A 220944-nucleotide genomic window follows, 5' to 3' on the forward strand; every position below is an offset into this window, starting at 1 on the left:
CAGACCATCGGCGGCAGCATCGAACACCGCGGCACGCGCGTGCCCTCGCTGTTCCTGACCAGCCAGTTCGCGCCCGGCCTGAGGCCGCTGATCCGCACGCTCTACGACGCGATCGAGCGCGACATCGACGCGCGCTTCGACGCCCACCAGGGCTGAAACTTCAACGTCTTCCGATCAGGAAGACGCCCCCCAGCACCAGCAGCGTGCCCAGCGCGATCCACGCGTTCATCGGCTCGCCGAGGATGAAGACGCTCATCAGCACCGTGCTCATCGGCCCCACCATGCCGACCTGGGCCGACAGCGGCGCGCCGATGCGCGCGATGGCCAGCATCACCAGCAGCACCGGCGCCACCGTGCAGGCCGTGGCGTTCAGCAGCGACAGCCACAGCACCGGCTCCGGCACCCGGGCCGCCGACAGCGGCCGCAGCAGCGCGAACTGCCCGATGCACAGCCCGCAGGCCACGCTGCTGGCCAGGCCCGTCAGCCGCAGCGCACCGAGGCGCTGCACGACGCGGCCGCTCAGCGCCAGGTAGACCGCATAGCTGACCGCGCTGCCGAACACCAGCGCCGCGCCGACGGCCGTGCCCGCGCCCTCGAAGTGCAACTCGTGCGCAAACACGGCCACGACGCCGGCATAGCTGACGAGCAGGGCCAGCACCTGCCGACGCTCGATGCGGTGGTGGAAGAACAGCACCGAGATCAGCAGCACCAGCGTGGGGTTCAGGTAGAGGATGAGGCGCTCCAGGCTGGCCGTGATGTAGGCCAGGCCGGCGAAGTCCAGGAAGCTGGCGAGGTAGTAGCCGGTGAAGCCCAGCACGACGATGTCGCGCCAGTCCCGCGCCCTGAGCTTCGGGCGGCCGCGCCCGGCCCACCAGGCCAGTGCCAGGAAGAAGGGCATCGCCAGCAGCATGCGCCACATCAGCAGCGTGACCGCATCGACGCCGCCGTGGCGGTAGGCCAGCTTGACGATGATGGCCTTGCCCGAGAAGCCGATGGCGCCCAGCGCCGCGAGCAGCAGGCCGGGCCACATGCGGGGGCGTTCTGGAAGGGAGGCGGGGTGCGTCATGCCTCGCCCATGATCGTTCAGAGCGCGGTGCGCCAGGCTTCCCACTTGGCGCGGGCGGCCTTCGCGTTTTTCCGCATGTGCCTGGCCGGGGCTTGTCGTTCAATCCGCGCCACAAGACCGGGGAGCTGGAGATGGGAGTGACCGACACCTTGCGCGCAGCGCTCGGCACGGCGGCGGGCCTGCTGCTGATGCTGCTGGGCAGCGGCTGCACGACGGCGCCCAGGGTGCTGGTCTCGCCGCCGCTGAGCTGCGACGCACCGGGCAGCAACTGCGTCGGCGACCTGATGCAGGCGCTGGAGGCCTGGAAGGAGGCCTATAACCGCCGCGACCCGCGGCAGCTCCAGCAGCTCTATGCGCCGGGCGCGCTGATCACCGACGACGAATACACGGCCGTGCCGCTGGACGGCGAGGGCGTGCCGCTGTTTTTCGACGAAATGTCGCAGCGGCCGACGGCGCGCATGCGCTGGATCATCGGCAACCTGCAGCTGTTCGGCGACACGGCGGTGCGCTCGGGCGAATGCGAATTCGAGGAGCAGTCCGACGGACAGGCGCGGACGCGGCCGGTGCGCTACAGCTTCGCCTATGAGCGCATCGGTGGCCGCTGGCTCATCGTGCTGCAGCACTTGACGCGGAGGCCTTGAAAGACAAAGCCCCGCAGTCCGGACTGCGGGGCTTTTGCCTCGCGCGGAGGATCAGACCTTGGCGATCAGCGCATCCCACTTGGCCCTGGCCGCCTTTTCGTGGCGGGCCTTCACATGGCCGTAGCCGCGGATGTCCTCCGGCACGCGGGCCAGCTCGACGGCTGCATCCAGCTTGTCGGCCGTCAGCCCGGCCAGCGCCTTGTCGACACCGGCACGGTAGTCGGCGATCCAGCGGCGCTCCATCTTGCGCTCCTCGGTGTGGCCGAAGATGTCGAAGGCCGTGCCGCGCAGGCCCTTCATCCGGGCCAAGGCCGCGAAGGCCGGGCGCACCCAGCCGCCGAAGGGCCGCTTGACGAGCTCGCCCTTGTCGTTGCGCTTGGCCAGCAGCGGCGGCGCGAGGTGGTGGACGAGCTTGTAGTCGCCCTCGAACATGCCGGCGATCTTGGCCGTGAAGGCCTTGTCGGTGTGCAGGCGGGCGACCTCGTACTCGTCCTTGTAGGCCATCAGCTTGAACAGATAGCGGGCGACCGCCTCGGTCAGCCTCGTGCCATTGCCCAGCTTGGTTTCGGCCGCACGCACCTTGTCGACGAAGGCCTGGTACTCGGCCGCGTAGGCGGCGTTCTGGTAGCCGGTCAGGAAGTCCACGCGCTTGGCAACCATCTCGTCGACGCCCTGGCGCTTGACGAGCTGGATGACGGCCTGGGCCGCGTACAGGGCCTGCACGGCCTTCAGGTCGTGGGCGCAGCGGCGGCCCCATTCGAAGGCGGCCTTGTTGTTGTCGATCTGCACGCCGTTGAGCTCGATGGCGCGCATCAGCGCGTCGTAGCTCAGCGGGATGCGGCCCTGCTGCCACGCATAGCCGAGCATCAGCGGGTTGGTGTAGAGCGAGTCGCCCAGCAGCTTGACGGCCACTTCCTCGGCGTCGAAGGCGCCCAGATGATCGCGGCCCACCGCATCGCCCACGGCCTTTTCGCAAGCCGCGCCAGGGAAGCTCCAGTTCGCGTCGTTCACCAGCGTGGCCGTCGGCGAGCCATGCGTGTTCAGCGCCACGAAGGTGCGGCCCTCGCGCATGACGGCCAGCGTGCTCTTGTTGGCGGCGACGATGGCATCGCAGGCGATGACGAGGTCGGCCTCGGCCGTGCCGACCTTGGTGCAGTAGATGGCCTCGGGCTGGTCGGCGATCTGGATGTGGCTCCAGGTCGCGCCGCCCTTCTGGGCCAAGCCCGCGGCGTCCTGAGTGATGACGCCCTTGCCTTCCAGATGGGCCGCCATGCCCAGTAGCTGGCCGATGGTGATGACGCCCGTGCCGCCCACGCCGGCGACGACGATGCCCCAGGCCTCGTCGGCGTTCGGGACGACCGGCATCGGCAGGCCCGGCAGCGCCGCGTCGAAGGGGCTCTTGCGCGCCTCCTTCCTGGGCTTCCTCAGCTCGCCGCCCTCGACGGTGACGAAGCTCGGGCAGAAGCCCTTCACGCAGGAGTAGTCCTTGTTGCAGGTGTTTTGGTTGATCTGGCGCTTGCGGCCGAAATCGGTCTCCACCGGCTCGATGGACAGGCAGTTGGACTGGATGGAGCAGTCGCCGCAGCCCTCGCAGACCAGCTCGTTGATGACGACGCGCTTGGCCGGGTCCACCAGCTTGCCGCGCTTGCGGCGGCGGCGCTTCTCGGTGGCGCAGGTCTGGTCGTAGATGATGACCGTCGTGCCTTCGATCTCGCGGAACTGGCGCTGGATGCTGTCCAGCTCGTCGCGGTGGTGCACGGTGACGCCGGGCGCCAGGGCCACGCCCTCGTACTTGGCCGGCTCGTCGGTGACGATGACCAGCTTCTTCACGCCTTCCGAGATCACGCTGTTCATGATCTGGATGACGGTGTGGCCCTCGGGGCGCTCGCCGACCGTCTGACCGCCGGTCATCGCAACCGCGTCGTTATAGAGGATCTTGTAGGTGATGTTGACACCCGCGGCGATGCTCTGGCGGATGGCCAGACTGCCGCTGTGGAAGTAGGTGCCGTCGCCGAGGTTGGAGAAGATGTGCTTCTCGTCCGTGAACGGCGCCTGGCCGACCCAGGGCACGCCTTCGCCGCCCATCTGCGTGAAGGTGGCCGTGTTGCGGCCGGGCATCCAGGTCACCATGTAGTGGCAGCCGATGCCGCCGACGGCGCGCGAACCCTCGGGCACGCGAGTGCTGGTGTTGTGCGGGCAGCCGGAGCAGAACCAGGGCGTGCGGTCGGCGCCGCCGGCGGTCTTCTCCTCGGCCTTGAGGGACGCCTCCTTGGCGTCGATGACGGCCAGGCGCGCATCCAGGCGGGCGCGGATGTCGCTGTCCACACCCAGCTTCTTCAGCCGCCTGGCGATGGCGCGGGCGATGATGGCCGGCGTCAGGTCGGCCTGCGGACGCAGCAGCCAGTGGTCGCTCGGGTTGGGCACGCTCCACTCGCCGCCCTCGCCGTCGCCGGCGTCGAACTTGCCGAGCACGTTGGGGCGCACGTCGGCGCGCCAGTTGTAGAGCTCTTCCTTGACCTGGTATTCGATGATCTGGCGCTTCTCCTCGACGACCAGGATCTCCTGCAGGCCCTTGGCGAACTCGCGCGCCACCTGCGCCTCCAGCGGCCACACGACGTTGACCTTGTGCAGGCGGATGCCGATGCGCCGGCAGGTGTCGTCGTCCAGGCCCAGGTCGTGCAGCGCCTGGCGGGTGTCGTTGAAGGCCTTGCCGCTGGTGATGATGCCGAAGCGGTCGTTGCTGCCTTCGATGACGTTGTAGTTCAGGCGGTTGGCGCGGATATAGGCCAGGGCCGCGTACCACTTGAAGTTCATCATCCGCGACTCCTGCTCCAGCGGCGGATCGGGCCAGCGGATGTGCAGGCCGCCCTCGGGCACGACGAAGTCCTCGGGCAGGATGATGTCGACGCGGTCGGGGTCGACGCTGACCGAGGCCGACGACTCGACGATCTCCTGGATCGTCTTCATGCCGGCCCACAGGCCCGAGAAGCGGCTCATCGCGAAGGCGTGCAGGCCCATGTCGAGGATGTCCTGCACGCTGCTCGGGAAGAAGGTCGGGAAGCCGACCGCCTTGAAGACGTGGTCGCTCTGGTGGGCCGCCGTCGAGCTCTTGGCGATGTGGTCGTCGCCGGCGATCGCGATGACGCCGCCGTGCCTGGACGTGCCGGCCATGTTGGCGTGCTTGAACACGTCGATGCAGCGGTCCACGCCCGGACCCTTGCCGTACCAGAGGCCGAAGACACCGTCGTACTTGGCCTTCTCGGGGAAGAGGTCGAGCTGCTGCGTGCCCCAGACGGCCGTCGCGCCGAGTTCCTCGTTGACGCCCGGCTGGAAGACGATGTTCTGCTTGGCCAGATGCTTCTTGGCCGCCCACAGAGCCTGGTCGTAGCCGCCCAGCGGCGAGCCGCGGTAGCCGCTGATGAAGCCGGCCGTGTTCAGCCCGGCCAGCGCGTCGCGCGTGCGCTGCAGCATCGGCAGCCGCACCAGCGCCTGCACGCCGCTCATGAAGGCGCGGCCGTGGTCGAGCGCATATTTATCGTCCAGCGTGACATCTTTCAGCGCGCGCAAGACATGTTCTGGTAGCGGGGCGTTCATCGGTGGGTGCTCCTGTATGGCGACCGGCGCATGCCCTCGTGAGGCGGGCGCGGACGAATGAGGCCAGTGTGGTCCAGTTTGGCCGGACCGGCCAGTGTAGGAAAACCGGCGCGCGGGGTGCTTTCTCATTCGCGCCGGATTCGGCCGCATCCGGCAATTTTCTTGCTCAAATATCTAGTTAAATTCCGATTCATATCGACAACTCGCAAATCAGGGCAAACCATGAGCACCGAAGACGCAACGCCCGAGGCGCTGGACCGCTACCACATCGCCCTGCTGGCCGAGCTGCAGCGCGACGCCCGCCAGTCCAATGCCGAGCTGGCCCAGCGCATCGGGCTGTCGGCCGCACCGACCTGGCGGCGCGTGAAGTGGCTGGAGGAGCAGGGCTACATCACCGGCTACCGCGCCGAGCTGGACCGCCGCAAGATCGGCCTGGGCGTGCTGGCCTTCGTGCGCGTCGACGCCGAGCGCAGCGCCGGTGCGGCCACCAAGGCGCTGGAGGACGAGATCCGCCGCCTGCCCGAGGTCATCGCCTGCCACTACATCTCCGGCACCGGCACCTTCGAGCTGCAGGTCATGGCCACCGACCTCGACGCCTTCTCGCGCTTCTCGATCAACACGCTGCTGAAGCTGCCCAATGTGAAGGACATCCACACCAGCTTCTCGCTCGGCGAGGTCAAGGCCGGCGGCGCGCTGCCGCTCGGGCATCTGAAGGGCTGAGAAGTTGTGAACAAGCACCGCCGCGCGGCGCCACCCGGCAAGCCCTGACGCCACCGGACGGGCGCGCCGGTTAGGCTCGGCCGCATGGCGATGTCGAGCATCCGTCGGCTGGGCGATCTGTGGCTGGGCACCGAGCCCACGCTGCGCCTGCGGCTGCGCCAGACCTCGCTCGCGATGGCGTTGATGTGCCTCAGCATTCCGCTGCTGCACTACGCCGTCGACCTCGCCAACGATGGCGGCCGCCCGTTGCTGTGGGCCTGGACGGCCGTATCGCTCGGCGGCATGGCCTTGGTCTACGCAGCCATCCGCAGCGGCTGGTCGCTGCGCCTGGCCGACCCCTCGCTGACCGTCGTGCAGATCGCCTTCGCCATCGCTGCCGCCGCCACCGGCTACGCGCAGGCGGGGCCGCTGCGCGGCGCCGTCTTCCCGGTGCTGACGCTGATCCTGATGTTCGGCATGTTCCAGTTGCGCGCGCGCGGCGCCTATGTGCTGAGCCTGTTCGCGCTGACCCTGTTCGGCATGGTCATGGCCTATATGGCCGGGCGCCGCCCCGCGGCCTACCCGCCCGCGGTCGAGATCGGCCACTTCCTGATGCTGGCCTGCATGCTGCCCGCCATCGCCACGCTGACGGCGCGCCTGAGCCGCATCCGCCGCCGCCTTTCGGACCAGCGCGAGGAGCTCGCCCGCGCGCTGGCCCAGCTGCAGGCCATCGCCACGCGCGACGAACTCACCGGCCTGCCCAACCGCCGCCAGATGCAGGCCCTGATGGACCAGGAGCTGCTGCGCTCGCAACGCCACTCGCACGACTTCTGCGTCGCCATCCTCGACCTCGACCACTTCAAGCGCGTCAACGACGAGCACGGCCACGCGGCCGGAGACGAGGTGCTGCGCGCCTTCGCCCGCACCGGCCAGGCCGCGCTGCGTGCGACCGACGTGCTGGCACGCTGGGGCGGCGAGGAGTTCCTCGTGCTGCTGCCCGACACCTCCATGCCGCCCGCCCTGGCCGGCATGGAGAGGCTGCGCCAGCACATCGCCGCGCTGCGCACCGACGTCGGCGACGGCGCATCGGTCATGGTCACCGTCTCCATCGGCCTCACCGGCCACCGCCGCGGCGACCCGCTGGCCGAGACGCTGGAGCGCGCCGACCGGCTGCTCTACCAGGCCAAGTCCGAGGGGCGCGACCGCATCTGCATAGGCTAACCCCGCCGTCGGCAGAGCCGGCGCGGCGCTGGCAGAGTGGGCCGCCCACCCTGCCCACCTTCTCGTCCATGGCCGCCCTGCCCCTGCGCCACTTCCTGCTCGCCCTCGCCGTCGTCGCGATCTGGGGCAGCAACTTCGTCGTCATCAAGTACGCGCTGCACACGCTGCCGCCGATGACGCTGGCCGTGCTGCGCTTCGGCTTCGCGCTGGTGCCGGCCTGCCTCTTCCTGCGCCGCCCCCGGGTGGACTGGCGCAACCTGGCCGGCTACGGCGTGCTCATCGGCGTCGGCCAGTTCGGCCTGCTCTACCTGTCGATGCGCAGCCAGATCTCGCCCGGCCTGGCCTCGCTGGTCGTGCAGACCCAGGTCTTCTTCACGCTGCTGCTGGCCATGCGCATCCGCCGGGAGCGCGTGCTGGGCACGCAGTGGCTGGGCCTGGCGCTGGCGGCGGGCGGCATCGCCGTCATCGCCGCCCATGTCGACGGCACGACGACGGCCCTGGGCCTCGCGATGGTGCTGGCCGCCGCCTTCTGCTGGGCCTGCGCCAACCTGCTGACCCAGCAGGCCGGCCGCATCGACATGCTGGCCTATGTGGTCTGGAGCAGCGCCTTCGCGGTGCCGCCGCTGCTGGCGCTGGCCCTGCTGCTCGACGGGCCGCAGGCGATGGCCGCCGGCGTGGCCGCGGCCGACGCCGGCACCTGGGCGGCGGTGCTGTGGCAGGCGCTGGGCAATACGCTGTTCGGCTACGGCGCCTGGAGCTGGCTGCTGGCCCGCCACCCGGCCGGGCGCGTCGTGCCGATGGCCCTGCTGGTGCCGGTGTTCGGCATGGGCTCGGCCGCGGCCCTGCTGGGCGAGCCGCTGCCGGCCTGGAAGCTGGTCGCGGCGGCCCTGGTGCTGGCCGGTCTGGCGATCAACCTGTTAGGACCGCGGCTTTTGCTGGCGCGGCTGAAGTCAGCGCAGGAATAAGCTGGCACGCATGAAGCGCCGTGCCCTGCTCCTGCTGCCGCTGCCCGCCCTCGCCGCACCGCCGGCCGTGCAGCTCCTCGTCGAACTGCGCTGGGTGGACAGCAACCTGCCGCCGGCCGCCCAGGCCGGCGTGCGCGACGGCGCCGTCGTCGTCGGCACGGCCGGCGCGGTGTCGCCGCGCGGGCCGGGCGTCGTGGTCTCGACGGCCCCTGCCGCCGCCCCGCCGCTGCAACGCCTGCTGGTGCTGAACGGCCAGCGCGCCGGCCTGCGGCTGACGACGCGCGAGCCCCTGCAGTGGCTGGACGCCGTCGTCGAGATCGACCCTGCCACCGGCCCCGCCAGCGCGCCGCGCCGCGTCTACGCCAGCCCGCGTCAGGGCGAGCGCCGCAGCACGCAGAGCTTCGCCGCCACGCCGACCTGGCCCGGCGGCCGCGCGCCGGTGCGCGTCGAGTTCGACGTCGACGACGGCGACGACGCCTTCCATGCCACGCTGGCCCTGCCGATGGAGCGCTGGCAGACGGTGGCCCGCAGCGGCGGCGCCATGGCCCCGGCGCCGCGCGGCACGCTGAGCAGCGCCGACGCGGCCGGCCGCCCGCAGCGCGAGCTGCAGCTGCGCATCAGCGTTCAGCCCTGAGCCGGGGGCGGCAGGCCATGGCTCCGCGGGCCGGCGGCAGCCGCCCACCCGAAACCGCCCGAAACCACCCGGCGGCCGGGTACATCCGAGTAACAAATGCCGGCGGCCCGCCAATGTGCCAAGTCTTGCCCGTTCCGGGCCCGGGCTTGCGTGTAACGTCAATCATCTTCCGAAGCCTCGCACCTCCTCATGAAACTCGCGCTGATCGCCCACGACGGCAAGAAGGACGCCATGATCGCCCTGGCCGGCGACTACCTGCCGCTGCTGCGCCGCTGCACGCTGATGGCCACCGGCACGACCGGCACGCGGCTGGCCGCGGCCCATGGCCTCGTCGTCGAGCGCATGCTGAGCGGCCCGATGGGCGGCGACCTGCAGATCGGCGCGCGCCTGGCCGCGGGCGACCTGGACGGCGTCATCTTCCTGCGCGACCCGATGACGCCCCAGCCCCACGAGCCCGACATCAACGCCCTCGTGCGCGCCTGCGACGTGCACGACGTGCCCTGCGCCACCAACGTCGCCACCGCGCGGCTGCTGCTGGCGCGCTGGAGCGGCGCTTGACGCGGGTGCCGCAGCCCGCCCGCGGAACATGAACGAGCCGCAGCCACCGGCGCGCGGCCTGTCGCGCCGGCTGCGCATCCGCACGCGGCTGGGCCTGGCCTTTGCCGTGCTGCTAATGTTGCTGCTGGGGCTCGCGGCGCTGACGGTGCACCGGCTCGGCGGCCTGTCCGAGGCCCTCAACCGCATCGTCGACGAGCAGGCCGTCATCCGCGACTCGGTCAACGAGATCAGCCGCAATGCCGAGGCCGTCGCGCGCAAGCTGCTCGTGCTGATGAGCCCCGACGCCGAGCTGCGCGTGGCCGCCTACCCGGAGATCGCGGCCGCCAACGGCCGGCTCGACGACGCCATGCAGCGCCTGGGCCTCGTGCTGCCGCCGGGGCCGCGCAGCGAGCGCCTGGCCGAGGTCAGGCAGCGGCTGGCGGACTACCGCGCCAGCGATGCCGGCGTGCGCGACCTGATCGAGCACGAGGACTTCCGGGCCGCCCGCACGCTGCTGGGCGGCGACACCGAGGCGGCGCTGGGCCTGTTCGTCGGCGCCGTGCACCAGCTCGCCGCCAGCGAGGAGCGCGCCGGCATGGCCCAGGCCCGCGAGCTGCGCGACCAGATCGACGCCGACCGCACCGGCGTGCTCGCGCTGTGCGTGGCCGCCCTCGTCGCCGGCGCGCTGCTGGCCGTGGGCGTCACGCGCTCCATCGTCAACCCGCTCAAGCGCGCCGAGGCCGGCGCCGAGCGGATCGCCCGGGGCCAGTACGGCCACCGCATCGCGGTCGATTCGGCCGACGAGGTGGGCCATATGGCCGGCGCGATGAACACGATGGCCGCCGCCGTCGGAGAGCGCGAGGCCGAGCTGCGCCGCCTGGCCGACGTCGACCTGCTGACCGGCCTGCCGCAGCGCGCCCGCTTCATCGCCGACGGCGACCGGCTGCTGGCCAGCCTGCCCGAGCGCGAGCGGCAGGCCGTGCTGATCTGCATCGACGTGGACCGGCTCAAGGCCGTCAACGGCGTGCTGGGCTTCGATGCCGGCGACGCGCTGCTGCAGGGCGCCGCGGCCAAGCTGCGGGTGCTGTTCGAGGGCGTGGCCGCCTACGGCCGCCTGGCCGGCGGCACCTTCGCGGCGCTGGCGCCGGTGCTGCGCCCGGACCACGGCGCCGTGCTCGCGAACCAGCTGCGCGAGGAGGTCGAGCACAAGCTCTCCTGGCAGGGCCAGTCGCTGGACCTGTCGGTGTCGCTGGGCGTGGCCCACTGGCCCGAGCATGCGGCCGACACCGAGACCCTGCTGCGCCGTGCCGAGCAGGCCATGTTCGAGGCCAAGCGCCTGCACCAGGCCGTGGCCGTCTACAACCCCGGCGCCGAGGCCGCACGCGCGCTGCACCTGAGCCTGCTGTCCGACCTGGCCGCCGCCATCCAGCAGGACCAGCTGCGCCAGTTCCTGCAGCCCAAGCGCTGCCTGGAGACCGGCCGCATCGCCGGCGCCGAGGCCCTGGTGCGCTGGCTGCACCCGCAGCGCGGCTGGCTGCCGCCGGGCGACTTCATCCCGTTCGCCGAGCGCAGCGGCCGCATCCGCCAGATCACCGACTGGATGCTGGCCCGCGCGGTGCGCACGCTGGCCGCCTGGGAGGCGGCCGGGCGCGAGCCGCTGACCATCGCCGTCAACATCTCGACGCTGGACATCCAGGACCGCGGCCTGCCCGCCCGCCTGGCCGGCCTGCTGGCCGAATACCGCGTCGACCCCGGCCGGCTGCAGCTCGAGGTCACCGAGACCGGCCTGATGGCCGGCGGCGCCGACCCCATCGCCGTGCTGCACGCACTCAAGCGCTGGGGCGTGCGCCTGGCCATCGACGACTTCGGCACCGGCCAGTCCTCGCTGGCCTATCTGCAGCACCTGCCGGTGGACGAGCTGAAGATCGACCGCAGCTTCGTGCAGGACGTCGACGCCGACCCGCGCCGCCAGGCCCTGCTGAAATCCATCGTCGGCCTGGGCCAGGGCCTGGGCCTGACGGTGACGGCCGAGGGCGTCGAGACCGAGGCCGAGCAGGCCGTCGTGCGCGCCTGCGGCTGCGACCTCGTGCAGGGCTATCTGCTGGCGCGGCCGATGGACCTGCCGGATTTCGAGGCCTGGCTCGACGCCGCAGGCTAAAATCCGCGCCTTTCGTCGTTTTGCCCCTGCAGCGGGCTGAGTTTCACTGGAGCCGACATGGGCAACAAGATCATCACCGAAGCGGCGCGCCGCGCCACCCCCCGCCCCGCCGCCCCCAAGGGCGTGACCTTCACGGCCGGCCGCGGCCAGAAGTGCAGCCTGGAGCGCGGCTCGCACACCCGTTCCAAGAAGAACCCGGGCAAGCGCCCGCACTCGGGTTGATCCTCGGGCGCAACGCCTGAACGATCTCGCACACAGGCCCTTCGAGGGCCTGTTTGTTTTTGTTGTCGGCTAAATCCTGACCACCATGATCCGCATCAACGAACTCCGCCTGCCGCTGAACCACGCCGAGGACGCGCTGCGCCCGGCCGCACTGGCCCGCCTGCAACTGGCCGACGCCGAACTGGCCGGCATCCACATCGCGCGCCGCGGCTACGACGCGCGCAAGAAGAGCGACATCCAGCTCGTCTACACGCTGGACTGCACGCTGGCCGACGGCGTCGACGAGGCCGCCCTGCTGGCCCGCTTCGCCGCCGACCACCAGATCCGCGCGACGCCCGACACCGGCTACCACTTCCTGGCCCAATTTGGAAACGGTCGGGGCGACTACACCGGCCCGCGGCCCGTCGTCGTCGGCTTCGGCCCCTGCGGCCTGTTCGCCGCGCTGATCCTGGCGCAGATGGGGCTGAGGCCCATCGTGCTGGAGCGCGGCAAGGCCGTGCGCGAGCGCACCCAGGACACCTGGGGCCTGTGGCGGGAGCAAAGGCTCGACCCCGAGAGCAATGTGCAGTTCGGCGAGGGCGGCGCCGGCACCTTCTCCGACGGCAAGCTCTATTCGCAGATTTCCGATCCGAGGCATCTGACGCGCAAGGTGCTGACCGAGTTCGTCAAGGCCGGCGCGCCCGAAGAGATCCTGTTCGTCAGCAAGCCCCATATCGGCACCTTCCGCCTGGTCAGCATGATCATCAGGATGCGGGCCGACATCGAGGCGCTGGGCGGCGAGATCCGCTTCCAGCAGAAGATGACCGATCTACTGATCGAAGGCGGCGCCGTGCGCGGCGTGCAGCTGGAGTCCGGTGAGCAGATCGCCACCTCCCACGTCGTCATCGCTCTCGGCCACAGCGCGCGCGACACCTTCCAGATGCTGCATGCGCGCGGCGTGCAGATGGAGGCCAAGCCCTTTTCCATCGGCTACCGCATCGAGCACCCGCAGAGCCTCGTCGACGCGGCCCGCTTCGGCCCCAACGCCGGCAACCCCATCCTCGGCGCGGCCGACTACAAGCTCGTGCACCACGCGAAGAACGGCCGCTCGGTCTACAGCTTCTGCATGTGCCCCGGCGGCACCGTCGTGGCCGCGACGAGCGAGCCCGAGCGCGTCGTCACCAACGGCATGAGCCAGTATTCGCGCAACGAGCGCAACGCGAACGCCGGCATCGTCGTCGGCCTGACGCCCGAGGACTACCGCCAGGACGGCAGGCGCGACGGCAGCCCCGTGAACCCGCTGGACGGCATGGCCTTCCAGCGCCTCTGGGAAAGCCGCGCCTACGAGTTGGGCGGCGGCGGCTATCTCGCGCCGGGCTCGCTCGTCGGCGACTTCATCAAGCGCCAGGTCAGCAAGGCATTCGGCGACGTGCAGCCCAGCTACAAGCCCGGCGTCACGCTGACCAATCTGCAGCAGAAGGACCGCGGCTCGCTGCCGCGCTACTGCCTGGACGCGATCCGCGAGGCGCTGCCCGCCTTCGCGCGCCAGATCCGCGGCTTCGACCGCCCCGACGCGGTGCTGACCGGCGTGGAGACGCGCACCTCGTCGCCGCTGCGCATCAACCGCGGCCGCGACTACCAGAGCGTCAATGTGCGCGGCCTGTTCCCGGCCGGCGAAGGCGCCGGCTATGCGGGCGGCATCATGAGCGCCGGCGTCGATGGCATCGAGGTGGCCGAGGCGCTGGCGGCCGACCTGCTCGGCCTGCCGGACGCGGCCGTGCTGCAGGGCAAGGGGGCGAAGGCCGGCGGGCAGACCTGAACACCGCCGGGGCCCGGCTCAGAAGCTGGAGCCCGGCTGCTTCAGGAACTCCAGCTCCTCGGGCGTCGACGCGCGGCCCAGGATGGCATTGCGGTGCGGGTAGCGGCCGAAGCGGTCGACGATGGCCTTGTGCCTGAGCTCGAAGTCGTGCGTGCCCTTCTCGGCGCGCTCGCGCATCAGCGCCTCGCCGGCCGCGTGGATGGAGGCGGACTCGCTGTGCATATAGGGCATGTAGAGAAAGGCGCGCCGGGCCATGGGCAGCGCCAGGTCGGCGCCCGCCGCGACGGCCTCCTGCGCGAGCGCCAGCGCCAGCGGGTCGGCCGCGAAGGCCAGCGGGCTGCCGCGGTGGATATGGCGGGCGAACTGGTCCAGCGCGATGACCTCGGCCAGCCGGCCCGCGGGCGTGGCGCGCCAGCCGAACAGCTCGCAGCGCCCGGCCTGCTCGTGCAGCGCGCCGAAGCGGCTGCGGATCAGCGCATCGAAGCCGGGGTCGACCTTCCACCACCGGGCGGGCTGGATGTCGTCGAACCAGAAGCTGAGGACGGCTTGCGGCATGGTCAGCGCTTGCGCCCGCCGAACACCAGCAGCAGCCCGCCCACCGCGATCGCGCCGACGCCCAGCCACTCGGGCAGGTTGACCTGCTCCTTCTCCTTGGCCGTCAGCTCCAGCGGGCCGAGCTTCACGACCGTGCTGTCCTTGGTGTAGCTGAAGCCGCCGGTGGCGAGGCTGGCCGTGCCGGCGATGAGCAGCAGCACGCCGAGGATCCTGGTGAAGTTCATGCGGGCCTTCCAAGGGTTTCGAAGCCCGCAGCTTAGGGCCTCACCAGGCGTAGCTCGCCCCCAGCAACCCGTAGTTGCTGCTCGCGCCCTGCGGCCCGCGGCCGTGGCCGATGCCGGGCGTGAGCGTCCAGCCGGCGCCGGCCTGGATGGCGGCCTTCAGCTGCACGCTGCTCAGGCTGCCGCCGTCGTGCAGGCGGTCCTGCTGCAGCTCGCCGTTCAGGGCCAGGCGGTCGCTGGCGCGCCAGGTGGCGCCGAGCTGGTGGCTGCGGTCCAGCGCGGCCTCGTCGCGGTTGACGGCGGAGACGCGGTTCTGCAGCAGCGGCACGCCGGCCAGCAGGCCGCCGCCCTGGGCCGTCTGCGTCGTGCTCGTCGTGTAGCGGTTGCGCATCGTCGCGCCGTAGACGCTCAGGCGCGGCGTCAGCGCGACCGCGCCGTGCACGCCGACGCCATGGCCGCTGACGCGCTGTTCCACCGGCGTGCCCGCCAGCGTGCCGCGCGTGCGGCCGCTGCGGCGGGCCGCGTCCAGGCCCACGCCGAGGTTGCCGGTCGGCTTCCAGTCCAGGGCCGCGGCCACGTCGCTCTGGCGCAGCGCGCTGCCGTCGCGGCGCTGGCTGGCGTTGACGCTGGCCTGCCAGCGCCGACCGGCCACGCCGCCGCCGAGGGCGAGCTGCGTCGGCTGGTAGCTGTTGCCGCTGGCCGCGTCGCGGCTGCGCGACCGGCCCACGCCGGCCTGCAGCCAGGCGCTGTCGCCCACCGGCAGGCTGACAGCCGCCACGGCGCTCTGGTTGTGCTGGCCGTCGCGCTGCACGGCGAGGTTGAGGGCGCGCTTGTCGGCATTGGGCGCGGGCTCGTCGGCATGGGCGAGGCCGGCCAGCAGCAGGGCGGTGGCGAAGAGGAGGGGCGATTTCATGGCGGTTCTCGTCCGGTTCTGCGGGCCGGCCGATCCCAGCCCTTCCCACCGACAACGCCGGCCGGCGCGATTTCCTTCCGCGGCGGATGTAAGAAGCTGTTCACCGCATACTCGCTGCCGCCACCACCCCAACGTGAGGCCCGCCGTGCCCGACTCCGCCCCGGACAGCAGCATCGACGCCATCGCCGCCGGCCTGCAGGCCCAGGCCTATCTGCCCTCGCGCGAGCTGGCCACGGCGGCCTTCCTCGCGCTGCGGCTGCAGCGCCCGCTGCTGCTGGAGGGCGCGCCCGGCACCGGCAAGACGGCCATCGCCGCCGCGCTGGCCGCGGCCCTCGGCAGGTCGCTGATCCGCCTGCAGTGCTACGAGGGCCTGGACCTCGCCAGCGCGGCCTACGAATGGAATTACGCGCGGCAGATGCTGGAGATCCGCCTCGCCCAGGCCCAGGACCACCAGCGCACCGCCGACGAACTGTTCGCGCGCCGCTTCCTGATCGAGCGCCCGCTGCTGCAGGCCCTGACCACGACGCCGGCGCCGGTGCTGCTGATCGACGAACTCGACCGCGCCGACGCGCCTTTCGAGGCCTTCCTGCTGGAGTTCCTCGCGGACTTCCAGCTCAGCATCCCCGAGCTCGGCACCCTCGCCGCGGCCACGCCGCCGCTGGTCGTGCTGACGAGCAACCGCAGCCGCGAGGTCCACGACGCGGTCAAGCGCCGCTGCCTCTACCACTGGCTGGACTTCCCCGACGCCGCGCGCGAGCTGGCCATCGTGCGCGCCCGCCTGCCGGGCCTGGACGCCGCGCTGGCCCGGCAGATCGTCGGCTTCGTGCAGGGCATGCGCCGGATCGACCTCTACAAGCTGCCCGGCCTGGCCGAGACGCTGGACTGGTCGCGCGCCCTCGTCGAGCTGAACGCGGTCAGCCTGGACCCGGCCACCGTGCAGTCGACGCTGGGCGTGCTGCTGAAGTACCAGGACGACATCGCCCGCGTGCAGGGCAGCGAGGCGGCGCGGCTGCTGGCCGAGTTGCGAACGACCGCCCGCGCCTGAAGGTCGCCATGGACAGGCTGGTCGAGAACCTCGTCCACTTCGGCCGCGTGCTGCGCACGGCCGGCCTGCCCATCGGCACGGACCGGCTGATGCTGGCCGCGCAGGCGCTGCAGGCCGGCGGCCTGGCCTCGCGCGCCGACTTCAAGGCCACGCTGGCCGCCTGCCTCGTCGACCGCCCCGAGCATCGGCCGCTGTTCGAGCAGGCCTTCCATGTGTTCTGGCGCGACCCCGACCTGCTCGGCCGCATCATGGCCCTGCTGCTGCCCCAGGCCCAGGGCCGCGCGGCCACGCCGCCGCCGCCCGAGAACCGCCGCCTGGCCGACGCGCTGTTCCCGGCGCCGGCGGCGCAGGCCGCGCCGCGCGAGCAGCAGGTCGACATCGAGGCCCGCCTCGACGCCGGCAACCGCGAGCTGCTGCAGCGCCGCGACTTCGACACGATGACCGCCGCCGAGTGGGCCGCCGCGCGCCAGGCCCTGGCGGCGCTGCAGCCCCGGCTCGCCCGGCGCCTGACGCGCCGCCACGATGCCGCGCCGCGCGGGCGCATCGCCTGGCGCGCGACGCTGCGCGCCGAAGGCCGCCGCGACGGCGCGCCACCGCAGCGCGAACGCGCCCGCCGCCGCCCGACGCCGCTGGTGCTGCTGGCCGACATCTCGGGCTCCATGGGCCGCTACTCGCGCGCGCTGCTGCACCTGGCCCAGGGCCTGCTGAACACGGCAGCCGGCAGCGGCGAGCGGCCCGTCGTCGAGGCCTTCGTGTTCGGCACGCGGCTGACCCGCATCACCCGCCAGCTGCAGCAGCGCGACCCCGACGCGGCGCTGGCCGCCGTGTCCGCCGCCGTGCCGGACTGGGCCGGCGGCACGCGCATCGCGGCCAATCTGCATGCCTTCAACCGCGACTGGGCGCGCCGCGTGCTCGGCGGCGGCGCGGCGACGGTGCTGCTCGTCACCGACGGGCTGGAGCGCTCGGACGACGACCCGGGCTGCGCCCACCTCGCCTTCGAGGCCGAGCGGCTGCGGCTGAGCTGCGGCGAGCTGATCTGGCTGAACCCGCTGCTGCGCTTCGCGGCCTTCGAGCCGCGCGCGGCCGGCGTGAGGGCCCTGCTGCCCAAGGTGAGCCGGCATCTGCCGGTGCACGACCTGGAGAGCGTGCAGCGGCTGGTGGCGGCGCTGGCGCAGCCGCCGCTGTTGTGATCCGCGCGGGATTCGGCAAGACTCCCGCGCACCACTCGGGCCCAGCCCAGCACCGCAGATGAACCTCGCCGGCGAACAGATCCTGCCCGTGACCCAGGCCCAGGCCTGGGCAGCGCTGAACGACATCGCGATGCTGCAGGCCGCCGTGCCCGGCTGCGAGTCCATCGCGCCGTCGGGCGAACAGGCCTTCGACTTGGCTGTGGCCGTGTCCATCGGCCCCGTGAAGGCCAGGTTCAAGGGCAGGCTCCAGCTGTCCGAGCTGAACCCGCCGCAGAGCTACCGCCTCGCCTTCGAGGGCTCGGGCGGCGCGGCCGGCCACGGCAAGGGCCAGGCGGCCGTCAGCCTCGCGGCGCTGGCGCCGAACGAGACGCGGCTGGCCTACGAGGTCACGGCCAGCGTCGGCGGCAAGCTGGCCCAGGTCGGCTCGCGCCTCGTCGACCTGGCCGCGCAGAAGCTGGCCGAGGACTTCTTTGCGCGCTTCCGGGCCGCGCTGCTCGAACGCCATCCGCCGCCGCCCGTGGCCGCTGCCCCGGCACCCGCGGCACCCGCCGGTTTCTGGCAGCGCCTGCGCCGCTGGCTGCGCCGACTGCACGGCTGAACCGGTACCGCTTCGTGACCGCAGGAAACCAACCCGGGTTTTCCCGGCCGCCACGCTAGAATCCGCGCAAAACCGTCACGGGCCTGCACTCAGCAGGCCCGTTGCTTTTTGCCCGCCATGTACAACCCCGCCCGCCGACTGCCGCATATCGACGCCCTGAAGGCGCTCGCCGCCCAGGTCATCGTGCTGCACCACCTGGTCAGCTACGGCCCCATCGCGCGCGCCGCGCATGCGGCCCTGCCGATGCTGGCCGACCTGATGCACCAGTACGGGCGCATGGCGGTGCAGGTCTTCCTCGTCGTCGGCGGCTACCTCAGCGCGCGCGGCCTGTCGCCGCGCGGCCAGGCCCTGCAGGCCGCCGTGCCCGAGCTGCTGTGGCGGCGCTATCTGCGCCTGGTGCTGCCCTTCCTGGCCGCGCTGGCGCTGACGCTGGGCGCCTGCGGCCTGATCGCCTCGTCCTGGCCCGAGCTCGTGCCCGCCGACATCACGCCGGGCCAGCTGTTCGCGCATGCGCTGCTGCTGCACGACGTGCTGGGCTACGAGGCGCTGACGGTGGGCGCCTGGTATGTGGCCATCGACCTGCAGCTGTTCGCGCTGCTCGTCGGCCTGCTGTGGCTGGCGCGGCACGGCTGGCGCCACCCGAGCCGCCTCGTCGTCGGCCCGCTGCTGGTGGCCGGCGCGGCGCTGGCCTCGGCCTTCGTCTTCAACCGCCAGCCGGGGCTGGACGCCTTCGCGCCGTATTTCTTCGTGTCCTACGGCCTGGGCGCGCTGGTGCACTGGCTGGGCCTGTGGCGCCACCGCCGCGCCGGCCTCGTGCTGCTGGCCGCGGCCATCGGCGCCGCGCTGTGGCTGGACTGGCGCGACCGCCTCGCGCTGGCCCTGGCCACCGCGCTGTGGCTGGCCTGGGCCGGCGCCCGCCACGCCGAGGCGCGCGCGCCGCTGCCCGCGGCCTGGGCGCCCGCGCTGGCGCGCTGGGCGACGCCGTCCTATTCCCTCTTCCTGCTGCACTTCCCGGTGCTGCTGCTGACCAATGCGCTGCTGGCCAGGCTGCCCGGCGCGACGCCGGCCACCGGCCTCGCGCTGCTGGCCGCGACCTGGCTGCTGGCCAACTGCCTGGCCCTGCCCTTCCACCGCTGGGTGGAATTGCCGGCCACGCGCTTCGATCCACTCACCTGGCTGCCGCGCCTGCGCCCTGCATGATCCGGGCAGCGCCGAGAGGCTGAGTGCGTGCTAATGTCACGCGCGTTCAGCTCCGAGGACGCGCCCGATGACCATCGACACCCAGGCCCCGAGCCGCGAACAGCTGCTGCACAGCCTCTACGAGGCCGCCGAGCTGGAGCACAACCTGATGTGCACCTACCTCTACGCGGCCTTCAGCCTGAAGCGCGGCGAGGCCGAGGGGTTCGGGCCGGCAGAGGCCGAGGCCGTCGAGCGCTGGCGGCGCGAGATCACCGCCGTCGCCATCGAGGAGATGGGCCACCTCGTCGCGGTCTGGAACATCACGGCGGCCCTGGGCGGCGCGCCGCGCCTGGGCCGCGGCAACTTCCCGCTCGACCCCGGCAACCTGCCGGCGCGCATCGTCGTCAAGCTCGCTCCCTTCAACGACGCGACGTTGCAGCACTTCATCTATCTGGAGCGCCCCGAGGGCAGCAACGAAGAGGACGGCGCGGGCTTCGCGGCCGAGCGGCTGTTCGTGCGCGGCTCCGCTGAGCGGCGCGTCACGCCGATGGCGCAGGACTACGACACCGTCGGCCATTTCTACGCGACGCTGGGCGCCAGCCTGCAGGCCTTCGTCGCCGCCCACGGCGAGGCCGAGGCCTTCTGCGGCGACCGCCGGCTGCAGCTCGGCCCCGAGGAACTCAACCTTTGCGGCGCCCGCCGCGTGCTGTGCTCGAAGACGGCGCTGGCCGCCTTCGACGCCATCGTGCGCCAGGGCGAGGGCGCGCCCAGCGACAGCGAAAGCTCCCACTACCAGCGCTTTGCCGCCATCCGCCGCGAGCTGGCCGCACTGCGCGCGGCCCATCCCGGTTTCGAGCCCGCCTGGCCGGCCGCGACCAACCCGGTGCTGCGCCGCCCGCCGCGGCCGGAGGGGCGGGTCTGGCTGGAGAACCCGGCCGCCGTGGCCACGGTGGACCTTGCCAATGCCAGCTACGGCCTGATGCTGCGCCTGCTGGCCCTGGCCTATCTGCAGCCCGGGCCGTCGGCCGAGAAGAGCCTGAGCGTGGACCTGGCCATCGGCCTGATGCGCGCCTTCACGCCGCTGGCCGAGCACGCCGCGCGGCTGCCGGCCGGCCCGAGCCACCCGGGCTGCCATGCCGGCGCCAGCTTCACCGCGCTGCGCGACGCGGCCGGCTTCCCGCCCGGCCCGGCCGCGCGCCGCTTTGTGCGCGAACGCCTGGCCCAGCTCGCCGAGGCCGGCGCGGCCCTGCATGCCGAGCTCGGCGCCGAGGCGACCGGCCGCGCGGCGCGCCAGCTGCAGTCGCTGCGCGAACGCGCCGAGCGCGGGCTGGACCTGGATGCAGAGCCTCCGACCTCGGCACCGGTCGCCGCCCCGGCGCCGCCGCCCACCGCGGTCGTCGACGGCATCGAGATCGTGCAGGGCGAGAAGCTGGAGCTGCGTTTCGAGGCCAGGCGCTGCATCCATGCGCGCTTCTGCGTGACGGGCGCGCCCAGGGTCTTCCTGGCCAATGTGCAGGGGCCGTGGCTGCACCCGGACGCGATGCCCGTCGAGCGCCTCGTCGACATCGCCCACGCCTGCCCCTCGGGCGCCATCCAGTACCGCAGGAAGGACGGTGAGGCCGACGAGGCGCCGCCGCCGGTCAACCTGCTGTCGGTGCGCGAGGCCGGCCCCTATGCGATCCGCGGCGCGCTGACGCTGCGCGGCCGGCCGCTGGGCACGCGCGCCACGCTGTGCCGCTGCGGCGCGAGCCGGAACAAGCCCTTCTGCGACGGCAGCCACCACGACATCCAGTTCGCGGCGACCGGCGAGCCCGCGACGGGCCTGCTGGGCCTGCCCACCGACATGCCCGCCACGCGCGACGGCCGCGTCGACATCGAGCCCGAGCCCAACGGCCCGCTGCAGCTGCGCGGCAGCGTCGAGGTGCTGAGCGGCACCGGCCGCATGGTCTGCCGCGTCAGCCAGGCGCGGCTGTGCCGCTGCGGCGGCAGCCAGACCAAGCCCTTCTGCGACGGCACGCACGCGCGCAATGGCTTCAGCGCCGACTAGCGGACCCACGCCCGCGCCCGCCCCCGCCGCGCGCCGGCGCGAGTCGCCGCACGAGCTCGCCGCCCGCGTGCTCGTCATCGTGCTGGCCAGCGTCGGCGGCGCGACGCTGGCACTGGCCGGCCTGGAGTTCGCGAGCGGCCACACCAATGCCATGTCCGGCCATCGCGTGCTGATCGGGCTGGGCCTGCTGGCCGCCGCGGCGACCGGCTGGGCGCTGCGCCGCGCGAGGCGGCCCGGCACGGCCAGCCTCGTTGCGCTGATCGTCGCGCTGCTGACGCTGGCCCTGTACGCGCTGCAGGCGGGCCTGGGCGTGCATGCGATGACGCTGCTGGCCGGCTGCCTCGGCATCATGCTCGGCGGTGCACTGGCCGGCAGCGGCGCGGCCTGGCTGCTGACGGCCCTCTACGTCTTCATCGTCGCCATGCTGGCCCTGCTGGAGCTGCATGGCGTCATCCCCGGCCAGGGCGCGGCGCAGCAGCCGGGCCTGGCGGACCACCTGATCACCCACGGGCTGACGGCCGCGACGGCCCTGCTGGCCGCGCTGCTCATCCAGCGCATCGTCGGCGCCGCGCTGCGCAAGGCCCACGTCGAGGAGGAGCGCCTGTCGCGCCTCGTGCAGGCCGCGCACAACTGGGCCTGGGAGGCCGACGCGAACTTCCGCGTCACCTGGCTGTCCGACGAGTTCGAGCCGCTGTCCGGCCACCGCCGCGAGGACTTCCTGCGCATGGGCGAACCCGGCGGCGCCATGCTGGTGCGCGACGCCGACTACCCGGCCCTGATCGAGGACATCCACGCCAGGCGCGCCTACCGCGACCGCGTCAACGGCTTTCGCGCGCCCGACGGCCGGCTGCTGTGGACGCTGACCTCGGGCGAGCCGGTCTTCGACGCCGACGGCCGCCACACCGGCTGGCGCGGCGTCAGCCACAACATCACCGGCGAGCGCCTGGCGCTGCAGCAGCACCAGCGCACCGCCGACATGCTGGACCGCGTGCTGCGCGCCAGCCCCGATGCGATCTGCGTCGCCCGCATCGCGGACGGCCACATCCGCTTCGCCAACACCGGCTTCTGCACGCTGGTCGGCCTCGGCCGCGACGAGCTGCTGGGCCACTCCGGCCACGAGCTCGGCCTGTGGCCGGACAGCCGCGAGCCGCGGCGCCTGGCCGCCGAACTGGCCGCGACCGGCCTGGTGCGGGACTTCCGCTCGGCCATCCTCGTGAACGGCGAGTGGCGCGACCTGCTCGTGTCCGCCGCCGCGCTGGAATGGGAGGGCGAGCCGGCGACGATGCTGATCGTGCGCGACATCACCGAGCGCGAGCGCGCCCGCATCGAGGCCGAGGCCATCCTCGACCACGCCAGCGTCGGCATCGCGCTGACGCGCGGCGAGCGCTTCGAGCGCGTGAACCGCCACTGGCGGGACATCTTCGGCGGCCCCGAGCCACGGCTGGCCGAGGGCAGCGCCGGCCTGCCCGCCGCCCACGAGATCGCCAGCGCGGCGCTGGCCTTCGAGCGCGACTTCGTCCGCCCCGACGGCCGCCACATCACCGTGCAGTTCAATGCCCGCGGCCTGCCGGCCACGCTGGCCGGCCGCAGTGCCGCCGAACGCGCGACGCTGTGGGTGGCCGAGGACGTCACCGAGCGCCGCCGCCAGGAGCGCGAGCTGCGCGCCGCCAAGCAGCAGGCCGAGACCGCCAGCCACGCCAAGAGCGCCTTCCTCGCGACGATGAGCCACGAGATTCGCACGCCGCTCAACGGCGTGCTGGGCCTGGCGCGGCTGCTGCAGCAGGCCGGCCCCGACGACGCGCGCCGGCCGCAATACCTGGCCCATCTCGTCGGCGCGGCCGAGTCGCTGAACGAGATCGTCTCCAACGTGCTCGACCTGTCCAAGATCGAGGCCGGCCACCTGGAGCTGGAGAAGACCGAGTTCGACCTGCACGCGCTGGCCCAGGCCAGCTTCGAAGGCTGCGCGGCGCTCGGCCGCGAGCGCGGGCTGGACATGCAGATCGAGCTCGCGCCCGGCCTGCCGCGCATGGTCGTCGGCGACCCGCTGCGGGTGCGCCAGATCATGGCCAACTTCCTCGTCAACGCGCTGAAGTTCACCGAGCGCGGCCACATCCGCCTGGCCCTGTCGCCCGCCGGCGCCGGGCGCGTGCGGCTGGCCGTGCAGGACAGCGGCATCGGCGTGCCGCCCGAGCTGCAGCAGCGCCTGTTCCGGCCCTTCGCGCAGGCCGACGACTCCACGACGCGGCGCTTCGGCGGCACCGGCCTGGGCCTGTCCATCTGCCGCGAGCTGGCCGCGCGCATGGACGGCCGCGTCGGCCTGGACAGCGACGGCGTCCACGGCTCCAGCTTCTGGGCCGAGCTGGCCCTGCCCGCCGCGCAGGCGCCCGCCGAGCAGCCCGCCCGCGCGCCCGGCCCGGCCGTGCGCTACCCGCTGGCCGGCCAGCGCCTGCTGATCGCCGAGGACAACCCGGTCAACCGCCTCATCATCACGGCGCTGCTGCAGCGCCTGGGCGCCGAGGTCGTCGAGGCCGAGGACGGCGAGCAGGCCGTCGCCATCGCGCGCGCCCAGGCCCAGCGCCTGGACGGCGTGCTGATGGACCTGCACATGCCCCGCATCGACGGCCTGCAGGCCACGGCCCTGCTGCGCGCCGATGCCGCGACCGCCGCCCTGCCCATCCACGCCTTCACGGCCGCCGTGCTCGACCAGGAACGCCAGGCCGCGCTCGCCGCCGGCATGAACGGCTTCATCACCAAGCCCATCGCCGAGGCCGAAGTGATCCGCGTCCTCGGCAGAACATGAGGCCCCTCGTCCAAGGAGTACCTTGGCCGGTCCCCGCGGGGACGGCGATGCATGCCGGCTCGACCGGCATGCACATCGCCAGAGCGGGCCGGCTTGGGAGCGGCCCGGCGCTCGGCCCGCAGGACATCACTGAGGAGAACTTATGCCCATCCGCATCGTCCAACTCGGCAGCCCGCGCGCGCCGGACGAAGGCAGCCGCATCGGCACGGTGCGCCGCCCGCCGCGCGGCGTGCCCAGGGCCGAGTTCGCGTCGCGCGACTTCTACGACGTCTGGTTCCCGGTGCTGGCGCCCAGCCTGGAGACGATGAAGCTGGGCCAGGCCGCCGGGACGCCGGCCGACTGGACCGCGTTCACGAAGAAATACCGCAGCGAGATGGCCGAGCCCCAGGCCCGGCACGCGCTGGCGCTGCTGGCCACGCTGTCGGCGCAGACGAATTTCTCGGTCGGCTGCTACTGCGAGCATGAGGCGCATTGCCACCGGTCGGTGCTGCGCGAGCTGCTGCAGGCGGCCGGCGCGCGGCTGGCGCCGTGACGGGACGGCGCCGCCTCAGCCCGGCTCCTGCTGCGTCGTGCAATGGATGCCGCCGCCGCCCGCGGCGATGCCGTCGATGTTGAGTGCACCACCTCGCGCCGGGGGAACTGCTCGCGCAGCATGGCGCGGGTTTTCCAGCGCCGGGCGCACCCGGCCGGGGCCGCGCATGACGACCACCTGGAGCCGACGCCCGCGCGCGTCGCGGGCCTGCCGCAGCAGTTCCAGGTGGCGACGCGTCACCGCATGGTCGTAGGAGGCCGGGTCTTCATCCAGGCCGGCCACCACCACGCCGGACTGGGTGAAGCGGGCGTAGAAGTCGGTGTGGCCGTCGGTGATGTCCCTGCCGGCGATGCCCGGCAGCCTGATGTTTTTGGCTCCAATTCATCGACCGGATTCATGAAACCGTCCGGCGCCAGCTCGGCTGGGCGTGGCGCAGCAGGCTGTCGAAGACGTCCTTGACCAGCGGCTGGCGGGGCTCACCCTCGATGCGCGACATCCACACGCTGCCCATGGGCAGGCCGGAAAGCCCGCGGGGCGCATGAGCTGGCCTGCGCGCAGGCAGGCATCCAGCAGCAGCCGCGGGTCGTCGTAGATGGCGGCCTTGCGCAGGCCCGCGAAGTGTTCGCGAATGAAGGGGCCGATGCGCTCGCTGGTGAGGTCGCCCGCTCGACCACCGACTCGTCGCTCTCGTTTCGATTCCGGGAGTTCCGACCATCGGCATTCACCCCGCACCACCAGTGTTCATGCGGGTTCCAGGGGTTTTGCAGGGCCGACCATTTCGCGCAAGACGCGACCATGACGACAATGTTTTCGAACTCTATTTTCGACTTGTGAACTCTATTAATCCGCGCCATCACCGTCCCCTGGCCTGCATCCTCGACCTCGACGGCACGCTGGTCGACACACTGGGGGACTTCGTCGCCGTGCTCGGCCGCATGCTGGCCGACCTCGGCCTGAAGACCGTCACGCGCGACTTCGTCGAGCACACCATCGGCCGCGGCAGCGAGCATCTGGTGCGCACGACGCTGGCCGAAGTGGGCGCCGCGCCCGGGCTGTACGAGCGTGCCTGGGCGCTCTACCAGCAGCACTACGCCGCCGTGAACGGCGAGCACGCGGCCGTCTACCCGGGCGTCTTCGAAGGGCTGGACGCGCTGCGGGCGCTGGGCCTGCCGCTGGCCGTGCTGACCAACAAGCCCGGCGAGCCGGCACGCGAGCTGCTCAGGCGCAAGGGGCTGGACGGCTATTTCGCCCGGGTCTTCGGCGGCGACGAGTTCGCGCGCAGGAAGCCCGACCCGCTGCCCCTGCTCAAGACCTGCGAGGCGCTGGGCACGCCGCCGTCGGCGACGTGGATGGTGGGCGACTCGCGCAACGACGCCGAGGCCGCGCGCGCGGCCGGCTGCCCGCTGATTCTCGTGACCTATGGCTACAACCACGGCGAGGACATCCGCGCCGTGCCGGCGCTGCAGCATCTCGACCGACTGGACCGGATCAGCGCCGGCCGTCGCGCTTGAGGCCGAGCAGGGCTTCCTTCAGGCTGCCGTCGGCGGGCTTGTCGCCCAGCCAGATGCGCAGCAGGGCCGAGAAGAACTCGGGCTCCTTGATGGGCTCGCCGATGGGCTTGCCGTTCAGCAACACCATGGAGCCCACGCTCGGCACGTAGTCGACGGAGAAGCTGTCGCCGCTGTTGAGCTGCTTGCGGCTGGCGAAGATCTCGCTGAGCTTGAGCACGCCGTTGATGGACTTGGCGAACTCCTCGCGCGACACATTGGCCTCAATGCCCTTGGTGAAGAGCTTGCCCAGCTCGTTGCCGTCGATGTCGCGCAGCATGCTGATGTGGATGCGCTTGGGGCCGGGCAGGGCCAGCACCTCGGCCGTCGTGCCGGCCTTGTGCGTCAGGTACAGGCCCGCCGTGTAGACCTTGACGACGAACTTGTAGCGCACGCCGGCACCGTTGAGCACCAGCTTCTGGCCGGCCAGGTCCAGCGCCGTCTCGTATTTCACATTGGCCACGTCGACCGTGTCCGCCCAGGCAGCGCCGCCTCCCAGGCTGCCGGCGGCCAGCAGGGCCGCGACGATGAATGCGCGCATGTCTCGCTCCGTTGTCGTGCCGCGATGGCGGCATCTTCGTGAGCCGAAGTATGGCCCGACATCGCGAAAACCCCGCTGATACACTGGGCCGATCATGTTCATCACGCGCAAGCACATCATGGGGTCGAGCGACCGGGGAGCCTGGCCCTGGCGTCGCTGCTTCACTGCCGCCTGATGCCGCTTGGCGCGCCCTGACGCGCTCACTCCCGCGTTGCCCGTTCCTCACCGGGCTGCACGCCAAGCCCTGAAGACCCGTCTCTTTCAAGGTTTGACGTGATCACCGAACTCGAATTCCAGAGCCTCGCCACCGAGGGCTACAACCGCATCCCGCTCATCAGCGAGGCCTTCGCGGACCTCGAAACCCCGCTGTCCCTCTACCTCAAGCTCTGCGCCGGCGCCGGCCAGGGCCGCAACAGCTTCCTGCTGGAGTCCGTCGTCGGCGGCGAGCGCTTCGGGCGCTACTCCTTCATCGGCCTGCCGGCGCGCACGCTGGTCCGCGCGACCGGCTCGCTCTGCGAGGTCGTCACCGACGGCCAGATCGTCGAGACGCACGAGGGCAATCCGCTGGACTTCATCGCCGCCTACCAGGAGCGCTTCAAGCCCAGGATCCCTGCCGGCCTGCCGCGCTTCTGCGGCGGCCTGGCCGGCTACTTCGGCTACGAGGCGGTGCGCGCCATCGAGAAGAAGCTGGCCCACCAGCATCCGGGCGAGAGCCTGGGCACGCCCGACATCGTGCTGCTGCTGTCCGAGGAGGTCGCCGTCATCGACAACCTCTCGGGCCGCCTCTACCTGATCGTCTGGGCCGACCCGCGCCAGCCCGAGGCCTATTTCCGCGCCAGGCAGCGCCTGACCGCGCTGCGCGACAAGCTGAGTTATTCGGTCAGCGTGCCGCGCGTGCCGCGCAGCGAGTCGCACCCGGTCACGCGCGGCTTCGCCAAGGCCGACTACCTGACCGCGGTGGCCAGGGCCAAGGACTACATCGCCGCCGGCGACCTGATGCAGGTGCAGGTCGGCCAGCGCATCTCCAAGCCCTACAAGGCCGAACCCATCGCGCTCTACCGTGCGCTGCGGGCGCTGAACCCCAGCCCCTATATGTACTTCTACGACCTGGGCGATTTCCAGATCGTCGGCGCCAGCCCCGAGATCCTCGTGCGCGAGGAACATGCGGGCGACGGCAGCCGCAAGGTCACGATCCGCCCTCTCGCCGGCACCCGCCCGCGCGGCGCGACGCCCGAGCGCGACCTGGAACTGGAAGCCGAACTGCAGGCCGACCCCAAGGAGCGCGCCGAGCACCTGATGCTGATCGACCTGGCGCGCAACGACATCGGCCGCATCGCCCGCGTCGGCAGCGTCAAGGTCACGCAGAGCTTCGTCGTCGAGCGCTACTCGCACGTGATGCACATCGTCAGCAACGTCGAGGGAACGTTGCGAGCCGATGTGGGTCAGCTCGACGTGCTGAAGGCCACCTTCCCCGCCGGCACGCTGACCGGCGCGCCCAAGGTGCGCGCGATGGAACTGATCGACGAGCTGGAGCCCGTGCAGCGCGGCATCTACGGCGGCGCCTGCGGCTACCTCAGCTTTGCCGGCGACATGGACCTGGCGATCGCGATCCGCACCGGCATTGTCAAGAACGGCATGCTCTACGTGCAGGCGGCGGCGGGCATCGTCGCTGACTCGGTGCCGGAGCTCGAATGGCAGGAAACGGAAGCCAAAGCCAGGGCGCTGCTGCGCGCCGCCGAACTCGTCGAGGAGGGCTTCTAAATGCTGCTGATGATCGACAACTACGACAGCTTCACGTTCAACATCGTCCAGTACCTCGGTGAGCTGGGCGCCGACGTGAAGGTGGCGCGCAACGACGAGATCAGCGTCGCCGAGATGGCGGCGCTGAACCCCGACCACATCGTCTTCTCGCCCGGCCCCTGCACGCCGACCGAGGCCGGCGTCTGCGTGGAGGCCGTCCGGCACTTCCTCGGCAAAAAGCCGCTGCTGGGCGTCTGCCTGGGCCACCAGTCGATGGGCCAGGCCCTGGGCGGCAGGATCGTGCGCGCCAAGCGCCAGATGCATGGCAAGGCCAGCACGATCACGACCGACCAGCGCGGCGTCTACACCGGCCTGCCGCGCGACTTCTCCGTCATCCGCTACCACTCCCTCGTCATCGAGGAGGCGAGCTGCCCGGCCGTGCTGGAGATCACCTCGCGCAGCGACGACGGCGAGATCATGGGCGTGCGCCACCGCGAGCTGGCCGGCACGGCCACGCCGCTGGAGGGCCTGCAGTTCCATCCCGAGTCCATCCTCAGCGAGCATGGGCACGCGATGCTGCGCAACTTCCTGGAGCTGAAATGACTGACTACGCACCGTCTTCAGGCGTGGCATCTCCAGCCGTCGTCGACCTGCGCAGCGACACCGTCACCAAGCCGACGCCGGCCATGCGCGAGGCCATCGCGCGTGCGGTGGTGGGCGACGACGTCTTCGGCGACGACCCCACCGTCAACGCGCTGCAGGAGCGCGTCGCGGCCCTGCTCGGCAAGGAAGCCGCCCTGTTCATGAGCAGCGGCACGCAGAGCAATCTCTGCGGCCTGCTGGCCCATTGCGGCCGCGGCGACGAATACATCGTCGGCCAGCTCGCCCACACCTACCGCTACGAAGGCGGCGGCGCGGCGGTGCTGGGCAGCATCCAGCCCCAGCCCATCCCCAACCAGGCCGACGGCTCGCTGAAGCTGGACGACATCGCCGCCGCCATCAAGCCCGACGACCCGCACTTCGCGCGCACGCGGCTGCTGGCGCTGGAGAACACCTGGAGCGGCCATGTGCTGCCGGCCGCCTACACGACCGAGGCCTGCGAGCTGGCCCATTCGCGCGGCCTGGCCACCCATCTGGACGGCGCGCGCCTGTTCAACGCCGCCGTCGCGTCCGGGCGCCCGGTGGCCGAGCTGGCGCGGCATTTCGACTCCGTGTCCATCTGCTTCAGCAAGGGCCTGGGCGCGCCCATCGGCTCCATGCTGGTCGGCTCGCGGCCGCTGATCCAGCGCGCCCACCGCGTGCGCAAGATGGTGGGCGGCGGCCTGCGCCAGGTCGGCCTGCTGGCCGCCGCGGCCGACCATGCGCTGAGCCACCACGTCGAGCGCCTGGCCGACGACCACGCGCTGGCCCGGCGCCTGGCCGAGGGCCTCGCCGCCCTGCCCGGTGTCACGGTCACGCCACCGCAGACGAATATCGTGTTCGTGCAGGTCAGCGACGGCCGCGGCCCGGCATTGCTGGAGCACCTGAAGCAGCGCGGCGTGCTCGCCACCGGCCTGATCGGCCTGCGCTTCGTGACCCATCTGGACGTCGATGCGGCCGGCATCGAACGCGCCATCGCCTCTGCCGCCGACTTCTTCAAGAGCTGAGCCATGCCGATCACCGACACCGAAGCCCTGACCCGCGTCATCGAGCACCGCGAGATCTTCCACGACGAGATGCTGACGCTGATGCGCCGCATCATGGCCGGCGAGATGTCGCCCGTCATCGCGGCGGCGCTGATCACCGGCCTGCGCGTGAAGAAGGAGACCATCGGCGAGATCACCGCCGCGGCCCAGGTCATGCGCGAGCTGAGCAACAAGGTGCCGCTCGGGCCCCTGCCCCACCTCGTCGACGTCGTCGGCACCGGCGGCGACGGCGCGCACAGCTTCAACATCTCGACCTGCTCGATGTTCGTCGCCGCCGCGGCCGGCGCCCAGGTGGCCAAGCACGGCAACCGCAGCGTCAGCAGCAAGACCGGCAGCGCCGACGTGCTGGAGGCGCTGGGCGCCAACATCCAGCTGACGCCGCGCCAGGTGGCCGCCTCGGTCGCCGAATGCGGCATCGGCTTCATGTTCGCGCCCAACCACCACCCGGCGATGAAGAACATCGCGCCGGTGCGCCGCGAGCTGGGCGTGCGCACCCTCTTCAACATCCTCGGTCCGCTGACCAACCCGGCCGGCGCGCCCAACATCCTGATGGGCGTCTTCCACCCCGACCTCGTCGGCATCCAGGTGCGCGTGCTGCAGCGCCTGGGCGCCGAGCATGCGCTGGTGGTCTACGGCAAGGACGGCATGGACGAGATCTCGCTCGGCGCGACGACGCTGGTCGGCGAACTGAAGGACGGCGCCGTGCGCGAGTACGAGGTCCACCCCGAGGACTTCGGCTTCGCGATGGCCAGCAACCGCAGCCTCAAGGTGGAAGGCCCGGAGCAGTCGCGCCAGATGCTGGTCGGCGTGCTCGACGGCCAGCCCGGCCCGGCGCGCGACATCGTGCTGCTGAACGCCGGCGCGACGCTGTACGCGGCCAATGTGGCCGCCACGCTGCCCGACGGCATCGCCCGCGCCCGCCAGGCGCTGGACAGCGGCGCGGCGCGCGCCAAGCTGGACGCCTTCGTCAAGCAGACCCAAGAGCTGGGGAAGAGCTGATGGCCGATATCCTGAAGCGCATCGTCGAGGTCAAGTGGGAAGAGGTCGCCGCGGCGAAGCTCAAGCGCTCGCTGGCCTCGCAACGTGAGGAAGCCGAGGCCCGCCGCGGCGAGCAGCTCGGCTTCGAGCGCTCGCTGCGCGCCACCATCGCGGCCGGCCATGCCGGCGTCATTGCCGAGATCAAGAAGGCCAGCCCCAGCAAGGGCGTGATCCGCGAGGACTTCAACCCCGCGCAGATCGCCGAGAGCTATGCCCGCAACGGCGCGGCCTGCCTGAGCGTGCTGACCGACGAGCGCTTCTTCCAGGGCTCCATCGCCTATCTGCGCCAGGCCCGCGCCGCCTGCGAGCTGCCGGTGCTGCGCAAGGACTTCATGGTCGACGAGTACCAGGTCATGGAAGCCGGCGCGATGGGCGCCGACTGCATCCTGCTGATCGCCGCCTGCCTGGCCGACGCGCAGATGGCCGACCTCGAAGCCGCCGCCCACGCCATCGGCCTGGACGTGCTGGTGGAGGTGCACGACGGCGACGAGCTGGACCGCGCGCTGAAGCTGAAGACGCCGCTGGTCGGCATCAACAACCGCAACCTGCGCACTTTCGACGTGACGCTGGACACGACCCTCGGCCTGCTGCCGCGCGTGCCGGCCGACCGGCTGCTGGTGACCGAGAGCGGCATCCTCGGCGCCGCCGACGTGAAGCGCATGCGCGACGCCAATGTGCACGCCTTCCTCGTCGGCGAGGCCTTCATGCGCGCGCCGGACCCGGGCGCAGCGCTGGCAAACTTGTTCGAGTGAGAACGCCCCTCGCCCAACCTCGCATCGCTGAACGCGAGCGAGTCTGGTCGGTCCCCCGTGGGGACGGCGATGCTCGCGGCATCGAGCCGCGAGCACATCGCCGGCGCGGGCCGGCTTGGGAGCGGCCCGGCGCTCGGCCCGCAGGTTTCATAGGCTGCGCACACATGGACAACTGAGATGAAGTTGCCTCTCGAAATCCCCGACACCGACTGGCTCCCCGTCGTCGAAGCCTGGGCCGCGTCGCCGGCCGGCCAGAAGCTGGAAGCATTCCTGGAAGAACGAGCCGCTGCCGGCGCCACCATCTACCCGCCCGAGCCGCTGCGCGCGCTTCACATCACGCCGCTGGCCAGCACCCGCGTCGTCATCCTGGGCCAGGACCCCTACCACGGCCCCGGCCAGGCCGAGGGCCTGAGCTTCAGCGTGCCCGAAGGCGTACCGCTGCCGCCCAGCCTGCGCAACATCTTCAAGGAGATCCAGCGCGACCTCGGCAAACCCTTCCCGCAGAGTGGCAGCCTGGTGCGCTGGGCCGAGGGCGGCACGCTGCTGCTGAACGCCGTGCTGACCGTCGAAGACGGCCAGCCCGCCAGCCACGCCAACCGCGGCTGGGAGCCGCTGACCGACGCCCTCATCCAGGCCGCCGCCGAGAACCCGGCGCCCAAGGTCTTCATGCTGTGGGGCAGCTATGCCCAGGCCAAGGCGCCGCTGATCGAGGCGGCAGGCCAGGGCCATCTCGTGCTGAAGGCCAACCACCCGTCGCCGCTGTCGGCGCTGAAGCCGCCGCGGCCCTTCATCGGCTGCGGGCATTTCTCGACGGCCAAGGCGTGGCTGGAGGAGCGTGGCCGAGGCGCGCCGCGCAAGGGCTGAGCGACCTGCCAGGCCCTGCAGCAGGCGATTGTTCCGTTGGCTGCAACTCGCCGTTCTGCCGCGGCGGCTTTTTCCAAAGAGGCCGGCTGCCTACAGTGACGACCCATCGGCACAGCCCCGTTCCAAGAGGGCGCCGGACAGGAGAGTCATATGAACACCCGATCCCTTTTCACGCTGGTCACCGCCGCGACGGCCGTCACGGCGCTGGCGGCGGGCATGTTGCTGGCGATCAGCGCGCCGGCGCCCGTGGCCGACGATTTCGGCCAGGCCCTGCTCGCCAGCAGCGGCGGCGAAAAGGGCTGATTCCTCAGCTCGTGCTGCGCAGCTTCACGTCGCCCATCGCCTCGCGGCCGATCAGCTCGACGACCCAGTCGACGAACACCCTCAGCCTGCTGCTGAGGTGGCGGTTGGGCGGGTAGACGACATAGACCGGCAGCGGCTCGGCATCCCAGTCCTCCAGCACGCGCACCAGCTCGCCGCTCTTGAGCAGCGGCCCGGCCATGAAGCAGGTCAGCTGCACGACGCCGAGGTGGGCCAGGCCGGCATTCAGATAGGCGCTCGCATCGTTGACGGCGACGATATGGTTGCCCACGATCTCCACCGTCTCGTCGCCGCGGCGGAAGATGTCCGGCACGACCTTGCCGCTGCGCGCCGAGAAATAGCCCACCATGCGATGCGGCGCCTCGCCGAGCTCGCGCGGATGGGCCGGCATGCCGTGGCGACGCAGGTATTCGGGCGTCGCGCAGCTGATGAAGCGGAACTCGGCGATGCGCCGCGCCACCAGGCTCTGGTCGGTCAGCTCGCCGCCGCGGATCACGCAGTCGATGTTGTCGCCGATAAGGTCCGCCGTACGGTCGCTGACGCCGAGCTCGATCTGGATGTCGGGGTATTTGGCGTAGAACTCCGGCAGGTGGGGAATGATCATCTCGCGGCCGACGACGCCGGGCACGTCGATGCGGATGCGCCCGCGCGGCGTCACGCGCGCCTGGTTCATGCTGCCTTCCAGTTCCTCCAGATCGGACAGCAGGCGCGTGGCGCGCTCGTAGTAGGCGGCGCCGTCGGGCGTGACCGTGACGCGGCGCGTCGTGCGGTTCAGCAGCTTGGTGCGCAGATGGGTTTCCAGCGTCTGGATCAGCCGCGTGACGGTGGCCTTGGGCAGGTCCAGGGAGTCGGCGGCCTTGGTGAAGGTACCCGCCTCGACGACCCGGACATAGGCTTGCATCGCGGTGAGGCGGTCCATGGATTCAACCTAGAAACGGCAGTTGGGCGCGCCCGAGGGACCGCCGAGGCGGGCTGCCGGCAAGGCGCGACGGCGAAGTGGGCTGATGCCCACGAGGAGGAGCAACGCCGCCAGCGGCCCGAAGCGGCGGTCCCTCGGGCGTGCAGCGCTGCTCATCGGAGTGGTGAACGTCGAGATGGGCACAGGGTGTTGATGTCCTGAGACTTCGAGAAGCAGCAAGCGACCACCTGCCGTTTCTAGATTAATTGTTCCACGCGAAGGAAAAGTGAGTCGTTTTTCCACCCGTTTATCGTTAGGCCGTCAATCTCTATCGTTCTGGCCATGGGCGACATCGCCCCCGCTGCCAGCCTGCGCCAGGTGCTGAGCCTGCCCGCCATCGTGCCCGGCCATGCGCCGGATCCCATCCACGACTTCCTGCGCGAGGCGGCCCGCCGTTCGCTCGGCTAGCCAGCCCGAGCGCCTGAGCACGGCGACGTTCATCGTCGTGCGCGTGGCGAAACCCAGGCTTGCGTAGAGCGCGATCGCAGCGGTGTTGGTCGTCCAGGCGTGCAGGAAGGGTTGGGCGTCGCGGCGCTGGATGGCGGCCGTCACGGCGGCCGACAGCCGCCGCGCCAGGCCGCGCCCGCGGAAGTCCGGGTGGGTGCAGACGCCGCTGACCTCGACATGGCCGGGGAAGCGCATGCGCTCGCCGGCCATCGCGGCCAGGCGGCCGCCAATGCGCAGGCCGATGAAGCGGCCCATCGTGTGCGTCCTCGCGAGGAAGGGGCCGGGCTCGGTCAGCGTCGCCAGCGCCAGCATCTCGGCGGCGTCGGCATCGCCGAGCAGCTGCAGGCCGGCTTCGTCGGCCTCGACGGCGCGCGCCGCGACCATCTGCACGGCGGTCGCGGCCTTCACGGCCACCAGGCCCGGCGGCACGACGACGGGCCGCGCCTGCGCCAGGTAGACGACGTCGTCGCCGGGCCGCACGAGCTCGGCCAGCGCGGCCAGGCTGTCCGCGCCGTCGTCGCGCGCGGCGGCAAAGCGGTTGATGTCCGGCTTGAAGCGCCGCGCCAGCGCGCCGCCGTCGGCCCAATGCGGCTGGTCTTGCAGGCTGGACCAGACGGGCTGGTCGAGAGCGTGGCTCATGGCGGTGGATTCCTGATGCGCTGCGCCAGCGGCTGTTCGGCCAGCGCGTCTTCCAGTGCGGCCAGCTGCGCCAGCAGGTCGCCGTGCAGGCCGGCGCAGGCCTCGGCCACGGCGGCCTCGATGACGGGCCAGGCCCTGGCCTTGGAGCGCTGCACGAGGCCGCGGCCCTTGCGGCTCAGCGCGATGCGGCGCACGCGCCGGTCCGCCTCGGCGGCACCGGACTCGACGAGGCCGTCCTCCTCCAGCCCGCGCAGCGAGCGCGTGACGACGGGCTGGCTGACGCCCACCGCCTGGCTCAGCTCGCCGACGCTCAGGGGCCCCAGCCGGTCCAGCGCCGCCAGCAGCGGGAACCAGGCCGCCGGCTGTTCGAAGCCGCGCTCGGCCAGCACCGCCTGCGTCTGCGCCTGCAGCGTCTCGCCGATGCGCTTCAGCCGCGTGCCCAGGCTGAGATGGCCCAGCTCCTTGACGACGTCTTCGATGCCCATATGCATATCATGCTATGCAATAGATCGAAGGCCGTCAACGGCTGCATGGCGGCGGGCTCATACGGGTTTGCAATCAACGTGATAACAAGGCGCGAAGCCGCAGACAGTGCTTTAGCACGGCAAGGCGAAGCAACGCAGTTAGCGCGTTGATTGCGAAGCCGTATCAGATGCCGAACAGCGCCTTGGCGCGCAAGAGCAGGCGGCGCCGGTCGTCGAGGCCGTTGAGGCCGCCGTTGACACGCCGGGTCAGCGTCGTCAGGTCGTCGGCATCGGCCAGGCTGTTGAGGTTCTTTTTCGTCCAGAACCAGCCGGCCACGTCGACGCAGAGCTGGGGGTCGGTCTCGACGAGCTCGGGGTGGGCCAGCAGCTCGGCCTCGCGGCCGATGTCGCGGCCGTAGTCGGCGTAGTTCGCGCGGCCGGTCAGCTGGATCAGGCCGCGGCCCTTGAAGCGCGGGCCGTCGCCGGGCTGGGTGTTGCCCAGATCCAGCCGGCCTTCGTAGGCCTGGCCGCTGGCGATCTCGGCGCGGAAGCGGAACTCGCCCGACTCGTGCCCCACCTGGGCCAGGAAATGCGCCTGGCGCAGCGGCGAGTCGATGCTGCGGTCGGCCATGACCTGCTGCAGGCGCGGCGAGAAGTCTGCCGCGTCGCTGTCCTTGGCATGCAGGAAGAGCAGCTCCAGCCAGGGCGGCAGCAGCGCGTCGGGCAGGGATTCGCACAGGCTCAGCAGCGTCGCGCCGTTGGCGTCGACACGCCCGTCCGGCTCGGCCTGGGCCAGCGCGCTGCGCTGGAAGGCCATGATCGCGGTGAGGGACTTCTGGCCGAAGGCGCCGTCGCAGCTCAGCGGGCCGTCGGGCAGCGTCATGCGACCGGCCGCGCCGCAGAGGTTGAGCAGTTGCTGCACGGTCTCGACGTCGTCGTGCGCATTGCTGCATTGCACGCCGACAGGCCCCGTCGTCAGGCCCTTGCCGCGCGCCGCGGCGGGGGCGGCTGGTGCGGCAACCAGCGCGGCAGCAGGCGCGGGCGCGGCGGCACTGGCCTCGCGGCGCTCGAAATGCGTCAGGTCCTTGAAATTGCCCCAGTTGCCGCCCCAGACGTTGGCCGGATCCAGCCCTTCCCAGTATTGGCCGAGCGGGCGCAGCGTGTCGGCGTCGCTGACGAGCTGGGCGCTGCCATCGCCCGCCTCGCGGAAGAAGTTCAGGTCGATGGCCAGCCGCTTCAGGTGCTGGCTGGACATCGTCGCGCTGCGGCCGTTCTGGATGTGCAGGGCCTGCTGCTCGGGCGTGCGATAGAGCTCGCCGCCCGCGACGCCGAACCCGGCCGCGTCGGCCCGGCGCAGCAGCTCGCCGAGCTGCTGCATGAAGACCGACTGCTCGCGCACGAGGCCGTTCACGGGCGGCCCCCGCGGTCGCGCGACGGATCGGCCCGCAGCGCCTGGGTCTGCGCGCGCATCGCGTCGCCGATCCGGTCGTCCTTGGCCTTGCTGCCGGCGCTGGAGCCGAAGAAATACTGGATGATGGCCGACAGCGACACGCCGAGCAGGAAGCCCAGCACCGTGTCGATGACGCGCGAGCGCGGGTCATTGGCCTCGTAGCGCGGCCCGAACGCGGCCACGAAGATGAAGGCGAAGGTCAGCAGCGTGATGACGCTGGCATAGACGTAGATGAAGCGCCGCACCCAGGGATCCTGGTTGGCCATCGCCGCCTCCTGCATCTGGCGCGCATTGGCGCGGTCAGCGGCGGCGATGCGCTCCAGCTCGATGCGGTCGCCGTCGCCCTGCTGGCGCAGCGCCAGCAGCTTGGACTGGCCGTCGAACTCGAACTGCTTCAGCCGGGCCCACTGGGCGTCGCCGAGCTTGTTCTCGGCGGCATCGTTGATGTCGATGCCGGTCTGGTCGTGGATGAGCTGCGCCATCTCGGCGGCGCCCTGGCCGGGCGGGCCGCGGAACACGCCGCTGAGCAGGTCCAGGCCCTTCTGGGCGAGCCGGGACGCAATCGCCGGCTGCGCCGCAGCGATCAATGGGATCGGCATTCCAGGCTCCCGGTCAGGCGCGACCTGCGGAGCTTAGGCGGGCGGCCCCGGCCGCCACATCCTTCCGACTAACGAAGGTCTAAGGAAGCGTCTTGCAGCTCGGTTTGCAGACCACCTCGTTGCGGCCGAGCAGCCGGATGGACTGCAGGCTGGTCGGGGCGCGGTGCTTGCCGCACTTGAAGCAGGAGCGGGTGTGGCCGCTGCCGAGGAAGGGCGATCCGCCCACCTTGGATGCATAACGCAGGCCATCTTCGCGAACCGCGGTCACGGTGTCTTTGCTCATCTTCGTTCGGGTCGGGACGAAACGAGTATTGACGCACAGGGAAGATGACAGCACCACCTCGCAAGCCCCAGTGTCCGGCCCCGCCGGCCCCAAAACACGGGCTTTCCCTGCCCCGACCTGAGGGGACAGGCTGCGGGGACAATGCCCCCTGCTCCCTCCGACCCCATGGCCAAGCTGTTTTTCCGTTATGCGGCGATGAACGCCGGCAAGTCCACCGCGCTGCTGCAGGTGGCGCACAACTACGAGGAGCGCGGCCACCGCGTGCGCATCTTCACCGCCCGCCTGGACGACCGCTACGGCCGCGGCTACGTCACGTCGCGGCTGGGGCCACAGCGCGAGGCCGAGCAGTTCGACGCCGACACCGACTTCGTCGCGCTGATGGGCGACAACCCCGGCATCGCCTGCATCCTCATCGACGAGGCGCAGTTCCTGTCCAGGCGCCAGGTGCAGCAGCTGCACGAGATGGCGCATCTGCGCAACCTGCCGGCCATCTGCTATGGCCTGCGCACGGACTTCCAGGGTGAACTCTTCCCCGGCTCGGCCGCGCTGCTGGCCCTGGCCGACGAGATGGACGAGATGAAGACCATCTGCGACTGCGGCCGCAAGGCGACGATGAACATGCGCGTCGACGCGAACAACCGCAAGGTCACCGAGGGCGCCCAGGTCGAGATCGGCGGCAATGTGCGCTACCGCTCGGTCTGCGGCCGCTGCTTCCGCCAGGGCTGAACGCAAGGCGGCGCTGCTCGATTCATTGACGGGCCAAGGCCCGCCAATGAATCGACCCCCTTGTATGCTCGGGGGTCAGCCCGCGTACCCGCGGGCCGGGGGCCCGCTATTTAGCGGCAATCTGCGCGTCCAGCTCCTTGCAGGACGGCGAGCAGACCGGCTGGGACTTGCCGAGCAGCTTCTTGGACTTGAGCATCGCGCGCGGGCGGTGCTTGCCGCAGAGGAAGCACGACATCGTCGCTGCGCCGAAAGAGGAGGTCGCCGCGAACGGCGAGCCCGGGGCTTTGGAGCGGTAGCGCAGACCATCCGCTTCGATGGTGGTCTTGGTGGTTTCTTTGGCCACGCTGGTCCTGTCGAAGAGTGTTGTAGGGGGGGCGCCGGGCAGGCGCTCTGGCCCCGTATTTTCCACCATGCGCGAACCACCCGCCCTAGGACTTTCAACAACCCTTAAATCTGGCCGGTCGTTTGCCCGCCCAGGCGGCCTGTCCCTCGGCCAGATCGGCCGAATCGCGCGCCCTCTCGATGTCGGCCTGCAGCCGCGCCGCGTCGAGCCGGCCGGCGGCGATCGCATTGAGGTGCCGCTTCATCGGCAGCAGGGCCAGCGGCGCCATGCCGAGCAGTTCGGCCGTCAGCGCGGCCAGGGCGGCGTCCAGCGTGTCGACGTCGGGCAGCAGCCGGTCCAGATAGCCGCAGGACAGCAGCGCGGGCGCGTCCAGCGTGCGGCCGGCCAGCAGCACCTGCTTGGCCGTCGCCAGGCCCAGACGGTCGACGAAGCGGCGCAGGCCGCCGGCGTAGAAATGCAGGCCGATGCGCGCGGCCGGCACGAACATCTCGACGGCCGGCGCGCCAAGGCGGAAGTCGCAGGCCAGGCCCAGGTCGGACGCACCGCCGTAGACGCCGCCGTGCAGGCGCGCGATGGTGATCGGGCGGGCGGCCTCCAGCGCATCGGCCAGTTCGCCGAAGCGCGCGCCGGCGTCGATGGCGCCGAGCGCCCCAAGGTCGAAGCCGCTGCAGAAATGCCGGCCCTCGCCGGCCAGCACGAGCACGCGCACGGCCGCGGCGGCATTCACGTCGTCGAGCAGCCCGCGCAGCACGCCGAGGTCGCCGACCGCGAGGCGGTTGGCCTGGCGCGGGCGCCGCAGCGTGATGCGGGCCAGGCCGCCGTCGACCTGCAGCAAGGGGGGCTGGCCCCCGCTCATGCGCAAGCTCCGTGCACGGCGTGTCCAGGGGCGGATGCGGTCGGCTTCATCATGGGTTCAGCTGGCCGCATATTGTGGCGACGTAAGCTCGGGCATCCGCGTTGTCACGAAACCGTCATGCAGCACACCCGCCGCCGCCTGCTGGGCCTGACCGTCACCCTTGCCCTGGCCGCCTGCGCCACGACCGCACCACCGCCCCCAGCCCCGGCGCCCGCGCCACAACGCCCCAAGCTGCTGGTGCTGGTGGCCATCGACGGCCTGCCGATGCGCCAGGTCACCGGCTACCGCGACCAGCTGGCCGCCGACGGCTTCGCCCGCTTCCTGGACCACGGCCGCTGGTTCTCCGACGCCCACCACGGCCACGGCCACACGGTGACGGCGGCCGGCCACTCGGTGATGCTGTCCGGCGCCTACCCGCAGCGCAGCGGCATCGTCGGCAACGAATGGCGCGACCCGGCCAGCGGCGAGCTGGTCTACAACACCGGCGACGCCGCCTACACCTACCTCGACAACCCGACGGCGCCGCTGGCGGGCACCAGCCCGCGCAACCTCAAGGTCGAGACCCTGGGCGACGTGCTGCGCAGGCGCTCGCCCGAGTCCAAGGTCATCGGCATCTCCGGCAAGGACCGCGGCGCCATCCTGCCCGCGGGCCACTTGGGGCAGGCCTATATGTACATGGGCGAGACGGGCCAGTTCTCGTCCAGCACCTACTACATGGCCGCGCTGCCGCAGTGGGTCAAGGACTTCAACGCCGCCAGGCCGGCCGACGCCTTCTTCAAGAAGACCTGGGCGCCCTTGCTCCCCGAGGCGGCCTATGCCCGCTCGGTGCCGGACGGCCAGCCCTGGCAGATCGCCAGCGGCAACGGCAACCGTCTGCCCGCCGTCATCGGCGACCAGATGGACGCCCCCGGCCCACGCTTCTACGGCAACCTGCTCGCCTCGCCCTTCGGCGACGAGCTGACGCTGGCCTTCGCCCGCGCCGCGGTCAGGAACGAAAAGCTGGGCCAGCGCGGCGTGCAGGACATCCTGTCGGTCAGCCTGTCCAGCCACGACTACATCAACCACGCCTTCGGCCCCGAGTCGCGCCTGTCGCACGACCACCTGCTGCAGCTGGACCGCCATCTGCAGGCCTTCTTCCGCTTCCTGGACCAGGAAGTCGGCGCCGGCAACTATGTGCTGACGCTGACGGCCGACCACGGCTTCACCGACACGCCGGAATGGGCCGCCACCCAGGGCCGGGATGCCGGCCGCTTCACCAATGGTCCGTCGCTGGCAGCCGTCAACGCAGCGCTGGCCGCGAAGTTCGGCGTCGACAAGCTGGCCTGGAACTTCTCCGCCTCCGGCCTGCTGCTGAACGAGAAGCTGGCCACCGACAGCGGCCTGAAGTTCACCGATGTGGAAGCCGCCGCCCGCGACGAACTGCTGAAGCTGCCCGGCGTGGCCACCGTGTTCACGCGCGAGCAGCTGCTGGGCAACGACAGCACGACGCCCTACCTCGAAGCCATGCGCAAGTCCTACGACCCGACTCGCGCGGCGCAGCTGCAGATCGTGCTGAAGCCGAACTGGATCTTCAGCTACCGCCCGGGCGGCACCACCCACGGCAGCCCGCACCGCCACGACACCCATGTGCCGCTGCTGTTCTGGGGCCCGGCCTATGTCGGCCAGGGCGAGATGAAGACCCGCGTCGAGATCGCCGACCTGGCGCCCACGCTGGCCGGGCTCGCCGGCCTGCCCGCACCGGGCCAGGCCCAGGGCCACGACCTGAAGCTCAAGCCGTAGGAGCGTGGGCGGCAGAGATAGCGGCCCGCGCCGGGGCGAGTTGCGGGGCCAGCCAAGACGCCGGTGAGGCGTTGGATGGATGCCAACAACGAGCCGGCAACGCAGGATGGCCCCGCAAATCGCCCCGGCCCGAAGGGTTGAGCCCGCATGGGGGGCGATTCGGCGTTGCGCCGCTGGCCCGGGCGGCAAGCCCGGGCTGCGCACCGCGCCTTGCCTCGCCCCCCATGCGGGCTCAACGCGGGCCGCTATCTCTGCCGCCCACGCTCCTGGCCAACAAGGCCGCGGCCGGCTCGCCCCAGACGGCCTCGGTCAGCGCCAGCGCGCCGAGCCGTTCGCCCAGCGCCGCGGCCTGCGCCGGGCCGGTGGACGGCAGCATGACGAGCAGGCGCCCATCCTCCAGCCGCATGCAGCCGTCCTCGCCACGGATGCGCGCCAGCAGCGTGGCCGCATCCGCGTCGGCGGCCAGCGTCGCGACGGACAGCGGCCAGGCGCGCGGGTCGGACAGCAGCGCCTGCAGCAGCTCACGGCCGGCCTGCGCCGCCAGCAACTGGCCCGCCGGCGGGCGCGGCCGCTCCAGCGCGCTGATGTCCACGCCGGTCAGCGCCAGGCCGCCATCGGGCAGGCGCTGCTCCACCCACCACAGCCGCCGGCCGTCGCGCCAGACCTGCTCGTAGCCGCGCTGGGCGACACGCCCGCGTGGCTCCGGCAGGTCTGCCGGCCCGGCCCCGGCCTGGCGGGCGGCCTTGACCATCTCGGCCCAGGGCGGCGCGGCGCCGTCGACCAGGCCCCAGGCCTGGCGGTAGGCGGCATTGGCCTGCAGCAGGCGGTCGCCGGCGTCGAACAAGGCCAGCAGCAGCGGGCCGTCGGCCAGCGTCTGCGACCAGAGCTTGTCTTGGTTCACGGCCCGATTCTGGGCCGTTACGTCAGCGGCGACGGATTTCGCCCGAACCGCTGACGCTCTGGCGCAACTGCGGCCGGCCCGCGTAGCTGAGGTCGCCGGAGCCGCTCAGCTGCACGTCCAGTTGCTCGGTGACCCCCAGCTCCACGTCGCCCGAGCCGTTGATGCTGACCTTGGCCGTGCGGCCCGACAGCGAACGGGCGTCGACGTCGCCGGAGCCACTGACGGTCCAGCTCTGCTGGTCGGCGCGGCCGGCCAGGCGCACGTCGCCCGAACCGCTGATGCTGACGCTCAGTTCCCGCAGCTCGACCATGCCCAGGCGCACATCGCCCGAGCCGACCAGGTTCAGGCTGAGGCTGTCGGCCTTGAAGCGCTCGACGCCGAGGTCGCCCGAGCCGTTCACGGCGATGGCCTGCAGCGCCCGCGCGTCGACGCGCACGAGCGGCGCGGAGCGCGTCGTGAAGCCGGCGTCGCGCCGCATGCTGACGACCAGCGCATCCCCCTCGACGACGGTCTCGATCAGCGGCTCGATGTTGTCGTCGGCGACCACGGTGGCCTGGTCGCTGCCGGCCTGGTTCAGCCGCACGTCGATGGGGCCGTCGATGCGCAGCTTCGTGAAGGCGCCCAGCGCCCGCTGCTTCTCGACCCTGACGCCCGAACCGCGCACGCGGTTCCGGCCGCTGCCGTAGTCCATCGGGCCGCTGAAGCTCGCCGTCCAGCCGTCCACCTCCTTCTTGATGCGCAGCCGCCAGTCGTTGTCGCCGGCCAAGGCGGCGCTGGTGGCGAGGGCGGCGGCGAGGGTCAGCAGGGCGAGGCGTTTCATGCGGGCTCCGGGTTCGGCAATGCGGCGGCAGTGTCCCCAGCCGGCCCCCCCGGCCGCCCGCCTCGGGCGACGGAATGCGCCGCGGCCGGGATGGGCCGTAGGATGGCGCGACCAACAGGAGGTCGGCATGCAGCGCGGCAACGAAGCCGGCGATCTGCGGGCCTGCGACACCTTCTCCAGCCAGGCGCTGTAAGCCTCAGCCCGCGCCGTCCTCGGCCGCCTCGCTGCGCCTGCGCATCCAGGCCTTGCGCACGAGGTGGCGGACCAGCAGGCCCGCTCGCATGCGCAGCGCATGCGAGCGCACATAGATGCGCTGCCGCGCCCAGGCCGCGCGCAGGCCTGCCGCACCCGCTGACGGCGCCAGCAGCGCCACCTCGTAGGTGGGCAGCCAGCGGCTCCAGGACCCGGCCGGCCCCGGCGAGGCTTCGAGCTCGTCCACCAGCGCGCCCGGCAGTGGCGTGCCGAAGAGGCGCGCGGCGAGCCGCAGGCCCAGCGCCACCGGCCCCGCCAGGTCGTTGCCAGCAGCCACGGCCTGCAGCCGCTCCCAGAAGCCCGCCGCCTGCGCGAAGCTGCGCAGCATCTGGTCAGCGTCGTGCAGGTCGCGCAGGCCGTTGTGCAGCTCGCCCTCATGCATCAGGTGGGTGAGGCAGTGCACCAGCAGGTCCTCGGGGCAGGGAATGCGCAGCGCGGGCAGGCCCGGCAGCGGCTGCGAGCGCGCGATGATGGCGGCGGGATCGGGGGCGTTGCGGGCGGTCAGCGGCAGGATGTTGTGGTGGACGTCGAGCACCGTGCCGCGCCGCACATGGCTCATCGGCGGCAGCTCGTGCATCCATTCGCGGTAGTAGCGCTGGTCGTAGGGGTCGCTCTTGGCGCCGACCCAGCCGTTCAGCATCAGGCGGCTTTCGACATCGCCGAGAGCTTCCCGGGGCACCAGGATGTCGACGTCGCCGAACAGGCGCCCCCGGCCGATCTCCGGGTAGGCCATGACGTAGGCACTGCCCTTGAGCAGCACGACCGGGATGTCGAGCGCGCCGAGGGCGGCCTGCAGCTGGTGGGCCTCCCAGCGGATCGAGAGGTGCTGCCGCTCACCCATCCGGCGCACGCCCTCGAGGTGCAGCCGGGCCTGCGCGCAGGGCTGCACGCCGGCGGCCTCGAGGCGCTTGTCCAGCGCGCCGAGCAGGTTGGCGTCGCGCGCCGTGGCGACCAGCGTCGACCATTCAGCGACGGAGAGCGCCTGCGCACGCCGGGGCTCGCGCAGCGTCTGCAGCAGGGCGATGCGGGGCGAGTTCATGAGGCGCAGATCCGCCGGATGCCTTCCAGGCCCGCGTCGGTCGACCCATAGACCAGCTCGTGGCAGCTGACGTGGTCGAACATCGCGCAGAGGGCCTCGAAGCCGGGGGCGCCCATGCGCTCGCCGTTGAAGGACTGCTCGGAGATCAGCGTGAAGGCCTCGACACGGCTGAGCCGCTCGATCTGCAGCGAGGCACCGGCCTCGAAGCGCGGAAACACCATCCAGGCGGCTCGCGCCCGCTCGGCGGCCCGGGCCATCGAAGCGGGCGGACAGGCCGCGTGGGTGATCGTCCCCTTGCGCGTGTCGCGGTAGATCGGGCCGAGCTGCGCGCCAGGGAAGGCGGCGACGACGTCGATGGAGTGGTTCTTCAGGCTGATGGGCCGCGGGTGGGGCAGCAGCAGGCCATCGGCCGGGTCCAGCACGGTGAGTTCGTCCGAGAGCAGCCGCCAGCCCTCGATGAAGGCGAGGGAGGCGCACAGCGTGCTCTTGCCGGCGCCGGGAAAGCCGGGCATGACGAGGGCGGCACCGTCGCGCGCCAGCACCGCCCCGTGCATGACGAGCCAGCCCATCGGGCGCTGGGCGACGCACCAGTTCATGCCCCACTCGAACATCGGCGCGGCCTGCGCGGCGGGCAGCGGAAAGAAGGGCTCGGCGCCGTCCAGCAGGAAGCGCGCCTGCGGCCGCCAGACCTTGCGCAATCCACGGCCCGGCAGGACCTGGATGTCGAAGTCGATGAAGACGTCGCCGTCGTCCGGCCGCATGGCCTGCGGATAGAAGGCCTGCACATGCCGGCGCACGGCCGCGAACGACGAGCGGAGCCGGACGTTGAAGGGCGGGACGTGCAGGATGGCGTCGAACACCGTCGCTCAGCAGGAGGGGCCGCGCGCCGCCTGGATCAGGCCCGCTTCCTGCAGCCGTGCGAGCACAGGTTCCAGCCCTTCGACACCTCCGGGGAGGCCGGCCTCCGGCTGCAGGGTCTCGGCCGACAGCACGCCGCTTTCAAGCAGGCGCTGCACCACATGGTGTCCTAGTTCGTCGAGCACCCAGTAGTCGCCCGAGCAGGCATCGAAGGCCAGGCGGTCGCCCGACTCCGGCCAATCCGGCCCGAATTGAAGCAGGCGCCCGGAACGGATGGACCATGCTGCCGGCTCGGCAGCAGACCTATCCGCTATTTCTTGCACAGGTTGTCGACGGGCGCGTTCGTGTCGTACATGTTTTCGATGTACCTGATCACGTCCGAAGCCGTCCAGGGCTGGATGCAGCTCAGGGAGCCGGGGCAATAGGTGCCCTTGCTCCTCAGCTGCCCCCACATGTCGACGACTTGGGCCTTGGTCAGCGGGTATTTGGCCGCGGAGCCCTGGAAGTAGCCCGCATTCAGCCAGGCACAACTCAGGTGCCGCAGCAACTGGCCCAGGCCGCCCGGCCCCCCGAACATGGCGTCATTGGGCGACTTGATGACCCACCAGAGGCTCACATCCCCCTGATATGTGCCGATCGGGGTCCAACCCGTGAAGAGGCTCTGGATGGTCGTTCCCTGGTTGCTGATGTCGGCGAACGAGACCTGGTTCAGGCTCGTCGTACAGGTGACGATCGTGCCGTTGAACTGCGGGAAGACGGCCCCGGCCGTCTGCCAGTTGGGCGAATGCTGGGGCTGGACCCAGTAGCCGGGCGAGAGGCCGCCGGAGCAGGTGGTGCCGGTACCGGGCCGCGGGCTGGTATTGCCGCTCATCATCGCGGACGGGCTCTGGCAGACCCCGCCGCCCAGCGCCGATTTGGCGCTGACGGCCATCAGCACGCCCGCGCCGCCACCGACGGCGCGGAACAGGCGCCGGCGGCCGACGTTCACGGGCGTCGCCGACGAGGTGCTGACCACTTGCGGCGCGCTGGGCTGCACGCCCTGGTCACCTTCGAGCCGATTCTTGATCATGCAATTCCCCTGCGTGCCTACGGTGTGCAAGCCAAACGCTTGCGGTCAAATTATCAGGTGGAGCTGCGCCCGCCGCTCCCCCCCCAATCAGGGTGAGGAGCAATCCGGCGGATGATGAGAGACCTCGTAACGGCCCAGCCGTTGCAGCGATGGCGGCTCCGGCTTGCCGACGCCGAGCCGGATTCGCAGAAGCTCAGGCGCTGCGCCGCGAAAGCCAGCCCAGCGGCGAGTCCTGGGACGCGCGCGGCGCCTGGGATTCGAGGAAGTCGCTTGGCGGCTGGCTGCGGTATTCGCTGACGTCGCCGTCGTCCAGGCAGGCATCGAGGCCGAAGGCGGTGCCGAGGTCGGCCGGATCGGGCTCGCGACGCGCGGCAGCGTCACGGCGGAAAAAACGCAGCGCTGGGACGAATCGCATGGCAAACCTCTTGGGGTGGACTGCCGACAACCGCATCGGCTCCGTGCAGCCAGTGTGGGGGATGTGCATGACAGCGGAACGCCCATCTGTGAGTAAATATTGCCGCTTGTGCAAATACCACACACCCCGCACGGGCCGCCACCCCAATAGGCATCGGGGTTCGTGGCCGATCTGCATCGGCCGGCCGGCGTTGCTCGATTGCAAATCGAAGACATTGCTCCCCAGCTCTGTTGATCCAAATGGCGGTCGATGGGATTAAGCTCCGCGCTCCGTCTGCCCCCGGGCTTTCCCGCATGACATCAGCAGTACTCAAATGGCTCGCCAACGGCGTGATCGGCCTCGTCGTGGCCAGCACGCTCTGGATGGCCGAGGCAATTCCATCCAGCCCGCGCGGCGCCGCATCACTGATGCTGGCCCAGATGGCGGCCTCGGCCGACCATGCCGCCTCGGCGCCGTCCACCATCCCGCATTGATCAACCCAGGGCCTGCCGCGCGCCTTCGGCCAGGGCCAGGCCGATCTGGTCCAGCAGCGCGCCACGCCCCTGCAGCTGCCACTGATGCCAATACAGGGCGACGTCGATGCCGGTCTCCGGCTTCAGCACGACGAGCCGCCCCACCTGCACCCAGGGCCGCACCTGGATCTCGGGCGCCACGCCCACGCCCCAGCCCATGACGGCCGCGTTCACATAGGCCTCGCTGGACGGCACGAAGCGCTCGCGCAGCCGCGGTGAACGCACGCCGAAGGCCTGCGACACCCACTGCGCCTGGCTGTCGTCCTTGCGGTTGAAGACCAGGAAGGGCGTGTCGGCGAAATTGCCCGCATGCAGCCCGTCGGGCAGGCGGGCGGCGCAAAAGTCAGGGCTCGCTACCGCCACGTAGCGCATGACGCCAAGCGCCTGCACGCGGCAGCCCCGCAGCGCCTCGGCCACGGTCGACACGCAACCCAGCACGGCGCCCTGGCGCAGGCTGTCGTGGGTGAAGTCCTGGTCGTCGACGACCAGCTCCAGCCCGTAGCCCTCGCGCAGGCCCCGCTGGACGAGGCCGTCCAGCGCCGGCAGCACCCAGGTCGCGAGGCTGTCGGCATTGACGGCGATGGCCAGGCGCGACTGCGGCGCGACGCGCTCGCCCAGCTCCCGGGCAACGTCCACGCGCAAAGCCTGCAACTGGCGGGCGAAACGCAGCAGCACCTTGCCGGCCTCGGTCAGGCGCAAAGGCCGCGAACGCACCACCAGCGGCTGGCCGACCTGGGTCTCCAACGCCCGCAGTCGCTGCGAGACGGCGCTCTGGGTGATCGCCAGCCGCTGGGCGGCACGCTCGAAACCCTGCTCGTCGGCCAGCGCGGCAAGGCAGTCCAGCGCGGCGGGGTCGAATTCATTCATAAGAACTACTAATGTACTGGGAAGAATATGAATGAAACTTCTTTAACACGGTCCGGCTGAGCAGAATTCGCGGATGCCCGCGCCGCCCGCCACCGCCGTCTTCGCCCAGGGCTGGGCCATGGGCGCCGCCCTCATCCTCGCCATCGGCGCGCAGAACGCGCTGGTGCTGCGCCAGGGCCTGCGTCGCGAGCATGTCGGCGCCGTCATCGCGGTCTGCACGCTGTCGGACTGGCTGCTGATCGCGCTGGGCGTCTTCGGCCTCGGCGCCCTCATCCAGGCCAGCCCTGCGCTGCTCGAAGCCTTCCGCTTCGGCGGCGCCGCCTTCCTGCTCGGTTATGCGCTGCTGGCGGCGCGGCGCGCCTGGCGGCCCGGTGCCGGGCTGCAGGCCGCCGGCAGCGCGTCCAGCCTGGGCGCGACGCTGTCGGCCGCCTTCGCCTTCACCTATCTGAACCCCCACGTCTACCTGGACACCGTCGTGCTGCTCGGCGGCCTGGGCGCACGCCAGCCGGCCGGGCTGCGCGCGGCCTTCGCGGCCGGGGCCGGCCTCGCGTCGGCGATGTGGTTCGGCCTGCTCGGCTTCGGCGCGGCGGCCGCGGCGCCCAGGCTGCAAGGCCCGCGCGCCTGGCGGCTCATCGATGCCCTCGTCGCTTTGCTGATGGGCGCCTTGGGTTTACAACTCCTGCTGCAACCGCTCTAAGAAAACAAGAAGGGCCTCCCATGAAGATCGTCGTTCTCGGCGCCGGCATCATCGGCATCGCCACCGCCTGGTATCTGCTGGACGAAGGCCACGAGGTCGTCGTCGTCGACCGCCAGGCCGATGCCGCGCTGGAGACCAGCTTCGCCAACGGCGCGCAGATCTCGGTCAGCTTCTGCGAGCCCTGGGCCAATGCCGGCGCGCCCTTCAAGGTGGCCAAGTGGCTGCTGCGCGACGACTCGCCGCTGCTGTTCCGCCCGCGCCTGGACCCCAACCAGTGGCGCTGGGGCCTGGCCTTCCTGATGCAGTGCACGACGGCGGCCTTCGAGCGCAACGTCGAGGAACTGGTGCAGCTCGGCCGCTATTCGCACCAGTCGCTGAAGGCCCTGGTCGACCGCACCGGCATCGAGTACGACCGCCTGGAGCGCGGCATCCTGCACTTCTTCTCCAGCCAGGCCGACTTCGACAACGGTGCCGCCGCCGCCGAGATCATGCGCCGCCACGGCGTGGACCGCCGCGTGCTCGGCCGCGACGAGGTGCTCCAGGTCGAGCCGGCGCTGGCCGCCTTCGGCAGCCGCATCTTCGGCGGCACCTTCACGCCCAGCGACGAGAGCGGCGACGCCAAGGTCTTCACGCAGAAGCTGGCGCGCCTGTGCGAGCAGCGCGGCGCGCAGTTCCTCTACGAGCACGACATCCTCGGCCTGCAGCGCGCCGGCGACGCCATCGAGGCCGTGCAGCTCGCGCACACGCGCAGCGGCGAGCGCAAGGCCTTGAAGGCCGACGCCTTCGTCGCCGCGATGGGCTCCTACACGCCCGGGCTGCTGCGCCCGCTCGGCGAGTTCCTGAACATCTACCCGGCCAAGGGCTACTCGGCCACGCTGCGGCTGAAGAAGCCCGAGGCGGCCAGCGTCGTCAGCCTGCTGGACGACACGCGCAAGATCGCGATCTCGCGCCTGGGCGGCCACATCCGCATCGCCGGCACGGCCGAGCTGTCGGGCTTCGACCTCAACCTGAACTCGGCCACGGCCAAGGTGCGCTGCGCGGCGCTGGTGCGGCGCTACGAGGAGCTCTTCCCCGGCGTGGCCGACACCAGCGAGCCCAACTACTGGACCGGCCTGCGCCCCAGCACGCCGACCAACATCCCCTGCATCGGCCGCAGCCGGAAGGCGCGCAACCTGTGGATCAATGCCGGCCACGGCACGCTGGGCTGGACCCACGGCGCCGGCTCGGGCCATGCGCTGGCCGAACTGGTCGCCGGCCGCCGGCCGGACATGGCCTTCGGCTTCTACGGTCTTTGAGGCCCCTCGTCCAAGGCGTACCTTGGCCGGTCCCCCGCGGGGACGGCGATGCTCGCGGCATCGAGCCGCGAGCACATCGCCAGGAGGGCCGGCTTGGGGCGGCCCGGCGCTCGGCCCACTTGTGGATGACTCAGAGCGTCTTCAGCAGCGCCTCGACCTGCTTCTGCTGCGGGAACTTCGGCCCCAGCTTGGCCAGGTCGTCCAGCTCGGTCTTGGCGGCGGCCTTGTCGCCCGACTGCAGCAGGATCTGCGCGAGGTTGAGGCGGTACATCGGCTGGTCGGGCTGGTCGCCGACCAGCTGGCGCTGCACGCTGATGGCCTTGGAGAAGTCCTTGTCGTTGGCCAGCACGGTGGCATAGGTGTCGCGCAGCGCGCCGTCCTCGGGGTTGAGCTTGAGGCCGCGCTCGGCCAGCTCGCGCGCGCCGGGCTTGCCGGCCTTGCTGCGCAGCCAGGCGACGTTGTTGATGAAGACGATGGCGTCGGGGCTGCGCTTGAGCAGGGCCTCGTAGCGCGTCAGCGCCCCGTCCAGGTCGCCGCGCGCCAGCGTCACGTCGGCCGCGGCGACCGCGAAGGCACCGTCCTGCGGATGGGCGGCCTGCCACTGGGTCTCGAAGGCCAGCGCCTCGTCGCGCTTCTTCGCGGCCAGCAGCAGCGCGAACAGGCGCGGCGCGGCATCGTGGGGCTGGCGCAGCAGCGTGGCCTTGCGCAGCGCGGCGATGGCCGCGTCGAAATGCTGGCGGCCGGCCTCGATGTCGGCCTCGGCGATCAGCGCATAGGCTTCCTGCGGGTGCTTCTTCTGGCGCTCGCGCAGCGCGGCCAGCGCCTCGTCGACGCGGCCCTGGCGCGCGGCCAGCTGGATCAGCAGGCGCTGGGCGGCGACGGATGCCGGCTCGGCCTCCAGCGCACGCCTGACCTCGCGCTCGGCGCCGGCGTAGTCCTGCTCGACGACGCGCAGCTGCGCCAGGCCCAGCCAGCCGGTCGCCCGCGACGGCGACAGCGCGGTGAGCTGGGTGTAGGTCTTGCCGGCCTGGCCCTTGTCGCCGGAGGCGAGCTGGGTGCGCGCCAGGCGCTCCAGCAGGTCGGGGTTCTGCGGCAGCGCGGCGGAAGCTTCCTGCGCGGCCTGGGCCGCGCCGGCGGTGTCGCCCAGGCGCAGCTTCTGGTCGATCAGCGCCAGCCGCAGGCCGGGCTCGGTGGGCTCGGCACGCACGGCGGCGGCCAGCACCTCGGTCACGCGCTCGGGCGGCGCCTGGGTCTGCAGCAGCAGCTCGGCCAGCGCCAGGCGGGCCTGCGGCGAATGCTCCTGGCTCGCGATGAAGCCCTCCAGGCGCTTGATGGCGGCCTCGTTGCGGCCCGCCTGCGTGTCGATGGCGACCAGGCCGAGCACGGCCGGCAGATAGCCGGCATCGGCCTTCAGCGCCGCGTCGAAGGCCGCCTGGGCCGCGGCCACGTCCTTGCGGGCCAGCTGGATGCGGCCGCGCAGGCCGTCGGGCACGGGGCTGCCCTTCATCTTGGGCGCGAGCCTGTCGACGGCGGCCAGCGCGGCGGACAGGTCGCCGCGGCGCGCCAGCGCGTTGATCAGCATCAGGTCGTAGCCGCTGCCGTCGACGTCCTTGGCGGCGATGTCGCGCAGCTGGTTCAAGGCCGCGTCGGCCTTGGCGCGCGTGGCGCCACCGCCCGCGGCGCCGTCGCGCGCGATGGCCGTCAGCGCCAGCGCCGCGCTGGTCTTGGGGTCGTCGGGACGCAGCTTGGCGGCGGCGCCGAAGGCCTGGTCGGCACCCTCGAAATTGCCCTGCATCAGCTGGGCCTTGCCGGCCAGCAGCAGGGTCTCGGCGTCGGCCTTGCCGCTGTCCAGCAGCGGGCGCAGCGTCTCCAGCGTCTTGGCCGGCGCGCGGCGCTGCAGCTGCAGGCCGGCGAACTGGCGGCGCAGCGCCAGGTCCTCGGGCGCGAGCTTGATGGCCTGGTTCAGCAGGTTCTCCGCATCGGGCAGTTCGCCGAGCTGCTGGTGGGCGCCCGCCGCCAGCCGCAGCAGCGGCAGGTAGTGGGGCATCAGCTTGAGCAGCGGCAGGGCCAGCTCGCGGGCCTTGGCGGCGTCGCCCTTGGCCAGCGCGAGCTGGGCCTGCAGGAAGCGGCCCTGCGGCTTCTTCGCGAGCGCGGGCGGCATCGCGTCGACCAGCCGGGTCGCCACGTCGAGCTGCTGGCGGCCGAAGGCCATGCGCACGAGCAGGGAGCGGGCGTCGTAGCTGCCCGGCTCCACCGCCAGCACCTGGGTCAGCACCGGCTCGGCGGCGTCGGGCTTGCCGCGCGCCAACAGCACCTCTGCCTTCAGCAGCAGGGCCTTGGCCGCCTTGGGGTTGCGCGCGAGCAGCTCGTCCAGCGCGGCCAGGGCCTCGTCCGGCAGGCTGGCGGCCAGCTTGGTGCGCGCGCCGGTGATGACGGCGCCCTCGGCCTCCGGCGTCAGCTGCAGCGCGCGCGCCGCGGCCACCTTGGCTTCGGGCAGGTTGCCCTGGGCCAGATAGGCCAGGGCCAGCTGCTGCTGCAGCCGGGACATGGCCTGCGGGTCGGCCAGGCTCTGGTCGCCGAACTCGGCGATGAGCTTGTGCGACTGGCCCGAGTTCAGCAGGGTCTCGGCCAGCAGCGGGATCAGCTCGTCGCGCGGCGCGCCCAGCTCCTGCGCGCGGCGCAGCTCGATCTCGGCACCGGCCAGGTCGCCCCCCTCCAGCAGCGCCCTGCCCAGCCATTGCCGGCCCTTCACGCTGTCGGGGTTCTGCTGCAGCAGGTTCTTCAGCTCGATGGCGGCCCCGGCCGTGTCCTTCTGCTCCAGGCGCTTCTGCGCGGCGGCGAGCAGATCCTGCTCGGAGCGTTGGCCGCAGGCAGCCAGGGCGACAACCAGGACGAGGGCAAAGGCGCGCGATTTCATGGGGTCTCCTTGTCGGCGCGGATTGTGTTCCAGGAGGCTGTCGGGCTTGGGACCGGGTGCGCGCCGAGGCGAGTTGCGGGGCAAGACTAGGCGCCGGCGAGGCGTTGGATTCTCCCCAACAACGAGCCGGCAACGACGAATTGCCCCGCAAATCGCCTCGGCCCTTCGGGTTGGGTCTGCCAGGGGGCTGAGGCGTTGTTGCTCCTCCTCGCGGGCGCGAGCCCGCAGCGTCGTCGTCGCCTAGCCTCAGCCCCCTGGCAGACCCAACGCGCACCCGGCCCCAAGCCCGACAGCCTCCTAGAATCCCCGCCCTTTCTCAGGGCTGGCCCCAGGCCGGCCCGCCGACACCCAAGCGCCATGACTGCCCCCATCCCCTTCTGCGCCATCGACTTCGGCACGTCGAACTCGGCGGTCGCCGTGCCCGACGGCGCGGGCGCGATGCGCCTCGTCGAGCTGGAGCCCGGCCAGCGCACGATGCCGACGGCCGTCTTCTACTTCAGCGAAGGCCCGCACGACGCCGACGGCCCGCCGCGCGCCTTCGGCCGCGCCGCCGTGGCCGCCTATGTCGAGGGCCACGACGGCCGGCTGATGCGCTCGATGAAAAGCATCCTCGGCTCCAGCCTGATCGACCAGACCACCGACGTCGGGGGCGGCCGCGGCGCCAGGTATTCGGACATCGTGGCCGGCTATCTGAAGCGGCTGCGCCGCCTGGCCGGCGAGCCGGCGCGCGCCGTGCTGGGCCGGCCGGTGTTCTTCGTCGACGGCGAGCCCGCGCGCGACGCGGCCGCCCAGGCCCAGCTGGAGGCCTGCGCGCGCGCCGTCGGCTTCACCGACGTGCAGTTCCAGTACGAGCCCATCGCGGCGGCCTTCGACTTCGAGCAGCAGGCCATCCGCGAAGGCCGGGGCGAGCAGATCGTGCTGGTGGCCGACATCGGCGGCGGCACCAGCGACTTCTCCATCGTGCGCGTCGGCCCCGAACGCGCGCAGCGCCTGGCGCGCCGCGACGACATCCTGGCCAGCCACGGCGTGCATATCGCCGGCACCGACTTCGACCGCCACATCGAGCTGGCCGGCCTGCTGCAGGCCTTCGGCTACAAGGCCACCGGCCCGAGCGGACGCGAGCTGCCCAGCGGCCTCTACTTCGACCTCGCCACCTGGCATCTCATCAACACCTGCTATGCGCCGCTGCGCGTGGCCGAGTGGCGCGGCATGAAGAGCTGGTTCAGCGACGTGCGCCAGCACGCGCGGCTGATGACGGTGCTGGAGGAGCGCCTGGGCCACGAGCTGGCCGCGCGCGCCGAGGGTGCCAAGATCGCCGTCTCCGGCGGCGCCGACACGACGGTGGACCTGAGCCACGTCGAAGCCGGCCTCGTGCTGCCGCTCAGCGAGAGGACCGCCGTCGACGCGCTGCGCGCCGACCTCGACCGCATCATCTCGACGGCCCACGAGACCGTGGCGCTCGCGGGCCTTGCGCCTCGGCAGATCAACGCCCTCTACTTCACCGGCGGCTCGACCGGCCTGCGCCTGCTGGTGGACGGCATGGCCGCCGGCTTCCCGCGCGCGCTGCGCGTCACCGGCGACCGCTTTGCCTCGGTCGCGACCGGCCTGGGCCTGCACGCCCAGCGCCTGTTTGCAAAGGCTTGAGCGGGCGGGACACATCGGCCAGCATCAGCACCGCGCTGACCAGGCCCTCGACAGCCTCCTCCAGGTCGCCCGGCGGCTCCAGCGACTCGATCTCCTCCAGCAGCGCGTCGGCGTCCTCGAGGTCGTCCGGGTCCAGGTGCAGGTAGATCGCGGCCAAAGGCTCCAGCAGCAGCTCCTCGGGCAGGCGCATCAGCGCCGGGTGGGCGTCCAGCGCGTGCGCGAAGCCGGCCACCCAGGGCAGCACAGTCTCGCTGGGGTCGGCAGCGTCGTCCAGCTCGAAGATCCAGGGGTCGAACCACTGCCGGCCGGCGATGGCGACGTTCAATTCCTTGTGACGGCGGCGCAGCAGGCCGACCAGCTCATCATCGACGCGCGCCGGCGTCGGCCGCCCCTCGCTGTCGAGGATGGGCGGCAGCCAGGCCGCCAGCGGCACCGCCTCGGGCTGCAGCAGCACGCCGCACAGATAGCCGTCCAGCATGCTCGCGTCCAGCGGCTCCAGCGGCGCCGGCAGTGCGTCCAGCAGGGCCTGCAGCCGCTCCAGGTCGGCTTCGGACAGGGCTTCGGGGGCGCGGTGCGGGGGGGCGGACATGGCCGCATTATCGGCAGCGGCGCCGTGAATATTCCCTGCCCGGCGGCGGGGGCGCGCCCTACAGTGCCCGCATCCCAACGACGCCCTCATCCCGAGGGCTTGACGCCCGGCAGTTCGCTGTCCGGGCTTTTTTTGCTGCAGCGCGGCAATATGCGGCATCCCGGCCGCCGCCGGTCGAGCGCAATCCATGCCGGGCCCGGATGCTACCGGCTGCGCCAGTCGCTGGACGCCGCCACGACGGAACTGCAGGAACTGGCGCTGCGCGACCCGCTGGCCGGCCTCGCCAACCGCCAGCTGCTGGACGACCGCACCAGCCATGCGGTGGCGCGCAGCAGCCGCGACGGCGCCGGCGTGGCGCTGCTGGTGATCAACCTCGACGGCTTCAAGCCCATCAACGAGGCCTTCGGCCACGCCACCGGCGACGCCGTGCTGCGCGAGGTGGCCGCGCGGCTGCAGGCCCAGACTCGCAACCACGACACGCTGGCGCGCATCGGGGCCGACGAGTTCGCGCTGCTGCTGGAGGGCGAGGCCGGCGAGACCGCGCTGGCCCAGGTGGCCCGGCGCCTGCTGGATGCGCTGGCCCGGCCGCTGTCGCTGGGCGACGCCGAACGGCCGCTGCCGCTGTCGGCCTCCATCGGCATCGCGCTGCACGACCGCAGCGCCGAGCCCAGCCAGCCCCTGGTCTCGCAGGCCGAGTCGGCCGCCCAGGCCGTCATCGAGCTGGCCCGCTGGGCCATGCATGCACAGGCCCTGGGCGAGAACGCGAGGCTGGGCTTCGCGGACTCCACCTTCGCCGAACCAGGTGCCTAGACCTTCATGCGGTCCGGCGCCACATAGAAGCGCCTGAACTCCTCGAAAGGCAGCGTGTCGGCCGCCTCGATGCGCGCCTGCGCGGCCAGCGACTCGGCCGCCTCGGCCGCGAAGCGCTGCTGCAGCGCCTCCGGATAGGGCAGGGCCAGCAGGGCCGCGCGCGTCGCGTCGCTCTGGCGGCGCATGAAGCCGACATGGCTGTCGTCGAAGTCCTGGGCCATCACGGCCAGCATGCGCGCCGACGGGCAGAGTTCCGGGCGGCGCAGCCGCTCGCCGACGCGGGCCAGCGCCGCGCGATGGGCATTGCCGCCGTGGGCCGCGTCCAGCGCCTCGGCCTGGGCCGCGCAGGCGGCCAGGATCTCGGCGGCCCAGTCGGACAAGGACCGTTCGCCGCCCCGCCAGTGCTCCAGCATCAGGCCCGGCTCGCGGCCGCGCGCGGCGACGCGGTGCTGGTTGCGCGCGTTCGCGGCGATCTCCTCGGGCGTGTCGTCGGGGCTGTGGCTCTTCAGGCAGTGCAGCAGGAAGGCGTCGAGCACGCGCATCGTGTCGGCACCGATGCCGACCGGCTCGAAGGGGTCGAGGTCCATCAGCCTCACCTCGATGTATTCGACGCCGCGCTCGCGCAGCGCATGCAGCGGGCGCTCGCCGGGGCGGATCACGCGCTTGGCGCGGATGGTGCTGTAGAACTCGTTCTCGATCTGCAGCAGGCTGGTGGAGAGCTGGTTGTAGTCGCCGCCGGGCGTGCGCACGCCGATGGCCTCGTAGGCCGGATAGGGCCGGCTCAGCGCGTCCTGCAGCGAGGCTGCATAACTCTCCAGGCAGTTGTAGCTGACGGCGATGCTGGCCTGGGCGTCGCTCTGGTAGCCCAGACGGCCCATGCGCAGCGAGGTCGCGTGCGGCAGGTAGAGGGTGTGGCCCGACAGCCGCTGCAGGCCGTGCTCACGGCCGGCGACGAAGCTGTCGCACAGCGCCGGGCTGGCGCCGAAGAGATAGAGCAGCAGCCAGCCCTCGCGGCGGAAGTTGCGGATCGCGCCGAAATAGCCGTCCGTGCCGACGCCGGGCAGCGACCAGTTGTAGTGGATGCCCGAGATGGTCTGCATGCGCCGGCCATAGCGCTGGCCCAGGCCCATGCGGTAGATGCTCTTGGCGCGGCCCACGTTGCTGCTGCCATAGCGGCCGATGGGGATGGTCTCGTCGATCGGCAGGCCGCAGGGCATGGAGCCCACCCACAGCCGCTCGTCACCCAGCGCCTGGTAGACGGCCTGGTGGATCTCGGTCAGCTCGCGCAGCGCGTCGTCCACGCCGGCATGCACGCCGGTGATGAGTTCGAGCTGGGACTCGCTGTAGTCCGTCGTGATGTGCGGGTGGGTCAGCGCCGAGCCGAGCGCGGCCGGGTGGGGCGTCAGCGCGAGGCTGCCGCCGGGCAGCGCGCGCAGGCTTTCCTTCTCGATGCCACGGCGGATGCCGAGCAATGTCTCTTTGTCGTCCATGGCGTCCGGTTCGGCTGCAAGGCGCGACACGGTAGCAGAAGCAGCTTGAGCCTGTACGACACCGGAAATGGCTCCATGGGATAGGACAGGGACGGCCGGCGCTCAGCCCGGCGGGCCGGCGGCCATCGCCGCCGCCGCGCGGTGGATGGCGGCCCGCACCCGGACATAGGTGCCGCAGCGGCAGATATTCGTCATGGCCGCGTCGATCTGCGCGTCGCTCGGCTGCGGGTGGGCGCGCAGCAGCGCCGCGGCGCTCATCAGCATGCCGGACTGGCAGTAGCCGCACTGCGGCACCTGCTCGGCGATCCAGGCCTGCTGCAGCGCGGCCTGGGGCGTCGAGGCCAAGGCTTCGATGGTGGTGACGCTGTGGCCCGCAGCAGCGCCGACCGGATAGCTGCAGCTGCGCACCGCCTCGCCGTCCAGGTGCACCGTGCAGGCGCCGCAGGCCGCGATGCCGCAGCCGAACTTGGTGCCGGTCAGCCGCAGCTCCTCGCGCAGCACCCACAGCAGCGGCACATCGGCCGGCACGGCCACCTGGCGCGGCTGGCCGTTGACCTTCAACTTGATCACGACATCGTCTCCTGTTCGAAATGCAGGCCGCTGCGGGCGATGGGCATGGCGCGCGGGCGCCGGCCGCCGGCGGCGTGGATGGCGTTGGCCAGCGCGGGCGGCACGGTCACGGGCCCGATCTCGGCGATGCCGCCCAGCGGCCGGCCGCTCTCGACGAAATCCACGACGATGGGCGGCACCTCGGCCAGATAGGGCGGCGTGTAGCCGCCGAAGTTGTCCTGCAGCAGCCGGCCCTGCTCGAAAGTGACCTCGGCCTTCGCATAGGCCAGGCCGAAGACGGCGCCGCCCTCGAGGTTGGCGCGCGCGATGCCAGGGTCCAGCACGCGGCCGCAGTCCGCCACGCTGACGATGCGCAGCAGCCGCACCGCGTCGCCCCTGACCTGCACGTCGACGACCGTGGCCAGCAGCGAGCCGAAGGCCTCGGCAAAGGCCAGCCCCCGCCCCTGCCCGGGCGGCAGCGGCTGGCCCCAGCCCGACAGCTCGGCCGCGCGAGCCAGCACGGCCAGGCAGTCGGGCCGGTGCGCCAGCAGCCGCCGGCGCAGCGTCAGGCCATCGCTGCCGGCCTTCAGCGCCAGCTCGTCGATGAAGCTCTCCAGCCCGAACAGATTGGGGCCGAAGCCGGTCGTGCGCATCACCGAGGTCGGCACCGCAAGCCGGGCGAGGTGGAAGTCCAGCCGCCGCGCCTCGAAGCGATAGGGCGGCGGCTCCAGGCCCTCCAGCGCGCTGGGGTCGACGTGCTGCTCGTCCAATACCTTCTGGATCGGCGGGAAGACCGGCCCGAGGATGGTGGGCGACACCAGCCGCGCCCGCAGCGCGCGCGGCAGGCCGTCGGCCGCCAGCGTGGCCGACAGGCGCAGCGCGGACGCGGGGCGGAAGGCATCGCGGCGCATGTCCTCCTCGCGGCTCCAGATCAGTTGCACCGGCGCGCCCACGGCCTTGGAGATCAGCGCGGCCTGCACGACGAAGTCCGGCAGCAGGCGCCGGCCGAAGCCGCCGCCGAGGTAGGGCGTGCGGTTGACCTCCACGCGCTCGGGCGGCAGGCCCAGCACGGCCTGCAGCGCCGCCGCGGCCAGGTCCTGGCCCTGCGTGGGCGCCCAGATGACGCAGCGCTCGGCCGTCACATGGGCCACGCAGTTCATGGTCTCCATCGTCGCGTGCGCGGCGAAGCCGTTGAAGTAGTCGGCCTCGAAGACCTCGCCTTCCACCGCCGCGCCCTCGTTGACCGGCGTGGCCCACGGCCCGTCGGCCAGCGCGCGCCGGTAGTCGGCCTCGATGCGGGCCGAGTCCACGCCTGCCGAGGCCGGCGTGGGCTTGGCCGTCACGGTGAGCTTGTCCAGCGCGCGGCGCGCCTGCCAGTAGCGCGTCGCGACGACGGCCACGCCGTCGGGCAGCGGCAGCACGGCCTTGACGCCGGGCTCGCGCGCGGCGCGGCGCGTGTCCACGCGCTGCAGCTCGCCGGCGATCAGCGGCATGGTCCTGATGGCCGCGACCAGCATGCCGGGCAGCGCGAAGTCGATGCCGAACACGGCCGAGCCGTCCACCTTGGCCGGCACGTCCACGCGCGGCAGCGCGCGGCCGACGAGGCGCTGGCGGGCCGCCTCGCGCAGCCGCGGCTGGGCCGGCACGGGCAGGCCGGCCGCGGCCTCGGCCACGTCGGAGAAATGCAGGCGCCGGCCGCTGGCGGCATGCACGACCTCGGAGTTCTCGGTGTCGCACCCGTCAGCCGCCACGCCCCAGCGGGCGGCGGCGGCCTGCACGAGCATCTCGCGCGCCGCCGCGCCCATGCGGCGCATCAGCTCGTAGAAGCCCTGGATGCTCTCGCTGTTGCCCGTGAACTGCCACTGGTACTTGGGGTTCTTGAACTCGGCGCGCCGCGGTGCGGTGACGAGGTCCACCGCGGCCCAGTCCGCGCCCAGTTCGTCGGCCAGCACGGCCGGCAGCGTCGTGCCGATGCCCTGGCCGATCTCGGCCTGCGACACGACCAGCGCGACGCTGCGGCTGCCGGGCGTGATGCGCACCCAGGCGGTCAGCTCGATGGTGTCGGCAGCGGGCGCGAGCGACGCCGCACCCACCAGGCGCGCGGCCTGGGCACCGACAAGGAAGCCGCCGAGCAGGCCCGCGGCCGAGGCCTGCAGCAGGCGGCGGCGCGTGGGGTCGGGAAGAAGCTGGGTGTCAGTCATGGGCGGGTTCATGGGGTGGGGCGACGGCGAGCGCGACGACGGCCGTGCGGCAGTGGCTGGCGATGGAGCGCTCCAGGCCGACGAGGCGCTCACGCCAGCGCGGCAGCAGCGCATCCACGCAGGCCTGCACCTGGGCGGCCTCGTAGTCGTCGTGCAGCAGCCAGGTCGAGCCCGGCGCGTGGGCCTTCAGGAAGGCCGGGAAGGGCTGGGCCGCGGCGCCGCGCCGCGCCGTGGCCAGCAGCTCGCGCGTGAAGCGCTGCGAGGCCAGCACGTCCTCGCGCGTGCCGAGCCGGTCCACATGGCCGGCCACCAGCGTGTCGAAGTCATAGGCCAGCGCCTGGTCGTGCGCGTTGAGGTAGCCCTGCACGTCCGCCGCGATGCCCAGCTCCGGGTAGGGCGCGTAGCCGGGGTAGACCACGTCCACCAGCATCAGCACGCGCTGGCGCGGCAGGTGGATGAAGAGATTGCCCGCGGCGTGGTTGAGGCCGCGATCGTCCAGCTCCACGCGCTGGCCGCCGACGTCCAGGCTCAGGTGGCGCTCGAAGCGCTGCGTCGGCGGCGGCCGGCGCGGGTCGGCAGCACGGTCCAGCGCCTCGCCCACCTGCTGCTGCGCGATGACGCGGGCCTCGCGCGGGAACAACAGACCCGCCGCGCCGATATGGTCCAGGTGGGCGTGGCTGTAGATGACGTGGGTGACCGGCAGCGGCGTGACCTCGGCAATCGCCTTCAGGTAGTTGGCGCCCAGCGTCGGCAGCGGGTCGACGGCGATGACGCCGGTCTCGCTCACGACGAAGAGGGTGTTGTAGGCGCCGTCGCAAACCCACCAGGCGCCGCCACCGAGGTCGCGCAGCGCATAGCCCTTCGCGGAGATCTGTGCGGCGTCGGCCACCGGGATCGCCGACGCGCTGCCCAAGCCCAGCAAGGCCAGCAGCACGACCCACAACTTCCATCCCGGCATGGCCCTTCCCGTTCGCAGTGGCGATGGCCGGCATGTTGCGAGGCAGCCTTGGCAGCGGCAATGTCTGCGCGTCGCGATCTCTTGTCGGAATGTGCTGGCTTGCCAAGCCACGCCGTTGCCGCCAGCATCCCACCCGTTTTCAACAGAGGGATGCGATGGCGAAGCCACCCACCAAGGTCTATGCCGAGCTGGCCGGCTTCGACGTGCTCAGCGAGGTGCTGGGCACGCTGGGCCTGCGCTCGCGCGTCTACTGCCGCACCCAGCTGGCCGGGCCCTGGGCCATCGAGGTGCGTGGCTCGGAGCTGCTGCACTTCCATCTCGTCGAGCATGGCGAGGCCTGGCTGAGCATCGCGGGCCGCGCCGAGCCCGAGCCGCTGCGGCCGGGCGAAGTGCTCGTCATCCGCAGCCCGGCCGGCCACCGACTGGCCGACCAGCCGGGCAAGCGCCCGGTCGCGCCCATCGTCTTCGCCGCCGGGGATGACACCGGCCGCATGCAGCTGCTACGCCACGGCCATGCCGCCGAGCCGGACAGCATCATCGTCTGCGGGTCCTTCGCCCTGCAGCACGCGGCCGACCACCCGCTGATGCGCCTGCTGCCGTCCGTCATGCGGCTGCGCCCCGACCCGGCGGCCGACTGGCTGGGCGCCGTCGCCGGCCTGCTGAGCCGCGAGGCTGGCACGCTGCAGCCCGGCTCCGAGATCGTCATCTCGCGGCTGACCGACCTGCTCTTCATCCAGGTGCTGCGCGCCTGGATGCGCGAGCACGCACCGCGCCAGGGCTGGCTGGCCGCGCTGTCGCACCCGCAGATCGGCCCCGTGCTCGCCGCGGTGCACGAGCAGCCCGAACGCGCCTGGACCGTGGAGGCGCTGGCGGCGCTGGCCCATCTGTCGCGCTCTGCCTTTTCGGCGCGCTTTGCCAAGGTGGTCGGCGAGCCGGCCCAGACCTATCTGATGCGGCTGCGCATGCAGGCCGCCGCCCGCCTCGTCAGCGAACGCCGCGCCTCATTGGCCGAGATCGCCGCGGCGACTGGGTATGAGTCCGAGGCCGCCTTCAACAAGGCCTTCAAGCGCTGGCACGGGCTGGCGCCGGGGCAGTTCCGGGAATTGCAGGCGGAGGCGGCTTAACGATGATGAATTCAGAGTATTTTTGGCGTTGGCAACAACAGGTCGGAATTGGGCAGGTTTCGGCCACCGGCCTGTAGCGGCCGTCTGATTTGCCGTAGCGAATGTCGAATGCTTGTTGGTTCTCGATCCCAGGGGCGCCGGGCGAGCACAGGGCCCAGGGCATTGGCTGTGGCAAGCTAGGGGCTGTTCAGCGAAATCGCGTCGGAGATCACCATGACCACCAGCCTCGAATTTCTGGAAGCTGAAGCCCTGAAGCTTGCTCCTGCGGACCGTTCGCACCTGCTCGAACGACTCATCGCGAGCCTCGACTCCAACCCCGAAGTCGACGAAGCCTGGGAATTGGAAGCGGATCGACGAGAGGCGTCGTTGGAATCGGGCTCCGCAGTCGAAGTCCCCGCGCAAGAAGCCATGTATCGTCTTCGGGCAAGGTTGGCTCGGTGACCTATGCGCTTCACCCTGGCGCTGAGCAAGACATCGCTGACGCCTTGGACTTCTATGCGGAGCAGGCTGGCCTGTTGATAGCACAGCGGTTCCTTGACGAGTTCGAACGCGTTGCCGAACTGCTGGCCACGCATCCCGGCTTCGGCACGCCAACCACCAAAGGTCGCCGCGTATTTCCGCTACGCGTTTTTCCGTACTCCGTCGTCTACCGGAGCCTTGAGGCAGGCATTCGAATCGTCGTCGTACGTCACCAGCACAGAAGGCCTGGCTACGGCGGCACAAGGCGGTAGTGTCGTGGCGCACTCTCGCGGCCAGCCCGGTAGGCTGGGGTGAGCATGGCGCACCCCAGCGCTTGCACGATGGGACCGTTGGGGTTCACTTCGTTCACCCCAACCTACGTTGAACCGCTTCAGGGCGGCGAAGCAGTCCAAACGGAAGTCTGCATCGGGTCGACAACCACCCTAACCACCCCGTACCGCGCCTACAACTGCCCCGGCGCATCATGATCCGCCAGGCTCGGCCGCAGCGCATGCTCGCCGGCCTGGATGCCCTCGTGGTGGCTGAGGTAGAGCGACACGTCGTAGTGCTCCAGCCAGGCTATGGCCTTGAGGCGGTCCAGCACCGGGCCCTTGACCTCTGAAAACTCCAGCCGCAGCGATTCGGCGGCGAGGGCGCCGCGCAGTTCCTGCAGCGCGGTGAGGCCCGACACGTCGATGTGGTTGACGGGCGCCATCAGCATCAGCACGCGCTGCGGCTCGCCGACGCTTCGGCGGTGCTCGCGCACATGGGCCAGCACGACGTCGCTCAAGCCGCGCGCGTTCGTGAACACCAGGCTCTCGTCGATGCGCAGGCCGACGACCTCGGGCCGGCATTCCACCGCGAAGCGCTCGACGTTGCGGAAGTGCTGGGTGCCCGGCACGCGGCCGATGCGCGCGACATGCGGCCGCGCGGTGCGCTGGATCAGCAGCGCGATGGAGCCGACCACGCCGAGGGCCAGCGCCGCGGCTATGCTCCACAGCAGCACGGTCGCCGTCACGGCCACCATCATCAGCCCCTCGGCGCGGGCATAGCGCCAGGCCTCGCGGTAGTGGCCCAGCGTGAAGCCGCCCAGCACGGCGACGACGATGGTCGCGGCCAGCACGGGCTTGGGCAGGTGGGCCAGCGGCCCGGCCAGCAGCAGCATCGCGAGGAACATGAAGCCGGCGACGAAGACCAGGCTCCAACGCGTGTGCGAGCCGGCCTCGTGCAGCAGGATGCTGCGCGAGAAGCTGCCGGCCACGGGCATGCCGCCGGTCAGCGATGCGACGACGTTGGCCGCCGCCAGGCCGCGCAGTTCGGCCGCCGGCAGCAGCTTCTCGCCGCGGCGCTGCGCGAGCGATTCCGACACCGCGAGGCTGGACACGAAGGCCATCAGCGCGACCAGGGCCGCGGACGGCAGCAGCCGCAGCCACAGCGCCGCGTCCAGCGGCGGCAGGCCCAGCGGCAGGGCCAGCGACGGCAGCGCGCCGACCTGGGCCACGCCCTGGGCCGCCGGCGTGAAGGCCGACACCAGCATGGCCGCGACCAGCAGCAGCAGCGGCGCCAGCCGCGCCAGCAGGCGCGAGCCCGCCCGCCGCGACAGCAGCAGCAGCGCGATGGCCGCGCCCCCCCAGGCGGCGCTGGCCGGGTTGAAGCCGCCGTGGCGCGCCGACAGCAGCAGGTCGGGCAGCGTGAAGCCGGCCGCCGCGCTGCCCAGCAGCACCGGCAGCTGGCCGGCCGCGATCATCAGCGTCGCGCCGTTCTCGAAGCCGCGCAGCGCCGGCACGGACAGCAGGCTGGCCAGCGCATCCAGCCGCAGCAGCGCGGCCAGGCCGAGCACCGCGCCCACCTCGGCGGCCAGCACCAGCGCACCGGCCTCCGGCGCCACGCCGGCCGGCAGGCTGCCCAGGGCCTGCGCGATCATCAGCGCGAGCACGGCCACCGGCCCCAGGCCCAGCACCGGGCTGGAGCCCAGGGCCGCATAGGCCAGCAGCGGCAGCAGGCTGGCATAAAGACCCACCTGCGGCGGCAGGCCGGCCAGCATCGCGTAGGCCAGGCTCTGCGGAATCAGCAGCACGGCGACGACGGCGCCGGCCATCAGGTCGGCGCGCCAGTGGGCGTTCTTGTTGTCCATCAATCGACCTTCGCACCAGAGAGCTTGACGACCCGGGCCCATTTGGCCGTCTCGGCGGCGATCAGCGCGGCGAACTCGGCCGACGTGCCGCCGCCGGCCACGGCGCCCTGGCTGGCCAGGCGCTCGCGCAGCGCCGGCGTGGCCAGCGCCGCGGCGGCCTCGCGCTGCAGCCGCGCGACCTGCTCGGCCGGCTGCTGCGCCGGCGCCAGCAGGCCGAACCAGGAGCTGGCCTCGTAGCCTTTCAGCGCCGGGCCGCCGGCCTCGGCGATGGTGGGCAGCTCGGGCACGGCGGGGCTGCGCCGGGCGCTGGTGACGGCCAGGGCCAGCAGCTTGCCGGCCTTGATCTGCGGCAGGGCCGAGGGCAAGTTGTCGAACATCAGGTCCATATTGCCGGACACCAGGTCCAGCAGGGCCGGGCCGGAGCCGCGGTAGGGGAAATGCAGCATGTGGCTGCCGGTCATGCTCTTGAACAGTTCGCCGGCCAGATGGATGGAGGTGCCGTTGCCGCTGGAGGCCATGTTGAGCTTGCCGGGGTTGGCGTGCGCGACGCGCACCAGGTCGGCCACGCTGCGGATGCCATAACGCTCGGCATTGGCGGGGTTGAGCACCAGCACATTGGGCACGGCGGCCACCAGCGTGACGGGCGCGAAGTCCTTCACCGGGTCATAGGGCAGCCGCGGGTAGAGGGCCGCGTTGATCGCATGCGTGCCCACCGTGCCCATCAGCAGCGTGTGGCCGTCGCCGGCCCGGGCGACCTCGGCCGCGCCGATGTTGCCGCCGGCGCCGGCGCGGTTGTCGACGACGACCGGCTGGCCCAGGCGCTGCTGCAGCTCGGGCGCCAGCGCGCGGGCCAGCAGGTCGGTCGTGCCGCCGGGCGCGAAGGGCACGATGAGGCGGAGGGGCCGGCTCGGCCAGCCGGCCTGCGCCGAAGCAATGGGTGACGCGGGCAGCGCAAGGCTGCCGGCCAGGGCGGCGACCTGGCGACGGGTGAAGCTCATGGCGGTCTCCTCTCACATCGCCGTCCCCGCGGGGGACCGACAAGGCAGGCGCCGCGTGCAGCCAGGCGCGACTGGGCGAGGGGTCACTCTATCTGTCGACCTTGACGCCGGAAAGCTCGATGACCCGCGCCCACTTGACGGTCTCGGCGGCGATCAGCGCGGCGAACTCGCCGGCGCCGCTGCCCTGGGGCTGCAGGCCCAGCGCGCTCATGCGTTCGCGCAGCGCCGGCTGGGCCAGCGCGGCGACGGCGTCGTGCTGCAGGCGCGCGAGCTGCTCGGGGGGCTGGCCGCCGGGCGCGAACAGGCCGGCCCAGGCGCTGGCCTCGTAGCCCTTCAGCGCCGGTCCGCCGGCCTCCTCGATGGTGGGCACCTCGGGCAGGCTGGGGCTGCGCCGGACGCTCGTCACGGCCAGGGCCCGCAGCTTGCCGGCCCTGATCTGCGCCAGCGCCGCGGGCAGGTTGTCGAACATCAGGTCCATATTGCCCGCCACGACGTCCTGCCGGGCCGGGCTGTTGCTGCGGTAGGGGAAGTGCAGCATGAAGGTCTGGGTCATGCGCTTGAAGAGTTCGCCGGCCAGGTGCGTGGCGTTGCCATTGCCGCCGGAGGCGACGAGCAGCCGTCCGGGCCGGGCCGCCGCGACGCGCACGAGGTCGTCGACGCTGTGGATGTCCAGGCTGCGCGCGACGGCCGGGTTGACGACCAGCACCAGGGGCATGGTCGCGACGAGGCAGACGGGCGCGAAATCCTTGACCGGGTCGTAGGGCAGATGGCCCGACAGCAGCGGGTTGATGACGTGGGTGCCGGCGCTGCCCATCAGCAGCGTGTGGCCGTCGCCCGCGCCGGCGACCTCGGCACTGCCGATCTTGCCCTGCGCGCCGGGCCGGTTCTCGACGAACACGGGCTGGCCCAGGCTGCGCTGCAGCTCGGGCGCCAGCAGGCGCGCGGCCATGTCGGTCGCGCCCTTGACCATATAGGGCACGACGATGCGCAGCGGCCGGCTCGGCCAGGCATGGGCCGCGCCGGGCTGGGCCGCGGCCACCGACGTGCCGGCCAGCCACAGCAGCAGGCTGCGACGCTGCGTGCCCGGTGGTCGCGTCATGCCGGCCCCAGCAGCAGCGTCAGGCGCACCTGGCCGTTCAGGCAGGCGGCATCGAAGTCCTGCAGCACGGCGGCCAGCAGGTCGGCGTCGGATGCGTCGACGGCCGCGATGCCGACGGCGCGGTTGCGGCCCTCGGCCTTGGCCTTGTAGAGCACCATGTCGGCCCAGTTGACGGCCTGCTCCCAGTGCAGGTGCAGGCCCGGGCCGGCCGAGCCGCCGAGCGGAAAGCTCGCGAAGCCGATGGAGGCCGTCACGCGCAGCGGGCCCTCGTCCGTCGCGATCGGCTCGGCGCCGATGCCGCGCAGGACGCGCTCGGCCATCTGCGCGAGGTCGCCGCCGGGCAGCTCGGGCGCGAAGACGAGGAATTCCTCGCCGCCCCAGCGCACGACGAGGTCGGTGTCGCGCACGGCGGCCCGGATGCGCCGCGCGACCTCGACGATGACGGCATCGCCGGCCGCATGGCCATGCCAGTCGTTGACGTTCTTGAAGTGGTCGATGTCGACCATCATCAGCGCGCCGCGGAAGCCCTCGGCGCGGGTCGGCTCGTCGGCCGCGCGGTCGCGCTGCTCCATGACGGCGAGGAAGTGGCGCCGGTTGGACAGGTCGGTCAGCGGGTCGCGCTCGCTCTGCGCCCGCAGCAGGCTCTGGTTGGCCGTCAGCCGCGCCTGCGCGCGGCGCATGCGCAGCAGCGTGACGGCGACCAGCGCCAGCGACAGCAGCAGCAGCACGCCGACGGCGATGCCGACCTTCTGCGCCAGCTGCTGGTTCGCGAGCTGCTGGTCCTTGAGCTGGCCGTCGCGGGCCAGCAGTTCGAGGTCGCGCTGCTTGGCGGCGCTGTCGTATTTGCGGCGCAGCTCCTCCAGCGCGGAGGCGCGGTTGCGCTCGTTGGCGCGCGCGTTGAGATCGCGCTCGCCGGCGAAGGCGGCCAGCGCCTCCTTGTACTGGCCGGCCTCGGCCCAGGTGTCGCCCAGTTCGCGCAGCTCGCGGGCGCGCGGCACCAGTTCGGCCGGGTCGACGCCATACCCGTCGACCCTGGCGAGCTCCTGGCGCGCGACGTCGAACTGGCGCAGCTTGATGTGGGCGACGGCGAGGTTGTGGTGGAGCAGGCGCTCGTATTCGCGGTCGTGGAAGCGCTGCAGCACCGGCAGCGCCTTCTGGCCGCTGGCCAGGGCCTCCCTCAGCAGGCCCAGGTGCATATAGGAGTCGACGAGGTTGGAGCGCAGCAGCGCGGCGTAATGCGCGGCGCCGGCCTGCTCGGCCAGCAGCAGGGCGCCCTCCAGCGCGCTGCGCGTGGCGCCGAAGTCGCGCGCGCGGCGTTCGACGACGGCCGCGTAGTTGCGCACGCGGGCGCCGGCCAGCAGGTCGCCCTGGGCCTCGGCCTCGGCCGCGCGCAGCTCGGCGCGCGCCGCGTCGCCATGCTCCTGGGCCTGCAGCACGACGGCCAGCAGGCCCAGGCTCTGCGCGGCCAGGTATTTGTCGCCGCCGGCGCGGGCCAGGGCCAGGCTGCGGCGCGTGCTCGCCTCGGCGCCGACCAGCTCGCCGCGGTTGGACTGGTCGCGCTGCACGATGCGTAGGGCCTCCCAGGCGCTGCGGAAGTCGCAGCCCAGCTCGCGCACGGCGCGCACCTCGTCGCCGGCCGGGCAATGGGCGTTCAGGCCGCGCAGCGCGCGCGCGGCCAGCGCGCTGCCGGACCTGCCGGCGCGCTCCTGGGTCAGCGCGCGCAGCAGCCAGCTGCGGTCCGCGCCATCGGCGCGGCCCATCAGCTGCATCGCGACGGCGTCGGCCGCATCGGCCTGGCCGGCGGCCAGCAGCAAGCGGCCGCGCGCCAGCAGCCAGGCCGCCTCGCGCGGCTGGCCGGGCCCGGCATGGGCCGGCCAGCGCTGCTTGAGCTCTGCGAGCATGGCGTCGGGGTCGTCGAAGGCGCGGCGCGCGACGTCGGCCAGCCAGGCGTCCTCGTCGGCCGGGTCGGGCGCCGTGACGGGCACGGCCGATGCGAGGGCGGCCAGCACCGGCAGCAGCACGGCGAGGAGGAAGCGGCCGGGCTGGCTCATGCGGCGTTCGCGGCGGCGCCGGGGCCGCCCGTCTGGGGTTCGCCGGCCGTGCGTGCGGGGCCGCTGAGCAGCTGCAGGCCGACGAGGCCCTCGCTCCAGGCGGCTTCGAGCCGGGCCGTCAGCTGGGCGGCGGCCAGCGCATCCTCGGCCTGGATGCGGTCGATGCCATAGGCCTTGTTGCGGCCATGGGCCTTGGCGAGGTACATGACGGTGTCGACGAGGTCGATGGCGCGCTCCCAGCTCAGGCGCAGGCCGTGCGGCGGGATGGGCAGGCTGACGAAGCCGATGGAGGCGGTGACCTCGATGTCGTTGGCCGCGTGGCGCACGGGCCGGCCGCCGATGAGGTCGAGCAGGCGCTGCGCGAGCTGGGGCGCGAACATGCCCTCGCGGGTGCGCGCGACGATGAGGAATTCCTCGCCGCCCCAGCGCACGATGAGGTCGTCGTCGCGCACGGCCTCGCGCAGCCGGCGCGCGATCTCGACGAGGACGGTGTCGCCGGCGGCATGGCCGAAGCCGTCGTTGAGGCGCTTGAAGTGGTCGATGTCGATCAGGAAGACGCTGGCCGCGAGGCCCTGCTGGCCCGACAGGCCCTTGATGGCCGCCTGGAAATGGCGCCGGTTGGCCAGGCCGGTCAGCGGGTCGGTCTCGCTCTGGCGCTGCAGCGACGCATTGCTGTGGGCCAGCGCCTCGTTGGTGCGGCGCACGCGGCGGAAGGCCTGGTAGAGCAGGCCCAGCGACACGACGACGCAGCCGCCCAGCGCCGACCACAGCGCCAGCGCGAGGTTGCGCTGGCGCACCTGCCCGGCCTTGAGCGCGTTGTCGCGGTTGAGCAGCTCGATGTCGCGCGCGCGCTGCTCGGCGTCCTGGCGCTCCTGGGCCTCCAGCAGCAGCTTGCGGGTCTCCTCGCGCAGCACGCGCTCGCTCATGCGGCGGTGCTCGCCATAGGCGGCGACGGCGCCGGCCAGGTCGCCGGCCCGCTCCAGGTAGCCGGCCAGCTCCTGCCAGCCGGCCGACGCGTAGGCCAGCGAGCCCTGCTGCTCGTCCAGCGTGATGGCGGCGCGCACGTCCTCGCGGCCCTCGGCGACCCGGCCGATGACGATCTTGGCCAGGCCGATGTTGGCGCGGGCCGTGCTCTCGGCGGAGGTGTTGCGCGTCGCGCGCGCCAGCGGCAGGGCCTGCTCGGCCAGCTCCAGCGCGCGCGCCGGGTGGCCCTGGCGCAGGTGGTAGTCGGCCAGGTTGGCCAGATTGAGGGCACGCACGGAATCGGCCCCCGCGCGCACGGCCTGGTCGAGGGCGTCCGACCAGGACTGCAGCACGATGGCGGGGTCGCCGCCCTCGTCTGAGTACAGGATGCCGCGAGTCGTGTAGACGCGGTTCAGCGTCATCGGGTCGGGATCCTTCTGGGCCTCGGCCAGGGCCTGGGCGGCGATCTGGCGCGCCCGCGCCGGCGTGTCGGCACGGTAGGTCGTGAAGGCCAGCCCCATCAGGGACAGCGCCTCGCGCCAGGGCTGGCCGATCTGCTCGGCCAGGCGCAGCGCCGCATGGCCGTGGTTGAGCGCGGCGTCGAGTTCGCCGGCATCGCCGCTGATGGCGGCGAGCAGGTAGAAATGGCGCCAGCGGTAGACCGCCCCGGCGCCATTGACCTGGGCCTCGTCGAGCGCCAGCAGCTGCTTGCGCGCCTCGCGCAGATCGCCGTTCTGCAGCACGTATTCGGCGTCGATGCTGGCCGCGGCGACGGCGGCGGTCGCGCGCAGCTCGCCGGCCGGCCAGCGGCGCAGCTGCCCGGACAGTTGCTCGCTCAGCGCCCGGTCGCGCATCAGCGCCGCGAGCAGGCCACGCAGCGCGATGACGTCGAGCTGGGCGGCGCTGCCGGCGGGCAGGCCTTCGCCGCGGGCGCGCAGCTCCTGCTCCAGCCGGTCCGGCCGGGCCAGCGCGGCGCGCTCGATGCGCTCCAGATCCCGGGCCAGCGCGGCGTCGACCGGGGCCGAGGCGCCCGCCGCCGGGCCCGCGGGCGCAGCGCCGTCGCCGCCCGAACAGGCGGCCAGCAGCGTGAGCGCGGACAGCGCCACGCAGAGCTTGAATCGGGAGGCCAGGGATCGGTGCATCGAGGCGGCAGGCGCGGGGGGGCGTGACCCCGCTGGCTGGATTTCAGCGCGGTTCAGCATGCCAGGAGCGCTCGCCACTGCAAAGTCCGTTCAAATTGCACGCGCAAGCGTTGTCAGCCCGCCCGCCCCTGGTAGCCGCGCGGCACGGCGCCCAGCAGCCGGCGCGTGTAGTCCTGGCGCGGCGCGGCGATCAGCTCGCGGGTCGGGGCCTGCTCGACGACGTCGCCGTGCTGCATGACCAGCACCTCGTCGGCGATGAACCTGACGACGGCGAGGTCGTGGCTGATGAAGATATAGCTCAGCCCGAACTCGTCCTGCAGGTCGCGCAAAAGATTGAGCACCTGGGCCTGCACCGACACGTCCAGCGCCGACACGGGCTCGTCCAGCACCAGCACTTCAGGTCTAAGCGTCAGGCAGCGCGCGATGGCGATGCGCTGGCGCTGGCCGCCCGAGAACTCGTGCGGGTATTTGCCCATCGCGCCCTCGTCCAGGCCGACGCGCTGGAGCAGCGCCACGGCGCGCGCCTCGCGCTCGGCCGCGTCCCGGCCGATGGCGTGGATCTGCATCGGCTCGCACAGCGTCTGGGCGATCGTGAAGCGCGGGTTCAGCGCGGCATAGGGGTTCTGGAACACGACCTGGATGCGGCGGCGCATCTGCTGCCAGCCGGCGCCGCCGAGCGTCAGCAGGTCCTGCCCGTCGAAGCGCACCTGGCCGCCCATGCTGCCGCCGCTGGGCTCGTGCAGGCGCAGCAGGGCCAGGCCCATCGTCGTCTTGCCCGAGCCGGACTCGCCGACGACGCCCAGCGTGTGGCCGCGCTTCAGCTGGAAGCTGACGCCCTTGACCGCCCTGAACTCGCGCCGCCCGAACAGGCCGTCCTTCAGCCAGAAGCTCTTGTGCAGGCCGCTGACCTCCAGCACGACGGGCGCGTCCGGATCCTTGGCCCGGGCCTCGCCGGTGGGCTCGCGGCCCGCGATGTGGTCGTCGATGACCATCAGCCGCGCCGGGTTGCCGGCCAGCGACGGCCGGCAGGCCAGCAGCGCCTTGGTGTAGGCGTCCTGCGGGTCGTTGAAGATCCTCTCGACCGGCGCCTGCTCGCGCACCTGGCCGTGGCGCATGACGACGACCTGGTCCGAGAGCTCGCCGACGACGCCCAGGTCGTGCGAGATGAACAGCAGGCTCATCTTCAGGCTCTGCTTGAGCCGGGCCAGCAGCTCCATGACCTGGCGCTGGATGGTCACGTCCAGCGCCGTCGTCGGCTCGTCGGCGATCAGCAGCTTCGGGCCGCAGGCCAGGGCCACGGCGATCATCACGCGCTGCTGCTGGCCGCCGGACAGCTCGTGCGGATAGGCGCCGAGCCGCCGCCTTGGCTCGGGGATGCCGACCTCGTGCAGCAGCTCCTCGGCACGCCCCCGCGCCTGTTGGCGCGACAGGCCCATGTGCTTCGTCAGCGGCTCGCAGATCTGCGTGGCCACGTCGAAGACCGGGTTCAGCGAGCTCATCGGGTCCTGGAAGACGCAGGCGATGTCCCTGCCGCGGATGGCCTGCAGCTCGCGGGTCGAGGCCTGCAGCAGGTCGCGGCCCTGGAAGAGCACGCGGCCCTGCCGCTCGGCGTTGCCGGGCAGCAGGTTGAGGATGGACATGGCCGTCACGCTCTTGCCCGAGCCGGACTCGCCGACCAGGGCCACCGTGCCGTTCTCCGGCACGTCGAAGCTGATGCCCTTGACGGCCAGCTGGCGCTGCATCCGGCCGTCGACACGGCCCATGCGGAAGGCGACCTGCAGGTCCTGGATGCTCAGCAACGCGGTCATTCCAGGCCTCGCAGTTTCGGGTCCAGCGCATCGCGCAGCGCATCGGTGAACAGCGCGAACGCGGTGACGAAGACGGCCATGAAGGCCGTCACGGCGGCCAGCTGCCACCAGTAGCCGAGGATGAGCTCGTTCTGCGCCTCGCTGAGCATCGTGCCCCAGGAGACCTGGTCCACGCCGACGCCCAGGCCGAGGTAGCTCAGGATGACCTCGCTCTTGATGAAGCCGACGACATGCAGCGACAGCTGCACCAGCGCGACGTGCGACACATTGGGCAGGATGTGCCTGAACATGCGCGACCAGGGGCTCGCGCCGATGGCCTCGGCCGCGCGCACGTACTCGCGCACGCGGTGCTTGATGAACTCGGCGCGGATCAGCCGGTAGATGCCGGTCCAGCCGGTCAGCGCGAGGATCAGCACGACCGAGCCGACGCCGCGATGCACGATGGCCGCGAACGCGAAGATCAGCAGGATGTTGGGGATGGCCGTGAAGACGTTGTAGACCCACTCCAGCACGTCGCCCACGCGGCCGCCGAAGAAGCCCGACAGCGCGCCCAGCACGGTGCCGATCAGCGTCGCGGCCAGGGCCGCGGCCAGGCCGACGAAGATGGACACCTCGGCGCCCTTGACGACCTTGGCCAGCACGTCGCGGCCGAGGCGGTCGCCGCCCAGCGGCAGCGTGTCGGACCTGGGCGCCGCCTCGGTCTTGAAGGCCTTGGCGCGCTCGGCCCACTCGGCATAGCGCGGCGCCAGCGGGTCGATGTCGGACAGGTCGACGTTGGGGCCCTTGGGCGCGGCGATGGCGCTGCCGTCCTCGGGCGGCTGCGGGCCGACGACGCCGGGCGGCGCGTTCGGCACGCCGACCTCGCGCTGCCAGCCCGCCGCGACGAGGCCGGTCGCGGCCAGCAGCACGAGCAGGAGGAAGGCGGCGACGATGGCCATGGCCACGATGCCGACGCGGTCGGTCTTCAGGCGCCGCCATGAGGCGGCCCAGACGCCGCCGGAGGAGGAAGAGAGGGCTGCGTTCATGTGGGTTGTTCGTGGCGCACGAATTCTGCGGGCCGAGCGCCGGGCCGCTCCCAAGCCGGCCCGCCTTGGGCGATGTGCTTGCCGGTCAAGCCGGCAAGCATCGCCGTCCCCTCGGGGGACCGGCCAAGGTACTCCTTGGACGAGGGGCTCACTTCAGAACCACCCGCGGGTCGGCGAGCTTGTAGAGCATGTCCACGACGAGGTTGACCGTCATCGTCAGCATCGCGAGGTAGATCGCGAAGGCCTGGATGACGGGGTAGTCGCTGCGGTTCACGGCCAGCAGCAGCTCGCGGCCCAGGCCCGGGATGGAGAAGAAGACCTCCAGCAGGAAGGAGCCGACGAGCACGCCCGGCAGCAGCACCGACACATTGGTCAGGATGGGGATCATCGCGTTGCGCAGCACATGGCGCAGCAGCACGACGCCCTCGGTCATGCCCTTGGCGCGCGCGGTGCGCACGTAGTCGTGGCCGATCTCGTCGAGAAAAAAGCTGCGGTAGAGGCGGATCTGCGGCGCCATCGACACCATCACGGCGACGAGCACGGGCAGCGGCGCATAGGTGCTCAGATTGGTCCAGTGGTTGCCCGTCCAGCCCTGCACCGGAAACCAGCCGAGGCGGAAGGCGAAGACGTATTGCGCCAGGATGACGTAGACCAGCAGCGACACCGACACGGCCACCGTCGAGCAGATCATCACGGCGCGGTCGGTCAGGCTGCCGCGCACGCTGGCGACGGCCAGCGCGAAGGGCACGGCCAGCAGCACCTCGAGGCAGAGGATGGGCAGCGTGATCGTCAGCGTGGCGGGCAGGCGCGTCGCGAACAGCTGGGCCACCGGCTCCTGCGTGGCCCAGCTCCGGCCCCAGTCGAAGCTGACGATCTGCCCGACGAAGATCCACAGCTGCTCCCAGACCGGCTTGTTCAGGCCCAGCTGCTCGCGGATGGAGGCGATGGTCTCGGGGCTGGCGTTCAGGCCGGCCAGCGCGACGGCCGGGTCGCCGCCGAAATACTTGAACAGGAAGAACACCAGCAGCACGACGCCGATCAGGGTCGGGATCATTTGCCACAGGCGACGGATCAGATAGGCCGCCACGACGACTCTCCAGCCTTGGGCCCTGCAGGACGGCCCTCGCCAAAAACCACCAGCCCCGCCGGGTGAGCGGGGCTGGCACGGGTCGGGGGCGGAGTCTATGCGAGCGGGGCGCCCCGCGAACTGCCGGTTTCACTAGACTCCGCGCTTTTCCGTCCCCGCCCCGCCGCACCCGTCGATGACGCTCCCGCCCCTGCCGACCGCCCTGCCGCTGGCCTGCGCCGAGACCGGCTTCGATCCGGCGCAGGTCACGGACAAGGATTCCAAGGACGTGATCGCCGACATCTTCGACGCGCCGCCGGATCACGACCTCGGCGCCCGCCCCAAGGCCCACCGATGAAACTGCTGCTCGCCGCCCTCGCCACCTGCCTGTCCCTGCTCGCGCCGGCCCGCGCGGCCGAGCCGCCCGCCGACCCGGTCAGGACGCTGCGCTACGCGCTGCCCAACGCCGAGACCGGCCTGGACCCGGTGCGCCTGTCCGACATCTACTCGCGCGCGCTGACCAGCCACATCTTCGAAAGCCTCTACACCTACGACCCGCTGGCGCGGCCGACGAAGATCGTGCCGCTGATCGCCGCCGCCGAGCCCGAGATCAGCGCGGACTTCAAGACCTTCACGATCCGGGTCCGCCCCGGCATCTATTTCGCCGACGACCCGGCCTTCAAGGGCAGGCGGCGCGAGGTCACGGCGGCCGACTTCGTCTACAGCATCAAGCGCTACGCCGACCCGGCCAACAACGCGCCGGGCTGGTCGCAGTACGAGGAGACCGGCATCGTCGGCCTCAACGAGCTGCGCGAGCAACTGGCCCGCTCCCGCAAGCCCTTTCCCTACGACGCCGTCGTCGAGGGCCTGAAAGCGCTGGACCGCTACACGCTGCAGATCAGGACCAAGGAGGCGCGGCCCCGCCTGGTCGAATACATCCTCGCCGGCAACGACCTCTATGGCGCCGTCGCGCGCGAGGTCGTCGAGTTCTACGGCGAGCAGGTCTCGGAGCATCCCGTCGGCACCGGCCCCTTCGTGCTGAAGGCCTGGCGGCGCAGCTCGCAGCTGGTGTTCGAGCGCAACCCGGCCTACCGCGAGCGCCACTACGAGGCCCAGCCCGCGCCCGGCGACGCCGAGGCCCAGGCCATATACGCCAGGCTCAAGGGCCGCCGCATCCCGATGGTCGACCGCGTCGTCGTCGACGTCATCGTCGAGAGCCAGCCGCGCTGGCTGGCCTTCCTGAACAAGGAGCACGACTTCATCGAGCGCGTGCCCGAGGACTTCATCACCCAGGCCGCCCCTGGCCGCAAGATCGCGCCCAACCTCGCCAAGCGCGGCATGCATGCGCTGTTCACGCTGGCGCCGGACTCGACGCTGACCTGCTTCAACATGGACGACCCCGTCGTCGGCGGCATGGAACCCGCCAAGGTCGCGCTGCGCCGCGCGATCTCGCTGGCCTACGACGCCGCGCGCGAGATCCAGCTCGCGCGCCGCTGCCAGGCCGAGCCGGCGCAGTCGCCGCTGATGCCCAGCACCAGCGGCTTCGACCCCGCCTTCAAGAGCGAGATGGGCGACTACGACCCGGCGCGCGCGCGGGCCCTGCTGGACATGTACGGCTATGTCGACCGCGACGGCGACGGCTGGCGCGACCTGCCCGACGGCAGCCCCCTCGTCATCACGCGCAACACCGAGCCCAAGTCGCTGAACCGCGCCATCGACGAGCTCTGGGACCAGTCGCTGCGCGCGGTCGGCATCCGGCTGCAGCTCAAGATCCAGCAATGGCCCGAGAACCTGAAGGCCGCGCAGTCCGGCCACTACCAGATGTGGCCCGTGGCCTTCTCGGCCGCCCAGCCCGACGGCCAGGGCTCGCTGCAGCTCTACTACGGCCCGGCGGCCGGCACGACCAACCTGGCCCGCTTCAAGGACGCCCGCTTCGACGCCCTCTACGACCGCATGCAGGCCCTGCCCGACGGCCCCGAGCGCGAGGCCCTGTTCCGCGAGGCCAAGCGCATCGCGGCGGCATACATGCCCTACAAGGTGCAGGCCCACCGCGTCATCACCGACATCGAGCAGCCGTGGATGACCGGCTACTACCGCCCGCTGTTCTGGCAGGACTTCTGGCAGTTCGTCGACATCGACCCCGCCAGGCAGCCCGTCCGTTGATTTCCGCGGCCGCATCCCATCGAATCGACCGACCGTCGCAACGCGCTGGCCCGCAGGCGCCACGCCATTAGGCTTGCCTCATCAAGACCGAAAGGAGCTCACCATGAACGACGCAGAAGAACTCGACAAGCTGGCCGACCTGCATGCCCGCGGCGTGCTCAACGACGAGGAGTTCGCCAGGGCCAAGGCCCGCGTGCTGAACGGCGCGGGCGCCGCCACGGCTGGCGCCTCGGCAGGCCCAAACGTCGGCGCCGTCAACGGCCTGCGCCGCAGCCGCATGGACCGCTGGATCGGCGGCGTCTGTGGCGGTATTGCCCGCGCGACGGGGCTGGACTCATGGGTCTGGCGCCTGATCTTCACGCTGCTCTTCCTGGCCTTCGGCAGCGGCATACTCCTCTACATCCTCCTCTGGATTTTCGTGCCGGAGGAATAAGCCCACCCCCTACCGGCTTCGCCGGCCCCCTCAAGGGGGCGCCACTGGCGGCCCGGCGGAGCCGGTTCCGCGGTGGCTGCTGGAGGGGTCGGCCCGGAGGGCCTCCGCGGGTTTCGTCGGTATGCTGGGCTCACAACTGGAGACAGCCGATGAAACAGCTCGCCGGCCTCGATGCCAGCTTCCTGTATCTGGAGACGCCGCAGATGCCGATGCATGTCGGCGCGCTGCATCTGCTGGAGCTGCCTGATCGTTATCGGGGCTGCGACGGCGACTACGTCGAAGACCTGCGCGAGCACATGCGCGCCCGCATGCCGCTGCTGCCGGCGCTGCGACGGCGGCTGCTGGCGATGCCGCTGGGCCTGTCCAACCCCGGCTGGGTGGACGCCGAACCCGACCTCGACGAGCACATCGTCGAGATCGTGCTGCCCGAGCACAGCGGCATGGCCGAGCTGGAGGCCCAGGTCGGCCTGCTGCATCCGGTGCTGCTGGACCGCAGCCGGCCGCTGTGGAAGTTCCATGTCTTCACCGGCGTCGAAGCCGGTCCCGAAGGCCAGCCGCGCGTCGCCCTCTACACGCAGCTGCACCATGCGGCGGTGGACGGCCAGGCCGCCGTCGCGCTGGCCCAGGTCATCCTCGACCTCAGCCCCGAGCCGCGCGCCATCGACGCCCTCGCCGCACGCGGCAGGAGGCGTGGCCAGCTCGGCACCGTCGGCATGCTGCGCGCAGCCGTCAGCCAGCAGTGGAAGCAGACCGTCAAGCTGGCCCGCTCCCTGCCCAACGCGGCCACCATCCTCGGCGGCATGGCGGTCAAGTCGCTGGGCGGCGCGGCGGCCGAGGCCTCCGTGGACAAGCTGCGCACGCTGCTGTCCAGCGTGGCCGCGCAGACCACGGCCGTCGTGCGCGGCAAGAAGTCCGTCGCCAGCCTCGGCCCGGCGCCGCGCACGCGGCTCAACGTCAGCCTGTCGGCCACGCGCTCGTTCGCCGGCGTCACGCTGCCGCTGGCCGAGCTCAACCGCACGCGCAAGCGCCATGGCGCGAGCCTGAACGACGCGGTGCTCTTCGTCATCGGCGGCGCGCTGCGGCGCTACTTCGCCAAGCACGGCCCGCTGCCGCGCCGCAGCCTGGTCGCCGCCGTGCCGGTGTCCACGCGCGCGGCCGGCGACACCACGTCCAACAACCAGGCCACGATGAGCTTCATGAGCCTGGGCACGCAGTTGAGCGACCCGGCCGAGCGCCTGGCCCATGTGATGGCCTCCAGCAAGGCCATGAAGGCGCAGATGAGCCAGCTCAAGAGCCTGATGCCGACCGACTTCCCGAGCCTGGGCATCCCCTGGCTGATGCAGGCCGGCGCCATGCTCTACGGCCGCGCCCGGGTGGCCGAGAAGCTGCCCGTCATCGCCAACGTCGTCGTCTCCAACGTGCCCGGGCCGCAGCTGCCGCTCTACCTGGCCGGCGCGAAGATGCTGACGAACTACCCCACCTCCATCGCCGTGCACGGCCTGGCGCTGAACGTCACGGTGCAGACCTACAACCAGTCGCTGGACATCGGCCTGATGGCCTGCGGCGAGGCCCTGCCCGAGACCGCCGAGCTGGCGGCCTATGTCGAGGCGGCCTTCATGGAGTTCCAGGCCCTGCCGGCGGCCGAGGCGCCGCCGGCGCCGGTGGCGAAGAAGGCGCCGGCCCGGAAGGCCGCGGCCAGGAAGCCCGTCGCCAAGGCGACACCCAGGCCCCGGGCAAGCACGGCCCGGAAGAAGGCCGCCGCTGGCTAACAATGATCGGGCCTTGCCCGATCCCGACCGACTGATGCCCGCCCCCCGCTCGCCGCACTTCCCGCGCTGGAACCAAGCCACCGCCCTGCCTCATCCCGACTGGTCCGACCTGCGCGCCCCCAATGCCTGGCTGCTGATGCTGGAAGGCCGCGCGCCCTGGGAGTACGCGGCCCTGCTCGCCACCATGCCGTGGATGCGCAAGCTGCCCCAGGGCGACGGGCATCCGGTGCTGGTCTTCCCCGGCCTGGGCGCGCACGACTTCACGACGGCGCCGCTGCGCGCCATGCTCGACTCGCTGGGCTACGCGACCCAGGGCTGGGGCCAGGGCTTCAACTTCGGCCCCCGCGCCGGCGTGCTGGAGCAGATCGAGCAGGACCTGCAGGCGCTGTACCGGCGCCACCACCGCAAGGTCAGCCTGCTGGGCTGGAGCCTGGGCGGCATCTATGCCCGCGAGCTGGCCAAGGCCTGCCCGGAACTCACGCGCTGCGTCATCACGCTGGGCACGCCCTTCACCGGCCACCCGCGCGCGACCCATGCCTGGCGCTTCTTCGAGATGGTCAGCGGCCACGCATCCAACGACCCCGAGCTGATGGCCCAGATCCGCCAGGCGCCGCCGGTGCCGACGACGTCCATCTACTCCAAGACCGACGGCGTCGTGGCCTGGCGCTGCAGCGTCAACGAACCCTCGCCGCAGGCCGAGAACATCGAGGTGCAGGCCAGCCACATCGGCCTGGGCGTGAACCCGGTCGCGCTGTATGCGCTGGCCGACCGGCTGGCCCAGCCCGAGGGCGAGTGGAAGCACTTCGAGCCCAAGGGGGCGCGGCGCTGGTTCTACAGGACGCCGGCCGGCGCCGAGAAATGATGGACGGCACGGGTGCTACCGGCCTGTCGGTCCGCTGCTATTGCGCGGCGGTGAGCATCGCGGCCAGCGCGGCACCGAAGAGCGTCGTCAACTGCCACTGCGGCCAGTGCCGCCGCCTGAGCGGCGCCGCCTTCAGCACCTGGGTGAGCTTCCCGAGGTCGGCCCTCGCCGTCACCGGCCGGGAGCCGTTGAGCGCCTTCCAGGCCACGGCTAACGTCAGGCGGCATTTCTGCCGCAACTGCGGCTCGCATGTCTTCACCGAGGATCTGCGCCTGCCGCAGATCCTCGGCGTCCCGGCGGGCGCGCTGGAGGGCCAGCCGCCGCCGCCCAGCGCCCATTACTTCGTCGACGACAAGGCCGCATGGCACGGCCTCTGCGACGACCTGCCCCGGTTCGGCGGCGAGTCAGGCATGGTGCCCGCCACCACGCCGCGCGACTCGCGGTAAGGTATCGCTCTTGAACTGGATTCCGACCATGCACCACCACACCCTCGCCGCCGAAGACAAGCCCGCCAAGAAGGACGCCCCCGAGAAGATGGAGGAGCAGCTGCTGTTCAAGAGCCGCTTCGTCATGGTCTTCGGCGAGATCGACGACAAGATGGCCCATGCCACCTGCCGCCGCCTGCTGGCGCTGTCGCAGGACTCCGACGCGCCGATCACGCTGCTGATCTCCTCGCCCGGCGGCCATGTGGAGAGCGGCGACGCCATCCACGACATGATCCGCTTCGTGCGCGCGCCGGTGACGACGGTGGGCACCGGCTGGGTCGCCAGCGCCGGCACCCACATCTACCTGGCCGCGCCGAAGGAGCGCCGCCTGGCGCTGCCGAACACGCGCTTCATGATCCACCAGCCGGCCGGCGGCGCCGGCGGCCAGGCCAGCGACATCGCCATCCAGGCCCGCGAGATCATCCGCACCCGCGAACGCATCGCCGCGACCATCGCCCGGGAAACCGGCCAGCCGCTGGAGCGCGTGGCCGTCGACATCGAGCGCGATTTCTGGATGAGCACCGGCGAGGCCATCGAGTACGGCCTGGTGTCGCGCGTCATCGAACGCCAGTCCGATCTGAACTGATGCAGGTCTCGGCCAACGGCGTCCGCATCGAAGTCGACATCCACGGCCCCGACAGCGGCGAGCCGCTGCTGATGATCATGGGCCTGGGCATGCAGCTCATCGCCTGGCCGGACGGGCTGGTCGACGAGCTGGTGGCGCGGGGCTTTCGCGTCATCCGCTTCGACAACCGCGACGTCGGCCTGAGCCAGCCCTTCGACCCGCTCGGCCGGCCCAGCATCCCGCTGGCGGCGCTGCTGCACACCCTGCGGCTGCCGGTGAAGGCGCCCTACCAGATCGCCGACCTCGCGCGCGACGCGGTCGGCGTGCTGGACGCGCTGGGCATCGCCAAGGCCCATGTCTGCGGCGCGTCGATGGGCGGCATGATCGCCCAGCACCTGGGCTTCGCGCACGCCGGCCGCGTGAAGAGCCTGACGCTGATGATGACGACCAGCGGCCACCGCGGCCTGCCCCAGGAGAGCCTGAAGGTGCGCCGCGCGCTGCTGTCGCGGCCGCGCCCCGGCAGCACGCCCGAGCAGAAGTTCGAGAACGTGCTGGACCACTACGTCGGCCTGTACGGCGTCATCGGCAGCCCCGGCTACCCGCCCGAGCCGCGCGCGCTGCGCGAGCGCATCGCGCAGGGCGTGCGGCGCGCCTTCCGGCCGCAGGCGGTGGCGCGCCAGCTGGTGGCCATCGCGGCGGACACGCATCGCGCCGAGCGCCTGCCGCGCATCACGGCGCCGACGCTGGTCATCCACGGCGAGGCGGATGCGCTGATCCCGGTCGCCGCCGCACACGACCTCGCGCGGCGCATTCTCGGCGCGCGGCTGGCCCTCATCCCCGGCTGGGGCCACGACCTGCCCGAGCCGCTGTGGCCGCGGCTGGCCGCCGAGGTGGCGCGCACGGCCGGGCTCTGAGCCATCACCCGCGGCGGCTCAACGCGCGCCGCGCGCCTCGGCTTTCACCTCGACGGCCGTGCGCTGCCTGTCCTCGCCCTCGACGGTCAGCGTCAGCGGCACAGTCTCGCCGGCCTTGATCGGGCGCTGCAGGCCCATCAGCATGACGTGGTAGCTGCCGGGCTTGAGCGCCACGGCCTGGCCGGCCGGCAGCGGCAGGGCCTCGACGGCGCGCATCTTCATGACGCCGTCTTCCATCTTCATCTCGTGGATCTCGACCTGGGCCGCCAGCGGCGAGCTGGCCGCGACGACCTTGAGCGGCTTGGCCGAAGTCAGCTGCATGAACGCGCCGGTGGCCGTCTGCGGCGCGACGGTCGCGCGCACCCAGGCGTCCTCGACCTTGACGGGGCCCTGGGCCTGCGCGGCGAGCGTGGTGGCGAGAAGGGCGGCGGCGATGAGCAGGCGGGGCATGGCGGCAGGCGGAGAGCAACAGAAGCCGCCATTGTGCGCAGCCCGGCCGCGGCCTGCCGGAATGCACGCTTGACCCGACCGTTCATGTGTACTATCGTACTAGTACACACAGGCAGACAGCCATGGAAGCCGCACACTTCGTCCAGATCAACACGGGCTCGCCCGAGCCCATCTACCGCCAGCTCATCGAGCAGGTGCGGCGGCGCATCGCGGCCGGGCAGCTGAGCGCCGGCGACGCGATCCCGTCGGTGCGCGAGCTGGCCCAGGCACTGGCCGTGCACCCGATGACCATCTCCAAGGCCTATTCCATGCTGGAGATGGAAGGCCTGCTGGAGCGCCGCCGCGGCCTGTCCATGGTGGTCGCGGCCCGGCACCGGCGCGCCCAGCCGCCGGCTTCGCGCATCGAGCTGCTGCGCCCCACGCTGCAGAAGGCCGCCGACGAGGCCCGCCAGCTGGAGCTGCCGGCGGCCGAGGTCATCGCCCTGTTCACCCAACTCCTCGCCGAGAGCCAAGCATGACGCCCCACTTCCCCCACACCGAGACGCCCAGCGCCGCACTGGCGGGCGTGAGCCTGAGCTACCCCCGCGGCGGCGCCGTGCTGCGCGGGCTGGACTGGGCGCTGTTGCCCGGCCAGGTCGTCGGCCTGCTGGGCCGCAACGGCGCGGGCAAGACGACGCTGCTGGAGACGCTGCTCGGCCTGCGCCAGCCCCAGGCCGGCCAGGTGCGGCTGTTCGGCCAGGACGTCGGCCGGCTCGACGACGCGGCCCGCGCCCGCATCGGCTATGTGCCGCAGCAGAGCGACCTGTTCGAGGGCTTCACGCCGGCCCAGCTGCTGGCCTATTTCCGCAGCTTCTACCCGCGCTGGAACGAGGCCAAGGTCGAGGGCCTGCTGTCGCGCTGGGAGATCGCGCGCGACAGGCCCATCCGCCGGCTGTCGGGCGGCCAGCAGCAGCGCCTGTCCATCATCCGGGCCCTGGCCCACGAACCCGACCTGCTGGTGCTGGACGAGCCCGTGGCCAGCCTCGACCCGGTCGGCCGGCGCGACTTCCTGCGCGAGCTGGTCGACCAGGTGCTGGACCGCGGCACGACGGTGGTGTTCTCCACCCACATCCTGTCCGACCTGGAGCGCGTGGCCTTCAACCTCGCCTTCCTCAGCGAGGGCCGCATCGCGCTGCAGGCGCCGCTGGACGAGCTGCTGGAGCAGGTGCGCGCCTTCACGGGCACGGACACCGAGCTGGCCGGCCTGTTCGCGCGGCTGCAGGCCCAGCCGCTGAAGCGCACGCCGCTGGAGGCCGGCCGCGAACGCGTGCTGGCGCGGCTGCCGGCCGGCGTCGCCGCGCCGCAGGACGCGCAGGCCGTCAACCTCGAAGACCTGTTCGCGGAGCTGACCTGATGAACGCCGCCACGTCCGGCCAGATGCTGCTGGCCTTCTGGCGCCAGCGCGACCGCGAATCGCCCTGGGGCCGCCGGCTGCTGATCGCGCTGACGCTGCTGGGCCTGGGCGCCAGCCTCTACGCCGCGCCCGGGCTGTGGGCCGCCGTGCTGGCCGGCAGCGCCACGCTGGCCTTGGGCGGGCTGTGGACGGCCGTCGCCGGCAGCCTGCTGACGCAGAACCACCCGCATGCCGCGCGCTTCGTGCCCGGCCATCTGCGCCAGCTGCGCCAGGCTGCGCTGTCGGCCTGGGCCGTGCTGTCGCTGGCCTGCGCGCTGCTGGTCTGGGCGGCCTTCGAGCGGCTGCCGTCCTTCCCGGCCCTGCTGCTCATCGTCGCGGCCACGCTGGCGTTCGCGGCCTGGGCCCTGCGCGCCTGGGCGCTGTGGTTCGTGCTGTCCTTCGGGCCGGCGCTGTTCTTCGCCTTCGGCCTGGACCGGCGCCTCGCGCCGCTGTGGGCCGCGCTGCGCGAGCTGTGGGCGGCGCAGACCGGGCCGGTGCTGGCGCTGTGCCTGCTGGGGCTGGCCTGGTCCATCACGCGGCTGTTCGGCAACGGCGACGCGGCGCACGGCGCGGGCTATGCGGCCCGGGCCCGCATGCGCCGCGCCGCGCGCGAAGGCGCCACCGGCCATCGCGGCGGCCTGGCCACGTTCGGCCGTCCGGGCGAATGGCTGGGCCGGCCCTTCGAGCGCGCGGCGTCGGCCTGGCTGCGCCATGTGCTGGCCCGCGCCCGGCCCACGCCCGCCAGCGTGATGCAGCGGGCCGAGATCGTGCTGCACGGCCAGCAGCACTGGCTGCGCCAGGCGCTGGCCGTGCTGCTGGCGCTGGCCATCGCGGCGCTGAGCCTGGGCACCGTGGCCGCGCTGGGCGGCCTGGGCAAGGCCTGGACCCATGGCGCCTTCGGCATGGCCATCGGCCTCGCGAGCATGGGCATCAACCCGAGCTTCGCTTTGCCCGGCATGCTGTGGCACGGCCGCCGCGAGCAGGCGCTGCTGCAGCTGCTGCCGGGCATGCCCCAGGGCGCCGCGCAGAACCGCGCGGTGGCCTGGCTGCAGCTGCGCCATGCGCTGCTGGCCTGGACGCTGACGACGCTGGCCCTGGCGCCGCTGGCCTGGGCGGCCGACGACCCGGCGCTGCTGTGCCTGGCTTTCGGCGCGCTGCCGCTGAGCGCCGCCTGGCTGCTGCGCGCGCCGGCCGCCATGCGGGCGCCGTCGTCATGGACGGCCGTGCTGCCGGTGCTGGCCTTCCTGCTGCTGGCCTGGGGCCTGTACGCGGCCAAGCGGCAGCTGGGCCTGCCGCTGGCCGCGCTGGCCGGCCTCAGCGTCGGCGCCAGCCTCGCGCTGGGGGCCTGGCGCTGGCGCCGGGTCTGCCGCGCGCCGCGGCCGCTGCCGGCCGGCCGACTCGGCTGAGGGCGGCCGCGGCGGGCGATATTTCGCGCCACCGGCAAGGCGGCAGCAAGCTCGCCCCAGGTCGAGGTGGCAAGCTGCCGCCGCCTGAGCGATGCTTGACCCATGCCGATGACGACCGCCACCGATTCCTCCGCCGACGCCGCCCACACGCCCCCACGCCACGGCCTCGCGGCGCTGACGCTGGGCGCCATCGGCGTCGTCTACGGCGACATCGGCACCAGCCCGCTGTACACGGTCAAGGAGGTCTTCACGCCGGCCACCGGCGTCGCGCTGGCGCCGAACGAGCTGATCGGCGCGATCTCCGCCATCGTCTGGGCGCTGATGCTGGTCGTCACGCTGAAATACGTCGTCCTCATCCTGCGCGCCGACAACCGCGGCGAGGGCGGCGGCCTGGCGCTGACGGCCCTGGCCACGCAGGCCGTGCGCCACCGCCCCGGGCTGCGCCGCTTCCTGCTGCTGATGGGCGTGTTCGGCGCGACGCTGTTCTACGGCGACAGCGTCATCACGCCGGCCGTCTCGGTGATGGGCGCCATCGAGGGCCTGGAGATCGTCAGCCCGCAGTTCACGCGCTATGTGCTGCCGCTGTCCCTGGTCGTGCTGGTGCTGCTCTTCGTCGTGCAGAAGCACGGCACCCACGTCGTCGGCCGCATCTTCGGGCCGGTCATCCTGCTGTGGTTCGGCGTGCTGGCCGTGACCGGCGCGCTGCAGATCGCGCAGCAGCCGGCCATCCTCGCGGCGCTCAACCCCGTCCGGGCGCTCGAATTCCTGGCCGGCCGCGGCTGGCAGGTCTTCGCCGTCGTCGGCGCCATCGTGCTGGCGCTGACCGGCGCCGAGGCGCTGTACGCCGACATGGGCCACTTCGGCGCCAGGCCCATCCGCATCGCGTGGACGGGCATCGTCTTCCCGGCGCTGGCGCTGAACTACCTCGGCCAGGGCGCGCTGCTGATCGGCGACCCCGGCGCCATCGACAACCCCTTCTACCGCCTCTTCCCCGCGCCGCTGGTGCTGCCCGCCGTCGTGCTGGCCGCGGCGGCGGCCGTGATCGCGTCGCAGGCCGTCATCTCGGGCGCCTACTCGATGACCAAGCAGGCCATCCAGCTCGGCTTCCTGCCGCGCATGCCGGTGCGCAACACCTCGGCGGCCGAGGCCGGCCAGATCTACATCGCCAGCGTGAACTGGGCGCTGCTGGCCGGCGTCGTCGGCGCGGTGCTGCTGTTCCGCAGCTCGTCGGCCCTGGCCGGCGCCTACGGCATCGCCGTCACGCTGACGATGATGATCACGACGGTGCTGACCTTCTTCGTCATCCGCAACGGCTGGCGGCTGCCGGCACCGCTGGCCTGGGGCGCGACGGCCTTCTTCCTCGCGCTGGATGCGCTGCTGGTGTCCGGCTGCGCGATCAAGATCGTCGACGGCGGCTGGTTCCCGCTGGCCCTGGGCGCGCTGCTGTTCGTGCTGATGAGCACCTGGGCGCGCGGCCGCAGGGCGCTGCAGCTCCATCTCGCCGACGAAGGCCTGCCGCTGCTGCCCTTCGTCGAGAGCCTGCACAGCTACGGCGACGCCGAGCGCCCGCGCGCGATGCGCACGGCCATCTACCCCGTCGCCAACCCCGAGCTCGTGCCGCCGGCCCTGCTGCACAACCTCAAGCACTACCAGGTGCTGCACGAACGCAATGTCGTGCTGACCGTGACCTTCTGCGAACGCCCCTATGTGCCCGACGCGGAGCGGCTGCACCTGGAGGCGCTGGCGCCGGGCTTCTGGCGGCTGACGCTGACCTATGGCTTCATGGACCAGCCCGACGTGCCGGCCGCGCTGGCCCTGTGCAGCACCAAGGGCCTGCAGACCGAGCCGGCCGAGACCAGCTATTTCCTGAGCCGCGAGACCCTGGTGCCGCGCGCCGGCATGGCGCACTGGCGCGAGGCCCTGTTCGCCACGATGAGCCGCAACGCCAGCAGCGCCGCGGACTACTTCCGGCTGCCGGGCAACGCCGTCGTCGAGCTGGGCACCAAGGTGCAGCTGTAGGCGGCGCGCGGCGTCAGAGCGGCAGCTCGGTGAAGTAGCGCCCGCCGTGGAAGATCAGCGGCTGTGCGCCGGCGCGTGCCGTGCAGCGCTCGACCTCGCCGACGAAGATGACGTGGTCGCCCTCCTCGTACTGGCTGCGGTTGGCGCATTCGAAGGCCGCGACGACGCCCTCCAGCACCGGCGCGCCGCCGGCGCCCTCGCGCCAGGCCACGCCGGCGAAGCGGTCGATGTCGCGCGTCGCGAAGCGCTGGGCCAGCTCCTTCTGGTCGGCCGCGAGGATGTTGATCGCGTAGTGCGTGCCGCGCGCGAACACCGGCAGCGAGCCGGCGCGGCGCGCCAGGCTCCACAGCACCAGCGGCGGGTCCAGCGACACGGAGTTGAAGGAATTGGCGGTGAGGCCGACAAGGCCGCCATCCGCCGCGCGCACGGTGATGATGGTCACGCCGGTGGCGAACATGCCGAGGGCGGCGCGGAATTGCTGGCTGTCCATGCCAACATTGTCGCCAGTACGGGCAACGCACAATGCCGCCATGGACGCCGACTTCACGCTGACCGATCTCGACCTGCCCCATGCGCCCGCCGGCTGCGCCTGCTGCGGGCCGCGCCTGAACCGGCGCCTGTTCACCGGCCTGCTCGGCATGGCCGCCTTTGCGCCGGCCTGGGCGCGCGAGGGCGTGGACGTGGGGCCCAAGAGCAAGTTCGTCGGCCTGATCTCCGCCGACGACATCGAGCGCTCCGGCGGCCAGCAGTACGCGCAGATGATGAGCCAGGCCGCGCAGCAGCGCGCACTCGCGCCGATGCAGCACCCGCAGCTGCAGAGGCTGCGCTACATCGCCAAGCGCATCGTCCCGTTCAGCTACGAGTGGAACGAGCGCGCACGGCAGTGGCAGTGGGAGGTCAACCTGCTCGGCGACACGCAGCTCAACGCCTTCTGCATGCCGGGCGGCAAGATCGCCTTCTATTACGGCATCCTCGAAAAGCTCAAGCTGGAGGACGACGAGGTCGCGGCCATCATGGGCCACGAGATCTCGCACGCGCTGCGCGAGCATGCGCGCGAGCGCATGGGCAAGACGACTTTCACCAATGGCGCCATCGAGCTCGGATCGGCGCTGCTCGGTCTCGGCAACTTAGGTCGCGGGCTGGCGGGGCTGGGCGGCCAGCTGCTGACGCTGCGCTTCAGCCGCGAGGACGAGACCGAGGCCGACCTCGTCGGCATCGAGCTGGCCGCCCGCGCCGGCTATGACCCGGCCGCCGCCGTGCGGCTGTGGCAGAAGATGCTGTCGGCCAGCAGCGGCGCGCCGCCGCAGTGGCTGTCCACCCACCCGGCCAGCGAGACGCGCATCCGCGACATCCAGGCCAACCTGCCCAAGGTGGCCGGCCTCTACGAGCGCGCGCCCAAGCCGGACAGGCGCTTCCCGGTGGCGCCGCCGCTCAAGCAGCGGCCGCAGCCGGCGCCGGACAACAACTGAAGCCGGCGGCCGCCCGGGCTCACCAGCGGGCCGAGCGCTGGGCCGCTCCCGAGCCGGCCCGCATCCCCTTGGGGGATCGGCCGGCGTACTCGCCGGCCGTGGGGCTCCATGCCGTCACCAGCGGGCAGGCAGGGCCTTGAGGCGCTGGTATTCGCCCGCCGCCACGCGGCGCAGATAACCGCCCAGCTCCAGGTCCTTGACCAGCTTGGACACCATCTCGCGCGAGCAGCCCAGGCGCTGGGCCATGCCCTGGTGGGTCAGTTCCAGGTGGCGGCCATCGCCGGTCGTCTCGTCGACGAGGTTCTTCAGCCGGCCGTAGACGTCGTTCAGCGCCAGCTGCTTGGTCGACAGCGTCGCGGCGCGCGCGCGGCGGATGACCTTGGTCAGCAGCTCGAACGCGAACTCGGGGTGCTCGCTGATATGGGTCAGCAGGCTGGCCCGCGTGACCATCACGAGGCGGCTGCCCTCCTCGGTGATGACGCTGGCCGAGCGCGGCCCGCCGTCCAGGCTCATCTCGCCGACGTATTCGCCGGGGCCGTAGACGCCGTAGGTGATCTCGCGGCCGCGCACGTCGGCGCTGTAGGCGCGCAGCGAACCGGACAGGATCAGGTAGAGGTTGTCGCCGACCGAGCCCTCCTCGATCAGCACGACGCCCTTGCGGTAGCTGCGCGCCATGCCGCGCGCGGCCAGCAGCCGCAGCGACGGCGGCAGGGCCTGGAATTCGGGGTCGGGAGAGGCGTCGGGCATCGAGCAGCGGGCGGGCAAGAGGCCCGCCGCGTGCCCGGATGTTAGTGCTTGCCGGGCCTGCTTCAGTTCACCAGCTTGGCCGGCCGCAGCGACGACACCAGCGGCGGCAGCAGCGCGAGCTGGCGCATCAGCTCGCCGATGCTGTCGGCCCCGCTCTTGGCGCGGATGCTCTGGATCTGGCTGCGCACCGTCGAGATGGCCACGCCCTGGCGCTGCGCGACCTCGGTGGGCTTGACGCCGTTGGACAGGGCCTTGAGCACCTCGGTCTCGGCCGGCGTCAGCTGGTAGCGCAGCGCGAACCACTGCGCGGCCAGCTCGCCGCAGAGCTGGCGGCGCTCCAGGATCAGCAGCACCGCGGCCTGGCTGACGTCGCGGTTCAGCGGCACGACGACGACGTTGGCGCGCCCGCACTCGGCGCGTTCGTCGCCAAGGCGCAGCAGGCAGCGCCGCCCGCCGGATTCCGCGCCCGCCAGCGCCTCGGCCAGCGGCACCGCGTCGGTCAGCAGCCGCGCGCGCAGATGCTGGCCGACCATCTCGAGGGGATGGTTGTCGTCCAGCGATGCGCGCGCCGCGAGATTGGTGTGCAGAACCCGCGCCGCACCGTTGAGCAGCACGACGCCATGGTCGAGCTCCTCCAGCACCAGGCCCAGCCACTGGCTGGACAGCGAGGCCGCGGCGCGGCGCTCGCGGGGACGAGGGCCGGGGGCCTGGCCCGGCTGGACAAACTCCGACAACCACATCGCAGCACTCCTCGGCCCACCCTGCGGGCCATCCTCAAAGCGTAGGAGAGCACGTTTCGCGCGGGGCGTAAATGTTGCGAGGCGCGCCTGTGAACGAATTACGGCGGTGCGCCATTCAGGCGTCGAAACCGCCAACATAGGGATTGTGTTTTCGCTCGCGGCCGATGGTGCTTTCGGGGCCATGGCCGGGAATGAAGACGGTGTCGTCGCCCAGGGGCCACAGCCGCCGGCGGATCGCGTCGAGCAGCTGCTGGTGGTTGCCGCCGGGGAAGTCCGTGCGGCCGATGCCGCCGGCGAACAGCACGTCGCCGACGAAGGCGCGCCGGGCCGGGGCCGAGTGAAAGACGACGTGACCCGGCGTGTGGCCCGGGCAGTGGCGCACGGCCAGCGTCTCGCGGCCGATCTGCACCGTGTCGCCGTCGTCCAGCCAGCGGTCGGGCGTGAAGCCCTCGGCGGGCGGGAAGCCGAACATCCGGCTCTGCTGCGCCAGGCCGTCGATCCAGAACTGGTCGCCCGGGTGCGGGCCGATGACGGGCAGGCCCTGCTCGCGCGCCAGCTGGCCCGTGCCACCGGCATGGTCGATGTGGGCATGCGTCAACCAGATCGCCTTCAGGTCCAGCCCGCGCTCGCGCACGGCCGCCAGCAGCCGCGGCAGCTCGCCGCCGGGGTCGATGACGGCGGCTTCACGAGTGGCGTCGCACCAGACGATGGAGCAGTTCTGCTGAAAGGGTGTGACAGGCAGGGTCAGGTACTGGAGCATGCGGCATTGTGGGAGCTGATAACAAGTCAGACCTGCGCCGAATCAGCATGCGCTGATCCCAGACCGCCTTGTCGGTGCGACGGATGGACCGCAAGACTATGCCCGTCGCACCGCCAGGCCCTCAAAGGTCGTCGACAAGACCCAGTCGAGTATTTGCTCGTTCGTGTACTGCCCCGAGTCCTTGAGCAGGGCCACGACGGGATCGCAGGCGCGAGCGAACAGCGTGTAGAGCACCAGATCAGGGGGCAGGGTGGCGTTCAGTTGGCCGCCCGTCTGGGCTTCGGCGATCCAGATGCTGAGCCGGTTGCTCAGTGACATCAGGCGATCCATGTAGGCGTCGTTGGACTGCAGCGAGGCACTGAGGTTGGAGTTGTGCGACGGCAGCGAGGGCATCTCGCCTTCCAGCTGCGTCGCCATGGCCCACCGCGTCACGGCCTTGAGCTGATCGATCGGCGATACCGGCCGGCCGGCCTGGGCGAGTTCCTCTGCGCGAGCACGCAACGCTTCCGAGAAGGCCAGCGCGCGGTCAAGCACGCCGACCATCGCGACGCCCGCGAGCTCCTCCTTCGAGCCGAACATCTTGTAGAGGCTGCCCTTGGCCATGCCCGCCTCCGCGGCCACCTCGTCGACCGTCATGGCGTCGTAGCCCTTGGTGGCCAGCAGCCGATTCACGGCGCCGACGATGGCGTCCTCGCGCACGCGCTGTAGTTGAGCTTTGATCGACGGACGGGCACCCATGGCGTAATTCTAGACCGCGAAGGTCGCGCATAAAACCAAGTAGTGCAAATTTAGGACTTATGAGTTATTGTGTGAACTACGCAGTTCACATTTTGATCTATTCAGTCCATTTCGGAGTCGTCATGCATCGAATCGCTGTTGTCGGATCCGGCATCGCGGGCCTGGCCGCCGCCCATCGCATCGCGACGGCGCCGGGCGAGCACCGGGTCACGCTGTTCGAGGCGGGCGGCCATTTTGGTGGGCACGCCAACACCGTCGATCTCGAGCTCGAAGGCGTGGTGCATGGCGTGGACACCGGCTTCCTGGTCTTCAATCGCCGCACCTATCCGCTGCTGATCCAGCTCTTCGCCGACCTCGGCATCGCGCCGGCGGAATCGGACATGTCCTTCTCGGTGCAGGTGCCCACGGCCGACGGCCGCGCCGGCCTGGAGTGGAGCGGCAGCTCGCTGCGCAGCGTGTTCGCGCAGCGGCGCAACCTGCTGAGGCCGCGCTTTTGGCGCATGCTGTCCGAGATCCTGCGCTTCAACCGGCTGGCGACGGCCCTGGCCGAAACCGCCCCTGAAGCGACGCTTCAGGGGAGCATCGGCGACTTCCTCGATGCCCAGGGCTTCACGCCGACCTTCCGCGAGCACTATCTGCTGCCGATGATCGGCTGCATCTGGTCCTGCCCGACCGGCCAGATGCTGAAGTTCCCCCTCGGCACGCTGATCCGCTTCTGCCACAACCATGGCCTGATCCAGGTCGCTGACCGCCCGCAGTGGTACACCGTGCGCGGCGGCTCGCGGGAATATGTACGCCGCATGGTGGCCTGCATCCCCGATGCGCGCCTGCACTCGCCCGTGCTGGGCCTGCAGCGCTGCGGCCACGCCGTGCGCCTGCAGACGCGCCACGGCAGCGAGACCTTCGACGCCGTCGTGCTGGCCTGCCACAGCGACCAGGCTCTGGCCCTGCTGGGCGAAGGCGCAAGCCGTGACGAGCGCGCGGTGCTCGGCGCCATCCGCTACCAGCCCAATACGGCGGTGCTGCATGGCGACGTGGCCGTGCTGCCGCGGCGCCGTGCGGCCTGGGCCTCGTGGAACTACGAACGCGCGAGCGACACGGCCACGGAGCAGGCCCCGGTCTGCCTGCACTACCTCATCAACCGCCTGCAGCCCCTGCCTTGGCGGCAGCCGGTCATCGTGTCCCTGAACCCGGCGCGGCCCATCGCGGAGCACCTCGTGCACCGCCGCATCGACTACAGCCATCCGGTATTCGACCTCGCCGCCCTGCAGGCCCAGGGCCGCATCGGCGAACTGCAGGGCCGGCAGCGCACCTGGTTCGCCGGCGCCTGGTGCGGCTATGGCTTCCACGAAGACGGCCTGCGGGCCGGCCTGCAGGCGGCCGAGGGCATGTTGCAGGCCTTGAGTGCCTGGGCGCCGCAAACCGAAAGGAGCGCGGCTTGAACTCGGCCCAGATCGGATTTGGCTCGGTCTGGCACCGGCGCCTGCGCCCGGTTGAGCATGCCTTCCGCTACCCCAGCTATTTCCTGCTGCTGCCGCTGCGCAGCCTGCGCGCGCAGCCCTGCACGCCGCTGAACCGCAACCGTTGGGGCTGGTTGAGCTTTCAGGACCGCGACCACGGCGTGGGCGGCGACGACGCCCTCGCCTGGTTCGAGCAGCTGCTGCACAGCGAAGGCATCAGGGACGCCGACGGCGAGGTCTGGCTGCAGACCTTCCCGCGCGTGTTGGGCTATGCCTTCAAGCCGGTGAGCTTCTGGTACGCCCATCGCGCCGATGGCTCGCTGGCGGCGGTGCTGGCCGAGGTCAACAACACCTTCGGTGAGCGCCATGCCTATCTGCTTGCCGGTCCCGGACTCGCCTGGGGCGCGGAAAGCCGTGCCCAGAAGGTTTTCCACGTTTCGCCCTTCTGCGGCGTGAATGGCGACTACAGCTTCCGCTTCGAGCGGCTGACTGCGGCCGACGGCCGGCCGGCGCACAGCACGGCGCGCGTCGACCTGCACGACGGGCAAGGCCCGCTGCTGCAGACCCGTGTCGCCGGCGCCCTGGTCGAGTTGACGACGGCCAGCGTGCGGCGCGCCATCTTCGGGATGCCCTTCATGACGCTGGGCGTGATCTTGCGCATCCACTGGCAGGCACTGCGTCTGTGGATCAAGCGCGTGCCCTTCTCCAACAAGCCGCAGCCACCCCAGCAATTCGTGAGCCGACAACCATGAGCACACAACCTGTTTTCGCGAACCTCGCCCGGCCGGGCCGTCCACCACGGTCGGCGCGCCGCCTGCTTCGCCTGCTGGAGCGTCTGCCGCTGGGCGAGCTGGAGGTCCGACTGCCCGGCGGCGCCGTGCAGCGCTGCGGCCATGGCATGGCAACCTCCACAGGCCAGCACGGCGTCCTGCAACTGCACGACTGGGCGATGTTCGACCGCGCCCTCAGGTCCGGCGACATCGGCTTCGCGGAGAGCTTCATCGACGGCGAGTGGGACAGCCCCGACCTGACGCAATTGCTGCGCCTGTGCATCCGCAACCGCGAGCACATCGAGGGCGTCATCTACGGCAGCTGGTGGGGCCGTCTCGGGTACCGGCTGCGCCATCTGCTGAGGCGCAATTCGAAGGCGGGCAGCGCCCGCAACATCCACGCCCACTACGACCTGGGCAACGACTTCTACCGCCTCTGGCTGGACCCGGGCATGAGCTACAGCGCGGCCTGGTTCGAGGGCCGGGACGCGCGCGGCGCCGATCTGCTGCGGGCCCAGGATGCGAAGTACCGTCGCGCATTGCGTGAGGCACGAGTCGAGCCTGGCCAGCGCGTGCTGGAGATTGGCTGCGGCTGGGGCGGCCTCGCCGAGCTGGCGGCGAAGGAGTTCGGTGCCCAGGTGACCGGCGTGACCTTGTCCGCCGAGCAGCTGCGCTGGGCGCGGCAACGCCTGCAAGACGCCGGGCTCGATGCCAACGCGCGGATGCTCTACCTGGACTACCGCGACCTGCCTGCACGGTATGACGGCGACCCCTTCGACGCCGTCGTGTCGATCGAGATGTTCGAGGCGGTCGGGCATGAGTACTGGTCGACCTATTTCAGGACGCTGAACGCCTGCCTGAAGCCGGGGGGTCATGCCTGCATCCAGACCATCACCATCCGCGACGACCTCTTCCCCCGCTACCTGCGCTCGACCGACTTCATCCAGCAGTACATCTTCCCCGGCGGCCTGCTGCCCAGCCCCACGGCCTTCGAGGCCGAGGCGCGGCGCGCGGGCTTTGTCGTCGAGAACCGGCTGGCCTTCGGGCAGGACTACGCCGAGACGCTGCGCCGCTGGCGCGATGCCTTCATGCAGCGGCTCGACGAGGTTCAGCGCCAGGGCTTCGACCGGCGCTTCCAGCGCATCTGGACCTTCTACCTGGCCTACTGCGAAGCCGCCTTCGACACCGGCAACACCGATGTCTTCCAGTTCACGTTGAGGAAGCCCAACGCATGAACGGCGTCGATCAGCGCCGGCGCCGCATCCTGGCCGGCCTGACGGCCACCACCCTGACTGCACTCACCATGACGCCTGCCCTCTCTGCCCCCCAACCGCCCGCCGAGTTCGGGCACTCGCCGCTGCGACTTCAGGGTTCGGGCGTGATGCGCTTCTTCGGCCTGCGCGTCTACGAAGCGCGGCTGTGGGTCAAGTCGACCCTCGACGCGAACCACTACGCCAGCAGCGAATTCGCGCTGGAGCTGGTGTACGACCGCCGCCTCGAAGGCAAGGCCATCGCCGAGCGCTCCGTCGCCGAAATGCGCCGTATCGGCGAATTCGACGAGGCCAAGGCCAAAGCCTGGCTCGACCTGATGTCCCGTGCGTTTCCCGACGTCGCGGCGGGTGACCGGCTGGTCGGCATCAACGACGGCCTAGGCGGGGTGCGCTTTTTCCACAACGCAAGGCTGACCGTGGAAACGGTCGACGCCGAATACGCACGCCTGTTCTTCGGCATCTGGCTCTCCCCCAAGACCTCCGCGCCCGCGCTGCGCGAGGCCATCCTCGGCTTGACGTCCTGATCCGCAGTGGCGCCATGAGCTCGACGGCACTGCAACCCGCACCGCGTGTGCTGGACTGGCGCAAGGGGCTGGCCTATGCGGCCTTGGGCGTTCCGCTGGCCTTCGTCTCGTTGCCGCTCTATGTCAACCTGCCATACCACTACGCCTCCGCACTCGGGATGCCACTGCCCATGCTGGGCGGCGTGATGCTGGGGGTCCGGATGCTGGATGCCTTCATCGACCCGGCGCTGGGGCGCATCAGCGACAAGCTGTTCGGACTTGGCGAGAAGGTGGCCTGGGGTGCTGCGGCTGCGGGCAGCGCCCTGTTGGCGCTGGCCTTCGCGGCGCTGTGGCTGCCGCCCTCGCGTGACGCTTCAAGCGTCGCACCCTGGCTGGCCATTGCGCTGCTCCTGTGCACGCTGGGCTACAGCGGCGTCAGCATCGTTCACCAGACTTGGGGTACTCGCTGGGGCGGTGGGCCGAAGCTGCGGTCGCGCGTGACCGGCTGGCGCGAGGCGGGCACGCTGGTGGGCGTGCTGCTGGCCAGCGCCCTGCCCAGCTGGCTGGGCTGGAATGCCACCAGCGCCACTCTGGCCAGCCTGTTGGCGGTTGGACTCGTCGGGCTGCACCGCGTGCGTGAGCCTGATCCTTTCCCGCAGGCATCGGCGCCGGGCGGTCGTGGGCTCTCGAGCCCAGGCGCGTCACCGTGGCGGCACGCCGCGTTCAGACGACTGCTGGCCGTGTTCATGCTGAACGGCATCGCCAGCGCGATCCCGGCCACCTTGCTGCCGTTCTTCATCGCGGATCGCCTGCAGTTGGCGAGTTGGCAGGCGCCGCTGCTGCTGGGCTACTTCGGCGCGGCGGTGCTGGGATTGCCGCTGTGGGTGCGCGCGGCGGCGCGATGGGGGCTGTCGCCGGTCTGGCGCGCGGGCATGGTGGCCAGCGTGGCCGCCTTCTCCGTCACGCCGTGGCTGGGCCGCGGGGACGGTGCGGCCTTTGCGGTGGTCTGCCTTCTCAGCGGCTTGACCCTGGGCGCCGACCTCGCCCTGCCGGGCGCCTTGTTGACCGGAGTGATTCAAGGCACCGGTTCGAGCCAACGCGATGAGGGCATCTACCTCGGCTGGTGGGCCTGCGCCACCAAGCTCAATCTGGCGCTGGCTGCCGGCCTCGCCTTGCCGCTGCTCTCCGCAGTCGGCTACAGCAGCGGCACGACGGCGCCGGCCGGCCTTCAGGCGCTGGCCTGGGCCTACGGCGGATTGCCATGCCTGCTGAAGCTGGCCGCAGTCGCCGCGCTCTGGCGCGCCGAGCGCCTCAACCCCACCTGGAAGGATCGCGAATGAAGGCCCTCGCCATGAAGCACCTGGCCCGGCGCAACTTGATCATCGCCACGGTGGCCGCGACGCTCGCGGGCTGCGCCGGGCCGCGGGTTCAAGACTATGCGAAAGAAGAGCCCCGGCTGGATCTGCGCGCCTTCCTGACGGGCGACCTGACCGCCAAGGGCATGTTCACCGATCGCTCCGGGCGCGTCGTGAAGCGCTTCACCGTGCGCATGAACGGACGCTGGGACGGTGACAGCGGCGTGCTCGATGAGCACTTCCAGTACAGCGACGGCAGCACCCAGCGCCGCATCTGGCGGCTGAAGGCCCTCGGCCAGGGGCGCTACAGCGGCAGGGCGGACGACGTCGTCGGCGAGGCCGCGGGCGAGAGCGCCGGCAACGCCTTCCGCTGGGGCTACACCTTGGCCCTGCCGGTGGACGGGCGGGTCTGGAACGTCGCGCTCGACGACTGGATGTTCCTGCTCGACGAGCGCACCGTGCTGAACCGCTCGGCGATGAGCAAGTTCGGGCTGCACGTCGGCGACGTCACGCTCGTCATCACCCGGGATGGGAGGGGCTGAGCATGCCGATGTTCTCGACGGGGCTGAATCCGCCCATGCAGGATTGGAAGGGCCGCTGGGTCTGGGTGATCGGCGCCTCTTCCGGCATCGGGCGGGCGACAGCGTCCGCTTTGCATCGGAAGGGTGCCTGCGTCATCGTGTCGGCGCGCCAGGGCCACGCCCTCAACGCCTTCGTGCAGGCGCATCCCGGCAGCGTCGCGCTGCCGCTGGACGTCACCCAACATCAGCAATTGCGCCAGGCCGCGAAGGCCGCGCAGGGGTATGCACAGGGGGCTCCCGCGCTGGTGATGTACTGCGCCGGCCACTACCGGGCCCAGCAGGCGACCGCCTTCGATCGGTGGGAGATGGAAAAGCACCTGGCGATCAACTACCGGGGCGCGCTGAACATGCTCGACGTCATGCTGCCGATGCTGATCGCCGCGCGCGCCGGGCACATCAGCCTGGTCGGCAGCGTAGCCGGGTATCGCGGGCTGCCCAAGTCCCTGGCCTATGGACCGACCAAGGCGGCGCTCAACAACCTGGCGGAGAACCTCTACCTGGACCTGCACCCCCTGGGCCTGGGCGTGTCCATCGTCAACCCCGGCTTCGTCGAGACACCGCTGACCGCCCAGAACGATTTCAAGATGCCAGCCTTGATCTCCACGGCGCAGGCCGCGCAGCACATCCTCGACGGCTGGGCCCGCGGTCGGTTCGAGATGAATTTCCCGCGCCGCTTCACGGCCTGGATGCGCGTGTTGCGCTGGATGCCCGATCCCTGGTATTTCGCGGCGGTTCGCCGCGCCACCGGAGCCTGATCGATGGCCGCCATGTCTTCAGACTTGCAAACCGCCAAGCTCGTCGACGCCTACACCCGGCTGAGCCGCGAGAGCTTGCCGAGCCTGCTGGACCTCTACGACGAGCAGGCGAGTTTCAAGGATCCGTTCAACGATGTGCGCGGGCGCGCCGCCATCGAGCGCATCTTCAGCCAGATGTTCGACGAACTGCGGGAGCCTAGATTCGTCGTCCTCGTGTCCGCCTCGGAAGGGGACGAGGCCTTCCTGACCTGGGAGCTTCACTTTCTGCGGCAATCTGGCCAGGCGATGACGATCCGCGGCGCCTCGCACATTCGCTTCACGGCCATGGGGCGCGTGGCCGTGCATCGCGACTACTGGGACGCGGCCGAGGAGCTGTACGCCAAGCTGCCGCTGCTGGGTGTCCTGATGCGGGCGCTCAGGCGCCGGCTGTCAACGCCACAGCTACCCCAGCCGCTTCCTTCCAGCAGAACGTCGTATGCGCCCAGCCGAAGGTGCTGGCGGCGAAATGGTTAGGCATCAGCCAAGTCCTCCACGAGCTTGAAGCTGGCCCATCTGGGGAACACCATGAACTTGAAGGCATGCCCTGATTGCATGGCCGAGAACGTCATCGAGCACGGATCCCCGACCTGGCCCTGAGCCTCGTGCTGGTCGCCTGGAAGCCCGGCGCCGCCGTGCGCGAGCTGCGCTCGGAGGAGGCCGTGCTGGCCGCGGCCGACGCCGGCGAGCTGCTGCTCTCGCTGACCGACATCGTCGTCAACTGCCCCATCACCCGCCCCGCCGAGGGCCCGGCGCTGCGCGGCCTGCGCTGAATGCCCACCAGCAGGGCCAGCCCCGGCACGCGGCGCAGCAGCAGATAGGCGGCGGCGCAGGCCGCGAAGCTCAGCGCGATCAGCAGCAGCGCCTCCAGCCCCCAGGGCAGGGCCAGCGGCTTCAGCGCCTGCGTCAGCAGCACGATCACGGTCTGGTGCAGCACATAGAAGCAGAACACCGCCGCGCTGGCCGCACGCAGCCGCGGCGACTCCACCGTGAAGGCCCGCTGCGCCCAGCCGCAGGCGGCCAGCATGGCCCACCAGCTCATGCCCGCCCACAGCAGGCGTTCGGCCACGAGCAGTGCCGCGGGCGGCTCCGCGTCGGCATAGGCGCCGAAGTAGGCGATCAGCAGCGCCCAGCCGCCGAGCGCCCCGGCCAGGGCCACCCAGCGCCAGCGCAGCGCCGCCGGCCACAGGCCCGCGGCCAGCGGCGTGCGGCTGGCCCAGCCCAGCGCGAACAGCCAGCCGTACTGCAGGTGGTTGTAGAGGTCGTGCACGAGGCTGTGCGTGCTCGGGTGATGCGGGAACACGAAGACGCGTGCCAGCGCCAGCGGCAGGGCCGGCAACAGCAGCCAGGCCCAGGCCGGCAGGCGCGGCGCGAACGGGCGCCCGCGCAGCAGCGCGGCCAGCGCTATGCCCAGCACCGCGTACAGCCACAGATAGGGCAGGAACCACAGGTGGTTCCAGGTCGGCACGCCCATGCAGTCGTTGCCGCGGCAGTATTCGCCGCCATGCAGATAGGCCCACCAGAAGTCGAGGTAGCCGCCATCGCCCGGCAGCTGGGCCGGCACCTTGGTCAGCACCTCGAAATAGGCCTGCGGCGTGACGATGACGGCCATGCCGAACAGCAGCGGCAGCAGCAGGCGCAGCGAGCGGTCCTTCACCGCGCCCCAGGCGCCGCGCCGCGCGGCCAGGCCCTGGCAGGCCGCGCCGGCGATCAGGAACAGCAGGCCCAGCCGCCATGGCGCGCTCAGCAGCATGAAGGGCTCCAGCGTGCTGCTGGCGGCCGGGCTTTTGACATGCCAGCCCCAGGTCACGTAGTACATGCCGACGTGAAAGGGGATCAGCAGCACGAACGCGGCGGTGCGCAGACCGTCGAGAAAGGGCAGGCGGGTGGCGGTGGTGTTCATGGCCACCAGCTTCGCGACGCCTCGCTGCCCGCGCGAGCGGGCTGGGGCGAAGCGCGCGGCTCAGGGGGCGAGTTGATCCAGCGCCGCGCGGTGGCCGCGCGACACACGCAGCGTGGCGCCGCAGGCCAGCGTCAGCAGGGCCTCGCCGCCGGGCAGGCGCTCGATGTGTTGCACATGGGCCGCGTTGACCGCATGGCTGCGGTGCACGCGCAGGAAGCGCGCAGCCCAGCCGGGGCGCTGCAGCGCCTCGGCCAGCGTGACGCGTTCGAGCAGGCTGCGCGGCGGCAGGTGCAGCTCGATGTAGTTGTCGGCCGCGCTGATCCATTGCACGTCGGCCAGCCGCAGGCGTTGGCCATCGACCCAGTGTTCACCCACCGCGGCCGCCGGCCGCGCGAGCCGTTCGCGCACGCGGGCCAATGCGGCCGCGAGGCGCTCGGCCGTGCAGGGCTTGAGCAGATAGTCGAGCGCGGCCAGCTCGAAGGCCTGCAGCGCGTGCTCGGCATGGGCCGTCGAGAAGACGACGCAGCGCACGCCCGCCTCGCGCAGCGCTGCGGCGAGCTGCACGCCGTTGCCGCCGGGCATCTCGATGTCGAGCAGGGCCAGGTCGGGCGGCGCGGCCAGCGCGCGCACGAGGGCCAGCGCCGCGGGCGCGTCGGGCGCCTCGTGCAGCTCGGCCACGTCGGCCTCGGCCGCGAGCAGGCGGCGCAGCCGGGCGCGCGCGGCGGGCTCGTCGTCGACGATCAGGATGCGCATGGCAGCTCCATGCGCAGCGCCATGCCGGCGCCATCCGGCCCGAACTCGATGCGGGCCGCATCGCCATAGCGGGCCTGCAGCCGCTCGCGCAGATTGCGCAGGCCCAGGCCGCCTTCCGGGTCGGGCGCCGCCTCGGGCACCGGCGTGTCGCCGTGGTTGCTGATGCCGAGCCGCAGCCGGCCCGCCTGCAGCCGCGCGGCGATGCCCACCGTGACCCGGCCGCGGTGGCGCGCCACGTCGTGCTTGACCGCGTTCTCGACCGGCGCGAGCAGCAGCAGCGCCGGCAGCCGGCAGGCGCGCGCGGCCGCATCGGCATCGATCTGCACGACCAGGCGCTCGGGGCCGAAGCGGGCCTGCATCAGCGCGAGAAAGGGCTCGACGAGGGCCAGCTCCTCGCCCAGCGTTTGCTCGGCGCGCTGCTGGGCGGCCAGCGTCTGGCGCAGCAGGTCGGCCAGCTGGCAGAGCAGGCGGTCGGCGCGGGCCACGTCCTCGTACATCACCGACGAGATCAGGTTCAGCGTGTTGAACAGGAAGTGCGGCTGCACCTGGTCGGCCAGGCGGGCCAGCCTGACCTCGGCAAGCTCGCGGCGGGCGCGCTCCAGCTCCTGCGCGCGTGCGGCCGCGGCCTGAGCCATCCAGACACCGCGCGAGATCAGGCAGAAGCTGATGTAGGTGACCGCGTCCTTTCCGCCCTCGAAGACCAGCAGCGCCGGCAGCGGGTCGGGGCGGTAGCTCACGTCGACGAGGGCGTAGACCAGCAGCCGCAGGCCGAACATGCCGGCGATGTGCAGGCCGCTGAAGGCCGGCAGCGCCAGCGCATGCACCGCGAGCTGGCGCGGCCGGGGCTGGCCGCGCAGTCGCCCCATCAAGGCATGCACGCCCAGCGCCAGCATGCCGATGGCCGGGATCGAGCTGAACTCCCACAGGAAGGGCTCCCAGGGCCGCGTGCCGCCGGACAGGCGGTAGGCCTGCAGCGCCGAGGTGCTCAGCAGCAGGCCGACGACGGCCAGCAGCGCGACATAGGGCAGGCGCCAGCGGCGCGGCAGGATGGGCATGGCCCGAGTGTGCCGCGGGCGCCCCGCACAGGGACCGCCGCTCACCCCACGGGGCGAGCGGCCGGCCCCAGCGGGGTCACTGCGCGGTCAGCTTGGCCGCAAACGCCTTGTGCACGGCCAGCAGCGCGCCGGCGCGGCCAGTCTGGACCTGCACGAGGGCATCCTGTGCGGCCAGCCGGTCCTGCTCGGCGCTGAGCAGCGCGTAGAAGTCGGACACGCCGGCCTCGTAGCGCTTCAGGGCCAGGTCGCGGGCGCGGGTCGTGGCCTCGGCGGCCGTGGCCTGGGCCGCGGCCTGCAGCTCGGTCTCGCGCAGCGTGGACAGGCTGCCCTGGGCGTCCTGCAGCGCGGTCAGCTGGGCCTGCTCGGCGGCGGCCACGGCGGCATCGAAGCCGGCACGGGCGGCCGTCTCCTCGGCCTTGCGGGCGCCGAAGTCGAGGAAGTTCCAGTTCAGCGCACCGGCGATGCTGTGGATCTCGCTGGCGCTCTTGAACAGGCTGCTGGTGCTGGTGGCGCTCCAGCCGATCTGGCCGGTCAGGCCCAGGCTGGGCCAGCGCGCGGCCCAGGCGACATGGGCGCGCGCGGCGGCGGCCTGGGCGCGCACGGCGGCGGCCTTCACGTCGGGGCGCGCGGCCAGCAGGCCGGCGGGGTCGGGCAGCGTGCCGAGGCTGACGAGGCGAGGCTCGGGCATGGCGGGCAGCGGGTCGCTGTCGGCCCTGTCGCAGTCGGCCGGCGGCTGGCCGCGCAGCACGTCGAGCTGCAGGCGGGCCAGGCAGGCGGCGTTGCGCAGCGCCGGCACGCTGGCCGAGGTCTGCGCGACGAGGGCCTCGGCGCGGGCCTGGTCGACGGCCGTGCCGCGGCCGGCACCGACGCGGGCCTTGACGAGGTCGAGCAGCTGGTGCTGCACGACCAGGGCTTCCTTGGCGAGCTTGAGGCGCTGGCCCAGGCCGATGAGCTGGGTCTGCAGGTTGAGCGCGGTGCCGGCCAGGCTGAGCCGGGCGGCGTCGCGGTCCAGCGCGGCGCTCTGCGCGTCATAACCGGCCGCCTGGGCGGTGGCCGATGCGCGGCCCCAGAGGTCGACCTCCCAGCGCGCCGCCGCGTTGACGCCGTAGCTGTTGAAGTTGTTGAACTGGCCGAGGTCGTTGGCCGCGCGCTGGCGGCTGGCGCTGGCGCCGGCGCCGACGGTCGGCAGGCGCTGGGCGCCGGCCGAGTCGGCCAGCGCCTCGGCCTGCCTGAGGCGGGCGGCCGCGGCGCGCAGGTCGCGGTTGTTGGCCAGCACCTCGTCGACGACGCGCTGCAGCTGCGCGCTGTCGACGAAGGCGGCCGTCATCGTGGCGGCGCCCGGGTTGGCGGCGGGCGCCTGGGCGAACTTCTCGGGCGCGAGGTTCTGCGGGCCCGGCGAGAGGCTGGGGCCGGCGCAGGCGGCCAGCAGTGCGGCCGCGGCGAGCGGAGTCAGGCGGATGAGCATGTCAATGGCCTTCCTTGTTGGGCGTGGCGGCGTCGTCGATGCCGGGGTGGAAGGCGTGGGCCGAGGCGTCGATCTGGGCATGCAGCGCGGCGGCACGGGCGCGGCGCCTCTCGGTGCCCTTGCGCAGCAGGCTGTAGAAGACCGGCGTCAGGAAGATGCCGAAAAAGGTCACGCCCAGCATGCCGGCGAACACGGCGATGCCCATCGCGCGGCGCATCTCGCTGCCGGCGCCGCTGCCCAGGATCAGCGGAATGACGCCGGCGCAGAAGGCGATGGACGTCATCAGGATGGGGCGCAGGCGCAGCCGGCAGGCCTCGACGACGGCCTCGTACATGGACTTGCCGTGCTCTTCCAGCTCCTTCGCGAACTCGACGATCAGGATCGCGTTCTTGCAGGCCAGGCCGACGAGCACGACCAGCGCGACCTGCGTGAAGATGTTCAGGTCCCCCGCCTGCATGAAGGGCGGGAAGTGCGACAGCCACACGCCGAACAGCGCCGACAGGATGCACATCGGCACGATCAGGATGATGGCCAGCGGCAGCGTCCAGCTCTCGTACTGCGCGGCGAGCACCAGCACGACGAGGACGACCGAGAACAGCAGCACGGCGGCCAGCGTCGGGATCTTGACGCCAAGACCGGGCACGGTGACGTCGCGGGTCAGGCGGTCCTGGTAGCTGAGGTCGGTGAACTCGTAGCCGAAGCCGCGCGGCAGGGTCTTGAGGATGCGCTCGATCTCGCCTTCGGCCTGGCCCGACGAGAAGCCGGGCTTGGGCGCGCCGTTGATGTCGGCGCTGGGGAAGCCGTTGTAGCGCGTCACGCGCGTGGGGCCGAAGGTGGGCTCCACGCTCAACAGCGAGCCCAGCGGCACCATCGCGCCGGCGTCGTTGCGGGTCTTGAGCTGGACGATGTCGTCGGCCTTGGCGCGGAAGGGCGCGTCGGCCTGCACGATGACCTGGTAGGTCTTGCCGAACTTGGTGAAGTCGTTGACGTAGAGCGAACCGAGGTTGATCTGCAGCGTGTCGTAGATGGCGCCCAGCGGCACGCCCATCTGCTTGGCCTTCACGCGGTCCACGTTGGCGAACAGCTGCGGCACGTTGATGTCGTAGTTGGAATAGGGCGTGCCGATGCTGGTGTTCTTGTTGCCGTAGACCTGGCCCAGCGAGCCCCAGACCGCGCCGTACAGGGCCTGCTCGCCCTGGCTGCTGCGATCCTGCACCTGGATCTTGAAGCCGCCGGCGATGCCCAGGCCGTCCACCGGGGGCGGCGGCAGCACGAACATGCGCGCGCCCTGGATCTGCTGGATCGCGCCGTTGACCTTGCCGAGGATGGCTTCCTTGCTCTTGTCGGGCGTCGTGCGCGCGTCGAAGCTGTCCAGGCCGAAGAAGACGATGCCCTCGTTCGGCGCGGCCGAGAAGCCGGCGCTGGACAGGCCGGGGAAGGCCACCGAGTCCTTGATGCCGGGCACCTTCAGCGCGATCTCGCTCATGCGGCGGATGACCTCGTCCGTGCGGTCCAGGCTGGCGCCGGCCGGCAGCTGGGCCACGCCGATCAGGTATTGCTTGTCCGGCGCCGGCACGAAGCCGCTCGGGATGCGCGTGAACATCAGGCCGGTGCAGGCCAGCAGGATGGCGTAGACGACGACGGCCAGGGACTTGCGCTTCAGGATGCCGGTGACGCCGCGGCCGTAGTCGGACGAGCGCCGCTGGAAGAAGCGGTTGAACCAGTGGAAGAAGCGGCCGAAGACGGCGTCCATGGCCTTCATCAGCCCGTCCTTGGGCGCGTCATGCGGGCGCAGCAGGATGGCGGCCAGGGCCGGCGAGAGCGTGAGCGAGTTGAAGGCCGAGATCACCGTCGAGATCGCGATGGTGACGGCGAACTGCCTGTAGAACTGGCCCGACAGGCCCGGCACCAGCGTCAGCGGGATGAACACGGCGCACAGCACCAGCGCGATCGCGATGATGGGGCCCGAGACCTCCTGCATGGCCTTGATCGTCGCGTCGCGCGGCGTCAGCCCGTTCTGGATGTTGCGCTCGACGTTCTCGACGACGACGATGGCGTCGTCCACGACGATGCCGATGGCCAGCACCAGGCCGAACAGCGTCAGCGTGTTGATCGAGAAGCCCAGCAGCAGCAGCACGGCGAAGGTGCCGACGATGGACACCGGCACGGCGACCAGCGGGATGATGGAGGCGCGCCAGGTCTGCAGGAAGATGATGACGACCAGCACGACCAGGCCGACGGCCTCGAACAGCGTGCTCACGACCTTCTCGATGGAGGTCTGCACGAAGCGGGTCGGGTCGTAGACGATGTCGTAGCTGACGCCGGCCGGGAAGCCGGGCTTGAGCCTCTCCATCGTCTGGCGCACCTGGTTGGAGATGGCGAGCGCGTTGGAGCCCGGCGCCTGGAACACGGCGATGGCCGCGGCCTCCTTGTTGTTCAGCAGGCTGCGCAGCGCGAAGGTGCCGGCGCTGATCTCGACGCGGCCGACGTCCTTCACGCGCACCATCGCGCCGGTCTTGATGTCGCTGCGGACGATGATGTTGCCGAACTCATCCTCGCTGGCCAGGCGCCCTTGCGCATTGATGGCGAGCTGGAAGTCCGTGCCCTTGGGCGCGGGCGAGGCGCCGATGACGCCGGCCGCGACCTGCGTGTTCTGCTCGCGGATGGCGCCGACGACCTCGGAGGCCGTCATGCTGCGCGCGGCCAGCTTCTGCGGGTCCAGCCAGATGCGCATCGCGTAGTCGCCGGCGCCGAACATCAGCACCGAGCCCATGCCGGGCACGCGCAGCAGCTCGTCGCGCACGTTCAGATTGCCGTAGTTGCGCAGGTAGAGGGCGTCGCGCGAGTTGTCCGGGCTGACGAGGTGGACCACCATCGTCAGGTTGGGGCTGCTCTTCTCGGTCGTCACGCCGATCTGGCGCACGATGTCGGGCAGGCGCGGCAGCGCGCGGTTGATGCGGTTCTGCACCGCGGTCTCGGCGGCCTCGGGGTGGGTGCCGATCTTGAAGGTGACCGTCAGCGTCATGCCGCCGTCGCCGGTGGCCTGGCTGTCGAAGTAGAGAACGTTCTCGAGGCCGTTGATCTGCTCCTCGAGCGGCGTGGCCACCGTCTCGGAGATGACGCGCGGGTTGGCGCCGGGGTACTGGGCGCGCACGACGACCTGCGGCGGCGCGACCTCGGGGTATTCGGAGATCGGCAGCAGCGGGATGGCCAGCGCGCCGACGAGGAAGATGAATAGCGACAGCACGGTCGCGAAGCGCGGCCGGTCGATGAAGAAGCGTGAGATGTCCATGGCAGGGGCCGCCTTTGCTTACTTCGAGGCGGCGGAGGCCGGAGCTGCGGGCGCTGCACCGGGAGGCGCGCCAGGGATCGGCATGCCCAAGTTGTCGACCTTCAGCACCTGCGGCGTGACCGGCGCGCCGGGAAAGGCGCGCAGCAGGCCGTCGACGATGACCAGCTCGCCGGCCTTGACGCCGCCCACGACGCGCATGCCGTCGACCAGCGCGCCCGGCGTGACGGGGCGCGGCTGCACGATGTTGTTGGGGCCGACGACGAGGACGATCTTGCGCGTCTGGTCGGTCGTGATGGCGCGGTCGGGCACGACGACGCCGTTGTAGCTGGCGCTGCCGCCGAGCTTGATGCGGGCATACAGGCCCGGCGTGAACTGGCCGCCCTTGTTGTCGAACACCGCGCGGACGCGGATGGAGGCCGTGGCAGGGTTCAGGTGGTTGTCGACGAAGTCGAGCCGACCGGTGTGCGGGTAGCCGTCCTCGTTGGACAGGCCCATCTGCACGGCCACCGCATCGCGTGCGACCGTCTTGCCTTCGCGCGCGGCGCGCATGTAGCGCAGATAGGTGGCCTCACTGGCATCGAAGTAGGCATAGACCTTGTCGCTCGAGACCAGCGTCGTCAGCACCGGGTCGCCGACGCCGACGAGGTTGCCCGGCGTCACGTTGGCGCGCGACGTGCGGCCGCTGACCGGGGCCGTGATGTTGGCGTACTCGACGTTGAGCCTGGACTGCACGAGAGTGGCCTCGGCCGCCTTCAGATTGGCCTCGGCCGAGCGCAGCGCGGCGCGGAGCTGGTCGATTTCCTGGGCGCTGACGGCATTGACACTGACCAGCTTCTCGGCGCGCGCCAAGTCGGCCCTGGCGAGTTCGACCTGGGTCTTCAGCGCGGCGACCTGGGCTTCGGCGCGGGCCACGTCGGCCTTGAAGGCGCGGGCGTCGATGCTGAACAGCGGCTCGCCCTTCCTGACGAGCTGGCCTTCCTTGAAGCGCACGGCCTCGACGGTGCCGGCCACGCGGGCGCGCACGTCGACCGTGTCGGGCGCCTCCAGGCGAGCGGTGAATTCGTCGAATTCCTGCACCTCGCGCTGGGTGGCGGGCGCCACGGACACGGGCGGCGGGCCGCCGGCATGGCCGCCGGGGCCACCCTGCTGCTGGCCGCAGGCGGCGAGCAGGACGGCAAGGAGAGAGGTCAGGGGCAGCGCCAGGCTGTTCTTCGTCATGGGGGGCTCCGAATGCAAGCGGGCGACTGTAATCAGATCATCCCCGCGCTGATTACCGTCACCCCGAAACCCCTTCGCGCTGCTGACATTGCTTGTCAACAGCGCGGGCCTGTGAACAAAAAAGCCGCCCGAAGGCGGCTTTAGCAACAGGCCGGCGCAGCCCGGCCGCCCCTCCAGCGACTCCCACGGATCCGGCTTTGCCGGGCCGTCGGGAGTGCCCCCTTGAGGGGGCGGCCGTCAGGCCGCAGTGGGTGGGTCAATGAACGCCGTGCATCTTCTTCTTCATCCACGGCGCCAGCAGCATCAGCACGAGGCCGGCGCCGATCGGGATGGCGGTGAAGATCAGGAAGAAGATCGACATCGAGTAGTGGTTGGAGATCTCGTCGATGTAGGAGCCCGTGACGCCGGCGAGCTTGTTGGCGAAAGCCGTGTTCAGGAACCAGACGCCGAACATCAGGCCCAGCAGGCGCGCCGGCGCCAGCTTGGAGATGTAGGACAGGCCCACCGGCGACAGGCAGAGCTCGCCCATGGTGTGCAGCAGGTAGGCCAGCGTCAGGTAGATCATGCTGACCTGGGCGGTCTTGGCGCCCTGCGGGATGCCGGCCGAGCCATAGGACAACGCGGCGAAGCCCAGGCCCAGCAGCACCAGGCCGACGCCGAACTTGACCGAGCCGGCCGGGTTCCAGTGCTTCTCCCACATCTTGGAGAACATCGGCGCCAGGATGACGAGGAAGAAGGAGTTCAGCACGCCGAACCAAGTGGCCGGCACCTCGGACTGCTCCAACGCGAACTCGCGGCCCAGCATCCAGAGGACCAGGCCCCAGATGACCGCGAAGGCGAGCGCCAGCAGGCCGTTGGCCAGCAAGTAGCGGCTGCCGGTGCTGCGGTTGAGCTTCCACAGCAGCCAGGTGAGGATCAGCGCGGGCAGCACGGTCATCAGCGAGTTGACGACCTTGAAGGCGAAGCCGCTGGTGCCGGCCAGGGTGCGGTCCGTGTAGTCGGCCGCGAAGATCGTCATCGAGCCGCCGGCCTGCTCGAACGCGAACCAGAAGAAGATCGTGAAGAAGGAGAACACGAAGATCGCCTTCAGGCGCCCGTTCTCCTCGCCGTCACCGACCAGGAAGCGCCAGACGGTGACAAGGAAGTTGATGATCCGACGAAACAGGGTCGGAGGCCAGACGAAGCCAAGAATGAAGATGGCCCACGCCTTCAGCACTTGAGCGAGCGGAGTTGCGACTGCCGGCGGCGCGCCGATATCGCCAAAGATGTGCTGACTGAAGTAGAACTGCAGCGCGCCCAGGATCATGAACAGGCCGGCGAGGCCGAAGCCCAGGTGCCAGGACAGCTTCTCGCCGATGTAGCCGCACAGCAGGATGCCGAAGAAGGCGCCGGCGTTCACGCCCATGTAGAACAGCGTGTAGCCGCCGTCGCGCGCGTTGTCTTCCTTGGGGCCGTAGAGCTGGCCGACGACGGCCGACACATTGGGCTTGAACAGGCCCGTGCCCACGACGACCAGGCCCAGGCCGATGTAGAAGCTCGGCACCGTGTTCAGGAACATCGAGACATGGCCCGCCGCGATGACGAAGCCGCCCACGACGACGGCGCGGCGCGTGCCCAGGAAGCGGTCGGCCAGGTAGCCGCCCAGCACCGGCAGCAGATAGGCCCCCATCGTGTACCAGCCGTAGAGCGTCGTCGCCTCGGCGCGCGTCCAGCCCCAGCCGCCCTTGGCCGCTTCGGTGACCAGGAACAGCACGAGCAGGCCGCGCATGCCGTAGTAGGAGAAGCGCTCCCACATCTCCGTGAAGAAAAGGACGAAGAGCTGGTTGGGCTGGCCGAGGATGGCGGCGGACGCCTGGCGGGGCGTCGCGCGGCCGGATGCCGGCACGTCGGCCACGGGGGAAGTGGTGGTCACGTCAATCGTTCCAGGTGAACCCCGCCGGGTGGGCGGGAGGATCGGGGCGGGCGGTGGCCCGCGATGCGAGGGCGGAATTGTCCCGCCTGACACGCGCTTTCCGCCGTTGGCCAACCCAGGGATTGCCCGGGGTGGCCGCGTGACCCATGCCAGGGGCGAATCAGATCGAAAAGTCGTAGTCGATGCTGAGCGGCGCGTGGTCGCTGAACATCTCGCCGGTGTAGATGGCTTCCTTCTTCGCGAGCGCGGCCACGCCGGGCGTCGCGAGGTGGTAGTCCAGCCGCCACCCGACGTTGTTGGCGCGCGCCGCGCCGCGGGCGCTCCACCAGGTGTATTGCTCGGCCTTGTCGTTCAGCGTGCGGAACACGTCCACGACGCCGCCCTCGTCGAAGAGCCGGGTCAGCCAGGCGCGCTCCTCAGGCAGGAAGCCGCTGTTCTTCTGGTTGCCGCGCCAGTTCTTCAGGTCGATTTCCTTGTGCGCGATGTTGACGTCGGCGACGAGGATGAACTCGCGCTCGGCCTTCAGCGCCATCAGGTGCGGGTAGAGCGCGTCGAGGAAGCGGTACTTGACCTGCTGGCGCTCCTCGCCGCTGGTGCCGCTGGGGAAGTAGACGCTGATCAGGCTGAGCTTGCGGCCGGGCTTGTCGAAGCGCTTCTCGATCCAGCGGCCCTCCTGGTCGAACTCGTCGATGCCCAGGCCGGTGACGACGTCGCTCGGCGCCTCCTTGGTGTAGAGGCCCACGCCCGAATAGCCCTTCTTCTCGGCGTAGTGGAAATGGCCGTTGAGCTTGCCGCAACTCGGGAACTGGCTCTCGACGACGTCGGCCTGGGCCTTGAGCTCCTGCACGCCGACGGCGTCGGCCTTCTGCTTGGCGAGCCAGTCGAAAAAGCCCTTGCTGGCGGCGGAACGCACGCCGTTGAGGTTGGCGGTGATGAAGCGCATCGGAAGTCGGCGGGTTGACAGCGTGGCGTCAGTATCGCAGTGCAGCGAAAGCACAACACCGCGGGGCTTTGCGGTCCCGCAAACGTCACACGATCTTTACTATCCCGTAGCAATCCAGAGGCATCACCAATGCCCCGGCTTCCGCTCCCCGTTCGCCTACCCGTCAACCCGAGGATCACTCATGCCGAAACACCGCCTTTCCCCGACCCTGCTCGCGCTGGCACTGGGCGCGGCCTTCCCGATGCAGGCCGCCGTGGCGCAGACCGCGCCCGCCCCCGAGGCCAGGAAGGACGTCAACCAGCTCGAGGCCGTCATCGTCACCGGCAGCCGCCGCGCCGAGAACCTGAAGGAAGTCCCGCTGTCGATCTCGGCCATCAAGTCCGAGGAGCTCGACACCTACAACGCCAGCGGCCAGGACGTGCGCGCGCTGTCCGGCAAGGTGCCCAGCCTGAACATCGAGTCCGACTACGGCCGCACCTTCCCGCGCTTCTATGTGCGCGGCCTGGGCAACACCGACTTCGACATGAACGCGTCCCAGCCCGTGGGCCTGGTCTATGACGACGTCGTGCAGGAAAGCATCGCGCTCAAGGGCTTCCCGGTCTTCGACATGGAGCAGGTCGAGCTGCTGCGCGGCCCGCAGGGCACCCTCTTCGGCCGCAACTCGCCGGCCGGCGTCATGAAGTTCGACTCCGCCAAGCCGGGCAAGCGCCTGGAGGGTTATGCCAACTTCAGCTACGGCCGCTGGAATGCCGCCAACCTGGAGGCCGCCATCAACGTGCCGCTGAACGACGACTGGCAGATGCGCGTCGCCGGCATTGCGCAGCACCAGGACAACCGCGTGCACAACCCGATGCCCACCGGCACCAAGGATCTCGAGGGCTACAACGACAAGGCCCTGCGCCTGCAGGCCGCCTACAAGAACGGCGGCTTCTCGGCCCTGTTCAAGGTCCAGGCCCGCGACTACGCCGGCACCGCGACGACCTTCCGCGCCAACATCATGAAGCGCGGCACCAACGATTTGGTCGACGGCTACAGCGACGGCTACTACCCCACCGACGGCTACAACAGCCAGACGCTGAAATCCAGCGAGGTCAGCGCCCGCCTGCGCTGGGACTTCGACGGCATGTCGCTGTACTCGATCACGGCACACGACCAGGCCAAGTTCTACAGCCGCGGCGACGTGGACGGCGGCTTCGGCAGCCGCTTCGGTGGCATCCCCGACGGTCCGAGCTACCCCGGCCAGCCGTCGCTCATCCCCTTCGACGCCCAGACCGCCGACGGCATCCCCTATCTGCGCCAGACGACGCAGGAGTTCCGCCTGCAGTCCAACACCAATGCCCCGCTGCAGTGGATCGGCGGCCTGTACTACTTCAACGAGAAGCTGCAGGTGGACAGCTTCAACTTCGACACCTTCACGCCCGGCGAGCCGCAGAACGGCTATGCCGTCCAGCACCAGCAGGCCACGTCCTGGGCGGCGTTCGGCAACCTGAACTATGCGGTGACGCCGGACTTCAAGATCCGCGGCGGCCTGCGCTACACCGACGACAAGAAGGACTTCGACGCCCAGCGCACCTCGCACCCCTTCCTGCCCGCCATCGCCCCGGTGACGGCGCATCCCAAGTCCACCAACTGGAGCTGGGACCTGGGCGGCAACTACACGCTGGACAAGGCCACCAGCCTGTTCGCCCGCGTGGCCACCGGCTACCGCGCGCCGTCCATCCAGGGCCGCATCCTGTTCTTCGATGCGTCGGCCGTCCCGGCCGGCACGTCGCCGATCTCGATCGCCAGCTCCGAGAAGGTGCTGTCCGTCGAGGCCGGCTTCAAGGCCGATCTGCTGAACAACACGGCCCGCATCACCGGCACGGTGTTCAAGTACCGTGTGAAGGACCTGCAGCTGACCGCCGGCAGCGGCTCCATCAACCAGAACCGCCTCGTCAACGCCGCCAGGGCCGAGGGCCAGGGCTTCGAGCTGGACGCCCAGGCCATCATCGCGCGCGACTGGCGCACGACACTGGGCCTGTCGTACAACGACACGAAGATCAAGGATCCCAACCTGTACATGGCGCCCTGCGGCAACGCCAACTTCCAGTTCCTGCAGCCCAACACCGGCTGCAACGTGCTCAATCCGGCAGGCCCGAGCGGCACCGTCAGCATCAACGGCAACCCGCTGCCGCGCGCGCCGAAGTGGGTGGCGAACTGGACGCTGAAGTACAGCACCGAGATCGGCAACGGCGAGCTGACGGTGCTGACCGACTGGGCCTACAAGGACAAGTACAACATGTTCCCGTATGCGGCCGTCGAGTACACCGCCAAGGCGGCCCTCGAAGGCGGCCTGCGCGTCGGCTACGGCTGGGCCAATGGCAAGTACGAGGTGGCGGCCTTCTCGCGCAACATCACAAACCACCGCCAGATCATTGCCGCCATCGACTTCAACAACCTGACCGGCATCGTCAACGAGCCGCGCACCTACGGCGCGCAGTTCAAAGCTTCGTTCTGAGCACGCCCCCGTGGCAATGAACGGCCCGGCCCTTTCCAGGGGCCGGGCCGCTTTTTTTGGCCCCTAGAATCTTCAGACATGTCTGCCGCGCCCACCGACTCCCTCGCCCAGTCTTTCGTCGCCTTCGCCGTCGAGACCGGCGTGTTGCGCTTCGGCGAGTTCAAGACCAAGGCGGGCCGGCTCAGCCCCTATTTCTTCAACGCCGGCCTGTTCGACGACGGCGCCAAGCTGGGCCGGCTGGCCGGCTTCTACGCCGAACGCCTGATCGCGTCGGGCCTGCAGTTCGACATGATCTTCGGCCCGGCCTACAAGGGCATCACGCTGGCGGCCGCCGTGGCCATGGAGCTGGCACGGCGCGGGCACAACCGGCCCTTCGCCTACAACCGCAAGGAAGCCAAGGACCACGGCGAAGGCGGCACCCTGGTCGGCGCGCCGGTGCAGGGCCGCGTGCTCATCATCGACGACGTCATCTCCGCCGGCACCTCGGTGCGCGAATCCATCCAGATGATCGAGGCCGCCGGTGCCACGCCCTGCGGCGTGGCCATCGCGCTGGACCGCCAGGAGAAGGCCGCCGAGGGCGGCGTCGACAGCCCGCACTCCGCCGTGCAGCAGGTGCAGCAGCGCTACGGCCTGCCCGTCGTCGCCGTGGCCGGGCTGGCCGACCTGCTGGCCTATCTGGACGCCTCAATCGACAGCATGCCCGAGCTGGCCGCCCATCGCCCGGCCGTGCTGGCCTACCGACAGCGTTACGGAGTCTGATGCGCCCCCTGCTCGTCGCCTGCCTGCTGTTCGCGTCCACCGCCTGGGCCCAGGAAGGCTCGCCGGGCAAGGGCATCTACACCTGCACGACGGCCGACGGCCGGCGGCTCACCAGCGACCGCCCCATCCTCGAATGCACGGCGCGCGAACAGCGCGTACTCAACCCCGACGGCTCGCAGCGCTCGACGCTGCCGCCCTTCCTCAGCCCCGAGGAACACGCCGCCAAGGACGCCGCCGACCGCCGCGCGGCGGCCGAGCGCCTCGCCCAGCAGGACGCCGTCCGCCGCGACCGCACGCTGGTGCAGCGCTACCCCAACGAGGCCGCCCACCAGCGCGCGCGCAACCTGGCGCTGGACGACGCCAGCAAGGCCACGCGCCTCTCCGAGCGCCGCATCAAGGATCTCGGCACCGAGCGCAAGCCGCTGCTGGACGAGGCCGAGTTCTACCAGGGCAGGCCGCTGCCGGCCAAGCTCAAGCAGGCGCTGGACGCCAACGACGCCAGCGTCGAGGCCCAGCAGGTACTCATCGAGAACCAGAAGGCCGAGATCGTGCGCATCAACTCGCGCTTCGACGCCGAGCTGGCGCGGCTGCGCAAGCTCTGGGCCGGCGCGCCCCCGGGCTCGATGCCGCCGCTGACCGAGCAGCCGAAGCCGGCGGCGGCGCCGAAACCCGCCGCGTCGAAATAACGGCGGAGCGGCCGGTCAGCCGAGCTTCTTCTTCAGCAGTTCGTTGACCAGGGCCGGGTTGGCCTTGCCCTTGGTCGCCTTCATGGCCTGGCCGACCAGCGCGTTGAAGGCCTTGTCCTTGCCGGCGCGGTACTCGTCGACGGACTTCGGGTTGGCCGCCAGCACCTCGTCGAGGATGACCTCGATGGCGCCGGTGTCGCTGACTTGCCTCAGGCCAAGGGTATCCACGCTCTCATCGATCCACCCTGTGCCGTCAGGCGGCTTCGGCGCCCAGAACAGCTTGAACAACGTCTTGGCGCCATTGTTGGAAATGGTGCCGTCCTGGATGAGCTGAATCAGGCGCGCCAGATGCACCGGCGCAAACGGGACCGTCTCGATCGACGCATCGGTAGCGTTGAGATGCTTGGCGACTTCGCCTTGAAGCCAATTGGCAACCGATTTGGGCGCCTTGCAAATGTCCCTGGTCGCCTCATAGAAGCGCGCCGTCGCCAGGCTCTGCGTCATCATCGTCGCGTCGTAGGCTGGCAGGCCGTCGGCGCTCTCGAAGCGCGCGGCCATCACGGCCGGCAGTTCGGGCATCTCGCCCTTCACGCGCTCCACCCACGCCGGGCCGATGACCAGCGGCGGCAGGTCGGGGTCGGGGAAGTAGCGGTAGTCGGCCGAGTCCTCCTTGCTGCGCATCGCACGGGTCTCGCCGGTGTCCGGGTTGTAGAGCACGGTGGCTTGGCTGATTCTTCGGCCGTCCTCCAGTTCGTCGATCTGCCAGTTGACCTCGTAGTTCACCGCGTCGACGAGGAAGCGGAAGCTGTTGAGGTTCTTGATCTCGCGGCGCGTGCCGAAGGGCTCGCCGGGCTTGCGCACCGACACGTTGACGTCGCAGCGGAAGGATCCTTCCTGCATATTGCCGTCGCAGATGCCCAGCCACATGACCAGCGCGTGCAGGGTCTTGGCGTACTCGGCCGCCTCGGCACCCGAGCGCATGTCGGGCTCGGAGACGATCTCCAGCAGCGGCGTGCCGGCGCGGTTCAGGTCGATGCCCGACTGGCCGTGGTAGTCCTCGTGCAGGCTTTTGCCCGCATCCTCTTCCAGGTGGGCGCGGGTCAGGTTGACCTTGTGCTTCACATCGCCAACGAAGAACTCCACCGCGCCGCCCTGCACCACCGGGATCTCGAACTGGCTGATCTGGTAGCCCTTGGGCAGGTCGGGGTAGAAGTAGTTCTTGCGGGCGAAGATCGACAGCGGCGCGACCTTGGCGCCGACCGCCAGGCCGAAGCGGATCGCGCGCTCGACGGCTGCTCGGTTCAGCACCGGCAGCGTGCCGGGCAGGGCCAGGTCCACGGGCGAGGCCTGGGTGTTAGGGGCGGCGCCGAAGGCGGTGGAGCTGCCGCTGAAGATCTTGCTCTGCGTGGACAGCTGGACGTGGTTCTCGAGGCCGATGACGACCTCGTAGCCGCGGATGAGTTGGGAGGTGGGCATGTTCAGAATCCTGCCGGGGCGCGCCGGTGCCAGTCAGTCGCCTGCTGGAGGGCGTGCGCGGCGTGCAGCAGCTGCCCTTCCTTGAAGTAGTTGCCGATCAGCTGCAGGCCCACGGGCATGCCGCCCGCGCCGGCGCCCACCGGCACGCTCATGCCGGGCAGGCCGGCCAGCGAGCCGGGCAGCGTGAAGATGTCGGCGAGGTAGGCCTGGGTCGGGTCGTCCTTGCCCTCGCCGTGCTTCCAGGCCACCGTCGGCGCCACCGGGCCGGCGATCAGGTCGCATTGCTGGAAGCAGGCCTGGAAATCGTCCGCGATCATGCGGCGCAGCTTCTGCGCCTGCAGGTAGTAGGCGTCGTAGTAGCCGTGCGAGAGCACATAGCTGCCGATCATGATGCGGCGCTTCACCTCGGGGCCGAAGCCCTCGGCACGCGTCTTCTTGTACATGTCGAGCAGGTCGTCATACTGCGCGGCACGGTGGCCGAACTTGACGCCGTCGAAGCGGGAGAGGTTGGAGCTCGCCTCGGCCGGCGCAATGATGTAGTAGACGGGGATGGCCAGCTCGGTGCGCGGCAGGCTCACGTCCACCAGCGTCGCGCCGAGCTTTTCCAGCTCGGCCAGGCCGGCGCGCACGGCAGCGTTCACGTCGCTCGACAAGCCGGCCGGGAAGAACTCGCGCGGCAGGCCAATGCGCAGGCCAGCCAGCGGCTTGCCCGCGGCAGCACCCTCGCGGGCCGCCAGCATCTGGGCGTGGAAGTCCTGCGGCGGCTGCTCGACGCTGGTCGCGTCGCGCTCGTCGAAGCCGCTCATCGCCGACAGCAGCAGCGCACAGTCCTCGGCCGAACGGGCCATGGGGCCGGCCTGGTCCAGGCTGGACGCGAAGGCGATCATGCCGTAGCGCGAGCACACGCCATAGGTCGGCTTGATGCCGGTGATGCCGGTGAAGCTGGCCGGCTGGCGGATGGAGCCGCCGGTGTCGGTGCCGGTCACGGCCGGCGCCAGCCGGGCCGCCACGGCCACGGCCGAGCCGCCCGACGAGCCGCCCGGCACGCGGGCCAGATCCCAGGGGTTGCTGGCCGGGAAGAAGGCGCTGTTCTCGTTGGCCGAGCCCATCGCGAACTCGTCGCAGTTCAGCTTGCCGAGCGACACCGTGCCGGCCGCATTCAGCCGGGCCACGACGGTGGCGTCGAAGGGGCTGCGGTAGCCGGCCAGGATCTTCGAGCCGGCCGTCGTCGGCATGTCGGCGGTGACGTAGATGTCCTTGTGGGCGATGGGCACACCGGCCAGCGCGCCCGCATGGCCGGCGGCCAAGGCCGCGTCGGCAGCATCGGCGCGGGCCAGCGCGCCGTCGGCGTCGACGTGCAGGAAGGCGCCGAGCGCCTGGTCGTGGGCCTGGATGCGGTCCAGCAGGGCCTGCGTGGCCTCGCGGCTGGACAGCGCACGGCGCTTCAGGGCGGCGGCCAGCTCGGCCACGCCCATGTCGTGAACGGGCTTCATTCGATGACCTTGGGAACGAGGAAGAGGCCGTCCTCGACGGCCGGGGCGCTGCGCTGGTTGAGCTCGCGCTGGTTGAGCTCGGTGACGACGTCGTCGCGCAGCCGCAGCGCGACCTGCCGCACGGCCGACAGCGGCGTGTACAGCGGCTCGACGCCGGCGGTGTCGACGGCGCTCATCTGGTCGACGATCTTGAAGAAGTCGTTCAGGTTGCCCAGCAGCGCCTCGGACTCGGCCGGTTGCAGTTCCAGCCGGGCCAGGTTGGCGATGCGGCTCACGTCGTCAGGGGTGAGGCTCATGAAGGGTTTTCAGATGTAAGCCTGGGGCCTACAAACCAGTGTTGGCGGGCCTCAGAACGGGGTGTTCGGTTATTATCGCAGCCCATCTTCATGGCCTTCGAGGCTGCCCCTTCAGCGATGCATTTCGTCGCCGACCGGGCGGCCTCTGGCTTTCCAGCCGCCCGATTTTTTCAAGCCGCGCCGCGTCGGCGAGGCTCCCCGCGCCACACCATGTTCGCCTCCCTGCGCCGCTATTTCTCCACCGACCTGGCCATCGACCTCGGCACCGCCAACACCCTGATCTATGTTCGCGGCAAGGGCATCGTCCTCGACGAGCCCTCGGTGGTCTCGATCCGCCACGAAGGCGGCCCCAACGGCAAGAAGACCATCCAGGCCGTCGGCCGCGAGGCCAAGGCCATGCTGGGCAAGGTGCCCGGCAACATCGAGGCCATCCGCCCGATGAAGGACGGCGTCATCGCCGACTTCACGGTCACCGAGCAGATGCTCAAGCAGTTCATCAAGATGGTCCACGACTCGAAGACGTTCAAGCCGTCGCCGAGGATCATCATCTGCGTGCCCTGCGGCTCGACCCAGGTCGAGCGCCGCGCGATCCGCGAGTCGGCGCTGGGCGCCGGCGCCAGCGAGGTCTACCTGATCGAGGAACCGATGGCCGCCGCGATCGGCGCCGGCCTGCCGGTGGCCGAGGCCTCGGGCTCCATGGTCGTCGACATCGGCGGCGGCACCACCGAGGTCGGCGTCATCTCGCTGGGCGGCATGGTCTACAAGGGCTCGGTCCGCGTCGGCGGCGACAAGTTCGACGAAGCCATCATCAACTACATCCGCCGCAACTACGGCATGCTGATCGGCGAGCCCACGGCCGAGGCGATCAAGAAGAACATCGGCTCCGCCTTCCCCGGCAGCGAGGTCAAGGAGATGGAGGTCAAGGGCCGCAACCTCTCCGAAGGCGTGCCGCGCAGCTTCACGATCTCGTCCAACGAGATCCTGGAAGCGCTGACCGACCCGCTGAACCAGATCGTCTCCGCCGTGAAGAACGCGCTGGAGCAGACGCCGCCCGAGCTGGGCGCCGACATCGCCGAGCGCGGCATGATGCTGACCGGCGGTGGCGCACTGCTGCGCGACCTGGACCGCCTGCTCGGCGAGGAGACCGGCCTGCCGGTGCTGGTGGCCGAAGACCCGCTGACCTGCGTCGTGCGCGGCTGCGGCATGGCGCTGGAGCGCATGGAGCGCCTGGGCTCGATCTTCACGTCGGAATAAGCCCACTCACCCCCAGCCCACCAGGCGCGCGATGCCCTTCGGCACCCTCGACCGCTCGCCACCACCGTTCTTCCGTCAGGGTCCGTCGGCGCTGACCAAGCTCGCGCTGTGCTCTGCGCTGGCCCTGCTGCTGATGGTGGCGGATGCCCGCTTCAGGCTGATGCAGCCGGCCCGCGCGGCGCTGGCCCTGGTGCTGCAGCCGGTGCAGCGCCTGCTGCTGGCGCCGGTGGACGCCTGGGACACGGCCGGCGACTACCTGCGCGGCACCAAGCGCGCGATGGCGGCCGAGGACCTTGCCCGGCGCCAGCTCGCCGAGCAGGCCGAGCGCCTGTCGCGCGCCGGCGCGCTGCAGGCCGAGAACGAGAGGCTGCGCAAGCTGCTCGGCCTGCAGCCGTCGCTGACCGTGCCGTCGATCTCCGCGGAAGTGCTGTTCGAGGCGCCCGACCCCTTCTCCCGCCGCGTCGTCATCGATCGCGGCGCAACCCAGGGCGTGGCGGCCGGCTCGCCGGTCATCAACGAGGCCGGCGTGCTGGGCCAGGTGACGCGCGTCTACCCGCTGTCTGCCGAGGTCACGCTGCTGACCGACAAGGAAGCCGCCATCCCGCTGCTGAACGCCCGCACGCAGATGCGCAACGCCGCCGCCGGCCGCTCCGACGGCAGCGGCATGGAGCTGCGCTTCCTGGCCGCCAACGCCGACATCAAGGTCGGCGACCTGATGACGACCTCGGGCCTGGACGGCGTCTACCCGCCGGGCCTGCCGGTGGCCAAGGTGGCCGCCGTCGAGCGCCGTGGCGATTCCAGCTTCGCGCAGGTGCTGCTGGCCCCCATCGCCCAGCCCGACAGCGCCCGCCATGTGCTGGTGCTGCAGCCGATGGACCGCCACCTGGCGGCCAAGAAGGAGGCCGAGGCCGCGGCGGCGGCCGAAGCGACCTTGGCGGCCGAGGCCAAGGCCACGATCCGCGCCGCGAAGAAGGCCGAGCGCGCCGAGAAGGCGGCGGCCAAGGCTTCGGGGGCGGCGCCATGATCATGCCGCGCGCAGCCGAAAAGCTGCTGCTCCCCGCCAACCCCTGGTTCATCGCGCTCACGCTGATCGTCGCGCTGATGATCGACATGGTGCCCACGGGCCGCATCGCCGCGATGCCCGACGTGCTGGCCGTCGTGCTGGTGTTCTGGGGCGTGCACCAGCCGCGCCGCGTCGGCGTGCTGTGGGCCTTCGTGTTCGGCCTGCTCATCGACGTGCACGACGGCGCCCTGCTGGGCCAGCACGCGCTGGCCTACAGCGGCCTGAGCTTCGGCGCGATCACGCTGCACCGCCGCCTGGCCTGGTTCTCCCTCGGCGCCCAGGCCGTGCAGGTGCTGCCGCTGTTCTTCGCCGCCCATGCGCTGGCCCTGGTCGTGCGGATGCTGGTCGGCGGCATGTGGCCGGGCTGGAGCGTGCTGCTGGCGCCGGTGTTCGAGGCCGCGCTGTGGCCGGTCGCCAGCATGCTGCTGCTGGCGCCGCAGCGGCGCGCACCCGACCGGGACGCGCATCGCCCGCTGTAAACCCAAGTGGTCGTCCTCAAGAACCTCCACCAGGAGCTGTCGCGCTTCCGCAAGCGCGTGCTGGCCGCGGGCGCCTTCGTGCTGTTCTGCTTCGGGCTGCTGGTCGCGCGCCTCGTGTGGCTGCAGGTCGTGCAGTACGACAGCTTTGCCGAACGCGCCGAGTCCAACCGCATCGCGGTCGTGCCCATCGTGCCCAACCGCGGCCTCATCAAGGACCGCAACGGCGTCGTGCTGGCCAGCAACTACTCGGCCTACACGCTGGAGATCAACCCCGAGAAGGTCGTCGACCTGGACGCCACCATCGAGGCCCTCGGCCAGGTCATCGAGATCCAGGCCCGCGACAAGCGCCGCTTCAAGCGCCTGCTGGAAGAAGCCAAGCACACCGACTCCCTGCCCATCCGCACCAAGCTGACCGACGAGGAAGTCGCCCGCTTCACGGCGCAGCGCTTCCGCTTCCCCGGTGTCGAGATCAAGGCGCGGCTGTTCCGCTCCTACCCGCTGGGCGAGGTCGGCGCCCACCTGATCGGCTACATCGGCCGCATCAACCAGGCCGAGAAGAAGGCCATGGACGACTGGGAAGAGGAAGACCTCGCCAACTACCGCGGCACCGAATACATCGGCAAGCTCGGCCTGGAGCAGGCCTACGAGCGCGAGCTGCACGGCACGACCGGCTTCGAGCAGGTCGAGACCAGCGCCGGCGGCCGCGCGGTGCGCCGGCTGGCCCACCGGCCGCCCACGCCCGGCAACACGCTGAACCTGTCCGTCGACATCAAGCTGCAGGCGCTGGTGGAGCAGCTCTTCGGCGAGCGCCGCGGCGCGCTGGTGGCCATCGACCCGCGCAACGGCGAGGTGCTGGCCTTCGTGTCCAAGCCGACCTTCGACCCCAACCTCTTCGTCGACGGCATCGATGCCGACTCCTGGCGCGACCTCAACGAGGACATCGACAAGCCGCTGCTGAACCGCGCGCTGCGCGGCACCTACCCGCCGGGCTCGACCTTCAAGCCGCTGATGGCCATGGCCGCGCTGAACACCGGCAAGCGCGACCCGCGCACCATCATCCAGGACAACCTGAGCTTCAGCTTCGGCGGCCGCACCTTCGGCAGCCCCGAGACGGACCGCGCCGGGCCGAAGGACATGCGCCTGGCCATCGTCACCTCGTCCAACGTCTACTTCTACGGCCTGGCCAACGAGATGGGCGTGGACCTGATCCACGACCAGCTGGAGCCCTTCGGCCTGGGCCGCAGGACTGACATCGACGTGCAGGGCGAGGTCACCGGCGACCTGCCCTCCACCGAGTGGAAGCGCAGGAAGTTCAAGCGCCCCGAGCAGCAGAAGTGGTATGCCGGCGAGACCATCTCGCTGGGCATCGGCCAGGGCTACAACAACTTCACGATGCTGCAGATGGCCACGGCCTACGCCACCATCGCGTCGGGCGGCCTGCGCTTCAAGCCGCGCCTGGTGCGCGACATCGAGGACGTCGTCAGGCACGAGGACCGCCGCGTGGCCAGCGACGCGCTGACGCCGTTGCCGCTCAAGCCCGCCGACGTGGCCATCATCCACAACGCGATGAACGGCGTGACGCTGGAAGGCACCTCGCGCCTGGCCTTCCTGAACGCGCCCTACCAGAGCGCCGGCAAGACCGGCACGGCCCAGGCCATCGGCCTGAAGGCCGGCGAGAAGTACAGCGCCATCAAGGCCGACGAGCGCAAGCGCGACCACTCCCTCTACGTCGCCTTCGCACCGGTCGACCACCCCACCGTGGCGCTGGCCCTCATCGTCGAGAACGCCGGCTTCGGCTCGATGTCAGCCGCGCCGATCGCACGCCGCGTGTTCGACTACCTGCTGCTCGGCCAATACCCCAGCGAGGAAGACATCGCGAAGACACAGATGGGCCAGACCTTCGCGCCCATCGGCACGCCGCGTCGCGCGGCCGACGTGCCCTTGCCTGGTCAACCGGGCCAGGCCGCGTCCGCGCCGGCCGTGGCGGCCTCCGCCGCCTCGGTCCCAGCTTCCGGAGCCTCGCGATGACCGTCATCGAACGACCACCCCTGTGGCAGCGGCTGCGGCCCTGGCTCAGCGGCTTCGACATCCCGCTGCTGATCGCCGTGCTGTGGCTGTGCGTCTGGGGCCTGCTGTGCATGTACTCGGCCGGCCATGACAACGGCACGCGCTTCCCCGACCATGCGCGCAATATGGTGCTGGCCCTGGGCCTGATGTTCCTCGTCGCCCAGGTGCCGCCGCAGAAGTTGATGGCCGTCGCCATCCCGCTCTACACGGTCGGCGTGATGCTGCTGGTGGCGACGGCGCTGTTCGGCGTCACGAAGAAGGGCGCGACGCGCTGGCTCAGCATCGGCGTCACGCAGATCCAGCCCTCCGAGCTGCTCAAGCTCGCCGTGCCGCTGATGCTGGCCTGGTGGTTCCAGAAGCGCGAGGGCCTGCTGCGCTGGCCGGACTTCATCGCCGCCTTCGCGCTGCTGCTGCTGCCCTTCCTGCTGATCGCCAAGCAGCCCGACCTCGGCACCGGCATCCTGGTGCTGGCCGCGGGCCTCTATGTGATCTTCTTCGCCGGCCTGCCGTGGAAGCTCATCCTGCCGGCCCTGGTGCTGGGTGCCGCCGCGGCCACGGCCCTGGTGCTGAGCGAAGACAAGATCTGCGAGCCCGACCTGACCTGGCCGGTGCTCAAGGAATACCAGAAGCACCGCATCTGCACGCTGTTGGACCCGAGCAAGGACCCGCTCGGCAAGGGCTTCCACATCATCCAGGGCGAGATCGCGATCGGCTCCGGCGGCCTGACCGGCAAGGGCTTCATGCAAGGCACGCAGACCCATCTGGAGTTCATCCCCGAGCGCACGACGGACTTCATCTTCGCGGCCTTCGGCGAGGAGTTCGGCCTGCTCGGCGCGCTGGCCCTGCTGGCCGGCTTCACGGCGCTGATCCTGCGCGGGCTGATGATCGCGTCCGATGCGCCCACGCTGTTCACGCGGCTGATGGCCGGCGCGGTGACGCTGAGCTTCTTCACCTATGTGTTCGTCAACATGGGCATGGTCAGCGGCATCCTGCCCGTCGTCGGCGTGCCCCTGCCCTTCGTCAGCTACGGCGGCACGGCGATGGTGACGCTGGGCCTGTCGCTCGGCCTGCTGCTGTCCATCGCGCGCGTCAAGAAGTTGGTGAAGACGTAGCCGGAAACCGGATCGTGAAGCGCGCCCCCGGCCCCTGGCCGTCGGGCGATTCGCCGCCCGCCGCGCGGCGCACGCGCGTGTCGTCCAGCGTCAGCTCGGCCGCATGCTGCTGCACGATCTCCTGCACGATGGCCAGCCCCAGGCCCGAGCCCTCCACGCCGCTGCCCAGCGAGCGGTAGAAGGGCTGGAAGACCTTCTCGCGCTCGGCCGGCGAAATGCCCGGCCCGGTGTCCTCGACCTGCAGCACGACGACCTGGCCGAAGGGGTCCTCGACGACACGCACCGTGACGACGCCGCCCGCCGGCGTGTACAGCAGCGCGTTGTCGACGAGGTTGCGGATCAGCTCGCCCAGCAGCACCGGCTGGGCCTGCACGCGCAGCCGGCTGTCGTCCGGCGCGACGCCGTCGTAGCCGAGGTCGATGCGCCGCTCCAGCGCGCGCGGCACGAAGTCGCGCACGGTGTCGATGGCGATCTCGGCCAGGTTGACCGGCTCGCGCCGCATGGCCTGCTCGGCGTCCTCGGCGCGCGCCATCGACAGCAGCTGGTTGACCATATGCGCCGCCCGCTCGCTGGCGCGCGCGATCTGCGCGAGCGAGCGCTTCATCTCGTCGGGCGACGCGCGGCCGGCGTCGATCTCGCGCTGGATCAGCTCGGCCTGGGTGCGCAGGCCGGCCAGCGGCGTCTTCAGCTGGTGGGCCGCATCGGCCAGGAAATGCTTCTGCCGGCTCATCGACGAATCCAGCCGCGCCAGCAGGTCGTTGATGGCGCGCACCAGCGGCGCGACCTCGTCGGGCACGCGCTGCTCGTCGATGGGCGACAGGTCCGAGCTCTCGCGCGAGCGGATGCGCCGCTGCAGCTCGTTCAGCGGCGAGATGCCGCGCGCCAGCGCCAGCCACACCAGCAGCACGGCCAGCGGCAGGATGACGAACTGCGGCAGGATGACGCCCTTGATGATCTCGTTGGTCAGCCGCGCCCGCTTGCCCAGCGTCTCGGCGACCTGCACGAGCATCGTCCGCGTCGAGCCCGCCTGGCCCTCGGGCGCGACCCACAGATAGGCCACGCGCACGGCGTCGGTGCCCACCTCGTCGTCGCGGAAATGGATCTCCCAGGGCACGATCGGCGCTTCCTCGACCGGCACCGGCAGCGCCGCATCGCCGCTCAGCAGCTCGCCGCGCAGGCCGAGCACCTGGTAGAAGACCGTGTCCGACGCATCGGCCCGCAGCAGCGCCGCGGCCTCGGGCGCCAGCGCATTGCGGTCCCGGCCCTTGGCCAATCCCATCGGCGCCTCGGCAGCCGCAACCTGCAGGCCCAGGCTGCGCGCCGTCTCGCCCAGCTCGCGGTCGTAGGGCCGGCTCGCGATGCCCTGCGCCACCAGCCAGGTCAGCGCCACGCTGATCGGCCAGATCAGCAGCAGCGGGGCGAGCATCCAGTCGAGGATCTCGCCGAACAGCGAGCCCTGCTGGGGGCTGGCGCCGTCTTTGCTCGGCATCAGGCGGGCCGCAGCGCTGGGCCGCTCCCAAGCAAGGCCCGGCCCTCTCGGAGGGCCGACGGCTGTACCCAGCCGACGGGGAGCCCCATCATGAAGGGATCTTTTCGAGGCAGTAGCCGAGGCCGCGCACGGTCGCGATGCGGATCGGCCCCTGCTCGATCTTCTTGCGCAGCCGGTGGATGTAGACCTCGATCGCGTTGTTCGAGACCTCCTCGCCCCACTCGCACAGGCGCTCGACGAGCTGATCCTTGCTGACCAGGCGGCCGGCGCGCTGCAGCAGCACCTCCAGCAGCGACAGCTCGCGCGCCGACAGTTCCAGCATCTGCTCGTTGATGTAGGCGACGCGGCCGGTCGCGTCGAAGGTCAGCGGCCCATGCTTGATGAGGCTGCTCGCGGTGCCCAGGCCGCGCCGGGTCAGCGCCCGCACGCGCGCCTCCAGCTCCTGCAGCGAGAAGGGCTTGGCCATGTAGTCGTCCGCGCCCAGGTCCAGGCCCTTGACGCGCTGCTCGACGCTGTCCGCCGCGGTCAGGATCAGCACCGGCATCGTCGAGCCGCGCGCGCGCAGCTTGCGCAGCACCTCGAGCCCGTGCAGGCGCGGCAGGCCGAGGTCGAGGATGACGAGGTCGAACTCGTGCGTCGCCAGCGCCGCGTCGGCCTCGGTGCCGCTGCTGACACGGTCCACCGCATAGCCCGACGCGCGCAGCGCGCGCAACAGCCCGTCGGCCAGCACTTGGTCGTCTTCGGCAATCAGGATGCGCATCGTCTTGTCTCCTCGGCCGATGTTATGTGTTGAGCGGGTGGCTCACGCCATGAGCCACCACCTGCCTAGGATGCTCATCAAGCCTGGGGAGAAACCACTGTACAAACATACAGATTGCCCCATAATTCAGCCATTCTTTGGAGAACCGCATGGACGCCCCCGTCAAAGCCCTGAACACCGAAAAAGCCAAGGCCCTGCAGGCCGCCCTCGCCCAGATCGAGAAGCAGTTCGGCAAGGGCTCCATCATGCGCCTCGGCGAGGGCGAGGCGCTGGAAGACATCCAGGTCGTCTCCACCGGCTCGCTGGGCCTGGACATCGCGCTGGGCGTCGGCGGCCTGCCGCGCGGCCGCGTCATCGAGATCTACGGCCCCGAGTCCTCCGGCAAGACCACGCTGACGCTGCAGGTCATCGCCGAGATGCAGAAGCTCCAGGGCACCTGCGCCTTCATCGATGCCGAACACGCGCTCGACATCCAGTACGCGCAGAAGCTCGGCGTCAACCTGACCGACCTGCTGATCAGCCAGCCCGACACCGGCGAACAGGCCCTCGAGATCGTCGACGCGCTGGTGCGCTCCGGCTCGGTCGACCTCATCGTCATCGACTCGGTCGCGGCCCTGACGCCCAAGGCCGAGCTCGAAGGCGAGATGGGCGACCAGCTCCCCGGCCTGCAGGCCCGCCTGATGAGCCAGGCCCTGCGCAAGCTGACCGCCACCATCAAGAAGACCAACTGCACGGTCATCTTCATCAACCAGATCCGCATGAAGATCGGCGTCATGTTCGGCTCGCCCGAGACGACCACCGGCGGCAACGCGCTGAAGTTCTATTCGTCCGTGCGCCTGGACATCCGCCGCATCGGCTCGATCAAGAAGGGCGAGGAGATCATCGGCTCCGAGACCAAGGTCAAGGTCGTCAAGAACAAGGTCAGCCCGCCGTTCAAGACCGCCGAGTTCGACATCCTCTACGGCGAGGGCATCAGCCGCGAGGGCGAGATCGTCGACATGGGCGTCGTCCACAAGATCGTCGACAAGTCCGGCGCCTGGTATGCCTACAACGGCGAGAAGATCGGCCAGGGCAAGGACAACGCCCGCGAGTTCCTGCGCGAGAACCCCGACATCGCCCACGAAATCGAAAACCGCATCCGCGAAGCGGTCGGCGTCGCCCCGTTGGGCGAGGCCGGGGGCGCGACTGACAAGGAGTGACCCATGCGGTTTCGCCAAAACAAGATCCGCGCAGCGGTCGGCGTCGCCCCGTTGGGCGCGGCCGAAGGCTCTGCGGACAAGGAGTAACCGCCGGTCCAGGCTGCATGGCGATCCGTCCACTCCTGTCGCTGAAAGCGCGCGCCATCGGGCTGCTGGCACAGCGCGAACACAGCCGCGCGGAGCTGAGGCGCAAGCTGCTGCGGATCGAACAGCGCCAGCGCCTGGCCGCGGTCGGGGCCGCCGAGGCCGGTGAAGCAGATTCGCCCGTGCCGGACGACGATTCCGCGTCCGGCGAAACCGCCGTCGACGCACTGCTCGACGCGCTCGCCACCGACGGCTACCTGGACGAAACCCGGTTTGTCGAATCCCGCCTGCATCTGCGCTCGGGCCGTTTCGGTGCCCAGCGCATCCAGCAGGAACTGGCCCAGCACGGGCTGAAGCTGGGCGCAGAGCAGCAGGCCTCGCTGCGTGCCACCGAGCTGGAACGCGCCCGGGAGGTCTGGCACAAGCGCTTCGGCGCGGAGCCGGCGCGCGACGCTAGCGAGCAGGCCCGCCAGACGCGCTTCCTGCTGGCCAGGGGGTTCGCCGCCGACATCGTGCGCCGTCTGCTGAAGGCCTGAGAGGTTGAGAGTCTTTCACCCATGCTCGCCTTGCACGCCAAAACACCCCCGCTCGTCGTTGCAAATGCTCGCCATAGCCCGAGCTATGGCTGCGCTTTGCGTCTAGATCGGCGGCGTTTTGACGCGCCTTGCGGACACGGCCGAAAAACTCTCAACCTCTGAACTCGCCCGCAAAGGGCCGCTCAACCAGGCGCGCAGCGGTAGTTTTCACCCTCCGTGCTACATTGCCTGCTGCCCAAAAATGAGGGTTCACCCGGTTACAGGCCCATTTGCCCCTTGTGCAAAGCGGCCGCGAAAGCGGGGAGCGCCCCGTCCCGGCACCGGCCGGGTTGTTTCGCGAAGTTCCCCGCCATGCCCGCCGTCCATCCTCCCGTCACGCGCCGCCCGCTGCACCGCCGCGCCCTCGATGTGCAGGTGTTCGCGCGCGATGACGGCCTGTTCGATGTCGAAGCCAGCCTGACGGACACCAAGACCCATGATGTGCCACTGGCCGGCGTGCCCCGCAAGGCGGGCGAGCCCATCCACGAGATGCGCCTGCACCTGACGGTCGACACGGCACTGACCATTACGGCCGCCACGTCCGAAACGCTGTGGATGCCCTACCCCGGCGCCTGCAATGTGCACGGCGACGCCTACGCCCGCCTGATCGGCCTCAACCTGCTGAAAGGCTTCCGTCAGGCCGTCCAGGAACGATTGGCAGGTACGCGGGGCTGCACCCACCTGACCGAACTCTGCCAGGTGCTGCCCACCGCCGTCATCCAGGCGATGGCGGGTTCTGTCATCGATACCCGCGAAGGCGATTCCGACGGCAATCCCCCTTTCCAACTCGATCGCTGCCACGCGCTGCGCCGCGACGGCGAGACCGTCGCCAAGTTCTACCCACGCTGGCATCTGACGCCGGCCGCGACCGCTTCCTGACTACCCCGACCCGAGAGACCCAGCCATGAAAATCCACGAATACCAGGGCAAAGAAATCCTGCGCCAGTTCGGCGTGCCGGTGCCGCGCGGCATCCCGGCCTTCACCGTGCAGGAAGCCGTCGAGGCCGCACAGAAGCTGGGCGGCCCGGTCTGGGTCGTGAAGGCCCAGATCCACGCCGGCGGCCGCGGCAAGGGCGGTGGCGTCAAGGTCGCCAAGACCATCGACGACGTCAAGGAAAAGTCCGAGGCCATCCTGGGCATGCAGCTCAAGACCCACCAGACCGGCCCCGAAGGCCAGAAGGTCCGCCGCCTCTACGTCGAGGATGGCGCCGACATCGGCAAGGAGTTCTACATCTCGCTGGTGACCGACCGCGCCACGCAGAAGGTCGCGCTGATCGCCTCCAGCGAAGGCGGCATGGACATCGAAGAGGTGGCCCACAGCACGCCCGAGAAGATCATCACCGAGATGATCGACCCGTTGACCGGCATCACCGCCGAGCAGAGTAGGAAGGTGGCGGCCGCCATCGGCATGCAAGGCCACACGGTCGACCAGGCCGTCGACCTGTTCGCCAAGCTCTACAAGTGCTACATGGACACCGACGCGTCGCTGGTGGAAATCAACCCGCTGAACCGCGACGGCAAGGGCAATCTGATGGCCCTGGACGCGAAGTTCAACTTCGACGCCAACGCGCTGTTCCGCCACCCCGAGATCGTCGCCTACCGCGACCTCGATGAAGAAGACCCGGCCGAGATCGAAGCCTCCAAGTTCGACCTGGCCTACATCTCGCTGGACGGCAACATCGGCTGCCTGGTGAACGGCGCCGGCCTGGCCATGGCCACGATGGACACCATCAAGCTGTTCGGCGGCGAGCCGGCCAACTTCCTGGACGTCGGCGGCGGCGCCACGGCCGAGAAGGTGACCGAGGCCTTCAAGATCATGCTCAAGAACAAGAGCGTGAAGGGCATCCTCGTCAACATCTTCGGCGGCATCATGAAGTGCGACACCATCGCCGAGGGCGTCATCACCGCCTGCAAGGCCGTGAACCTGTCCGTGCCGCTGGTCGTGCGCATGAAGGGCACCAACGAAGAGCTGGGCAAGAAGATGCTGGCCGAATCCGGCCTGCCCATCATCGCCGCCGACACGATGGCCGAAGCGGCCACCAAGATCGTTGCGGCTGTGGCCTAAGCCAAAGCTAATGCCTTTGCGGGACAGACCGCCCGAGCGAAGCGAGTAGCCCTGTCCCCAACTGACTAGGAACAAGACATGTCCATCTACATCAACAAAGACACCAAGGTCATCACCCAGGGCATCACCGGCAAGACCGGCCAGTTCCATACGCTGGGTTGCCAGGCCTATGCCAACGGCAAGAACGCCTTCGTCGCGGGCGTGAACCCGAAGAAGGCCGGCGAGAAGTTCAGCGAGATCCCCATCTACGCCACCGTCAAGGAAGCCGCCTCGCAGACCGGCGCGACCGTCTCGGTCATCTACGTGCCGCCCGCCGGCGCTGCCGCTGCCATCTGGGAAGCCGTCGAGGCCGACCTGGACCTGGCCATCTGCATCACCGAAGGCATTCCCGTGCGCGACATGCTGGAAGTGCGCAACAAGATGAAGGCCAAGGAAGCCGCCGGCGGCAAGAAGACGCTGCTGCTGGGCCCCAACTGCCCCGGCCTGATCACGCCGGAAGAAATCAAGATCGGCATCATGCCCGGCCACATCCACCGCAAGGGCCGCGTCGGCGTGGTCTCGCGCTCCGGCACGCTGACCTATGAAGCCGTGGCCCAGCTGACCGAGCTGGGCATCGGCCAGTCGTCGGCCGTCGGCATCGGCGGCGACCCGATCAACGGCCTCAAGCACATCGACGTGATGAAGGCCTTCAACGACGACCCGGACACCGACGCCGTCATCATGATCGGCGAGATCGGCGGCCCCGACGAGGCCGAAGCCGCCCGCTGGTGCAAGGCCAACATGAAGAAGCCCATCGTCGGCTTCATCGCCGGCGTCACCGCCCCTCCGGGCAAGCGCATGGGCCACGCCGGCGCGCTGATCTCCGGCGGCGCCGACACGGCCGATGCCAAGCTCGCCATCATGGAAGAGTGCGGCTTCACCGTCACGCGCAACCCGTCCGAGATGGGCAGGCTGCTGAAGGCCCTGCTGTAATCCGGGCTTGGTTCCCGCAGAAAGCCGCCGGGCACCAACCCGGCGGTTTTTTTTCGCCATGACATGGACCTGCTGAACGCCGCCTTCCTGATCGCGCTGCTGAAGATCGTCTGGGTCAACCTGCTGCTGTCGGGCGACAACGCCGTCGTCATCGCGCTGGCCGCGCGCAACCTGCCGGCCGCGCAGCAGAGACCGGCCATCGTCCTCGGCAGCGGCGCGGCCATTGCGCTGCGCGTCGTGCTGACGCTGTTCGCCATGCAATTGCTGCAGCTGCCGTGGCTGAAGCTGGCCGGCGCCGTGATGCTGCTGTGGATCGGCATCCAGCTGCTGGTCGACAGCGACGACGCGGCCGACGTGCGCGCCCGCACCACGCTGTGGGGCGCCGTGCTCACCATCCTCGCCGCCGACCTGGTCATGAGCCTGGACAACGTCATCGCCGTCGCCGCCGCCGCCGACGGCGCGCCCGAGGGCCTGCGCCTGCCCCTGCTCATCATCGGCCTCGGCCTGTCCATCCCGCTCATCGTCTTCGGCAGCACGCTGCTGCTGAAGCTGATGCAGCGCTTCCCGGCCATCGTCACGCTGGGCGCGGCGCTGCTGGGCTTCGTGGCCGGCGAGCTGGCCACGACGGACGCCGCCGCTCGCGACTGGTTCGACAGCCATCTGCATGGCCTGGACTACGCCGTCAGCCTCAGCGGCGCGATCTTCGTCGTCGCCGTCGGACTGGCACTGAGCCGCCGCACGCGGCGTGAGTCCTAAGAACCTGTTCACGGCCTCACCGTGGCGCCCGCAAGGCAGCACAAGGTCGCAATCTAGGCGCGCGCCGCCGGCCAGGCTCATGCCCGGCCAAGGTGGGCAACAACGAGTGCGGCCTTGTGCTGCCTTGCCCTTCGGGTTGCCCCGCAAAAACAGCGTCTGCGGCGTTGCAAATCCTCGCCGGGCACCCAGCCCGTCTCCGGTTTGCGCCTTGCATCCGCCGTTTTTGCGGGGCAACGGGCGCCACGGGGAGGCCGTGAACAGGTTCTAAGATCAACCGCATGGCAAGCAGCGGCAAACCCGGCAGCTTCTGGCAGCGGCTCGTCGGCCGCGTGGCCGGCACGGCCGACGCGCCGGCCGGCGAGCCGTCGACGCAGCCCGTCACGCTGCAGCCCGAGGCCGCGCCGGACGCGGCACCTTCGGGACTGCAGGGCTACGAGCTCGGCGCCGAGATCGGCCGCGGCGCGATGGCCGTCGTCTACAAGGCCACGCAGCGCTCGACCGGCCGCCAGGTCGCCGTCAAGCGCCTGGCGCTGAGCCGCGAGTTCTCCGCCGAGGATCTGGCCGACGTGCGCTCGCGCTTTATGCGCGAAGCCCACGCGGCCGGCGCGCTGGAGCACCCCGACATCCTGCAGGTCGTGGATGCCGGCCAGGACGGCAACGACGCCTGGATCGCCCTCGAATACGTGCTGGGCCGCGACCTCAGCCTCTTCACCCGGCCCGGCCAGCTGCTGCCCGTGCGCGAGGTCGTGCAGATCGGCGCGCGCCTGGCCCGCGCGCTGGCCTATGCGCACAGCCAGGGCGTCATCCACCGCGACATCAAGCCCGCCAACGTGATGCTGGACCGCGTCAACGGCAGCCTCAAGCTGATGGACTTCGGCATCGCCCGCGTCGGCGACGGCAGCCGCACGCGCACCGGCCTGGTCCTGGGCACGCCCTCCTTCATGTCGCCCGAACAGCTGGCCGGCCTGACCGTGGACGGCCGCAGCGACCTCTACTCGCTCGGCGTGCTGCTCTACCAGCTGCTCAGCGGCACGCTGCCCCACCACAGCGAGTCGATGGCGCGGCTGATGCAACAAATCGCAACCGAGCCGGCACCCGACGTGCGCAGCCGCCGCCCGGAACTGCCCGAGCCCCTGGCCCTGGTGCTGGCCCTGGCCCTCGAGAAGCGCCCCGAGCTGCGCTACGGCGGCGGCGAACAGATGGCGCGCGACCTCGAAGCCGTGCTCTCCATGGACCTGCAGTCCGAGCCCTGTGCCCCCGACGCGGCCGTGCATCAGGACGCGGCCTTCGCACAAACACTGCGCTTGGCGCCCGGGGAAGCAGGGCAGAATCCTCGCTCCCCTGCCGAGCCCCCCGAGCCATCGAAAGCCCCATGATCCTGGAGTTCTTCAGCGCCACCGACGTGGGCCGCGCGCGCGACAACAACGAGGATTCGGTCGCGCTGGACGCCGCCGCCGGGCTGATCGTGCTGGCCGACGGAATGGGCGGCTACAACGCCGGCGAAGTCGCCAGCCAGATGCTGACCAGCTTCGTCAGCACCGAGCTCGGCCGCTGGCTCAAGGACACCGGCCGCGAGGCGCGCGCCGGCGAGGTCAAGCGCGCGATGGACATCTGCGTCGACAACGCCAACCGCGCCATCTTCAACGCCGCCAACACCAACCCGCGCTATGCCGGCATGGGCACGACCCTGGTGCTGGGCGTCTTCCGTCCCGAGGGCCTGCTGCTCGGCCACGTCGGCGACTCGCGGGCCTACCGGCTGCGGGCGGGCCGCCTGATGCAGATCACCCGCGACCACTCCCTGCTGCAGGAGCAGATCGACGCCGGCCTCCTCACGGTCGAGGAAGCCGCGTTCTCCAGCAACAAGAACCTCGTCACGCGCGCCGTCGGCGTCGAGGACACGGTGCTGATGGAGCTGCATCTGCACGAGGTTCAGGCGGGTGACATCTACTTACTCTGCTCGGACGGCCTGTCGGACATGCTCGACGACGACACGCTGGCCAGCCTGCTGAACGGCCATCGCGCCCTGCCCGAAGCTGCACGCGCGCTGATCAATGCGGCCAATGACAACGGCGGCCGGGATAACATCGCGCTCATCCTGGCCCGCGCCGCGGGCCGCCAACGTGCCGAAGGACGGGGCTGGTGGCCCTTCGGTCGGCGTGGCGGCAACTGACTCCCTGCCTGAAGAGTCGCGACGCATACAACAGAACTTGAGGTCATACATGGGCAAACTGGTGGTTTCGCTCGACGGCGTGGTGATCAAGGAGGTACAGATCACCAAGGACAAGACGACTCTCGGTCGGCGCCCTTACAACGACATCGTCATCGACAACCTCGCCGTCTCGGGCGAGCACGCGGTGCTGCAGATGGCCGGTGCCGACGTCTTCATCGAAGACCTGAACTCCACCAACGGCACCTACATCAACGGCAAGGCCATCAAGAAGCAGTTGCTGGCCGACAACGACACCGTCGAAATCGGCAAATACAAGATCAAGTTCCTGCTGAACGACGGCGGCGACTACGAGAAGACCATGATCCTCAAGCCCGGCGCCAGCGCTCCGCCGAACCTGGGACTGGGCTCCTCCTTTGGCGCCCTCGGCGGTGCCGCCCCCGTCGGCCCGGCCTCCATCAAGGTGCTGACCGGCGCCGCCGCCGGCCGCGAGGTCGCGCTGACCAAGGTCGTCACGACGCTGGGCAAGCCCGGCGTGCAGGTCGCCTCCATCACCAAGCGCCCCACCGGCTACGTCTTCGCCCACGTGGAAGGCACCCACCGCCCCAGCGTCAACGGCATCCCGCTGACCGGCGAATCGATCGCGCTGCGCAGCGGCGACCTGATCGAACTGGCCGGCACGCAGATGCAATTCGTCCAGGGCTGACCCCGCCCCGCGGCCTCGCCCGGCGGGCGCCGCGGCCGCGTGTGATTTCCTCACGCCGGCGATGACCCCTAGTCGGTAATCCGACCGTCCGGCAGTGCGGGACGCTGCGTACATTCTTGGCTCTGCCTCGCCCGACGCGAGGCTCCCGAACCCGAGCCACGCACCGCATGAACATCCGCGTCCTGGGCTGCTCCGGCGCCATCGCCGCCGGCTACAAGACCACCGCCTTCCTGCTCGACGACGATGTCCTCATCGACGCCGGCACCGGCGTGGGCGATCTGCCACTGCAGGCGCTGGCCGCCGTCGACCACATCCTGCTCAGCCACTCGCACCTCGACCACGTGCTGGGCATCCCGCTGCTGGCCGACGCCGTGCTGCGCCTGCGCGCCGCCGCCGGCCGCCCGCCCGTGCAGGTCCACGCCCTGCCCGAAACGCTGGCCGCACTGCGCCAGCACATCTTCAACGGCGTCATCTGGCCCGACTTCACGACCCTGCCCAGCCGCGACGCCCCCGTGCTGTCCCTGCACCCCTTCCAGATCGGCGAGCGCCTGGACCTCGGCGGCCGCATCGTCGAGATCCTGCCCGCGGCCCACACCGTGCCCGCGGTCGGCTTCGCCGTCGACGGCGGCGCGGCAGCCGGCCACGCCCACTGGGTCTTCACCGGCGACACCGGCCCCAACCCGGCGCTGTGGCGCCGCCTGGCCGGGCTGAAACTGTCCCACCTCGTCATCGAGACCGCCTTCAGCGACGACGAGGCCGAGGTGGCCCATGTCAGCCAGCACCTCTGCCCCACCGACCTCGGCCGCGAACTCGCGCAACTGGCCGGCAGCGTGGACGTGCGCATCACTCACATCAAGCCCGGCGAGGTCAGCGCCGTCATGCAGGGCATCGGGCTGCTGAACAGCCCGCATCGGATCAGCGCGCTGGCTGCCGGGCAGACCATGAGCCTGTGACGCCGCGAAGGAAGGCAAGGCCCTGAACGACGGCATCCCCAGGGATGCCGTTTCGCTTTGCCGGGCTGACGTTTCTTGCGACGGCGCCCAACCTGGTCTGACAGAAAGTGGCAGGCTGGAGTGACGTTTCTTGTCAACCCGAAGCTCAAACGGCGCATTTCCGTGTGTTTCCGAGAACTTTGCACGCCGAAACCCAGCTGCACCGGGCTGGCACGCCCCCTGCAACATGAGGGAGCGTCCCCCCCTCCCGCTTTCCCAAGGAGCTCCCCATGAACCTGAAGCAACGCGCCCAACAGGGCTTCACCCTGATCGAACTGATGATCGTCGTGGCCATCATCGGCATCCTCGCTGCGGTCGCCATTCCGCAGTACAAGGACTACACGGCCAAGGCCAAGGCCGCCAACGCACTCTCCGCAGTCGACTCGATCAAGGCGGCCGTCGCTCTGTGTATCCAGGAAAACGGCGGCGTTGCCTCCAGCTGCACGGGTGGCGGCACCAACAATGGCATCCCCGCCGATGCCAACTTCAAGGCAACCAATGAAGTGGCTTCAATCGTCACGACTACTGGCGGCACGATCAAAGCCAATCTGGTATCTGGCGCCGTGAGCACGGCGACCTACATCCAATGGGTGGCCAACGTTGGCACCACCGCCGTGACATGGACGATCTCGACCGATGCCCCCGCAGGCTCCGTCAAGGATGCCATCATGAAGAACAGCGCTTCTTGAGACCGTTACTTCAACAGCACTCCGAGTTCTAATCTACAGACGGCGCCCTTTGGGGCGCCGTTTTTCTACCATGCGCTCCCGCTACGACCAGCCCTGACGGACTGGCATGCTCCCTGCATGAAGGAGAGTGGCCACCTCTCCAAACCACCCTCTTAGCCTAGGAGCATCCCGTGAACCTGAAGCAATGCGCCCAGCAGGGCTTCACCCTGATCGAACTGATGATCGTCGTGGCCATCATCGGCATCCTGGCTGCTGTGGCCATTCCGCAGTACAAGGACTACACCGCCAAGGCCAAAGCCGCCAACGCCCTCTCCGCGGTCGACTCGATCAAGGCGGCCGTTGCTCTGTGTATCCAGGAAAATGGCGGTGTTGCCACCAGCTGCACGGGTGGTGGCACCAACAACGGCGTCCCCGCCGATGCCAACTTCAAGGCGACCAACGAAGTGGCGTCTGTGGACACCTCGACCGGCGGCACGATCAAAGCCAATCTGGTGTCCGGCGCCGTGAGCACGGCGACCTACATCCAATGGGTGGCCAACGTCGGCACCACGGCCGTGACGTGGACGATCTCGACCGATGCCCCCGCAGGCTCCGTCAAGGATGCCATCATGAAGAACAGTGCGTCTTGAGACCGTTGCTTCAACAATTCTAAGTTTTGATTCTCAGATGGCGCCTTCTGGCGCCGTTTTTTCTTTCATCTCTAGCCCAATCCACCAGCAGGTATCGCTACGGCCAAGACCAGATAAAGCTAAAGGGGCTTCGGCCCCTTTTGTTTTGAGTTCTTTGCGCGTTAATTGAGGATGCCTAAACGACAAGAACGAAAAGTCGTTACACATCAGTCACTTGCAGCAGCCTTTGGCTGACCGAGTTTCGCTCTCTGTCACAGAGGCGCGTCACTATTTAACGCGCAAAGAGCCTTGTTTTGTAGCTCCACCCCACGCATGACCGCCACGAACCCGTCGTGCCGACTGACCGCCCTGCTGGCCATCCTGGCCTGGTGGGTCATGGCACATCCCTACGAAGGGCTGTGGCACGATGCCGTCCTATATTTTGGGCAGACACTGCTCCACTCCAGCGCGCCAGGTCTGAGCCAGGACGTCTTCTTCTCTGGCGGCTCGCAGGATCGCTATTCCATCTATGCCCATGTGATGGTGCCCCTGTACAAGCACCTGGGTCGAATCGCCACGCATGTTGGAGTGCTGACGGGCAGTTGGCTGCTGCTGATCGGCGCCATGCTGGCGCTGCTTCGCCGTTTCGATGCTTCGGAGCAAATCCACCTCTGGGGCCTGCTGGCGTTTGCCGTCATGTCGCCCACCTACGGTGGCGGCAACGTCTTCAGGTTCGGCGAGGCATTCGTGACCGCGCGCAGCTTTGCGGAACCCTTGTTGCTGTGGAGTCTGGTGGCACTCCTCGACGGTCGGCGGCTTGCGGCGGTGGCTCTGCAACTTCTTGGCCTGTCGTTTCACCCGCTGATGGCCCTGCCCGTCATCTCGTTGAGCTGGTGCTATCTCGTCGAGACCGACCGGCAGTGGTTGTGGCTGCTGGCGACCCTGCCCGCCGCCCTGGTTGCAGCTTTGGCCGGCATTCCGCCCTGGGATGGCCTGCTCCGGACCTATGACCCGTATTGGTGGTCTCTGTTCGAGACCAGCGCCGACCATCTGCTGATTGGAAACTGGTCCCTTGATGAGCAGTTGACCGTACTGCTCGACGTCGCCATCCTGATTGCCGTGACCCGCCTGCGCCCCAAGGACGCCTGGACACGGTTGATCCTTGCGGTCGTCATCACGACCCTGGCGTTCATTGGTCTGACCATCCTGTGCGTCGACTTCGGGCGCTCGGTGATGTTGACGCAACTGCAGCTATGGCGGGCGCACTGGGTTGCGCACCTGCTGGCCATGACCCTGACACCATGGCTGCTCGCCAAGCTTTGGCAGCTGGATGGTCTTTGGCGCGCCAGCGCCTGTGCATTGGGGCTCGCACTCATGAACTCGCATTTCGGCATGGATCATGGCAAGGTGACCCTGCCGCTATGGGGACTCGCATCGCTGGCAGCGTGGCGCGTTCGCAAGCCCTCCCGGACCGTGGTATGGCTGGCCTGCCCCTGCATCCTGCTTTGCACGCTCGGACTCATCGCCTATCAACTCGACGCCATGCTGCAGCAACAGGGCTGGCAGTTTCCGACGGCAGGATGGAACGACCGGTTCATCGAGGTCGCGGCAATCCCGGTCGTTGCCTTCGCCGGCTTTGCCGCGCTGCTGCGCGTCTGCAGCAAGTCGCGCGTCGGCGTGTGGCTCGCGCTGTCACTTAGCGCGTTGCTGCTGTTCACTGCGCTGACCCATTGGGACCAACGCTCCGACCTCGCGCGGACCATCGAATCGCCATCAGCACATGAACACCCCTTCATCGCCCATCTGCCAGCGAAGGCATCGGTCTACTGGCCAAACCAACTGGCGCCAGTGTGGGGCCTGCTCGGACACCCCAGCCACTTCTCTCAACAACAAGGCGCAGGCGTGCTGTTTAACCGCGATACTGCACTGATTTACGGTCCGCGCCGCGAGGCCTATCGTCTGATCGACGAGGATCGCAAAAGTTGCCGGACTGGCGCCCTGATGGCCCGCGACCACGTCGCGCTGGCCGGCTGCGATATGCCCTCCCAGGGCCGGCTGGAAACCTTGTGCCAGCAGGCGGATGCCCCTGATTTCATGGCGCTTCGCGGCCGGCTCAAGCCCGAACCACTGGCCACATGGCAGCCGCCGCAGAGGCGGGATTCGCCGCAGACCTTCGCCCTCTACGCCTGTTCTCAGCTGACCTCGAAAGAGCCCTGACCGTGCCCACCCTATCGCGCGAATTCCTGCGGTACTTCGCAGCCAGCGTCGCGGCGCTGGCGCTGGACACCGCCGTGTTCAACCTGAGCCTTCGGCTGGGCATCAACCTGGCGGTATCCGCGTGCCTGGGTTTCAGCCTCGGCCTGATGCTCATCTACACGATCAGCACGCGGCATGTGTTCTCACAGCGTCGCATGGCGGACCGCCGCCATGAATTTGCGCTGTTCGCGCTGATCGGTGGAGCGGGGCTGCTGCTGACCGAGGCCCTGCTGTGGCTGCTGGTCCGGCAGATCGGAGTCGCGCCGCTGGCCGCCAAGCTCGGCAGCGCCTGTGGCGTCTTCCTCTTCAATTTCGCGTTGCGCAAGAGCCTGCTGTTCACCTCCTTGAACCCCACCCTCAGCCCATTGCGATGAGTCGTGCCTCCGCCCTGATCATCGGCGCCGGCCCGGCCGGCCTGACTGCTGGCCTCGAACTGCTGCGCGCCGGCTACCCCCAGGTCACGATCCTGGAAGGCAGCGACGCCATCGGCGGCATCTCCAGGACCGTCAACTACAAGGGCAACCGCATCGACATCGGCGGCCACCGCTTCTTCTCGAAGTCGGACTGGGTCATGAACTGGTGGCGCGATATACTGCCCGTCGCCAGGGCCGACGGCAGCAGCGCGAACGCTCGCCTGGCCTACCAAGGGCAGCAGCGGCTGCTCGGCGGCCATCTGGCCTCGGCCAGCGAGGCCGACGACGCCATCATGCTGATCCGCAGCCGCCAGTCGCGCATCTACTTCGGTGGCAACTTCTTCGACTACCCGCTCAAGCCCGGCATGGACCTGGTCCAGAAGATGGGGCCGCTGCGCTGCCTGCAGTTCGCCGGCAGCTACATGGCATCCGCTGCGCGGCCCATCCAGCCCGAGCAGACGCTGGAAGACTTTTTCATCAACCGCTTCGGCCGCCAGCTCTACCTGCAGTTCTTCAAGGACTACACCGAGAAGGTCTGGGGGGTACCCTGCCGCGACATCAACGCCGACTGGGGTGCGCAGCGCATCAAAAGCCTATCCATCGGCAGCGCCGCCAAGCAGGCACTGAAGAAGATCGTCACCGGCAAGACCGACACCCAGCACACCTCGCTGATCGAGAGCTTTCTTTATCCCAAATACGGCCCCGGCCAAATGTGGGAGACGGCGGCCGCCGAGTTCGAAAGCCGCGGCGGCCGGCTGCTGCGCGGCTGGGCCGTCGACGAGATCCACCGCCAGGAGCGCCGAGTCGAGCGAGTCGTCGCACGCGATGTGAGTGGCCAGCGCCAGAGCTTCGATGCCAGCGCCGTCGTGTCGACCATGCCCATCCGCGAGCTCGCCCAGGCCCTGCGCCCCGCACCCGACGCACCGACGCTGTCCATCGCCTCCGGCCTCGAATACCGTGACTTCATCACCGTCGGCCTGCTCTACCGCCGCATGAGCCCGAAGGTGGCCGGCAAGTCCCGCCATGTGTCCGACAACTGGATCTACATCCAGGAGCCCGGCGTCAAGGTCGGCCGCGTGCAGGTCTTTAACAACTGGAGCCCCTACATGGTGGCCGACCCCGACACGGTGTGGCTGGGTCTGGAATTCTTCGCCCGCGACGACGACGCGCTGTGGGCGATGAGCGAAGACGCGTTGAAGGCCCTGGCCGTGCGCGAGATGCAGCAGCTCGGCCTGGCCGACGAGGGCGAGCTGCTTGACGCCACCGTGCTGCGCCAGCCCAAGGCCTACCCCGGCTATTTCGGCGCTGCCTTCCAGCGCTTCGACGCACTGCGCGCCTGGCTCGACGGGCTGGACAACCTCTACCTCTGCGGCCGCAACGGCATGCACCGCTACAACAACCAGGACCACTCCATGCTGTCGGCGCGACTGGCCGCGCAGGCCATCCTGAACGGCGGCGCGAGTCGCGACGCGATCTGGGCCGTCAACATCGACGACGACTACCACGAAGAAGCGCCAACGAAGAACTGAGCTGGTGCATGCCATCATCCGCGCCCATGTCGTCCCAGACCTCTCCCGCCGCCGCGCCCCTCGGGCTGGTTATCGCCGCCGCCCTCCCCCCCCTGCTCGCCTACAACCAGACCCCGGCCGTCACGCTCTACAACCAGCTGCTGGCCCTGGCCGGCTGGGGCCTCGTGCTTTGCCTCTGGGCGCGCGCGACGCCCGGCTGGCGTGCTGGCCTTAAGAGCCCGGCCGCCGTCGCCCTCGCGCTGCTGGCCGTTGCGCCGCTGACCTCGGTCGCCTGGCGCGCGCTGCCGCTGTCGCTCGGCCTGAACGCCGTGGCCGTCATCGGCGCCGGCCTGGCCGTGCTGCTGCTGGCCCAGGGCCTGGGCACCGACGCGCGCCACAAGGCCGCCGAAGCATTGTTCTGGGGCCTGCTCATCGCCGGCCTGTGCAGCGTCGCCATCAGCATCGTGCAGGTCTTCGCGCCCGACCTGGCCGACGGCGGCTGGGTCGCCCGCTATGGCATCGCCGGCCGCGCCGCAGGCAATCTGCGCCAGCCCAACCACCTCGCCAGCCTGATGATGTGGGCCGCCGTCGCGGCCGTCTTCATCACCGAGAAACGCGGCTGGCGCGCGGCCCTGCCGGTGCTGCTGCTGGCCTTCGTGTTCTCCGTGGTGCTGAGCGCCTCGCGCACCGGCTACGCCGGCATCCTGATGCTGGCGCTCTGGGGCGTGGTGGACCGGCGCCTGTCACGCAGTGCGCGGCTGTCCCTGCTGGCCACGCCGGCGATGCTCGGCGCCTGCTGGTGGCTGATGTCGCTGTGGTCGGCCGAGAGCGGCCATGCCTTCGGCGCGGCATCCCGGTTGGCCGAAGGCGCGGGCTCGCCATCGCGCCTGGCCATCCTGAGCAACGCCTGGGAGCTGACGCTGGCCAACCCCTGGCTCGGCGTCGGCTGGGGCGAGTTCAACTTCGCATGGAGCCTCACGCCCTTCCCGGCCCGCCCCATCGCCTTCTTCGACCACACCCACAACCTCGTCTCGCAGCTCGCCGTCGAGCTCGGCCTGCCGTGGGCGGGCGCCGTCCTCGCGCTGCTGGGCTGGGCGCTGTGCAGGGCCTGGCGCGGTGCCGCGCAGGCCGGCGACGACGCGCCGCTGCGCCGTGCAGCCTTGATGATCGTGCTGACCATCGGCCTGCACAGCCTGCTCGAATACCCGCTCTGGTACGCCTACTTCCTGCTGCCCGCCTGCTTCGCGCTCGGCCTGGCGCTGCCGGCTGGCGGCAACCCCAAGCCCGCCGGCAGCGCCCCCTGGCAAGTGCTCGGCGGCCTGCTGATGGCGGGCAGCCTGTTCGCCATGTGGGACTACCAGCGCATCGTCGTGATCTATGCGCCCAGCAGCGATGCCGTGCCGCTGACCCGGCGCATCGCCGCGGGCCAAAGCTCAGCGCTGTTCGGCCACCAGGCCGACTACGCCGCCGCGACCAGCCTCGCCCCGGGTCCGGACGCGCTGGCCGCGGCCAGGCGCACCGCCTTCAGCCTGATCGACGCACGGCTGCTGATGCACTGGTCGCGCTCGCTGGAAGCCACCGGCGACGTCGAAGGGGCGCGCTACCTCGCAGACCGGCTGCGCGAGTTCCGCAACCCGACGGGCGACAACTGGTTCGCATCCTGTGCCGACGCGGCCTCGGCACCGGCCATGCCGCAGTGCCAGCCGGCCTCGGGCGTCACCGATTGGCGAAACCTGCGTTGAAGCCGCCGCTGTTATCCGACCCGGCATTGCGTCGGCTGGCTCTTGCCACGTTGACGCTGGCCTGCGCCGCGCCGGTCATCACGCGGCTGTCGCGCATGGAGGGGCTATCGCTCGAAAACTATCCCATCTTCGAGCGCCTGTTCACGTTAAACGACCATGTGCAATCGCTAGCGATGCTTGCCGCACTCGCGCTGACGCTGGTCTGGGCAGCACCGCGCAACGCGGCCGAATGGCTGGCAGCCTGGATGGGCGCGCACCCGCTGCGGGCGAGCACCCTGGTTTTTGCCGCCCTTTTGCTGGGCGCCCGCTTCATCTACCGCGCCCATCCGCTGTCGATGGATGAATATGTGCCCTGGATGCAAGCTCACGCGTTCGCCAAGGGACAGGGCGTGCTGCACTACCCGCTGGCGCTGCTGGACGCCGTCGTGCCGCTGCAATTCCAGGGCGCCTTTGTCATCGTCGACCACGCCAGCGGCGCCGCAACCTCGGGCTACTGGCCCGGCCTCGCACTGCTGCTGACGCCGCTGGTCGCCCCCGATCTCGGCTGGTGCCTGAACCCCGCCTTCGGCGCGCTGACGCTGGGGCTGCTGCACCGCCTGGCCAGCGATGCCGCAGGGGATGAACGTGCCGGTGGCTGGGCCATGCTGGCCGCGCTGGCATCGCCGCAGTTCACCGTCAGCGCGATGTCTTGGTATGCGATGCCGGGTGAGCTTGCGCTGAACCTACTCTATCTGTGGCTGCTGTTGAAACCGCGACCCGGAGCCGCGTTTGCCGCCGGGCTCGTCGGCGGGCTTTGCCTGGTCATGCACAACCCGGTGCCGCATGCACTGATGGCCGCACCCTGCCTGCTGTGGTTGGCCCTGGACCGCACGCGCTGGGCACGGCTGCTGGCTGTGCTGGCGGGCTATGTTCCGCTCGGCCTGGGCCTGGGCCTGGGCTGGTGGCTGCTCAAGGCCGGCTTCGGAGATGCTCCCATCGACCAGCCTGCGCCGGCTGCCGGCGTGCTCGATGTCCTTGGCCGCGTCCTCGTCTGGCCCGATGCTTCATTGCTGACCGCACGTTGGCAGGCCGCCTGGAAGACCTGGATCTGGGCCGCACCCGGCCTGCTGCTGCTGCCGCTGCTGTCGCGCCAGCGCCCGCCCGCCGAGCGCCTGCTGCTCGCCGCCCTGGTACTGACCTTCGTCTTCTACCTGTTCGTGCGCTTCGACCAGGGCCATGGCTGGGGCTTCCGTTATGTCCACCCTGTCTGGGGTGCGCTGCCGGTGGTGGCCGGCCTGTGGCTGGCCGGTGCGCAAGGCGGCGCGCGACGGTGGGGCTCGGCCCTGCTGGCCGCCGGCCTGCTCGCCACGCCCGTCTTCCTGTGGCAGACGCAGGCCACCATCGACCACGCGCTGTCGTTCCGCCTCACCCCCGAGGGTCCGGGTGACTGGGTGGTCTTCGTATCGCAGACGACCGGCCGCTACCGCGGCGACCTGGTGCAGAACCCGGCCAGCCCCGCGCCCCGACTCAATCTCGTCAGCCGCGGCGAGCGTGCCGACCGTGCACTGATGGCGAATTTCTATCCCGGGGCGATCGAAGTGATGCAAGACTCCCGCGGATCGGCTTGGCGGCTGCCTGCGGGCCGCCTTTCGGGGGCTACCCCTTGAAGCGATGAGACTCCGATGACGACCTCGATCCGGCTCGATCCCCCATTCTGGCGCCACGACGCCTACACGCTGCGCAAGCTCGCCGCAGCGGTGGGTGCTGCCGCGCGCACCGCGCTCGAGTCCCCGTCTGTCGACGGCGTGCCGCCCTGCGTCGTCGACCTTGGCGCCGGCGATGCCCCTTTTCGCCCGCTGTTCGAGGCACGCGGTGCACGTTATGTGGCCTGCGACATCGCCGTGCCCGCGGACGGGCCGACGGTGCGCATCGAACCCGGACGACCGCTGCCGCTGCCTGATGCGAGTGCGCAGCTGGTGGTGTCTTTCCAGGTGCTCGAACATGTCTGGGACCTCGACTGGTATCTCGGCGAGACCCGACGCCTGCTCGCACCCGGCGGGCGGCTGCTGCTCAGCACCCACGGCACTTGGCTCTATCACCCGCATCCCACCGATTTCCGGCGCTGGACCCGCCCAGGCTTGCTGGCGGAACTCGAACAGCGCGGCCTGCGACCGATCTCGGTGCAAGCGCTCGTCGGCCCGCTGGCCTGGACGACCCAGTTCCGCGCCTTCGGTTGGCACCGCGTACTGGCTGCGGTACCCCTGGTCGGGCCGCTGCTGGCGGCGGCCTCGAACAGCCTGCACCATCTGCGCATGATGCTCGAGGACGCGATCACGCCGCAGCCCTGGATCGAGGACAACGCAGCGATGTATCTCGTGCTGGCACAGCGTGCCGACGACGCGACCTGAACGCGGAGGCGACCACACGATGAATGCCTCCGAAGCCCTCTCCCGCATCCGCGAGCCAGCGTTCCTGGCCTCGGGCGTGATGAACTCGCTGCTGCACGTCATCGACACCATCGCCCCGACAGACTACGGTCGCGCCTACCGCCAGGTGCGGCCGTACACGATGTCAAGCAACGCAAGGCTGCGCGCACTGAACGCCGCGGTCGAACAGGTGGTGCAGCGGCAGGTACCGGGCGACATCGTCGAGTGCGGCACGGCGCGCGGCGGCAGCGCCGCTCTCATGGGCATGGCCCTGCAACGCGCCGGCGACCCACGCCGAATGTGGGTCTTCGACACCTTCGAGGGCATGCCCGAAGCGAACTCCAACGACCCCGACTACGAGCACGCCCGCCACTACACCGGTACCTGCCGCGGCGAGCTGGCCGAGGTCAGCTCGCTGTTCGGCCGGCTCGGCCTGCTCGATCGCACCCACTTCGTCCAAGGGCTGTTCCAGGACACGCTGCCACGCACGCCGACCGGCCCGATCTCAGTGCTGCACCTCGACGGCGACTGGTACGACAGCGTGATGGTCTGCCTTGAGCATTTGTACGACCACGTCAGCCCGGGCGGCATGATCCAGATCGACGACTATGGTTACTGGGCCGGCGCACGCAAGGCGGTGGAAGACTTCTTCCGCCAGCGCGGCATCGCGCCATCGCTGCGCTACATCGATTACTCCGGGCGCCAGTTCAGCAAACCCTGAAGGCAAGACAGTGCAGCTTTCCACCCGAGACAAGCCGGCGTTCGCCACGCGCATGAGTGCGCAGTTTCTGCGTTTCGGCCTTGTCGGCTTCCTCTGCTTCCTTGGCGGCCTCGCGTCGGTCTACCTGCTGACCGACCGCTTGCATCTGCACTATGTGCTGTCGATGGCGATCTCCCTCCTGCTGCTGAACCTGATCGGCTGGCTGCTCAACCGGCACTGGACCTTCGGGCTACGCGTGCGCCGGTCGTGGGCAGAGCTCGCGCGCTACCTGCTGGTCAGCGGCACCAGCTTCGCGCTTACGCTCGTGCTGCTCGCACTGCTGGTGTCCGGGTTGGGGCTGAACTATCTCGTGGCAAGCGCCATCGTCGCCCTGCTGATGACAGCGCTCAACTTCACCGCACACCGGCTGTGGAGCCTGCGCGTACCGGACCCGAAATGAGTGATGGCCGCCGGCCCACCACCATGTCCCCTAGAGCTGACGACGACATGCCTTTGCCGACTCCTCATCCCTCGCGCGCCGATGGTCTGATTGCCCGCCTCAGCACGACGCCCTACCGGCGCAGCATCGTGGACGGCATCGTCGCCGCACTGGCCGACCGCGGCCCTCTGGAGCGGGCACTGGACTTCGGGGCCGGTGACGGTTTTTTCGCGGCCCATCTACCGCAGCTGACCGGGATCCAGCAGGTCACGCCCGTCGACGTCGTCGAACGCACGTCGAGCTGGGTGAAGCCGCTCCTGTACGACGGCCAGACCCTGCCCTTCACCGACCGCAGCTTCGACCTTGCCTACGCGGTCGATGTCCTGCATCACTGCCCCGACCCGATCGCCGCGCTGGCCGAGATGACGCGTTGCACGCGGCGCTTCCTGCTCGTCAAGGACCACAACCACACGGGGCCAGTGGGCAAGGCCGTGCTCGCTGTGCTGGATGAACTGGGCAATCGCAGATTCGGCATTCCATCGCCGCAGCACTATCAACAGCGCTGGGCCTGGGTCGACTGGATTGAGTCCCAGGGCTTCGTTCGCTGCCACTGGGTGCATCCCATGCCCTGCCACCGCGGCCCTCTGGCAATGACCAATCAGTTGCAGTTCCTCGGGCTCTGGGCCAGGGCCGATGTCTGAACATGAGTTGCGTGTGCTGCAGGTCAGCGCCTTCTTCCCCGCGCACGGCGGAGGCATCGAGATCGTGGCCGGCGCGTTGGCGGAGCGACTGCCTCGGGCCGGCATCACACTGCACTGGATGGCCGGCGGCCCGCGGGAGGAATGGCCAACCGCCTGGCCCGGCGCGACGCTGGACGCCGCACCGGCCTGGGATCCGCTGGAGCGGCACCTCGGGCTGCCCTGCCCGATCTGGAGTCCCGCCAGCCTCGTGCGGCTGTGGCGCCACATCGGTGCCAGCGATGTCGTGCAGGCGCATGACTTCCTCTACCTGCCCACGCTGGCCGCGATGCTGTTCGCCGCGATGCGTGGCCGGCCCGTCGTGCTGACCCAGCACATCGGAGCGATTCCCTATCGCTCGCGCTGGGCGCGCCGCCTGCTGGCGGGCCTGAACCGCAGTCTCGGCGCCCTGGTACTGGGCCGGGTCGCACAGGTCGTCTTCGTCGGCCAGCCGGTGCAGCGCTACTTCGAACGCTTCGTGCGCTTTCGTCGCCCGCCCCGCCTCGTGCCCAACGGCGTGGACCACACGCTCTTCCACCCACTCGACACCTCGCCCGCAGGCAATTTGCACCTGCTCTTCGTCGGCCGTTTCGTCGAGAAGAAAGGCTTGGCCCTGCTGCGCGGCTGCCTGGACCTGTCCGGCGCCGTGTGGACCTTCGTGGGCAACGGTCCGCTCGAACCTCCCACCGGCCCGCAGGTGAGGCTGGCCGGCCGCCTCAGCCCCGCCCAGGTGGCCGACGAGTTCCGCGCTGCCGATCTGCTCGTCCTGCCCAGCACCGGCGAAGGCTTCCCCCTCGTCGTGCAGGAGGCCCTGGCCTGCGGCACGCCGGTGCTCGTCAGCACGGAGGTCTTCGAAGCCTTCCCCAGCGTCGATGAGTGCTGCGTCTTCCACGTCGAGCTGCGCGGCGCAGCGGCGGAGCAGGCGCTGCGCGAACGCCTGCGCCAACTGCTCGCCGAACCCGGCCGGCTGCGCGAGGCGCGCGCCGCCGCGGCCGCCTTGGCCCGCCAATGGGACTGGGGTGCCACGACCCAGCACTACGCCGACCTCTATCGCGGCCTGGCCGCGCCGAACACCCTGCCCTCGCCATGAGCTCGCCGCTTGAACTGACCATCCTGATGCCCTGCCTGAACGAGGCCCTCACCGTCGGACGGTGCGTACGCCAGGCCCGGTCCTTCCTGGCCGCGCGCGGCATCGCCGGTGAGGTGATCGTCGCCGACAACGGCTCCAGCGACGGCAGCCGGGAACTGGCGGCTGCCGAAGGTGCCTGCGTGGTCGCCGTCGAGGAGCGTGGCTATGGTGCGGCGCTGCGCGCTGGCATCGAAGCTGCTGAGGGTCGCTTCGTCATCATGGGCGACTCGGACTGCAGCTACGACTTCTCCCGCCTGGACGGCTTCGTCTCTGCATTGCGCGGTGGCCAGCAGCTCGTCATGGGCAACCGTTTTGCGGGCGGCATCGCGCCCGGCGCCATGCCCAAACTGCACCGCTATCTCGGCAACCCCGTGCTGAGCTTCATCGGCCGCCTCTTCTTCAAAAGCCCGGTGCGCGACTTTCATTGCGGCCTGCGTGGCTTCGAGCGCGTCGCGATGCTGCGCCTGGGCCTGCAATCGCTGGGCATGGAGTTCGCCAGCGAGATGGTCGTCAAGGCCACGCTGCACGGCCTGCGCATCGCCGAGGTGCCGACGACGCTGTCGCCTGACGGCCGGGATCACCCGCCCCACTTGCGCAGCTGGCGCGATGGCTGGCGCCATCTGCGCTTCCTGCTGCTGCACGCGCCGGCCTGGCTTTTCATGTACCCGGGCCTGGCCCTGCTCCTGCTGGGGGCTGCGGCCAGCGTCGCACTGGGCCTCGGCCCGCTGCCGCTTGGCTTCGCGACGCTGGACGTACACAGCATGCTGTACGCGGCGGCCGCGGCCTGCCTGGGTCTGCAGATGCTGATGTTTGCCGGTGTCTGCTCCCTGCATGCGGTACGCATCGGCGTGCTGCCGCAGCTGCCTACCGGCCTGGGCTGGGTACACAGGGTGCAGCTGGAGCTGGCGCTGCTGACGGCGCTGGCGCTGTTCGTCGTCGGTATGGGTTTCGCCGGCGCCAGCGTATGGCTGTGGTGGCATCAATCGCGCTTCGGTGCCGCCAACCCGGCACAGCTGATGCGCGTCGTCATCCCGGGCGCCAGCTTCATGCTCGCCGCAGGTCAGATTGCGATGAGCGCCTTCATGTTCGAGTTCATCCGCATGGCACCGCAGCGCCAGGTTCAGAGCTGAGCGCGCCACTCCCCCGACTTGCCACCCTGCTTCTCCAGCACCCGCACGCGGTCGATGACCATGCCGCGGTCGGTGGCCTTGCACATGTCGTAGATGGTCAGCAGGCCGACCTGCACGGCGCACAGCGCCTCCATCTCCACGCCGGTGCGGCCCAGGGTCTCGACCTGGGCGCGGCACAGCACGCGGCTGCCGGCCTCGTCGAGCTCGAACTCGACGGCCACGCGCGTGATCGGCAGCGGGTGGCACAGCGGCACGAGGTCGGCGCAGCGCTTGGCGCCCTGGATGGCCGCGATGCGCGCGACGCCCAGCACGTCGCCCTTCCTGGCCGTGCCGCTGGCGATCAGCGCGAAGGTTGCGGGCTGCATGCGGATCTCGCCGGCCGCGACGGCGATGCGATGGGTCTCGGCCTTGGCCGACACGTCCACCATATGGGCCTGGCCCTGGGCGTCGAAATGGGTCAACGGGGAGGTGGACATGCCAGGAAACATTCAGGAAACCGAGTTGCAGGCATCATAGACAGCCGGTTCTGCGCCGGTCGGAGCCCCTGTTCGATGAAGAAGTTTGCCGCCTCCCGCCCCCTGCTGACCCTGCTCGCGGCCGCCACGCTGGCCCTGCCCGGCGCGCCGCTGAATGCCCAGGTCAACCTGCCGGCGCTGGGCGACTCGGTGTCGCAGGACCTCGACGTCGGCTCCGAGCGCCGCCTGGGCGACCAGGTCATGCGCCAGATCCGCATCGACCCCGACTATGTGCAGGACGCGCTGCTGCAGGAGTATCTGGAGGGCATCTGGAACCCGCTGGTCGCGGCGGCGCGCAAGCTGGGCCACATCGGCGACGAGACGCAGGCGCGCTTCGCCTGGGAGCCCTTCCTGGTGCGCGACAAGAGCGTCAACGCCTTCGCGCTGCCGGGTGGTTTCGTCGGCACCCATCTCGGCCTGATCCAGATGACGGTGTCGCGCGACGAGCTGGCTTCGGTGCTGGCCCACGAGCTCTCGCACATCACGCAGCGCCACATCGCGCGCCGCATTGCCGGCGACTCGCGCAACAGCATGGTCGCCATCGCCGGCCTGCTGCTGGGCATCCTGGCCGCGTCGCGCGGCAACATCGAGGCGGCCAATGCGGGCATCGTCGGCGGCCAGGCCGCAGCGACGCAGCTGTCGCTGAACTTCTCGCGCGACATGGAGCGCGAGGCCGACCGCGTCGGCTTCAACGTGCTCGTCGAGGCCGGCTTCGCGGGCAGCGGCATGGTCAGCATGTTCGAGCGCATGGAGCAGGCCTACCACCTGATGGACAACGGCTCCTACCCCTATCTGCGCTCCCACCCGCTGACGAGCGAGCGCATCGGCGACGCGCGCACGCGGCTGGCGCTGGAGCCTTTCTCGCGCCCGCGGGGCCTGGCCGAGCATGCGCTGATGGCGGCGCGCTCGCGGGTGCTGATGGACCCGCGCGTCGAAGCCTGGCGCGTGCTCGAGAACTACGACGCCGGCGCGCGCAAGGACGCCAGCAACGGCTACGAGCAGCTCGGCGCGCGCTATGCCGCGTCGCTCGCGGCCATCAAGCTGCGCGACTTCGAGCGCGCCGAGGCCTCGCTGCGCAGCGCCGAGCTGAGCCTGCAACTGATCGCCCCCAGCCCCGCCGAGGCGGCCGCCGCCGCGCGCACGCTGACCTATCTGCGCGCCGAACTCGCCGAGGCGCGCGGCCGGCCGGCCGACGGCATCGTGGCGCTGGACGCGCTCAAGGGCGAGAAGTCGCGGCCGATGCTGATGCAGCGCGTCGGCCTGGCCCTGGCCTCCGGGCCGATGCCGGCGGCTGGCCCCGCATTGCGCGAGGCCGCGGATGCGCTGCAGACCCACGTCAGCCTGGAGCCCAACGACGCGCTGGCCTGGCACGAGCTCGCGCTGATCTGGGAGAAGCTGGGCCAGCCGCTGCGCGCGGTGCGCGCCCAGGCCGAGACCCACGCCGCGGCGGGCGACCTGAACGGCGCCATCGACCGGCTGCGCTCCGGCCTGCGCCAGTCGCGCGGCCCCGACGCCGACCAGGTCGAGGCCTCGGTCATCGACGCGCGCCTGCGCACGCTGGTCTACCAGCGCCAGGGCATCCTGGCCGAGATGTACAAGGGCCGCTACATCCCGCCGGACGTCGAGCTGCCGGATTGAGCCCACCCCCTACGGCCTGACGGCCGCCGCTTGAGGGACGACGGGCTATGCGCCCGCCTCGCTACCCAACCCCATGCCGCAGGGCGAGGTTCTCAGTCCTGTGGAAAGAGCCGCTCGATGATGACGTCGATGACCATGCCGCACAGGCTGTAGATCAGCGAGCCGACCAGCGCGGCCCAGAAGCCCTTGACCACGAGGCCCTCCAGCAGGGAGGCGGCGGCCCAGAACGTCAGCGCGTTGATGACGAACAGGAAGAGCCCCAGGCTCAGCACCGTCACCGGCAGCGTCAGCAGCACGAGGACGGGCCGCAGCAGCGTGTTCAGCAGGCCCAGCACGAAGGCCGCGAGCAGTGCCGAGCTGAAGCTGGTCACCTCGACGCCGGAGTAGAGGTGGGCCACCAGCAGCAACGCACCGGCCAGCAGCAGCCAACGGACGAGGATCTTGATCATGGCCGCGAGCATATCGGGCCGCCGCCCGCCGCTCAACCGGGGCCAAGCTATGTGGAGACGGCCGCCGGCGCCAGGCAGCGTGCGCTGGCGGCGGGCATCGTCGTGCACCTGCGCATCGTCGTCGACGCACGCGGCCAGCCGCGTGCGATCACGCTGGCGCGGTCCTCGGGCTTCGCCCGCCTGGATGAGCAGGCGCTGCTGGACATGCGCAGCGCCCGCTTCGTGCCGCAGACCGAGAACGGCCAGCCCGTCGAGTGGGAAGTCATCGCGCCGATGTCCTACGAAGTCGACCGCTGACCGCGCTTTTCCAACCCCATCAGCCATGCCGTGGGCGGCCCGCCCTGCCGTCGTGGGTAAAGCCATGCCCCTTCACGATCCCTCGGAGAGATTCCCCATGTCCCGCAAGAAGAACCAGCCGGCCGCCGCGGAGGACGGCGGCAAGCAGAGCCTGCAGGCCAACACCACGACGCTCGGCAAGGGCAGGCAGGAGATCCGCGACATCCCGCAATCGCTCACCGTCGTGACCGAGAAGCTGATCGACGACGCCAAGCTCGACACGCTGAAGCAGGCGCTGCACTACACGGCCGGCATCACCTTCGCCGCCACAGAGAACGGCACGGCCAGCGACCATCTGCGCGGCCGCGCCTTCTACGGCACGGGTTCGTGGACGCACCGCTGCGCCGACGGCGGCGAGCTGCTGGGCGGCCTGCGCTGGGACCGCGTCAGGTCCGACATGACGAGCGTGGGCCACGCCAACAGCGGCACCGACGTCTCCAACGCCCGCACGGCCAGCCGCCTGTCCTACCCGTCGCTGTGGAGCGGGCGCACCGGCCTGCTGTTCCAGCCGACGGCCAGCCAGTCCTATCACTTCTCCTGGGGCACGTCCTTCAACACCTCGGCCGACACCTACCAGTACACGACGCAGCAGATCGCCGACGTGCCGGCCGAGAAGAGCCGCAACATCGAACTGGGCGCCAAGCTGGACTGGCTGGACGGCAGGCTGTCGACGCGCGCGGCGCTGTTCCGCACCGAGAAATACAACGAGCGCACGACGGACTCAGACTTCGCCGGCACCTACCCCGTGCTGAGCGGCAGGCGCCATTCGCAGGGCCTGGCGTTCGACATCGTCGGCCGCGTCACGCCCGAGCTGGAGGTCTACGTCTCCTACGCCTATTTGCACCAGGCCGTCATCGACAAGGTCGGCAGCGCCGTCACGCCACCGAACAGCAGCGGCTACAAGACGCTGGTCGGCGCGCCCGTGGGCCTGTTGCCCAGGCACTCCGGCGCGGCCAACGGCTTCGGCAACCACGTCGACAGCGCCGTGCGCCATCTGCGCGACGGCGGCGGGCGGGTGCGCACCGACGTGTCCTGCACCCTCTTCCTCAGCGAGCCGGACGAGTACGACGGTGGCGAGCTGACGATGGAGGACACCTTCGGCCGGCAGCGCATCAAGCTGCCGGCGGGCGACCTGATCGTCTACCCGGGTCACAGCGTGCACCGCGTCGAGCCCGTCACGCGCGGCCAGCGCCTGGCCAGCTATTTCTGGGTGCAGAGCCTGGTGCGCAGCGCCGAGCAGCGCCGCCTGCTGTTCGACATGGACAGCCATTTGATGAGCCTGCGCAGCCGGCTGGGCGAAGCCGACCCGGCCGTCATCGGCCTGACCGGCACCTACCACAACCTGCTGCGCATGTGGCTGGACTGCTGATTCACCCCCACCCGTTTTCCAAGGAGCCAACCATGCAACGCGTCATCGCCCCCTCGCCCTCACGCTCGCGGCCGGCGCCGCCTTCGCCCACGGCAACGTCTCCTGCCCCGCCGTCCCCAAGGCGGAGATGAGGCCGCAAATGGAGCTGCAGAAGAAGCTCGAAGCCGAAGGCTGGAAGGTGCGCCAGGTCAAGCACTACAACGGCTGCTACGAGGTCTACGGCTTCGACGCCGAGGGCCACAAGACCGAGGCCTTCTTCCATCCCAAGGCCTTCGAGCGCGTCCACGCCGAAGGCCAGGCCGACGAAAAGTAAGTGCGCCGCGTCTGGGATCCGCTCGTCCGCCTGCTGCACTGGACGCTGGCGGGCGCCGTGGCCACCTGCTGGGTCAGCGGACACTGGCCGCCGGGCGACTTCGACGCCGTGCACCAGACCGCCGGCCATGTGGCCGGCGCCGCCGTCGCGCTGCGGCTGGCCTGGGGCTACGCCGGCGGCCGCTACGCGCGATTCGCGCAGTTCGTGCGCGGCCCGCGCGCCGTGCTGGCCCATGCCCGCGCGCTGCGCGCCGGCCACGAGCCGCGCCACATCGGCCATAACCCGCTGGGCGCATGGATGGTGCTGGCGCTGCTGGGCTGCAGCGCCGCACTGGCCCTCAGCGGCTGGCTCTACACGACCGAATGGCTGTGGGGCTGCGCGTGGCTGTCGGCCCTGCACGCCGCGCTCGCGTGGTGGGTCGCTGCCCTCGTCGCTGGGCACCTCGGCGGCGTCGCGGTGACGAGCTGGCGGCATCGCGAGAACCTCGCGGCCGCGATGTGCAGCGGCCGCAAACGCGCGCCCGGCACCGACGACATCGACTGAGAAGTGCGTCGCCAACGGCCTCGTATGACGCGAGGCCGCGACAACCTCGATGTTTCCTGGGCAGATAGGCGTTTCCTCCTGGGAGAAAGCCTTCTATTCCTCCATGGAGAGCAGTACCATCGCCGGCGCAGGGTGCTAGAGAGTATTGAAGGCTTACGCGGCCTTCACCCGGGCCCGGCACATCAACAACCTTTGATGGAGTGAATCGACATGGCAACTGCGAAGAAGGCCGCGCCCGCGAAGAAGGCAGCGCCGGCCAAGAAGGCGGCTCCGGCCAAGAAAGCCGCCGCCACCCCCGTGAAGGCCGCCGCGAAGAAGGCGGCGCCGGCCAAGAAGGCCGCGCCCGCGAAGAAGGCAGCCCCGGCCAAGAAGGCCGCGGCCCCCGCCAAGAAGCGCACGCCCAACGCAGCCTTCATGAAAGCCCTGACCCCCAGCGCGGCCCTGGCCGCCATCGTCGGCGCGACCCCGCTGCCGCGCACCGACGTGACCAAGAAGGTCTGGGAATACATCAAGAAGAACAAGCTGCAGGACGAGCTGCAGAAGCGCGTCATCAACGCCGACGCCAAGCTGAAGGAGATCTTCGGCAAGGCCAAGGCCGACATGTTCGAGATGACCAAGCTGATCAACAGCCACCTGAAGTGAAGCGGCGCCGCGCCCGCCGCGGCCTCGTGCACGAAAGCCCGCCGAGAGCGGGTTTTTTTCTGGCCGCGCCCGCTCCGCTTGCTCAGTCGAGCAAGCGTTGCAGGCCGCTTTGCAGCTGCGGCACGTCGATGGGCTTGAGCCAGTAGTCGTCGAAGCCCGCCTCGCGCGCCGCGCGCACCAGCGCGCCGGGGTCGTCGGCCGACAGTGCAATCCAGCGCACGCCCTGCAGCGCGGCCGACAGCCCGGCGTCCGCGCTGACGCGCCGGCGCAGCTCCAGCCCCGTCATGTCGGGCAGGTTCATGTCGACGAGCACGACGGCCGGCCGGCGCTCGGCGAGCGCGGCCAGCGCCTCGGCGCCCGTCTCGGCCAGCCGCAGTTCCCAGCCCGGCAGCAGCCGGAACACCTCCTCCATCAGGATCAGGTGGATGCGGTCGTCTTCGACGTAGAGCACCAGCGGCAGGGCGCGGTCGGGCATGGCAGGGTTGGGGGACAGCTACAGCGGTCGGCACGATAGCAGCAATGCCCGGCCCGGCCGACTGCAGGCGGCGAGGTCTCACTTTCGCCGGCATGCGTGATTTTTCTCACCGCTGGGATCCCCCCTCTTTGAGGGTTTCCAACGCGGACAAACCCTGGGCATCCCTAATACTTGGGGCATGCGCCCTGATTCGGGCGCGACCTTTTTCCGGGCCTCCGATGTCCCTGATCGCCAGCCTCGCCCTCGCCGTGTCCGCCGGCTCCACGCTGCCTCAGTGCAGCTGGGACCGGCCGGGCGCCAATCCCTTCATGGGCGATGTGGTCGCGGCCGTCGATCACTACGCCGACATCCCCGCCGCGGTCCGCGAGAAGCTCAAGGCGCGCATGAAGGCGCGCAGCTACGACGACATCGCCGTCATCGAGCGCGACGCGATCAAGGGCAAGGACGACTACGCGCCCGAGATCCGCGACATGCACTTCGGCCCCGGCGCCGTCTGCCGCACCGTGACGCGCACGAAGTGGACGCCCAAGACGCAGGAGCGCGGCCTGGTCTATTGCGAGGACGGCCAGTGCATCCTCGTGCCGACCGTCTGCCGCAACGTCAGCCGCGTCAACCGCCTGCAGAAGCCCGCGGCCATCGCGCCGGCCCATGCCGACAACGTCGCGTCGTCGGCCCGCACCGGCGAGGACGCGCCGCTGGAGTTCGAGGCCCCGGGCGCCGGCCCGATGGCCGCCGGCGCGCCCGGCAGCTTCGCTCAGCAGTCCGGCGTGCCGACGCTGGCGGGCGGCCCGTCGCCCGCCGCGGGCGGCGGCCTGCTCGGCGGCTCGGCACCCGGACCGGTGGCCGCCCAGGGCAGCGGCCCGGGCCTGATCGGCCTGGGCATGCCCGCCCTGCCGCCCGGCACCGTGCGCGTGGCCGACTCCAACTCCGGCCTGCCCGGCACCACGCCGGCCGTGCCCGAGCCGGGCAGCTGGGCCATGATTGCCGCCGGCCTGCTGGTCATCGCCTACCGCGTCGGCCGGCGTCGCTGATCAGCGCCGCTTGAGCAGCGGCGCCAGATAGCGCCCCGTGTGGCTGGCATCGCAGGCCGCCACGTCCTCCGGCTTGCCGGCCACCAGCAGCGTGCCGCCGCCCGCGCCGCCCTCCGGCCCCATGTCGACGAGCCAGTCGGCCGTCTTGATGACGTCCAGGTTGTGCTCGATGACGACGATGGTGTTGCCCGCGTCGCGCAGCTGATGCAGCACCTTGAGCAGCAGTGCGATGTCGGCGAAGTGCAGGCCGGTGGTCGGCTCGTCCAGGATGTAGAGGGTGCGGCCGGTGTCGCGCTTGCTCAGCTCCAGCGCCAGCTTCACGCGCTGCGCTTCGCCGCCCGACAGCGTCGTGGCGCTCTGGCCCAGCTTCACGTAGCCCAGGCCCACGTCCAGCAGGGTCTGCAGCTTGCGCGCCAGCGCCGGCACCGCATTGAAGAGCTGGTGGGCGTCCTCCACCGTCATGTTCAGCACGTCGGTGATGTTCTTGCCCTTGTAGAGCACCTCCAGCGTCTCACGGTTGTAGCGCCGGCCCTGGCAGACGTCGCAGGGCACGTAGACGTCGGGCAGGAAGTGCATCTCCACCTTCAGCACACCGTCGCCCTGGCAGGCCTCGCAGCGCCCGCCGGCGACGTTGAAGCTGAAGCGGCCCGCGCCGTAGCCGCGCTCGCGCGCCGTCGGCATTTCGGCGAAGAGTTCGCGGATGGGCGTGAACAGGCCGGTGTAGGTGGCCGGGTTGGAGCGCGGCGTGCGGCCGATGGGGCTCTGGTCGACGTTGATGACCTTGTCGAAGGCGTCCAGGCCCTCGATCTCGTCGTGCGCGGCCGGGTCGGCATGGCTCTGGTAGAGCTTCCTGGCGACGGCGGCGTAGAGGGTGTCGTTGACCAGCGTGCTCTTGCCCGAGCCGGACACGCCGGTCACGCAGGTCAGCAGGCCGACGGGGATCTCGACCGTCACGCCCTTGAGGTTGTTGCCGCGCGCGTTGACGATGCGCAGCTGCGCGCCGTCGGCGGGCTTGTGGCGCTCGGCCGGCACCTCGATGCGCGCAGTGCCGCTCAGGTAGCGGCCGGTCAGCGAGTTGGGGTCGGCCGCCACCTGATCGGGCGTGCCCTGCGCCATGACCTGGCCGCCATGCACGCCGGCGCCGGGGCCCAGGTCCAGCACCCAGTCGGCCGCGCGGATGGCGTCCTCGTCGTGCTCGACGACCAACACCGAATTGCCCAGGTCGCGCAGCCGCCACAGCGTGGCGATCAGCCGGTCGTTGTCGCGCTGGTGCAGGCCGATGCTGGGCTCGTCCAGCACATACATGACGCCGGTCAGGCCCGAGCCGATCTGGCTCGCGAGCCGGATGCGCTGGGCCTCGCCGCCGGACAGCGTGTCGGCGCTGCGGTCCAGGCTCAGGTAGTTCAGGCCCACGTCGTTCAGGAAGCGCAGCCGCGAGGCGATCTCGCGCACGACCTTGTCGCCGATCTCGGCCTTGTTGCCCTTGAGCTTCAGCCCTTCGAAATAGTCCAGGCATTCGCGCAGCGTCGAATGCTCGACCTCGTAGATCGGCCGGCCCTTGAAGCCCGCCGGCGCATCGGCCGGCTGCAGCACGACATTGCGCGCCTCGCGCCGCAGCCGCGAGCCCTCGCAGGCCGGGCAGGGCTTGGCGGCCATGTAGCGGGCCAGGTCCTCGCGCACGGCGGCCGAGTCGGTCTCCTTGTAGCGGCGCTGCAGATTGGGCAGGATGCCCTCGAAGGGATGGTGGCGCTTGACCGAGCGCTTCTTGCCGGTCGAGGTCTCGGCCTGGTAGACGAAGGCGATGTCCTGCTCGCCGGAGCCGTCCAGCAGCACCTGCCGGGCCGTGGCCGGCAGGCTCTCCCACGGCGCCTCGACGTCGAAGGCGTAGTGGGCCGCGACCGACTCCAGCAGCGAGAACGTGTACGGGTTGCGCCGGTCCCAGCCCTTCACGGCGCCGCTGGCCAGGCTGAGCGTCGGGAAGGCGACGACGCGGTCGGCGTCGAACACGGTGACCTGGCCCAGGCCCTCGCAGCTGGGGCAGGCACCCACCGGCGAATTGAAGGAGAACAGCCGCGGCTCCAGCTCGGGCAGCGAGTAGGAACAGACCGGGCAGGCGAACTTGCTGGAGAACAGGGTCGTCTGCTCACCCGCCATATTCATCACCAGCGCTCGCCCGTCGGCCAGGCGCAGCGCCGCCTCGAAGCTCTCGGCCAGGCGCTGGCGCTGCTGATCATGGGCATCGGCGCGCAGGACCACGCGATCGACGACGACATCGATGTCGTGCTTCTCGGCCTTCTTCAGCGCCGGGATGTCGGGCGCCTCCACCGTCGCGCCGTCGACGCGAAAGCGCACATAGCCCTGGGCCTGCAGGTCCTGGAAGAGCTCGACGAACTCGCCCTTGCGGTCGCGCACGACGGGCGCCAGCAGCATCAGCTTGCTCTCGTCCGGCATGGCCAGCACGGCATCCACCATCTGGCTGACCGACTGCGCCTCCAGCGGCAGGTGGTGGTCGGGGCAGAAGGGCGTGCCGGCGCGGGCATAGAGCAGGCGCAGGTAGTCGTGGATCTCGGTGACCGTGCCGACCGTGGAGCGCGGGTTGTGCGAGGTCGCCTTCTGCTCGATGGAGATGGCCGGCGACAGGCCCTCGATGATGTCCACGTCCGGCTTGTCCATCAGCTGCAGGAACTGGCGGGCGTAGCTGGACAGGCTCTCGACATAACGCCGCTGGCCCTCGGCATACAGCGTGTCGAAGGCCAGCGACGACTTGCCCGAGCCCGACAGCCCCGTGATGACGACCAGCGCATGCCGCGGCAGGTCGACGTCGATGTTCTTCAGGTTGTGGGTGCGCGCGCCGCGCACGCGGATGAACTTGGACTCAGGCGACGACATGGGGAGTTTTCACAAGGCAACCGGCCATGATAGGCCGCCACAATCCGGCGCGTCCAAGCACCGACAGGGAGGTCCCGATGAGGATCAGGTTGCGCGCGGCCTTTGCCGCGCTGAGCACGGCACTGGGTTTTGCGCTCTGCGCCGCGCCGGCGTCCGCCGAGCCGCCGCCGATCGCGGCCTTCTTCAAGCGCCCGCAGGTGCGCGAGCCCAGGCTCAGCCCGAGCGGGCGCTACCTGGCCATCCAGGCCGCCGGCAAGGGCGACCGGATGTGGCTGGCCGTCATCGACCTGCAGACGCTGGACCAGCCCCGCTTCGTTGCCGGCTTCAACGATGCCGACATCGCCAGCCATCAATGGGTCAACGAGGATCGGCTGGTGTTCCAGGTGTCGGACTCGCCCGACGGCAGCACGCGCGTGATGGCCGAAGGCCTGTGGGCGGTGGACCGGGACGGCAGCAGCTTCCGCCAGCTCATCAACAGCGACAAGGCCTTCATCACCAACAACAGCAGCACCATCGCCGACCGCCGGCTGGAGATGAACTGGACGCTGCACGGCGTGCCGCCCGATGGCGGCGTCGACGTGATCGTGCTGCGCCGCCGCTGGTCGACGGACCGCGAGTCCGCCGGCACGCAGCTCGCGCGGCTGGACACGCGCACCGGCCTGACGAAGAACCTCAGCCAGGGCATCCCCGACTACACGTCGCGCTGGCTGCTGGACTGGCGCGGCGAACCCCAGGTGATCGAAGCCGAGCACGCCGGCCGCAGCCAGTTCTACCGACGTGACGCGCAGGGCCGCTGGCAGCCCTGGTTCGACGACGACGCCTACAAGCGCCAGCACGCGACGCCGGATTGGATGGGGCCGGACGGCCTGATGCTCGGCGTGAGCGGCTATCGCGGCTACTCCGCGCTGTTCCGCCTCGATGCCGAGACCGGTGCAAGCGAGGCCCAACCCCTGGTCGACCTCAAGGGCTACGACTACCGGGGCCGGCCGATGTTCGACCCCGACGCCCGGCGCCTGCTCGGCATCCGCTTCGAGACCGACGCCCCCGGCACGGCCTGGCTGGACCCGGCGATGAAGGCGATGCAGGCCGACATCGACGCCAAGCTGCCGGGCTCGATCAACCTGATCGAATGCCGGCGCTGCCTGAAGGCGATGCACCTCGTCGTCACGGCCCTGTCCGACCAGCGTCCGCCCGAGTACTACCTCTACAAGCCGGCCGACAAGGCGCTGCAGAAGCTGGCCTCGGCGCCGGCCGAACTGCGGCCCGCCGCGATGGGCCAGCGCGACTACCACCGCATCAAGGCCCGCGACGGCCTGGAGCTGCCCGTGCTCGTCACGCAACCGGCCGGCGGCGTCAAGGGCAGGACGCCCACCGTCGTCCTCGTGCACGGCGGCCCCTATCTGCGCGGCACGCGCTGGGCCTGGGAGCGGAACGCCCAGTTCCTCGCCAGCCGCGGCTACCTCGTGCTGGAACCCGAGTTCCGCGGCAGCACCGGCTATGGCTGGCAGCTCTTCCGTGCCGGCTGGAAGCAGTGGGGCCTGGCCATGCAGGACGACCTTGCCGACACGCTGGCCTGGGCCGTCAAGCAGGGCTGGGCCGACCCGCAGCACGCCTGCATCATGGGCGCGAGCTATGGCGGCTATGCGGCCATGATGGGCGCCGTCACCCAGGGCGAGCTGTTCAAGTGCGCCGTCAACTGGGTCGGCGTGACCGACATCGGCCTGATGTCCAGCATCCACTGGAGCGATTTCTCCGAGGAATGGAAGCAGCACGGCATGAAGCGCCTCGTGGCCAACCCGGACACCGACGCAGAGCAGATGCGCCGGACCTCCCCGCTGGCGCGCGCCAAAGAAATTCGCATGCCGCTGCTGATGGCCTACGGCGGTTCCGACATGCGCGTGCCCCTCAAGCATGGCAGCGACATGAAGGCCGCGCTGCGCCCCGAGCAGGACCTGGAATGGGTCGTCTACCCGGAGGAGGGCCACGGCTGGTTCAACCTGAAGACCAATGAGGACTTCTGGGGCCGCGTCGAACGCTTCCTGGCGCGCAACATCGGCGGCAGCGGCGCCGCGAAGCCCGCACCGGGCAACTGACGCTTCATCGCGGCGCCATGCAGCTCGCGGCCCGCGCCCGGCGATTCATCGCAGCGCGCTGGCGGCGCGCCGGCCGCTTGCAGAAACTGCTTCCATCGATACAGCAATCCCGCTGTGCAGACCCCAAAGGAAGCCTCATGAAAGCCACCGTCCTGATCCAAGCCGCCGCCGTCGCCGCCTTCGCGTTCACCGCCTGCGCCGCCAGCGCCGCCCCGCAGCAAATCCAGAAGCTGCCCCGCGTCGTCGTCACCGGCAAGGCTGCCCAGCAGGTCGCCCAGCTGCCGCGCGTCGTCGTCACCGGCTACGCCGTCCGCGACGTCGCCCAGGTCCAGCAACTGCCCCGCGTGACCATCACCGCCCGCCGCGCCTGAGCCCCTGGCATGACGATGCCCGTCACGAAAAACCACCGAGCCGAGTCGCCGGCGCAGCAGGCCGCCGGCCGGGGCTGCGCCGCCGAGTCGGCTGGGTGCAAGCGATTGACACAGGTCTGAAAGACAATCCGGGCTTCTGACTGGAGCCCGCCTTGAAAGAAGAGCTGCGCAAACGCCGGTCCTGGCTGGATGGCTTCATGGCCTATCCGGCCCCGGCCGGCCTGAGCGAAACCGCGCTGCGCGACAACATCATCCTGCTCGATCAGGCCCTCTACACGCTGTGGAGCCTGGGCGACAACCTGATCTACGCGTGGACGCCCGAGGCCAGCGGCCTGCGCGTGCTGGTCGCGCCGCACCAGACGCTGACCGAGTACACGCTGGGCGACGGCCGGCTGCCGCAGGCCGAGATCACGCGCCGCACGCGGCTGCTGGACAAGCTGCTGTCCAACCAGGAGCACCTGGCCGCCGACGCCTTCGACGCGGTGGCCCTGGCCCTGGGCGTCGAGCCCCGTCTCGTCGAGCTGCCCTTCGCGCCCGAGCGCGGCCTGGGCCTGCCGCTGATCGCCGCCATCGCGGCGCGCTACGGCATCCGCCTCGTCGAGGACCGCGCCGTCATCCTGTTCGACGCGGTCGGCTTCTCGCTGCTGACGCCGCTGCAGCAGGTCGTGCAGCTCAACAGCCTGTCCTGCTCGGTCAACGCGGCCTATGCCAAGCTGCTGGCCCGCGAGATCAACATCAACTTCGCGCGCACGACGACGGGCGACGGCTTCTACATCTGGAACCGCATGCGCGGCGTGGCGGCCAATGTCGAGCTCTACCAGCTGATGCAGTTCATCCTGGCCGACAACGCGCTGGCCCGCGAGCGCGCCACGCGCCCGGAGTCGGTGCCGCGGCTGCGCGCCTGCTTCCACGTCGGCTCGCACTACGAGTTCTACCAGTCCGAGGGCCTGAACCCGACCTCGTTCAGCTATTTGGTCGGCCAGGTCACGATCGAGCTGGCGCGCATGATCGAGCACGCCCAGCCGGGCCAGATCCTGGTCGGCAAGTTCAACACGCTGATGCACGACGAGGCCAGCGGCGAGGACGTGCGCATCGACAGCCTGGACTTCGTCGAGCGCACGCGCGCGCCGCTGCGCAGCCTCAACGGCCTCAAGCTCGCCGGCTCCGAGGTCGACGAGATCGCCTGCTACCTGACCGGCCGGCGCGACCTCTTCGGCCTGTGGGGCATCAGCGAATACGAGATCGCCGACAAGCACGGCCTGATCCACCGCGTCTACAACGCCAAGATCAACATCCACCGCCGCAACGGCGAGCCCATCTACCTCGGCCTGCGCGAGGAAGACCTGCCCGGGGACGCGCCGCGCAGCGTGGCGGACACGGACTTCGTGCCGATGCGGGCCTGAGGGCTCCCACCCCTAGAGCCGGCCCTCCAAAAGGACCAGTTCTTGCCGCCGCGCCGGAGGCGCAGCGGCTAGGATTCCCGGCGCTGTGACCGAGTCCCCTGCCTCCCATGCCGCCAGCGCGCCCGCCCTCGGCCAGCGCCGGCTGCTGACCCTGCTCTTCGTCGACCTGAGCGGCTCCACCGCCATGGCCGAGTGGATGGAGGCCGAGCATTACGCGGCCATGCTGGCCGGGCTGCGCACGTTGTACGAACGCATCGTGCCCCACCACGGCGGCGTCATCGCGCGCATCCAGGGCGACGGCATGCTGGCCCTGTTCGGCCACCCCGAGGTGCGCGAGGACGACGGCCGCCGCGCCACCGAGGCAGCGCTGGAGCTGCACGCCGCCGTGCGCGAGCTGCTGCCGCCAGGCCCCCGCCCGGCCGACTTCCCCGGCCTGGCCCTGCACAGCGGCATCCATGCCGGCATCGTCCTCGTCAACGAGGGCGACCAGATGCGCGGGCGCTTCGAGCTGCTCGGCAACGCCCCCAATATCGCCGCCCGGCTGTCCGAGGCCGCCAAGCGCGACGAGATCATCGCCAGCGAGGAGAGCCTGGGCCTGCAGAGCCAGTTCTTCGAGACCGGGCCGCGCTTCTCGCTGCAGCTGCGCGGCCGCGCGACGCCGCTGGCCGCCTACCGCGTGCACGGCCGCGCCGCCATCGGCCGGCGCTTCGAGGCCAGCATGCGCCGCGGCCTGGCGCCCTTTGTCGGCCGCGGCGCCGAGCTGGCCGCGCTGGAGGCCGCCCTGGCCCGCACGCTGGCCGGCCACACGCTGTGGCTGGGCATACGCGCCGGTGCCGGCGTCGGCAAGACGCGGCTCATCGAGAAGTTCCTGCGCCACGCCGAAGACCAGGCTGACCGGCCCTGCCGCATCCACCGCGGCTACTGCGAGAGCTATCTCAGCGCCGAGCCGCTGCAGCCCTTTCTGCAGATGCTGCGCGCGCTCGACGGCCTCGAGGACGCGCCGCCCGAGCTCTTCGCGGCCCAGCACAGCGCCCCCGGCCAGCGCGCCGACGCGCTGCTCGCGCTGCTGCTCGCGCTGGCGCGCCGCACGCCCCAGTTGGTCTGCATCGACGACCTGCAATGGGCCGACGACGCCTCGCTGCGCCTGCTGCACCGGCTGCGCGCCGCCGCCCAGGCCCAGGGCCTGGCGCTGCTGCTGCTCAGCGCCAGCCGCCCGACGGGCGAGCCGCTGCCGGGTGCCCACGACGACCCGGCCCAGCTCATCGAGCTGCCGCCGCTCAGCGAGACCGAGGCCGCGCGCGCCGTGCAGCAGCTGCTGCCGCAGATCGACCCCTTCATCGCCGCCGAGGTGCAGCGCCACGCCGGCGGCAACCCCCTCTTCATCGAGGAGCTCTGCCACGCGGCGGCCGACGCCGGCGAGGGCCTGGCCGAGGGCCAGAGCGGCTCGGCCTGGCTGGCCGCGCTGGTCGAGTCGCGCGTCGACCGCCTCGCGCCCGAGCAGGCCCGGCTCGTGCGCATCGCGGCCGTCATCGGCAACGTCATCCCGGTCTGGCTGCTGGAGATCCTGACCGGCTATGGCGAGCAGCATCCCGCCGTGCGCGCCCTCGCGGCCCAGGACTTCATCTTTCCCGACCAGCGCCCCGGCCATCTGCGCTTCAAGCACGGCATCACGCGCGACGTCGTCTACGAAGCCACCGGCCTGCACGAGCGCCAGGCCCTGCACCGCCACATCAGCGTCGCGCTGGCCGCGCGCGGCGGCCGCGAGAGCCAGCTGCACGAGCAGCTCGCCTACCACGACGCCGCCGCCAACGACTGGCCCGCCGCCGCCCGCCATGCCGAGGCCGCCGGCGACCAGGCCCTGGCCGCCTCGGCGCTGGACCGCGCCAAGAAGCAGTTCCGCGCCGCGCTGGCCGCGCTGGAGTTCATGCAGCGCGCCGGCGAAGGCGAAGACCAGGCCCGCCAACGCCGCCGCCGCTGGGTCGGCATCGCCCAGCGCCTGGGCATGGCCTGCGTCTTCGACGCCTCGCAGGACGACCTGCGCGTGCTCAGGCACGCCGCCGAACTGGCCCGCGCCGACGGCGACGCCAACCTCGTCGCCCGCACCGAATACTGGCTGGCCTATGTCGGCTACGCGCTGGGCGAGACCCGCGACAGCCTGCGCCATGCGCGCGCCGCCGTGCAGACCGCCCAGGGCTGCGGCGACACCGCGCTGCTGGCCCAGCTGCCCGGCACCGTCGGCCAGTTGCAGGCCGCCGCGGCCGACTACGCCAGCGCGCTGCCGATGCTGGACCTGGCCATCGGCCGCCAGCGCGAGCGCGCCAGCAAGAGCGCCGTGAACCAGATCGGCCTGTCCTTCTCGCTGTGCTGCCGCGCCTACGTGCTGGGCGACCAGGGCCATTTCCAGCGCGCCCACGAGGTCTTCGCCGAGGCGCTGGCGCCCTTCGACGGCAGCAGCCACGCCGTCGAAGCCAGCATCCAGGGCTGGCGCGCCGCCGTGCTGCTGTGGCAGGGGCGCTGGGCCGAAGCCCGCGAGGCCGCGGCCGTGGCCCACCGCGTGGGCGCCCAGGTGCGCAGCATGTTCACCTGCGCGATGGGCCATGCGGCCGGTGCCTACGGCGCCTGGATGCAGGAGCACGACCCGGCCGCGCGCCAGCACATCCTCGACGCCACCGCCTGGCTCGCGCCGCGCGGCGGCGGCCTGTACAGCAGCTTCCAGCATGGCTGGCTGGCCGACATCCTGTCCGACCAGGGCGACGCCGGCGCCGCGCGCCAGCATGTCGCGCTGGCCCTGAAGCGCGGCCGCCAGCACGACTGGGTCGGCGGCGCGATGGCCTACCGCGCGGCGGCCCGGCTGGCCGCCCGCATGGGCGACACGGCGCGCGCGCAGCGCTACCTGGCCCTGGCCCGCAGCGCCGGCGAGCGGCGCAACTCCGCCCACGAGGCCGCCGTCACGGCCCTGCTGGAGGCCGAGCTGAAGCTGGACGACGGCTGGCGCGCGGCGCGCGACCGGGCCAACGCCGAGTTCGAGCGCATGGGCATGAGCGGCTTCGTGGAACGGGCGCTGCTGGCGGCGACCCGGCCCGAATAAGAGCGCCTTCTAGACGCTCAGCGCCACCACGGTCGGCGCCCCGGTGAAGCGCAGCACCCCGGCATCCAGCACCGCCGCGATGACGCCCAGCATGACGCCCATGCCCATGCCATAGCCCGGGCAGGCATGCGGCGGCGGGCCGGCCGGGTCGGCGCGGTCGCCGCCGAAGGCGATGTGATGGCGCAGCGGGTCCTGCTGGGTGGCCGAGCCGAGGGCCACGACCAGGGTGTCGCCGGCCTTCACGTCGACGCCGCCCAGCCGGTGGTCGGCGCGCGACCGGCGCCAGACCTGGAAGGGCGTGGGCTTGTAGTTCAGCGTCGCGACCAGCGCGGGCCGCAGCCGCGCGACGGCGGCCGTGTAGCGCTCGGGCAGGCTGGCCGTGGCCGGCACCTCGTGCCATTGCGGCTGCAAGTCCCAGAGCTTGCGCGTCTGCACCCAGATGGCCAGCGTGGCCAGCAGATTGGCATGCGTCGTCGGCGGGAAGCCGAGCATAATGCCGGCCAGCATGCGCGTGGGCAGGTCGGCCGGTGCGCCGGGCACGGCGCCGGCCGCGGCCAGGATGGCCTGGGACAGCTTGGGCAACTGCTCGAAGGGCGTGGCGGCCAGCCAGCGGTCCACGGCCTCGGTGAAGGCGCTGCCCGCCTGGCGGCCGGCGGCACAGACGGCCGGCGTCGGATGCGGGCCGAAGACGTAGCGCGACACGCGGAACAGCGCCGCCGGGCAGCGCGGCGCCTCCGCCTCGCCGGGCGGGTGGAACTCGGTGCCCCAGACGTAACGCCCGTCGGGCGGGCCGAACCAGATCTGGCAGAGCTTGGCCAGCACGCCTTCGCTGAGGCGCTCCAGGTCCAGCGGCGTGTCGGTGGGCAGGTCGGCGGGCTTCTGGCCGGGCGGGAAGGCGGCCAGCAGGGCCTGGGCCTCCTGGCGCAGGCCGGCGATGCCGGCGCTGGCGACCTGGTAGGCGAGCATGAAGGAGTCGGCCTCGCTGACGCCTTCGAGGATCTTGTTGACGGCCGGCGCCTGCTCGCGGTGGCCGCTGTCGTCGTCCAGGCCCAGGTAGCCGACGCCGACCGAATCGGCCATGCGTTCGCCGTAGCCGGCCACCGAGTAGCGGTCGGGCGCATTCCTCAGCACCTCCTGCACGCGGTCGGCGGCGCCGACGAGCACGCCATAGGCCGTCGCGACGACGCCGCCCGGCTGCTGACGCACCCAGGCCCAGGCGGCGTCGCGGCGGTTCGGGTCTTCCAGCCAGCCCTGCCAGGCGGCGAAGTCGTCCCGCGCCGGCATGGCGGCCGGCAGCGCCGCGGCAGGCAGCTGCGGCAGCGGCAGCTCGACGAGACCGGGCAGGGCCTTGAGCGCGCGGATGGAGGGCACGAAGAAATAGGCGCCCCACTGCAGCGTGACGAAGGGCTCGGGGCCGAGGTCGATCTCGTAGGCGCGCTTGTCGTGCTCGAAGGGGTAGAGGCGCGGGCCCGCGCCCGGGTCGACGACGCCGAGCAGCGGGTCGCTCTGCGCCGAGTAGCCGCCGCTGGCATTGCCGCCGGCCACCCAGCGCTGGATGACCTCGAACTGCTCGGCCAGGTGGGCGTTGTAGGCCATGAAGATCAGGCCGCGGTCGGCGTCGTCCGCGGGGTGGTCGCGGTCCGGCGGCGGGCCGTAGCTCATGCCGCGGCGCAGGATGCGCGGCATGCGGGCCTTGGCGAAGGCCTGGTCGGCGCCCAGGTCGCGCGGGTTGGTGCGCCGGATGTGGGCATGGAAGGGGCAGAGCGCGCCCTTGGCATCGGCCTCGTAGTTGAAGTCGTTGCCTTCGTTCAGCGCGTGGTCGTCGGCCAGCGGCTCGCCCGTGCGCCAGCGGCCCATCAGCTTGGCCAGCAGCAGCTCCTTGGGCAGGCCGGTGCGCCGCGCCTCGGCGGCCATGCGGGCGTCCAGCCGGCCGACGTACTGGCGCAGCTTGCGCACGGCCAGGAAGCTGCCGCGGTCCAGCAGCGCGTCGGGCTGCTCGGGCACCGCGTAGCCCTTGTCGCGCGCGGTCGCATAACCCTGCAGCACCTCGCCGTCGCGCACGCGGTCGTCCCAGCGCTGGCCGGTGGGCTGCGGCGCCTTCCAGTCCGGCACCGGCTGGCTGATGCCGTCCTTGAAGCCGAAGCTCTCCTGCTCCAGCGCACTGCCGCGCAGCGGCTCGACGGCCATCAGCGCCAGGCCCGTGCCCTGGGTCAGCGCCTGGGCGACGGCATCGATGCGGTCGCGGTCCGCCTGGGTGATGACCTCGCCGGGCTCGGGGCTCGCAAAACGGAGCTGCACGAGCAGATGGGCGCCGGCCGGGTCGAAGCGGTCGCGGCCGTTGACGTGGGGCGCCAGCGCCCAATGGGCCGGGTGGTTGTGGCGCACGTCGCCGAGCAGGCCGGCGCGCGCGGCCATGCCCTCCTTGAAGGCCTGCGGGAAGCGCTCCAGCCGCGCCGGCGGCAGGCCCAGCGCGCCCAGGCCGGCCAGCGTCAGCGCGACCTGGGTCCAGACGCCCTGCAGCGGCCCGGCCTGGGGCGGCTGCTGGCCCTCGGCCGTGACCGGCGCCGTCGACAGCCAGGCCAGCGCGGGGCCGGGCTGGGCCACGCGCATCAGCAGCAGCGCGCCGCGGTTGGCGGGCAGCCTGGTCAGCAGGCCGGCCTGCAGGTCGGCGTCGGCCAGCGGCAGCTCGCGCGCCTGCACGGCGGGCGGCGTCAGCGTGCTCTCGAACCACTGCAGCATCGCGAAGTGGCGGCGGCGCAGCTGCTCGCCGGGCGTGCTGCCGGTGCCGACGGGGAAGTGCTCGCGCGTGCCCAGCCGCGTCAGCTCGAACAGCACGTCCTGGGTCGCGCGCAGCAGCACGCGGCCGTCCCAGGCCTGGTCATTGAAATAGCGCTGCAAGGTGTAGAGACCCGCCAGCGGCACGAGGCCGCGCGCGGCCATCGCGAAGCGCTCGGCCGGGTCGGTGGGCAGCGGCGCGACCTCGCCGGCGGCCGGCGCACGCAGCCGATCGGCGCCCAGCTCGCTGGCATGGCCGCGCTGGGCGGCCTCCAGCCGCGACAGGTATTCGGCGTCGCTGACGCTGCGGCCGGATTCGATGAAGAGGAAGTCGGCCGACACCTCGTGCGCCCGCACCCAGCGCGCATAGGCCTCGAAGCTGCAGTTGCAGGACAGCTCGTAGCCCTCGGCGTGGCAGAGGATGAGGTCCAGCGTGGAGCCGAGCTGGTCCCAGATGACCCGCATATAGGGCTCCCAGCCGCCGTCGAAGTTGACGTTCAGCAGCAGCCGGTCGGGGACGCCGTCCCGGCCGTCGACGACGGCCCAGCGGAAGGAGTGCACGATGCGCCAGCGCGCGACGATGTCGCTGTAGCGCGAGGCCGGCGCGCTGGATTCGCGCGAGCCCAGGCGCAGGCCGTTGAGCGTGCGCAGCACCTTGCGCAGGCGGTCGACATGGGTCGCCACCTCGAGCGCGTCGACGAATCCGGGCTTGATGTCGGCCAGCAGCACCAGATCGGTGATGCCGCCGAGTTGAACGTCGTTGCCGCGTGCCATGGCTTCCCTCCCAGGATGAAGCGCCAAGTATCCCGGCGCGGCATGACGGCCCGACCGCGGTGAACCCATAAGTTTGTTGATGCCGCGCGGTTCGCATCGGTCCGCGCCAGCCGCAACTCATCCGCCAAAAACCGCAACCTATCGCAAACCCTGAGTTCCAAGTGACCCGGGCGAACACACTGCCAGCCATCAACACGGGAGAACAGCCATGAACCGCATCAGCACCACCGCCTACCGCGCGCCCCTGCAGGCCTTCAGCGCCGCCCTCCTCGTCGCGCTGGTCGCGCTGACCGGCGCCACCTGGCTGACGCTGACCGCGCCGGCCGAAGCGCCCGCCGTGGTCCACCTCGACCGCGTCGTCATCAGCGGCGTGCGCACGCCCGAGCCCAGCGTGGCCCAGCTGCCGCGCGTCGTCATCGAAGGCCGCCGCAACACGGCGGGCGAGACCACCCAGGTCGCCAGCGCCTGCGTGGCGCCGGCCGTCTGCTAACGGCCCAGAACCCGGAGGATCTCGCGGCCATAGGCCTCGAGCTTCTTCGCACCGACGCCGCTGATCTCGCCCAGCTCGGCCAGGTCGCCGGGTTGCTGCCGGGCCATCTCGGCCAGCGTGGTGTTCTGGAAGATCACATAGGCCGGCAGGCCATGCTCCTTGGCCACCTCGGAGCGCCAGGCCTTCAGCGCCTCGAAGCGCTGCTGGGCCTCGGCATCCAGGCCCAGCGACGGATCGGCCTTGGGCTTGGTCGTCCGTCCGGCCTTGGTCTTGCCGCGCGGCTTCTTCTCCTCGGCCTCGCGCAGCCTCAGCTCCACCTCGCCCTTCAGCACCGCGCGGGCGCCGTCCTGCAGGGCCAGCGTGTTGAACTCGCCCTCGGTCGCGACATGGCCCAGCGCGATCAGCTGGCGCAGCACGGCCCGCCACTGCGGCTCCGACAGGTCGGCGCCGCAGCCCCAGGTGGACAGGCTCTCGTGGTGGTACTGGCGCGTCTTGTCGGTGGCCTTGCCGCGCAGCACGTCGATCAGATGGCCAGCGCCGAAGCGCTCGCCGCGCTGGTGGAAGCGGTAGATGCAGCTCAGCAGCTTGCGCGCCGCCTCGGTCGCATCCCAGGTCTGCGGCGGGCTCAGGCAGTTGTCGCAGTTGCCACAGGGCTGGCTGGCCTCGCCGAAGTAGTTCAGCAGCCGCACGCGCCGGCAGTCCGTCGCCTCGGCCAGCGCCAGCAGCGCATCCAGCTTGCCGCGCTGGCCCTGCTTGAAGACCTCGTCCGCCGGGCTCTCGTCGATCATGCGGCGCTGGTTGACGACGTCGGCCAGGCCATAGGTCATCCAGGCCTCGGCCGGCGCGCCGTCGCGGCCGGCGCGGCCGGTCTCCTGGTAGTAGGCCTCGATGTTCTTGGGCAGGTCGAGGTGGGCGACGAAGCGCACGTCGGGCTTGTCGATGCCCATGCCGAAGGCGATGGTCGCGACCATGATGAGGCCGTCCTCGCGCAGGAAGCGGTCCTGGTGGCGGCGGCGCACGTCGGCGTCCAGGCCGGCGTGGTAGGGCAGCGCGTTCAGGCCCTCGCTCTGCAGCCACTCGGCGGTTTCCTCGACCTTCCTGCGGCTCTGGCAGTAGATGACCCCAGCCTCGCCCTCATGCTCCTCGCGCACGAAGCGCAGCAGTTGCTCGCGCGGCGAGCCGTTCTTCTCGACGATGAGGTAGCGGATATTGGGCCGGTCGAAGCTGCTGATGAAGACCTGCGCGTCCTGCAGCTGCAGCCGCTGGATGATGTCGGCGCGCGTCAGCTCGTCGGCCGTGGCCGTCAGCGCGATGCGCGGCACCTCGGGGAAGCGCTCGTGCAGCAGGCTCAGCTGCAGGTACTCCGAGCGGAAGTCGTGGCCCCACTGGCTGACGCAATGGGCCTCGTCGATGGCGAACATCGACAGCAGGCCGCGCTCCTGCAGCGACGCGAGCTGGGCCAGGAAGCGCGGCGTCGTGATGCGCTCGGGCGCCGCGTAGAGCAGCGTCAGGCGCCCGCTCATCAGCTCGCGCTCGATGCGGCTGGCCTCCTCGCCGGTCAGGCTGGAGTTCAGGAAGGCGGCGTGCACGCCGGCCTCCTCCAGCGCGCCGACCTGGTCGTGCATCAGCGCGATCAGCGGGCTGACGACGATGGCCACGCCCTGGCCGCGCCGGTGGCGCAGGATGGCCGGCACCTGGTAGCACAGGCTCTTGCCGCCGCCGGTGGGCATCAGCACCAGCGCATCGCCGCCGGCGGCGACCTGCTCGACGATGGCGGCCTGCTGGCCGCGGAAGGCGGTGTAGCCGAAAACCCGGGACAGCACCGCTTGCGGCGTGTCCGGGGCGACAGGATGATGGGTGGGCGACTGCATGGCGAAGGCCGGGATTGTCGCCAACAACTCGCCGCCCCCTCGGGCGGCCACCACCACCAGGGAGATCGTCATGCTGCGTCACCGTTTCGCCGGCCTGTGGCTGGCCGCCTGCACCGCCTGCGCCGGCGCCCAGACCGCGGCGCTGAACAGCGCCGTCGCCGGCCAGGCCGACCATGCCTACCCGGCGCTCGAAGCCCTCTACCAGGACATCCACAGCCACCCCGAGATCGCCTTCGAGGAGACCCGCACGGCCGCCAGGCTGGCCGCCGAGATGCGCGCGCTGGGCTTCACGGTGACCGAACACGTCGGCAAGACCGGGCTGGTCGCGATCTACGAGAACGGCGCCGGCCCCACTGTCATGGTGCGCACCGAACTGGACGCGCTGCCGATGGAGGAGAAGACCGGCCTGCCCTACGCGAGCCGCGCCAAGACGATCTCCAACGGCCGCGAGAGCTTCGTCGCCCACAGCTGCGGCCACGATGTGCACATGGCCGCCTGGGTGGGCGCGGCACGCACGCTGGTCGCGCTGAAGGACCGCTGGCAGGGCCGGCTGATGTTCATCGCCCAGCCGGCCGAGGAGATCGTCGCCGGCGCCCAGGCCATGGTCGCGGACGGCCTGTTCACGCGCTTCCCCAGGCCCGAGGTCGCCATCGCCATCCACAGCGGCGGCGGCGCCTACGGCACCGTGCAGTTCCGCGCCGGGCCGGCCATGTCGGCCGCCGACGGCTTCGAGATCGTCTTCAAGGGGCGCGGCGGCCACGGCTCGGCGCCGCACGCCACCATCGACCCCGTCGCGATGGCGGCGCGCTTCGTCACCGACGTGCAGACCGTCATCAGCCGCGAGAAGGACCCGCGCGAGTTCGGCGTCATCACGGTCGGCGCCTTCCAGGCCGGCACGGTGGGCAACATCATCCCGGACCAGGCCGTGCTGCGCGGCACCATCCGCTCCTACCTGCCCGAGGTGCGCGAGGGCCTGCTCGCCGGCCTGCGCCGCACGGCCCATCACGTGGCCGCGGCGTCCGGCGCGCCCGAGCCCGAGATCACCATCGTGCCCGGCACCGGCGCGGTCATGAACGACGAGGGCGTCATCCGCCGCGTCGAGGCGGCCGTCAAGAGCAGCCTGGGCGCCGACAAGGTGCTGCTGGCCAAGCCCAGCACCGCCAGCGAAGACTTCTCGGTCTACGCGCTGCAGGGCGTGCCCTCGCTGTTCATGCACTTCGGCGTCTACCCGCCGGAACGCGTCGAAGCCGCGTCCAAGCCGGGCGCCGCGCCGCTGCCCTTCAACCATTCGCCGCAGTTCGCGCCCGTGGCCGAGCCCAGCATCAAGACCGGCATCAAGATCACCAGCGCCAGCGTGCTGGCCCTGCTGGGCAAGCCCTGACGCCCATCTAGACGACCCGCCTCTCCAACCCCGGACCCGCCGCCATGCCCACCGCCGACGAACTGCGCCACGCGCTGATCCGCAACTTCCGCGACGCGCCGCGCGAGCGCTTCGTGCGCGAGCCCCGCTACGACACCGAGACCGCGTCGATGACGCGCGGCACCGCGGCGAGCAAATTGGGCGCCAGCTTCGACATCGTCGCGCCCGGCCAGCTGAGCTGCCCCTACCACTTCCACCATGCGCAGGAGGAGATGTTCGTCATCCTGCAGGGCGAGGGCACGCTGCGGGTGGCGGGCGAGCGCCTGCCCATCCGGGCCGGCGACGTCATCACCATCCCCGCCGGGCCGGACTACCCGCACCACATCATCAACACCTCGGGCGCGCCGCTGCACTACCTCAGCATCAGCACGATGGAGAAGCCCGAGGTCTGCGAGTACCCGGACTCGGGCAAGGTCGGCGCCTTCGCGCCGGGGCTGCGCCTGCTGCAGAAACGCGAGGCCGGGCTGGACTACTGGGACGGCGAGCCCTGAGGCTCGCGCCGATCATGCCCGCCGCCATGCAGGGCGGCGGTCCTTCGCCAGGCGTCGGACAGACTGAGCTCGGACACATTCAGTCCTGAGGACTGAATGTGCCTGGCGAAGGCCAGAGCCGCTGGCTCTGGCACGCAGGGCCTGTCCTCGGTCCGGGCTCAGTAATGCGGCGGCAGCTCGTCGCGCAGATTGCGCGGCGCGCCCGGCTCGTCTGCCGCGGCGCCGCGGTTGCGCAGCTCGACGAGCTCGCGCACCAGCCGGTCGATCTGCGCCTGCTGGCGCACGACGACCTGGTTGAGCTGCTCGACCGTGTCCTCGGTGAAGCTCGCCTTGATCTCCAGGTCGGTGATGCGCTGTTCCAGCGCCTGCGGGGTCGGGGTGTCCATGCCCGTATTGGATCAGCGCCGCTCGCCCTTGGCGCTGATCGACCCCATGCCCGACACCGAGCGCTGCACGCTGGGGTTGCCGAAGTAGTCGACCGAGCCGATGCCGGAGATGTGGGCGGAGAGGTCGTCCGTGACCCACAGCACGACGTTGCCGATGCCGCTGACGCTGACGCGCGCGCGCTGGGCCTGCAGCCTGTCGGCGACGACCTTGCCCTTGCCGGAGATCTGCAGCGTCAGCTCGTCGACGCGGCCGCCGAGCTGGCCGTCGCCGGCGCCGGAGATCGCGAAGTTCAGCTGGCGGGCCTGCAGCTGGTCCAGCCGCGCCTGGCCCGCGCCGCTGATGCTGAGCTTGAGCTGGTCGGTGCGCAGCGGGCCGGGCGCGTGCACGTCGCTGGCGCCGGAGATGGCCAGCTGGCGCAGCTGGCGCATCTCGACCTGCACGAAGACCTTGCCCGCATGCCAGAACTTCCAGCCGCCGCCGGGGCGGATGACGAGCTGGCGGTCGGCGAGCTCGACCTCCACGCCCCGCTGCACGTCGGCGTCGCCGGCGACGAAGGCCTGGTCGCGCTCGCCCTGCACGAGGACGACGCGGGCCGCGCCGGCCAGCTCCAGGCGGTCGAAGTCGCCGGGCGCGTAGATCCGGCCCGGCACTGCGGGCGGGGCCAGCGGCGCCGGTGGCGCGAGCGGGGCGGGCGGCGCGATGACGGGCGGCGACGGCGGGACCTGGGCGCCGGCCAGGCCTGCGGCCAGGGCCAGCAGGGGCAGCAGAGCGGTTTTCACAGCGACTGCTCCCGCAGCATCTTGGACACCTCGCGGTTGGCCGTGATGCGCGTGCCGTCGCGCAGCTGCACGACGAGCTGGGAGTTCTCGTCCGGCGTCATGCTCTCCACGAAGTCCAGGTTGACGATGCAGCCGCGCTGCACGCGCAGGAAGCGCGCCGGGTCCAGCCGCGTCTCGAAATCGGCGATGGGCAGGCGCACCAGGAAGCTGCGGCCCTTGCTGGCGATGGCGGTGTATTTGTTGTCGGAGCGCAGGCACTCGATGGCGTCCACCTGCAGCGGGAATATCTTGCCCTGGTCGCGCACCAGCAGGCGGGTCAGCGGCGCGTCGGCCGGCGCGCCCAGGGCCTGCGCCACGTCGGCCACGCTGGGCGCGGCCTCGCGCAGCGCGTGGGCGACGGCTTCGTCGAAGCGCTCGCGCGAGAAGGGCTTGAGCAGATAGTCCACGGCATGCAGCTCGAAGGCCGTCAGCGCGTGCCGGTCGTAGGCCGTCGTGAAGATGATGCGCGGTTGGTGGGCATCGCGCTGCAGCGCCTGCACGACCTGCAGACCGGTCAGGCCCGGCATCTGGATGTCGGTCAGCACGAGGGCCGGCTTCAAGGCGCGGATCTGGGCCAGGGCTTCCTCGCCGTCTTCGCAGACGGCCACGAGCTGCAGGCCCGGCGTGGCCCTGACCCAGTCGGCCAGCGACTCGGCGGCCAGGGGTTCGTCTTCGGCGATCAGGACAGTGGTCATGCTCATGCGAGGGCACTCCGGGATTTCTTGGTGATGTCGGCGCCGGCGCCGGCCGAGGTTTCCCAGCGACTGCCGTGGAACCGGCTTTGCCGGGCCACTGGCAGTGCCCCCTTGAGGGGGCGCGCGAAGCGCGTAGGGGGTGGTCTCATACCTGTGGAATAAACAAGTCGACGCGGAAGCCGGCGCCGGGAGCGGTGTGGATGCGCAAACGGGCCTGGCCGTCGTAGTCCAGCGCGAAACGCTTGCGCAAGGCCGCCAGGCCCACGCCGCGGCGCTGGCCGGGCCTGGGTTCCAGCGCCTCGGGCTCGCAGCCGGGGCCGTCGTCGGCCACGGCCAGATCCAGGCCGTGGTTGAGGGCATTGCGGCGCGCGGTGATGGTCACGCAGCCGCCGCCCTTGCGCGGCGCCACGGCATGCAGGATGGAGTTCTCGACCAGCGGCTGCAGCGTCAGCGGCGGCAGCTCGTCGGCCAGCACGCGTTCCTCCAGCTGCCAGTCCACGCGCAGCCGCGTGCCCAGGCGCAGGGCCTCGAGGGCTAGGTAGTCGCGCAGGAAGTCGATCTCGTCGGACAGCAAAACGCGGTCCTCGGCGCCGCGCTTGGTGTCCAGCACATAGCGCAGCATGGACGCGAACTTCAGCAGCGCCGCCTCGGCGCCGGCCGGGTCCTTGCGGGTCAGCGCGATCAGCGTGTTCAGCGTGTTGAACAGGAAATGCGGGTTGAGCTTGCCGCTGATGGCCGACAGCTCGGCCTTGGCCAGCGCGCTCTCGGCCTGGGCGGCGGCGATGGCGGCCGAGCGCGCGGCGCGCGCCTGCAGCACGGCCGTGAAGGCCGTCGCGATGGTGGCGTAGACCACCAGCCCCCAGACCGAGCGCCACAGCAGGCCGGCCAGCAGCACGGCGCCGGCATGGTCGGCACCGAACAGCGTCGCGTTGACGGCGAACTCGCCGGCCTGCCACAGCACCGAGAAGGCCAGGGCCGCCAGCGCGTGGGCCAGGGCCGTCGCGGCCGGGCCGGCATCGCCGGCATGCAGGCGGCCCGCCAGCGGCCAGACGGCCACGCCCAGCAGCATCGGCGCCCACAGCATCGTCGTGGCCTGGTAGACGGCGAGCCAGAAGGGGTCCAGGCCGCGGTCGAACTCGCTGCCGGCCAGCACGAACAGACACCAGGCCAGCGCGCAGGCGCCGGCATAGGACAGCCAGAGGCGACGGTTGCGGGGGCGGGGGGGAGTCATGGCTTCATCTTAGGGAGGCCGGCCGGCCGGCGCCCGCGCGGCGCGACCAAGTGCGGGCCGCGGGGTGCGGGATGCGGCTCGCGGGCTACTGCTGACGGCCCCGCGCCGGGGTGCCCGGCATAATTCGACCCCTTCCCCATCGAAATCCGGACGAGCGTCATGGCCAGCGTCAACAAAGTCATCCTCATCGGCAACGTCGGCAAAGACCCCGAGGTTCGCTACAACCCCAGCGGCGGCGCCTGGGTCACCCTCAGCCTGGCCACGACCCGCAACTGGAAGAACCGCGAGACCGGCGAACGCCAGGAAGAGACCGAATGGCACCGCGTCGTCTTCAACGACCGCCTGGCCGAGATCGTCGGCGAGTACGTCCGCAAGGGCCGCCCGCTGTACGTCGAAGGCCGCCTGAAGACGCGCAAGTGGCAGGACAAGGAAGGCCGCGACACCTACACCACCGAAATCATCGCCCAGGAGATGCAGCTGCTGGGCGGTCGTGAAGGCATGGGCGGCGGCGACGAAGGCGGTGGTGGCTACTCGCGCAGCGGCGACGACATGGGCGGCGGCCGTCCGGCGGCGGCCCGCCCGGCCGCCCCGCGCCCGGCGCCCCAGCGCGCGCCCGCGCCGGCGCCGGCGCCCAAGGCGTCGACCGGCTTCGACGACATGGACGACGACATCCCGTTCTGAAGCTGAGCTTCCGTCGAATGAACAAGGCCCGTGGCACTGCGTCACGGGCTTTTTGTTGGTCGGCACCCATTTGTCGTGGCCTGCGGACGGCCATTCCGGTCGTCTTTCTGGATTCGCGAAAAATGGCTCAACGGCGTTGGTGTCGGCCTCCGCTGGCTGAGCAGTGGTCCGTTGCCGGCCATGTGCGGGCGCTCGTTGGTCGAACTCGCCGCAGCTCGAAGGCCCATCGGCATGGATTAACGTTCGCGCCGAGTCTACTATCGCGGTATGTACAGGCGGGCGATTCCGCTGTGTGCGCTGGTTCTGTGGCTTGCGTCTCTCACCGGCGCCCAGACGCCTCCCGCTGCCGCCACCTCGGGCGGCGGGAATGGCGTGGTGTTGTTGAGCGTCGACGGCGCGATCAGCCCGGCCAGCGCCGACTACGCTGAACGCGGGCTGCAACGGGCGGCCCGGCATGGCGCGGGCTTGGTCGTGTTGCAGCTCGACACGCCAGGCGGCCTCGAAACGTCCATGCGCGCGATCGTCAAGGCGATCCTGGCATCGACAGTGCCGGTGGCCACATTCGTCAGCCCGTCGGGCGCGCGGGCCGCCAGCGCCGGCACCTTCATCCTCTACGCGAGCCATGTCGCCGCGATGGCGCCGGCGACCACGCTTGGCGCGGCGACGCCGGTCGCGATAGGCATGGCCCCCGAGCCGGCCTCGAGCGCTGCGCCTGCAGCCTCGCCGACTGCGCCACGCACAGCGTTGGAGGCCAAGCGCGTCAGCGATGCCGCAGCCTACATCCGCTCGCTTGCGCTGCTGCGCCACCGCAACGCCGAATGGGCCGAGCGCGCCGTGCGCGACGCAGTGAGCCTGTCGTCGTCCGAGGCCTTGTCGCAGCATGTCGTGGAAGTCGTGGCCAGCGACCTGCCGGACCTGCTGCACCAGCTCCACGGTCGCTCGGTGCAACTGGCCGATGGCCACACCGCGAAGTTGGCCACCGCGGGTGCCCAGGTCGAACATTGGGTACCGGACTGGCGTGACCGCCTGCTGGCCATGGTCGGCGACCCCAGCATCGCGGTGCTGTTGCTGATGGTCGGCTTCTACGGCCTGCTGTTCGAGCTCTCCAACCCCGGCCTCATCGTGCCTGGCGTGGCGGGCGGCGTCTGCCTGCTGCTGGGCCTGTATGGGATGCAAACGCTGCCACTGAGCGGCATCGGCGTCGCCCTGGTCCTGCTCGGCCTGGCCTTCTTCTCTGCCGAGGCTTTCGTGCCCAGCCACGGCGCGCTGGGGGTCGGCGGGGTCGTGGCGTTCACCCTCGGCGCCCTGATGCTGGTCGACAGCGACGTGCCCGGCTACGGTGTATCGCGCCCGCTGATCGCAGGGCTGGCGCTGCTGTCGCTGGCCGCCGTGGGGCTGATGGTCACGTTCGTCGCGCGCCTGCGCAGGCGCCCACCGGTCAGCGGCGCGGCGGCGATGGTGGGCCTGGTCGGCGAGGTCGTCGAAGCCGACGGGCAGGACGCCTGGGCCCTGCTGCAGGGCGAGCGCTGGCGGGTGCGCACCGAGCGCGCGCTGCGGCCGGGCGAACGCGTGCGCGTGCTGCTTGTCGACGGCCTCACACTCCGCGTCGCCGTCGAGGAGCCTTCACCATGATCGGAGTCCTCATGCTAGCTTTGCTGCTGATCCTGTTGCTGCTCCTGCTGGCGGCGTCGGTGCGTGTGCTGCGTGAGTACGAGCGCGGCGTCGTCTTCATGCTCGGCCGCTTCCAGGCGGTCAAGGGGCCAGGCCTCGTGCTGCTGATTCCGGCGCTGCAGCAGATGGTGCGCGTGAGCCTGCGGCTGATCGTCATGGACATACCCAAGCAGGACGTCATCACGCACGACAACGTCTCGGTCAAGGTCAATGCGGTGCTGTACTTCAAGGTCGTCGACCCGGAGCGCGCCGTGATCCGGGTCGAGAATTTCCTGATCGCCACCAGCCAGCTTGCGCAGACCACCTTGCGCGCGGTGCTCGGCAAGCACGATCTCGACGCCCTGCTGTCCGAGCGCGACCGCCTCAACCTCGACGTGCAGAAGATCCTCGACGCCCAGACCGACTCCTGGGGTATCAAGGTCACCAACGTCGAGATCAAGGACGTCGACATCGACCTGACCATGGTGCGCGCCATCGCGCGCCAGGCCGAGGCCGAGCGCGAGCGACGCGCCAAGGTGATTCACGCCGAAGGCGAGCTGCAGGCCTCCACCAAGCTCAGTGAAGCCGCCGAAATCCTGGGGCGCCACCCGCAGGCGCTGCAGCTGCGCTACCTCGAGACGCTCACGGTCATCGCCGCCGACAAGAACTCGACCATCGTGTTCCCGCTGCCGCTGGACATCGTGGGGCCGTTGTTGGAGGCGGCGAAGGGGCGGACTGCGGCGCCGCCCGCTGGCTGATGGGCAAGCACCGCAACCGGGTGAGCGAAGGCGAAATGAGGGAAGCCCCCCCGCGCCGGCCCTAGCCGCCAAGCAGGCGCATCAGCGCGGGGCGCGGCGCGTCCGCGAGCGCGGCGCGTTCGTCGGCCTCGTCCTTCAGCGCGATGCCGCTCAGCTGGCGCGTTCGCGCCGCGCGCAGCAGCGCATGCAGCTTGGCCGCCGCGGCGAGCGGGGACAGGCCTTCGGGCCGCACGTTGGAGATGCAGTTGCGCTCCGCGTCGACCAGGCCGACGCGCGGCGCCCAGCTGAAGTAGAGCCCCAGGCTGTCCGGCGCCGACAGCCCCGGGCGCTCGCCGATCAGCACGACGACGCAGCGCGCCCGCAGCAGCGCGCCGGCCTCGTCGCCCAGGGCCACGCGGGCCTGGGTCGCGACGACGGGCGGCGCCCAGGTCCAGCCGCCTTCGGCCAGCAGCCGCTCGCGCAGCGCGGCAAACAGCGGCAGGGCCTGGCGCTGCAGGGCGAGGGCCGAGAGGCCGTCGGCCAGCACGAAGGCGAGATCGGCCGGCGGCAGCCGCAGCGCCGCCAGCTGCGCGGCGCTGGCCGCGTCCAGCCGGCGGCCGAGGTCGGGGCGCTGCAGATAGGTCGCACGGTCCGGCGCGCGGCTGTGCACCCGCAGCGGCGCCTCGCCCAGCGCGTGCAGGCCGGCCAGCAGTGCGCCCACGTCCAGCGGCGCCTGCACCGCGTCCCGCGCCTCGGCATGGGCCTGCTGGAAGGCGAGGTGGGCGGCGGTCGGCAGGCTGGCGCCGGCACGGCCCAGCGCGATGCGGGCGGCCGTGTAGCGGCGCAGGCCGGCCCAGGGCTGGTCGACGACGGGCGGCTTCATGACGCGGCCAGCAGCGCGGCAAAACGCTCGGGCAGGGCCTCGGCCAGCGCCAGCCGGCCATCGAAGATGCCGGTGCGCTGCAGCCAGGCCTCGAACTCCGGCGCCGGCCTCAAGCCCAGCAGGCGGCGCATCGCCAATGCGTCGTGGAAGCTGGTGCTCTGGTAGCCGAGCATGATGTCGTCCGAGCCCGGCACGCCCATGATGTAGTTGCAGCCGGCCGCGCACAGCAGCGTGAGCAGGCCGTCGAGGTCGTCGACGTCGGCCTCGGCATGGTTGGTGAAGCAGACGTCCACGCCCATCGGCAGGCCCAGCAATTTGCCGCAGCAGTGGTCTTCCAGGCCGGCGCGCAGGATCTGCTTGCCGTCGAACAGGTATTCCGGCCCGATGAAGCCGACGACGCTGTTGACCAGCAGGGGCTCGAAGCGCCGCGCGACCGCATAGGCCCGGCATTCCAGCGTCTGCTGGTCGCAGCCGTGGTGGGCACCGCCGGACAGCGCGCTGCCCTGGCCGGTCTCGAAATACATGACCTGCCGGCCGCCGCGGCCGAGCGCCAGCGCCGCCTGCCGGGCTTCTTCCAGCAGGCCGAGCGTGATGCCGAAGCCGGCGTTGGCCGCCTCGGTGCCGGCGATGGACTGGAAGACCAGGTCCACCGGCGCGCCGCGCTCGATGGCGGCCAGCGTCGTCGTCACATGCGTCAGCACGCAGCTCTGCGTCGGGATCTCGTGGCGGGCGATGACGGCGTCCAGCATCTGCACGAGGCGCATGACCTGGGGCAGGTTGTCGGTCGCGGGGTTGATGCCGATGACCGCGTCGCCCGCGCCCATCAGCAGGCCGTCGAGCAGGCTGGCCGCGATGCCGGCCTCGTCGTCGGTCGGGTGGTTGGGCTGCAGCCGCGTGGCCAGCCGCCCGCGCAGGCCCAGCGTGCTGCGGAAACGCGTGACGACCTCGCAGCGGCGCGCGATCAGCATCAGGTCCTGCACGCGGCAGAGCTTGCTGACGGCGGCGGCCATCTCGGGCGTCAGGCCGGCGGCGATGTCAGTCGGCTCCACCGCCTCGGCCAGCAGCGCGTCGCGCAGGCCGCCCACGGTCAGGTGCGAGATCGGCGCGAAGGCCGCGGCGTCATGCGTGTCGACGATGAGGCGGGTCACCGCGTCGCTCTCGTAGGGCACGACGGCCTCGTTCAGCAAGGCCTTCAGCGGCAGGTCGGCCAGGGCCAGCTGCGCCGCGACGCGCTCACGCGCATGGGCCGCGGCCACGCCGGCCAGTTCGTCGCCCGAGCGCCGCGGGCTGGCCTTGGCGAGCAGCGTGCGCAGGTCGGCGAAATGGAAGCGTTCGCCGCCGAAGGTGTGGGCGTGGGCCATCGCCGCAGTGTGCGCCGCGGCCGCGGCGGCTGCATGACAAAACGGTGATCAGACCCAGGTCTGCGCCACCGCATCCCGCACCGCCGCCACGGCCGGCACGGCGAGCGCCGCCGGACTGCTGATCCAGCAGAACCAGGTCGGCGCCGACCAGCCCGGCCAGATGCGGCCCTGGCCCGCCTCCTCCATCAGCGCGGCCTGGTCGCGCCGCATCATGCCGGCGCCCATGCCGGCGGCCACCATGCTGCGCACCGAGACCTCGGTGTCGGCCGTCAGGCCCACCTCCAGCGGCGTGCCGGCCTGGGCGAACAGGCGCTCCTGGTGGGCGCGCAGGCCGCAGTCGGGCGGCGTGGTCACCCAGGGCAGGGCGGCGAGGCCGCCCAGGTCGGGCGGCAGGCCGTGGTTCAGCAGCAGGCGCTGCGGCACGACGGGCACGATCTCGGCGACCTGCAGGCGGCGCAGCTCCAGGCCCTCGATCTCCGCGTGCTCGTGCAGCACGCAGGCGCAGTCCAGCTCGCCGCGGCGCACGGCGGCGATCGCGCGCAGCGACACCAACTGCTGCAGCTGCAGCTGCACGCCCGGGTGGTGCTCGGCCAGGTGCACGAAGACCTCGCCCAGGCGCAGGGCCACCGCGTCGCTGACCGTGGCCATGCGCACCTGGCCGCGCGCCTCGCCGCGGATCTGCGCGGCCGCCGCCTGCATGCCCTGGGCCGCGGCGAGCGTGCGCCGGGCCTCGGCCAGCAGGCGCTCGCCGGCGGCCGTCAGCGCCATGCCGCGCGCGCTGCGCTCGAACAGCTTCACGCCGAACTCGTCCTCCAGGGCCTTGAGCTGGGCGCTGACGGCCGGCGGGCTCGTGAACACGCGCTCGGCGGCGCGGGTCAGATTGCCCTCGGTCGCCACGGCAACAAAGGTCTTGAGCTGGTAGATCTCCATGGCCGGCATTCTGCGCAGCGCCCGCGCCGGGCGGGTGCGGATTTTCCGAACGGGGCGGTCGGCCGAAACGAATGGACCCGTGCGAACGCTGCAACCACAGTGAGGGCATCGACATCCGCCAGGAGCCCTTCCATGACCGCCAACACCAAACCCGGCGCCATAACAGCGCTGCTGTTCGCCACCACCGCCTGGGGCAGCCTCTTCCTGATTGGCAAACCCGTCGTCGCCCGGCTCGACCCGGCCTGGTTCACGCTGCTGCGCTACACGCTGGCCACGGCCCTGCTCGTCTTGCTGGTGCAGCTGGCCGGCGACCGGCCCTGGGCCAAGCTGCGCCGCCACGCGCTGCGCCACAGCCTGGTCGGCCTGGCGGGCTACGGCCTGTTCAGCATCCTCGTCTTCCAGGGGCTGAAACTGTCGCTGCCCTCGCACGGCTCGGTCATCATGGCCACCATGCCCTTCACGACGCTGGCGCTGCGCTGGGCGCTCGACGGCCGGCGCCCGCCGCTGCGCGCCGTGGCCGGCGCCGCCCTGGCCCTGGCCGGCGTGGCCACCGTGGCCCACCTGATCGGGCATGCCGGTGAGGTCAACGGCCGCGTGCTGCTGGGCGACGCCATCACGCTGGCCGGCACGCTGGGCTGGGTGCTCTACACCCGCAACGCCGCCAGGCTGCCCGACCACAGCCCGCTGGAGTACACCGCGCTGACGGCCGTCGCCGCCCTGCCCTGGCTGGCGCTGGGCACCGTGGCGGCCACGCTGCTGGGCCTGATCGACGCGCCCTCGCCTGCGCTGCTGCTGGGCCTGGCGCCGAAGCTGGCCTATATCGCCCTCGTGCCCACCGTGGCCGCGGCCCTGGCCTTCAATGCCGGCGTGCGCAAGCTCGGCGCGCCGATGGGAACGCTGTTCCTGAACATGGTGCCGGTGTCGGTCATCGCCGTGCGCGCCGTGCTGGGCGAGGCGCCGCATGCCAGCGAGATCGCCGGCGCCGCCCTCGTCGGCCTGGGCCTGGCACTGACCGTGTGGACGCCCGCGCCGGCCCGCCTGCCGCAGGCCCGCACCGCGCCCTGCGCCAACTGAACGGATCGGCCGCCCTCAACGGGCTGTCACGCCGCGGGCCTAGGCTGCGCGGCTCGATGTTGTCGCCCGTTGCCGATCTCCCGCCCTGGGCCTGGGGCCTTCTCGCCTGGATTGCCCTGCTGGCCGCCCTCACCGGCCTGCAGGGCAGGCTGCTGTTCGGCCGCACCTGGCGCATCCGCCGCACCGACCCCGGCCCCGCCGCCGCGAGGCGCCGCAGCCGCGCCGTCTGGCTGGAGCGGCCCGGCGGCGTGCTGCTGCAGGGCTGGCTGACCGTGCCCGTCGACGCCGCGCCGCGCCGCCTGCTGCTGTGGTTCGGCGGGCGCAACGAGCATGTTGCCTGGACGCCCGACCTCGCCGGCTGGCTGCCCGACGACTGCGCGCTGCTGGCCTTCAACTACCGCGGCCTCGGCGGCAGCGGCGGCTGGCCCTCCGAGGCCGCCTGCGTGGCCGACGCCGAGGCCATGGCCGACTGGGGCCTGGAGCACCTCGACCTGCCGCACGACGCCCTGCACCTGGCCGGCCGCAGCCTGGGCAGCGGCGTGGCCATGCAGCTGGCCGCGCGCCTGGCCGCCGCGGGCGAGGCGCCCGCCAGCGTGGCCCTCATCACGCCCTTCAAGAGCCTGCGCGCCGTGCTGGAGCGCAGCCCGGTGCTGGCGCCGCTGACGCCGCTGCTGCGCTCGCCGCTGGACTCCATCACCGCCGCGCGGGCGCTGAACTGCGCGGTGCTGGTGCTGCTGGCCGAGCACGACCGCCAGGTGCCGCATGCGCATTCGCATGCGCTTGTGCGCGCGCTGCGGGCGGGCGGCTGCACGGTGACCGTGCAGCGCCTGGCTGGGACAAATCACCGGAGCCTGGCGCGGACGCCGGAGGCGATGCAGCGACTGGGGGGCTGGTTGCTGGAGGAGTCGGCGGCGCGCTGAAGAAAGCGTTGCGCGGCCCTGGTATATGCGACTGAACACGGGCCTGGCGAAGAAGCCGCCGGAGTGCCTGGAGTACATCCTCGTACACGAGCCGGCCCATCTGCTGGAGCGGACGCACAACGCGCGCTTCGTCGGGCTAATGGATCTGTACCTGCCGCACTGGCAGCACCTGCGCCGTCAACTCAGGCAGCTGCCGGTTCGACACGAGGACTGGGCGTACCGAATCAGAGGGATTCCAGCTCGCCGAGCATGCGCTGAAGCGGCCCGGCCACGATGCCCCAGACGATGACATCGTCGATCTCCGCATAGCCGTGGGCCAGCTGATTTCGCAGGGCTACGGCTTGATTCAGATCGGCAATGCGCGAGGCCAGGCTTGAATCGAGCTGCCTCAAGCGACCCAGCGCTTCGCCGAGGATCAGGAATTGGCGCTCGACGGCGGCGCGCAGCAGTTCGTCGCCCAGGTAGTCGTGCAGCGTCTTGCCGGCCGTGAACCGCAACGCCCGTGCCGCGGCCTCCTTGGCATCCCAGATGTACTTGCGCAACTCAGGCGCCATAGACCGGCTGGCGCTCGGCGCTGACCCGTTGCTTGAAGTACGGGTTGCGGATGGCCCGCTCCACGACCAGATCCACCGGCCGTGCGAACAGCTGCTCCAGGCCCTGCTTCAACGCAAAGAAGGCCTCGGCGTAGCGCACGGGGGGAAGTTCCTCGAACACGACGAGGAAATCGAGATCGCTGGACTTGTCATTGAAGTCATCGCGAACGGCCGAACCGAAGAGGTCCAGCCGCCGCGCGTGCGCCTGCCGGCACAAGGCTGCGATGGCATCGCGCCGTTCGGTCACAAGGGCTGGAACTTGCATGAGCGGATTCAAGCCGTTGCGAGCGCCGACGTCAAACGTCGATGTTTCCAGCGCGCAGCGCATTCGTCTCGATGAAATCCCTCCGCGGCTCCACCTCGTCGCCCATCAGCATCGTGAAGACCTTGTCCGCCTCGATGGCGTCTTCGATCTGCACGCGCAGCAGGCGGCGCACGGTCGGGTCCATCGTCGTTTCCCAGAGCTGCTCGGGGTTCATCTCGCCCAGGCCCTTGTAGCGCTGGCGGCCGACGCTGCCTTCGGCCTGGGCCATCAGCCAGGCCATGGCGGCGCGGAAGTCGTCGACCTTGGCCTCCTTGGCCTTCTCGCCTTCGCCCTTGCGCACGACGGCGCCGGGCTTGATGAGGCCCTGGAAGCTCTGGCCGGCATCGGCCAGCACTTCGTAATCGGCACCGTGCACGAAGTCGGCGTGGATGACGCTGGCGCGCACGTTGCCGTGGTGCATGCGGGCGATCTTCAGGAAGAGCTTGTCGGTGCGCGGGTCGGTCTCGACGCTGACCTCGGCGTCGTGCAGCGCGGCCTTCAGCGCGCCGGCGCTGGCTTCGGCGTCCTCGCGGCCGTCGAGCTTCAGGGCCAGGCCGTTGGCCAGCACGTGCAGGGCCTCGCCGTCCATCCAGTTGGACAGGCGCTCGATGACGCTCTGCGCGGTGACGTATTTGCGGGCCAGCGCATCCAGGTTGTCACCGGAAAGCGTGGTGCCGGCGCCGGTGTCCAGGCCCGCGTCCTGCAGCGCGACCTTGAGCAGGAAGGCGTCGAACTCGTGGCCGTCCTTCAGGTATTGCTCGTGCTTGCCGACCTTGACCTTGTAGAGCGGCGGCTGGGCGATGTAGATGTGGCCGCGCTCGACGAGTTCGGGCATCTGGCGGTAGAAGAAGGTCAGCAGCAGCGTGCGGATGTGGGCGCCGTCCACGTCCGCGTCGGTCATGATGATGATGCGGTGGTAGCGCAGCTTGTCGGGGTTGAAGTCGTCGCCGCCGGCGCCGCGGCCGATGCCGGTGCCCAACGCGGTGATCAGCGTCAGGATTTCATTGCTGGTCAGCAGCTTCTCGTAGCGGGCCTTCTCGACGTTGAGGATCTTGCCGCGCAGCGGCAGGATGGCCTGGAACTTGCGGTCGCGGCCCTGCTTGGCGGAGCCGCCGGCGGAGTCGCCCTCGACGATGTAGATCTCGCACAGGGCGGGGTCTTTTTCCTGGCAGTCGGCCAGCTTGCCGGGCAGGCCCAGGCCGTCGAGCACGCCCTTGCGGCGCGTCATCTCGCGGGCCTTGCGGGCGGCCTCGCGGGCGCGGGCGGCGTCGAGGATCTTGCCGCAGATGGTCTTGGCATCCAGCGGGTTCTCGAGCAGGTAGTCGGTCAGCAGGCGGCTGACGATGTCTTCGACCGGCGCGCGCACTTCGGAGGAGACGAGCTTGTCCTTGGTCTGCGAGCTGAACTTGGGCTCGGGCACCTTGACGGACACGACGCAGGCCAGGCCCTCGCGCATGTCGTCGCCGGCGACCTCGACCTTGGCCTTCTTGGCGAGCTCGTTGTCCTCGATGTATTTGTTGATGACGCGGGTCATCGCGGCGCGCAGGCCGGTCAGGTGGGTGCCACCGTCGCGCTGCGGGATGTTGTTGGTGAAGCAGAGGACGTTCTCGTTGAAGCCGTCGTTCCACTGCATGGCCACTTCGACGCCGACCGTGGTGCCCTGGTCCGACTGCTTCTCGCCCACGGCGTGGAAGATGTTGGGGTGCAGCGTCGTCTTGCCCTTGTTGATGAACTCGACGAAGCCCTTCACGCCGCCCGCATAGGCGAAGTTGTCTTCCTTGTTGTTGCGCTCGTCGACCAGGCGGATCTTGACGCCGTTGTTCAGGAAGGAGAGCTCGCGCAGGCGCTTGGCGAGGATGTCGTAGTGGTAGTCGTTGTTCTGCTGGAAGATCTCGGTGTCCGGCAGGAAATGGACCTCGGTGCCGCGCTTGTCGGTGTCGCCGATGACCTTCATCGGGCGCGTCTCGGCGCCGTCGACCATGACGCTTTCGCCGTTCTGCGGGATGCCCTTGGCGAACTCGATGTAGTGCACCTTGCCGCCCTGGCGCACGGTCAGGCGCAGCCACTTGGACAGGCCGTTCACGCAGCTCACGCCCACGCCGTGCAGGCCGCCGGAGACCTTGTAGGAGTTCTGGTTGAACTTGCCGCCGGCGTGCAACTCGGTCAGCGCGATCTCGGCGGCCGAGCGCTTGGGCTCGTGCTTGTCGTCCATCTTGACGCCGGTGGGAATGCCGCGGCCGTTGTCGATGACGGAGATGGAGTTGTCGGTATGGATGGTGACGACGATGTCGTCGCAGTGGCCGGCCAGGGCCTCGTCGATGGAGTTGTCCACCACCTCGAACACGAGGTGGTGCAGGCCGGTGCCGTCGGAGGTGTCGCCGATGTACATGCCCGGGCGCTTGCGCACGGCCTCCAGGCCTTCCAGGATCTGGATGGAGCTGGCGTCATACGCCGCCTGCGAGGCAGGTGCAGGCGCGTTCTCGGGGGTGGCGTTGTCGCTCATGGGATGCATTCGAGGCCGCGTAGCGGCCGGTACTACTGTCTAGCTAGAACCCCCGCTTGGCGGGGGCAGGGGGTGCGCCACATTCAGGCACACGTGCCTGTGAGGATCGCTAGATCCTCATAGGCATGACCACGTACTTGAAGCCGGTCGTGTCGGGGATGGTCAGCAGCGCGCTGGAGGCGCTGTCGTTGAGGTCGATGCAGACCATGTCCTGGTTCATATTGCCCAGGGCGTCCATCAGATAGGTCACGTTGAAGCCGGTCTCGATCTTGTCGCCGCCGTAGTCGATCTCGATCTCTTCCTTGGCCTCTTCCTGCTCGGCGTTGCTGGACGCGATGGACAGCAGGCCCGGCTCGAAGGTCAGGCGCACGGCCTTGAACTTCTCGCTCGTCAGGATGGCGGCGCGCTGCAGGCTGGACAGCAGCGGCGCGCGGCCGAGCGTCAGGCGGAACTTGTGGTTCTTGGGGATGACGCGGTTGTAGTCGGGGAACTTGCCCTCGACCAGCTTGGTCACGAACTCCATGCCGCTGAAGCTGAACTTGGCCTGGTTGCCGGCGAAGCGCATCTCGATGGCCTCGTCGTCCTTGCCGTCCTTCAAGAGGCGCTGCAGCTCCAGCACGGTCTTGCGCGGCAGGATGACTTCCTGCTTGGGGATGTCGGTGTCCAGCTCGGCCTGGGCCAGAGCCAGGCGGTGGCCGTCGGTGGCGACCAGCGTCAGGTTCCTGCCCTCGGCGACGAACAGGATGCCGTTGAGGTAGTAGCGGATGTCGTGCACCGCCATCGCGAAGTGGACCTGGTTGATCAGGCCCTTCAGCGCCTTCTGCGGCACGCTGAACGCGGGGCCGAAGTCGGCGGCTTCCTGCACCAGCGGGAAGTCGTCGGCCGGCAGGGTCTGCAGCGTGAAGCGGCTCTTGCCGCCCTGCAGGGTCATCTTGTTCTGGTTGCTCGTCAGGCTGACGGTCTGGTCGGCCGGCATGGAGCGCAGGATGTCGATGAGCTTACGCGCGCCGACCGTGGTCTGCAGGTTGCCGGCGTCGCCGTCGAACTGGACCGTCGTGCGCACCTGGATCTCGAGGTCGCTGGTCGTGAGCTCCACCTGGTTGCCGGTCTTGCGGATCAGCACATTGGCCAGGATCGGCAGCGTGTGGCGCCGCTCGACGATGCCGGACACCGCCTGCAGCGCGCCGAGCACCTGATCCTGGGGAGCTTTCAAAACGATCATGGGGGCCTCTTGGAGGAGAGATTTCGGTGGGGCTCACGCCCTAAACCGCGCGCGCGCGTGAAGCTGCGATTGTCGCCCGGAAAGGGTGCGCTGCCAGGCAGCAGGGCTGTTCTGAAGGCTACGGGTCAACCCGTAGCGGCGACGATCGTCACCCTTTCAGCGTCTGCTCAAGGACGTGCAGCTGCTGATTCAGCTCGGTGTTCTTCTGGCGCTCGCCGCCGATCTTGCGCACCGCGTGCAGCACGGTCGTGTGGTCGCGGCCGCCGAACAGCTCGCCGATCTCGGGCAGGCTCTTCTGCGTCAGTTCCTTGGCCAGGTACATCGCGATCTGGCGCGGCCGGGCGATGCTGGCCGGGCGCTTCTTGGAGTACATGTCGGCGACCTTGATCTTGTAGAAGTCGGCCACCGTCTTCTGGATGTTCTCCACGCCGATCTGGCGGTTCTGGATGGACAGCAGATCCTTCAGCGCCTCGCGGGCCAGTGTGATGCTGATCTCCTTGTGCGAGAACTTGGCATAGGCCAGCACCTTGCGCAGCGCGCCCTCCAGCTCGCGCACGTTGGCGCGCACGTTCTTGGCGACGAAGAAGGCCACGTCCTCGGGCATCGGCGTGCCCTCGGCGTCGGCCTTCTTGATCAGGATGGCGACGCGCATCTCCAGCTCGGGCGGCTCGATGGCGACGGTCAGGCCGGCGTCGAAGCGCGAGGTCAGGCGCTCGTCGATGTCCACCAGCCCCTTGGGGTAGGTGTCCGACGTCATGATGATGTGGGCCTTCTTGGCCAGCAGCGCCTCGAAGGCGTTGAAGAACTCTTCCTGCGTGCGGTCCTTGCCGGCGAAGAACTGCACGTCGTCGATCAGCAGCAGGTCCAGCGAGTGGTACTTGGCCTTCAGCTCGTCGAAGGTCTTGCGCTGGTAGTTCTTGACGACGTCGGAGATGAACTGCTCGGCGTGCAGATAGAGCACGCGGGCGTCCGGCCTGTCCTTCAGCAGCGCATTGCCGACCGCGTGGATCAAATGGGTCTTGCCCAGGCCGACGCCGCCGTAGATGAACAGCGGGTTGTAGGTCACGCCCGGCGCGCCGGCCACGTGCAGGGCTGCCGTGCGGGCCATCTGGTTGGCGCGGCCGGGCACCAGGGTGTCGAAGGTGAGCTGCGGGTTGATGCGGTGCCGGCTGGCGGCCGGCGCCTGCGAAGGCAGCACGACCGCCGCCGCGGCCGGCTGGACGACCGGGCGCAGCGCGGCGCTCGGCTCGGCCGGCAGCACCGACAGCTGCTGAGGCGCCGGTGCGGCCGGCACGGCGATGGGCGCCGCCGACGGCTCGCGCGCGGCCAGGGCCAGCTCCAGCCGCGTCGGGCGGCCGGCCAGCTCGGTCAGGATGGCCTCGATGCGGGCCGCGTACTGGCGGCGGATCCAGTCGCGCTTGAAGTGGTTGGGCACCTTCAGCGTCGCGACGAGGGCGCTCTCGGGCGCGCCCTCGCCGGCCAGCGTGGCCGGCGGCAGCGGGCGGATCCAGGTGTTGAACTGCTGCTCGGGCAGCTCGGTGGCCAGGCGCTCGCAGCCGCGACGCCAGAGGTCCGATGCCCAGTCCGCCGATTCCATGCCAGTTGCCAAGGGCCGCACCCTGTCCACCCCGTGTTCTTCTTCGCTCATTGTGGAAAACTTGTTCTCGAGCGGCCGGATTGTACGGAATCGGCGCGCCCGAAATGCGGGTTATCCACAGAATTTGGACGGGGGTCAATCCCTGGCAAACCCGGCTTGAGGCCGGCGACTTATTGACCGCGGCAGCGGCATCTGCTGTAATCACGGGTTTTCGCGCATTGCGACTGGCGTCAAGCCAGGATCGCCTGCGCTTTTTCGCCGGGCGCCAACCGCTGTGCCGGGCCTGCACAAACCCTCAAGAGAGGTTGTTCACCATGAAGCGTACCTACCAAGCCTCCAAGACCCGCCGCGCCCGCACCCACGGTTTCCTCGTGCGCATGAAGACGCGTGGCGGCCGTGCCGTCATCGCCGCCCGCCGCGCCAAGGGCCGCAAGCGCCTGGCCGTCTAAGCCGCGCGACGGCGCCCGAGTGCGTCGTCAGCCTCCGGGCACCCGATGATCGGCAAGCTGCAACGCCCGGTGGACTTCGAGCGCGTGCTCGGCCGCCAGAGCCGGGCGCGCAGCGCGCATTTCGCGTTGCATCATCTCTCGGCCAATCCGGCGCCCAGCGCCTGGCATGCCGCCAAGTTGCGCACAGCCCCGGCCGAGTTATCAACAGGCGACGCACAGCCTGCCCACAGCGTTGTGGAACATGACCCGCCTCGCGTGCCTTCGGTTGAAGTCGAAGGCTGCTGGGTGGGCATCGTCGTGCCCAAGCGGCATGCGAAGCGCTCGGTGACGCGCCAGCTCTTGAAGCGCCAGATTCGCGCCGCATTTGCCGAGCGCCCCGGCATGCCGCCGGGTTTGTGGGTCGTCCGCTTGCGTTCACCATTCGATCGCCAGAAATTCCCCAGCGCCGCCTCCGACGCCCTGCGCGCCGCGGCCCGCGCCGAACTGGCGCAGCTGCTGGACCGCGCGCTGAAGCCGTCCAAGCCCGGGGCACCGCAATGACGCCGAACTGGCCCGCCCGCGCGCTGATGGCCCTGGTGCGCGGCTACCGGCTGCTGCTCAGCCCCTGGCTGGGCAACGCCTGCCGCTTCGAGCCGACCTGCTCGCGCTACTCCTTGCAGGCGCTGCAACAACACGGCGCGCTGGCCGGCAGCTACCTGACCGTGCACCGCATCCTGCGCTGCAACCCGTGGTGCGACGGCGGGCACGACGCCGTGCCCGACAATCCGCCGCGGCTGTTTTCACGCCTGCTCTCCCCCTCCATGGCGCGCGCTGGCGCGTCGCCTTCCTCGTCCGAGTCTTCCCATGACTGATATTCGCCGCACCGTGCTGTGGGTGGTGTTCACGATGTCCCTCGTCCTGCTCTGGGACGGTTGGCAAAAGCACAACGGGCATCCCTCGATGTTCAGCCCCGCGCCCAAGGCCGTGTCCTCGTCGGCGCCGGCCGCGCCTGCCTCCGGCGGCGGCGTGCCGGCGGCCACCGCGACCGCGGCCGGCCAGGCGCCCGCGGTGGCGGCCAATCCGGCAGCGGCCGCGTCCGAGAAGATCACCATCCACACCGACGTGCTCAACGTCACCGTCGACACGCTGGGCGGCGACATCGTGCGCGCCGAGCTGCCGCACTACCTGACCTCGCCCGACCCGACGGTGACCGACCAGCTGCTGCAGATGGTGCATCTGCAGAAGAAGCCGGAGTTCATGCCCCAGCCCGTCGTGCTGTTCAACGAGGCCCAGCACTACCGCGCCCAGACCGGCCTGGTCGGCGGCCCGGCAGCCCTGCCCACGCACAACACGCCGATGACGGCCGTGGCCGGCGAGCGCGAGCTCAAGGCCGGCCAGGAAGAGATCAAGCTGCGCCTGGAGTCGGCCGAGGTCGGCGGCGTCAAGCTGGTCAAGACCTTCACGTTCAAGCGCGGCGCCTACACGGTGGGCGTCACGCACGAGGTCGTCAACGTCGGCAGCGCACCGGTCACGCCCCAGGTCTATCTGCAGCTGGTGCGCGACGGCAGCCACGTCACCGGCGGCGCCGCCTTCACGCCCAGCTTCACCGGCCCGGCGGTCTACAACGACAAGACCAAGTTCCAGACCCTGAAGTTCGAGGACATCGACAAGGGCAAGGTCGACATCGACAAGCAGGCCAACGACGGCTGGGTCGCGATGATCCAGCACTACTTCGCCAGCGCCTGGCTGGTCAACGAGGCCGGCAGCCGCGAGTTCTTCGTGCGCAAGCTGCCCGGCCAGGCCGGCGTGGTGGGCGACACCTATGCCAGCGGCATGGTGTTCACGCTGCCCACGCTGGCGCCCGGCGCCAGCACCACCCAGCAGGCCACGCTCTTCGCCGGCCCGCAGGAGGAGAACAAGCTCGCCGCACTGGCCCCCGGCCTGGAGCGCGTGAAGGACTACGGCAAGCTGACCATCCTGGCCGAGCCGCTGTTCTGGCTGCTGGACAAGATCCACGGCGTGCTGGGCAACTGGGGCTGGACCATCGTCGCCCTGGTCGTGCTGCTGAAGATCGCGTTGTACTGGCTCAACGCCAGCGCCTACAAGTCCATGGCCAAGATGAAGGCCGTCGCGCCGCGCATCAACGAGATGAAGGAGCGCCTGAAGGACAAGCCGCAGGAAATGCAGCAGGAGATGATGAAGATCTACCGCGAGGAGAAGGTCAACCCCATCGGCGGCTGCCTGCCCATCTTCCTGCAGATGCCCATCTTCATGGCGCTGTACTGGGTGCTGCTGTCCACCGTCGAGATGCGCCAGGCGCCCTGGGCGCTGTGGATCACCGACCTGTCGGTGCGCGACCCCTACTTCATCCTGCCGCTGCTGATGATGGCGTCCAGCCTGTTCCAGGTCTGGCTCAACCCTCCGGCCCAGGACCCGATGCAGCAGAAGATGATGTGGATCATGCCGGTGGCCTTCGGCATCATGTTCTTCGTGTTCCCGTCCGGCCTGGTGCTGTACTGGCTGACGAACAACATCCTGTCCATCGCCCAGCAGTGGCTCATCAACAAAAGGCTGGGCGTGAACTGATTCACACCCCCCGAACGAGCCCCCGCACGCGGGGGCTTTTTTGCGCCCGCGGTTTGCCGTTCAATGGCGCCGCGGGGCAGAGAACACCGGCCCGGACGGGGCTCACGAGAGCGCCCGGACCGGGCCTCCCCCGCGCCACCCCTCTCGCGAAGGGCGGCGCTTCGGCCAGGTTCAGCGCGACGCGCTCGCCAGCAGCCGGCCCTTCCTGTCCAGCAGCTCCAGCTTCACGACCTGCGACCTCACGAGCTTGGCGTTCAGGTCGGCGTCCTGCGCAAAGGCATAGACGCGCAGCTTCAGCGCGTCGTATTTGTTGACCTTGTCCTCGATCTCGCGGGCGAGGTTCTCGTCGGCCACCGGCAGGTTGCGCAGCTTCTCGGCGCCGCCGAAGCTGATCTGGTAGCTGCTGTTGTCGTTGTAGTAGAAGCGCGAATCTCCCTTCCAGAACGGCTCCTTGACCGGGAACTGCTTGCGCTCGAAGTCGTAGTGCTCGATCAGGTTGCCCTCGGCCTCCCAGATCAGATAGCGATGCTCGCCGGCGGCGGCGATCTCGGCCTTCACGCGCGGCTCCAGCACCTTCAGGATGTCCTGGCGCTTGAAGCCGTCCTGCGTGGCGCGGTAGTCCTGCGACAGCCTCTCGGCCACCTGGCCCATGTCCGCCGGCAGGCCGGACACCGCGTAGTACAGATACATCAGCTGGTTGCCCGAGTCGATGAGCTTGTAGGCCGCGGCCGGCGCGGCCGGGTCGGCCTGCGGCAGCGTGGCGACGCGCTGTGCCTCGGCGGCCTTCTTCAGCGCTTCGGGGTCGCGGGCCTCGGCCAGGCTGGGCGCGGCAGGGCTGGCGGCGGCTTCGTCCTTCTTGCCGCAGGCGGCCAGCAGGGTCAGCGCCAGCGTGGAGGCGAGCGCGAGCGCGGAAATGCGGAATGTCATCGTGAATCTCCGGAGATGTGAATGAGGCGTCAGCGGCGCAGGCGCACCAGCGCAGAGAAGCCCAGCACGAGGGCGGCGGCGACTGACAAATAAAGGCCCAGGCCGAGGCTGATGCTCTTCAGCATCGCGTCCAGCATCTGGCCGCCGATGTCCTGCATGGCACGGCCCATCGGGTTGCCCAGGCCGCCCATCTGCTTCTGCATCTCGCCGGCCGCGCTCTGAATGCCCCAGTACAGGCGCGCGGCCTGCAGCAGCATGAACAGCAGCGGCGCGGCCAGGCCGAAGCTGGCGCGGCGGTCGCGCCAGACCAGCGGCAGCAGCGGCGCCAGCGCGCAGGCCAGCGCCACCACGTTCCAGAAGCCGAAGCCGCCCTGGCCATACTGCATGGCCTCCAGCGCATTGCCGGCCGACAGCAGCTTGACCATGTCCCAGAAGCTGAAACTCACCGTCTGCGTGCCGATGATGCGCACCGAGATCCAGGCGAACGCGAACCAGCCCAGCCACAGCGCCCCCAGCGCGACGAGCGGCGCCTTGCCGAACTCGGCCAGCGCGCGGCCCAGCAGCTGCTGCCCGTGGGCCGCCACCTGGCCGGCCGCCTGCGAGGCCATTTCCTTGGCGAGCTGGGCGTCGTCCACCAGCGCCACGCCGGCCAGTTCGTCGCCGTTCAACTGCACGTCGACGCGCGCGCCCACCGTGGGCGGGCGCTCGGAGCGCCAGTGCTGTTCCAGCGTGAAGCTGAACTGCCGCCCAGCCACGCTGATGAGGCCGGGGCCGGCCTGGGTGTCACGAAGAATGCTGCCGCGCAGTGCGGCGCTCGGGGACGCAAGGGTCATGAAGCCTCCTGAAGTCGGCACCGCGCCGGCAAAGGCGGCGGTGGAGCCCGGCGGGCTCAGCCCTTGTTACGAGATGCGCGGCCGGAAAGCGCCATGGGATCAATCAGGGGCTGACCCACATCTGCACGATGCCCTTCTCGCGCCCCGACAGGGTCGTGCCGCCCGGCGGCGTGGCCTGCACGACGATCACGTAGCGCGGCGCCGCGCCGGTGCGAGGCAGGCTGTAGGCATGCATGGCGTAGTTGCCGGTGCCTGAGGTGCTGGGCACGGTGTCACCCGTGGCCGCGTTGAGGGTCATGTCGATCCCCGTACCGCCAGCGGCCAGTGCGGCGCCGACGTTGGCGGCCGAGACCGAGAACGCCGCGGCTCCGACGGGTGCCACCGTCAGCGAGCCGTCGGCGTTCACGACCACGTTGTTGTTGGCCTGCGGCATCGCGCCGGCAATGTCACCCGTCGGATTCGAGCCGGTAAAACTGCAATCCTCGCCCACGTACAGGCGCGTGCCGGCGGGGATGTCGGTCAGCCGCGCCAGAGGCGTGGCGGTGTTGGCCACCAGGGTCGCCATGCTCTTCGGGTAGGCAGGCACGGTGGCGCCTGTTGCATCCCAGCTCACGGCCGAACATTGCTGGATCAGCTGTCCATCGGCACCCGGCGCCAGCCAACTCAAGTCGGTGGCTTTGAGAATCGGCGCGCTCAACGAGACGCTGCCGGTGCCGAGGGTGATGTCGAGTTCGCCGCCCGCGAGGGCGTTACGGAAGCCAAACGAACTGAAGACCACCGCTCCTTTGGTGGCCGACACCACGGTCACGGGTCCGCTGCCCGGCACGGTCGAGGTGCCGTACAGCGCGTAGATGTCGTAGCGGCTGTAGGGGAAAATGGTGCCGGTCCCGCCAGCGCTACCGCTGCCGCTGCCGCTGCTGCTGCCGGTGCCGCTGCTACCACTGGTCGAATCGCCCCCGCCGCCACAAGCGCTCAGCACGGCTGCCATCAGCAGGGCCGCGCCCAGGGTGGAAATCATCTTCATTGCCAGTTCTCCTTGATTGCGCAATGCGCCCCGTGCGGTCGTGCCGGGGCCTCCATGCGCATTGACGAGAACGGGCGCCGAAAAGCGCCACAGGCGCCGGTCAACGGTGCTGCTGAGCCTCCTGAGCCTGGCGCAACAGGGCAAGGTGCTCGGCGTAATAGCGCTCACCGCCCGCCGCTTCCAGGGCCTGACGCAGCTGCCCCAGCTGCTCGCGTTCGCCGGCGTCCAGGCCGGCATGGCGGGCCAGCTGCCACCACGCACGCGCCTGAGCCGGCAGTTGGGCCGTCGTGGCGACAGCCAGGGTCTTGCGCCAGAGCCGCAGCGCTTCGGCCGCATCGCCGCGTGCCTGCGCCAGCTCGCCGCGGCGCAGGTTCAGCGCCATCGTCCAGACCGGCGCCTGCGCAAAGTAGCGATCGATGGACTCGGTGCCGGCAAGCCAATGCGCCGCGTCGTCGGGGTCGTTCATGGCCAGTGCGGCGGCGCTGCAGGCCTGGGCGACCAGGGCGCCGAAGTAGGGGCTCGTGGCCTGGGCCTTGCCGTCACGGTAGGGCTCGCAGCCCTTCTTCACCGTGGCGCTGTCGCCGCCGCGCAGAGCCAGGCCCAGCGCGCCGACGGCAACCTGGCCGCGGATGGCGCCGAAGCTCGCGTTGGCCGGCAATGCCGTGATGCGCTGAGCGTCCGCCAGGACGCGCCTTGCCTCCTCGCGCTGCGCACCGGCAAAGAGGACGGAAGCCAGGCCGATCTCCGCGCGCGCCAAGCCGATGGCGTCGGGCCCCTGGACCTTGCGGGTGGTGTCCACGGCGTGGCGCAATAGCGCCTCCGCCTCGCCCGGGCGCTGCAGCATGTCGGAAAAGATGGCAGCGATGCTTTCGGCAAGCGCCGCCTGCCACGACTCGATGCCGAACTGCTTGCGGTTGGCTTCGATGCCCTTGAATCCCGCTTTCCGGGCGGCGTCCAGGTCGCCGAGATAAACCCGCTGCAAGCCCAACAGCAGGTAGGTCTGCCCCAGCGTGTTGATGAACGGCAGCGACTCCTGGAGGTCGACGGCGCGCTGCAGGTGTGCGGCGTCCTCGGCCGAGGGTGGATGCAATCGGAACCCGAAACCGCCGATCTTCTCGTGCACAACCGCGAGCGTGGCCGGATCTCGTACGCCCAGCGCCTCGTAGAGCGCCAGCGCCTTGCGGCCGTTGTCGTAGCCGAGCTGGAACTGGCCGGTGGACTCCAGCGGGCCGAGCTGCGCCCGCAGCGCATCGGCATAGACAAGGCTGTGCTCGCCGCCCGTTCGCAGCGCGTCGTCGACGCGGGCTTGAGCGAGGGTCGTGCTCAGGTCGATCAGGCCCAACTGCTCGGTCAGTGGCGTCAGGTCCTGCAGCAGGCCGAAGCGCACGTCGGGCTCGCCCTTGAGCTCCGTCAGGATGCGACGAGCGCCCAGTTCCACGACCTCCCTCAATGTCATGTCGGGCTTGGTGACATTGGCGAACTTGTCCAGGCTCGGGTTGAACAAACCCTTGACGAAGTCGTACATCGCCCCTGAGCGGCGAGCCTCCTGGCGGGCCTCGCGCGCCGCCTGCAACGCCCAGCCGGTCGTGCCAAGCAGCGCGACGACGGCCAGCGTCGACATGCCGACCGCCCAGCGGTGGCGCGCCGTGAAACGACTCACGCGATAGCGCCACGATGGCGGCCGCGCCTGAACCGCCTCACCGGCGAGGTACCGCTGCAGATCGGCGGCCAGCGCATCCATGGTCGCGTAGCGGCGCCCGGGCTCCTTGGCCAACGCCTTCAGCACGATGGCATCCAGATCGCCGCGCAGCGACTTGCGCGCGGCAAGCTCGGCCGCGGCGCCGGACGGCGCCGGCGGCTGCATCTCGAGCACGGCGCGCTCCAGCGCGTGGCGGGAGCCAGGCACCGCCGCGGCGTAAGGGCTCACGCCGACAAGCAACCGGTAGGCCAGCACGCCCAGCGCGTAAACGTCGCTGGCGATGCCCAGCTCCTCGCCGCGCACCTGCTCGGGTGACGCGTATTCGGGCGTCATGGGTCGCTGGCCGACCTGGGTCAGGGCTGCTTCGCCATCCTCGGGTGCCAGGCCGCGCGCGATGCCGAAGTCCAGCAGCCGCACCTGGCCGTCGTCCTGCACCATCACGTTGGCGGGCTTGATGTCGCGGTGCAGCACCAGGCGGCTGTGCGCGTACTGCAGCGCATCGGCCACCTGCAGCAGCAGGCCCAGGCGCTCGCGCACGCTGCTCTGGCGGGCTTCGCACCAGCCGAGGATGTCGCGGCCCTGCACGCATTCCATCGCCAGCCAGGGCAGGCCCTGGCCGTCCACGCCGGCGTCGTACAGCCGCGCGATGCCGGCGTGGTACAGCCGCGCGAGCAGGTCGCGCTCACGCTTGAGCCGCTCCAGCCAGCCGGGCGCCGGGCTGTGCGGCAGCTTCAGCGCCACTTCGCGCTGGAAGTCGCCGCTGTGCGGCCGGGCCCGCCAGACGCAGGCCATGCCGCCGCGGCCCAATTCCTCGATCAGCGCCCAGGGACCGATGTGCTGGCCGGCCTGCCACTGCGGCGAGGCGGCGCCCGCGCCCTCGGTGCCGCCGGCCAGGCTGGCGGCATGGCTCAGGAAGCCGGCGCCCGCCGCGGCGGCCTCGGCCTGCAGCAGGCGGTCCAGCGTGGCGCGCCAGCGCTGCTGCTCGGGAGGCAGGGTGTCGAGGAAGTGCTGTCGTCCGGACGGCGGCAGCGACAGCAGGGCATCGAACAAGGGCTCGACAGCCGGCCAGTCGGCGGGAGAAAGGGCATGCATCGCGGAAGAGCGCTTGGGCAGCGCCGCAGACAAGGGTGAAGAGATCAGTCGTTCAGCGCATCCCACAGCAGCGCGCGGGCCTTCTGCCAGTCGCGCTGCACGGTGCGGCGGGACTGGCCCAGGGCCTCGGCGCATTCCGCCTCTTCCAGGCCGACGAAGAAGCGCAGCTCCACCAGGCGGGCCAGCCGCGGGTCCTGGCGTTCCAGGTCGGCCAGGGCGTCGTGCACCTGCAGGTATTCGTCGTCGCGGTGGGCCAGCGTGGGCAGCTCGTCCAGCGGCACATGGGTGGCGCCGCCGCCGCGCTGCCGGGCCTGGCGGGCGCGGGCGTAGTCCACGACGATGGAGCGCATCACGGTGGCGGCATAGGCCATGAAATGGCCGGGCTCCAGGCCCTGCCAGCCGCTGCTGCGGGCCAGCTTGAGCCAGCCTTCGTGCACCAGGGCGGTGGTGTCCAGCAGCGTGAGCGGGCCGCTGCGGCGCAGCCGCTGGCGGGCCAGCTGGCGCAGCTCGCGGTAGAGCTCGTCGCGCAGCGTCGGGTCCAGAGGAAGCAGCGCAGCGGCGGCCGAAGGCTCGGGCGGGGCGGAAGCGTTGGGGTTCACGGGCAGGGAACGGGCTCCGGGGCGGCGGCACAGGTTCGACAATGCCGCCATGCTGTCTCGCCATGCCGACCCCATCGCCGCAATCGCCACCGCTCCCGGGCGTGGGGCGGTCGGCATCGTGCGCGTGTCTTCACCGCAAGACCTGACACCGCTCATCTTAGCCGTCTGCGGGCGCGCGCTGCGGGCCCGCGAGGCGACCTATCTGCCGCTGCGCGACGCGGCCGGCACCGCCATCGACCAGGGCCTGGCCCTGCACTTCCCGGCGCCGCATTCCTACACCGGCGAGCATGTGCTGGAACTGCAGGCCCACGGCGGCGCCGTCGTGCTGCAGCTGCTGCTGGCGCGCGTCATCGAAGCAGGCGCCAAGGTCAGGCTGGCCGAGCCGGGCGAGTTCACGCAGCGCGCCTTCCTGAACGGCAAGCTCGACCTCGCCCAGGCCGAGGCCGTGGCCGACCTGATCGACGCGAGCACCGAGGCCGCGGCCCGCAGCGCCAGCCGCGCGCTGGGCGGGGCGCTGTCGAACGAGGTCGGCCTGCTGCGCGACCAGCTGATCCAGCTGCGCATGCTGGTCGAGGCGACGCTGGATTTTCCGGAGGAGGAGATCGACTTCCTCGAAAAGGCCGACGCCTTCGGCCGGCTCGACCGCCTGAGCGCGCAGCTGCAGGCCGTCCAGGCCCGCACGCGCCAGGGTGCGCTGCTGCGCGACGGGCTCAAGGTCGTGCTCGCCGGCCAGCCCAATGTCGGCAAGAGTTCGCTGCTCAATGCATTGGCCGGCGCCGAGCTGGCCATCGTCACGCCCATCCCGGGCACGACGCGCGACAAGGTCAGCCAGACCATCCAGATCGAGGGCGTGCCGCTGCACATCACCGACACGGCCGGCCTGCGCGACGCGACGGCCGACGAGGTCGAACGCATCGGCGTGTCGCGCTCCTGGGACGCCATCGCCGATGCCGACGTCGTGCTCTTCCTGCACGACCTCGGCCGCGTCGGCCAGCCCGACTACGAGGCCGAGGACGAGCGCATCCGCGCGCGACTCGCCGGCGTGGACGCGGCGCGCATCGTTCAGGTGTTCAACAAGACGGACCTGGGCGCCGCGCCGGCAGGCGAGATCGCGCTGAGCCTGAAGACCGGCGACGGGCTGGAGGCGCTGCGCCGGCGTCTGCTCGCGACCGCCGGCTGGCAGGCCGTGCCCGAGGGTCTGTTCATCGCCCGCGAGCGCCATGTGCAGGCGCTGGCCCGCACGGCGGAGCATCTGGCCCTGGCCCGCGCCGTCGCCGAGCAGCGCGACGCCGCGCTGGATCTGCTGGCCGAGGAACTGCGCCTGGCCCACGACGCGCTGGGCGAGATCACCGGCGCGTTCTCGGCCGACGAACTGCTGGGCGTGATCTTCGGCAGTTTCTGCATCGGGAAGTAATGGATGCAGCCCCGGCACCACCGCCAGCAGATGACCTCGCCTATGCCGGCACGGCGAAGGCCACGCGATTCCTGCCGGTGGTCTTCGCTTCGTACAAGGCGAGGTCGGCCCGCTTGAGAACGGCACTCCAGTCGGTGTCCTCCGGAAGGATGCCGGCACAGCCCACGCTGATGGTGATGCGGATGGCGCCGGAATCCAAATTCAGGGGCGATGCTTCCACGGCATGACGGAGTCGTTCGGCCAGCATGCCGATATGCCCGCTCGGAACGAGTATCAGGAACTCTTCACCGCCGAGCCGGAAGCGGATGTCGTAGCCGCGCAGCTCGTCCGCGACGACGCGGGTGACATGGATCAAGGCCTGGTCACCGGTCGCATGACCGTAGGTGTCATTGATGGACTTGAACTTGTCGATGTCGAAGGTGATGAGGTGGAATCCGCTTCCCGTTCGTTTGGCGCGAGCAAATTCACGAAGAAGGACCGGCGCCAGCGAGCGCCGGTTGAACCAGCCCGTCATCGGGTCCACCTCGGCCGACTTGCGCAGCTCGGCCTCCTTCTTGCCCATGACCATCAAGGCGCAGGCCGTTGTACCGGGCAACACGAGCGTCAACAAGCCAAGCCGGCCGGCAAGCTGCACGAGATCGTTGCCGAGTACCTGTAGCGGGGTCTCGTGACCGGTTGTCAGACGCACGAGAAGAAACGCGTACAACACGAAGCTCGTCGTGAACGTGAGCTGCAGAAGCGCGGCAGGCGAGCGCCACATGAACCCAGGTGAACGCGCGATGAGAACGGCAGCTGCCAGGTCGACTGCGGTCAAGATACCCGCAATAACCGGCCATCGAACCGCGACGTCGGTCAGCAGGTTGGGCACGAAATGGGCGCCGAACACCAGCAGCCACAGCCATATTCCCGAACGTCTCAACGACGTCTGGCCGATGTGCTCGCGATAGCCCTGCAGCAGGGAAAAGTGTCCCAAGACGGCACCGGCGTTCGCGATCCCGATCAGCAGCTGCATGACGGGAAAAAACTTGAAGGCCGCGCCCGCGGTCACCACGCCATTACAAAAGAAGAAAAAACCCGCTGCAGCCCAGTCGAGCAGGCTTCGTTCCTGGCGGCTCACCAAATAGAGCAGCCCGAATGTGGCCGCCATCCATGCCGAACACACGCAGATGACAACAAGCAGTGTCTGAGTTTGCATTCTCTTGTTGGGGCCTCTCCGGCTTGCCCAAGCTCCTCCGATTCAGGACGTTAGCTGGTCGCAATCCAGTCGTCGCGCATGGGGGGCCGTCAATGCGCCCCTCGCACACGATCTTCTCTGGTCAAGCCTTCTTCCGCAATCCGGGGAAGGCGCCACGCCGATGCAGCCGCGACGGGATGACGAGCTGCTGGGCGTGATCTTCAGCATCGGCAAATAGGCCGCCCGCACAATGCGGGCCATGTCCGATGAGATCGTCCTGACCGCCGAAGAGCGGCGCTTCTTCTGGTTCTTTCCGCCGGCGCCGGGCGGCGTGCTGCCGCCCGAGCATGTGCAGCAGTCCCTGCTCGCCAAGGGGCTGGTGGCCAAGGGCAGCGATGGCCGCTGCTGGATGACGGTGCTGGGCGACCAGGTGCGCCTGGGCGCGCATCCGAGCCGGACCGAGGGCTGAGTTCCGCCCCTGTCGTCCGATCGGCGTCCTTATGCGTTCTTGATGCGCCGGGCATCAGGCTGAACACCAGCTTGATACCCGGCTGCCTGGGAGGACGACGCATGAAACGCCTTCAACACCTCAGCTTCACGGCCGACCCCGCGCCCCGCCAGGCCTTGCCGCAGGCGCGGTCGGCCGCCGTCGGCAGCCCGCAGCCGCGCGACGAGATGTGGCGCTCGCGCCGCGTGCTGTCGGGCTCCGACTGGATGGGCGCCTGGGTGCAGAAGCCCGGTCGACGCTGATCAGGCGTCGTTGAAGAGCGGCTCGGGCAGGTAGAGCCCGGGCTCGACCGCGATGCCGAACAGGCTGCCGGACAGCGGCATGGCCATCAGCTCGGCGCTGCTGAGTTCCTGGCGGGCCGTCGTGACGAGCAGCTGGCCGCCCGCCGGGCCGCCCAGCGCCGGGCAGCTGACGTTGCGGACCGGCACCGCATAGCGGCCCAGCAGGCGGCCGTCCGGCGCGTAGCGGGCCACCGCGGCGTTGCCCCATTCGGCATTCCACAGGCAGCCCCTGGCATCGATGGTGGAGCCGTCCGGCCAGCAGTCGTCGATCTCCTTCTTCGCGAACAGGCGCGGCTCGCTGACGCCGGCCGTGTCGGCGTCGTAGTCGCAGACCATGATGCGGCGGCTCAGCGTGTCGCAGTAGTGCATGCGGCGGCCGTCGAGGCTGAAGCAGATGCTGTTGGCGATGGCGACGCCGTCCAGGGCCAGGCGACGCAGGCCGTGGGCCTGGGAGTATTGGTAGAAGCCGCCAATCGTCTGGCGCGGGCGGGCCTCGTCCAGCGTGCCGAAGACGAGGTTGCCGCTGCGGTCGCAGCGGCCGTCGTTGACGCGGGTCGTCGGCAGGCCGGCCTCGACGGGCACGAGTTCCTGCGGCGCGGCCTCGAACTCGCCGCAGGCCTGCAGGTCGGGCAGCGCGAGGCGGGCCAGGCGCTTGGCCATGCCCAGCAGCAGCGCGCCGGAGCGGGCGTGCACGAAGCAGCCGACCCGCTCGGGCAGGCGCAGCACCAGCGTGGCGGCGGCGCCGGGCGTCCAGGCGTGGATGCAGCCGCCTTCGATGTCGGTCCACCACCAGCGGCCACTGGGCGCATGCCACTGGAGGCCCTCGCCGAGGATGGCGGACTGGGTCAGTGCGGGCCTCAGGGTCGGGGCGGCGGTCTCGGCGGTCATGGCGGGGTTTCCAGGCTGGCACGGGCCTGCTTGCGGGCGATGGCCGCCGCGTGGCGGCGGCGCTCGTCGGGCGTGAAGGGGCGCAGCGGCGCCACCGGCACGGGCTTGTTGTCGTCGCCCACGGCCACCATCGTGAAGTAGCAGCTGTTGACGTGGCGCGTCTCCTGCGTGCGGATGTTCTCCGCCACGACCTTGATGCCGACTTCCATCGACGAGGTGCCGGTGTGGTTGATGCTGGCCAGGAAGCTGACCAGCTCGCCGACATGGATCGGTTGGCGGAAGATGACGCGGTCCACCGACAGCGTGACGACATAGCGCCCGGCATAGCGGCTGGCGCAGGCGTAGGCGACCTGGTCGAGCAGCTTGAGGATGTTGCCGCCGTGGACGTTGCCGGCGAAGTTGGCGGTGTCGGGCGTCATCAGCACCGTCATCGTCAGTTGGTGGGCGGGCAGGTCCATGTGTCGCTCCTAGCTGAAGCGATGGATTGTCGTGCTGCGCCACACCTCGCCGGGCCGCAGCAGCGTCGATGGCCAGTCCGGGCCGGCTTCGTGATGCGGCGAATCGGGGTTGTGCTGGGTCTCCAGGCACAGGCCGTCGCCCTGGCGGTAGATGCGCCCGCCGGGCCCGGCCAGGCTGCCGTCGAGGAAGTTGCCCGAATAGAACTGCAGCGCCGGCTCGCTGGTCAGGATGTCCATGCGCCGGCCCGAATGCGGATCCTCCAGCGTCGCGGCCGGGCGCAGGCCGTCGGCGTCGAGCGCGCCGTCGAGCAGCCAGTTGTGGTCATAGCCCCGGGCGCGCAGCAGCTGCGGGTGGCCCTGGCGGATGCGGGCGGCGATGGGCGTGGCGCGGCGGAAATCGAAGGGCGTGCCGTCGACGGCAGCATGGCGCAGCGGGATCAGCTGCTCGTCGACCTCGCTGTAGCGCGAGGCCTGGATCGTCAGGCGGTGACGCAGCACCGAGCCCTGGCCGGCGAGGTTGAAGTAGTCGTGGTGGGTCAGGTTGACGACGGTGGCGCGGTCGGTGGCGGCCTCGTAGGCGATGCGCCAGCTGTTGTCCGTCGCGCTCAGCGAATAGCGCACGGCGACCCTCAGCTCGCCGGGGAAGCCCTGCTCGCCATGCGGGCTGGTGTAGCGCAGCAGCAGGGCCTCGGCCTCGCCGGCGCGGGGTGCGTCGGGCTCGGCCTGCCAGAGCCGGTGGCCGAAGCCCTCGGCGCCGCCATGCAGGCAGTTGGGGCCGTCGTTGCGGCTCAGCGCATGGGTCTCGCCATCCAGCACGAAGCTCGCGCCGGCGATGCGGTTGCCGTAGCGGCCGACGATGATGCCGAAGGACGGGTTGCGGTGGACATAGTGGTCGAGCGCGTCGAAACCCAGCACGACGTTGCCGCTGCGGCCCTGCGCATCCGGCGCCCACAGCCCGGTGACGATGCCGCCCAGCGTAATCGCCGTCAGCTTCAGGCCGCGGCCGTTGTCGAGCGTGTACTCGTGCACTGCCCGGCCGTCGGGCAGCAGGCCGTAATCGCGGCGCTCCATCGTCATGCCCAACCGCCATCGACGACAAAGTCCTGGCCGGTGCACATCGCGCTGTCGTCGGCGGCGAGGAACAGGGCCATGCGGGCGATGTGCTCGGGCATCAGCGGCTGGGCGATGCACTGGCCCTTGGCGATCTCGCGCTTGGTCTCTTCGGTGACCCAGAGCTTGAGCTGCTTCTCGGTCATGACCCAGCCCGGCACCAGCGTGTTGACGCGGATGCCATGCGGGCCGAGGTCGCGCGCCAGGCCGCGCGTCAGGCCTTGCACGGCGGCCTTGCTGCTGGTGTAGGCCGGCATGCCGCCCTGCTTGAGCATCCAGGAGATCGACCCGAAATTGACGATGCTGCCGCCGCCGAGCGCCTTCATGTCCGGCAGCACGGCCTGGGCGGCGAAGAACTGGTGCCTGATGTTGACGGCCACGCTCGCATCCCAGAACTCGGGCGTCGTGTCCTCGACGGCATGGCGTTTGTCGTTGGCCGCGTTGTTCAGCAGCACGGTGAAGGGGTCGGTGCGCTCGCGCAGCGCGGTGATGGCGGCGCGCAGGGACTCGACGTCAGAGAGATCCGCCGCGATGAACTGCGGCGCATGGCGAGAGGCGGCCGCCAGGCCCAGCGCGAGCGCATGGCCCTCGTCGGCCGCCAGGTCGATGAAGCCGACCTTGGCGCCCTGACCGGCGAAGGCCTCGACCAGCGTGGCCCCGATGCCGGTGGCCCCGCCGGTGATCAGGACGGCCCGGTCCTGCAGGCTGGGGTAGCGGGCGAATGCACTCATGAACTGGTCTCCGACAAAGCGCTGCGCGGGCGGCATGGGCCCGGCTTGGTTCTCATTATTAGTCATACTTTTTTTGATTGGAAGCGCTTGATTTTCGGGTTAACCCCGATGATCTTCTATAAATAGTCATACTTTAATAGCAACATGCCGGCGACGACAGCTGGCCCGCGCGCCTCTTGCCTCCTGCCGGCGCCTGACCCAACTTCCCCGAGACAAGGCACCGCAATGAGCGCCTCCGCCACCCGCCCTGGACGACCGTATCGCGGCGTCTTCCCCGTCGTCCCGACCATCTTCAACGCCGACGGCAGCCTGGACCTGCCGGGCCAGCTGCGCTGCGTCGACTTCATGATCGACGCCGGCTCCACGGGCCTGTGCATCCTCGCCAACTTCTCCGAGCAGTTCGTGCTGTCCGACGCCGAGCGCGAGACGCTGACGCGCGCCATCCTCGAGCACGTGGCCGGCCGCGTGCCCGTCATCGTCACGACGACGCACTACGCGACGCAGATCTGCATCGAGCGCAGCCAGTTGGCCCAGGCGCTGGGCGCCGCCATGGTCATGGTCATGCCGCCCTACCACGGCGCCACCTTCCGCGTGTCGGAAGGCCAGATCGAGAGCTTCTACCAGCGCCTGTCCGATGCGATCGCCATCCCGATCCTGATCCAGGACGCCCCGGTGGCCGGCACGCCGCTGTCGGTGCCGCTGCTGGCGCGCATGGCCGGCAACATCGCCCACGTGAAGTACTTCAAGCTGGAGATGCCGCAGGCCGCCAGCAAGATGCGCGAGCTGATCCGCGTCGGCGGCGCCGCCATCGAAGGCCCCTGGGACGGCGAGGAGGCCATCACGCTGCTGGCCGACCTCGACGCCGGCGCCACCGGCGCGATGACGGGCGGCGGCTTCCCGGACGGCATCCGCAAGATCTTCGACGCCTTCCATGCGGGCGACCGCGAGGAGGCCGTGCTGCAGTACGGCCGCTGGCTGCCGCTGATCAACTACGAGAACCGCCAGGGCGGCATCCTGACCGCCAAGGCGCTGATGAAGGCGGGCGGCGTGATCCAGTGCGACGCGCCGCGCCACCCCTTCCCCGAGATGACGCCCGAGGTGCGCGCCGGCCTGCTCGATGCGGCCAGGCGCCTCGACCCCCTGGTCCTGCGCTGGGGCAGGTGATGCGCGCGCTGTTGGCGCTGGTGGCGGTGCTGGCGCTCGCGCTGGCCGCGCAGGTGTCGGCCGTCGAACCGGCGGGCGCGCCCGGCGCCCACGACCCGACGCTGCTCATCCAGGGCGGGCGCTGGTTCGTCTTCACGACGGGCCGCGGCCTGCAGCGCCTGGAGTCGACGGACGCCGGCAGGACCTGGCACCGCCTCGCCCCGGTGTTCAGCGAAGCACCCGCATGGTGGGCGGACGCGGTCCCCGAGCACCGGGGGCTGGATGCCTGGGCGCCCAAGCTCTTCGAGCACCGTGGCCGCACGTGGCTGCTGTACTCGATCTCGACCTTCGGCAGGAACCGCTCGGCCATCGGCCTGGCCAGCAGCGACGGCCCCGGCGGCGAATGGCGCGACGAAGGCCTCGTCGTGCAGAGCCGGCCCGGGGACGACTTCAACGCGATCGACCCCGACCTCTTCGCCGACGCCGACGGCCGGCTGTGGATGAGCTATGGCTCCTTCTGGGGCGGCATCCGCCTGACCGAGCTGGACGGCACGACGCTGCGGCCCATCGGCGAGACGCGCTTCATCGCGCGGCGCCAGGCCGGCATCGAGGCGCCCACCCTCATGCGCCACGGCGGCTGGGTCTATCTGTTCGCCTCCTTCGACCTGTGCTGCAAGGGCGTGGAGAGCAACTACAACATCCGCGTGGGCCGCGCCCGCAGCGTGGCGGGCCCCTTCCTCGCGAAGGACGGCCAGCCCATGATGGAGGGCGGCGCCACGCCGCTGCTGGGGTCCGGTGCGCGCTGGAAGGGGCCGGGGCACCAGGACGTCGTCGGCGACTGGATCGTCCACCACGCCTACGACGCCCAAAACCAGGGCAAGCCGCGCCTGCGCATCAAGCGCCTGGGCTGGTCCGAAGACGGCTGGCCCGTGATCCCCCAGGAAGAATGAACCGGAGACGCCCGTGGCTGGCCTGAAGCTGGAGAACGTCTGCAAGCGCTACGGTGCGGTGCAGGTCATCGAGAACCTGTCGCTGGACGTGGCGCAGGGTGAATTCGTCGTCTTCCTCGGCCCCTCGGGCTGCGGCAAGACCAGCCTGCTGCGCATGGTGGCCGGCCTGGAGGCCGTCAGCGGCGGCCGCATCCTCATCGGCGGGCGCGACGTGACGCAGGCCGCGCCCGGGCTGCGCAACCTGGCCATGGTGTTCCAGCACTACGCGCTGTACCCGCACATGAGCGTGCGCGACAACCTCGCCTTCGGGCTGAGGAACGTCGGCATCCCGGCCGACGAGATCGCCCGGCGCATCCAGGAGTCCGCCCGCATGCTGGAGCTGGACGCGCTGCTGGAGCGCAAGCCGGGCCAGCTGTCCGGCGGCCAGCGCCAGCGCGTGGCGATCGGCCGCGCGGTGGTGAAGGAGCCGGGCATCTTCCTGTTCGACGAGCCGCTGTCCAACCTCGACGCGGCGCTGCGCGGGCGCACACGGCTGGAGCTGGCCCAGCTGCACCAGCGCCTGGGCGCGACGATGGTCTTCGTCACCCACGACCAGATCGAGGCGATGACGCTGGCGACGCGCATCGTCGTCATGAAGGGCGGGGCCATCGAGCAGGTGGCGACGCCGGCGGAGCTGTACCGGCGGCCGGCCACGCGCTTCGTCGCCGGGTTCATCGGCACGCCGGGGATGGGCTTCGTGCCGGTGGAGCGGGCGGCGGATGCAGACGGGTTTGCCGTCGTGACGGTGCCGGGTGGGCAGGCGGTGGTGACGCGTGTCGCCGTTGCGGGTTTGCCTTCGACGGGGCTGAGCCTGGGGGCGCGGCCGGAGAACCTGCGGATTGCGGAGCAGGGGCCGCTGCGGGGGCGCGTCGAGCTGGTCGAGTTCCTGGGGGAGCGGACGCTGGCGCATCTGAAGCTCGACGGCGGGAGTTCGTTGATCATCACGGTGCATGGGATGGCGCCCAGCATGGGGTCGCACGTGGCGGTCAGCGTGGATGTGGCTGAGGCGCATCTGTTTGACGAAGCTGGTTGTGCGCACCATGCGCAGGAGGCTTTGTCGTGAGTGGCGGGTCGTTGGCCAGAACTCCCGGCATGGGCCTCGGCACAAACCCAAAGCCGGAGCAGCCAACATGAGCGCCGCCCACACCGTCGGCCTGCGCGCCTCGCGCCCCGCCCACGCCTTCTTCGTCCTCCCCTTCGTCGCCGTCTACGCCCTGCTGCTGCTGTGGCCCCTCGTCAACGGCGTCTGGATCAGCCTGCACGACCACGACCTGCTGTCCAACGACAGCCTGTGGGTGGGCCTGGCCAACTACCGCGAGCTGCTCGATGACGAGGTCTTCCACCAGGTGGTCTGGAACACCCTGCGCTTCGTCGCCATCAGCACGCCCATCTTCGTCGTGCTGTCGCTGATGTTGGCGTTAACACTCAACCGCCCCGGCAGGCTGGCCACGCTGCTGCGCGCCACCTTCTTCTGCGCCTCGGTGTTCTCCGTCACGCTGATCACGCTGGTCTGGAAGCTCGCGCTGATGCCCGAGCGCGGCCTCATCGCCCAGGCCTTCGCCGCGCTCGGCATCCCCGAGCTGCCGCTGCTGACCAGCGACCACCTCGCGCTGCTCACCATCGCGCTGGTCACCGTCTGGTGGATCATCGGCCTGCCGATGATCCTCTTCCTGTCGGCGCTGCAGCAGATCCCCTCGGACATCTACGAGGCCGCCGCGCTGGACAACACGCCGCGCTGGCGGGTGCTGACCCACATCACGCTGCCGAGCCTGAAGCGCGCCATCGTGCTGGTCGCGCTGATCGAGGTCATCCGCCAGTTCCAGGTTTTCCCCCAGATCATGCTGATGACCAACGGCGGGCCCAACAACACGACCCGCTCCATCGTGCAGTTCATCTACGAGCAGGCCTTCATGCAGCTCTCGCTCGGCTACGCCACGGCCGCCTCGCAGGTGCTGCTGGCCATCATGCTGGTGGGCGTTTCCGCGCAGCTCTGGCTGGAGCGCGACAAGGAGGCCAAGCGATGAATCCCTTGCTTCGCCGCGGCTGGTTCGACCGCTTCGTCATGGCCGTGCTGACGCTGCTGGCGCTGGCCTGGACCGCGCCGCTGCTGTGGGTGCTGGCCCTGTCGTTCAAGCCCAACGAGTTCCTGCTGCGCCACACCGACGTTTTCCTCGCGCCGCCCTACACGCTGGCCAACTACCTCGACATCCTGCAGACCTCGCAGGTCTTCCGCTGGCTGGGCAACAGCGCGGCGGTGGCCCTGCTGCAGACGGCGGGCGTGCTGCTGCTGTCGTCGCTGGCCGGCTATGGCTTCGCGCGCTGCGAGTTCCCCGGCCGGCGCCTGCTGTTCGCCATCGTCATGTTCGGCCTGGCCGTGCCGGCGCAATCGGTCTTCATCCCGCTGCACCGGCTGTTCTCGGACTGGAACCTGCAGAACACGCTGGCGGGCCTGGCGCTGCCGGGCCTGGCCGCGCCTTTCGGGGTCTACCTGATGACGCAGTATTTCAAGGCCATCCCGGCGGAGCTGGAAGAGGCCGCGCTGCTGGACAACGCCTCGCGCTTCAAGACCTTCTTCAGCATCGTGCTGCCGCTGAGCCTGCCGGCCCAGGCCACGCTGGGCATCTTCACCTTCCTGGCCTGCTGGAACGACTACCTGTGGCCGCTGGTCATCGCGACCCAGCCCGAGATGTACACGCTGACGCGCGGCCTCGCGTCCACGCAGACCAACTTCGCGCAGTCGGAAGGTTTGGGCTTCCTGATGGCCCAGGCCGTGTTCGCCGGCCTGCCGGCGCTGACGCTCTACCTCTTCTTCCAGCGCCATCTGGTCACGGCCGTGGCAGGGACCGGCAAGTCATGAAGCACCTGGCATCTCTCCTGTGCACGACCCTGCTCGCGGCCTGCAGCGCCAGCGGCAGCGACCCGGGCAAGACCGAGATCACGCTGATGCGCTTCTTCGGCAGCTGCGAAGCGCAGTACGGCCAGGTCAGGAAGGCCAGCGAAGGCGTCGGCGAATGCGGCATCGTCACGGCCCTGGTCAACGAGTTCAACGCGACCAACACCGACGGCATCGTCGTGAAGACGCAGATCGGCGAGTGGGGGCCCTACTACGACCAGCTCACCGCGCGGCTCGTCGCCAAGGACATCCCGACCGTCGCCGTCATGCACGAGTCGGCCCTGGGCGACTATGTGCGCCGCAAGCTCGTGCTGCCGCTGGACGAGGACTTCGCCCGCATCGGCGTCGACCAGTCCGACTTCACCGAGCAGGCCGTGCGCGGCACGGCCTTCAACGGCCGGACCTATGCGCTGCCCTTCGACACCTGGGCCTGGCTCTGGCACATCAACACCCGGCTGATGAAGCAGGCCGGCCTGCTCCAGGCCGACGGCAGGCCCGTGCTGCCGCGCTCCCCCGAGGAACTGCTGGCCCAGGCGCGGCAATTCAGGCAGCGCACCGGCAAGCCCTACTTCGCCTGGGCCGTGGCCAACGAGACGGCCGCCAACGACCGCACCTTCCTGACGCTGGTGGCCCAGCAGGACGCCCAGCTGTTCGCGCCTGACGGCAAGACCATCCACATGCAGCAGCCGGCCGTCGCCAACGCGCTGACGCTGATGCAGGCGCTCTACGCCGAGGGCGGGGTCAAGCCCAACCTCGACTACGCCGCGGCTAACCAGGCCTTCCTGAACGGCGAGGCCGGCGTCGTCGTCGTCGGCACCTGGACCATCGACCAGTTCCTGCGCGAATCCCGCAAGGACGACTCGCCGCTGAAGGGCGGCTACGCGGTCGTGCCCTTCCCGCAGCTCTACGCGAGGCCGGCCGTCTTCGCCGACGGCCACTCGTGGGCGCTGTTCAAGGGCGGCACGACCGACGCCAAGGGCCATGAGGCGGCGCTGAAGTTCCTCAAGTTCATCTGGGACCACGGCGCCGAGTGGTCGCGCACCGGCCATCTGCCGGTGCGCCGCTCGGTCGCCGACAGCGCGGCCTTCCGCGCGCTGCCGCTGCGCGAGCCGCTGGCCGAGATCACGCGCACCGGCATCGGCATGCCGGGCAATGTGCCGACGCAGCGCGCCATCGAATTGGCTGTAGGCGAGGACGTGGCCAACCTGATGCTGTCTTCCAAGCCGGTGGCCGAGGTGCAGGCCAGCGTCGAAAAGCGCGTCAACACCGCGTTGAAGAAGGCGCGGCGATGAAGAACAACAAAGGCATCGTCACGAAAGCGCAGCGCGCATGAACGCCTGGAAAAACCCCCTCATCGAGCAGCGCGCCGACCCGCAGCTCAGCCTCGTCGACGGCCGCTACTGGTTCACGGCCTCGGTGCCGGGCTTCGACGCCATCGAGATCCGCAGCGCCGCCAGCATCGCGGGCCTGGCCGCGGCGCCGGCCCGCGTGATCTGGCGCAGGCACGACAGCGGTCCGATGAGCTGGCACGTCTGGGCGCCCGAGCTGCACCGCGTCGATGGCCGCTGGCATGTCTACTTCGCGGCCAGCGAGCGCGGCGACATCTGGAAGCTGCGCATGTATGTGCTGGAATGCGAAGGCGACGACCCGCTGCGCGACGCGTGGACCGAGCGCGGCCAGATCCTCACGCCCGAGGAAGGCTTCTCTCTGGACGCGACCCCTTTCGATCACGGCGGCCGGCACTACCTGTGCTGGGCGCAGAAGAGCCCGCCCTCGGAAAGCAACCTCTACCTCGCCGAACTGGCCAACCCGTGGACGCTGAAGTCCGCGCCCGTCTGCATCAGCCGCCCCGAGCTGGCCTGGGAGCGCATCGGCTTCCACGTCAACGAGGGCCCGGCCGTGCTCAAGCGCCACGGCCGCGTCTTCATCGCCTACTCGGCCGCGGCCACCGACGCGAACTACTGCATGGGCCTGCTGTGGGCCGACGCGGGCGCCGACCTTCTCGACCCGAAGCGCTGGCGCAAGTCGCCCACGCCGGTGTTCAGGACGGATGAGGCCGCCCGCCAGTTCGGCCCCGGCCACAACAGCTTCACGACGACGCCCGATGGCCGGACCGACCTGCTGGTCTACCACGCCCGCAACTACCGCGACATCGTCGGCGACCCGCTCAACGACCCCAACCGCCACGCGCGCGTGCAGGCCTTCGGCTGGCGCGACGACGGCTTCCCCGACTTCGGCACGCCCGTCGCCGACGGGCCCTACTCGATCTGAGCCATGCTACGGCCCGGGCACTGAACCGCCGTTTTCGATAATGAAAGCTTTAATCGCCAGCCTGCGGCCGATGAAGACCCGAGCGGACCATTCCACCTACAGCGCCCAGCCCGAGGGCAAGAGCCAGCACGGCCGCATCGTCAGCGAGCTGGGCCTGGCCATCGTGCGCGGCGAGCTGCAGCCCGGCGACAAGCTGCCGGCCGAGGCCCAGCTGCTGGAGCGCTACGAGATCAGCCGCCCGGTGCTGCGCGAGGCCGTGCGCGTGCTCGTCGCCAAGGGCCTGGTCGTGTCGCGCCAGCGCGCCGGCGCCATCGTCAGGCCGCGCAACGAGTGGCATATGCTCGACCCCGACGTGCTGTACTGGCTGATCCAGGCCCAGCCCCAACGCGACTTCGTGCAGGCCCTGCTGGAGGTGCGGCAGGTCTTCGAGCCCGCCGCCGCCGCGCTGGCCGCGCGCGCCGCGACCGACGAGCAGCTGGCCGGCATCGCGTCCGCCTACGAAGGCATGGCCGCGGCCACCACCACCGCCGAGCTGCTGGAGCCCGATCTGGCCTTCCACCGCCGCATCGCCGAGGCCACGGGCAACGACCTGCTGGCCTATATCGGCAACATGCTGTCGCTGGCGCTGCGCGAGTCCATCATCCTGTCCAGCCAGCTGCCCAACACGCACGAGCTCTCGCTGCCCCGGCACAAGGCCATCCTGACGGCGCTGCAGGCCCGCGATCCCCTGGGTGCCCGCCAGGCCACGCTGGTGCAGCTGGACGAGACCGAGGACGATCTCAGCAACGTGCTGGCCAATGACGGCCGCGTGAACCTCGCCTGACCATGTCCGACGACGATGACGACCACGCCGCGCCGCTGACCGACGCCAGCCCCAACCCCAACTGGTTCCTGCGCGCGCGGCTGAAGACGCGCCAGCTGCTGCTGCTGATCGCGCTGGACGACGAGCGCAACATCCATCGCGCCGCCGACGTGCTGTGCATGACCCAGCCCGCCGCGTCCAAGCAGCTCAAGGACCTGGAGGACATGCTGGACGTGAAGCTCTTCGAGCGCCACCCGCGCGGCATGGAACCCACGCTCTACGGCGAGACCATGATCCGCCACGCGCGCATGGCGCTGACCTCGCTGTCGGCCGCGCACGACGACATCGTCGCGCTCAAGCACGGCCTGTCCGGCCAGGTCGAGGTGGGCGTCATCATGACCCCGGCCATGGGCCTGCTGCCGCGCGCGATCGCGCGCATCAAGCTGCAAGCCCCCATGCTGCGCATAGCCGTGCACATGGAGTCGAGCAAGGTGCTGCTGGACATGCTGCAGCGCGGCTCGCTGGACTTCATGATCGGCCGCATCCTCGAGGACGACAGCGCCGCCGGCCTGCACTACGAGGAGCTGACCGTGGAGCCCGCCTGCGCCGTCGCCCGCGTCGGCCACCCGCTGCTGAAGGCGGACAACCTCAAGCTCGCCGACCTGGCCGACCAGCCCTGGATATTGCCGCCGCCGGGCAGCGTGCTGCGCCACCGCTGGGAGCTGATGTTCCGCCGCGCCGCGCTGGAGCCGCCGGCGAATGCGGTCGACACGACGGCCCTGCTCTTGATCACGGCCCTGCTGCAGCAGACGGACTCGCTGCACGTGATGCCGGTGGAGGTGGCGCGCTACTACGCGTCGCTGAACGTGCTGGCCATCCTGCCCATCGAGCTGCCCTGCCACATGGACGCCTTCGGCATCATCACCCGCGAGGGGCACCTGATGTCGCCGGGGGCGAGGCAGCTGCTGCATGAGGTGAGGCTGGCGGCGCGGGATCTGTATTGATTGCTGCCGCAGGTCGGTGCGCCCCCGCTGCCACACTGCGCTGCGAGCACGCCCTGCATGCATGCCTGACGGCAGCGGGTGCACCTGCAAAGCGCAGCGTCAGCGATGTCTGGGCGGTCCGCGGCAATCTCAAGGTGACGTTCGCGGGCACCGCGCCGTAGCCGTCAACACCGCTCGCCGATTTCTGTTGCTTGGGGTGTGGCCGAGGAGACCGCGCGCGAACCTCTCGGTCATGCCTTGGCTTTGGGCTTGAAGATATGGATCGTCTCGCCCCGCGCCAGCATCTCCACCAGCTGGGCGATGCGCCGGGCGCGCGTCTCGGCCTTCACGGCCGTCTGGATGCGCCACAGCACGGCGTAGCGGTTGGTCGCGTTGATCGTGGCGAAGAAGGCCTTGGCCTTGGGCTCGGCGTCCAGCGCCGCCAGCAGGTCCTCGGGCACCGTGGACGTGCGTGCGCCGTCGTAGGCCTGGGCCCAGCGTCCGTCGGCCTTCGCGGCCTCGATCTGCGCGTGACCCGGCGCCTGCATGCGGCCCGCCTCGATGAGGGCCGCGACCTTGTCGACATTGATCTTCGACCAGATGCTGCGCGCGCGCCGCGGCGTGAAGCGCTGCAGGAAGTGCTGGTCGTCGAGGCCCTTCTTCTGGCCGTCGATCCAGCCCCAGCAGAGCGCGATCTCCACCGCCTCGGCATAGGTGACGCTGGGCTGGCTGGCGCCGCGCTTGGCGATCATCAGCCAGAGGCCGTCGGAGCTGGCGTGATGCTTCTTCAGCCAGGTCTCGAAGGCCTTGGCGCTCTTGAACAGGATCGGCGCGGTATCCGGTGGAATGGAGGGTTTGGCGGCGGGCATCGCAGCGAGTGTGCCGCAACGGCGCCAGCGCGTTCAATGCCCCGGCACGGTGCCGCGCATGCTCAGTCGAACACCAGCCGCCACTCCAGCGCGTTCATGCCGAGAGCCCCGCTGGCCAGCACCGCGGCGCCGTCATCGTTCGGGTACTGGCGCTGCAGCAGCGCGAAGTAGGCCGCGTTTCGCACGCCGTTCAGCCGGCCGCCATTGCGCTCGTAGAACGGGAAGCGCTCCGGGTGCAGGGTCCACGCCGCGGCTTGGCGATAGGCGGCGGCCAGCTTCCGGCCTTCGCGCGTCTGCCAGACGCTCCGCCCCTGCAGGTCGAACACGCGCGCCGCCGCCGTGGCCGGCAGCAAGGTGTAGTGGGTGTAGCTGAGGCCGTTCACGCCCTGGTGCGCGCCGCCGCAGTAGTCGTTGGTGTCGCTGCGGCAGATCTCCTGCGTCAGCACGCCGTCGGCGTCGATCTGGCTGTCCACCAGCTTCAGCCAACGTGCCCGGGCCTTGGCCAGCAAATCGCCGTCGCCGATGTACGCGGCGATCGATGCCTCCAGCAGCACGCCCCAGTTGCCATGGTTGTTCTTGCGCAAGCTGTGCGACAGCGGCAAGGCGATATGCGTCAGCAAGCGCCTGAAGCCGGCGTCGCTCCAGCCCTCCACGCCGCGCACCAGCGAGGCAGCCAGCACATAGGCTGGCAGGTCGAAGTTGATTTCGGAGGCACCTTGCTCGCTGGGCACCGAAGTCAGCGTGTCGGCCCAGGCCGTGAGCAGCGCTTGCGCGTGGCGGGCATGGCGCCGGTCACCCGACACGGCGAAGCACAGCGCGGCGCGCCAGGCCATCGATCCGTCCGAGGCAAAGCGCTTCGACATCTCCGTCTCGACAACGCCGCTCGACGTGTAGTGCGGCGGCGGTGCGAACACGGCGACCGGGGCGGCGATCGCCTCCAGCTCCTTGTCGCAGCGCTTGAGCAGGGGCGCCGTGCGCTTGGCGTCTTGTTGCAGGGCTTCGACGTCGGCGGGCGCCAGCCAGAGCGCCTCGGAGGCGGCCCAGGCTGGCGCGAGACCGGGCATAAGTGCCGTCAGCGCCAGGGCTTTCGCCGCGGCGCATCGCCAGTGGTGTGCGGCCCTTTGACTGAAGCGGTGATGGTGGGCGGTCGACATGCGGGGCATTGTGCGGCGCCGTCGGCCTGGCCAGAAACCCCCGGCTCCAAACCTATCCTCAAATCGGATAGTTCAGGGCAAACAAAGCATATTTCCGATCTAGGGCATCGCCCTAAGCTGCCGGCCGTTACTGCTGCAATGGCCATGAAGATCACCAAGCTCACGACCTACCGTCTGGCGCCGCGCTGGATGTTCCTGAAGATCGACACCGACGCCGGCATCAGCGGCTGGGGCGAGCCGGTCATCGAGGGCAAGGCCCGCAGCGTCGAGGCGGCCGTGCACGAGTTCGAGCCCTATCTCGTCGGCCAGGATCCGTCGCGCATCAACGACCTCTGGCAGGTCATGTACCGCGGCGGCTTCTACCGCGGCGGCGCCATCCTGATGAGCGCCATCGCCGGCATCGACCAGGCGCTGTGGGACATCAAGGGCAAGGCCCTCGGCGCGCCGGTCCACGAGCTGCTCGGCGGCCTCGTGCGCGACCGCATGAAGGTCTATTCCTGGGTCGGCGGCGACCGCCCGGCCGACGTCATCCGCGACATCAGGCGGCTGCGCGAGGGCGGCTTCGACACTTTCAAGATGAACGGCACCGAGGAGCTCGGCATCGTCGACAGCGCGCGCAAGGTGGACGATGCCGTGGCCCGCATCGCCGAGATCCGCGCCGCCTTCGGCCACGACATCGAGTTCGGCATCGACTTCCACGGCCGCGTGGCCGCGCCCATGGCCAAGCCGCTGCTGCGCGCGCTGGAGCCCTACCGGCCGCTGTTCGTCGAGGAGCCCGTGCTGGCCGAGCAGGACGAGCACTATGCCCGCCTGGCCCGGCACACCAGCATCCCGCTGGCGGCCGGCGAGCGCATGTACTCGCGCTTCGAGTTCAAGCGCGTGTTCGCCGCTGGCGGTCTGGCCATCGTGCAGCCCGACCTGTCGCATGCCGGCGGCATCACCGAGTGCGTCAAGATCGCCGCGATGGCCGAGGCCTACGACGTGGCGCTGGCGCCGCACTGCCCGCTGGGCCCCATCGCGCTGGCCGCCTGCCTGGCCGTGGACTTCGTGTCGCACAACGCCGTGCTGCAGGAGCAGAGCATGGGCATCCACTACAACCAGGGCGGCGAGCTGCTCGACTATGTGCTGAACAAGGACGACTTCCGCATCGAAGGCGGTTTCATGAAGCCCCTGCCCAAGCCGGGCCTGGGCGTCGTCGTC

Annotated in this window: 209 protein-coding genes and 1 pseudogene (2 of these 210 cut by a window edge); 124 read left to right on the forward strand and 86 right to left on the reverse strand. The window is 70.6% G+C overall.

The window, feature by feature from the left end:
- On the forward strand, positions 1-156 hold the end of the coding sequence (locus tag NYP07_RS00545) for a PEP-CTERM/exosortase system-associated acyltransferase (RefSeq protein WP_268146249.1). The gene continues 660 nt to the left of window position 1, outside the view; 156 of the gene's 816 nt are visible here — the last part of the coding sequence; its start codon lies off the left edge, out of view; the stop codon is at positions 154-156.
- A 4-nt stretch (positions 157-160) separates the two neighbouring features.
- Here the strand turns inward: NYP07_RS00545 and NYP07_RS00550 are convergent, their stop codons facing one another.
- Positions 161-1066 (reverse strand): DMT family transporter, encoded by a 906-nt coding sequence (locus NYP07_RS00550; RefSeq protein ID WP_268146251.1) that lies wholly within the window; start codon positions 1064-1066, stop codon positions 161-163.
- Positions 1067-1203: 137 nt separating this feature from the next.
- On the opposite strand from NYP07_RS00550, the gene NYP07_RS00555 reads away from it, so the two are divergent.
- Complete coding sequence (locus NYP07_RS00555; protein WP_268146253.1) at positions 1204-1707, forward strand: nuclear transport factor 2 family protein; 504 nt, start codon at positions 1204-1206, stop codon at positions 1705-1707.
- Between the two features lie 51 nt (positions 1708-1758).
- On the opposite strand, the gene NYP07_RS00560 is transcribed toward NYP07_RS00555, so the two are convergent.
- Positions 1759-5301: an indolepyruvate ferredoxin oxidoreductase family protein gene (locus tag NYP07_RS00560; RefSeq protein WP_268146255.1), complete on the reverse strand. Its 3543-nt coding sequence runs from the start codon at positions 5299-5301 to the stop codon at positions 1759-1761.
- A gap of 222 nt (positions 5302-5523) precedes the next feature.
- On the opposite strand from NYP07_RS00560, the gene NYP07_RS00565 reads away from it, so the two are divergent.
- The 8 genes from NYP07_RS00565 (at position 5524) to NYP07_RS00600 (ending at position 13535) form a co-directional block, all read left to right on the forward strand.
- Positions 5524-6021: an Lrp/AsnC family transcriptional regulator gene (locus NYP07_RS00565; RefSeq protein ID WP_268146257.1), complete on the forward strand. Its 498-nt coding sequence runs from the start codon at positions 5524-5526 to the stop codon at positions 6019-6021.
- 84 nt (positions 6022-6105) lie between these two features.
- On the forward strand, positions 6106-7221 hold the full coding sequence (locus NYP07_RS00570) for a GGDEF domain-containing protein (protein WP_268146259.1): 1116 nt from the start codon (positions 6106-6108) through the stop codon (positions 7219-7221).
- 77 nt (positions 7222-7298) lie between these two features.
- Positions 7299-8186 (forward strand): EamA family transporter, encoded by an 888-nt coding sequence (locus tag NYP07_RS00575; RefSeq protein ID WP_268146947.1) that lies wholly within the window; start codon positions 7299-7301, stop codon positions 8184-8186.
- 10 nt (positions 8187-8196) lie between these two features.
- Entirely contained in the window at positions 8197-8820 is a 624-nt protein-coding gene (locus NYP07_RS00580; RefSeq protein WP_268146261.1) for a hypothetical protein, read from the forward strand.
- Positions 8821-9009: 189 nt separating this feature from the next.
- Positions 9010-9378: a methylglyoxal synthase gene (locus NYP07_RS00585; protein WP_268146262.1), complete on the forward strand. Its 369-nt coding sequence runs from the start codon at positions 9010-9012 to the stop codon at positions 9376-9378.
- 28 nt (positions 9379-9406) lie between these two features.
- The gene (locus NYP07_RS00590; RefSeq protein WP_268146264.1) at positions 9407-11515 is read left to right on the forward strand and encodes a putative bifunctional diguanylate cyclase/phosphodiesterase; all 2109 of its coding nucleotides are present in this window, start codon (positions 9407-9409) and stop codon (positions 11513-11515) included.
- Between the two features lie 57 nt (positions 11516-11572).
- Entirely contained in the window at positions 11573-11737 is a 165-nt protein-coding gene (locus NYP07_RS00595; protein ID WP_268146266.1) for a hypothetical protein, read from the forward strand.
- Between the two features lie 85 nt (positions 11738-11822).
- A complete protein-coding gene (locus NYP07_RS00600) occupies positions 11823-13535 on the forward strand; it encodes an NAD(P)/FAD-dependent oxidoreductase (RefSeq protein WP_268146267.1) in 1713 nt (570 codons plus the stop codon).
- An 18-nt stretch (positions 13536-13553) separates the two neighbouring features.
- Here NYP07_RS00600 and NYP07_RS00605 read toward each other — a convergent pair whose 3' ends face one another.
- Genes NYP07_RS00605 through NYP07_RS00615 form a run of 3 tightly spaced genes read right to left on the reverse strand, consistent with a single transcriptional unit; the run spans position 13554 to position 15224 of the window.
- A complete protein-coding gene (locus NYP07_RS00605; RefSeq protein WP_268146269.1) occupies positions 13554-14090 on the reverse strand; it encodes a DUF924 family protein in 537 nt (178 codons plus the stop codon).
- A gap of 2 nt (positions 14091-14092) precedes the next feature.
- Positions 14093-14314 carry a hypothetical protein gene (locus NYP07_RS00610; protein WP_268146271.1) on the reverse strand — a complete coding sequence of 74 codons (222 nt, stop codon included), beginning with the start codon at positions 14312-14314 and terminating at the stop codon, positions 14093-14095.
- A 40-nt stretch (positions 14315-14354) separates the two neighbouring features.
- Complete coding sequence (locus tag NYP07_RS00615; RefSeq protein WP_268146274.1) at positions 14355-15224, reverse strand: hypothetical protein; 870 nt, start codon at positions 15222-15224, stop codon at positions 14355-14357.
- A 145-nt stretch (positions 15225-15369) separates the two neighbouring features.
- Here NYP07_RS00615 and NYP07_RS00620 point away from each other — a divergent pair, with 145 nt between their 5' ends.
- The 7 genes from NYP07_RS00620 to NYP07_RS00650 all read left to right on the forward strand — a co-directional run bounded on the left by NYP07_RS00620 (position 15370) and on the right by NYP07_RS00650 (position 24615).
- Positions 15370-16269: an AAA family ATPase gene (locus tag NYP07_RS00620; RefSeq protein ID WP_268146276.1), complete on the forward strand. Its 900-nt coding sequence runs from the start codon at positions 15370-15372 to the stop codon at positions 16267-16269.
- An 8-nt stretch (positions 16270-16277) separates the two neighbouring features.
- A complete protein-coding gene (locus NYP07_RS00625) occupies positions 16278-17459 on the forward strand; it encodes a vWA domain-containing protein (RefSeq protein ID WP_268146278.1) in 1182 nt (393 codons plus the stop codon).
- A gap of 58 nt (positions 17460-17517) precedes the next feature.
- Positions 17518-18057, forward strand: coding sequence for an SRPBCC family protein (locus NYP07_RS00630; protein ID WP_268146280.1), 540 nt, complete (start codon positions 17518-17520; stop codon positions 18055-18057).
- Between the two features lie 117 nt (positions 18058-18174).
- Positions 18175-19257: an acyltransferase family protein gene (locus NYP07_RS00635; RefSeq protein WP_268146282.1), complete on the forward strand. Its 1083-nt coding sequence runs from the start codon at positions 18175-18177 to the stop codon at positions 19255-19257.
- Positions 19258-19324: 67 nt separating this feature from the next.
- On the forward strand, positions 19325-21283 hold the full coding sequence (locus tag NYP07_RS00640) for a ferritin-like domain-containing protein (protein WP_268146285.1): 1959 nt from the start codon (positions 19325-19327) through the stop codon (positions 21281-21283).
- The gene (locus NYP07_RS00645) at positions 21264-24083 is read left to right on the forward strand and encodes an ATP-binding protein (RefSeq protein WP_268146287.1); all 2820 of its coding nucleotides are present in this window, start codon (positions 21264-21266) and stop codon (positions 24081-24083) included. The genes NYP07_RS00640 and NYP07_RS00645 overlap by 20 nt, the downstream gene beginning before the upstream one ends.
- Positions 24084-24225: 142 nt before the next feature.
- A complete protein-coding gene (locus NYP07_RS00650; protein ID WP_268146289.1) occupies positions 24226-24615 on the forward strand; it encodes a DUF488 domain-containing protein in 390 nt (129 codons plus the stop codon).
- Between the two features lie 15 nt (positions 24616-24630).
- On the opposite strand, the gene NYP07_RS00655 is transcribed toward NYP07_RS00650, so the two are convergent.
- Positions 24631-24996, reverse strand: coding sequence for an agmatine deiminase family protein (locus NYP07_RS00655; protein WP_338091287.1), 366 nt, complete (start codon positions 24994-24996; stop codon positions 24631-24633).
- A 449-nt stretch (positions 24997-25445) separates the two neighbouring features.
- On the opposite strand from NYP07_RS00655, the gene gph reads away from it, so the two are divergent.
- Positions 25446-26126, forward strand: a complete 681-nt coding sequence (gph, locus tag NYP07_RS00660; RefSeq protein ID WP_268146291.1) for a phosphoglycolate phosphatase — start codon at positions 25446-25448, stop codon at positions 26124-26126.
- On the opposite strand, the gene NYP07_RS00665 is transcribed toward gph, so the two are convergent.
- Positions 26104-26703: a chalcone isomerase family protein gene (locus tag NYP07_RS00665; protein ID WP_268146293.1), complete on the reverse strand. Its 600-nt coding sequence runs from the start codon at positions 26701-26703 to the stop codon at positions 26104-26106. The genes gph and NYP07_RS00665 overlap by 23 nt on opposite strands.
- A 273-nt stretch (positions 26704-26976) precedes the next feature.
- Between NYP07_RS00665 and trpE the strand changes: the two genes are divergently transcribed.
- The 7 genes from trpE (at position 26977) to NYP07_RS00700 (ending at position 33085) form a co-directional block, all read left to right on the forward strand.
- A complete protein-coding gene (trpE, locus tag NYP07_RS00670) occupies positions 26977-28464 on the forward strand; it encodes an anthranilate synthase component I (protein WP_268146295.1) in 1488 nt (495 codons plus the stop codon).
- On the forward strand, positions 28465-29046 hold the full coding sequence (locus NYP07_RS00675; protein ID WP_268146297.1) for an anthranilate synthase component II: 582 nt from the start codon (positions 28465-28467) through the stop codon (positions 29044-29046).
- On the forward strand, positions 29043-30089 hold the full coding sequence (ltaE, locus tag NYP07_RS00680) for a low-specificity L-threonine aldolase (RefSeq protein ID WP_268146299.1): 1047 nt from the start codon (positions 29043-29045) through the stop codon (positions 30087-30089). The genes NYP07_RS00675 and ltaE overlap by 4 nt, the downstream gene beginning before the upstream one ends.
- Positions 30090-30092: 3 nt before the next feature.
- A complete protein-coding gene (trpD, locus tag NYP07_RS00685; protein ID WP_268146302.1) occupies positions 30093-31127 on the forward strand; it encodes an anthranilate phosphoribosyltransferase in 1035 nt (344 codons plus the stop codon).
- Positions 31127-31918 (forward strand): indole-3-glycerol phosphate synthase TrpC, encoded by a 792-nt coding sequence (gene trpC, locus NYP07_RS00690; RefSeq protein WP_268146304.1) that lies wholly within the window; start codon positions 31127-31129, stop codon positions 31916-31918. Before trpD ends, trpC begins: the two co-directional genes overlap by 1 nt.
- 177 nt (positions 31919-32095) lie before the next feature.
- The gene (locus NYP07_RS00695) at positions 32096-32782 is read left to right on the forward strand and encodes a uracil-DNA glycosylase (RefSeq protein WP_268146306.1); all 687 of its coding nucleotides are present in this window, start codon (positions 32096-32098) and stop codon (positions 32780-32782) included.
- A 150-nt stretch (positions 32783-32932) separates the two neighbouring features.
- Complete coding sequence (locus NYP07_RS00700) at positions 32933-33085, forward strand: hypothetical protein (RefSeq protein WP_268146308.1); 153 nt, start codon at positions 32933-32935, stop codon at positions 33083-33085.
- 4 nt (positions 33086-33089) lie between these two features.
- On the opposite strand, the gene NYP07_RS00705 is transcribed toward NYP07_RS00700, so the two are convergent.
- From NYP07_RS00705 to NYP07_RS00730, 6 genes are all read right to left on the reverse strand, one after another.
- Positions 33090-34022 (reverse strand): LysR family transcriptional regulator, encoded by a 933-nt coding sequence (locus NYP07_RS00705; RefSeq protein ID WP_268146311.1) that lies wholly within the window; start codon positions 34020-34022, stop codon positions 33090-33092.
- 300 nt (positions 34023-34322) lie between these two features.
- Entirely contained in the window at positions 34323-35147 is an 825-nt protein-coding gene (locus NYP07_RS00710; RefSeq protein WP_268146314.1) for a GNAT family N-acetyltransferase, read from the reverse strand.
- Positions 35144-35632, reverse strand: a complete 489-nt coding sequence (locus NYP07_RS00715) for a MarR family winged helix-turn-helix transcriptional regulator (RefSeq protein WP_268146316.1) — start codon at positions 35630-35632, stop codon at positions 35144-35146. Before NYP07_RS00715 ends, NYP07_RS00710 begins: the two co-directional genes overlap by 4 nt.
- 163 nt (positions 35633-35795) lie before the next feature.
- Complete coding sequence (locus NYP07_RS00720) at positions 35796-37022, reverse strand: glycoside hydrolase family 19 protein (protein ID WP_268146318.1); 1227 nt, start codon at positions 37020-37022, stop codon at positions 35796-35798.
- Entirely contained in the window at positions 37019-37660 is a 642-nt protein-coding gene (locus NYP07_RS00725) for a hypothetical protein (protein WP_268146320.1), read from the reverse strand. Before NYP07_RS00725 ends, NYP07_RS00720 begins: the two co-directional genes overlap by 4 nt.
- Before the next feature lie 79 nt (positions 37661-37739).
- Positions 37740-37943 carry a hypothetical protein gene (locus tag NYP07_RS00730; RefSeq protein WP_268146322.1) on the reverse strand — a complete coding sequence of 68 codons (204 nt, stop codon included), beginning with the start codon at positions 37941-37943 and terminating at the stop codon, positions 37740-37742.
- A gap of 165 nt (positions 37944-38108) precedes the next feature.
- Here NYP07_RS00730 and NYP07_RS00735 point away from each other — a divergent pair, with 165 nt between their 5' ends.
- Positions 38109-38669: a thymidine kinase gene (locus NYP07_RS00735; protein WP_268146324.1), complete on the forward strand. Its 561-nt coding sequence runs from the start codon at positions 38109-38111 to the stop codon at positions 38667-38669.
- Positions 38670-38775: 106 nt separating this feature from the next.
- On the opposite strand, the gene NYP07_RS00740 is transcribed toward NYP07_RS00735, so the two are convergent.
- The gene (locus tag NYP07_RS00740; RefSeq protein WP_056266878.1) at positions 38776-39012 is read right to left on the reverse strand and encodes a hypothetical protein; all 237 of its coding nucleotides are present in this window, start codon (positions 39010-39012) and stop codon (positions 38776-38778) included.
- Between the two features lie 94 nt (positions 39013-39106).
- Positions 39107-39868 carry an enoyl-CoA hydratase/isomerase family protein gene (locus NYP07_RS00745; protein WP_268146328.1) on the reverse strand — a complete coding sequence of 254 codons (762 nt, stop codon included), beginning with the start codon at positions 39866-39868 and terminating at the stop codon, positions 39107-39109.
- 117 nt (positions 39869-39985) lie between these two features.
- On the opposite strand from NYP07_RS00745, the gene NYP07_RS00750 reads away from it, so the two are divergent.
- A complete protein-coding gene (locus tag NYP07_RS00750; RefSeq protein WP_268146329.1) occupies positions 39986-41647 on the forward strand; it encodes an alkaline phosphatase family protein in 1662 nt (553 codons plus the stop codon).
- Between the two features lie 232 nt (positions 41648-41879).
- Here NYP07_RS00750 and NYP07_RS00755 read toward each other — a convergent pair whose 3' ends face one another.
- The 7 genes from NYP07_RS00755 to NYP07_RS00785 all read right to left on the reverse strand — a co-directional run bounded on the left by NYP07_RS00755 (position 41880) and on the right by NYP07_RS00785 (position 47001).
- A complete protein-coding gene (locus NYP07_RS00755) occupies positions 41880-42548 on the reverse strand; it encodes a hypothetical protein (RefSeq protein WP_268146331.1) in 669 nt (222 codons plus the stop codon).
- Positions 42549-42570: 22 nt separating this feature from the next.
- Positions 42571-43368, reverse strand: coding sequence for a head GIN domain-containing protein (locus NYP07_RS00760; protein WP_268146333.1), 798 nt, complete (start codon positions 43366-43368; stop codon positions 42571-42573).
- A gap of 196 nt (positions 43369-43564) precedes the next feature.
- Positions 43565-44659, reverse strand: coding sequence for a nucleotidyltransferase domain-containing protein (locus NYP07_RS00765; protein WP_268146335.1), 1095 nt, complete (start codon positions 44657-44659; stop codon positions 43565-43567).
- Complete coding sequence (locus tag NYP07_RS00770) at positions 44656-45519, reverse strand: HprK-related kinase A (RefSeq protein ID WP_268146338.1); 864 nt, start codon at positions 45517-45519, stop codon at positions 44656-44658. The genes NYP07_RS00765 and NYP07_RS00770 overlap by 4 nt, the downstream gene beginning before the upstream one ends.
- Positions 45520-45525: 6 nt before the next feature.
- Positions 45526-45840, reverse strand: a complete 315-nt coding sequence (locus tag NYP07_RS00775) for a hypothetical protein (RefSeq protein WP_268146339.1) — start codon at positions 45838-45840, stop codon at positions 45526-45528.
- Positions 45828-46586, reverse strand: coding sequence for a hypothetical protein (locus NYP07_RS00780; protein WP_268146341.1), 759 nt, complete (start codon positions 46584-46586; stop codon positions 45828-45830). The genes NYP07_RS00775 and NYP07_RS00780 overlap by 13 nt, the downstream gene beginning before the upstream one ends.
- Before the next feature lie 193 nt (positions 46587-46779).
- Positions 46780-47001 carry a hypothetical protein gene (locus NYP07_RS00785; protein ID WP_268146343.1) on the reverse strand — a complete coding sequence of 74 codons (222 nt, stop codon included), beginning with the start codon at positions 46999-47001 and terminating at the stop codon, positions 46780-46782.
- A 293-nt stretch (positions 47002-47294) separates the two neighbouring features.
- Between NYP07_RS00785 and NYP07_RS00790 the strand changes: the two genes are divergently transcribed.
- The gene (locus NYP07_RS00790) at positions 47295-47474 is read left to right on the forward strand and encodes a hypothetical protein (protein WP_268146345.1); all 180 of its coding nucleotides are present in this window, start codon (positions 47295-47297) and stop codon (positions 47472-47474) included.
- Here the strand turns inward: NYP07_RS00790 and NYP07_RS00795 are convergent, their stop codons facing one another.
- Positions 47475-48380 (reverse strand): LysR family transcriptional regulator ArgP, encoded by a 906-nt coding sequence (locus NYP07_RS00795; protein WP_268146347.1) that lies wholly within the window; start codon positions 48378-48380, stop codon positions 47475-47477.
- A 73-nt stretch (positions 48381-48453) separates the two neighbouring features.
- Between NYP07_RS00795 and NYP07_RS00800 the strand changes: the two genes are divergently transcribed.
- Together NYP07_RS00800 and NYP07_RS00805 are read left to right on the forward strand one after the other, a co-directional pair.
- Complete coding sequence (locus NYP07_RS00800) at positions 48454-49077, forward strand: LysE/ArgO family amino acid transporter (RefSeq protein ID WP_268146349.1); 624 nt, start codon at positions 48454-48456, stop codon at positions 49075-49077.
- Positions 49078-49097: 20 nt separating this feature from the next.
- Entirely contained in the window at positions 49098-50372 is a 1275-nt protein-coding gene (locus tag NYP07_RS00805; protein ID WP_268146351.1) for a D-amino acid dehydrogenase, read from the forward strand.
- 130 nt (positions 50373-50502) lie between these two features.
- Here the strand turns inward: NYP07_RS00805 and prsT are convergent, their stop codons facing one another.
- Positions 50503-53289 carry an XrtA/PEP-CTERM system TPR-repeat protein PrsT gene (gene prsT, locus NYP07_RS00810; protein WP_268146353.1) on the reverse strand — a complete coding sequence of 929 codons (2787 nt, stop codon included), beginning with the start codon at positions 53287-53289 and terminating at the stop codon, positions 50503-50505.
- Positions 53290-53646: 357 nt separating this feature from the next.
- Between prsT and NYP07_RS00815 the strand changes: the two genes are divergently transcribed.
- Positions 53647-54933 (forward strand): Hsp70 family protein, encoded by a 1287-nt coding sequence (locus NYP07_RS00815; protein ID WP_276596800.1) that lies wholly within the window; start codon positions 53647-53649, stop codon positions 54931-54933.
- Here the strand turns inward: NYP07_RS00815 and NYP07_RS00820 are convergent.
- Positions 54860-55522 carry a YecA/YgfB family protein gene (locus tag NYP07_RS00820; RefSeq protein WP_268146356.1) on the reverse strand — a complete coding sequence of 221 codons (663 nt, stop codon included), beginning with the start codon at positions 55520-55522 and terminating at the stop codon, positions 54860-54862. The two genes, NYP07_RS00815 and NYP07_RS00820, sit on opposite strands and share 74 nt — an antisense overlap.
- A 99-nt stretch (positions 55523-55621) precedes the next feature.
- Here NYP07_RS00820 and NYP07_RS00825 point away from each other — a divergent pair, with 99 nt between their 5' ends.
- Positions 55622-56332, forward strand: coding sequence for a GGDEF domain-containing protein (locus NYP07_RS00825; RefSeq protein ID WP_268146358.1), 711 nt, complete (start codon positions 55622-55624; stop codon positions 56330-56332).
- On the opposite strand, the gene gshA is transcribed toward NYP07_RS00825, so the two are convergent.
- From gshA to NYP07_RS00845, 4 genes are all read right to left on the reverse strand, one after another.
- Positions 56329-57822, reverse strand: coding sequence for a glutamate--cysteine ligase (gene gshA / locus NYP07_RS00830; RefSeq protein ID WP_268146361.1), 1494 nt, complete (start codon positions 57820-57822; stop codon positions 56329-56331). The two genes, NYP07_RS00825 and gshA, sit on opposite strands and share 4 nt — an antisense overlap.
- Before the next feature lie 102 nt (positions 57823-57924).
- Positions 57925-58389 (reverse strand): (2Fe-2S)-binding protein, encoded by a 465-nt coding sequence (locus NYP07_RS00835; protein ID WP_277583799.1) that lies wholly within the window; start codon positions 58387-58389, stop codon positions 57925-57927.
- The gene (locus NYP07_RS00840) at positions 58389-60572 is read right to left on the reverse strand and encodes a xanthine dehydrogenase family protein molybdopterin-binding subunit (RefSeq protein WP_268146365.1); all 2184 of its coding nucleotides are present in this window, start codon (positions 60570-60572) and stop codon (positions 58389-58391) included. Before NYP07_RS00840 ends, NYP07_RS00835 begins: the two co-directional genes overlap by 1 nt.
- On the reverse strand, positions 60565-61530 hold the full coding sequence (locus tag NYP07_RS00845) for an MBL fold metallo-hydrolase (RefSeq protein ID WP_268146367.1): 966 nt from the start codon (positions 61528-61530) through the stop codon (positions 60565-60567). The genes NYP07_RS00840 and NYP07_RS00845 overlap by 8 nt, the downstream gene beginning before the upstream one ends.
- Positions 61531-61685: 155 nt before the next feature.
- Between NYP07_RS00845 and NYP07_RS00850 the strand changes: the two genes are divergently transcribed.
- From NYP07_RS00850 to NYP07_RS00860, 3 genes are all read left to right on the forward strand, one after another.
- Positions 61686-62654: an AraC family transcriptional regulator gene (locus tag NYP07_RS00850; RefSeq protein WP_268146369.1), complete on the forward strand. Its 969-nt coding sequence runs from the start codon at positions 61686-61688 to the stop codon at positions 62652-62654.
- Positions 62655-62867: 213 nt separating this feature from the next.
- Positions 62868-63095 (forward strand): addiction module protein, encoded by a 228-nt coding sequence (locus NYP07_RS00855; RefSeq protein WP_268146371.1) that lies wholly within the window; start codon positions 62868-62870, stop codon positions 63093-63095.
- Complete coding sequence (locus NYP07_RS00860) at positions 63092-63385, forward strand: type II toxin-antitoxin system RelE/ParE family toxin (RefSeq protein ID WP_268146374.1); 294 nt, start codon at positions 63092-63094, stop codon at positions 63383-63385. Before NYP07_RS00855 ends, NYP07_RS00860 begins: the two co-directional genes overlap by 4 nt.
- A gap of 191 nt (positions 63386-63576) precedes the next feature.
- Here the strand turns inward: NYP07_RS00860 and NYP07_RS00865 are convergent, their stop codons facing one another.
- From NYP07_RS00865 to NYP07_RS00900, 8 genes are all read right to left on the reverse strand, one after another.
- A complete protein-coding gene (locus NYP07_RS00865) occupies positions 63577-65247 on the reverse strand; it encodes a SulP family inorganic anion transporter (RefSeq protein WP_268146375.1) in 1671 nt (556 codons plus the stop codon).
- Positions 65247-66245 (reverse strand): Bug family tripartite tricarboxylate transporter substrate binding protein, encoded by a 999-nt coding sequence (locus NYP07_RS00870; protein ID WP_268146377.1) that lies wholly within the window; start codon positions 66243-66245, stop codon positions 65247-65249. Before NYP07_RS00870 ends, NYP07_RS00865 begins: the two co-directional genes overlap by 1 nt.
- An 88-nt stretch (positions 66246-66333) precedes the next feature.
- Positions 66334-67344, reverse strand: coding sequence for a Bug family tripartite tricarboxylate transporter substrate binding protein (locus NYP07_RS00875; RefSeq protein WP_268146380.1), 1011 nt, complete (start codon positions 67342-67344; stop codon positions 66334-66336).
- Positions 67341-69395 carry a GGDEF domain-containing protein gene (locus NYP07_RS00880; protein WP_268146382.1) on the reverse strand — a complete coding sequence of 685 codons (2055 nt, stop codon included), beginning with the start codon at positions 69393-69395 and terminating at the stop codon, positions 67341-67343. The genes NYP07_RS00875 and NYP07_RS00880 overlap by 4 nt, the downstream gene beginning before the upstream one ends.
- Entirely contained in the window at positions 69392-71500 is a 2109-nt protein-coding gene (locus tag NYP07_RS00885) for a GGDEF domain-containing protein (RefSeq protein WP_268146385.1), read from the reverse strand. Before NYP07_RS00885 ends, NYP07_RS00880 begins: the two co-directional genes overlap by 4 nt.
- Positions 71501-71613: 113 nt before the next feature.
- Entirely contained in the window at positions 71614-73308 is a 1695-nt protein-coding gene (locus tag NYP07_RS00890; protein WP_268146387.1) for an ABC transporter ATP-binding protein, read from the reverse strand.
- Positions 73305-74333: an ABC transporter permease gene (locus NYP07_RS00895; RefSeq protein ID WP_268146390.1), complete on the reverse strand. Its 1029-nt coding sequence runs from the start codon at positions 74331-74333 to the stop codon at positions 73305-73307. Before NYP07_RS00895 ends, NYP07_RS00890 begins: the two co-directional genes overlap by 4 nt.
- 148 nt (positions 74334-74481) lie before the next feature.
- Positions 74482-75420 carry an ABC transporter permease gene (locus NYP07_RS00900; protein WP_268146393.1) on the reverse strand — a complete coding sequence of 313 codons (939 nt, stop codon included), beginning with the start codon at positions 75418-75420 and terminating at the stop codon, positions 74482-74484.
- A gap of 175 nt (positions 75421-75595) precedes the next feature.
- Between NYP07_RS00900 and NYP07_RS00905 the strand changes: the two genes are divergently transcribed.
- The 8 genes from NYP07_RS00905 (at position 75596) to NYP07_RS00940 (ending at position 82590) form a co-directional block, all read left to right on the forward strand.
- A complete protein-coding gene (locus tag NYP07_RS00905; protein ID WP_268146395.1) occupies positions 75596-75757 on the forward strand; it encodes a hypothetical protein in 162 nt (53 codons plus the stop codon).
- Positions 75754-77562 carry an ABC transporter substrate-binding protein gene (locus NYP07_RS00910; protein WP_268146397.1) on the forward strand — a complete coding sequence of 603 codons (1809 nt, stop codon included), beginning with the start codon at positions 75754-75756 and terminating at the stop codon, positions 77560-77562. Before NYP07_RS00905 ends, NYP07_RS00910 begins: the two co-directional genes overlap by 4 nt.
- A 103-nt stretch (positions 77563-77665) precedes the next feature.
- A complete protein-coding gene (locus NYP07_RS00915; RefSeq protein ID WP_268146399.1) occupies positions 77666-77995 on the forward strand; it encodes a PspC domain-containing protein in 330 nt (109 codons plus the stop codon).
- 149 nt (positions 77996-78144) lie between these two features.
- Positions 78145-79764 (forward strand): wax ester/triacylglycerol synthase family O-acyltransferase, encoded by a 1620-nt coding sequence (locus NYP07_RS00920; RefSeq protein WP_268146401.1) that lies wholly within the window; start codon positions 78145-78147, stop codon positions 79762-79764.
- A gap of 34 nt (positions 79765-79798) precedes the next feature.
- Positions 79799-80626 carry an esterase/lipase family protein gene (locus tag NYP07_RS00925; protein ID WP_268146404.1) on the forward strand — a complete coding sequence of 276 codons (828 nt, stop codon included), beginning with the start codon at positions 79799-79801 and terminating at the stop codon, positions 80624-80626.
- Entirely contained in the window at positions 80623-81072 is a 450-nt protein-coding gene (locus NYP07_RS00930) for a GFA family protein (protein ID WP_268146406.1), read from the forward strand. The genes NYP07_RS00925 and NYP07_RS00930 overlap by 4 nt, the downstream gene beginning before the upstream one ends.
- 28 nt (positions 81073-81100) lie before the next feature.
- A complete protein-coding gene (locus tag NYP07_RS00935; RefSeq protein ID WP_268146408.1) occupies positions 81101-81697 on the forward strand; it encodes an ATP-dependent Clp protease proteolytic subunit in 597 nt (198 codons plus the stop codon).
- Positions 81697-82590, forward strand: coding sequence for an alpha/beta fold hydrolase (locus NYP07_RS00940; RefSeq protein WP_268146412.1), 894 nt, complete (start codon positions 81697-81699; stop codon positions 82588-82590). Before NYP07_RS00935 ends, NYP07_RS00940 begins: the two co-directional genes overlap by 1 nt.
- Positions 82591-82608: 18 nt before the next feature.
- Here the strand turns inward: NYP07_RS00940 and NYP07_RS00945 are convergent, their stop codons facing one another.
- A complete protein-coding gene (locus NYP07_RS00945) occupies positions 82609-83040 on the reverse strand; it encodes a copper chaperone PCu(A)C (protein WP_268146415.1) in 432 nt (143 codons plus the stop codon).
- Positions 83041-83162: 122 nt separating this feature from the next.
- On the opposite strand from NYP07_RS00945, the gene NYP07_RS00950 reads away from it, so the two are divergent.
- The 4 genes from NYP07_RS00950 (at position 83163) to NYP07_RS00965 (ending at position 87897) form a co-directional block, all read left to right on the forward strand.
- The gene (locus NYP07_RS00950) at positions 83163-83558 is read left to right on the forward strand and encodes a GntR family transcriptional regulator (protein ID WP_268146417.1); all 396 of its coding nucleotides are present in this window, start codon (positions 83163-83165) and stop codon (positions 83556-83558) included.
- Entirely contained in the window at positions 83555-84433 is an 879-nt protein-coding gene (locus NYP07_RS00955) for an ABC transporter ATP-binding protein (protein ID WP_268146419.1), read from the forward strand. The genes NYP07_RS00950 and NYP07_RS00955 overlap by 4 nt, the downstream gene beginning before the upstream one ends.
- Positions 84433-85878 (forward strand): hypothetical protein, encoded by a 1446-nt coding sequence (locus NYP07_RS00960; protein ID WP_268146421.1) that lies wholly within the window; start codon positions 84433-84435, stop codon positions 85876-85878. The genes NYP07_RS00955 and NYP07_RS00960 overlap by 1 nt, the downstream gene beginning before the upstream one ends.
- 102 nt (positions 85879-85980) lie before the next feature.
- On the forward strand, positions 85981-87897 hold the full coding sequence (locus tag NYP07_RS00965) for a potassium transporter Kup (protein WP_378989730.1): 1917 nt from the start codon (positions 85981-85983) through the stop codon (positions 87895-87897).
- 13 nt (positions 87898-87910) lie between these two features.
- On the opposite strand, the gene NYP07_RS00970 is transcribed toward NYP07_RS00965, so the two are convergent.
- Positions 87911-88387, reverse strand: a complete 477-nt coding sequence (locus tag NYP07_RS00970) for a flavin reductase family protein (RefSeq protein WP_268146423.1) — start codon at positions 88385-88387, stop codon at positions 87911-87913.
- 40 nt (positions 88388-88427) lie between these two features.
- Between NYP07_RS00970 and NYP07_RS00975 the strand changes: the two genes are divergently transcribed.
- Positions 88428-89366: a M48 family metallopeptidase gene (locus tag NYP07_RS00975; protein WP_268146425.1), complete on the forward strand. Its 939-nt coding sequence runs from the start codon at positions 88428-88430 to the stop codon at positions 89364-89366.
- A 114-nt stretch (positions 89367-89480) separates the two neighbouring features.
- On the opposite strand, the gene NYP07_RS00980 is transcribed toward NYP07_RS00975, so the two are convergent.
- The 4 genes from NYP07_RS00980 to NYP07_RS00995 all read right to left on the reverse strand — a co-directional run bounded on the left by NYP07_RS00980 (position 89481) and on the right by NYP07_RS00995 (position 92351).
- On the reverse strand, positions 89481-90113 hold the full coding sequence (locus NYP07_RS00980; protein ID WP_268146428.1) for a Crp/Fnr family transcriptional regulator: 633 nt from the start codon (positions 90111-90113) through the stop codon (positions 89481-89483).
- A gap of 62 nt (positions 90114-90175) precedes the next feature.
- On the reverse strand, positions 90176-90853 hold the full coding sequence (locus NYP07_RS00985; protein ID WP_268146430.1) for a helix-turn-helix transcriptional regulator: 678 nt from the start codon (positions 90851-90853) through the stop codon (positions 90176-90178).
- Between the two features lie 115 nt (positions 90854-90968).
- The gene (locus NYP07_RS00990; protein ID WP_268146432.1) at positions 90969-91613 is read right to left on the reverse strand and encodes an MBL fold metallo-hydrolase; all 645 of its coding nucleotides are present in this window, start codon (positions 91611-91613) and stop codon (positions 90969-90971) included.
- Positions 91614-91709: 96 nt separating this feature from the next.
- On the reverse strand, positions 91710-92351 hold the full coding sequence (locus NYP07_RS00995; protein ID WP_268146435.1) for a TetR/AcrR family transcriptional regulator: 642 nt from the start codon (positions 92349-92351) through the stop codon (positions 91710-91712).
- 122 nt (positions 92352-92473) lie between these two features.
- Here NYP07_RS00995 and NYP07_RS01000 point away from each other — a divergent pair, with 122 nt between their 5' ends.
- The 8 genes from NYP07_RS01000 (at position 92474) to NYP07_RS01035 (ending at position 99559) form a co-directional block, all read left to right on the forward strand.
- Entirely contained in the window at positions 92474-93793 is a 1320-nt protein-coding gene (locus tag NYP07_RS01000; RefSeq protein ID WP_268146437.1) for an NAD(P)/FAD-dependent oxidoreductase, read from the forward strand.
- Positions 93790-94563 carry a DUF1365 domain-containing protein gene (locus tag NYP07_RS01005; RefSeq protein ID WP_268146439.1) on the forward strand — a complete coding sequence of 258 codons (774 nt, stop codon included), beginning with the start codon at positions 93790-93792 and terminating at the stop codon, positions 94561-94563. Before NYP07_RS01000 ends, NYP07_RS01005 begins: the two co-directional genes overlap by 4 nt.
- Positions 94560-95816 (forward strand): SAM-dependent methyltransferase, encoded by a 1257-nt coding sequence (locus NYP07_RS01010; protein ID WP_268146441.1) that lies wholly within the window; start codon positions 94560-94562, stop codon positions 95814-95816. Before NYP07_RS01005 ends, NYP07_RS01010 begins: the two co-directional genes overlap by 4 nt.
- Positions 95817-95884: 68 nt before the next feature.
- Positions 95885-96376 (forward strand): chalcone isomerase family protein, encoded by a 492-nt coding sequence (locus tag NYP07_RS01015; protein WP_378989790.1) that lies wholly within the window; start codon positions 95885-95887, stop codon positions 96374-96376.
- 14 nt (positions 96377-96390) lie between these two features.
- The gene (locus NYP07_RS01020) at positions 96391-97695 is read left to right on the forward strand and encodes an MFS transporter (RefSeq protein ID WP_268146446.1); all 1305 of its coding nucleotides are present in this window, start codon (positions 96391-96393) and stop codon (positions 97693-97695) included.
- A complete protein-coding gene (locus tag NYP07_RS01025) occupies positions 97692-98252 on the forward strand; it encodes a DUF3833 domain-containing protein (RefSeq protein WP_268146448.1) in 561 nt (186 codons plus the stop codon). The genes NYP07_RS01020 and NYP07_RS01025 overlap by 4 nt, the downstream gene beginning before the upstream one ends.
- 2 nt (positions 98253-98254) lie before the next feature.
- Positions 98255-99046 carry an SDR family NAD(P)-dependent oxidoreductase gene (locus NYP07_RS01030; RefSeq protein WP_268146450.1) on the forward strand — a complete coding sequence of 264 codons (792 nt, stop codon included), beginning with the start codon at positions 98255-98257 and terminating at the stop codon, positions 99044-99046.
- Between the two features lie 3 nt (positions 99047-99049).
- Entirely contained in the window at positions 99050-99559 is a 510-nt protein-coding gene (locus NYP07_RS01035; RefSeq protein ID WP_268146452.1) for a nuclear transport factor 2 family protein, read from the forward strand.
- Between the two features lie 91 nt (positions 99560-99650).
- Here the strand turns inward: NYP07_RS01035 and NYP07_RS01040 are convergent, their stop codons facing one another.
- The 8 genes from NYP07_RS01040 to NYP07_RS01075 form a co-directional block, all read right to left on the reverse strand.
- Positions 99651-100985, reverse strand: a complete 1335-nt coding sequence (locus NYP07_RS01040) for an acyltransferase family protein (protein ID WP_268146454.1) — start codon at positions 100983-100985, stop codon at positions 99651-99653.
- Positions 100986-101045: 60 nt separating this feature from the next.
- Positions 101046-101738 (reverse strand): LytR/AlgR family response regulator transcription factor, encoded by a 693-nt coding sequence (locus NYP07_RS01045; protein WP_268146457.1) that lies wholly within the window; start codon positions 101736-101738, stop codon positions 101046-101048.
- A complete protein-coding gene (locus NYP07_RS01050) occupies positions 101726-102793 on the reverse strand; it encodes a sensor histidine kinase (RefSeq protein ID WP_268146460.1) in 1068 nt (355 codons plus the stop codon). The genes NYP07_RS01045 and NYP07_RS01050 overlap by 13 nt, the downstream gene beginning before the upstream one ends.
- Before the next feature lie 76 nt (positions 102794-102869).
- A complete protein-coding gene (locus NYP07_RS01055; protein ID WP_268146462.1) occupies positions 102870-104258 on the reverse strand; it encodes an efflux transporter outer membrane subunit in 1389 nt (462 codons plus the stop codon).
- Between the two features lies 1 nt (position 104259).
- Complete coding sequence (locus NYP07_RS01060) at positions 104260-107550, reverse strand: efflux RND transporter permease subunit (RefSeq protein ID WP_268146465.1); 3291 nt, start codon at positions 107548-107550, stop codon at positions 104260-104262.
- 18 nt (positions 107551-107568) lie between these two features.
- A complete protein-coding gene (locus NYP07_RS01065; RefSeq protein WP_268146467.1) occupies positions 107569-108768 on the reverse strand; it encodes an efflux RND transporter periplasmic adaptor subunit in 1200 nt (399 codons plus the stop codon).
- 256 nt (positions 108769-109024) lie between these two features.
- Complete coding sequence (locus NYP07_RS01070; protein ID WP_268146469.1) at positions 109025-110680, reverse strand: peptide MFS transporter; 1656 nt, start codon at positions 110678-110680, stop codon at positions 109025-109027.
- Between the two features lie 160 nt (positions 110681-110840).
- Positions 110841-111623 (reverse strand): exodeoxyribonuclease III, encoded by a 783-nt coding sequence (locus tag NYP07_RS01075; protein WP_268146472.1) that lies wholly within the window; start codon positions 111621-111623, stop codon positions 110841-110843.
- Positions 111624-111804: 181 nt separating this feature from the next.
- On the opposite strand from NYP07_RS01075, the gene NYP07_RS01080 reads away from it, so the two are divergent.
- The 3 genes from NYP07_RS01080 to NYP07_RS01090 all read left to right on the forward strand — a co-directional run bounded on the left by NYP07_RS01080 (position 111805) and on the right by NYP07_RS01090 (position 115565).
- Positions 111805-114120: a TonB-dependent receptor gene (locus tag NYP07_RS01080; protein WP_268146474.1), complete on the forward strand. Its 2316-nt coding sequence runs from the start codon at positions 111805-111807 to the stop codon at positions 114118-114120.
- Between the two features lie 78 nt (positions 114121-114198).
- Positions 114199-114879 carry an orotate phosphoribosyltransferase gene (gene pyrE, locus NYP07_RS01085; RefSeq protein ID WP_268146476.1) on the forward strand — a complete coding sequence of 227 codons (681 nt, stop codon included), beginning with the start codon at positions 114199-114201 and terminating at the stop codon, positions 114877-114879.
- The gene (locus tag NYP07_RS01090) at positions 114879-115565 is read left to right on the forward strand and encodes a hypothetical protein (protein WP_268146478.1); all 687 of its coding nucleotides are present in this window, start codon (positions 114879-114881) and stop codon (positions 115563-115565) included. Before pyrE ends, NYP07_RS01090 begins: the two co-directional genes overlap by 1 nt.
- A 15-nt stretch (positions 115566-115580) precedes the next feature.
- Here NYP07_RS01090 and gatB read toward each other — a convergent pair whose 3' ends face one another.
- From gatB to gatC, 3 genes are read right to left on the reverse strand one after another with little or no spacing between them, the layout of a single operon-like run.
- Positions 115581-117041 carry an Asp-tRNA(Asn)/Glu-tRNA(Gln) amidotransferase subunit GatB gene (gene gatB, locus NYP07_RS01095; protein ID WP_268146480.1) on the reverse strand — a complete coding sequence of 487 codons (1461 nt, stop codon included), beginning with the start codon at positions 117039-117041 and terminating at the stop codon, positions 115581-115583.
- 2 nt (positions 117042-117043) lie between these two features.
- Complete coding sequence (gene gatA, locus NYP07_RS01100; RefSeq protein ID WP_268146482.1) at positions 117044-118534, reverse strand: Asp-tRNA(Asn)/Glu-tRNA(Gln) amidotransferase subunit GatA; 1491 nt, start codon at positions 118532-118534, stop codon at positions 117044-117046.
- The gene (gene gatC / locus NYP07_RS01105; protein WP_268146485.1) at positions 118531-118830 is read right to left on the reverse strand and encodes an Asp-tRNA(Asn)/Glu-tRNA(Gln) amidotransferase subunit GatC; all 300 of its coding nucleotides are present in this window, start codon (positions 118828-118830) and stop codon (positions 118531-118533) included. Before gatC ends, gatA begins: the two co-directional genes overlap by 4 nt.
- A gap of 210 nt (positions 118831-119040) precedes the next feature.
- Between gatC and NYP07_RS01110 the strand changes: the two genes are divergently transcribed.
- From NYP07_RS01110 to rodA, 5 genes are read left to right on the forward strand one after another with little or no spacing between them, the layout of a single operon-like run.
- Complete coding sequence (locus NYP07_RS01110) at positions 119041-120084, forward strand: rod shape-determining protein (RefSeq protein WP_056191483.1); 1044 nt, start codon at positions 119041-119043, stop codon at positions 120082-120084.
- A 31-nt stretch (positions 120085-120115) separates the two neighbouring features.
- Complete coding sequence (gene mreC, locus NYP07_RS01115; RefSeq protein WP_268146491.1) at positions 120116-121108, forward strand: rod shape-determining protein MreC; 993 nt, start codon at positions 120116-120118, stop codon at positions 121106-121108.
- Positions 121105-121626 (forward strand): rod shape-determining protein MreD, encoded by a 522-nt coding sequence (gene mreD, locus NYP07_RS01120; protein WP_268146493.1) that lies wholly within the window; start codon positions 121105-121107, stop codon positions 121624-121626. The genes mreC and mreD overlap by 4 nt, the downstream gene beginning before the upstream one ends.
- A gap of 6 nt (positions 121627-121632) precedes the next feature.
- On the forward strand, positions 121633-123654 hold the full coding sequence (mrdA, locus tag NYP07_RS01125; RefSeq protein ID WP_268146495.1) for a penicillin-binding protein 2: 2022 nt from the start codon (positions 121633-121635) through the stop codon (positions 123652-123654).
- A complete protein-coding gene (rodA, locus tag NYP07_RS01130; RefSeq protein WP_268146497.1) occupies positions 123651-124805 on the forward strand; it encodes a rod shape-determining protein RodA in 1155 nt (384 codons plus the stop codon). The genes mrdA and rodA overlap by 4 nt, the downstream gene beginning before the upstream one ends.
- Here rodA and NYP07_RS01135 read toward each other — a convergent pair.
- Together NYP07_RS01135 and NYP07_RS01140 are read right to left on the reverse strand one after the other, a co-directional pair.
- Positions 124783-126294 (reverse strand): sensor histidine kinase, encoded by a 1512-nt coding sequence (locus tag NYP07_RS01135; protein WP_268146500.1) that lies wholly within the window; start codon positions 126292-126294, stop codon positions 124783-124785. The two genes, rodA and NYP07_RS01135, sit on opposite strands and share 23 nt — an antisense overlap.
- A gap of 88 nt (positions 126295-126382) precedes the next feature.
- The gene (locus NYP07_RS01140; RefSeq protein ID WP_268146502.1) at positions 126383-127054 is read right to left on the reverse strand and encodes a response regulator; all 672 of its coding nucleotides are present in this window, start codon (positions 127052-127054) and stop codon (positions 126383-126385) included.
- A 149-nt stretch (positions 127055-127203) separates the two neighbouring features.
- On the opposite strand from NYP07_RS01140, the gene recA reads away from it, so the two are divergent.
- From recA to NYP07_RS01265, 23 genes are all read left to right on the forward strand, one after another.
- Positions 127204-128253, forward strand: coding sequence for a recombinase RecA (gene recA, locus NYP07_RS01145; RefSeq protein ID WP_268146504.1), 1050 nt, complete (start codon positions 127204-127206; stop codon positions 128251-128253).
- Between the two features lie 104 nt (positions 128254-128357).
- Positions 128358-128873: a regulatory protein RecX gene (locus NYP07_RS01150; protein WP_268146506.1), complete on the forward strand. Its 516-nt coding sequence runs from the start codon at positions 128358-128360 to the stop codon at positions 128871-128873.
- 351 nt (positions 128874-129224) lie between these two features.
- Positions 129225-129791, forward strand: a complete 567-nt coding sequence (locus NYP07_RS01155; RefSeq protein ID WP_268146508.1) for a DUF2889 domain-containing protein — start codon at positions 129225-129227, stop codon at positions 129789-129791.
- Positions 129792-129816: 25 nt separating this feature from the next.
- Positions 129817-130977: an ADP-forming succinate--CoA ligase subunit beta gene (gene sucC, locus NYP07_RS01160; protein ID WP_268146511.1), complete on the forward strand. Its 1161-nt coding sequence runs from the start codon at positions 129817-129819 to the stop codon at positions 130975-130977.
- 78 nt (positions 130978-131055) lie between these two features.
- Positions 131056-131949: a succinate--CoA ligase subunit alpha gene (gene sucD / locus NYP07_RS01165; protein WP_268146514.1), complete on the forward strand. Its 894-nt coding sequence runs from the start codon at positions 131056-131058 to the stop codon at positions 131947-131949.
- A gap of 63 nt (positions 131950-132012) precedes the next feature.
- Positions 132013-132705 carry a TerC family protein gene (locus tag NYP07_RS01170; RefSeq protein WP_268146516.1) on the forward strand — a complete coding sequence of 231 codons (693 nt, stop codon included), beginning with the start codon at positions 132013-132015 and terminating at the stop codon, positions 132703-132705.
- Between the two features lie 278 nt (positions 132706-132983).
- Entirely contained in the window at positions 132984-134081 is a 1098-nt protein-coding gene (locus tag NYP07_RS01175) for a serine/threonine-protein kinase (protein WP_268146518.1), read from the forward strand.
- The gene (locus NYP07_RS01180) at positions 134078-134875 is read left to right on the forward strand and encodes a Stp1/IreP family PP2C-type Ser/Thr phosphatase (protein WP_268146520.1); all 798 of its coding nucleotides are present in this window, start codon (positions 134078-134080) and stop codon (positions 134873-134875) included. The genes NYP07_RS01175 and NYP07_RS01180 overlap by 4 nt, the downstream gene beginning before the upstream one ends.
- Positions 134876-134924: 49 nt before the next feature.
- The gene (locus NYP07_RS01185; protein WP_268146522.1) at positions 134925-135578 is read left to right on the forward strand and encodes an FHA domain-containing protein; all 654 of its coding nucleotides are present in this window, start codon (positions 134925-134927) and stop codon (positions 135576-135578) included.
- Between the two features lie 167 nt (positions 135579-135745).
- Positions 135746-136531: a 3',5'-cyclic-nucleotide phosphodiesterase gene (locus tag NYP07_RS01190; RefSeq protein WP_268146524.1), complete on the forward strand. Its 786-nt coding sequence runs from the start codon at positions 135746-135748 to the stop codon at positions 136529-136531.
- Positions 136532-136800: 269 nt separating this feature from the next.
- On the forward strand, positions 136801-137259 hold the full coding sequence (locus tag NYP07_RS01200) for a pilin (RefSeq protein ID WP_276596805.1): 459 nt from the start codon (positions 136801-136803) through the stop codon (positions 137257-137259).
- Between the two features lie 170 nt (positions 137260-137429).
- Entirely contained in the window at positions 137430-137888 is a 459-nt protein-coding gene (locus tag NYP07_RS01210; protein ID WP_378989714.1) for a pilin, read from the forward strand.
- A gap of 312 nt (positions 137889-138200) precedes the next feature.
- Positions 138201-140084 carry a hypothetical protein gene (locus NYP07_RS01215; RefSeq protein WP_268146526.1) on the forward strand — a complete coding sequence of 628 codons (1884 nt, stop codon included), beginning with the start codon at positions 138201-138203 and terminating at the stop codon, positions 140082-140084.
- Complete coding sequence (locus NYP07_RS01220; protein ID WP_268146528.1) at positions 140003-140497, forward strand: GtrA family protein; 495 nt, start codon at positions 140003-140005, stop codon at positions 140495-140497. Before NYP07_RS01215 ends, NYP07_RS01220 begins: the two co-directional genes overlap by 82 nt.
- Entirely contained in the window at positions 140494-142065 is a 1572-nt protein-coding gene (locus tag NYP07_RS01225; RefSeq protein ID WP_268146530.1) for an NAD(P)/FAD-dependent oxidoreductase, read from the forward strand. The genes NYP07_RS01220 and NYP07_RS01225 overlap by 4 nt, the downstream gene beginning before the upstream one ends.
- Positions 142066-142091: 26 nt before the next feature.
- Entirely contained in the window at positions 142092-143786 is a 1695-nt protein-coding gene (locus NYP07_RS01230; protein ID WP_268146532.1) for a PglL family O-oligosaccharyltransferase, read from the forward strand.
- Positions 143783-145432, forward strand: a complete 1650-nt coding sequence (locus NYP07_RS01235) for a hypothetical protein (RefSeq protein ID WP_268146534.1) — start codon at positions 143783-143785, stop codon at positions 145430-145432. The genes NYP07_RS01230 and NYP07_RS01235 overlap by 4 nt, the downstream gene beginning before the upstream one ends.
- 15 nt (positions 145433-145447) lie before the next feature.
- On the forward strand, positions 145448-146173 hold the full coding sequence (locus tag NYP07_RS01240) for a class I SAM-dependent methyltransferase (RefSeq protein WP_268146536.1): 726 nt from the start codon (positions 145448-145450) through the stop codon (positions 146171-146173).
- A 19-nt stretch (positions 146174-146192) separates the two neighbouring features.
- Positions 146193-146912, forward strand: a complete 720-nt coding sequence (locus tag NYP07_RS01245; RefSeq protein ID WP_268146538.1) for a TylF/MycF/NovP-related O-methyltransferase — start codon at positions 146193-146195, stop codon at positions 146910-146912.
- A gap of 10 nt (positions 146913-146922) precedes the next feature.
- Positions 146923-147351 (forward strand): GtrA family protein, encoded by a 429-nt coding sequence (locus NYP07_RS01250; protein WP_268146540.1) that lies wholly within the window; start codon positions 146923-146925, stop codon positions 147349-147351.
- Entirely contained in the window at positions 147348-148031 is a 684-nt protein-coding gene (locus NYP07_RS01255; RefSeq protein ID WP_268146542.1) for a class I SAM-dependent methyltransferase, read from the forward strand. Before NYP07_RS01250 ends, NYP07_RS01255 begins: the two co-directional genes overlap by 4 nt.
- A complete protein-coding gene (locus NYP07_RS01260) occupies positions 148024-149157 on the forward strand; it encodes a glycosyltransferase family 4 protein (protein ID WP_268146544.1) in 1134 nt (377 codons plus the stop codon). Before NYP07_RS01255 ends, NYP07_RS01260 begins: the two co-directional genes overlap by 8 nt.
- Positions 149154-150326: a glycosyltransferase family 2 protein gene (locus NYP07_RS01265; protein WP_268146546.1), complete on the forward strand. Its 1173-nt coding sequence runs from the start codon at positions 149154-149156 to the stop codon at positions 150324-150326. The genes NYP07_RS01260 and NYP07_RS01265 overlap by 4 nt, the downstream gene beginning before the upstream one ends.
- Here the strand turns inward: NYP07_RS01265 and moaC are convergent.
- On the reverse strand, positions 150317-150802 hold the full coding sequence (moaC, locus tag NYP07_RS01270) for a cyclic pyranopterin monophosphate synthase MoaC (protein WP_268146548.1): 486 nt from the start codon (positions 150800-150802) through the stop codon (positions 150317-150319). The two genes, NYP07_RS01265 and moaC, sit on opposite strands and share 10 nt — an antisense overlap.
- Positions 150803-150877: 75 nt before the next feature.
- On the opposite strand from moaC, the gene NYP07_RS01275 reads away from it, so the two are divergent.
- Entirely contained in the window at positions 150878-152479 is a 1602-nt protein-coding gene (locus NYP07_RS01275; RefSeq protein ID WP_268146550.1) for a M48 family metalloprotease, read from the forward strand.
- Positions 152480-152571: 92 nt separating this feature from the next.
- Here the strand turns inward: NYP07_RS01275 and NYP07_RS01280 are convergent, their stop codons facing one another.
- On the reverse strand, positions 152572-152925 hold the full coding sequence (locus NYP07_RS01280) for a phage holin family protein (protein WP_268146956.1): 354 nt from the start codon (positions 152923-152925) through the stop codon (positions 152572-152574).
- Between the two features lie 54 nt (positions 152926-152979).
- Here NYP07_RS01280 and NYP07_RS01285 point away from each other — a divergent pair, with 54 nt between their 5' ends.
- From NYP07_RS01285 to NYP07_RS01305, 5 genes and pseudogenes are all read left to right on the forward strand, one after another.
- Positions 152980-153225: an energy transducer TonB family protein gene (locus tag NYP07_RS01285; protein ID WP_268146552.1), complete on the forward strand. Its 246-nt coding sequence runs from the start codon at positions 152980-152982 to the stop codon at positions 153223-153225.
- A gap of 97 nt (positions 153226-153322) precedes the next feature.
- Positions 153323-154633 carry a Fe2+-dependent dioxygenase gene (locus NYP07_RS01290; RefSeq protein ID WP_268146553.1) on the forward strand — a complete coding sequence of 437 codons (1311 nt, stop codon included), beginning with the start codon at positions 153323-153325 and terminating at the stop codon, positions 154631-154633.
- A 64-nt stretch (positions 154634-154697) separates the two neighbouring features.
- A pseudogene (locus tag NYP07_RS01295) lies at positions 154698-154946 on the forward strand (PepSY domain-containing protein); the annotation flags it as partial.
- Entirely contained in the window at positions 154947-155489 is a 543-nt protein-coding gene (locus NYP07_RS01300) for a cytochrome b/b6 domain-containing protein (protein ID WP_268146556.1), read from the forward strand. It begins immediately after the preceding pseudogene.
- 210 nt (positions 155490-155699) lie between these two features.
- On the forward strand, positions 155700-156131 hold the full coding sequence (locus tag NYP07_RS01305) for an SWIB/MDM2 domain-containing protein (protein ID WP_268146558.1): 432 nt from the start codon (positions 155700-155702) through the stop codon (positions 156129-156131).
- 82 nt (positions 156132-156213) lie between these two features.
- Here NYP07_RS01305 and NYP07_RS01310 read toward each other — a convergent pair whose 3' ends face one another.
- Entirely contained in the window at positions 156214-156606 is a 393-nt protein-coding gene (locus NYP07_RS01310; protein ID WP_268146560.1) for a response regulator, read from the reverse strand.
- Between the two features lie 218 nt (positions 156607-156824).
- Between NYP07_RS01310 and NYP07_RS01315 the strand changes: the two genes are divergently transcribed.
- Positions 156825-157637, forward strand: coding sequence for an MHFG family PEP-CTERM protein (locus NYP07_RS01315; RefSeq protein WP_268146562.1), 813 nt, complete (start codon positions 156825-156827; stop codon positions 157635-157637).
- On the opposite strand, the gene uvrA is transcribed toward NYP07_RS01315, so the two are convergent.
- Positions 157638-160526 carry an excinuclease ABC subunit UvrA gene (gene uvrA / locus NYP07_RS01320; RefSeq protein ID WP_268146564.1) on the reverse strand — a complete coding sequence of 963 codons (2889 nt, stop codon included), beginning with the start codon at positions 160524-160526 and terminating at the stop codon, positions 157638-157640.
- A gap of 77 nt (positions 160527-160603) precedes the next feature.
- On the opposite strand from uvrA, the gene NYP07_RS01325 reads away from it, so the two are divergent.
- The 4 genes from NYP07_RS01325 (at position 160604) to NYP07_RS01340 (ending at position 167481) form a co-directional block, all read left to right on the forward strand.
- Positions 160604-162619 (forward strand): alpha/beta hydrolase family protein, encoded by a 2016-nt coding sequence (locus NYP07_RS01325; RefSeq protein WP_268146566.1) that lies wholly within the window; start codon positions 160604-160606, stop codon positions 162617-162619.
- A 137-nt stretch (positions 162620-162756) separates the two neighbouring features.
- Complete coding sequence (locus NYP07_RS01330; protein WP_268146568.1) at positions 162757-162990, forward strand: hypothetical protein; 234 nt, start codon at positions 162757-162759, stop codon at positions 162988-162990.
- Between the two features lie 152 nt (positions 162991-163142).
- On the forward strand, positions 163143-164393 hold the full coding sequence (locus NYP07_RS01335) for a hypothetical protein (protein WP_268146570.1): 1251 nt from the start codon (positions 163143-163145) through the stop codon (positions 164391-164393).
- Positions 164394-164478: 85 nt separating this feature from the next.
- Positions 164479-167481: an AAA family ATPase gene (locus NYP07_RS01340; protein WP_268146572.1), complete on the forward strand. Its 3003-nt coding sequence runs from the start codon at positions 164479-164481 to the stop codon at positions 167479-167481.
- Between the two features lie 9 nt (positions 167482-167490).
- Here the strand turns inward: NYP07_RS01340 and NYP07_RS01345 are convergent, their stop codons facing one another.
- Positions 167491-171030 (reverse strand): Dyp-type peroxidase, encoded by a 3540-nt coding sequence (locus NYP07_RS01345; protein WP_268146574.1) that lies wholly within the window; start codon positions 171028-171030, stop codon positions 167491-167493.
- A gap of 208 nt (positions 171031-171238) precedes the next feature.
- Here NYP07_RS01345 and NYP07_RS01350 point away from each other — a divergent pair, with 208 nt between their 5' ends.
- A complete protein-coding gene (locus tag NYP07_RS01350; protein WP_268146576.1) occupies positions 171239-171520 on the forward strand; it encodes a hypothetical protein in 282 nt (93 codons plus the stop codon).
- On the opposite strand, the gene recQ is transcribed toward NYP07_RS01350, so the two are convergent.
- Positions 171517-173391 (reverse strand): DNA helicase RecQ, encoded by a 1875-nt coding sequence (recQ, locus tag NYP07_RS01355; RefSeq protein ID WP_268146958.1) that lies wholly within the window; start codon positions 173389-173391, stop codon positions 171517-171519. The two genes, NYP07_RS01350 and recQ, sit on opposite strands and share 4 nt — an antisense overlap.
- 70 nt (positions 173392-173461) lie before the next feature.
- Between recQ and NYP07_RS01360 the strand changes: the two genes are divergently transcribed.
- Complete coding sequence (locus NYP07_RS01360) at positions 173462-174772, forward strand: amidohydrolase (RefSeq protein WP_268146578.1); 1311 nt, start codon at positions 173462-173464, stop codon at positions 174770-174772.
- A gap of 44 nt (positions 174773-174816) precedes the next feature.
- Positions 174817-175302 (forward strand): cupin domain-containing protein, encoded by a 486-nt coding sequence (locus NYP07_RS01365; protein WP_268146580.1) that lies wholly within the window; start codon positions 174817-174819, stop codon positions 175300-175302.
- 158 nt (positions 175303-175460) lie between these two features.
- Here NYP07_RS01365 and NYP07_RS01370 read toward each other — a convergent pair whose 3' ends face one another.
- The 4 genes from NYP07_RS01370 to NYP07_RS01385 all read right to left on the reverse strand — a co-directional run bounded on the left by NYP07_RS01370 (position 175461) and on the right by NYP07_RS01385 (position 178433).
- Positions 175461-175688 (reverse strand): SlyX family protein, encoded by a 228-nt coding sequence (locus NYP07_RS01370; RefSeq protein ID WP_268146582.1) that lies wholly within the window; start codon positions 175686-175688, stop codon positions 175461-175463.
- A 12-nt stretch (positions 175689-175700) separates the two neighbouring features.
- Entirely contained in the window at positions 175701-176468 is a 768-nt protein-coding gene (locus NYP07_RS01375) for a head GIN domain-containing protein (RefSeq protein ID WP_268146583.1), read from the reverse strand.
- Complete coding sequence (locus NYP07_RS01380) at positions 176465-177208, reverse strand: LytR/AlgR family response regulator transcription factor (RefSeq protein ID WP_268146585.1); 744 nt, start codon at positions 177206-177208, stop codon at positions 176465-176467. The genes NYP07_RS01375 and NYP07_RS01380 overlap by 4 nt, the downstream gene beginning before the upstream one ends.
- A 139-nt stretch (positions 177209-177347) precedes the next feature.
- Positions 177348-178433 carry a sensor histidine kinase gene (locus tag NYP07_RS01385; RefSeq protein WP_268146587.1) on the reverse strand — a complete coding sequence of 362 codons (1086 nt, stop codon included), beginning with the start codon at positions 178431-178433 and terminating at the stop codon, positions 177348-177350.
- 159 nt (positions 178434-178592) lie between these two features.
- On the opposite strand from NYP07_RS01385, the gene ssb reads away from it, so the two are divergent.
- The 3 genes from ssb (at position 178593) to NYP07_RS01400 (ending at position 181522) form a co-directional block, all read left to right on the forward strand.
- Entirely contained in the window at positions 178593-179114 is a 522-nt protein-coding gene (ssb, locus tag NYP07_RS01390) for a single-stranded DNA-binding protein (RefSeq protein ID WP_268146589.1), read from the forward strand.
- Between the two features lie 267 nt (positions 179115-179381).
- Entirely contained in the window at positions 179382-180746 is a 1365-nt protein-coding gene (locus tag NYP07_RS01395; RefSeq protein ID WP_268146592.1) for an NfeD family protein, read from the forward strand.
- Entirely contained in the window at positions 180743-181522 is a 780-nt protein-coding gene (locus NYP07_RS01400) for a slipin family protein (protein ID WP_268146594.1), read from the forward strand. The genes NYP07_RS01395 and NYP07_RS01400 overlap by 4 nt, the downstream gene beginning before the upstream one ends.
- A 61-nt stretch (positions 181523-181583) precedes the next feature.
- Here the strand turns inward: NYP07_RS01400 and eutC are convergent, their stop codons facing one another.
- Genes eutC through NYP07_RS01415 form a run of 3 tightly spaced genes read right to left on the reverse strand, consistent with a single transcriptional unit; the run spans position 181584 to position 184675 of the window.
- Entirely contained in the window at positions 181584-182384 is an 801-nt protein-coding gene (gene eutC / locus NYP07_RS01405; protein WP_268146596.1) for an ethanolamine ammonia-lyase subunit EutC, read from the reverse strand.
- Complete coding sequence (locus NYP07_RS01410) at positions 182381-183745, reverse strand: ethanolamine ammonia-lyase subunit EutB (protein WP_268146598.1); 1365 nt, start codon at positions 183743-183745, stop codon at positions 182381-182383. Before NYP07_RS01410 ends, eutC begins: the two co-directional genes overlap by 4 nt.
- Positions 183746-183793: 48 nt before the next feature.
- A complete protein-coding gene (locus NYP07_RS01415; protein WP_268146601.1) occupies positions 183794-184675 on the reverse strand; it encodes a LysR family transcriptional regulator in 882 nt (293 codons plus the stop codon).
- Between the two features lie 132 nt (positions 184676-184807).
- Here NYP07_RS01415 and NYP07_RS01420 point away from each other — a divergent pair, with 132 nt between their 5' ends.
- The 3 genes from NYP07_RS01420 to NYP07_RS01430 are packed head-to-tail and all read left to right on the forward strand — an operon-like array spanning position 184808 to position 186958.
- Positions 184808-185749 (forward strand): DMT family transporter, encoded by a 942-nt coding sequence (locus tag NYP07_RS01420; protein WP_268146603.1) that lies wholly within the window; start codon positions 184808-184810, stop codon positions 185747-185749.
- Positions 185750-185805: 56 nt separating this feature from the next.
- Positions 185806-186669 (forward strand): alpha/beta hydrolase family protein, encoded by an 864-nt coding sequence (locus NYP07_RS01425; RefSeq protein ID WP_268146605.1) that lies wholly within the window; start codon positions 185806-185808, stop codon positions 186667-186669.
- 25 nt (positions 186670-186694) lie between these two features.
- Complete coding sequence (locus NYP07_RS01430; protein WP_268146607.1) at positions 186695-186958, forward strand: YgjP-like metallopeptidase domain-containing protein; 264 nt, start codon at positions 186695-186697, stop codon at positions 186956-186958.
- Here the strand turns inward: NYP07_RS01430 and NYP07_RS01435 are convergent.
- From NYP07_RS01435 to dnaA, 5 genes are all read right to left on the reverse strand, one after another.
- The gene (locus NYP07_RS01435; protein WP_268146609.1) at positions 186894-187211 is read right to left on the reverse strand and encodes a HepT-like ribonuclease domain-containing protein; all 318 of its coding nucleotides are present in this window, start codon (positions 187209-187211) and stop codon (positions 186894-186896) included. The two genes, NYP07_RS01430 and NYP07_RS01435, sit on opposite strands and share 65 nt — an antisense overlap.
- 1 nt (position 187212) lies before the next feature.
- Complete coding sequence (locus NYP07_RS01440; RefSeq protein WP_268146611.1) at positions 187213-187527, reverse strand: nucleotidyltransferase family protein; 315 nt, start codon at positions 187525-187527, stop codon at positions 187213-187215.
- Positions 187528-187558: 31 nt separating this feature from the next.
- On the reverse strand, positions 187559-190069 hold the full coding sequence (gyrB, locus tag NYP07_RS01445; protein ID WP_268146613.1) for a DNA topoisomerase (ATP-hydrolyzing) subunit B: 2511 nt from the start codon (positions 190067-190069) through the stop codon (positions 187559-187561).
- Between the two features lie 109 nt (positions 190070-190178).
- Positions 190179-191291, reverse strand: coding sequence for a DNA polymerase III subunit beta (gene dnaN, locus NYP07_RS01450; protein ID WP_268146615.1), 1113 nt, complete (start codon positions 191289-191291; stop codon positions 190179-190181).
- Positions 191292-191439: 148 nt separating this feature from the next.
- Positions 191440-192888: a chromosomal replication initiator protein DnaA gene (gene dnaA / locus NYP07_RS01455; RefSeq protein ID WP_268146617.1), complete on the reverse strand. Its 1449-nt coding sequence runs from the start codon at positions 192886-192888 to the stop codon at positions 191440-191442.
- A 314-nt stretch (positions 192889-193202) separates the two neighbouring features.
- Between dnaA and rpmH the strand changes: the two genes are divergently transcribed.
- From rpmH to yidC, 4 genes are read left to right on the forward strand one after another with little or no spacing between them, the layout of a single operon-like run.
- Complete coding sequence (gene rpmH, locus NYP07_RS01460; RefSeq protein ID WP_054021782.1) at positions 193203-193337, forward strand: 50S ribosomal protein L34; 135 nt, start codon at positions 193203-193205, stop codon at positions 193335-193337.
- 45 nt (positions 193338-193382) lie between these two features.
- Positions 193383-193877 carry a ribonuclease P protein component gene (locus tag NYP07_RS01465; protein WP_268146626.1) on the forward strand — a complete coding sequence of 165 codons (495 nt, stop codon included), beginning with the start codon at positions 193383-193385 and terminating at the stop codon, positions 193875-193877.
- The gene (gene yidD / locus NYP07_RS01470) at positions 193874-194188 is read left to right on the forward strand and encodes a membrane protein insertion efficiency factor YidD (RefSeq protein ID WP_268146629.1); all 315 of its coding nucleotides are present in this window, start codon (positions 193874-193876) and stop codon (positions 194186-194188) included. The genes NYP07_RS01465 and yidD overlap by 4 nt, the downstream gene beginning before the upstream one ends.
- A complete protein-coding gene (gene yidC, locus NYP07_RS01475; protein ID WP_268146631.1) occupies positions 194181-195902 on the forward strand; it encodes a membrane protein insertase YidC in 1722 nt (573 codons plus the stop codon). The genes yidD and yidC overlap by 8 nt, the downstream gene beginning before the upstream one ends.
- 171 nt (positions 195903-196073) lie before the next feature.
- Here the strand turns inward: yidC and NYP07_RS01480 are convergent, their stop codons facing one another.
- The 5 genes from NYP07_RS01480 to NYP07_RS01500 all read right to left on the reverse strand — a co-directional run bounded on the left by NYP07_RS01480 (position 196074) and on the right by NYP07_RS01500 (position 202076).
- Positions 196074-196829, reverse strand: coding sequence for a hypothetical protein (locus NYP07_RS01480; protein ID WP_268146632.1), 756 nt, complete (start codon positions 196827-196829; stop codon positions 196074-196076).
- Between the two features lie 29 nt (positions 196830-196858).
- Positions 196859-197662 (reverse strand): hypothetical protein, encoded by an 804-nt coding sequence (locus NYP07_RS01485; protein ID WP_268146634.1) that lies wholly within the window; start codon positions 197660-197662, stop codon positions 196859-196861.
- A 103-nt stretch (positions 197663-197765) separates the two neighbouring features.
- Complete coding sequence (locus NYP07_RS01490) at positions 197766-198686, reverse strand: hypothetical protein (RefSeq protein WP_268146636.1); 921 nt, start codon at positions 198684-198686, stop codon at positions 197766-197768.
- 100 nt (positions 198687-198786) lie between these two features.
- Positions 198787-201477, reverse strand: a complete 2691-nt coding sequence (locus NYP07_RS01495; RefSeq protein ID WP_268146638.1) for a serine/threonine-protein kinase — start codon at positions 201475-201477, stop codon at positions 198787-198789.
- A 44-nt stretch (positions 201478-201521) separates the two neighbouring features.
- On the reverse strand, positions 201522-202076 hold the full coding sequence (locus tag NYP07_RS01500; RefSeq protein ID WP_268146640.1) for an ECF-type sigma factor: 555 nt from the start codon (positions 202074-202076) through the stop codon (positions 201522-201524).
- 49 nt (positions 202077-202125) lie between these two features.
- Here NYP07_RS01500 and mnmE point away from each other — a divergent pair, with 49 nt between their 5' ends.
- A complete protein-coding gene (gene mnmE / locus NYP07_RS01505; RefSeq protein ID WP_268146642.1) occupies positions 202126-203490 on the forward strand; it encodes a tRNA uridine-5-carboxymethylaminomethyl(34) synthesis GTPase MnmE in 1365 nt (454 codons plus the stop codon).
- Between the two features lie 40 nt (positions 203491-203530).
- Here the strand turns inward: mnmE and NYP07_RS01510 are convergent, their stop codons facing one another.
- Positions 203531-204685: a GGDEF domain-containing protein gene (locus NYP07_RS01510; RefSeq protein WP_268146644.1), complete on the reverse strand. Its 1155-nt coding sequence runs from the start codon at positions 204683-204685 to the stop codon at positions 203531-203533.
- A 238-nt stretch (positions 204686-204923) separates the two neighbouring features.
- On the opposite strand from NYP07_RS01510, the gene NYP07_RS01515 reads away from it, so the two are divergent.
- Both NYP07_RS01515 and NYP07_RS01520 read left to right on the forward strand, forming a co-directional pair.
- Positions 204924-205133 carry a PWWP domain-containing protein gene (locus tag NYP07_RS01515; protein ID WP_268146646.1) on the forward strand — a complete coding sequence of 70 codons (210 nt, stop codon included), beginning with the start codon at positions 204924-204926 and terminating at the stop codon, positions 205131-205133.
- 101 nt (positions 205134-205234) lie between these two features.
- A complete protein-coding gene (locus NYP07_RS01520; protein WP_268146648.1) occupies positions 205235-205414 on the forward strand; it encodes a hypothetical protein in 180 nt (59 codons plus the stop codon).
- Here the strand turns inward: NYP07_RS01520 and NYP07_RS01525 are convergent, their stop codons facing one another.
- From NYP07_RS01525 to NYP07_RS01540, 4 genes are read right to left on the reverse strand one after another with little or no spacing between them, the layout of a single operon-like run.
- Positions 205415-206341 (reverse strand): SMP-30/gluconolactonase/LRE family protein, encoded by a 927-nt coding sequence (locus NYP07_RS01525; RefSeq protein WP_268146650.1) that lies wholly within the window; start codon positions 206339-206341, stop codon positions 205415-205417.
- Positions 206338-206799 carry an acyl-CoA thioesterase gene (locus tag NYP07_RS01530; protein WP_132575803.1) on the reverse strand — a complete coding sequence of 154 codons (462 nt, stop codon included), beginning with the start codon at positions 206797-206799 and terminating at the stop codon, positions 206338-206340. The genes NYP07_RS01525 and NYP07_RS01530 overlap by 4 nt, the downstream gene beginning before the upstream one ends.
- A gap of 9 nt (positions 206800-206808) precedes the next feature.
- Positions 206809-207876 carry an aldose epimerase family protein gene (locus NYP07_RS01535; RefSeq protein WP_268146653.1) on the reverse strand — a complete coding sequence of 356 codons (1068 nt, stop codon included), beginning with the start codon at positions 207874-207876 and terminating at the stop codon, positions 206809-206811.
- Entirely contained in the window at positions 207873-208640 is a 768-nt protein-coding gene (locus tag NYP07_RS01540; RefSeq protein WP_268146655.1) for an SDR family NAD(P)-dependent oxidoreductase, read from the reverse strand. Before NYP07_RS01540 ends, NYP07_RS01535 begins: the two co-directional genes overlap by 4 nt.
- Positions 208641-208865: 225 nt before the next feature.
- Between NYP07_RS01540 and NYP07_RS01545 the strand changes: the two genes are divergently transcribed.
- The 9 genes from NYP07_RS01545 to NYP07_RS01585 all read left to right on the forward strand — a co-directional run bounded on the left by NYP07_RS01545 (position 208866) and on the right by NYP07_RS01585 (position 217742).
- Positions 208866-209804: a dihydrodipicolinate synthase family protein gene (locus tag NYP07_RS01545; RefSeq protein WP_268146657.1), complete on the forward strand. Its 939-nt coding sequence runs from the start codon at positions 208866-208868 to the stop codon at positions 209802-209804.
- Complete coding sequence (locus tag NYP07_RS01550) at positions 209804-210733, forward strand: arabinan endo-1,5-alpha-L-arabinosidase (protein WP_268146659.1); 930 nt, start codon at positions 209804-209806, stop codon at positions 210731-210733. Before NYP07_RS01545 ends, NYP07_RS01550 begins: the two co-directional genes overlap by 1 nt.
- A gap of 13 nt (positions 210734-210746) precedes the next feature.
- Positions 210747-211835 carry an ABC transporter ATP-binding protein gene (locus tag NYP07_RS01555; protein WP_268146661.1) on the forward strand — a complete coding sequence of 363 codons (1089 nt, stop codon included), beginning with the start codon at positions 210747-210749 and terminating at the stop codon, positions 211833-211835.
- Positions 211836-211902: 67 nt separating this feature from the next.
- The gene (locus tag NYP07_RS01560) at positions 211903-212796 is read left to right on the forward strand and encodes a carbohydrate ABC transporter permease (protein WP_268146663.1); all 894 of its coding nucleotides are present in this window, start codon (positions 211903-211905) and stop codon (positions 212794-212796) included.
- Entirely contained in the window at positions 212793-213629 is an 837-nt protein-coding gene (locus NYP07_RS01565) for a carbohydrate ABC transporter permease (RefSeq protein WP_268146665.1), read from the forward strand. The genes NYP07_RS01560 and NYP07_RS01565 overlap by 4 nt, the downstream gene beginning before the upstream one ends.
- On the forward strand, positions 213626-214957 hold the full coding sequence (locus NYP07_RS01570) for an extracellular solute-binding protein (protein WP_268146667.1): 1332 nt from the start codon (positions 213626-213628) through the stop codon (positions 214955-214957). The genes NYP07_RS01565 and NYP07_RS01570 overlap by 4 nt, the downstream gene beginning before the upstream one ends.
- Before the next feature lie 37 nt (positions 214958-214994).
- Positions 214995-215936, forward strand: a complete 942-nt coding sequence (locus NYP07_RS01575; protein ID WP_268146669.1) for a glycoside hydrolase family 43 protein — start codon at positions 214995-214997, stop codon at positions 215934-215936.
- Positions 215937-216006: 70 nt separating this feature from the next.
- A complete protein-coding gene (locus tag NYP07_RS01580; protein WP_268146671.1) occupies positions 216007-216759 on the forward strand; it encodes a FadR/GntR family transcriptional regulator in 753 nt (250 codons plus the stop codon).
- Between the two features lie 2 nt (positions 216760-216761).
- Complete coding sequence (locus NYP07_RS01585; RefSeq protein WP_268146673.1) at positions 216762-217742, forward strand: LysR family transcriptional regulator; 981 nt, start codon at positions 216762-216764, stop codon at positions 217740-217742.
- A gap of 230 nt (positions 217743-217972) precedes the next feature.
- On the opposite strand, the gene NYP07_RS01590 is transcribed toward NYP07_RS01585, so the two are convergent.
- Entirely contained in the window at positions 217973-218590 is a 618-nt protein-coding gene (locus NYP07_RS01590) for a YdeI/OmpD-associated family protein (RefSeq protein WP_268146676.1), read from the reverse strand.
- Between the two features lie 62 nt (positions 218591-218652).
- The gene (locus NYP07_RS01595) at positions 218653-219654 is read right to left on the reverse strand and encodes an alginate lyase family protein (RefSeq protein ID WP_268146678.1); all 1002 of its coding nucleotides are present in this window, start codon (positions 219652-219654) and stop codon (positions 218653-218655) included.
- Between the two features lie 234 nt (positions 219655-219888).
- Here NYP07_RS01595 and dgoD point away from each other — a divergent pair, with 234 nt between their 5' ends.
- Positions 219889-220944 carry the 5' portion of a galactonate dehydratase gene (gene dgoD, locus NYP07_RS01600; RefSeq protein ID WP_268146680.1) on the forward strand. It continues 93 nt past the right edge of the window, so 1056 of the gene's 1149 nt are visible here — the first part of the coding sequence; its start codon is at positions 219889-219891; its stop codon lies off the right edge, out of view.

This window comes from Pelomonas aquatica, assembly GCF_026712205.1.
GTDB classification, from domain to species: domain Bacteria; phylum Pseudomonadota; class Gammaproteobacteria; order Burkholderiales; family Burkholderiaceae_C; genus Pelomonas; species Pelomonas aquatica.

What these genes read in the sequence shown, in the direction of transcription:
- NYP07_RS00550 (WP_268146251.1), bottom strand. Translation starts at nt 1,066, where the DNA reads ATGACGCACCCCGCCTCCCTTCCAGAACGCCCCCGCATGTGGCCCGGC.
- NYP07_RS00560 (WP_268146255.1), bottom strand. Translation starts at nt 5,301, where the DNA reads ATGAACGCCCCGCTACCAGAACATGTCTTGCGCGCGCTGAAAGATGTC.
- NYP07_RS00565 (WP_268146257.1), top strand. Translation starts at nt 5,524, where the DNA reads ATGAGCACCGAAGACGCAACGCCCGAGGCGCTGGACCGCTACCACATC.
- NYP07_RS00570 (WP_268146259.1), top strand. Translation starts at nt 6,106, where the DNA reads ATGGCGATGTCGAGCATCCGTCGGCTGGGCGATCTGTGGCTGGGCACC.
- NYP07_RS00580 (WP_268146261.1), top strand. Translation starts at nt 8,197, where the DNA reads ATGAAGCGCCGTGCCCTGCTCCTGCTGCCGCTGCCCGCCCTCGCCGCA.
- NYP07_RS00585 (WP_268146262.1), top strand. Translation starts at nt 9,010, where the DNA reads ATGAAACTCGCGCTGATCGCCCACGACGGCAAGAAGGACGCCATGATC.
- NYP07_RS00590 (WP_268146264.1), top strand. Translation starts at nt 9,407, where the DNA reads ATGAACGAGCCGCAGCCACCGGCGCGCGGCCTGTCGCGCCGGCTGCGC.
- NYP07_RS00595 (WP_268146266.1), top strand. Translation starts at nt 11,573, where the DNA reads ATGGGCAACAAGATCATCACCGAAGCGGCGCGCCGCGCCACCCCCCGC.
- NYP07_RS00600 (WP_268146267.1), top strand. Translation starts at nt 11,823, where the DNA reads ATGATCCGCATCAACGAACTCCGCCTGCCGCTGAACCACGCCGAGGAC.
- NYP07_RS00605 (WP_268146269.1), bottom strand. Translation starts at nt 14,090, where the DNA reads ATGCCGCAAGCCGTCCTCAGCTTCTGGTTCGACGACATCCAGCCCGCC.
- NYP07_RS00610 (WP_268146271.1), bottom strand. Translation starts at nt 14,314, where the DNA reads ATGAACTTCACCAGGATCCTCGGCGTGCTGCTGCTCATCGCCGGCACG.
- NYP07_RS00615 (WP_268146274.1), bottom strand. Translation starts at nt 15,224, where the DNA reads ATGAAATCGCCCCTCCTCTTCGCCACCGCCCTGCTGCTGGCCGGCCTC.
- NYP07_RS00625 (WP_268146278.1), top strand. Translation starts at nt 16,278, where the DNA reads ATGGACAGGCTGGTCGAGAACCTCGTCCACTTCGGCCGCGTGCTGCGC.
- NYP07_RS00630 (WP_268146280.1), top strand. Translation starts at nt 17,518, where the DNA reads ATGAACCTCGCCGGCGAACAGATCCTGCCCGTGACCCAGGCCCAGGCC.
- NYP07_RS00635 (WP_268146282.1), top strand. Translation starts at nt 18,175, where the DNA reads ATGTACAACCCCGCCCGCCGACTGCCGCATATCGACGCCCTGAAGGCG.
- NYP07_RS00640 (WP_268146285.1), top strand. Translation starts at nt 19,325, where the DNA reads ATGACCATCGACACCCAGGCCCCGAGCCGCGAACAGCTGCTGCACAGC.
- NYP07_RS00645 (WP_268146287.1), top strand. Translation starts at nt 21,264, where the DNA reads ATGGCTTCAGCGCCGACTAGCGGACCCACGCCCGCGCCCGCCCCCGCC.
- NYP07_RS00650 (WP_268146289.1), top strand. Translation starts at nt 24,226, where the DNA reads ATGCCCATCCGCATCGTCCAACTCGGCAGCCCGCGCGCGCCGGACGAA.
- NYP07_RS00665 (WP_268146293.1), bottom strand. Translation starts at nt 26,703, where the DNA reads ATGCGCGCATTCATCGTCGCGGCCCTGCTGGCCGCCGGCAGCCTGGGA.
- NYP07_RS00675 (WP_268146297.1), top strand. Translation starts at nt 28,465, where the DNA reads ATGCTGCTGATGATCGACAACTACGACAGCTTCACGTTCAACATCGTC.
- ltaE (WP_268146299.1), top strand. Translation starts at nt 29,043, where the DNA reads ATGACTGACTACGCACCGTCTTCAGGCGTGGCATCTCCAGCCGTCGTC.
- trpD (WP_268146302.1), top strand. Translation starts at nt 30,093, where the DNA reads ATGCCGATCACCGACACCGAAGCCCTGACCCGCGTCATCGAGCACCGC.
- trpC (WP_268146304.1), top strand. Translation starts at nt 31,127, where the DNA reads ATGGCCGATATCCTGAAGCGCATCGTCGAGGTCAAGTGGGAAGAGGTC.
- NYP07_RS00695 (WP_268146306.1), top strand. Translation starts at nt 32,096, where the DNA reads ATGAAGTTGCCTCTCGAAATCCCCGACACCGACTGGCTCCCCGTCGTC.
- NYP07_RS00700 (WP_268146308.1), top strand. Translation starts at nt 32,933, where the DNA reads ATGAACACCCGATCCCTTTTCACGCTGGTCACCGCCGCGACGGCCGTC.
- NYP07_RS00705 (WP_268146311.1), bottom strand. Translation starts at nt 34,022, where the DNA reads ATGGACCGCCTCACCGCGATGCAAGCCTATGTCCGGGTCGTCGAGGCG.
- NYP07_RS00710 (WP_268146314.1), bottom strand. Translation starts at nt 35,147, where the DNA reads ATGAGCCACGCTCTCGACCAGCCCGTCTGGTCCAGCCTGCAAGACCAG.
- NYP07_RS00715 (WP_268146316.1), bottom strand. Translation starts at nt 35,632, where the DNA reads ATGGGCATCGAAGACGTCGTCAAGGAGCTGGGCCATCTCAGCCTGGGC.
- NYP07_RS00725 (WP_268146320.1), bottom strand. Translation starts at nt 37,660, where the DNA reads ATGCCGATCCCATTGATCGCTGCGGCGCAGCCGGCGATTGCGTCCCGG.
- NYP07_RS00730 (WP_268146322.1), bottom strand. Translation starts at nt 37,943, where the DNA reads ATGAGCAAAGACACCGTGACCGCGGTTCGCGAAGATGGCCTGCGTTAT.
- NYP07_RS00735 (WP_268146324.1), top strand. Translation starts at nt 38,109, where the DNA reads ATGGCCAAGCTGTTTTTCCGTTATGCGGCGATGAACGCCGGCAAGTCC.
- NYP07_RS00745 (WP_268146328.1), bottom strand. Translation starts at nt 39,868, where the DNA reads ATGAGCGGGGGCCAGCCCCCCTTGCTGCAGGTCGACGGCGGCCTGGCC.
- NYP07_RS00750 (WP_268146329.1), top strand. Translation starts at nt 39,986, where the DNA reads ATGCAGCACACCCGCCGCCGCCTGCTGGGCCTGACCGTCACCCTTGCC.
- NYP07_RS00760 (WP_268146333.1), bottom strand. Translation starts at nt 43,368, where the DNA reads ATGAAACGCCTCGCCCTGCTGACCCTCGCCGCCGCCCTCGCCACCAGC.
- NYP07_RS00765 (WP_268146335.1), bottom strand. Translation starts at nt 44,659, where the DNA reads ATGAACTCGCCCCGCATCGCCCTGCTGCAGACGCTGCGCGAGCCCCGG.
- NYP07_RS00780 (WP_268146341.1), bottom strand. Translation starts at nt 46,586, where the DNA reads ATGATCAAGAATCGGCTCGAAGGTGACCAGGGCGTGCAGCCCAGCGCG.
- NYP07_RS00785 (WP_268146343.1), bottom strand. Translation starts at nt 47,001, where the DNA reads ATGCGATTCGTCCCAGCGCTGCGTTTTTTCCGCCGTGACGCTGCCGCG.
- NYP07_RS00790 (WP_268146345.1), top strand. Translation starts at nt 47,295, where the DNA reads ATGACATCAGCAGTACTCAAATGGCTCGCCAACGGCGTGATCGGCCTC.
- NYP07_RS00795 (WP_268146347.1), bottom strand. Translation starts at nt 48,380, where the DNA reads ATGAATGAATTCGACCCCGCCGCGCTGGACTGCCTTGCCGCGCTGGCC.
- NYP07_RS00800 (WP_268146349.1), top strand. Translation starts at nt 48,454, where the DNA reads ATGCCCGCGCCGCCCGCCACCGCCGTCTTCGCCCAGGGCTGGGCCATG.
- NYP07_RS00805 (WP_268146351.1), top strand. Translation starts at nt 49,098, where the DNA reads ATGAAGATCGTCGTTCTCGGCGCCGGCATCATCGGCATCGCCACCGCC.
- prsT (WP_268146353.1), bottom strand. Translation starts at nt 53,289, where the DNA reads ATGAAATCGCGCGCCTTTGCCCTCGTCCTGGTTGTCGCCCTGGCTGCC.
- NYP07_RS00815 (WP_276596800.1), top strand. Translation starts at nt 53,647, where the DNA reads ATGACTGCCCCCATCCCCTTCTGCGCCATCGACTTCGGCACGTCGAAC.
- NYP07_RS00820 (WP_268146356.1), bottom strand. Translation starts at nt 55,522, where the DNA reads ATGTCCGCCCCCCCGCACCGCGCCCCCGAAGCCCTGTCCGAAGCCGAC.
- gshA (WP_268146361.1), bottom strand. Translation starts at nt 57,822, where the DNA reads ATGGACGACAAAGAGACATTGCTCGGCATCCGCCGTGGCATCGAGAAG.
- NYP07_RS00840 (WP_268146365.1), bottom strand. Translation starts at nt 60,572, where the DNA reads ATGACTGACACCCAGCTTCTTCCCGACCCCACGCGCCGCCGCCTGCTG.
- NYP07_RS00845 (WP_268146367.1), bottom strand. Translation starts at nt 61,530, where the DNA reads ATGCCGGGATGGAAGTTGTGGGTCGTGCTGCTGGCCTTGCTGGGCTTG.
- NYP07_RS00850 (WP_268146369.1), top strand. Translation starts at nt 61,686, where the DNA reads ATGGCGAAGCCACCCACCAAGGTCTATGCCGAGCTGGCCGGCTTCGAC.
- NYP07_RS00855 (WP_268146371.1), top strand. Translation starts at nt 62,868, where the DNA reads ATGACCACCAGCCTCGAATTTCTGGAAGCTGAAGCCCTGAAGCTTGCT.
- NYP07_RS00865 (WP_268146375.1), bottom strand. Translation starts at nt 65,247, where the DNA reads ATGGACAACAAGAACGCCCACTGGCGCGCCGACCTGATGGCCGGCGCC.
- NYP07_RS00870 (WP_268146377.1), bottom strand. Translation starts at nt 66,245, where the DNA reads ATGAGCTTCACCCGTCGCCAGGTCGCCGCCCTGGCCGGCAGCCTTGCG.
- NYP07_RS00875 (WP_268146380.1), bottom strand. Translation starts at nt 67,344, where the DNA reads ATGACGCGACCACCGGGCACGCAGCGTCGCAGCCTGCTGCTGTGGCTG.
- NYP07_RS00880 (WP_268146382.1), bottom strand. Translation starts at nt 69,395, where the DNA reads ATGAGCCAGCCCGGCCGCTTCCTCCTCGCCGTGCTGCTGCCGGTGCTG.
- NYP07_RS00885 (WP_268146385.1), bottom strand. Translation starts at nt 71,500, where the DNA reads ATGCACCGATCCCTGGCCTCCCGATTCAAGCTCTGCGTGGCGCTGTCC.
- NYP07_RS00890 (WP_268146387.1), bottom strand. Translation starts at nt 73,308, where the DNA reads ATGACCGCGTTGCTGAGCATCCAGGACCTGCAGGTCGCCTTCCGCATG.
- NYP07_RS00895 (WP_268146390.1), bottom strand. Translation starts at nt 74,333, where the DNA reads ATGAACGCAGCCCTCTCTTCCTCCTCCGGCGGCGTCTGGGCCGCCTCA.
- NYP07_RS00905 (WP_268146395.1), top strand. Translation starts at nt 75,596, where the DNA reads ATGACGCTCCCGCCCCTGCCGACCGCCCTGCCGCTGGCCTGCGCCGAG.
- NYP07_RS00910 (WP_268146397.1), top strand. Translation starts at nt 75,754, where the DNA reads ATGAAACTGCTGCTCGCCGCCCTCGCCACCTGCCTGTCCCTGCTCGCG.
- NYP07_RS00915 (WP_268146399.1), top strand. Translation starts at nt 77,666, where the DNA reads ATGAACGACGCAGAAGAACTCGACAAGCTGGCCGACCTGCATGCCCGC.
- NYP07_RS00920 (WP_268146401.1), top strand. Translation starts at nt 78,145, where the DNA reads ATGAAACAGCTCGCCGGCCTCGATGCCAGCTTCCTGTATCTGGAGACG.
- NYP07_RS00925 (WP_268146404.1), top strand. Translation starts at nt 79,799, where the DNA reads ATGCCCGCCCCCCGCTCGCCGCACTTCCCGCGCTGGAACCAAGCCACC.
- NYP07_RS00930 (WP_268146406.1), top strand. Translation starts at nt 80,623, where the DNA reads ATGATGGACGGCACGGGTGCTACCGGCCTGTCGGTCCGCTGCTATTGC.
- NYP07_RS00935 (WP_268146408.1), top strand. Translation starts at nt 81,101, where the DNA reads ATGCACCACCACACCCTCGCCGCCGAAGACAAGCCCGCCAAGAAGGAC.
- NYP07_RS00940 (WP_268146412.1), top strand. Translation starts at nt 81,697, where the DNA reads ATGCAGGTCTCGGCCAACGGCGTCCGCATCGAAGTCGACATCCACGGC.
- NYP07_RS00945 (WP_268146415.1), bottom strand. Translation starts at nt 83,040, where the DNA reads ATGCCCCGCCTGCTCATCGCCGCCGCCCTTCTCGCCACCACGCTCGCC.
- NYP07_RS00950 (WP_268146417.1), top strand. Translation starts at nt 83,163, where the DNA reads ATGGAAGCCGCACACTTCGTCCAGATCAACACGGGCTCGCCCGAGCCC.
- NYP07_RS00955 (WP_268146419.1), top strand. Translation starts at nt 83,555, where the DNA reads ATGACGCCCCACTTCCCCCACACCGAGACGCCCAGCGCCGCACTGGCG.
- NYP07_RS00960 (WP_268146421.1), top strand. Translation starts at nt 84,433, where the DNA reads ATGAACGCCGCCACGTCCGGCCAGATGCTGCTGGCCTTCTGGCGCCAG.
- NYP07_RS00965 (WP_378989730.1), top strand. Translation starts at nt 85,981, where the DNA reads ATGCCGATGACGACCGCCACCGATTCCTCCGCCGACGCCGCCCACACG.
- NYP07_RS00970 (WP_268146423.1), bottom strand. Translation starts at nt 88,387, where the DNA reads ATGGACAGCCAGCAATTCCGCGCCGCCCTCGGCATGTTCGCCACCGGC.
- NYP07_RS00975 (WP_268146425.1), top strand. Translation starts at nt 88,428, where the DNA reads ATGGACGCCGACTTCACGCTGACCGATCTCGACCTGCCCCATGCGCCC.
- NYP07_RS00980 (WP_268146428.1), bottom strand. Translation starts at nt 90,113, where the DNA reads ATGCCCGACGCCTCTCCCGACCCCGAATTCCAGGCCCTGCCGCCGTCG.
- NYP07_RS00985 (WP_268146430.1), bottom strand. Translation starts at nt 90,853, where the DNA reads ATGTGGTTGTCGGAGTTTGTCCAGCCGGGCCAGGCCCCCGGCCCTCGT.
- NYP07_RS00990 (WP_268146432.1), bottom strand. Translation starts at nt 91,613, where the DNA reads ATGCTCCAGTACCTGACCCTGCCTGTCACACCCTTTCAGCAGAACTGC.
- NYP07_RS00995 (WP_268146435.1), bottom strand. Translation starts at nt 92,351, where the DNA reads ATGGGTGCCCGTCCGTCGATCAAAGCTCAACTACAGCGCGTGCGCGAG.
- NYP07_RS01000 (WP_268146437.1), top strand. Translation starts at nt 92,474, where the DNA reads ATGCATCGAATCGCTGTTGTCGGATCCGGCATCGCGGGCCTGGCCGCC.
- NYP07_RS01010 (WP_268146441.1), top strand. Translation starts at nt 94,560, where the DNA reads ATGAGCACACAACCTGTTTTCGCGAACCTCGCCCGGCCGGGCCGTCCA.
- NYP07_RS01015 (WP_378989790.1), top strand. Translation starts at nt 95,885, where the DNA reads ATGACGCCTGCCCTCTCTGCCCCCCAACCGCCCGCCGAGTTCGGGCAC.
- NYP07_RS01020 (WP_268146446.1), top strand. Translation starts at nt 96,391, where the DNA reads ATGAGCTCGACGGCACTGCAACCCGCACCGCGTGTGCTGGACTGGCGC.
- NYP07_RS01025 (WP_268146448.1), top strand. Translation starts at nt 97,692, where the DNA reads ATGAAGGCCCTCGCCATGAAGCACCTGGCCCGGCGCAACTTGATCATC.
- NYP07_RS01030 (WP_268146450.1), top strand. Translation starts at nt 98,255, where the DNA reads ATGCCGATGTTCTCGACGGGGCTGAATCCGCCCATGCAGGATTGGAAG.
- NYP07_RS01035 (WP_268146452.1), top strand. Translation starts at nt 99,050, where the DNA reads ATGGCCGCCATGTCTTCAGACTTGCAAACCGCCAAGCTCGTCGACGCC.
- NYP07_RS01040 (WP_268146454.1), bottom strand. Translation starts at nt 100,985, where the DNA reads ATGAACACCACCGCCACCCGCCTGCCCTTTCTCGACGGTCTGCGCACC.
- NYP07_RS01045 (WP_268146457.1), bottom strand. Translation starts at nt 101,738, where the DNA reads ATGCGCATCCTGATCGTCGACGACGAGCCCGCCGCGCGCGCCCGGCTG.
- NYP07_RS01050 (WP_268146460.1), bottom strand. Translation starts at nt 102,793, where the DNA reads ATGCCCATCCTGCCGCGCCGCTGGCGCCTGCCCTATGTCGCGCTGCTG.
- NYP07_RS01055 (WP_268146462.1), bottom strand. Translation starts at nt 104,258, where the DNA reads ATGCTCATCCGCCTGACTCCGCTCGCCGCGGCCGCACTGCTGGCCGCC.
- NYP07_RS01060 (WP_268146465.1), bottom strand. Translation starts at nt 107,550, where the DNA reads ATGGACATCTCACGCTTCTTCATCGACCGGCCGCGCTTCGCGACCGTG.
- NYP07_RS01065 (WP_268146467.1), bottom strand. Translation starts at nt 108,768, where the DNA reads ATGACGAAGAACAGCCTGGCGCTGCCCCTGACCTCTCTCCTTGCCGTC.
- NYP07_RS01075 (WP_268146472.1), bottom strand. Translation starts at nt 111,623, where the DNA reads ATGCGCTTCATCACCGCCAACCTCAACGGCGTGCGTTCCGCCGCCAGC.
- NYP07_RS01080 (WP_268146474.1), top strand. Translation starts at nt 111,805, where the DNA reads ATGCCGAAACACCGCCTTTCCCCGACCCTGCTCGCGCTGGCACTGGGC.
- pyrE (WP_268146476.1), top strand. Translation starts at nt 114,199, where the DNA reads ATGTCTGCCGCGCCCACCGACTCCCTCGCCCAGTCTTTCGTCGCCTTC.
- NYP07_RS01090 (WP_268146478.1), top strand. Translation starts at nt 114,879, where the DNA reads ATGCGCCCCCTGCTCGTCGCCTGCCTGCTGTTCGCGTCCACCGCCTGG.
- gatB (WP_268146480.1), bottom strand. Translation starts at nt 117,041, where the DNA reads ATGCCCACCTCCCAACTCATCCGCGGCTACGAGGTCGTCATCGGCCTC.
- gatA (WP_268146482.1), bottom strand. Translation starts at nt 118,534, where the DNA reads ATGAAGCCCGTTCACGACATGGGCGTGGCCGAGCTGGCCGCCGCCCTG.
- gatC (WP_268146485.1), bottom strand. Translation starts at nt 118,830, where the DNA reads ATGAGCCTCACCCCTGACGACGTGAGCCGCATCGCCAACCTGGCCCGG.
- NYP07_RS01110 (WP_056191483.1), top strand. Translation starts at nt 119,041, where the DNA reads ATGTTCGCCTCCCTGCGCCGCTATTTCTCCACCGACCTGGCCATCGAC.
- mreC (WP_268146491.1), top strand. Translation starts at nt 120,116, where the DNA reads ATGCCCTTCGGCACCCTCGACCGCTCGCCACCACCGTTCTTCCGTCAG.
- mreD (WP_268146493.1), top strand. Translation starts at nt 121,105, where the DNA reads ATGATCATGCCGCGCGCAGCCGAAAAGCTGCTGCTCCCCGCCAACCCC.
- rodA (WP_268146497.1), top strand. Translation starts at nt 123,651, where the DNA reads ATGACCGTCATCGAACGACCACCCCTGTGGCAGCGGCTGCGGCCCTGG.
- NYP07_RS01135 (WP_268146500.1), bottom strand. Translation starts at nt 126,294, where the DNA reads ATGCCGAGCAAAGACGGCGCCAGCCCCCAGCAGGGCTCGCTGTTCGGC.
- NYP07_RS01140 (WP_268146502.1), bottom strand. Translation starts at nt 127,054, where the DNA reads ATGCGCATCCTGATTGCCGAAGACGACCAAGTGCTGGCCGACGGGCTG.
- recA (WP_268146504.1), top strand. Translation starts at nt 127,204, where the DNA reads ATGGACGCCCCCGTCAAAGCCCTGAACACCGAAAAAGCCAAGGCCCTG.
- NYP07_RS01150 (WP_268146506.1), top strand. Translation starts at nt 128,358, where the DNA reads ATGGCGATCCGTCCACTCCTGTCGCTGAAAGCGCGCGCCATCGGGCTG.
- NYP07_RS01155 (WP_268146508.1), top strand. Translation starts at nt 129,225, where the DNA reads ATGCCCGCCGTCCATCCTCCCGTCACGCGCCGCCCGCTGCACCGCCGC.
- sucC (WP_268146511.1), top strand. Translation starts at nt 129,817, where the DNA reads ATGAAAATCCACGAATACCAGGGCAAAGAAATCCTGCGCCAGTTCGGC.
- sucD (WP_268146514.1), top strand. Translation starts at nt 131,056, where the DNA reads ATGTCCATCTACATCAACAAAGACACCAAGGTCATCACCCAGGGCATC.
- NYP07_RS01170 (WP_268146516.1), top strand. Translation starts at nt 132,013, where the DNA reads ATGGACCTGCTGAACGCCGCCTTCCTGATCGCGCTGCTGAAGATCGTC.
- NYP07_RS01175 (WP_268146518.1), top strand. Translation starts at nt 132,984, where the DNA reads ATGGCAAGCAGCGGCAAACCCGGCAGCTTCTGGCAGCGGCTCGTCGGC.
- NYP07_RS01180 (WP_268146520.1), top strand. Translation starts at nt 134,078, where the DNA reads ATGATCCTGGAGTTCTTCAGCGCCACCGACGTGGGCCGCGCGCGCGAC.
- NYP07_RS01185 (WP_268146522.1), top strand. Translation starts at nt 134,925, where the DNA reads ATGGGCAAACTGGTGGTTTCGCTCGACGGCGTGGTGATCAAGGAGGTA.
- NYP07_RS01190 (WP_268146524.1), top strand. Translation starts at nt 135,746, where the DNA reads ATGAACATCCGCGTCCTGGGCTGCTCCGGCGCCATCGCCGCCGGCTAC.
- NYP07_RS01200 (WP_276596805.1), top strand. Translation starts at nt 136,801, where the DNA reads ATGAACCTGAAGCAACGCGCCCAACAGGGCTTCACCCTGATCGAACTG.
- NYP07_RS01215 (WP_268146526.1), top strand. Translation starts at nt 138,201, where the DNA reads ATGACCGCCACGAACCCGTCGTGCCGACTGACCGCCCTGCTGGCCATC.
- NYP07_RS01220 (WP_268146528.1), top strand. Translation starts at nt 140,003, where the DNA reads ATGGCAGCCGCCGCAGAGGCGGGATTCGCCGCAGACCTTCGCCCTCTA.
- NYP07_RS01225 (WP_268146530.1), top strand. Translation starts at nt 140,494, where the DNA reads ATGAGTCGTGCCTCCGCCCTGATCATCGGCGCCGGCCCGGCCGGCCTG.
- NYP07_RS01230 (WP_268146532.1), top strand. Translation starts at nt 142,092, where the DNA reads ATGTCGTCCCAGACCTCTCCCGCCGCCGCGCCCCTCGGGCTGGTTATC.
- NYP07_RS01240 (WP_268146536.1), top strand. Translation starts at nt 145,448, where the DNA reads ATGACGACCTCGATCCGGCTCGATCCCCCATTCTGGCGCCACGACGCC.
- NYP07_RS01245 (WP_268146538.1), top strand. Translation starts at nt 146,193, where the DNA reads ATGAATGCCTCCGAAGCCCTCTCCCGCATCCGCGAGCCAGCGTTCCTG.
- NYP07_RS01255 (WP_268146542.1), top strand. Translation starts at nt 147,348, where the DNA reads ATGAGTGATGGCCGCCGGCCCACCACCATGTCCCCTAGAGCTGACGAC.
- NYP07_RS01260 (WP_268146544.1), top strand. Translation starts at nt 148,024, where the DNA reads ATGTCTGAACATGAGTTGCGTGTGCTGCAGGTCAGCGCCTTCTTCCCC.
- NYP07_RS01265 (WP_268146546.1), top strand. Translation starts at nt 149,154, where the DNA reads ATGAGCTCGCCGCTTGAACTGACCATCCTGATGCCCTGCCTGAACGAG.
- moaC (WP_268146548.1), bottom strand. Translation starts at nt 150,802, where the DNA reads ATGTCCACCTCCCCGTTGACCCATTTCGACGCCCAGGGCCAGGCCCAT.
- NYP07_RS01275 (WP_268146550.1), top strand. Translation starts at nt 150,878, where the DNA reads ATGAAGAAGTTTGCCGCCTCCCGCCCCCTGCTGACCCTGCTCGCGGCC.
- NYP07_RS01290 (WP_268146553.1), top strand. Translation starts at nt 153,323, where the DNA reads ATGTCCCGCAAGAAGAACCAGCCGGCCGCCGCGGAGGACGGCGGCAAG.
- NYP07_RS01305 (WP_268146558.1), top strand. Translation starts at nt 155,700, where the DNA reads ATGGCAACTGCGAAGAAGGCCGCGCCCGCGAAGAAGGCAGCGCCGGCC.
- NYP07_RS01310 (WP_268146560.1), bottom strand. Translation starts at nt 156,606, where the DNA reads ATGCCCGACCGCGCCCTGCCGCTGGTGCTCTACGTCGAAGACGACCGC.
- NYP07_RS01315 (WP_268146562.1), top strand. Translation starts at nt 156,825, where the DNA reads ATGTCCCTGATCGCCAGCCTCGCCCTCGCCGTGTCCGCCGGCTCCACG.
- uvrA (WP_268146564.1), bottom strand. Translation starts at nt 160,526, where the DNA reads ATGTCGTCGCCTGAGTCCAAGTTCATCCGCGTGCGCGGCGCGCGCACC.
- NYP07_RS01325 (WP_268146566.1), top strand. Translation starts at nt 160,604, where the DNA reads ATGAGGATCAGGTTGCGCGCGGCCTTTGCCGCGCTGAGCACGGCACTG.
- NYP07_RS01330 (WP_268146568.1), top strand. Translation starts at nt 162,757, where the DNA reads ATGAAAGCCACCGTCCTGATCCAAGCCGCCGCCGTCGCCGCCTTCGCG.
- NYP07_RS01345 (WP_268146574.1), bottom strand. Translation starts at nt 171,030, where the DNA reads ATGGCACGCGGCAACGACGTTCAACTCGGCGGCATCACCGATCTGGTG.
- NYP07_RS01350 (WP_268146576.1), top strand. Translation starts at nt 171,239, where the DNA reads ATGAACCGCATCAGCACCACCGCCTACCGCGCGCCCCTGCAGGCCTTC.
- recQ (WP_268146958.1), bottom strand. Translation starts at nt 173,391, where the DNA reads ATGCAGTCGCCCACCCATCATCCTGTCGCCCCGGACACGCCGCAAGCG.
- NYP07_RS01360 (WP_268146578.1), top strand. Translation starts at nt 173,462, where the DNA reads ATGCTGCGTCACCGTTTCGCCGGCCTGTGGCTGGCCGCCTGCACCGCC.
- NYP07_RS01365 (WP_268146580.1), top strand. Translation starts at nt 174,817, where the DNA reads ATGCCCACCGCCGACGAACTGCGCCACGCGCTGATCCGCAACTTCCGC.
- NYP07_RS01370 (WP_268146582.1), bottom strand. Translation starts at nt 175,688, where the DNA reads ATGGACACCCCGACCCCGCAGGCGCTGGAACAGCGCATCACCGACCTG.
- NYP07_RS01380 (WP_268146585.1), bottom strand. Translation starts at nt 177,208, where the DNA reads ATGAGCATGACCACTGTCCTGATCGCCGAAGACGAACCCCTGGCCGCC.
- NYP07_RS01385 (WP_268146587.1), bottom strand. Translation starts at nt 178,433, where the DNA reads ATGACTCCCCCCCGCCCCCGCAACCGTCGCCTCTGGCTGTCCTATGCC.
- ssb (WP_268146589.1), top strand. Translation starts at nt 178,593, where the DNA reads ATGGCCAGCGTCAACAAAGTCATCCTCATCGGCAACGTCGGCAAAGAC.
- NYP07_RS01395 (WP_268146592.1), top strand. Translation starts at nt 179,382, where the DNA reads ATGTACAGGCGGGCGATTCCGCTGTGTGCGCTGGTTCTGTGGCTTGCG.
- NYP07_RS01400 (WP_268146594.1), top strand. Translation starts at nt 180,743, where the DNA reads ATGATCGGAGTCCTCATGCTAGCTTTGCTGCTGATCCTGTTGCTGCTC.
- eutC (WP_268146596.1), bottom strand. Translation starts at nt 182,384, where the DNA reads ATGAAGCCGCCCGTCGTCGACCAGCCCTGGGCCGGCCTGCGCCGCTAC.
- NYP07_RS01410 (WP_268146598.1), bottom strand. Translation starts at nt 183,745, where the DNA reads ATGGCCCACGCCCACACCTTCGGCGGCGAACGCTTCCATTTCGCCGAC.
- NYP07_RS01415 (WP_268146601.1), bottom strand. Translation starts at nt 184,675, where the DNA reads ATGGAGATCTACCAGCTCAAGACCTTTGTTGCCGTGGCGACCGAGGGC.
- NYP07_RS01420 (WP_268146603.1), top strand. Translation starts at nt 184,808, where the DNA reads ATGACCGCCAACACCAAACCCGGCGCCATAACAGCGCTGCTGTTCGCC.
- NYP07_RS01425 (WP_268146605.1), top strand. Translation starts at nt 185,806, where the DNA reads ATGTTGTCGCCCGTTGCCGATCTCCCGCCCTGGGCCTGGGGCCTTCTC.
- NYP07_RS01430 (WP_268146607.1), top strand. Translation starts at nt 186,695, where the DNA reads ATGCGACTGAACACGGGCCTGGCGAAGAAGCCGCCGGAGTGCCTGGAG.
- NYP07_RS01440 (WP_268146611.1), bottom strand. Translation starts at nt 187,527, where the DNA reads ATGCAAGTTCCAGCCCTTGTGACCGAACGGCGCGATGCCATCGCAGCC.
- gyrB (WP_268146613.1), bottom strand. Translation starts at nt 190,069, where the DNA reads ATGAGCGACAACGCCACCCCCGAGAACGCGCCTGCACCTGCCTCGCAG.
- dnaN (WP_268146615.1), bottom strand. Translation starts at nt 191,291, where the DNA reads ATGATCGTTTTGAAAGCTCCCCAGGATCAGGTGCTCGGCGCGCTGCAG.
- dnaA (WP_268146617.1), bottom strand. Translation starts at nt 192,888, where the DNA reads ATGGAATCGGCGGACTGGGCATCGGACCTCTGGCGTCGCGGCTGCGAG.
- rpmH (WP_054021782.1), top strand. Translation starts at nt 193,203, where the DNA reads ATGAAGCGTACCTACCAAGCCTCCAAGACCCGCCGCGCCCGCACCCAC.
- NYP07_RS01465 (WP_268146626.1), top strand. Translation starts at nt 193,383, where the DNA reads ATGATCGGCAAGCTGCAACGCCCGGTGGACTTCGAGCGCGTGCTCGGC.
- yidD (WP_268146629.1), top strand. Translation starts at nt 193,874, where the DNA reads ATGACGCCGAACTGGCCCGCCCGCGCGCTGATGGCCCTGGTGCGCGGC.
- yidC (WP_268146631.1), top strand. Translation starts at nt 194,181, where the DNA reads ATGACTGATATTCGCCGCACCGTGCTGTGGGTGGTGTTCACGATGTCC.
- NYP07_RS01480 (WP_268146632.1), bottom strand. Translation starts at nt 196,829, where the DNA reads ATGACATTCCGCATTTCCGCGCTCGCGCTCGCCTCCACGCTGGCGCTG.
- NYP07_RS01485 (WP_268146634.1), bottom strand. Translation starts at nt 197,662, where the DNA reads ATGACCCTTGCGTCCCCGAGCGCCGCACTGCGCGGCAGCATTCTTCGT.
- NYP07_RS01490 (WP_268146636.1), bottom strand. Translation starts at nt 198,686, where the DNA reads ATGAAGATGATTTCCACCCTGGGCGCGGCCCTGCTGATGGCAGCCGTG.
- NYP07_RS01495 (WP_268146638.1), bottom strand. Translation starts at nt 201,477, where the DNA reads ATGCATGCCCTTTCTCCCGCCGACTGGCCGGCTGTCGAGCCCTTGTTC.
- mnmE (WP_268146642.1), top strand. Translation starts at nt 202,126, where the DNA reads ATGCTGTCTCGCCATGCCGACCCCATCGCCGCAATCGCCACCGCTCCC.
- NYP07_RS01510 (WP_268146644.1), bottom strand. Translation starts at nt 204,685, where the DNA reads ATGCAAACTCAGACACTGCTTGTTGTCATCTGCGTGTGTTCGGCATGG.
- NYP07_RS01515 (WP_268146646.1), top strand. Translation starts at nt 204,924, where the DNA reads ATGTCCGATGAGATCGTCCTGACCGCCGAAGAGCGGCGCTTCTTCTGG.
- NYP07_RS01520 (WP_268146648.1), top strand. Translation starts at nt 205,235, where the DNA reads ATGAAACGCCTTCAACACCTCAGCTTCACGGCCGACCCCGCGCCCCGC.
- NYP07_RS01525 (WP_268146650.1), bottom strand. Translation starts at nt 206,341, where the DNA reads ATGACCGCCGAGACCGCCGCCCCGACCCTGAGGCCCGCACTGACCCAG.
- NYP07_RS01530 (WP_132575803.1), bottom strand. Translation starts at nt 206,799, where the DNA reads ATGGACCTGCCCGCCCACCAACTGACGATGACGGTGCTGATGACGCCC.
- NYP07_RS01535 (WP_268146653.1), bottom strand. Translation starts at nt 207,876, where the DNA reads ATGACGATGGAGCGCCGCGATTACGGCCTGCTGCCCGACGGCCGGGCA.
- NYP07_RS01540 (WP_268146655.1), bottom strand. Translation starts at nt 208,640, where the DNA reads ATGAGTGCATTCGCCCGCTACCCCAGCCTGCAGGACCGGGCCGTCCTG.
- NYP07_RS01545 (WP_268146657.1), top strand. Translation starts at nt 208,866, where the DNA reads ATGAGCGCCTCCGCCACCCGCCCTGGACGACCGTATCGCGGCGTCTTC.
- NYP07_RS01550 (WP_268146659.1), top strand. Translation starts at nt 209,804, where the DNA reads ATGCGCGCGCTGTTGGCGCTGGTGGCGGTGCTGGCGCTCGCGCTGGCC.
- NYP07_RS01560 (WP_268146663.1), top strand. Translation starts at nt 211,903, where the DNA reads ATGAGCGCCGCCCACACCGTCGGCCTGCGCGCCTCGCGCCCCGCCCAC.
- NYP07_RS01565 (WP_268146665.1), top strand. Translation starts at nt 212,793, where the DNA reads ATGAATCCCTTGCTTCGCCGCGGCTGGTTCGACCGCTTCGTCATGGCC.
- NYP07_RS01570 (WP_268146667.1), top strand. Translation starts at nt 213,626, where the DNA reads ATGAAGCACCTGGCATCTCTCCTGTGCACGACCCTGCTCGCGGCCTGC.
- NYP07_RS01575 (WP_268146669.1), top strand. Translation starts at nt 214,995, where the DNA reads ATGAACGCCTGGAAAAACCCCCTCATCGAGCAGCGCGCCGACCCGCAG.
- NYP07_RS01580 (WP_268146671.1), top strand. Translation starts at nt 216,007, where the DNA reads ATGAAGACCCGAGCGGACCATTCCACCTACAGCGCCCAGCCCGAGGGC.
- NYP07_RS01585 (WP_268146673.1), top strand. Translation starts at nt 216,762, where the DNA reads ATGTCCGACGACGATGACGACCACGCCGCGCCGCTGACCGACGCCAGC.
- NYP07_RS01590 (WP_268146676.1), bottom strand. Translation starts at nt 218,590, where the DNA reads ATGCCCGCCGCCAAACCCTCCATTCCACCGGATACCGCGCCGATCCTG.
- NYP07_RS01595 (WP_268146678.1), bottom strand. Translation starts at nt 219,654, where the DNA reads ATGCCCGGTCTCGCGCCAGCCTGGGCCGCCTCCGAGGCGCTCTGGCTG.